The sequence below is a fragment of the Streptomyces sp. NPDC021093 genome, from assembly GCF_044333135.1.
Classification (GTDB): Bacteria; Actinomycetota; Actinomycetes; order Streptomycetales; family Streptomycetaceae; genus Streptomyces.
In genome coordinates this window covers 1-223715 of sequence record NZ_JBIRQJ010000006.1, presented here as the reverse complement: position 1 = coordinate 223715, position 223715 = coordinate 1, and the positions used below count along the sequence as shown (strand labels likewise).

The window sequence follows — 223715 nt, the reverse complement described above, 5'->3', positions numbered from 1 at the left end:
AGGGGGAGACACGGCATGACGACGGCAGCACACAGCACGGGCGGCGGCAGACACGTGAGTACGGGCGGCGGCAGACACGTGAGCACGGGTGGCGGCAGACACACGAGCATGAAGGAGCACCGGCTCAGCGAGCTGCGCGAGTTCCTGATGAGCCGTCGGGCCCGGATCACCCCCACTCAGGCGGGACTTCCCGACGGCGGCGCCCGGCGCCGCACCCCGGGCCTGCGCCGCGAGGAGGTCGCGGTGCTCGCGGGGGTCGGCGTCAGCTGGTACCAGTGGCTGGAGCAGGGGCGGGACATCACGGTGTCGCCGCAGGTGCTCGACTCGGTGGGGCGGGTGCTGCGGCTGAGCAGCTCCGAACGCCGTCATCTGTACGTGCTCGCCGGGCTCAACCCGCCCGCCCCCGAGGTCGATCCGGGCACCACGGACATGTGCGGCGGGCTGCGGCGGCTCATCGACGCGTGGATGCCGTACCCGGCGCACATCATGGACGCGTACTGGAACACGATCCAGTACAACGACGCCGCCGCGATGGTCCTCGGAATGCGGCCGGGGCTCGTCCAGAACTGTCTGATCGCCTTCTTCACCGACCCCGTGTACCGGGCCAGGACGAAGGGCTGGGAGGAGCTCGCGGGCCAGGTGGTGGCCCAGTTCAGGTCGGCGTGCTCGGAGCGGCCGGACGACGACGGCTTCCGGGACGTCATCGAGCGGGCGAGGCAACTCAGCCCGGAATTCGGCGGGTTCTGGGAGCGCAGGGACATCGCGCCGGGCGGGCAGCTGGTCAAGACCCTGACGCATCCGGTGGTCGGTCAGTTGCACGTGGAAACCACCCAGCTGCGCGTACCGGCCCGCCCCGACCTGGTGATCGTGCTGCACACGCCGCGTCCGGACACGGGGACGGCAAAGAAGATGGAGTGGCTGTCGACGCCGGAGGGGCGGCGCGAGGCGATGTATACGGTGGCGGGCTGAGCCGATGCCTCCGGTGGGGACACGGTGGCGGGCTGAGCCGATGCCTCCGGTGGGGGCCGGGTCGCCCCCTTCCGGGACATCCTGTCCGGATTTGGTGTTTCTTTTACCTTCCGTTTAGATTCCCGGGAGTAAATCGAACATCCTCTTCGGGAGCTCCCGTGCGTACTCGTACCCTCCGTGCCGCCGCCGTCGGTCTGGCCGCCTCGTCCGTTCTCCTGGCCACCGCGTGCGGAGGCAGCACGGAGGCGGAGGAGAAGCCCGCGGCGAAGAAGACGCCCGCCGCAGCGAAGCCCTCGACGCCGCCGGCCGTCGCACCGCTCACCCAGCGCCAGGTGGAGTCCGCCCTCCTGGAGGTGCGGGACATGCCCACCGGCTGGAGCAAGGAGAACGAGATCTCGGCGAGCGACGCGGGCAACGCCGAGTTCGGGATGGGCAAGTCCGACAAGCCCGAGTGCCAGTTCCTGCTCGACGCGGTGGTGGGCTCCGAGAAGGGCCCCAAGCCCCAGAACTCCGCCGTCGTGGGCTTCACCAAGTCGCAGGAGGGGCCGATCCTGGTCGGCGGGGTGACCGCCTACACCGAGGCCGAGGCCAAGAAGCTGATGAAGGAGCCGCCGCTGCCCCCGAGCTGCCGCAGCTTCACCGGCGACTTCGAGGGCGACAAGGTCACCGTGGCGTACGAGGACCTGTCCGTGCCGAAGGCGGGCCAGGACTCCCAGGGCCTGCGCCTCAAGCTCACCTCGGACGACCCGGAGATGCCGTCCATGCAGTACGACATCGCCAACGCGCGCGTCGGCGGAGCGATCGCCACCACGGTGGAGATGAGCTTCCTGAAGGCCGACACCCAGGCCTTCGCGGAGGCGTTCACCAAGTCCGTCGCCAAGGTCGAGAAGGTCACCAAGGCGGGCCCCGAGGGCAAGAAGGCCTGAGCGCTTCCTATGCTCGGGGCATGACCACCCAGGACAGCCAGGACAGCCAGGACAGCCCGGACAGCCAGGGCACTCAGGACGGCCGGGGCGCCACCGCCCCCCTCGGCCCCGAGGACCAGAAGCTCATCACCCTCGCGCGCTCCACCCGCGCCCGCAACGCAGTGCCCGAGGGCGCGGCCGTGCGCGACGAGACCGGGCGTACGTACGTCGCCGGGACCGTCGCCCTCGACTCGCTGAGCCTCAGCGCGCTGCAGACCGCCGTCGCCATGGCCGTCGCCAGCGGCGCGCGGTCCCTGGAGGCGGCGGCCGTCGTGACGGCCGCCGACGGGGCCGCGGACGCCGACCTGGCAGCGGTACGGGACCTGGGCGGCGCGGGCACCCCGGTACTGGTGGCCGGGCCGGACGCGGCGGTGAAGGCGCGGGTCGGGGCGTAGCCGCAGGCCGGGGCGTAGCCGCGGGTCCTGTGACACAGCACACGTGCGGTACGGGCGGTGGGTCGGGCGACCCCCGCCCGTTTCGTACGTACGGGGCCCGTCCGCCCGCGTGACGCCCGCGGCGGGACCTTCGGCCCGGGCCCTCCGGCCAGGGGGAGGGGTGCGGTGCGGCCGGGACGTCCGGCCCCCGCGAGGCTTCCGAAAGGCCGTGGATCGGGGCGGCGCGCGCTGGGAGTGTGGAGACACGCCGCAAGGGACATCGCAAGTTCCCGTGCGGCGGTCCACGTCCCCCACCGTTAGGTCACTACGTGTTCTCCTCCCTGATCCGCACCACCGCCGCCCGCCGCATCACCGGTTCCGTCGTCGCGGCAGGCGCCGCAGCGGCCGTGCTCCTGACGGGTGCGGGCTCCGCGTCCGCCGCTTCGGGTGCGAACTGGTCGGCCGTCGCGGCGTGCGAGTCGGGCGGCAACTGGGCCACCAACACCGGAAACGGTTACTACGGCGGCCTCCAGTTCACCCAGCAGACCTGGGCGGCCTTCGGCGGCACCGCGCACGCGCCGAGCGCCCACCAGGCGAGCCAGGCCCAGCAGATCGCCGTCGCCGAGAAGGTCCTGGCGAGCCAGGGCGCGGGCGCCTGGGGCTCCTGCGGCGCCAAGGGCGGTCTGGCGTAACCACGCCGCCTGCGCACCCGTACGACATCGAAGGGCCGACCACTGGTCGGCCCTTCGGCGTACATCGGGGAGAATGGGGCCCATGAGCGCTCGTACTCCCGAAAACCCCGCAGCCGACCCCGCCCCCCACCGGGCCGGCTTCGCCTGCTTCGTGGGCCGCCCCAACGCGGGCAAGTCCACCCTTACGAACGCTCTGGTCGGTCAGAAGGTGGCCATCACCTCCAGCCGCCCCCAGACCACCCGGCACACGGTGCGCGGCATCGTGCACCGGCCGGACGCGCAGCTGATCCTGGTGGACACGCCGGGCCTGCACAAGCCGCGCACGCTGCTCGGCGAGCGGCTCAACGACGTCGTACGGACGACGTGGGCCGAGGTCGACGTGATCGGCTTCTGCCTGCCCGCCGACCAGAAGCTGGGACCCGGCGACAAGTTCATCGCCAAGGAACTCGCCGGGATCAAGAAGACCCCGAAGATCGCCATCGTGACGAAGACCGACCTCGTCTCGCCGAAGCAGCTGCGCGAGCAGCTCCTCGCGATCGACGAGCTCGGGCGCGAGCTGGGCATCGCGTGGGCGGAGATCGTGCCGGTGTCGGCCGTCGGCGACCAGCAGGTGTCGCTGCTTGCGGACCTCATCGCGCCGATGCTCCCGGAGAGCCCGCCGCTGTACCCGGAGGGCGACCTCACGGACGAGCCCGAGATGGTCATGGTCGCGGAACTGATCCGCGAGGCGGCGCTGGAGGGTGTGCGCGACGAGCTGCCGCACTCGATCGCGGTGGTGGTCGAGGAAATGCTTCCCCGGGAAGACCGTCCTGCGGACCGGCCGCTGCTCGACATCCACGCGAACGTCTACATCGAGCGGCCGAGCCAGAAGGGCATCATCATCGGCCCGAAGGGCCAGCGGCTGAAGGACGTCGGGACGAAGTCCCGCAAGCAGATCGAGGCGCTGCTGGGGACGCCGGTGTACCTGGACCTTCATGTGAAGGTCGCGAAGGACTGGCAGAGGGATCCGAAGCAGTTGCGCAAGCTGGGCTTCTGAGGCGGGTTGGGCGGTCGCGAGCGCGTGCGGTCGCGGAGGGGCGTGCCGTCGCGTGGGCGCGTGGTCGGGAGGGTGGGGCTCCGCGTGGGGGCCGCCCCCTTGCCCACCCGTCCCGCCCCCGGGGGGCGGCCCCGCTGCCCAAGGAGGCTAGGGGGGACGGCGGCTTCAGCTGCCCGTAGGGCAGGCTTTCAGGGGCGCGGGGAACTGCGCGGCCAGCCACGACGCACCTGCACGTACAACCCACCCGCCCCGCAGGGCGACCTCACTTCTGCGCCCGTAGGGCGTCCCGCAGCCAGCCGTACGAAGCCTTCGGTGTGCGGGTCAGGGAGCCGTCGGCGAAGTCCACGTGGACCAGGCCGAAGCGCTGCGCGTACCCCTGGGCCCACTCCCAGTTGTCCATCAGTGACCACACGAAGTACCCGCGGACGTCGACGCCCGCCTCCATCGCGTCGTGCAGGGCGCGCAGATGGCCGTCCAGGTAGGCGATCCGGTCCTGGTCGTCGATGCCCTCGTAGCTGCACCCGTTCTCGGTGATGACGACGGGCGGCAGGCTGTCGCCGTACCGGTCCCGGAAGGCGACGAGGAGTTCGGTCAGGCCCGACGGCACCACCGGCCAGTCGAAGGCGGTGTGCGGGTACCCCTCGACGGGGTGGAGGGAGAAGGGCATCTCGGGCGGTATCCGTATCCCGGCGAAGTGCGCGGAGACCGCCGGGTCGGGGGCGCCCACCCGGGTCGGTTGGTAGTAGTTGACGCCGTACCAGTCCAGCGGCTGGGAGATCAGCCGGAGGTCCTCCTCGACCGGGCCCGGCAGCATCTCCGCGATGCCCTCCGGGTACCTCCCCAGCAGCAGCGGGTCCGCGAACAGCTGGTTCAGCAGCAGGTCGTAGAAGTCGGCGGCGCCCCGGTCCGCCTCGGAGTCCGATGCGGCCCAGGTCGGGCCGTGCGAGTTGGCGATGCCGATGGAGCCCGAGCCGCGCGAGCGCAGCACGTCCACGGCGAGGCCGTGCGCGAGGAGCTGGTGATGGGCGACGGGCACCGCGTCGAACAGCAGCCGCCTGCCCGGCGCGTGGTCGCCCAGGGCGTGGCCCAGCATGGTGAGCTCGGCGGGTTCGTTGAGGGTGATCCAGCGGCCGACGCGGTCCCCGAGCCGCTCCGCGACCACGTCCACGTACTCCGCGAACCGGTACGCGATGTCCCGTTCCAGCCACCCGCCCCGCTCCTCCAGTGCGAGCGGTGTGTCCCAGTGGAAGAGGGTCGGCACCGGGCGGACCCCCGCCTCGCAGAGTGCGTCGACGAGCCGGTCGTAGAAGTCGAGGCCCGCCTTGTTGACCGGCCCCGCCCCCTCGGGCAGCACCCGCGACCAGGAGACCGAGAAGCGGTACCCGCCCACCCCGAGGTCCTTGAGCAGGGCCACGTCCTCGGGGTAGCGGTGGTAGTGGTCGGCGGCGACGGACGCGTCCGAACCGTCCTTGATCCGGCCCGGCTCGGCGGCGAAGGCGTCCCACGAGGAGGGCCCGCGCCCGTCCTCCCGCACCGCACCCTCGATCTGGGTGGCCGAAGTGGACACTCCCCAGAGGAAGTTGGCCGGAAAGCGGGGCAGTGGTGCGGACGGGTCGGCCGGGCGGCCGGACGGCAGCGTTGTCATGGGGGAGATGGTCGGTACCCCTGGGTAACGCTGTCAACGGATGTGACCGCCCGTGTTGTCGAGCGGCTCGTCGGGCGTCCTGGTGCGCGCCTCGCTACGCGCCTTCCTTCAGCACCCGTGAGATCAAGTCCCGCTGCGCGTCGGAGAGTTGCGGCTCCGCGCAGTGCACGGTCTGCCCGTCCACGGTGATCTCGTAGCTGAACCCGTCGGGGATCGCCGCCCCCGGCAGCCGGACGCCCCGGCCCGAGGCGACGGCGGCCGCGGCCAGGGCGTGCCACTCGCGGGCGTCGGGCCGGCCCGACGTGTCGACCTCGGCCCGCCGCTCGATGCCGGCGAAACCTCCGCTGCGGACTACCGAAATAAGCATGGGGTCCGTTCTAGTACGCGGCGGGCTCCGCCGGTAGGGGGCGCCGACGGGCTCCGCCGGCAGGGGCGCCCCGCCGGTCGTGGCCGGGACGCCCCTGTCGTCTCCGTACGGTCTACGGCTTCGCCTTCGGCTGGGTGGGCACGCCGACCTGCTCCCAGGCCTTGAGTAGCGCCTGCTTCTCCTCGCCGTCCCCGAACCGCTGGTGCGCCGCCGCCACCGTCGCCTGCGCGAAGTCCGCGAAGGTCGGCGTGACGGTGAGGGTCCCCGCGGTGAGGGTGTCGTACCAGATCTGCCCGGCCCGCTCCCACGCCTTGCCGCCGAGCGCGTCGGCGAGCAGGTAGAACGCGTGGTTGGGGATGCCCGAGTTGATGTGCACACCGCCGTTGTCGCGGCCGGTGGTGACGTAGTCGTCCATCGTGGCGGGCTGCGGGTCCTTGCCCAGGACGTCGTCGTCGTACGCCGTGCCCGGGGCCTTCATCGAGCGCAGCGCGACCCCGGTGACGCGGTCGGCGAGCAGCCCGGCGCCGATCAGCCAGTCGGCCTCGGCGGCCGTCTGGTCGTTGACGTACTGCTTCACGAGCGAGCCGATGACGTCCGACATGGACTCGTTGAGCGCACCGGGCTGGCCGAAGTACGTGAAGTTCGCCGTGTACTGGGTCACGCCGTGCGCCAGCTCGTGGCCCATGACGTCGACGGGGATCGTGAAGTCGAGGAAGAGTTCCCCGTCCCCGTCGCCGAAGACCATCTGCTCGCCGTCCCAGAACGCGTTCCCGTAGTTCTTGTCGAAGTGGACGGTGGCCAGCAGCGGCATGCCGTTGCCGTCGATGGAGTTGCGGTCGAAGGCCTTGAGGAGCAGGTCGAAGGTGGCGCCGAGACCGGCGTACGCCCGGTTCACGGTGGCGTCCTTCGTGGGCTTGTCGCCCTCCTTCCGTACGATCTTGCCCGGCAGGTCGCGCCTGCCCTGCGCGTCGTGGATGGTGCGGTGGACCAGGTTGTCCGCGGCCCCCGGTGCGGGGGCGAGCGACGGTGCGCCGATGACCGTGGTCAGCCGGCGGTGGGTGCGCTGCGCGGCGTCCGCTTCGAGCGTGCGGCGGGCGGGTCCGGAGAGCGCGGGGTCCTCGGCCCGTGCGAGCTTGTCGAGGACGTGGGGCGGCACGATGGTGCAGAAGACGGGGCGGATGGCTTCCATGGCGAGCAATGTGGCACCGGGTCATGCCGCTGTCACTACCTGCGACCATGATTTACGCGATATTTCAATGCATCGAGTGAAGGATCACTGTTTGACTGACAGCCGTCGGAAGACGGACACAGTTGCCGGGTCTTGCATACTGATACAGGACCGGCGCCCCCGCCGTCCCTCGGTTAGGCTGCGGCGCATCATGAGTTTCGGGCTGCTTCTCCTTAGCTGCCGCGGCGAGGGCCTGTAAGTCGTAGGCCGACCCCCTCCCCGCGGGATCTGGTGCTGCGCAGACAAGTCGGCCGCCCCCTTGCAGGAGAGCCCGAGGAGCCCCACGCAATGACTCAGCAGTCCGTCGGCAACCCCACGCCGGTCACCAACGCCTCGCACTTCCAGCAGCCGTCCGGGATGCCGGTGCACAAGTACGGCCGGTACGACGCCGTCGAGATCCCCGACAGGACCTGGCCCGAGGCCCGCATCACCAAGGCTCCGCGCTGGCTCTCCACCGACCTGCGGGACGGCAACCAGGCCCTGATCGACCCCATGAGCCCGGCCCGCAAGCGCGAGATGTTCGACCTGCTGGTGCGGATGGGCTACAAGGAGATCGAGGTCGGCTTCCCGTCCTCGGGCGAGACCGACTTCAACTTCGTACGGTCGATCATCGAAGAGGGCGCCGTCCCGGAGGACGTGACGATCTCCGTCCTCACCCAGGCCCGCGAAGAGCTGATCGAGCGCACGGTGGAGTCCCTGCGCGGCGCCCACCGCGCGACCGTGCACCTGTACAACGCGACCGCCCCGACCTTCCGCCGCGTGGTCTTCCGCGGCTCGAAGGAGCAGGTGAAGCAGATCGCGGTGGACGGCACCCGGCTGGTCATGGAGTACGCGGAGAAGATCCTCGGCCCCGAGACGATCTTCGGCTACCAGTACAGCCCGGAGATCTTCACCGACACCGAGCTGGACTTCGCCCTGGAGGTCTGCGAGGCGGTCTGCGACGTGTGGGGGCCCGAGGAGGGACGCGAGATCATCCTCAACCTGCCCGCCACGGTGGAGCGTTCGACGCCCTCCACGCACGCGGACCGGTTCGAGTGGATGTCGCGGAACCTGACCCGCCGCGCGCACGTCTGCCTGTCGGTGCACCCGCACAACGACCGCGGGACCGCCGTCGCCGCCGCCGAGCTGGCGATCATGGCCGGTGCGGACCGCATCGAGGGCTGCCTGTTCGGCCAGGGCGAGCGCACCGGCAACGTCGACCTGGTCACCCTGGGCATGAACCTCTTCTCGCAGGGCGTCGACCCGCAGATCGACTTCTCGCAGATCGACGAGATCCGCAGGACGAGCGAGTACTGCAACCAGATGGAGGTCCACCCGCGCCACCCGTACGCGGGCGACCTGGTCTACACCGCCTTCTCCGGCTCCCACCAGGACGCCATCAAGAAGGGCTTCGACGCCATGGAGGCGGACGCGGCCAGGCAGGGCAGGACCGTCGACGACATCGAGTGGGCGGTCCCGTACTTGCCGATCGACCCGAAGGACGTCGGCCGCTCCTACGAGGCCGTGATCCGGGTCAACTCGCAGTCCGGCAAGGGCGGCATCGCGTACGTCCTGAAGAACGACCACAAGCTGGACCTGCCGCGCCGCATGCAGATCGAGTTCTCGAAGATCATCCAGCAGAAGACGGACGCCGAGGGCGGCGAGGTCACCCCGAAGGCCATCTGGGGAGCCTTCCAGGACGAGTACCTGCCGAACGCGGAGAACCCGTGGGGCCGCATCCAGGTCCGCTCGGGACAGACCACGACGGACACCGACGGCCGCGACACCCTGACCGTCGAAGCGGTCGTCGACGGCACGGACACGGTACTGACGGGTGTCGGCAACGGTCCGATCTCCGCCTTCTTCGAAGCGCTGGCCGCGGTCGGCGTCGACGCCCGCCTGCTGGACTACCAGGAGCACACGATGAGCGAGGGCGCCTCCGCACAGGCCGCCTCGTACATCGAGTGCGCCATCGACGGGAAGGTCCTGTGGGGCATCGGCATCGACCCGAACACGACTCGGGCCTCCCTGAAGGCCGTTGTCTCCGCCGTGAACCGGGCAGCGCGCTGACCTGAGCGTTTCCCCCGTGACCCGTGAGGTCCCGGCCACCGGCACCGGTGGACGGGACCTCCGTCTTTCGCCGGGGTGCTGACGCCGCCTCCCGGATGTGGCTAACATCACGTCCAACCCCGGCAAAGATGCCGAAGCGTGACGGAGGTGCGCGGTGCTGCCAGTACGAGGCCGATCGTCCAGCCCGTGGGGCGGCGTGTGGGGCGGCGTGGTGCGCGGCCCGTGGGGCGTGCGCACCACCTGGACCACCGTGGGCGACGGCGAGTTCTTCTGTCCCGGCTGCGGCGGCGACCGCAACTACGCCCACCGCACGGGCCGTCGGCGCCTCACCGTCCTCGGGATCCCCCTCTCCACGCGCGGCACGGTCGGCCCGGTCGTCCAATGCGCGTCCTGTGAGGGGCAGTTCGGGGCGGACGCCCTCGACCACCCCACCACGGTCCGCTTCTCGGCGATGCTCCGCGACGCCGTCCACACGGTCGCCCTCGCCGTCCTCGCCGCCGGCGGTACGTCCTCCCGCACGGTGACGAGCACCGCCGTCGCGGCGGTCCGCTCCGCCGGGTTCGAGGACTGTACGGAGGATCAGCTCACCCATCTCGTCGAGGCGCTGGCCGCCGACACGGGGCGGTACCTGCCGGAGGGCGCGGCGGATGCGGCCGCGGCGGATGCGGCAGGCGCGGCGGGAGCTGCGGGGGCGGACTGCCCGTACAGCGCCACCCTCGCCATCGAGCTCCACGAGGCGCTCGAACCCCTCGCCCCGCACCTCGCCCCGGCGGGCCGCGAGTCGATCCTGCTCCAGGGCGCCCGCATCGCCCTCGCCGACGGGCCGTACAGCCCGGCCGAGCGGGAGGTGCTGGTGACGGTGGGGACGGCGCTCCAGCTCTGCGCGGACGACACGGCACGGCTGCTGGCGGCGGCGCGGACGCCTTCCTGATGCTCCCCGGGGAGTAGTGCCGGGCCCGTGCGGCCCACGGTGGTACTGCCCAACTCGGCCCTGCGCCCGACGAGTTGTGCGCAGGCCGGCGGAAGGCTTGGGGCATGGACACCACTCAGCCCCGCCGCCGTATTCCCTGGGCGGTCCTCGCCCTCTGGGTGCTCGTGCTCGCCGTCGCCGTGCCCTTCGCCGGGAAACTCGCCGACGTGCAGCGCGACAACCCCGTCGACTACCTCCCTGCCAGCGCCGACTCCACCCAGGTCGAGCGGCTGCGCGAGCTGCTGCCCGGCGGCGAAAGCACCGACCTGGTCCTCGTCTACCACCGCGGGGGCGGACTGACCGCCCCCGACAAGGCGGTGGCGGCACGGCAGCTGGCCGGCCTCGCCGCGGAGCACCGCTTCCTCGCACCTCCCCGGGGCGTCCCGTCCGAGGACGGCACCACCCTGATGTACCCGCTCTCCAGCTCCGCGCCCGGCACCGACGAAGAGGCCCGCGCCGCCTTCGTCGCCGACGTCCGCGCGGGCGTGGAGGGCGGTGGCGGGCTGAGCGCCGAGGTCGGCGGGCCCGGCGCCCTGGACAACGACCTCGGAGAGGTCTTCGATTCCATCGACGCCACCCTGATGATCGCGACCGTCCTCGTCGTGGCCGTCCTGCTGGTGCTCACCTACCGCAGCCCGTTCCTGTGGCTGGTGCCGCTGCTCGCCGTCGGCCTCGCCGCGATCGCGTCCCGGGCCGCCGTGTACGGCCTCGTCGAAGGCTTCGACGTCGTCGTCACCGGCCAGAGCGGCGGCATCATGACCGTCCTCGTCTTCGGCGCGGGCACCGACTACGCCCTGCTCGTCGTCGCCCGCTACCGCGAGGAACTCCGCCGCTTCGCCCGCCCGTACGACGCGATGCGCGCCGCACTGCGCGGCTGCGGCCCCGCCGTCCTCGCCTCGTCCGGCACCGTCGCCGCCGGGCTGCTCTGCCTGCTCGCCGCCGACCTCAACAGCAGCCGCGGGCTCGGCCCGGTCGGAGCGGTGGGAGTGGTCTGCGCACTGGCCGCGATGATGACGCTGCTGCCCGCCCTGCTCGTCCTCCTCGGCCGGCGCGTCTTCTGGCCCCTGATCCCGCACTACGGCAGCGAGGCCCCGAAGCGGCGCACCTTCTTCGCCCTGATGGGCGGTTCGGCCGCCCGCCGCCCGGTCGTCGTCCTGGTCACCGGCATGGTGGCGCTGGGCGCGCTCGCGCTCGGTGCGCTCAACCTGCCCGGCGAGCTCAAGCAGGCCGACAGCTTCACCAAGGCCCCCGAGTCGGTGTCCGCGACGGCGAAGCTGTCCGCCGCGTACCCCGAGCGGGGCACCAGGCCGATCAGCGTCTTCGCCCCGAGCGCGACCGCGCCGCGTGCGCTGGCCTCGGCCCGTACCACCGAAGGCGTCGCCGCGGCCGAACAGGGCCGCAGCGGCGGAGGCTGGACCGAGATCGAGGTCTTCGCGAAGGCGGCCCCCGAATCGGCGGGCGAGTTCGCGACCGTCGAACGGCTGCGGGACGGCGTGGGCGCCGAGTACGGCGCGCACGTGGGCGGGGCGAGCGCCCAGGCCCTCGACACCTCCGCGACCGACGACCGGGACCGGCTCGTCGTCGTCCCGCTGGTGCTGGCCGCCGTCGCCCTGATCCTGGTGGTACTGCTGCGGAGCCTCGTCGCCCCGCTGCTGCTCATCGTGGGTGTGGTCGCCGTGTGGGGCGCCACGCTCGGGATCGGCGGCCTTGTCTTCGGACCGCTGCTCGGGTTCGCGGGCTTCCACTCCGGGCTCGCCCTGCTCTCCTTCGTCTTCCTGGTCGCGCTCGGCGTCGACTACGGCATTTTCCTGATGCACCGCATGCGGGAGGAGGCGGTGCGCGGCGCGGAGCCCAGGGAGGCGGCACTGACCGCGCTCCGCACGACCGGCGGCGTCATCGCCTCCGCGGGGGTCGTCCTCGCCGCGACGTTCATGGTGCTGGCGTCGCTGCCGCTGGTCTCGATGGCCGAGATGGGGATCCTGGTGGCGGTGGGGGTGCTGCTCGACACCTTCCTCGTACGGACGTACCTGGTGACGAGCGCGAGCCTGCTGCTCGGGCGGAAGGTGTGGTGGCCGGGGAAGCTCTCCCGGAAGCCGGCGGCTGCGGCTGCGGCTGCGACGGCGCAGTCGCAGCCGCAGTCGCAGTCCCCAACTCCCTTGCCGGGCATGGCGGACGAGCAGGTGCGTGGCGGAGGATGAGCATGTGCCCCCGTTCACCGAACGGGCCCTGGCCGTGCTGAACCGGGACCCGCTCGACGCCCCGCACCGCCTGCGCACCGACACGGCGATCGCCGCCGCCGTCGGTGCGCTGGTCGCTGCGCTCGGGCTCGGCCTGGTCGTGGACAGCGGCCGCCAGCCGGACCTGCGCGGCTGGCTGCTGCTGACGGCGACGGTGCTGCCGCTGGCACTGCGGCGGGTCCTCCCGGTGCCGGTCCTGGTGGTGACGCTGGCGGCCGTCGCCCCGTACCACGCGCTCGACTACAACCACGCCGCCCCCGTGCCCGCCTCCCTGGTGGCCATCTACACGGTGGCCGCGACCGGTCGCCCGCTGTGGACCGTGCCGATCGGGTCGGGGGTGGTGGCGATCGCCGTGACCATCATGTTCACGGTCGACTCGCACCAGGGGGCGGAGGTCCTCCGCACCTCCGGGTGGATCTTCGCCGTGGTCGCCCTCGGCGTCTACATGCGGCTGCACCGGCGGTACGTGGCCGCCATCGTCGAGCGAGCGGAACGGGCGGAGCGCACCCAGGAGGAGGAGGCCGCCCGGCGGGTCGCGGAGGAGCGGCTGCGCATCGCCCGCGACCTGCACGATCTGCTCGCGCACTCGATCACGCTGATCGGCGTGCAGACGTCGGTGGCGGCCCATGTGCTGACCGTCGACCCGCAGCGGCTGGACCGGGTGGCGCTGGTCGGTGCGCTCGACGGGATCGCGGAGACGTGCAGGACCGCGCGGGGGGAGCTCCGTACGACGCTGGAAGTGCTGCGGGCGGGGGAGGCGGAGTGTGAAGGCCCGTTGCCGGACCTGGCCGCGCTGCCGGATCTGGTGGGGAGGGCGGAGGCGGTGCTGGAGCTGCGGATGGGGGACGCGAAGGCCGCTCCGGCGGTGGAGGCGGCGGCGTACCGGGTGGTGCAGGAGGCGTTGACGAATGCGGTGCGGCACGGCGGGGCCGGGGTGAAGGCCGTGGTGCGGGTGGTGGTGGACGGGGGGAATCTGCGGGTGAGTGTCAGGGACGACGGGGTGGATGGAGTGGATGGAGTGGACGGGGTGGACGGGGTGGGTGGATCTGGGGATTCCGGTGGTTACGGGCTCGTCGGGATGCGGGAGCGGGTCCGCAGCGTGGGCGGGACGCTGACCGTGGGTCCCCGTGCGGAGGGCGGCTTCGAAGTGAGCGCGGTGCTGCCGTTGGGAGTGGACGGATGACGATGATCAGGGTGCTGCTGGCCGACGACCAGACCCTCGTACGGGCGGCCTTCGCGGTTCTCGTGGAGTCGGCGCGGGACATGGAGGTGGTGGGCCAGGCGGGCACGGGTCGCGAAGCGGTCGAGCTGGCCGCGTCGGAGCGGGCGGACGTGGTGGTGATGGACATCCGGATGCCCGAGCTGGACGGGATCGAGGCGACCCGGCTGATCGCTGCGGACGAGGACCTGGCCGGGGTACGGGTCCTCGTCCTGACGACGTACGACACGGACGAGCACATCATGGCGGCGCTGCGGGCGGGGGCGTCCGGCTTCCTGGTGAAGGACACGCGTCCGGCGGACCTGCTGGACGGGATCCGTACCGTCGCGGCGGGCGAGTCGCTGCTCTCGCCGGGGCCGACGGGGCGGCTGATCGCACGGTTCCTGCGGACGCCGGAGGTGCCGGCTGCGGGCGGGCCCGAGGGGTTGTCGGAGCGGGAGCGGCAGGTGCTGGGGCTGGTGGCGCGCGGCCTGAACAACACGGAGGTGGCGGAGACGCTCGGGCTGTCGCCGCTCACGGCGAAGACCCACGTCAGTCGGATCATGGGGAAGCTGGGGGCGAGGGACCGGGCACAGCTGGTGATTGTGGGGTACGAGTCGGGGTTGGTCGTGCCGGGGAGCGGGGGCGGGAGTGGGAGTGGGGGAGGGAGCGGTATGTAGGTGGGGGTGGGGCGGGGTCGGAGGGTGGGGGTTTCGGGCTGCCGCCCTTGGCGGGATAGTGGCGCTTCCGGGGGAGGTGCGGGGAGTGGTGCGGGTTTCGTTGCCGGGTGGTGGGTGTGTGGGTGGGGGCGCCGGGAATCCCTGCGGGTGGACTTCAGATCCCGTGCGTGGGCGGGTGGGGGCTTCGGAGAGGGGTGGTCGTGGGTTCGATCTGTTGGGGTGGGTGGGGGTCGGATCTATGTCTTGGTGGCACGTGTAAGTGAGACATCTTTCTGAGGGGGGCGTGGGGGACGGGCATGGTCGGTGACTGTGTGTCAGGTTGTTCGCATGGTGCATGAGGAAAGTGAAGTGGCGGAAGTCGTGGAGGAGGGGCGGGAGCGTAAGCGGGGGTGGAGCAGTGGGTTGACGCTCACTACGGGCGCGTTTCTGTTTCTGTTGTTGCGGCTCTTTGCCGTGTCCGGCTACCAGTGGCACACGGCGTTCGCGGTGCTGCACACGATCGACCTCGACGACAGCATCGGGATCGTGCTCGGCACGGTGATGGCCGATCCGGTGGTGGCGGCCGTGCTGCTGGCGGTGTTGTTGCCCGCTTTCCTCTTCCGGGTGGTGGGCGGATTCCTCCTCGCGGTACGGATCCGGCGCGGCGGTGCGACGGGGCTGCCGGAGGGTGTGCGGGGGTCCGGCGGGCTGGACATCGCCGGTCTTGTGCTGCTGGCGATCGTGGTCGCGGGCGTGACGGCGTACATCATGAGCTTCCGCGCGTGGTGGCTGCCGCTGGTGTCGCTGCTGGTGATGGCGGCGATGTTCGGCATCGGCGCCCTGGCCAGGCGCGACCACGGGCAGGTCGGTGCGGCGTCGCGGTGGGCGGGCCGCCATGTGGTCGGCCTGGTCGTCGGGCTGGCGGTCGTCGGCCTGCTCGTCAGTGCGGCGGTCGTGCGGACGCCGTGGATGCCGTTGGAGCGGGTCGAGGTGAAGGGGGAGCGGGCGCCGTTGGTGGGGTACGTACTGGAGGCCGAACCGGGGTTCCTGAAGTTCATGACCGATGAGGGTCGGGACTTTCTGATCCTCAACGAGGGGGAGGTGGAGTCTCGCGAGGAGATCGTCGACCATTAGCCGTGCGGCGCCGTGGTGCGTCTGCGGCGCCGTTGTGGGGTTGCGCAGTTCCCCGCGCCCCTAATGGGGCGCCCCCTACTGCTTGAGCGAGTCGATGAAGGGGGACCAACTTCCGGCGGGGAGAAGGAGGATGGGCCCGTCCGGCACCTTGCTGTCGCGGACGGGGACGACGCCGGGGAGGCAGTCCGAGACCTCGACGCAGCTGCCGCCTTCGGCGTTGCTGTAGGTGCTCTTGCGCCAGAGGGCCGCGCCGGGGAAGTCGTGCGCTACCTCGACGCAGTTGTCGGCGTTGCCGCTGCTGTAGGTGCTCTTGTGCCAGAGGGCTGAACTCAGGTCGGGCTGCTGCATTTTCTGTAGTCCTCCGCCACCGCTTCGATCAGGTGTAGGGACGCCGACGGTGACAACGCGGCTGCCCTGAGTAGATCGTAGGTGCGCTGCGCCCGCTTCACCATCGCCGGATCATCGAGCAGGTTGCCGGTATACAGGCCCTCTGTATAGGCCACCGGTGGTGCGTCCTCGAACTCCATGAGGCGCAGCGACTTCCCCATGGTGGGGTAGACACCCTCGCTGAACGGGATGATCTGGATGAGGCCGCGCCCGGAGCGTGCAGTGGCCACGACTCTGTCCAGTTGCTCGGCCATGATGGCCGGACTTCCGACAGCGACCCGTAGCGCTGCTTCGTGCACGATTGCCCAGTACAACGGCTTCTCGGTGTTCGTGAGGATCTTCTGGCGCTCCAGCCGGTCGGAGACCATTCCCTGGACCTGCTCGGACGACCTATCGGGTCCTGCGCTGACCATCAGCGCCCGCGCGTACTCCGCTGTTTGCATGAGCCCGGGGATGAGCATGCTTTCGAACTCGTAGATGCTCGTTGCATGCGGCTCAAGTTCCGCAGTGGACGTGAAGTAGTGCTCGTAAGCCGAATCGCCGATCAACTTTCGCCAGGTGCGCTCGAAAAAGCCGTCGGTTTGTAGCGCAACATCAATGCGCTGCGCCACATCCAATTGCGGCTTCCGAATAGCCTGTTCGAATTGGCCGATGTATCCGCCAGAGACGAACACCATGCGTCCCAAGGCCTCTTGGGTCAGTCCGGCTGCTTCCCGGCGGTACTTCAGCTCGTCCCCGAAGTGCTCCCACGATCGCTGGCGCCCAGCATTGGCCACAGCTCAACCCCCTCGCCAAGCCACGCAGTTGTAGTGCGCAGACCTCTTCCGAGAGTAGCCATCCCGACCCACGCTCGTAATGCAAAACGTGAAATCCATTCGGGACGGGAAGTGATGGCAATGCTGGAAAGCCCGCACCACTCTGCGGAATGCATCGAAGAGGCGGAGGAAGTTGTGAAGAGATTGCGCGCGGCTCTGGAGAGGGCCGGCATCGTGCTGCCGTCGCTCGGTGTGGAGGCCACCTCGTACACGAGGGAGGTCGGCTGTCCGCTGGTGGACCTGGGCCGGTGCTCGGTCGACACGGCGCGGCGGATCGCAGGGGCGCTGCCCCGTACGGAAGGGAGCGGGGAACGGTGAAGCAGGCGTCCCTCGGCTCGTACGTGGTGGATCTCACCACCGGACGGGTCGGCCGCGTCGTCGCCAGGGTGGGCCGGCTCCTGCGGCTCGCCCCGGTGGGCGGGGGGCGGGAGTGGAACTGCGACCAGGGCGACGTCCGCCCGGCCACCGCGTCCGAGCGGCTGAGCGCGGCGACGGCGTACGTGAACGCCCGCAGCAGGGGTGAGCTGCCCTGACTGCGGGCGTTCAGGTACGGACGGGAAGGGGGGCCGGTGCTGAGCGACCGGGCCCCCTTCTCCGTACGGGACAATGGAATGCATGAGCCTGTTCCGTGACGACGGCATCGTCCTGCGCACCCAGAAGCTGGGCGAGGCGGACCGCATCATCACGCTGCTCACCCGCAATCACGGCCGCGTCCGTGCCGTCGCGCGCGGGGTGCGGCGGACGAAGTCGAAGTTCGGGGCCGGGCTTGAGCCGTTCAGCCACGTGGACGTGCAGTTCTTCGCGCGGGGCAGCGAGCTGGTCGGGCGCGGGCTGCCGCTGTGCACGCAGGGCGAGATCATCGCTCCGTACGGGAGTGGGATCGTCACCGACTATGCCCGGTACTGCGCGGGGACGGCCATGCTGGAGACGGCGGAACGGTTCGCCGACCACGAGGGCGAGCCCGCCGTACAGCAGTACCTGCTGCTGGTGGGCGGCCTTCGCACCCTCTCCCGCGCCGAGCACGCGCCGAATCTGATCCTCGACGCGTTCCTGCTGCGGTCACTGGCTGTCAACGGGTACGCGCCCAGCTTCGACGACTGTGCGAAGTGCGGGATCGGCGGGCCGAACCGGCTGTTCTCCGTCGCGGCGGGCGGGGTCATATGCGGTGACTGCCGGGTGCCCGGCAGCGTCGTACCCTCTGCGGAGGCCGTCGGGCTGCTGAGCGCGCTGCTCACGGGGGACTGGGCGACGGCGGACGCGTGCGAGCCGAGGCACGCCCGTGAGGGCAGCGGGCTGGTGTCCGCGTATCTGCACTGGCACCTGGAGCGCGGGCTGCGCTCGCTGCGGTACGTGGAGAAGGCCAAGTAAAGCCATCTGAAGAAGTCAGCACAGCGAGTCAGCACAGCAGGGAGAGCACGAGCCATGGCACGACGCGGGATTCTCGGACGCAACCGGCGCGAGTACAAGATCCCCGAGCCGCACCCGTCCGGTGCGCGGCCTCCGAAGATCCCCGGTGAGCTGGTCCCGGAGCACGTGGCGATCGTCATGGACGGGAACGGCCGGTGGGCCAAGGAGCGCGGGCTGCCGCGCACCGAGGGTCACAAGGTGGGCGAGGGTGTGGTGCTCGATGTGCTGAAGGGGTGCATCGAGATGGGAGTGAAGAACCTTTCGCTCTACGCCTTCTCGACCGAGAACTGGAAGCGGACCCCGGACGAGGTGCGCTTCCTGATGAACTTCAACCGGGACGTCATCCGGCGCCGGCGCGACGAGATGAACGAGCTGGGCATCCGGATCCGGTGGGTCGGCCGGATGCCGAAGATGTGGAAGTCGGTCGTCCAGGAGCTGCAGGTGGCTCAGGAGCAGACCGTCGACAACGACGCGATGACCCTGTACTTCTGCGTGAACTACGGGGGCCGGGCGGAGATCGCGGACGCCGCCCAGGCGATCGCGCGCGACGTGGCCGCCGGGAAGCTCGACCCGTCGAAGGTGAACGAGAAGACCTTCGCCAAGTACATGTACTACCCGGACATGCCGGACGTGGACCTGTTCCTGCGGCCCAGCGGCGAGCAGCGCACCTCCAACTACCTGCTGTGGCAGAGCGCGTACGCCGAAATGGTCTTCCAGGACGTGCTGTGGCCGGACTTCGACCGCCGCAACCTGTGGGACGCCTGTTACAGCTACGCCCAGCGCGACCGGCGGTTCGGCGGAGCTGTCCCCAACGAGCAGCAGAATGGCGGTAGTTCGCCCCTTCCGCAGGTACCCGAACAGGGCTGATACCGGGGGCCCCGGCAGTATCATTCCGCCGAGGGGAGCACGTGCACGCCCGGCGGACCGGCTCCCCGGGGCGGGGGTCTGAGCGGTGACGGAGCGACTCGTGGTGTCCGGTGCGGAAGCCGGGACGAGGGGCCTCGACGCGGTACTGCTGCTGGTCGAGGACGACTCCGCCGACGCGCTGCTGTTCACGGAGGTGCTGGCGGACAGCGACCTGCGGGCCGAGGTCCACTGGTGCACCTCCCTGGCCGAGGCGCGCAAGTTCCTCGGCGGGCACACCGGACCGGTGTGCGTACTGCTGGATCTGCACCTGCCGGACGTGCGGGGGCTGGACGCCGTACGCCAGCTGCTTGCCGCGCACCCGGACGCGGCGATCGTCGTACTGACCGGTCTCGTCGAAGGCGGGGCCGGTCAGACCGCCGTGGCGGAGGGCGCGCAGGACTATCTGGTGAAGGGGCGCCTCGACGCCGAGACCCTGAGCCGGGCCGTGCGGTACGCCGTGCAGCGCAAGCAGGTCGAGCAGGCCTCGGTGGCGCTGCACGCGGGCCGGCTGCGCGCCGAGGAGAACGCCCGGCTCGAACTGGGGCTGCTGCCCGTGCCGTTGCTGCGGTCCACGGGGTTCGAGGTGGACGCGCGGTACGACCCCGGGCGTGAACAGGGCCTGCTCAGCGGGGACTTCTACGACGTCGTGCAGACCGCCGACGGGACCGTGCACGCGGTGATCGGCGACGTGTCCGGGCACGGGGCGGCCGAGGCCGCGCTCGGGGTGTGCCTGCGGGTGGCGTGGCGGGCGGCGGTGCTCAGCGGCTGCACGGGACCCGCCCAACTCAGGCTCCTCGAAGAGATCATGGCGGCCGAGAGATCGGCCCAGCAGGTCTTCGCCACCTTGACCAGCCTGGTCTTCCCCGCCGACCGGCGCTCGGTGCGCGTGGTGCGGGCCGGGCATCCGGGGCTGCTGCTGCGCGGCCCCGCCGGCACCACCTGGTACGACCCGCCAGGCGGCATGGCGCTCGGCATCTCGCCCGGCACCGGCACCTGGCCGGAGACCGACCTCCCGCTGGAGCCCGGCACCGGCATCGTCGTCTTCACCGACGGGCTCTTCGAGGGGCTGACCGGGCCCCGCACCCGGCTCGGCGAGAACGGGCTGCTGCGGCTCGCGAAGGAGTACCAGGCGCTGCCCGCGGGGCAGTTCGTCCAGGCACTCGTCCAGGCGGCGACGGCCGCGGCGGCGCCGCACGGCGGGCTCTCCGACGACATAGCGGTGCTGCACCTGGCCTGGGGGAGCGACTGAGGTGGCCCGCACACTCGGCCGGGCGCCACTTCGGTTCGACCGGCTTTCCGTGCGGGGCTGGATCCGTCTCGTACTGCTGGTCATGGCCGTGCTGCTGGTGCTCTGCGCGGCCGTCGGAGCGGCCCTGCTGGACCGGGCCAATGTCCGCAACGCCGACCTCGTCGACCACATCCAGCCCGGCCGCTCCGCCACGCTGCTGCTCCAGCGCTCCCTCCTCGACCAGGAGACCGGCGTCCGCGGCTTCGCCCTCAGCGGCAACGAGGCCTTCCTCGCCCCGTACGTGGCGGGGGTGCGCGAGGAGCGGCGCCACCTCGCCGACACCGCCCGGCTCCTGGGCACCGGGGGGAGGCTCGGGAGCGACCTCGCGGCGGTGCGGGACAAGGCGGCGCAGTGGCGCCGGGAGCAGGCGGCGCCGCTGATCGCCGCGATCCGGGACGGGGCGAGCGTCACCTCCGTACAGCCGCGCGTCGAGGGCAGCAAACGGTCCTTCGACGAGCTGCGCGCACTCCTGCGCGTCCAGGAACGCCACCTCGACGAGGCGCGCGTCGCCGCCCGCGCCGACGTGGAGAGCCTGCGCACCCTGCGCGACTGGGCGTTCCTCGGCATGCTCGCCGTGATCGCCGTCACCGGCCTCCTGCTCGCCCTGCTGCTCAGCCGCATGGTCGTCCGCCCGCTGTCCGCCCTGCGCGCGGCGGCCGACCAGGTCGCGTGCGGCGACTTCGACCGGCGCATCGACGTGCCGGGGCCCGAGGACGTACGGGCGGTGGGCGCGTCCGTGGACTCCATGCGGCGGCGCATCGCGGGCGAACTCGCACAGGCCAGGGCGCGGGAGGCGCAGCTCGCCGCACAGGCCGCCGACCTCGACGAGCAGGCACAGGAACTGCGGCGCTCCAACGCCGAGTTGGAACAGTTCGCGTACGTCGCCTCGCACGACCTGCAGGAGCCGCTGCGCAAGGTGGCGGCGTTCTGCCAGCTCCTGGAGAAGCGGTACGCGGACGTGGTCGACGACCGGGGAAAGCAGTACATCGACTTCGCCGTCGACGGCGCGAAGCGGATGCAGATCCTGATCAACGACCTGCTGACGTTCTCCCGGGTGGGCCGGCTGGACGCCGACCCGGTCCCGGTCGCCATGGACGCCGTACTGGACCGGGCGCTCGGCAACCTCGCCACGGCGGTCGAGGAGTCCGGCGCGGTCGTCGAGCTGCCGGACCGGCCGCTGCCGGTGGTGGTGGGCGACCCCACCAGCCTCACCATGCTGTGGCAGAACCTGATCGGCAACGCGATCAAGTTCCGGCACCCGGAGCGGACGCCGGTGCGGATCGCGGTGCGCTGCGAACGGGCCGGGGAGCACTGGCGGTTCTGCGTCACCGACAACGGGATCGGGGTGGCGCCGGAGTTCGCCGAGAAGGTCTTCGTCCTCTTCCAGCGGCTGCACGCGCGGGAGGAGTACGCGGGCACGGGGATCGGCCTCGCGCTCTGCCGGAAGATCGTCGAGTACTACGGGGGGACGATCCGGCTCGCCACCGACGGGGTGTCGGAGGGGGCCAGGGTGTGCTTCAGCCTGCCGGTGCGGACCCGGCCGCCTTCCGCCACCGCAGCCGCCGCCACCGCACTGTTCGAGTCCACAGGAGCGCGTACGACATGAACACCCCCGACACCCACGAGGTCCCGGCCACCCCCATCGAGGTGCTCCTCGTCGAGGACGACCCGGGCGACGAGCTGATGACCCGGGAGGCCTTCGCCGACAACAAGATCCGCAACAGGCTGCACGTGGTGCGGGACGGGCAGGAGGCCTTCGACTTCCTCTACCGGGAGGGCGCGCACGTCGACGCGGTGCGGCCCGACCTGATCCTGCTGGACCTGAACCTGCCGAAGTACGACGGGCGGCAGGTGCTGGAGCGGATCAAGAAGGACGAGGAGCTTTCGTGCATTCCGGTGGTCGTGCTGACGACGTCGGCGGCCGAGGAGGACATTCTGCGCAGCTACAAGCTGCATGCGAATGCGTATGTCACGAAGCCGGTGGATCTGGATCAGTTCATCGCGGCGGTGCGGCAGATCGACGACTTCTTTGTGACGGTGGTGAAGTTGCCGCCGAAGGGGCGGTGAGGGGGCGCGGGGTGAGCGTGTGCGGTCGCGGAAGGGTGCGCTCCGCGTGGGGGCCGCCCCCTTGCCCACCCGTTCCGCCCCCGGGGGGCGGCCCCGCTGCCCAAGGAGGCTAGGGGCGGGGCCGCTGAAGGCCTAGCTTGCTTGGGCCTTGTCGTAGGCCGTCTTTACTTCGTTGCCGAAGTAGGGGCCGAACATTCGGCCAGGGAGGAAGGTGTAGCCGAAGCTGTTCACGGAGGCCTGGAGGCCCGTGCCCGTCGACTCGTTGAACGAGTTGAACCAGGGGCCGCCGCTCGACCCGCCCGTCATGTTGCAGGCGAGGCTGTGGTCGTTCGAGAACAGGAAGTCCTTCGTCGTGTTCCCCGAGCAGTAGATCAGCTTCTTGCCGTCGTACGGGGCCGCCGCCGGGAAGCCGAACGCGTACATCGGCTTGTTGTAGCCGCCGTTGAACTGGATGCCCTGGGCGCCGACCACATCGGCCAGCTTCTTGCCGTCCAGGGGGTTCACGACGGCGAGGCCCACGTCGTAGTTGATGTCCTCGCTGGCCGCCCACTGGTCGGTGGCGGAGGTCTTCGACGCGGTCCAGGTCCCGTACGGGGTCTGGCCGTCGTTGTACGCGGGGACGAACGCCCAGTTCGTGTGCCAGGCGCCCTGCATCTTCACGCAGTGCCCCGCGGTGACGACGGTGGACTTGTTCTGGCTGGTGACGGAGTTGCCCGAGCAGGAGGCCGTACGGCCCTGGTACGTGAAGAAGACCCGTCCCGAGGTCTTCACCACCGCCCCGCCACCGGTCCACGCCCCGCCCTTCTGCGGGAACGCCCTGGTGCCGGGGACGGACGTGGCGGGGCCGCCGGTCTTCGCCGGGGCGAGCTTCGAGGGAGAGACCTGCAGCAGGTCCAGCGGCTTCGCCGAGCGCATCCGCTCCGGCGTCCAGAAGTCGCGCACCTGCTGTGCGGCGGAGAGCGCGGCGGACGGGGCGGAGGAGGGGCCCGGGGAGTCCGACGGGGTGGCGGCGGTGGCCGGAACGGCTCCGGTGGCGAGCAGGCCGCCTACGGCAGCCGCGAGGCCGATCAGTGCACTGTGGGGACGACGTCTCACGCTAACTCCTTCTGCGAAGAGGGGGAAGCGGTGCGGAAATCGGTGTGCGTGAGGCAGGTTGCCACGGAAGCTGAATACCTGTCAGCAGTGAGGGTGCGAGTTGGCCGAAACACGGCGAACGCCCCAACTCCCGGTGGGAGTTGGGGCGTTCGGGAAATCGGGCGGGCCAGGAGAGTGCGGCCGTCAGGCGGCCGCGCACTCCGCGCACGTACCGAAGATCTCCACAGTGTGCGCCACGTTCACATATCCGTGCTGTGCGGCGATCGCGTCGGCCCACGACTCGACGGCCGGGCCCTCGACCTCGACCGCCTTGCCGCACACCCGGCACACCAGGTGATGGTGGTGGTCGCCGGTGGAACACCGCCGGTAGACCGACTCCCCCTCACTGGTGCGCAGCACATCGACCTCGCCCGCGTCCGCCAGGGACTGCAGCGTGCGGTAGACCGTGGTCAGGCCCACCGAGTCGCCCTTGTGCTTGAGCATGTCGTGAAGCTCCTGCGCGCTGCGGAACTCGTCCACCTCGTCCAGCGCCGCCGCCACGGCAGTTCGCTGCCGGGTGGAGCGCCCCCGTACCGGTGCGGAGTTCGTCGTCGCGCTCGCACCGCTCGGCGCCGTCGTCACAGGTGCCTCCTCTGGTCGCCCATTACGCGAATAGATGCGTCGGGCCATTGTGCCAGGAGCGCCGACCGTGCCTGTTCAGACCTTGATCGCGTCGGCGGTCACGGCGGGGCCCTCGGTTTCCCGCTGTGCGGAGTCTCCCGCGCGCGAGCGCCTCCGTGCCAGTGGTGCGGCGAGCAGGGTCAGGGCGATGAAGACGCCGATGGCGAGCAGCACGATCGTCGCGCCGGGCGGGACGTCGTACTGGTACGAGGTGACCGTTCCGGCCAGGGTCACCGCCGTACCGATGGCGACGGCCAGGACGAAGGTGACGGTGAAGCTGCGGGAGATCTGCTGGGCCGCGGCCACCGGCACCACCATCAGCGCGCTGACCAGGAGCAGGCCCACGACCCGCATGGCGACCGTGACGGTCACCGCAGCCGTGACCGCGACCAGCAGGTTCAGGGCGCGCACCGGCAGGCCGGTCACCCGGGCGAACTCCTCGTCCTGGCTGACGGCGAACAGCTGGCGGCGCAGCCCGATCGTCACCAGGACGACGAAGGCGGCCAGGATGAGAATCGCCGTCACGTCCTCCTGCGACACCGTGGAGAGCGAGCCGAAGAGGTACGAGGAGAGATTGGCGTTGGAGCCGGTCGGCGCGAGGTTGATCAGCAGGACGCCGCCCGCCATGCCGCCGTAGAAGAGCATCGCGAGCGCGATGTCGCCGCGGGTCTTGCCGTACCAGCGGATCAGCTCCATGACGACGGCGCCCGCGATCGCGACGGCGGTCGCCGTCCAGACCGGGCTCGCCGACAGCAGGAAGCCGAGGCCGACACCGGTCATCGCGACGTGCCCGATGCCGTCGCCCATCAGCGACTGGCGGCGCTGCACGAGGTAGATGCCGATCGCCGGGGCGGTGATGCCGACCAGGACGGCGGCGATCAGGGCCCGCTGCATGAACGGGGTGCTGAAGATGTCCATCAGTTCGCTCATGTCAGCTCAGCAGTCCCGTCGGTACCGGAGACGCGGCGGCGGGCACGGCGTCCGGGTGGCAGTCTTCCTTGGTCAGGTGGTGGTCGTCGTGGCCGGGCAGGGCGCCCGCCGTCGGCGGACCGTCGTACGTCACGAGCCCGTCGCGCAGCACCACGGTCCGGTCGATGAGCGGCTCCAGCGGGCCCAGCTCGTGCAGCACGAGGAGCACGGAGACGCCCGCCGCGACCTGCCGGCGCAGGGTCTCCGCGAGGATCTCCTGGCTGGCCAGGTCCACGCCCGCCATCGGCTCGTCCATGATCAGCAGCTCGGGCTCGGAGGCGAGCGCGCGGGCGATCAACACGCGCTGGTGCTGGCCGCCGGAGAGCGCGCTCACGGAGTCCCTGGCCCGGTCGGACAGGCCGACGAGGCCTATCGCCCGGTCGACGGCGGCCCTGTCGGCCTTCGACGACAGCAGGCCGAGCCGGGAGCGGGACAGCCGGCCCGACGACACGACCTCGCGGATCGTCGCGGGCACCCCGCCCGACGCCGTCGTCCGCTGCGGTACGTAGCCGACGCGCGCCCACTGCCGGAAGCGCTTCAGCGGCGTACCGAACAGCTCGACCGTGCCGCCGGTCAGCGGCACCTGGCCGATGACGGAGCGTACGGCCGTGGACTTGCCCGAGCCGTTCGCGCCGAGCAGGGCGACGACCTCGCCGCGGTGCACGGAGAGGTCGATGCCGCGCAGCACGGGGCGCGAGCCGAGCGTGGCGGTGGCCGCGCCCAGGGAGATGACGGCGTCGTTGTGCACTTCTCGCGCCTCCGATGCTGGGGGTGTGGAATTCACTTCGCGCCGAGCGCCTTCTGCAGGGCGGCGAGGTTCGACTTCATGACTTCGAGGTAGTCGGAGCCCTTGGACCTGTCGGTGATGCCTTCGAGCGGGTCCAGGACGTCCGTCTTGAGACCGGCGTCCTTCGCGACGGTCTTCGCCGTCTTGTCGCTGACCAGCGTCTCGAAGAAGACCGTGCTGACCTTGTCGTCCTTGGCGATCTTCTGGAGCTGCTTGATGCGGGCCGGGCTGGGCTCGGACTCCGGGTCGACGCCGCTGATGCCCTCCTGCTCCAGGCCGTACCGCTCGGCGAGGTAGCCGAAGGCGGCGTGGGTGGTGATGAAGGTCTTGGTGGTGGTGTTCTTCAGGCCGTCCTTGAACGCCGTGTTCAGGCCGTCCAGCTTGGTGACCAGGGTCCCGGTGTTCTTCTTGTACGTGGCCGCGTTGTCCGGGTCGGCCTTCTCCAGGGCCGCTCCGACGCCCTTGGCGACCTCGGCGAACTTCACCGGGTCCAGCCAGACGTGCGGGTCGGAGGCGCCCTCGGCGCCGTGGTCGTGCCCGTGGTCGTGGCCCTCGTGCCCGGCCTCCTCCTCGGCGCCGTGCTCGTGGCCACCGGCCTCGGTGCCGTGCGCTTCGAGCTTCGTGAGGGTGGAGGCGTCGACGGTGGACTTGGCACCGGACTGCTGCACGGCCTCGTCGACGGCCGGCTGGAGGCCCTTGAGGTAGACGATCAGGTCCGCGTCGGAGAGCTCCGCGGTCTGCTTGGGCTTGAGCTCCAGGTCGTGCGGCTCGACGCCCGGCTTGGTCAGCGTCGAGACGTTGACCTTGTCGCCGCCTATCTGCTCGGCCAGGTACTGCATGGGGTAGAACGACGCGATCACGTTGAGCTTCCCGTCCGCGTTCTTGCCGTCGGCGGCGGACGAGCTGCCGCCGCAGGCGGAGAGCGTGACCAGTCCGAGGGAGACGGCGGCGGCGGTGGCGGTCGCGGGTATGAGGCGTCGTACGTTCATGACAGTCATTTTCAACAAAAGTGGAAACGATTGTCAATAGTGCGCTTGTCCGCTCTGTCCCCGATACCGATTTGATCCGAGGCCCCCGCCCGCCGGTAACCTGAAGCATTCGCCCGCCCGTCTCCCGACCGCCGCCCCTCAATGAGGCGCTTCGCGCCGCCAATCCATCCCGTCGTAATGAAGAGAGCACCGTGGCCGCCGACAAGATCGAGACCATCGTCAGCCTGAGCAAGCGCCGTGGCTTCGTTTACCCCTGCAGTGAGATCTACGGCGGTTCCAGGGCTGCCTGGGACTACGGTCCGCTGGGTGTCGAACTCAAGGAGAACATCAAGCGTCAGTGGTGGCGCGCGATGGTCATCGGGCGCGAGGACGTGGTCGGCCTCGACTCGTCGGTCATCCTGGCCCCCGAGGTGTGGGAGGCGTCCGGCCACGTCGGCACCTTCTCCGACCCGCTCACCGAGTGCACCGCCTGCCACAAGCGGCACCGTGCCGACCACCTGATCGAGGCGTACGAGGCCAAGCACAACGGCCGCACCCCCGAGAACGGCCTGGCCGACATCAACTGCCCGAACTGCGGCACCAAGGGCCAGTTCACCGAGCCCAAGCAGTTCTCCGGTATGCTGCAGACGCACCTCGGCCCGACCCAGGACACCGGCTCCGCCGCGTACCTGCGCCCCGAGACCGCGCAGGGCATCTTCACCAACTTCGCCCAGGTCCAGCAGACTTCGCGCAAGAAGCCGCCGTTCGGCATCGCGCAGATGGGCAAGTCCTTCCGGAACGAGATCACCCCGGGCAACTTCATCTTCCGCACGCGCGAGTTCGAGCAGATGGAGATGGAGTTCTTCGTCAAGCCGGGCGAGGACGAGCAGTGGCAGGAATACTGGATGGAGCAGCGCTGGAACTGGTACCTGGACCTCGGCATCAACCCCGAGAACATCCGCTGGTACGAGCACCCGGCCGAGAAGCTCTCCCACTACTCGAAGCGCACCGCCGACATCGAGTACCGCTTCAACTTCGGCGGCAGTGAGTTCTCCGAGCTCGAAGGCGTCGCGAACCGCACCGACTTCGACCTGAAGGCGCACTCCAAGGCCTCCGGCCACGACCTGGTCTACTTCGACCAGGAGGCCAACGAGCGCTGGACGCCGTACGTCATCGAGCCGGCGGCCGGTGTCAACCGCGCGATGCTCGCGTTCATGCTCGACGCCTACCGCGAGGACGAGGCTCCCAACGCCAAGGGCGTCATGGAGAAGCGCGTCGTCATGGGCCTCGACCCGCGCCTGGCTCCCGTCAAGGTGGCCGTCCTGCCGCTGTCCCGCAACCCGCAGCTCTCGCCGAAGGCCAAGGGCCTCGCCGCCGACCTGCGGAAGAACTGGAACATCGAGTTCGACGACGCGGGCGCCATCGGCCGCCGCTACCGTCGTCAGGACGAGATCGGCACCCCGTTCTGCGTGACCGTCGACTTCGACACCCTCGACGACAACGCGGTGACGGTGCGCGAGCGCGACACCATGAAGCAGGAGCGCGTCTCGCTGGACATGATCCAGGAGTACCTGGCGGTCCGGCTGCTCGGCTGCTGACCCGCTCGTACTGTTCAGAGCCCCCGGTTCGCGCGCATGCGCGGCCGGGGGCTCCGGCGTGCCAGGACCGCGCAGAGGGCGGCGAGGGGGAGCTCGGCGCACACGGCCATGGCGGCCGCCGCCGCGAGCTCCGCGCCGGGGGCCGAGGTGAGCAGGTCGGCGCAGGCGTCGGCGGCGAGCAGGAGTGCGGCTCCGGCGGCCGGGAGGCGGAGGCTGCCTTCACCGCGTACGAGGCGGGTGCCGGCGGTCAGGAGGCAGAGGGCCTCCAGGGCGTCGAGGGCCGTCCACGCGGCGGCCTCGGCTGGCGGCAGCGTGGCGGCCAGGTAGCCCATCCAGGGGAGCAGGGTGAGACCGGCGAGGGTGAGCACGCGGCCCTGCCAAACGGCCGTCGGGGCGGGGAGGTTGAGGGCCATGAGTGCCATGGAGGCGGATCCTTCCGGGGTGCGTTCCACGAGGCGTTCCGCGGTGTTCTCGCGGTGCTTCTCACGGTGCTTTCGCGGTGCCGAACCCGGCTGTCGGGCTCGTGATCCACACTCCGGTTTTCGGCGGCCCGGGTCAGGAGTGGTGGTTGCCGACTTGGGGTGGCACTGGTTGCACCCCCGGGCGGAAGCAGGCTTCCTGGTGCGCTGTCAGACCCGCCGCCTACCCTCGGGATCATGAACCTCCTGCCCTGGCCGCCACCGACCCGGATGCGGCGCACGTTCGCCAGGCTCCGCCGTGACCTGGCCTTTCTTGCTGCCGGGGCGCTCCTGCACCTGCTCACCGCGTCCCTGTTCCTGTGGGCGACGACACAGGCCGTCGGACTTCTGGACGGAAGCTCGGACGCTGCTCCGTACGTACTGCCGGTGGTCCTCGCGCTGATCCTCGTCGCCGGGTTCGCGCTCACCGGGGCGCAGCGGTGGCGGTTCCGGGAGCTGTGCGGGGTGGAGATGCCCCGGCTGAGGTTCGCGGTGGCGCGGCGGCAGTTCGCGTACCACTGGCTGGTCGGGCCGTGCCTGGCGGTGCTCGAACTGGCCGTGCTCGCGCTGGCGCTGCTCGCCGTCGCAGGGACGACCGTGTACGCGTGGGAGTGGCTGCTGCCGGTCGATGTCCGGACGGCGCACCCGGGCTACACCACGTGGTCCGCGTTCGTCATGGTCGGAGGAATCGCCGCCCTCTTCGCCGTACCGCCGTCGGCCGGCGCTCTCGTACGGCTGGAACAGCGCATCACGCCCGCCCTGTTGCGGGACGACAGGGCCGAGTCCCTCAAGCAGCGGGTGTCCGACCTGACCGAGAGCAGGGCCGGAGCCGTCGACGCGGCGGACGCCGAACGGCGGCGCATCGAGCGGGACCTGCACGACGGCGCACAGCAGCACCTGGTCTCCATGGCCCTCAACCTCGGCATCGCGAAGGCCACGCTCAAGGACCTGCCGCCCGAGGCGCAGCAGGTCATCGACGAGGCGCACCGCGCCGCCAAGGAGTCCATCGAGGAGCTCAACAACCTGGTGCGGGGCCTGCACCCGTCCGTGCTCGACGAACTCGGCCTGGATCCGGCCCTGTCGGGGCTCGCCGCCCGCGCGCCCTTCCCCGTACGGCTGCGGGTGGACGTGCCCGAGCGGGCGGCGCCCGCCGTCGAGGCCGTCGCGTACTTCGTCGTGTCCGAGGCGCTCACCAACATCGCCAAGCACGCCCGCGCGACCAGGGCGGAGGTGACCGTCACCCGGCTCGGGGGGATACTTCGGGTGATCGTCACCGACGACGGAACGGGCGGGGCCGACCCCCGGGGCGGCACCGGGCTGCGCGGACTCGCACAGCGGGTGTCCTCCGTCGACGGTGTCTTCCGCCTCAGCAGCCCCACCGGGGGACCGACCGTGATGACCGTGGAGTTGCCGTGCACCGCCGCCGTGCAGTGATCGCAGAGGACTCCGTCCTCCTCAGGATCGGGGTCGTCAAGATCCTGGAGATGGCCGGGTTCGACGTCGTCGCCGAGGCGGGCGACGCGGCGGGACTCCTCGCCGCGGTCGAGGAGCACCGCCCGGCCCTCGCGGTCGTCGACGTCCGCATGCCGCCCGGCTTCACCGACGAGGGGATCCGCGCAGCCCTCCAGGTGCGGCAGCGGTGGCCGGACACCGCCGTGCTGATGCTGTCGCAGTACGTCGAGGAGCGGTACGCGGCGGAGCTGCTGTCCGCCCACACCAGCGGCATCGGCTATCTGCTCAAGCAGCGGGTCGCCGACGTCGAGGAGTTCATCGAGGCACTGCGCAGGGTCGCCGACGGGGGCACCGCGCTGGACCCGCAGGTCGTCGCCCAACTGCTCGTACGCAGGGGCAGCGACCCCCTCGACCGGCTCACCGAGCGCGAGCGCGAGGTCCTCGCCTCCATGGCGGAGGGCCGCTCCAACGCCGGGATCGCCGCCCACCTCTCGCTCAGCGAGAGCGCGGTCGCCAAGCACATCAACTCCATCCTCGCCAAGCTCGATCTGCCCCGCGCGGGCGGCGACCACCGCCGGGTGCTGGCGGTCCTGCGCTTCCTGGAGGGCAGGGGCCCGGACGGCAGCGGCTGACCGCGCGCGGCGCACACCGTGCTGGTGGGCAGGGAAATCTGGTGCGGGCGGGGAGCGGGAGAGGGTACCGTTCTGAGCATGTTCTTCCAGACGCCGATTTACGAGTGAGAGCGTGACGGGTCCCTGTCGACCCGTCCCCCACCGTCGAATCCGTAGATCACTTCACATCACGCCGGGAGAACCCGCATGAGCACGAGCAAGAACATCAACAACCCCGTGGGCCAGGGCGGCGGCCAGCGCAAGAGGCAGTCCCGCGACGAGCGGGCGAACAACGGCCCGCACCGCAACGCCGACCGTCAGAGCGCCGCCGACAAGAAGGCGGAACTGCTGGCCAAGATGCGCGCGAAGGCCGCCGGCACCGACGGGAACGCCGCCGCCGGGGGCTCCGACACGCAGGCCTGAGCCAGGCAGCGCCTGAAGCCTGAGGCATGCAGCGCCTGAGCCATGCAGCGCTTGAAGCCTGAGGCACGCAGCGCCTGAAGTACGTCACGCAGGGCCCGGACCGCAGCACGCGGTCCGGGCCCTGCTGCGTCCCGCACGTCGCACCTCAGCTGACGGTGCGCGGCAGCCGCAGATTCAGCAGACCCGTCAGCGCCACCACTCCCAGCTGCACCAGCAGCGTCACCGTGAGCGCGTCACCCATGCCCAGCACCGGGGTCAGCGCCAGGAACAGCGTGCCGAGCGTGGCCACGCCCAGGGCGAGCGAGGACTGCTGGGCGGTCACCATCACACCGCTGCCCACTCCGGCACGGTCGGCCGGGACGTCGGAGAGCACGATGCGGAGCAGGACCGGGAGCTGGAGCCCCTGGCCGAGTCCGGCGAGCAGCATGCCGGGGAACAGCCCCAGGAAGCCCAGCTCCGGCCAGTCCTGCCGTACGGCCAGGATCAGGAGCCCGAGACCGGCCGCCTGGATCAGCGCACCGGCGACCGTGATCCGCCCGCCGAAGCGGCCGATCAGCCTCGGCCCGGCGAGGGACGCCCCGAAGAAGGCGACCGCCATCGGGACCAGGGCGAGACCCGCGGCCACCGCGCCCATGCCGAGGCCCTGCTGCAACGCCACCGCGATCACGAACATGAATCCGCCGAAGCTGATCGAGAACGGCACGATCGGCGGCAGACCGCGCCGCAGCGACTGCACCGCGAACAGGCTCGGCGGCACGAGCGGGGTGCGGCCCGACCGGTCGGCCCGCCGTTCCACCAGGAAGAACGCGAGCGCCACGAACGGGAAAGCGGCCAGCGACAGCCACGTCCACAGCGGCCAGCCCGCGGCCCGCCCCTCGGTGAGCGGCGCCAGCAGTGTGATCAGGGAGAGGGCCAGGAGCAGCGTTCCGGGTACGTCGACGGGCGCGGGCTTCTCGGAGCGGGTCTCCGGCACCGAGCGTGCCGCGAGCAGCAGCCCGACGAGCACGACGGGCACGTTGACGAGGAAGATCGACCGCCAGCCCGTCCCGGCGAGGTCGGCGGCGACGAGGACGCCGCCGAGTATCTGCCCGGCGACCATGGCGAGCCCGGCGGTCGCCCCGTACAGGCCCATCGCCTTCGCCCGGCGCTGTCCGCCGGTCGACGCCTGGATGGTGGCCAGCACCTGCGGCAGCATCAGCGCGGAGGCGGCGCCCTGCGCGACCCGGGCCCCGACGAGCGTCCAGGCGTCCGGGGCGAGCCCGCAGGCGAGGGAGGTCAGGCCGAAGGCGGCCATGCCCCACAGGAAGAGCCTGCGGCGGCCGAACATGTCGCCGAGCCGTCCGCCGAGCACCAGCAGGACCGCGTACGCCAGCCCGTACCCGGCGACGACCAGCTCCAGCACGGCGGGTCCCGCGGCCAGTTCGTGGTCGATGGTCGGCAGGGCCACATTGACGATGAAGAAGTCGATGAGCGGGAGCGCCGCCCCGAGCAGCACGGTGAACAACCCGAGCGGGCCGAGGGAGGACAGGACGGCTGTGGCTGAGGAGGGGCGGACGGGGGCCGGGGGAAGCGTGGTCGTCTGGGTCACGAGAGCCACTGTGCGGGAGCCCGAAGCCTGGTACCAGAGTTTCCTTATCCTGGTACAAGCACTACCCGGCAACGGGCTGGCCGGTGCGCGGGAACGTCGGAGAAGCTGGGAGCATGACGACGATGGTGCAGACGATGCCCCAAGGGACCGCTGCGGTACGGGAGACCGGTGCGGCACGCGTGACCGGTGAGCCCGATGTCCGCCGGGCCGAGCTCGCCGCCTTCCTGCGCAGCCGCCGCGAGCGCATCACCCCCGAGCAGGTCGGGCTGGTGCGCGGCCGCCGGCGGCGCACCCCCGGCCTGCGGCGCGAGGAGGTCGCGCAGCTCGCCACCGTCGGCGTCACCTGGTACACGTGGCTGGAGCAGGGCCGGGACATCCAGGTGTCGCCGCAGGTCCTCGACGCCGTCGCCCGCGCCCTGCGGATGGACCGCGTGGAGCGCACCCACCTGTTCGCGCTCGCCGGAGCGTCCGACCCCGCCCCCAACGGGCCGTGCCCGACGGTCACCCCCGCCTACCAGGCGCTGCTGCACCAGCTGGGGCCGATCCCGGCCTGCATCCAGAACAGCAGGTACGACATCCTCGCCTACAACCGCGCGTACGCCCGGCTGCTCTGCGACCTCGACGCGCTGCCCCGCGAGGACCGCAACTGCATGCTGCTCGCCTTCACCAACGACGAGTGGCGGGCCGCGCTCGACGACCTGCCGGGGACCTGCCGGGCGATGGCCGCCAAGTTCCGCGGCTCGATGGCCGGGCATCTCGCCGAGCCCGCCTGGAAGGCGCTGCTGAAGCGGCTGGAGAGCGAGTCGGCGGAGTTCCGCGAGCTGTGGGAGCGGCACGAGGTCGTCGAGCACGCGAGCCACACCAAGTACATCCGCAATGCGGAGGTCGGGCTGCTGCACGTCGAGCACGTCAACCTCTGGCTCAGCCCCGGCAACGGTGCCTCCACCGGCCCCCGGCTGGTCAGCTATCCGCCGGTCGACGAGGAGACCCGGGGGCGGCTGGAGCGGCTTCAGGCCCTGGCGGAGGCCGATTCCGCCGCCTCTGCCTGAGCGCGCCGCTCCAGTTGCTCCGCCGTCCTGGCCGCCGTCTTCCGCGCCCACTTCCCGCTGGTCAGCGCCCCGAGCAGGAGGACGCAGAGCCCGCAGCCTGCGATGATCCACCAGGCCGGGACGGCGGCCCGCACGAAGCCCTGTGCGTACGAGGTGCCGCTGAGGCCCGCCGCGAGGACCGCGCCGATCACGGCGACGCCGAGGGTGTTGCCGATCTGGCGGCTGGTGGAGGCGACGGCGGCCGCGACTCCCGCCTGGGCGCGGGGCATTCCGGAGACCGCCGTGTTGGTGATCGGCGCGTTCACCATGCCGAAGCCGAGGCCGAAGAGCACGTACCCGGTGAACATCAGCGGATCGCTGGTCTCCGCCTCGAATCCGGCGAACAGCACCGCGCTCGCCGCCATCGACACCCCCGCCACCAGCAGCGAGGGCCGTGGACCGAACGCCCCGACCAGGCGCCCGGACAGCGGTGCGCACACGAAGGTCATCACCGCCATCGGCAGCATGTAGAGCCCGGCGTGCAGCGCGGAAAGCCCCCGCACGTTCTGGAGGTAGAGGGTGTTCAGGAAGAGGAACCCGGTGAGAGAGGCGAACGCACAGACCGCTATCACCGTGGCGCCGCTGAACGGAGCGCTCCGGAAGAACCGCAGATCAATGAGGGGCTCGGGCCGGCGCGGCTCGTACAGGACGATCCCGATCAGCGCGAGCACCGCGACCCCGGCGAGGGAGAGCACGAGCGGGGACCCCCAGCCCGCCTCCGGCGCCTCGATGATCGCGTACGTGAGGGATGCGAGCAGCGCGATGACGAGGAGCTGACCCACCGGGTCGGGCCTGCGCGACTTCGGGGCGCGGGACTCGGGCACGTACCGGAAGGTCAGGAACAGTGCGACCAGCCCCACCGGCAGGTTGATCCAGAAGATCGCCCGCCAGCCCACCGAGTCGACGAGCAGCCCGCCGAGCAGCGGCCCCGCGGCCATGGATATGCCCACGACGCCGCCCCAGACACCGATCGCGCGGGCGCGCTCGCGCGGCTCGGTGAAGGTGTTGGTGATGATCGACATCGCGACCGGGGTGAGCATCGAGCCGCCGATCGCCTGCACGGCCCGGAAGGCGACCAGCGATTCGAGGTTCGGCGCGAGGGAGCAGAGCAGCGAGCCGAGCGTGAACATCACAAGCCCGGCCATGAAGACCTTGCGGCGTCCGATCCGGTCGGCCGTCGAGCCGGACAGCATGAGGAGGGAGGCGAGGACCAGGGTGTAGGCGTCGATCGTCCACTGCATACCGGCCACGGAAGCGTCCAGCTCGCGCTGCATGGCGGGGAGGGCGACGTTGAGCACCGTGCTGTCCAGGCTGACGATCAGCAGGCTCATGCAGCAGATGCCGAGGACGAGCATGCGGCGGCGGTGGGTGAGCGGCGGGGCGGGCCGTGCGGCGGAGGCGTCGGGCATCTTTCGATAGTACGGATAACTAAAGAAGTCGCTCGAACGGGTGCGGGCGGTGCGCGACAATTGGGTAATGACCTCGCTCAACATCGGCCCCCATGTCGTGCAGCCGCCCGTGGTCCTCGCCCCCATGGCAGGCATCACGAACGCTCCCTTCCGCACCCTCTGCCGTGAGTTCTCCGGCGGGAAGGGCCTGTTCGTGAGCGAGATGATCACGACGCGGGCGCTGGTCGAGCGCAACGAGAAGACCATGCAGCTGATCCACTTCGACGCGACCGAGACGCCGCGCTCGATCCAGCTGTACGGGGTGGACCCGGTCACCGTCGGCAAGGCGGTCCGCATGATCGTGGACGAGGACCTGGCCGACCACATCGACCTCAACTTCGGCTGCCCGGTGCCCAAGGTGACGCGCAAGGGCGGCGGTTCGGCCCTCCCGTACAAGCGGCCCCTGCTGCGCGCGATCCTGCACGAGGCGGTGGGCAACGCGGGCGACCTGCCGGTCACGATGAAGATGCGCAAGGGCATCGACGACGACCACATCACCTTCCTGGACGCCGGCCGGATCGCCGTCGACGAGGGCGTGACGGCGATCGCGCTGCACGGGCGGACCGCCGCCGAGCACTACGGCGGCACCGCGGACTGGGACGCCATCGCGCGCCTCAAGGCGCACGTCCCGGAGATCCCGGTGCTCGGCAACGGCGACATCTGGTCGGCGGACGACGCGCTGCGGATGGTGCGCGAGACGGGCTGCGACGGCGTCGTGGTGGGGCGCGGCTGCCTGGGGCGGCCGTGGCTGTTCGGCGACCTGGTGGCCGCCTTCGAGGGCCGCGAGGAGCGGGCGACGCCGACCCTGCGGGAGGTCGCCGTCGTGATGCGGCGGCACGCGGAACTGCTCGGCGAGTGGATCGGCGACGAGGCACGGGGTGTCATTGACTTCCGGAAGCATGTCGCCTGGTACCTCAAGGGCTTCTCGACGGGCGGCGAGATGCGCAAGAGGCTCGCCACCGCGTCCTCCCTGGCCGAGATGGACGCTCATCTGAGCGAACTCGACCTGGACCAGCCGTGGCCGGAGGGTGCGGACGGACCTCGGGGGCGTACGTCCGGAAATGGTCGGGTTGTTCTGCCGGACGGCTGGCTGAAGGACCCGTACGACTGTGCCGGGATCAGTGACGAAGCGGAGCTGGACACGTCCGGAGGGTGAGATTCGGGCTACCGCACCGGGTGTACGGCGGCGTGATTCTCGCCACGCCTGATGCTGTAGTCGCTCAGATGAGCACTTTGCGGCAGGCTGCATTTTCCAAAGGGTGGCACCCAGTGCCACCCTTTCTCTTTTCACTGTTCCCGGTCATGCATGACGGAGAGTCGACAATCGGCGGTCTGAGCGTCTCTGTGTGTAGTGATGCGTTCGATACTTGAATAAATGCGGAGAGGTTCGGGGGAGGGCGGATCACTTTCGATCTGCTGGCGGACGGGTGGTTAAAGCCGTATGACGGTTAAGTGGACGTACCCAGACACCTTCGATCTGGGTATGTTCCTCGCCGTCAGGGCAGCCAACGCGTCTTCGAGGAGCCGAGACCGTGTCGGAAAACAAAGAACCCCAGGTAGCTGAGAAGTTCGTCTACGACTTCACCGAGGGGAACAGGGACCTCAAGGACCTCCTCGGCGGCAAGGGCGCCAACCTCGCGGAGATGACCAACCTCGGTCTGCCGGTGCCTCCGGGGTTCACCATCACCACCGAGGCCTGCAAGGTCTACCTGGACAGCGGTGACGCCCCCAAGGAGCTGCGCGACGAGGTCAGCGCCCACCTGGTCGCCCTTGAGGCGAAGATGGGCAAGAAGCTCGGCCAGGCGAACGACCCGCTGCTGGTCTCGGTCCGCTCGGGCGCGAAGTTCTCGATGCCCGGCATGATGGACACGGTCCTCAACATCGGTCTCTCCGACAAGTCCGTCACCGGGCTCGCGAAGCAGTCCGGCGGGGAGCGCTTCGCCTGGGACTCCTACCGGCGGCTGATCCAGATGTTCGGCAAGACCGTCCTCGGCGTGGACGGGGAGCTCTTCGAGGAGGCCCTCGAAGCGGCCAAGGCGGCCAAGAAGGTCAAGGTCGACACCGACCTGGAGGCCGCCGACCTCAAGAAGCTCGTCAAGAGCTTCAAGAAGATCGTCTCGGACTCGTGCGGCCGGGACTTCCCGCAGGACCCGCGCGAGCAGATGGACCTCGCGATCAACGCGGTCTTCGACTCGTGGAACACCGACCGCGCGAAGCTCTACCGCCGCCAGGAGCGCATCCCCGGCGACCTCGGCACCGCGGTCAACGTCTGCTCGATGGTCTTCGGCAACCTCGGCCCCGACTCCGGCACGGGCGTCGCGTTCACCCGCGACCCGGCCTCGGGCCACCAGGGCGTGTACGGCGACTACCTCCAGAACGCGCAGGGCGAGGACGTCGTCGCGGGCATCCGCAACACGGTCCCGCTCGCCGACCTGGAGTCGATCGACAAGAAGTCGTACGACCAGCTCATGCAGATCATGGAGACGCTCGAAACGCACTACAAGGACCTGTGCGACATCGAGTTCACCATCGAGCGCGGCCAGCTGTGGATGCTCCAGACCCGCGTCGGCAAGCGCACCGCGGGCGCCGCCTTCCGCATCGCCACCCAGCTCGTCGACCAGGGCCTCATCGACGAGGCCGAGGCCCTCCAGCGGGTCAACGGCGCACAGCTCGCGCAGCTGATGTTCCCGCGCTTCGACGACGACGCGAAGACCCAGCTGCTGGGCCGCGGCATCGCCGCCTCGCCGGGCGCCGCGGTCGGCAAGGCCGTCTTCGACTCGTACACGGCCGTCAAGTGGTCGCGCTCCGGCGAGAAGGTCATCCTGATCCGCCGCGAGACCAACCCCGACGACCTCGACGGCATGATCGCCGCCGAGGGCATCCTGACCTCGCGCGGCGGCAAGACGTCCCACGCGGCCGTCGTCGCACGCGGCATGGGCAAGACCTGTGTCTGCGGCGCGGAGGAGATCGAGGTCGACACCAAGCGCCGCCGTCTGACCGTGGGCAGCACGGTCGTCGAGGAGGGCGACGTCGTCTCCATCGACGGCTCCTCCGGCAAGGTCTACCTGGGCGAGGTCCCGGTCGTCCCGTCCCCGGTCGTCGAGTACTTCGAGGGCCGGATGCACGCCGGCGCCGACGACGCCGACGAGCTCGTCGAGGCCGTGCACCGGATCATGGCGTACGCGGACCGCCGCCGCCGGCTGCGGGTGCGCGCCAACGCGGACAACGCCGAGGACGCCCTGCGCGCCCGCCGCTTCGGCGCCCAGGGCATCGGCCTGTGCCGCACGGAGCACATGTTCCTCGGCGAGCGCCGCGAGATGGTCGAGAAGCTGATCCTCGCCGACACGGACGACGAGCGCGAGGACGCCCTGAAGGGCCTTCTGCCGCTCCAGAAGAAGGACTTCATAGAGCTCTTCGAGGCGATGGACGGCCTGCCGGTCACCGTCCGTCTGCTGGACCCGCCGCTCCACGAGTTCCTGCCCGACATCACCGAGCTGTCGGTCCGCGTCGCCCTCGCCGAGTCCCGCAAGGACGCCAACGAGAACGACCTCCGCCTGCTGCAGGCCGTCCACCGCCTGCACGAGCAGAACCCGATGCTCGGCCTGCGCGGCGTACGCCTCGGCCTGGTCATCCCCGGCCTGTTCACCATGCAGGTCCGCGCCATCGCCGAGGCCGCGGCCGCCCGCAAGAACGCCAAGGGCGACCCGCGCGCGGAGATCATGATTCCGCTCGTCGGCACGGTCCAGGAGCTGGAGATCGTCCGCGAGGAGGCCGAAGCGGTCATCGCCGAGGTCGAGGCCGCCCACGGCATAGACCTCAAGCTGGCGCTCGGCACGATGATCGAGCTGCCGCGCGCGGCCATCACGGCCGGTCAGATCGCCGAGGCCGCGGAGTTCTTCTCCTTCGGTACGAACGACCTGACGCAGACCGTCTGGGGCTTCTCCCGCGACGACGTCGAGGCGAGCTTCTTCACCGCGTACCTGGAGAAGGGCATCTTCGGCGTCTCCCCGTTCGAGACGATCGACCGGGACGGCGTCGGCGCGCTGGTCCGCTCGGCCGTCGAGGCGGGCCGCAAGACCCGCCCCGACCTCAAGCTGGGCGTCTGCGGCGAGCACGGCGGCGACCCGGAGTCCGTCCACTTCTTCCACGAGGTCGGGCTGGACTACGTCTCCTGTTCCCCGTTCCGCATCCCGGTCGCCCGCCTGGAAGCGGGCCGCGCGGCAGCCCAGGCCACGGGCAGCGACAGCCGCTGACCGGTACCCGGACCACCGGATCGGACGCCGGGAGCCTTTCTCCACCCTCATCCCCGGCGAAGGATCCGGCACCACACGAAGCGGCGGCACCCTGTGCGGGGGTGCCGCCGCTTCGGCGTGGACGGGGCCCGTGGCGACCATCCGGATCCGGGGGATCCGGCGACGCCGGCCTTCGGGAAGGAGGTCTTCGGCGAGTTTGCGCCATGGTTCCGCAGGACATGGGCGGCAACCGGCGTACGGGTACTCGCTGTGGTGGTTCGAGACCGGAGGGTGAAGGTCAACCCAGCTGCGCGAAGTGGCAGTTGAAAAGTTGACCTTCGCGCCGATGGCCTCCCGGTGACATTCGGGTGCCGGTCGGCGCTCGGTGGTGAGTGCTGTGCGGAGGTGTTCGGAGCTGTGTGGTGGTGAGCGTTGGTGCGGGGCGGGGATGGCGGATCCCCACCCGCCACCCACGCCCGCGCACCTCGGCCGGACACCGCAACCGCAACCCCGCACGCCGCCGTCAAGTGCAGCGAAGCCCCCCACGGCCTTCGCCGCACCCCTCGGACGTGCGGGGCTGCCGGTGTCCGACGTCAGTCAGCTTCGCGCCTTTCGGTCCACCCTCGCGAGGCGTTTCACGCGTGGCCGAAAGGCCATGGTGACGGGGTGTAAGGGAGTGCATACTCTCCCGGGGGAACGATTGCGGGTGCAATCGGCGGGCGATGATGGGGAGTTGGGCAGTGGTGCTGCGTATCCACTTCACGGGGGAGGATCTCGCTCGGGTGCGGCTCGCCGCCCGGCCGGACGCCCTCTGGGAGACGACTCTCAGCTTCCACCGGCTGCGGGACCGGCGGGGCGGGCGGGTGTACGGCGACTGGCGCACGGAGGCGCGCGCCCGGCTCGGCAGGGGAGGGTCCCGGCAGCTGCTCGCCTCGGTCGTGCCCGCGCGCGGCTACTTCCCCGACTTCCTCACCCCGGCGGAGGGCGTCCAGGGGTGGGACGAGGGGCTGGCCGCCCTGCGGGCCACCCCTGACAAGCGGGTGGAGGGCGAACTCTCCCTGCTGAACCGGAAGTTCGCCGAGCCGCTGCGGCTCGGCGCCCTCGTCGACGCCCTGGGCGACTACCACCGGGCCGCCGTCGCCCCGTACTGGCCCCATGTGCACGCCCGTGTCGAGGCCGACCGGGCGGCCAGGGGCCGCGCCCTCCTCGACGGCGGCACCGACGCGCTCCTCGCCTCCCTGCCGCCGGTCCTGCGCTGGCGCTCGCCCGTCCTGGAGGCGGACTATCCGGTGGACCGCGAGGTGCACCTGGCGGGGCGGGGACTGCGGCTCCAGCCGTCGTTCTTCTGCCAGGGGGCGCCGGTGGTGCTGTACGACCCGGGGCTGCCGCCGGTGCTCGTCTACCCGGTGGAGCACGCCACGCCCCGTACCCCGGTGGGCGGCGGCCCCTATCTGGGCCGGCTCGTCGGGCACACCCGGTCGGCCGTGCTGCGGGCCATCGACCACGGCTGCACGACGAGCGAGCTGGCGCGGCGGGCCGGGGTGTCCCTCGCGTCCGCCAGCCAGCACGCGTGCGTGCTGAGGGAGGCGGGGCTGGTGGTGACGCTGCGGCACGGGAGCGCGGTGCTGCACTCGTTGACACCGTTGGGCTCCGCCCTGTTGAGGGGTGGGGCGGTGCCGGTGGCGCAGGCGCAGTGAGGGGGTGGGGGGGCGGGGGCGGGGCGCGGGGTGGGGATGTGCGGGTGCGTCGTGGCTGGTCGCGCAGTTCCCCGCGCCCCTGTCGGGGCGACCTCAGGGGGCGCCCCGCCGGGAATCAGGTGCGGAAGGGGCCTGTCACCTCGTAGGTGATGCCGCCCGATGAGCTGCCGCTCGTGCCGCGCTGGCTGGAGAAGTAGAGGCGGGTGCCGTCGGGGGAGAAGGCCGGACCTGTGACCTCCGAGCCCGACTGGCCGCCGATGCGCAGGAAGGGGGTGACGACGTCGGTGGGGGTGATCATGCAGATCTCCATGTTGCCGCCGTCCTCCGCCACGTACAGGTCGCCGGACGAGGTGCCGGTGACGTTGTCGACGCCGGTGAGCGGGGCCGAGCCGCCGGTGACCAGCGAGTCGTCGTAGACCAGGTCGAGGGTCTGCGCGGCGGCGTCGTAGCGCCAGACCCGGTTGTCGCCCTTGGTGGTGAAGAAGCAGACGTTGTCCGCGTAGAAGCAGCCCTCGCCGCCGGTGAAGCGCTTGGCGCCGGACACCTGGTCGCGGGTGGCCTTGGACGCGCCGGACGGGTCGGGGACCTTCGCCCAGGTGGCGGGGCCGCTGGTGCCGGAGCCCATCTTCAGGACCTCCAGCTGGCCGGAGGCCAGATTGCCCCAACTGGTGGGCGTGAACCGGTAGAAGCAGCCGTCGGTGACGTCCTCGGTCAGGTAGATCACCTTGCGGTCCGGGTCGGCGGCCGCCGCCTCGTGCTTGAAGCGGCCCATGGCGTCGCGGCGGACGGCGGCCTTCACACCCCACGGGTCGGTCTCGTAGACGTAGCCCCGGTCGACCTCCTCGCAGCTCAGCCAGGTGTTCCAGGGGGTCTTGCCGCCCGCGCAGTTCTGCCGGGTGGAGGAGAGGATGCGGTACGCGGCGGTGATCGCCCCGGTGGCGGAGAAGCGGACCGCGCCCGCGCCGCCCGAGGGGTTGATCTCGGAGTTGGAGACGTAGATCCAGCCGGCGCCGTCGGCGTAACAGGCGCCGCCGTCGGGGGCGTTGTGCCAGGTGTACGAGGTGCCGGCGACCTTCTGTCCCGAGCGGGCGATCACCCGGCTGCGGAATCCGGCGGGGAGCTGGATGCCGTTCGCGTCCGCCGCGCCGAGCGCGCCGTACGGGCCTGGCCCCGGCTGCGCCGGGTCGGCGTGGGCGGCACCCCGCCAGAGGGTGCCGCCGAACGCGGCGGCGGAGGAGCCGATGACGGCGGTGCGCAGGAAGGTACGGCGTTCCATGAGGGCTCCAGGGGGCTTCGAGGGGACGGTTTCTCTGCCCGTGGAACGTAGAAGCCAGGAATTGATGTGTCCTCAACTCGCCGTGAACACAAGGAAAATCAGTCGTCGATACCCGACCTTTCGACCCCCGCCACGATCCACCGCTGGAAGAAGAGGAAGACGAGGACGAGGGGGAGGATCGAGACGGCCGCCGCCACGAACAGCTCGTGCAGGTTGACCGTCTGCGCGGTGTTCAGGGTGGAGAGTGCCACCTGGACCGTCCACGACCGCTGGTCCTGGCCGATCACCAGCGGCCACAGGAAGGCGTTCCACGCCCCGATGAAGACGATCGCGGCGACGGCCGCGAACACCGGCCGCGAATTCGGCACCACGATGCGCCAGTACGTACGCCAGTGGCCGAGCCCGTCGACGCGCGCCGCGTCCTCCAACTCCCTCGGGAATCCCAGGAAGTACTGCCGGAAGATGAAGCACGCGAAGGCCGAGAACAGGGTCGGGACGATCAGCCCGCGGAGCGTGGAGATCCAGCCCAGCGAGGAGACCAGGACGAAGCTCGGCACGAAGGTGACCGCCGCCGGGACCATCAGTGTGCCCAGGATCGCGTAGAAGACCTTGTTGGAGTGCTTGTACGGGATGCGGGCCAGGCCGTACCCGGCGAGGGAGGCCGTGAGCAGGGTGCCCAGGGTGGTGGCGACCGCGATCAGCGCCGAGTTGAGGAGGGAGCGGGCGAAGGGGATCGCGGTGTCGTCGAAGAGTTCGGTGACGTTGCCCCACTGGAGTTCGGCGGGGAGAAACGTCCACTCGGGCGAGGTGATGTCGGCGTCCGTGGCGAGCCCGTTCCGAACGAGCAGGTAGAAGGGGACGAGGAAGAGCAGCGCGAGCGCGACGAGCAGGGCGGTGCGCAGCGCGCGGCCCACCCGTACCAGAGCGTCGTCCATGGAGCCTCAGTCCTCCTTCCGGCCGAGGCCGAAGAAACGTGCCTGGAAGATCGTCACTACGGCGATGATCAGCGCCAGGATGATGGCGCCCGCGCTGCCGAGGCCCAGGTTCTGGCCCTGGCCGAGCGCCGTGTAGTAGAGGTAGACGAGCGGCGGGCGGGCGTAGGGCGGGTAGCCGCGCGAGTCGGAGAGCAGGTTGTAGAACTCGTCGAAGGCCTGGAAGGCGTTGATGACGAGCAGCAGGACGACCGCGACCGAGGTGGCCCGCAGGAGCGGGAAGGTGATGTTGCGGAAGACCTGCCAGCCGGGGCGGGCGCCGTCGACCGCCGCCGCCTCATAGAGGGTGGGCGAAATGCGCTGCAGCCCGGCCAGGAACAGGATCATGTAGAAACCGGCCTGGAGCCACAGCCGTACGGTCACGATGACCAGCCAGTACCAGGGCGGCGAGGTCGTCGAGAGCCAGGCCGTCTGGTCCGCGCCGAACCAGCCGAGGACGGTGTTGGCGAGCCCGAACCGCACCCCGTTGAAGATCGACATCTTCCAGATCAGGGCCGCGACGACGTAGGAGCAGGCCGCCGGGAGGAAGAAGACCGACCTGAAGAAGGCCTGCGCGAACCGGATCCGGTTCACCATCAGCGCGAGCGCGAGGGAGAGCGCGTACGTCGCGGGGACGATGAACGCGGTGAAGAGCACGAACGTACCGAGGCTGCTGGTGAACGCGTCGTCGCGCAGCATCGCCGCGTAGTTGTCGAACCCGACGAAGTCCGTCGGGGAGACGGTGTTGTGCGCGTCGAAGAAGCTGAGGTAGAGGCTCCACAGCAGCGGTACGTAGGTGAAGAGGCCGAGCCCGACGGCGAAGGGCCCGACGAAGACCCAGAACCACAGGGTGCGGTTCTGGGTCCCCAGCAGGCGTTCCTTCAGGGGGCGTTCCCTCACGAGGTGCTCCTTCGCGAGGCGTTCCTTCGCGGGGCGGTCCCTCATGAGGCGTTCTTTCACGACGACTTCTTCTTCACGCGCTGAAGCTCCTCGTTCGTCCTGCGCACGACCGTCTTCAGCTCGGTGTCCGGGTTCGCGCCGTCCTTGATGATGCGGCTGAGGGCGTCCTGGTACGCCGTCTGGGAAGCGGGGGTCCACAGCAGCGGCTGGGCGTAGGCGTTCTCGCCCGCGTACTTCACCGCGTCCGCCGCCGCGCCCTCCTTCAGCTTGTCCGCCTTCTTGGCGAGGGAGGTGCGGGCCGGGATGTGGAAGCCGTACGAGAGGGCGAAGTCGGTCTGGAAATCGGCCTGTTCGATCCACAGCCACTTGATGAAGTCCTTGGCGGCGGCCTGCTGCTTGCTGCGCGCGCTGACCGCGGCGCCGTACGCGCCGACCGGCACCGACGGCTTGCCGCTCGCACCGTCCTTCGGGAACGGCAGCACCCCGAAGTCGTCGCCGAGCGCCTTCTGCACGGCGGGCAGCGCCCACAGCCCCGACCACTGCATGGCGGTCAGGCCCTGGACGAAGGCGGAGGGGTCGGACCAGTCCGTGGGGGCGCCGAGCAGCAGCGACTTGTCGGCGTACAGCTGGCGCAGCTTGCCCAGTGCGCGGGCGGCTGCCGGATCGTCGAAGCCGACCTTGCCGTCCTCGGTGACGAGGGAGAGCCCGGCGGCGTGGAGCGGGGTGCCGCCGAGGGAGCCGGCGCCGCCGTCGTTGCCGAGGAAGAGGCCCTTGGTCTTCTTGTCGGTCAACGTCCTTGCCGCGTCGACGAGTTCGTCGAGTGTGGTGGGGGGCCGGACGTTCGCGGCCGCCAGCAGGCTCTTGCGGTAGAAGAGCAGCTGCATGTCGACGACCTGGGGGACCGACCAGATCTTCCCCTCGTACGTCTTGGGGGCGAGGACGGCCGGGTTGAAGTCGTCCTTCACTCCGGGGCCCTCGAAGAGGTCGGTGAGGTCGACGACCTGGCCGCCCCGAATCTGGTCCAGGGTGGGCCCGTTGACCTCGAAGACGTCCGGGCCGCCCGAGGTGAGGAGGGCGGCGGCGGTCTGCTGGTCGTAGTTGCCCGGCCGCCACTGCACGGTGACCCTGGCCTTCTTGTACGCGGCCGCGTACCGGCGCACCGCCTGCTCGGTGCCGGGTTCGCCGTACTGGTGGTACCACTGCGCGAGTTGTGGTCCCGTACCACCTCCGCTGCTCGAACTGCCGTCGCCGCGGCCGGTGTTGGAACCGCAGGCGGAGAGTGCGCCCGCGAGGGTGAGTCCCGCTCCCGTACCGAGAAGTGCCCTGCGGCTGATCGTCATGTCGTGTTCCCCCTGAGCTCGCACGCCAGTTGCACGTCGGACCGGGACATCGTGCTGCGGGATGCCCCGACGATCAACCATGCGGGCCGGTCGCGTACGGCGTGTTGCTGCCGTGTGTCAGCATCCGGGACGGACGGGACGGGCGTGGTGGGGGGAACAGAGCCCCCGACCGGAGCGGAGTTGGACGCTCCGGTACCGTCGGGGGCTGCCGCAGCACAGTCACAGGGGGAGCGCGCATGGGCGACTCGGGCAAGGTACTGGACATATCCACGCAAGACCTGAAGAAGGCGGCCCCCGCCTTCGCCAAGCAGGGCCAGGCGCTCGCCGAAGCGGCGGCGACGCTGAAACGGACCCTGGACGGCCTCGGTTCGCCGTGGGGCGACGACGAGCAGGGCACGAAGTTCGGCGAGGCCTACAAGCCCAAGCGCACGGAGATCGAGCGCGGGGTGGCCATTCTCGCCCTCGGCCTGAAGAGCATCAACGCCGCGATGGTGGACATGGCGGACGGGCACATCGACAACGAGAAGCTGGTCGAGGGCATGTTCACCAAGGTCAAGACCCCGGGCGGCAAGGACGGGAACGGCGACGGGGCCGAAGGCGACAAGGGCGCCCGGTGAGCGTCGAGGACATAGCCAAGGACCTTCTGATGAAGGCCGGCATGTGGTGGCCGGACGCCAACTCCGGCACCCTGCGCAAGGCCGCGGCCGCCTGGCGGACCTTCGCGGACGCGGTGGACGACGTCATTCCGCCGGTCAACACGAGCGCGAACACGGTCATCCTGCACAACACCGGCGAGTCGATCGACGCCTTCCGGACGTTCTGGGGCAGGTACCACAAGAGCGAGGGCGTGGGCTGGCTCGACGACAGCGCCAAGACCGCCCGTGCCATGGCCAAGGCCCTCGACGAGTTCGCGGACGCCGTCGACGACGCCATCGAGAAGCTGTGGATCGAGATCGGCATCGGGGCCGCGGTGATCGCGGCCGGTGTGGGCCTCGCGGTGTTCACCTTCGGCGCCTCCACCGCGGCCTCGGCAGCCGCGACCGCCACCATCATCGAGGTCGCCGCGGGCCTGGGCATCACCGTCTCGACCACGGTGGCCACCATCGCCGCGACGACGCTCACCGGCATCGCGTTCGGTGCGATCGAGGGCATCACGGTCGACCTCGCGGTGGCCCAGCCGCTGCGGATGGCGACCGGCCTCCAGGACGGTCTGAGCCTCGACTCCGTCGAGAAGTCCGCGCTGTACGGCGGTGCGTTCGGCGGTGCCTTCGGCGGCGCGGGCGGCTTCTCCCGCGCCGCGGGGGAGGTCGGCGGCTACCGGAACCTGTTCTCCGGGCAGGACGTCCCCTTCGGCGTCATCAACCCGAACCTCGCCGGGGCGGGCGGGGCCGGCGGGGTTCCGCTGTCCCTCGACGAGATGGGCCGGCGGCGCACCTGGAACCTGCTGCGCAGCGAGGACTCGAAGATCCCGGCACCGCCCCGGGTGCCCGGCGACCACGCGCTGATCTCCGGCGACCCGGTCTACTTCGGCAAGCGGACCACGACCATCGGCTACGACCCCAAGACGCTCGCCAACACGGAGCGGGTCGCCCGGGTGCCGGGGAAGCACGACGTCATCGTGCACGGCACGCCCGAGGGGGTCTTCCTGCCCGGCCGGGTGAACAGCAACGGCAAGACCCTGATGGACTTCGAGGTGAACCCCTCGCACATCTCCGACGCCATCCGCAGCAACCCGCAGTACGACGGCGGCCCCGTGCGCCTCATCTCCTGCCACTCGGGGACCGTCGAGCCGAACCTGGTCGAGCTGCCGCTGGCCCAGCGGGTCGCCAACGACCTGGGAGTCCCCGTGCAGGCCCCGACCAATAAGGTGGGCACGTCGCCGGAGCTGGGGCTGAACCAGACGCCGCAGATCGGCAACAACGGCTACTGGCGCACCTTCCTCCCGATGGCCGACCAGTGAAGGACCGGCCGGTGAAGGACCGGCCGGTGAAGGACCGGCCGGTGACGGACCGGCCGGTGACGGACCGGCCGGTGACGGACCGGCCGGTGACGGACCGGCCGGTGACGGCCACGGCACCGACGAGTCCCACCGCACCGACAAGCAACGAACGGTTCGCATCGATGATCCAACGCGTCGGATTCTTCCGCGAGTTCACCCACGACGAGGCCACCGCCACCCCCTCGATCCACGACGCGGTGGGCACGCACGCGCTGTACGACGAGGCGGGCATCGTGGCCTACCTGGAGTCCGGCGCCGAGATCTTCACCGCGATGGGCGCGGACCGCGACGTCGTGTCCGGCGACGAGTGGGTGCCCTCCGGTTCGCTGAGCACGGACGGAAAGTGGCTCTGGCCGGGGGAGCTCGCCCACTACGTACGGCGCTACCACCTGGAACTCCCCGCGGACTTCCTCACGGACGTACGGGCCGCGCAGTACGCCCCGCCCGCCCTGCCCCCCGGGCGCGGCGCGGAGATCTACGGGGAGGTCTTCGGCGGCTCCCCGCAGGGACCGCAGGAGCGCCCCGAGGGCGGCTTCTTCGCCTGGTACCTCACCGCGCTCGCCCCGGAGGGCGCCGCCCGGCTGCTCGCGCTGCTCGCAGAGGCCGGTCTGCAGCACCGTCACCGGCTGACGGACTCGGTGTACCTCACGCGCAGGGAGAAGGGTGCGGCGGCCGAGGTGCCGGTCGCCGACGGGCAGGACCCGGCCGCGGTGCTCGCGGCTCCGGGCGACGGCGAGGTCACCCTCCACCTGCGGTTCGAGGGGGACACCGCGGTCGCGCTGCGGGTGCGACGGCTCGACCCGGAGACGGTCACGGCCGTCTTCGACCTCGTGGACCTCGCAGGACCGGAGCGGGAGCAGGCGGTGGCCGGACTGGTCCGGGTGCTGGACGCGTTCCGCGACGACTGCCGGGGCTTCGTCCTCGACCGTACGGGCCGCAGCGCGCGCGGCGACTGGGACGGGCTCTACCGGGACGGAACCTGGCCGCCGGCCCCGTTCCCGGACAGCGTCGCGGTCGGCGCGGAGCGCGGCGGCCGCCCGACGGGGTCCGCCCCGGTGGCCCCGGCCTCGTACGGCCGCCTCACGGTCTTCAACCGGACCGCGCCCCAGTAGCCCGCGTCGCCGGCCGGCGCCGCGACCGGCGCCCCCGGCCGTCGGCCGCCGGTGTTCGAATCCTGTGTCATTTTTCTTCCGGTGGAGCGATGATTTTGCGCGTCGCTCCCGGTCTATATCTGTGAAAGGCGGCGGCAGAAGGGCCGCGCCGGACGAGAGAGACAGGGACACCGACCATGGCGACGTACCAGCAGATGATCTTCCTGAACCTTCCGGTCAAGGACCTGGAGGCCTCGAAGAACTTCTTCGCCAAGCTGGGCTACACCTTCAACGCCCAGTTCAGCGACGACAGGACGGCCTCGATGCCGATCAGCGAGACCATCGTCGTGATGCTGCTGACGGAGCCGCGCTTCAAGGAGTTCACCAAGAAGGAGATCGCGGACTCCGCCACCACCACCGAGGCGCTCATCGGGCTCAGCGCCGAGAGCCGCGCCAAGGTCGACGAGCTGTGCGACGCGGCCCTGGCGGCGGGCGCGTCCCCGTCCGGCGAGCCGCAGGACCACGGCTTCATGTACGGCCGCTCCTTCCAGGACCTGGACGGCCACAACTGGGAGATCATCTGGATGGACCCGGCCGCCGTCCAGGGCTGAGCGGCCCGGATCCCGTGACCGGGGTTCGCTCGACCGGGGCTCCCGTGACCGGGGTTCGGTTTGCCCCACCCCCGAGTGCCGTGCTGGCACGGTCGATCAGGGGGCGCGCGTTCGCCAGTCTTGAGGCATGAACAGCGCAGTGCGGCAGCAGTCGCCACGACACCAGGTACGCGTACGGCCGACCCTCGCCGCCGAGCAGGGGCCGACCCCCGCCGCAGGGCAGGGCCGCTCCCGCCGGTTCCCCTCCTGGCGGGTGATCCTCCGGGAGCCGTTCCGGGCCGAGACCTGGCGGCGGGTCGCGTATCTGCTGCTCGCGCTGCCGGTCGGGGTGCTGTGCGTTCCGGTGGCGCTCGTCGGGGGGCCCGCCGGGAAGATCCAACTCGCCCTGCTGCGGCGGGTGCTGGGGACCGGGATCGAGGGGCGGGAGCGGTCCCGGGCGCTGGGGGCCGTGCACGCGGTGGTCAGCGCGCCGCTCAATCTGGTCGCCCTGGTGGTCGTCCTCTACTGCTGGTTCGTCGTGGCGATCAACCTGGGGTTCCCGCTGCGGGTCGACGACCCGACGACCTCGTGGGGCGGGCCGACCATGGCCGGGGCGTGGGCGGTGCACGCGGTGGGCGGCGGCGTGACGTTCCTGTTCCTCACGCCGTGGATCGCCAAGGGGTTCGGCGCACTGCAGGTGCGGCTGGCACAGGGGTTCCTGGGGCGGGACCGGAGCGGGCTGAGGACGGCGGCCGGGCTCGCGGTGGCGGTCGTGGCGGTCTGTGGTCTGCTGTCCGTGCCGGTCATTCATCAGATGGAGCTTTAGTGGACCCCGTACGCCGTCGTCTCAAGGTCCCCCTCGGAGCTTCCCTCAGAGTCCCTCTCGGAGCTTCTCTCAAAGCCCTTCTCCATGCGGTCCTCGCCTTCCCGCTCGCCCTGGTGGCGGCGTGGCTCGTGCTCGTCGGGCTGCTCTTCGGCGGGTTGCTGTCGGTCACCGCGTTCGGGCCGTGGCTGATCGCGGCGACCGTGCGGGGCGCGGTGGGGACCGGGGCGGTGCAGGCCGCCCTGGCCCGGCGGCTGCTGGGGGTGGAGGTCGAACCTCCGGTACGGCCGGCCGCGGACGGGCTCTTCGGCTGGCGACGGGCGGTCCTCGCCGACCGGGCCGGGTGGCGGGCGGTGGGCTGGGCCTTCGCCGCCCCCGTGCTCGCGGCTCCGGCGCTGATGGCCGTGCTGGTGGGGTACGTGTACGGGCTGCTCTACCTCCTGCACCCGTTCCTCCGGCACGTCAACTACCTGACGGTCCACGACCCCGACGGGAGCGAGCGGCACGTCTCGCTGAGGTGGTTCGGCGTCCAGATGGATTCCTGGCCGCGGTGGCTGGCCGTCGTGGTGGTCGGCGCGCTGCTGCTCGCCCTCGCCGCCCCTCTCGTACGGCTGGCCCTCCTCCCGTACGAGAGGGTCCTGCGCGCGCTCCTCGGGCCGGGCGCGGCCGAGCTGCGGATCCGCACGCTTGAGGAGACCCGGGCGCAGGCCGTCGAGGACGCCGCCGCGACCCTGCGGCGCATCGAACGCGACCTGCACGACGGCACCCAGGTCCGGCTCGTCGGGCTCGGCATGCACCTCACCATGATCCGCGAGCTGGTGGCGGGAGGAGCGGAGCGCGAGCAGGTCCTCTCCGTCGTCGAGACCGCGCAGGGCAACGCCAAGCAGGCCGTCGCCGACCTGCGGAGCCTGGTCAAGGGCATCCACCCGCCCGTGCTCGACCAGGGACTCGACGCCGCGCTGGCGACCCTCGCCGCGGACAGTCCGCTGGAGGTCGCGGTACGGGTGGAGGTCGGGGAGCGGCCGTCCCCTGCGATCGAGGCGATCGCCTACTTCTGCACGGCCGAGCTGCTCGCCAACGCGGCCAAGCACAGCGGGGCGGACACGGTGGAGGTCGAAGTGGCCGGCGGGGGCGGGGCGCTGAGCCTGGTCGTACGGGACGACGGGTGCGGGGGAGCGGTCGTCGGCGCGGGGAGCGGGCTGACCGGGCTGCTCGGGCGGATCAGGGCGGTGGACGGGACGCTGGAGTGCGACAGCCCGGCGGGTGGGCCTACGGTGGTCCGCGTCGTACTGCCGTTCCGCTAGCCTGCCGTTCCGCCGGCGGTCCGGCAGCCCAGCCGTCCAGCCGTCAGAGGAAGTTCCCAGCACATGCCGTCGCCATCGCCGTCGCCCCTGCGGGTTGTCATCGCCGAGGATTCCGTACTGTTGCGGGACGGGCTCGCACAGCTCCTGGGAATGCGGGGGGTGGAGGTGGTCGCGGCCGTCGGGGACGGAGAGGCGCTGCTCGCGGCGGTGGCCGAGCACCGGCCGGACGCCGCCGTGGTCGACGTACGGATGCCGCCGACGCAGACGGACGAGGGGCTGCGGGCGGCCGTCGAGATCCGCCGGGCGCACCCCGGGACCGGAGTGCTGATCTTCTCCCAGTACGTGGAGACCAAGTACGCGGCGCAGCTGCTGGGAGGCGGCGGAGGCGGTGGCGGTGGCGCGGGCGTCGGCTATCTGCTGAAGGAACGCGTCGTCGACATCGGGGAGTTCGTCGACGCGCTGGAGCGGGTCGCGGCGGGCGGCACGGCGCTCGACCCGGAGGTGGTGGCCCAGCTGTTCGGTGCGAGCCGGCGCGGATCGGCGCTGGACGGGCTGACGCCGCGCGAGCGGGAAGTGCTCGGGCTGATGGCGCAGGGGCTGACGAACCAGGGGATCGCGGGCCGGTTCGTGGTGTCGGAGCGCGCCGTCGAGAAGCACGTGGCGAACATCTTCGCCAAGCTGGGTCTCTCGATGGAGGAGGGCGGGCACCGGCGGGTGCTGGCCGTGCTCAGGTACCTGGAGGAGGGGTAGGGGCAGGGCCGCGCGGGCGGCCCCGCCCCGGCGGGGCCGAGTCAGCCGATCTGCAGCTCGCCCATCGCGCTCCAGCCCGTCGCACCCTCGATCGTCGTGCTGACGATCTCCGGGGTGCGGCGCAGCAGCGGGCGCATGTCCTCCATGGCGGCGCGGAAGTGGTCCGAGGTGACGTGTGCCTCGGCCGCGTCGTCCTGGAAGGCCTCCACCAGCACGTACTCGTTGGCGTCCGCGACACTGCGCGACCAGTCGAACCACAGGTTGCCCGGCTCCGCGCGCGTGGCGGCGGTGAACGCCTCCACGTGCTGCGGCCAGGAATCGGCGTACTCGGGCTTTACGGGGAACTTCACGACAATAAAGATCATTGACCCATTCTAGGGTTGCTCCGGGGTTGCTCCGGGGCTGATCCGGGGCTGATCCGGGGCTGATCCGGGGCTGATCCGGGGCTGCTCCGGAGTCGACGGCTGACCGGCACAGTTTCCTCAGATCTCGCTCAACTTTCACCGGAGTAAGTGGCTCAGGGGGCTTTCGCTCCGTACTGTCGTGTCCATGCCCGACATATCGATCACTACGGTCCTGCTCCTCTGCCTCGCCGCGGCGGTGGCCGGGTGGGTCGACGCGGTGGTGGGCGGCGGCGGACTGCTGCTCCTGCCCGCCCTGATCATGGGGCTGCCGGGCAACATGGCGAGCACCTTCGCGCTCGGCACCAACAAGGCGGTCGCGATCGTCGGCACCACGGGCGCCGCGGTGACGTACGTGCGCAAGGCCCCCATCGACGTGAAGATCGCGGTACGGATCGGGCTCGCGGCCCTGGCCGGGTCCACGACGGGCGCCTTCTTCGCCGCCGGGATCAGCAACGAGGTGATGCGGCCCATGATCATGGTGGTGCTCGTCGGCGTCGGCGCCTTCGTCATCTTCCGCCCCGACTTCGGCACGGCCCCGGGCCTGGGCCCCGCCACCCGGCAGCGGGTCGTCGCCGCGATCGCCCTCGCGGGCGTCGGCATCGGCCTTTACGACGGCCTGTTCGGGCCCGGCACCGGCACCTTCCTGGTGCTCGCGCTCTCCGCGATCCTGCACTTCGACATGGTGACCGCCTCCGCCACCGCGAAGATCGTCAACGTGTGCACGAACGCGGGCGCGCTCGCGATGTTCGCCTACCAGGGGTACGTGCTGTGGCAGCTCGGCGTGCTGATGGCGGCGTTCAACCTGGCGGGCGCCATGGTCGGGGCGCGCACCGCGCTCAAGAAGGGCAGCGGATTCGTACGGGTGGTGCTGCTGGTGGTGGTGTTCGCCATGGTGGCGAAGCTGGCGTACGACCAGTGGGTCAAGTAGCCCTCACGAGCAGTTCTCGCGGCGGCAGTCAGGCCCCTCGCCCCACGCTCACTTCACCTGGGTCAGGTGTGCGTACGCGACCACGTTCCCCCGGTAGCCCTTGCCCTCGACGAAGCCGCCGCCGCAGGTGATCACCCTCAGCTCGGGCCGCGCCGCCCTGCCGTAGACCTTCTGTTCCGGGAAGTGCTCCTTGTCGTACACCTCGATCGCGTCGATCGAGAAGACGGCGGTGCGGCCGTCCCTGCGCACCACCTCGACGGTGTGGCCCTTGCGCAGGGCGCCCAGGCGGTAGAAGACCGCCGGGCCGTCCGCGGTGTCGACGTGACCTGCGACGACGGCGGTTCCGGGGGCGCCGGGAAGGGTGCCGCCCCGGTACCAGCCGGCGATGTTCGGATTGTCCTGCGGCGGTACTTCGAGACCGCCCGAGGCGTCAAGGCCGAGCCCCGTCATGGGCGTGTCCACCCGGATCTGCGGGATGCGCAGCCGCACCGGCTCGGACGGGGGGAGGGGCGCCGGAGCGGCCCGACCGTCCGTCGGCCCGTCCGCCCGCTCGCCCGTCCGGGCCGCGCGCCCGGGTGCGAACGCCTCGGCGGACGTCGGCTGCGGCGGCTCCCCGACCTCCGCCGAGCCGCCCCGGATCAGCCACACCCCGGCGAGGGCGAGAAGCACGACCAGTGCGATGTGCGTACGGAATCGCGCGGAGTCGACGGGCACGGACGGCATCCGGGGAATCCTGGGCACAGCGCTACTCCGAACTCCGGCTCGTGGGTACGGCCCGAGTCCCCGCCCGGGACTCATGGTGAAGGGCGGGGACACGGGACGGTGGCCGCATGGGCTGCTAGCGCTCGCCGCTCGCCCGGCGGCGCAGCAGCCAGGTGCCGCCCACGGCGGACGCGGCCAGCACGGCCGCTCCCGCCGCGATCTGGGGGGTGTCGGGGGCGGAGACACTGCCGCCGACTCCCGTACGTACGTGCCCGGTGGGACTGGTGGGGGTGGTGGTGGGGCTCGGGTCCGTAGGGGAGCCCGCGGTCACCCACAGGTCGCCCGCCGCGGATTTCCGGCCGTCCGCGCAGGACACGCTGATCGCGTACTCGCCCTTGGCGGTGTGCGCCGGAACCGTGAACTGCCCGACCAGCACCTCCTTGTGGGTGCTCGTCTCCATGGTGAAGTCGGCGATGCCGAGCGAGGACGCGTGGCCGGTGCCCTGCCCGCCGGGGCCGCACGCGGTGGTGTTCACGGTGACGACGCTGCCCGGCGCCACGGTCGCCGGATTGAACTCAAGCTGCCCGGCAGGCGGCGAGTCCTCCCCGGCGAGCAGCGGCTCCTCCCCGGCGAGCAGTGGCTCTTCCCCGGCGAGCAGCGGATCCTCCCCGGCGAGCAGCGGATCCTCGGCGGCGAGCGGGGCGTCCTCGGCGGCGAGCGGCAGATTCTCGCCCGCGCTCTCCGCCGCGTTCTCTCCCGCCTTCTCGCTCGCGCTCTCTCCCGCGTTCTCCGCCGCCTTCTCGCCCGCGCTCTCGCCCACGAGCGGCGGCTCCTCTGCTGCGTAAGCGGTCCCGCCCAGGCTCAGCGTGAGCGCGGCGGCGGCGAACGCGGCACCGGTCAGCCTGCTCCGGCGGGGCCGGGCGGTACTGCTGCGCATGGGGGCCTCCGGGCGTCGTCTCTCCCGTACTCGTACGGGCTCTGCCTCCGAGATAAGCGGCGTGGCGCCCCAGCCGCCTCCCGAGAAGCGGCCCGACGGGCCGATCCGGGCCGCCCCTTCACCCGTACGCCACCACGTTCGAGCAGGTCAACGGGGGTGACGGGGCCTCATCCCGGCCGCCGGACCGAACGGGTGACGCACCGCCCGGCACACTGCTCGGCACGCCGCCCGGCACACTGCTCGGCACGCCGCCCGGCGCACCGCTCGGAACACCTTCCGCCGCACCGCCGCCCGCCCGGCGCGCAAGGAGATTTACAGCCGCGCTTGACCTCAAGTGGGCTTGACGTATGAACCTTCTCGGCATGGACACCAACAGCACCGCATTCGAAGCCTCCGCCCGCTCCAACTCCCTTGCCGACAAGCCGATCCGACTGGCCGTCATCATCGGCAGCAACCGCGAGGGCCGCTACGCCCCCGTCATCGCCGACTGGTTCCTCTCCCGCGCCGAGAGCTTCGGCGGCCTGGACATCGACGTCGTCGACGTGGCCGAGATCGATCTGCCGACCACGTTCTCCTCGCAGCCGTCCGACACCGTGCAGGCCGAGCAGGCCAAGGTGGCGGAGCGCCTGGCGGCCGCCGACGCGTTCGTCGTCATAACCCCCGAGTACAACCACTCCTACCCCGCGGGCCTCAAGAACCTCATCGACTGGCACAACGCCGAATGGCACGCCAAGCCCGTCGGCTTCGTCTCGTACGGCGGTCTCTCCGGCGGTCTGCGCGCCGTCGAGCACCTGCGGCAGATCTTCGCCGAGCTGCACGCCGTCACCGTCCGCGACACCGTCTCCTTCCACGGGCCGTGGGGCCAGTTCGACGAGGACGGTCAGCACACCAGCCCCGAGGAGTGCGACACCGCAGCCAAGTCCCTGCTGGACAGGCTCACCTGGTGGGCCCACGCACTGCGCGACGCCAGGTCCGTCCGCCCCTTCTCCGCATAGCAGCACGAGGACATGAGGACCGGTACCCACCATGAAAGAGATCCTCGGGCTGCTCCGCACCCGGATGCGCCCTTACCGCCGCACTCTCGCCCTCGTCGTCGCGCTCCAGCTCGCCCAGATCGCCGCGACCCTCTACCTGCCCACCCTCAACGCCGACATCATCAACCGGGGCGTGCTCACCGGTGACACCGGCTACGTCCTGTCCTCCGGCGGCGTCATGCTCGCCGTCACCCTCCTCCAGGTCCTCGCCTCCGGTGCCGCCGTCTACTTCGGCGCCCGGGTCGCGATGGGCATCGGGCGGGACCTGCGGGCCGCCGTCTTCTCCCGGGTGCAGGACTTCTCGGTGCGGGAAGTGGGCCAGTTCGGGGCGTCGTCCCTGATCACCCGCACCACCAACGACGTCCAGCAGGTGCAGATGCTGACCGTCATGGGGCTCACCATGCTGGTCGCCGCACCGCTGATGTGCGTCGGCGGCATCGTGATGGCGCTCAGCCAGGACGTGCCGCTCGCCCTGCTCATGCTGGTCTTCGTACCGCTGCTCGGCGGGGCCGTCGGCCTCATCGTCCGGCGGATGCCGCCCCTCTTCCGCTCCATGCAGGAGCGCATCGACCGGGTCAACCGCATGATGCGCGAACAGATCACCGGCATCCGCGTCATCCGCGCCTTCGTCCGCGACAAGCACGAGCAGGAACGGTACGCCGGGGCCAACGCCGACCTGATGAAGGTCTCGCTGCGCACCGGCCGGCTGATGGCACTGATGATGCCGACCATCCTGCTGGTGTGGGAGCTGGCCACCATCGCGATCATCTGGGTCGGCGGACAGCGCATCGACTCGGGCGCACTGCAGGTCGGCTCGCTGATCGCGTTCCTCGGCTATCTGATGCAGATCCTGATGGCCGTGATGATGACCGCCTTCCTGATGATGCAGCTGCCGCGCGCCGAGGTCAGCGCCGAGCGCATCCGGGAGGTCCTGGACACCGAACCGAGCGTCGTGCCGCCCACCGCCCCGGTCGTCGAGCTCTTCGGCCGTGGCCAACTCACCGTCAGGGACGCCGACTTCAGCTACCCGGGCGCCGAGGAACCGGTGCTGCGCGGTGTCTCGTTCACCGCCCGCCCCGGCCGTACGACCGCCGTCATCGGCTCCACCGGCAGCGGCAAGACCACCCTCCTCCACCTGATCCCGCGCCTCTTCGACGCCACCGGGGGACAGGTCCTGATCGGCGGCACCGACGTGCGCGACATCGAGGAGTCGCTGCTGTCCCGCACGGTCGGCCTCGTCCCGCAGAAGCCGTACCTCTTCTCCGGGACGGTCGCCTCCAACCTGCGGTACGGAAACCCGGACGCCACCGACGCCGACCTGTGGCACGCGCTGGAGGTCGCCCAGGCCCGCGACTTCGTCGAAGCGCTGGACGAGGGACTCGCCGCACCCGTGGCCCAGGGCGGTACGAACCTCTCCGGCGGGCAGCGCCAACGCCTCGCCATCGCGAGGGCGTTGGTGACCCGGCCCGGCATCTACCTCTTCGACGACTCCTTCTCCGCCCTCGACTACGCCACCGACGCGGCCCTGCGCGCCGCCCTCGCCGAGGAGACCGCGGACGCCACCGTCGTCATCGTCGCCCAGCGCGTCTCCACCATCCGGGGCGCGGACACCATCGTCGTCCTCGACGAGGGCCGGGTCGTCGGCACCGGCACCCACGAGGCACTCATGCGGGACAACCAGACCTACCGGGAGATCGTCCTCTCCCAGCTGACCGAGGAGGAAGCCGCATGAGCACCGCCCAGGAGGTCCGGGAGGAGTCCCCCGAAGCCAAGGCCGTGCCGGAGCGCAAGGGCCCGCCCCCGCAGCGCGGCCCCGGCGCCGTCGGCACCCCGCCCCTGGAGCGCTCCCTCGACTTCCGCCGCTCCGGTCTGCGCCTGCTGCGGATGCTCGCCCCCGAGAAGCACCTCATGGCCGCCGTCCTCGTCTCCGGAGTGCTGGCCGTCGCGCTCGCCGTCCTCACCCCGAAGATCCTCGGCGCGGCCACCGACCTGGTGGTGACGGGCGCCAAGTCCCCCGCGGGCATCGACTTCGAGGCCGTCGCCCGCGTCCTCCTGCTGGCCCTCGCCCTGACCGCGGGCGGCGCCGCGTTCACCTGGGTGCAGGTGCGGATCGCCATGGTCGTCGTACAGCGCCTCGGCTTCCGGCTCCGCGAACGCGCCGAGACCAAGCTCGCCCGCCTCCCCCTCGCCTACTTCGACCGCCAGCCGCGCGGCGAGGTCCTCTCCCGCACCACCAACGACATCGACAACATCACCCAGACCCTCCAGCAGGCCTCCAGCCAGATGGTGCGCGCCCTGCTCACCCTGGTCGGCGTCCTCGCGATGATGTTCTGGATCTCACCGCTGATGGCCCTGGTCACCCTCGCCACCGTCCCGCTCTCCGTCTACGGGGCGTACCTCATCGGCAAGCGCGCCCAGCCGCAGTTCGTCAAGCAGTGGGCGGTCACGGGTCGCCTCAACGGGCACATCGAGGAGATGTACACCGGGCACGCCCTGGTGAAGGTCTTCGGCCGCAAGCAGGAGGCGATCGCCACCTTCGACAAGCACAACGACGAGCTGTACGCGGCGAGCTTCAGGGCCCAGTTCATCTCCGGCGTCATCCAGCCCGCGATGGCCTTCGTCGGCAACCTCAACTACGTCCTGATCGCCGTCGTCGGCGGACTGCGGGTCGCCTCGGGCACCCTCTCCATCGGCGAGATCCAGGCCTTCGTCCAGTACTCGTACGAGTTCAACGGCCCCATCACCCAGATCGCCGCCATGGCCAACCTCCTCCAGTCGGGCGTCGCGTCCGCCGAGCGCGTCTTCGACCTCCTCGACGCCGAGGAGGAGTCCCCGGAACCCGCCCACAGCGGCCGCAGCGAGCGGGTCACCGGCCGTGTCACCTTCGAGAACGTCGCCTTCCGCTACGACCCCGACAAGCCCCTCATCGAGGACCTCACCCTGGCCGTCGACCCCGGCCAGACCGTCGCCATCGTCGGCCCGACAGGCGCGGGCAAGACCACCCTGGTCAACCTCCTGATGCGGTTCTACGAGGTCACCGGCGGCCGCATCACCCTCGACGGCACCGACATCGCCACCCTGCCCCGCGAGGAACTGCGCGCATCGACCGGCATGGTCCTCCAGGACACCTGGCTCTTCGGCGGCACCATCGCCGACAACATCGCGTACGGGGTGGAGGGCGAGGTCTCCAGGGAACGCGTCGTCGAGGCCGCCATGGCGACGTACGCGGACCGCTTCGTCCGCACCCTCCCCGACGGTTACGACACGGTCATCGACGAGGAGGCGGGCAACCTCAGCGCGGGCGAGAAGCAGCTCATCACCATCGCCCGCGCCTTCCTCACCGAACCCTCGATCCTGGTGCTCGACGAGGCCACCAGCTCCGTCGACACCCGCACCGAGGTCCTCATCCAGCGGGCCATGAACTCGCTGCGGCACGGCCGGACCTCGTTCGTCATCGCGCACCGGCTGTCCACGATCCGCGACGCGGACGTGATCCTGGTGATGGAGGCGGGCCGCATCGTCGAGCAGGGCTCGCACGACGAACTCCTCGCCGCGGGCGGGGCGTACGCCAGGCTGTACGCGTCGCAGTTCGCGGCGGCGGCCTGACGGTTCTTCCGTACGGTACGAGGAGGGGTGGGCCGGTCGCAGCCGGTCTACCCCTCCGCCGTCCGTTCCGCGGGCGGCAGCGTCACGACCACCACCGCGCCCCCGTCGTCCGGGTCGTTGGACAGCTCCACCTCCGCGCCGATCGCCCGCGCCTGACCGAACGCGATCGTCAGCCCGAGCCCGGTGCCCTGCCCGCGCTCGGCCGTTCCGGTGCGGAACCGCTGCGGCCCGTCCACCAGCAGCGCCTGCGGGAATCCCGGCCCGTGGTCGCGGACCACCACGCGCGGGCCCTCGACCCGTACCTCCACCGGATCGGCGCCGTGCCGGCGGGCGTTGGCGACCAGGTTGGTGACGACGCGCTCCAGCCGGCCCACATCGGTCCGCACATACGTGTCCTCGCCCGGAGCCGGCGCGGTGAACTCGCAGCCCAGCCGCTCCATCGTGCCCGCCACCAGCTTCCCCAGCGGATGGGCGGCGAGGTCAGGCTCCTCCGTGCGGGAGTCCAGCCGGACCACTTCCAGGAGGTCCTCGGTGAGCGCGCGCAGCACGGCAACCCGGTCCCGTACGAGCTCGGTGGGCCGGGACGGCGGCAGCAGTTCGGCGGCGGTCTGCAGCCCGGTCAGCGGGGTGCGCAGCTCGTGCGCCACGTCGGCGGTGAACCGCTGCTCGGCCTCGATGCGGCGCTGGAGGGAGGCGGCCATCGTGTTCACGGCGGCGGCCAGCTGGGCCACCTCGTCCTTGGTGGCCCCGGGGTCGCGGTCGCCGCCGGCGATCCGGGCGTCCAGGTCGCCGTTGCTGATCCGGCGGGCCGTCGAAGCGGCGGTGCGCAGCGAACGGCTCAGCCGGGAAGCCAGCACGGCCCCGCCGACGGCGGTCAGCGCGACGACGACCGCACCCCACACCACCAGGCTCTGGTCCAGCTCGCGGATCTCGGCGCTCTGCGCGCCCAGCGGCAGCCTGACCGACAGCACCTGGTCGCCGATCGGGCGGGCCGCCCACACGGCGGGGGCGGGCCCGGACAGATCGAGGTAGGTGTTGCGGTTCCCGGCACGGGCGTCGGCGGCCAGCGCGGCGGGCAGCTCGGGGGAGTCGAGCGCGGAGCCGGTGTCCCCGGCATCGACGTGCCCGGTCAGCTCGTACAGCTGCCGTACGCGGTACAGCTCGGCGATCGCGGAGCCGCGGGCGGTCTCGGCGACCTGTGCGCCGCGCGCGTGGTGGATCAGCATTCCGATGGTCAGTGCCACGAGGGCGGCACCGGCTGCGGGCAGCGCGGCGATCTTCCAGCGCAGGCTGAGCCCGGCGGCGAAGGAGCGCACGAGGCGGGCGGCGCGGCGGATCACGGGGCCCCTGACGGAGTGGACGTCGGTGTGGAGGAGGGTGCGGAAGGCGGTGCGGACGGGGGTGTCCGCGCGGGGGGCCGCGGCTGCTTCGGGGCCGGCGGGGGCACGGACCGCGGGACGCTCCTCCTGGGGCCGTCGGGTTCCTGGTCCGGGCCCTGGCCCTGGTCCGCGCCCGGCTCCTTCGCCGTGCCCTCCGTGTTCTCCGTACGGTAGCTCCGCACCTCGCTGACGGTGATCATCCGGTTGCCGTCCCAGCGGTAGCGGACCGCCTGCTCGCCGCCGTCGGTCGCGGAGCCGCGCACGACGAGATCGACCCCGATCGCCTCGACGACCGGGCGTACGCCACTGGTGTAGAGAATCGGCACGATCTTCCCCTCGCGCACCGTGTATACCGCCAGCACCACCCGCCCGCTCTCCAGATCCACCGCGCTGATCAGCTCGGGCTTCCGGTCGCCGGTCAGGTCGTGCAGCACGGCCGGCCGGACCCCGGGCGTGCCGGGCTTGTCGACGGGCCCGCGCCTGGTCAGCCGACCCATGCGGGGATCGGCGCGCAGAACGTCCAGCTGGTCCATGGCGGCGAGTCCGCCCGCGGGGACGGCCGGCGAGTCGGGCAGCGGGTCGGGGGCGGGCTGGAGCTCCGGGTCGGTGACCGCGTCCGACAGCGAGGGCGAGGCGGGGGACCAGGCGGGCCACAGGGTTTCGGGCTGCGGCTGGGAACTGGCGGACGGGGCGGGTTCACCCTTGCCGAGACCGGACGGCGCACCGCATCCGGTCAGCAGAAGGCCGCAGGCGAGTGCGGTGAGGGCCACCGTGCCGGCCGGGGTCCGGGCCGGGGCCGGGGCCGACACCGGGGCCGATGCCGATGCCGGGGCCGGTACGGCGGGGAGCGGTCCGCTCGTTCTGCGCATGCTGCTCGTTCTGCTGGTACGGACACAGGGGGCTCCCCGACCCTACGTACCGAGCATCACGGCAACCCGGACATTCTGTAACAACCATGCGTACGGTCCCGCTCGGTCCGGATACTTTCGCCCCGGACCCGTGCGCGGGCGGCGGCAGGACCCGCCGGAGCGGGGCGGACACGCGATACACCCGAACGAGTGGTGCGGGTTTGGAAGTTGGGCGTGGCCAGGAGCAATGTGCCGTGCATGCACAGCTCCCACCTCAAGACCCTGTTCACGGCGGCGGCCCTGGCGGCGACGTTCTTCGCTCCCACCGGTGAGTCCCACGCGGCCGATGCCCAGCCGGCGGTGGCCGTCGCACCCGACTACGAGCAGTGGATCGGAAAGACCCTCGTACGGACCGGCGAGGCCGACCCCGCCGACGTACCCGCCGACCGCCTCGTCCACGAGCGGGACATCCCCAAGCCGTACCGGATCGTCAAGCCCGGGTCGATCCTGACGCAGGAGTACCTGCCGGACCGGCTCAACGTCCACGTGGACGACCGGAACCGGGTCACGCGCGTCAACTTCGGCTGAGCCGACGGGCCCTGGGGCCCGTCCGGCGGATCTTGCCGCGGCCGCGTGCCCTGGCACGCACGCCCCCAAGGTCTTGAGGACCAGGGGGACCCCTCGGCGTTGTCGTCAATCTTCCCCAAGCTCTCCACTCCGTTCGAGCAGGGGAGGCCCCATTGCCCCGCTCAGCCGCACCGAACGGGCAAGGTCACCCCATGCAGCCTGATCCGCCGGACGGGCCCTGGTTCTCGGGCCTGCCCGGCACGAGGCCCGCCGTCCATCCGCCGTCCACCGCCAGCTCCGCCCCCGTCACGTACGCCGCCGCGTCCGAGAGCAGGAAGGCCACGGCGGCGGCGATCTCCTCGGGCACCCCGACCCGCCCCAGGGGTGCGCCGGGGTACTTCCCTTCGCCGACCTCGATGCCCACGTGCGCGGTCATGTCGGTGTAGGTCATCCCCGGGTGAACGGAGTTGACCCGGATCCGGGACCCGCCCAGCTCGGTGGCCCCGATCTTCGACAGCCCGCGCACGCCCCACTTGGACGCCCCGTAACCGGCGGTCCGCGCCATGCCGGTGAGCCCGGCGGCCGACGAGATGTTGACGATCGACCCGCCGCCGCCCTCCCGCGCCACCGGCACCAGGGTCTTCATCCCGATGAACACCCCCACGAGGTTCACCTCGACGATCCTCCGGAACCGCTGCACATCGGCGTCCTCCAGCAGCTCGCCGCTCGATGTCCCGGCGTTGTTGACCAGCCCGTCCACCCGCCCGAACTCCCGGAGCGCGAAGGCGACGGCGGCCTCCCAGTCGCTCTCGCTCGTCACGTCGTGGGACACGAAACGGGCCGCGTCCGCGCCCAACTCAGCCGCCAGCGCCGCCCCTTCCGCCACCCGTACATCGGTGACGACGACGCGACCGCCCCCGTCCACGACGGCACGCGCCGCGGCGGCGCCCAGCCCCCGGGCGCCCCCGGTGACGAGCACGACCTTCCCGTCCAGCGCCAACGCCCCGTCCGTACCGGCCACTTGAGCCCACCCGCCTCTCCGTCGTATGCCGAACAGGCATACCTCATCCGGTCGGCGGCCAGTGTGTCAGCGGGCGGGTCCCCCTGCCAACGCCTCGGTCACCCCGGTTTCCCGCTCACCGAGAAAGTGCGGATCGGGCCGGAACGCGGCGTCCAGCGCGGCCTTCCCCGCGGCGAACACCTCGCGGGCCCCGCCGTAGTACCAGGTCGCGTCGTGCTCGTCGTCGACCCCGACGCCGAAGCCCTCGACCCCCGCCGCGTCGCACAGCGCGACGGCCCGCCGTATGTGGAAGGCCTGGCTGATCAGCACCGCCCGGTCGACGCCGAAGATCTTCTTGGCCCGTACGCACGAGTCCCAGGTGTCGAACCCGGCGTAGTCGCTCACGACGTGCCGGTCCGGCACCCCGTGCCGGACCAGATAGCTTCGCATGGCATCCGGTTCGTCGTACTCCTCGCGTCCGTTGTCCCCGGTGACGAGCACGACCCGGACCTTCCCCGCCCGGTACAGCTCGGCCGCCGCGTCCAGCCGGCGCGCCAGGTACGGAGTCGGCTCGCCCTTCCACAGCCCGGCCCCGAAGACGATCGCCACGTCCCGGTCCGGCGCCTGCGCGGTGTCCCCGACCTGCCCGCCGGTGGCCGCGTACGTCCAGGTCGAGGGCAGCAGCGCGAGCACGCACCCGGCCATGACGGCCTGCACCAGCCGCCGCTTCGTCCGCCGACTCCTCGGCAGTCGAATCTCCGGCAGCCGGGGCCACTTCGCCTTCAGTCGCCCGAACCGCATGACATTCCCCCTGGTGGTACCCGATGGCTCTTCGTCCGTTGGACGCTCGGGCGCCGCGGAAAGTTCCCCCGCCGTGCGGCGGGCGGCCGCCGGGTCGATCGGCGGAATTCTTTTGAATGCGGTGCGCATGGCGGGGAATTGCCGGGGCACCCGTCTGCCTGGAGGTTGATAATTATGGTTCCCCTGCTACTCGTACTCCTGCTGGTCCTGATCCTTTTCGGTGCGGGATTCGCAGTCAAGATTCTGTGGTGGATCGCCATCGCGGTGCTGGTCCTCTGGCTTCTCGGATTCGTCGCCCGCTCCGGAGGTACGGGTGGCCGACGGGGTCGCTGGTACCGCTGGTAGCTGAGATGTGACGGCGGAGCCGCAGGGCGGTGGCGAATTCGGGTGGCCCGGAAGATTCCCTTCCGGGCCACCCGTACGCCATGTGCGGCGAATTCCGGCCGAAGACACGACCGGCCGGGAAAACCCGTGTGGGGAAGAGAAGTCCGGGCACTCGTCCGGCAGCGGGAAAGCCGCACGCTAAGGAGCGGCCGCTTTTCCGGTACGGAATGCGTGCACCACAAGTCAACTGCCTACGATGAAGGAGCCATTCATGAGCGAGAACATCTGGGGCTACCGGCCGACCGCCGGTTACCGGGCGGGCACCAGCCTGATCGGGTTCAAGGTCGAGGCGACCGACGGCAGTATCGGCAAGGTCGACAAGCACTCCGACGAGGTGGGCTCGGCCCACCTCGTCGTCGACACCGGCGTCTGGATCTTCGGCAAGCACGTGCTGCTGCCGGCCGGCATGGTCAGGACGGTCGACGCGGTCGAGAGGAAGATCTACGTGGACCTGACCAAGGACCAGATCAAGGACGCGCCCGAGTTCGACAAGGACAAGCACATCGGCGACCCGGGCTACCACGAGCAGATCGGCGGCTACTACGGCAGGCACCGCCGCATCTGAAGGGTGAGCCGACGGCCGTGAGCGCCGCGCGCGGGGCCGGCCGGGAGCGCATCCCGGCCGGCCCTCGCGCACGGGCCGCGTCGGCACGGAGAGCGGCGGTATTTCGCTGGAGCCGGACGTACGGACGCCGAATACTCGCCCCATGACGACGGACGACACGAACGACAAGAACAACGAGAACAACGAGCACAACGAGAACGGCAAGAACACCGTGCGGGTCGGCGAGGGCGACAAGGAGCTCGCCGGCCGGCTCGACGAGGAACTCACCGCCTTCAACAGCCGGGCCACCGGGGCGTACGACGAGCAGGAGCTGTCCGTGCGCGTCACCGACGAGACCGGCGCACTCGTTGGCGGCCTCACCGGCTCCACCTGGGGCGGCCTCGGCAGCACCCACATGCTCTGGGTGCGCGAGGACGCCCGCCGCGACGGCTGGGGCAGCAAGCTGATGCGGGCCGCCGAGGAGGAGATGCGCCGCCGCGGCTGCGACCGGGCGATGGTGTCGTCGTTCACCTTCCAGGCGCCGGACTTCTACAAGGGGCTGGGGTACGAGGAGACCGCGCGGCTGCCGGGGATCCCCGGCGGGCACGAGGACGTCTTCCTCTTCAAGAAGCTCCCTCGCTGACTCCTCCCCAGGTCCTCAAGAGGCTCCCCGCAGGCCGGGCAGGCCGGGCCGCGTACGGAATCAGCCGTCACTCCCGCGCAACGCCGACGCAATCCGCGAGGAGGAGCATCGGGACATGACGACAGAGTCGGCAGCACCGCGAGAAACCCCCGGGGACCCCGCGCGCACGCACGGCGAGCCCCACTCCCTGCCCCTCGACAGCACCGCCGAACTCCTCACCCGTATCACCGCCCAGCTCTCCGCCCAGCTCGGCCGGGTGTCCCGCAACGGGACCCGGACACCTCCGGGGTCGCCCACACCCGCCTGACCTGCACGCGGCGGGTGGGGGCGACTGTCGGTGGCTGCGGTTACGGTCATCGGTATGGAAAGCACCGCATACGACTCGGCCGCGACGCAGCGCTGGGACGCCGAGCCCGACAAACGGCCCGGCAGGACCGCGTTCCAGCGCGACCGCGCCCGCGTGCTGCACTCCGCCGCGCTGCGCCGCCTGGCGGGCAAGACCCAGGTGGTCACACCCGGTTCGAGGAGCCAGGTGTGGGACTCCAGCCCCCGCACCCGGCTCACCCACTCCCTGGAGTGCGCCCAGGTCGGCCGCGAGCTGGGCGCCGCCCTCGGCTGCGACCCCGACCTGGTCGAAGCGGCCTGCCTCTCCCACGACATGGGCCACCCGCCCTTCGGGCACAACGGCGAGCAGGCCCTCAACGACTTCGCCAAGGACTGCGGCGGCTTCGAGGGGAACGCCCAGTCGCTGCGCCTCCTCACCCGCCTCGAACCCAAGCGCTTCGTGTCCGGCGCGGAGACCGGCGAGCCTGTCAGCGTCGGCCTCAACCTCACCCGGGCCGCCCTGGACGCCGCCACCAAGTACCCCTGGCCGCGCGGCAGTCACCCCACCGACCCCGCCTCGGTGAAGTTCGGGGTGTACGAGGACGACCTCCCCGTCTTCCGCTGGGTGCGCGAAGGCGCCCCCGAGTTCCGCAAGTGCTTCGAGGCCCAGGTCATGGACTGGTCCGACGACGTCGCCTACTCGGTGCACGACTTCGAGGACGGACTGCACGCCGGCCACCTCGACCCGGGCCTCCTCCTCGCCGAGCCGGAGCGGCGCGAGATCTACGAGGTGGCACGCGGCCGTTACGTCTCCGAGGACACCGACCCCGCCGAGCTGGCCGCCGCCCTCGACCGGCTCACGGACCAGGAGTGGTGGCCGCACGGCTACGACGGCTCGGCGATCTCCCAGGCCCGCCTCAAGGACGCGACGAGCCAGCTCATCGGCCGCTTCTGCACGGCGGCGGAGACCGCGACGAGGGCCGCCTTCGGCGGCGGCCGGCTCACCCGGTACGCGGCGGAACTGGTGGTCCCGCGCGAGACGCGCAACGAGTGCGCGGTGCTGAAGGCGGTCGCCGACCGGTACGTGATGCAGCGCGAGGAGCAGGAGCGGCTCCGCGCCGACCAGCGCATCGTCATCGCGGAACTGGCCGAGGCACTGACGCTGCGGGCGCCGGGGGAGGGGCTGGACCCCCAGTTCCGCGCCCTCTTCGACACGGCCCCCGACGACAGGGCCCGCAAGCGCGTCCTGGTCGACCAGATCGCGGCACTGACGGACTCGTCGGCGAGGTCGCTGCACGAGCGGCTGACGACGCGGCGCTGAGCGCCCCGGCCCGCCCCTGCCCACCCCCTCTTCCCCCGTAACCGTCCGTGCGGGACGCTCGAAACCCCACGCGCACACAGGAGGCATCAAGTGGTCGACGCAGATCAGACCTACCTCATCGTCGGCGGCGGACTCGCCGGCGCGAAAGCGGCCGAAACCCTCCGCACGGAGGGCTTCACCGGCCGGGTGATCCTGATCGGTGACGAACGCGACCACCCCTACGAACGCCCGCCCCTCTCCAAGAGCTTCCTCGCGGGCAAGTCCGACCGCGACTCCGTCTTCGTCCACGAGACCGGCTGGTACGCCGCCAACGACGTCGAACTCCACCTCGGCCAGCCCGTCGTGCACCTCGACCGCGAGGGGAAGACCGTCCGCCTCGGCGACAGCACCCTCATCCACTACGACAAGCTCCTCCTCGCCACCGGCTCCGAGCCCCGCCGCCTCGACATCCCCGGCACCGGACTCGCCGGCGTGCACCACCTGCGCCGCCTCTCCCACGCGGAGCGGCTGCGCGGCGTCCTCGCCGCCCTCGGCCGTGACAACGGGCACCTCGTCGTCGCCGGAGCCGGCTGGATCGGCCTGGAGATCGCCGCCGCCGCACGCGGCTACGGGGCCGAGGTGACGATCGTCGAGCCCGAGCCGACCCCCCTGCACTCCGTACTCGGCCCCGAGCTCGGCCAGCTCTTCACCGACCTGCACGCCGAGCACGGCGTCCGCTTCCACTTCGGGGCCCGCCTCACCGAGATCGTCGGCCAGGACGGCCTCGTCCTCGCCGCCCTCACCGACGACGGCGAGGAGCACCCCGCCCACGACGTGCTCGCCGCCATCGGCGCCGCCCCCCGCACCGCCCTCGCCGAGAGTTCCGGCCTGGCCCTCGTCGACCGCGCGCACGGCGGCGGCATCGCCGTCGACGGCCACCTGCGCACCAGCGACCCCGACATCTACGCCACCGGCGACGTCGCCGCCGTACCCCTGCACCTCCCCGGCAGCCCGCTGCACGGGCAGCGGCTGCGCGTCGAGCACTGGGCGAACGCCCTCAACGGCGGTCCCGCCGCCGCCCGCGCCATGCTCGGGCGCGGGGCGTCGTACGACCGCATCCCGTACTTCTTCTCCGACCAGTACGACCTCGGCCTGGAGTACTCGGGCTGGGCGCCCCCGGGGACGTACGACCAGGTCGTGGTGCGCGGCGACGCGGGCAAGCGCCAGTTCATCGCCTTCTGGCTGAAGGACCACCGGGTCCTCGCGGGCATGAACGTCAATGTGTGGGACGTCACCGACCAGATCCAGCGCCTCATCCGCAGCGGCACCGAGGTCGACCAGCACGCCCTCGCCGACCCCTCCGTGCCCCTGGAGTCGCTGATCGCGGCCTGATCGCACCCGCCCGCACCCCGGTCCGCCGACCACGCACGTCGGAGTGTCCGACCCGCCCCGTACACTTCACGCGTGGCAGGCAGGATCAACGACGACGACGTGAAGGCGGTCCGGGAGGCGCTCCCGATCGACGCCGTCGTGTCCGAGTACCTTCAGCTCCGCAATGCGGGCGGCGGCAACCTCAAGGGCCTCTGCCCCTTCCACGACGAGAAGTCCCCGTCCTTCCAGGTCAGTCCGAGCAAGGGTCTCTTCCACTGCTTCGGCTGCCAGGAGGGCGGCGACACGATCGCCTTCGTGATGAAGATCGACCACCTCACCTTCGCGGAGACGGTCGAGCGCCTCGCCGCCCAGGCGGGCATCACCCTGCGGTACGAGGAGGGCGGCTACAACCCCTCCACCCAGCGCGGCGAACGCACCCGCCTGGTCGAGGCGCACAAGGCCGCAGCCGACTTCTACATCCAGCAGCTGGAGAGCCCGGAAGCGGAAATCGGCCGCAAGTTCCTCGCCGAGCGCGGCTTCGACCAGGGCGCCGCCGCCCACTTCGGCGTCGGCTACAGCCCGGCGGGCTGGGACCACCTCACCCGCTTCCTGCGCGGCAAGGGCTTCAGCGACAAGGAGCTCATCACCTCCGGCCTCTCCCAGGACGGCCGCCGCGGCCCCATCGACCGCTTCCGCGGCCGCCTGATGTGGCCGATCCGCGACATCGGCGGCGAGGTCGTCGGCTTCGGCGCCCGCAAGCTCCGCGACGACGACAACGGGCCGAAGTACCTCAACACCCCCGAGACCCCGATCTACAAGAAGTCCCAGGTCCTGTACGGAATCGACCTGGCCAAGAAGGACATCGCGAAGGTCAGCAGGGCCGTCGTCGTCGAGGGCTACACCGACGTCATGGCCTGCCACCTGGCCGGCGTCACCACCGCGATCGCGACCTGCGGCACCGCCTTCGGCGGCGACCACATCAAGATCCTCCGCCGCCTCCTGATGGACAACGGATCGGCCCGCGTCATCTTCACCTTCGACGGCGACGCCGCGGGCCAGAAGGCCGCCCTGCGCGCCTTCGAGGACGACCAGAAGTTCGCCGCCGAGACGTACATCGCGATCGCCCCCGACAACATGGACCCCTGCGACCTGCGCCTCATCAAGGGCGACGAAGCGGTCGTGGACCTCACCCAGCCCCGCACCCCGCTCTTCGAGTTCGCCCTGCGCCAGATCATCGCGCGCTACGACCTGGAGACCCCGGCCGGCCGCGCCGCCGCCCTCGACGAGGCGGGCCCGGTCGTCGCCCGCATCAAGAACAGCGCCTCGCAGCACGAGGTCGCGGTCCAGCTCGCGGGCATGCTCGGCATCCTCGACACCCAGTTCGTCGTCAAGCGCATCGCGCAGCTCGCCCGCTGGGCGAAGGACCGGGGCGGCCGCGGCGCGCCGTCCCCGCAGACCCCCCGGCAGTACGACACCGGGGCGCCCGCCCCCGTCGTTGCGGGCCCCGCCCTCAACCTGCGCAGCCCCGTCCACCGCACCGAGCGCGAACTCCTCAAGCTCGCCCTCCAGCGCCCCGACCTGGTCTCGCCCGCCTTCGACGCGTACGGCGCCGACGAGTTCACCGCACCCCCGTACGCCGCCGTCCGCCAGACCATCGAGGAGGCCGGTGGCGCCGAACTGGGCGCCGGGGCCGCCGCCGACTACCTGGCCAGAGTCCGCGAAGCGGCCATCAACGACCAGGTCAGAGCCATGGTCACGGAACTGGCCGTCGAAGCGATCCACGCGAAGACGGTCGACGAGGTGTACGCGGGCGTCCAGCTCGTCCAGGTCCGCCTGCGCGCCGTCGACCGCCGCATCCTCGAAGTCCAGGGCTCCCTGGCCCGAGTCGGCAGCAACGGCGACCCCGCCCACCTGGCCGCCGTGCAGAACGAACTCTGGGTCCTCCAGCAGTACGCCCGCTCCCTGCGCAACCACGGCGCGGCAGCCCTCTAGAACCTGTCCGCCGGACAGGCCTAGCGCTTCCGGGTAACCGCTCGGTCACGGACCGGACTCAAAAAGTCACCGCACGCCCCTCGCGGCGGTCGTGTGTCGCACCCCACACTGGAGTGCGGTGCCTGAGGCTCCGACCCGGCAGCGTTCACCCTGGAGGTCGCCCCCGTGCAGACCCAGACCCTGACCGATCTGGTCGCGGCCGTACCCACGCAGAGCCGCGCCGAGCGCCATCCGGAATCGACGGTGGAGGCGACGGAGTCCACCGACGACGCAGTGGAGGAACGCGAGCCGGAGAGCGAGCGGGAGCAGGAGCAGGAACGCCCCGACCCTCCCGAGCGCCCGCACCGGGCCGGCGAGTCCGCCACCCCGTCCTCCGACCTCTTCCGCCAGTACCTGCGGGAGATCGGCCGCATACCGCTGCTCACCGCCGCCGACGAGGTCGAACTCGCCCGCAGTGTGGAGGCGGGCCTCTTCGCCGAGGAGAAACTCGCAGGAGCGTCCGACCTCGATTCCCAACTCGCCCTGGATCTCGACAAGTTGGTGGTACGGGGCCGGATGGCGAAGCGCCGCCTCATAGAGGCCAACCTCCGCCTGGTCGTCTCCGTGGCGAAACGGTACGTCGGCCGGGGGCTGACCATGCTGGACCTGGTCCAGGAGGGAAACCTGGGCCTGATCCGGGCCGTCGAGAAGTTCGACTACGCCCGCGGCTTCAAGTTCTCCACGTACGCGACGTGGTGGATCCGCCAGGCCATGTCGCGGGCCCTCGCCGACCAGGCCCGCACGATCCGGGTCCCCGTCCACGTGGTGGAACTCATCAACCGCGTCGTACGGGTGCAGCGCCGCATGCTCCAGGAGCGGGGGTGCGAACCCACCCCGGAAGAGGTCGCCGCCCAGCTCGACCTCACGCCGGAGCGGGTCGGCGAGGTGCTGCGCCTCGCCCAGGAACCGGTGTCCCTGCACGCCCCGGTGGGCGAGGAGGACGACGTGGCACTCGGCGACCTCATCGAGGACGGCGACGCCACGTCCCCCGTCGAGTCCGCGGCCTTCCTGCTGCTGCGCGAACACCTGGAAGCGGTCCTCTCGACCCTCGGCGAACGCGAACGCAAGGTCGTCCAGCTCCGCTACGGGCTGGCGGACGGCCGCCCCCGCACCCTCGAAGAGATCGGCCGCATCTTCGGCGTCACGCGGGAACGCATCCGCCAGATCGAGTCCAAGACCCTCAACAAACTGAGGGACCACGCTTTCGCGGACCAGCTACGGGGTTACCTGGACTGAAGCTTTTAGGGGCGCGGGGCGCGGGGCGCGGGGCGCGGGGCGCGGGGTGCGGGCGGGGACGCGGGGCGGTGGCGAGCGCGTGCGGTCGGGGTGGGGCGTGCCGCAGTGGGGGGCCGCCCCCTTGCCCACCCGTCCCGCCCCCGGGGGCGGCCCCGCTGCCCAAGGGGGCTAGGGCGGGTTCACTGCCCAAGGGGGCTAGGGGGCAGGCAGTTAGGGGCGCGGGGAACTGCGCGACCAGCCACGACGCACCCGCACGAAGACCACTCACCCCCGGTGCCGGCACAGCAGCCCCCCACCCCCCCCGGCCGGAGGCCGGTTACTCGACCTCCACCACCGCCTGGGCGAACTGTGCCGCGTACAGCCCCGCATAAGCCCCCTCCGCCGCCAACAGCTCCCCGTGCGTCCCCTGCTCCACGATCGCGCCGTTCTCCATCACCAGGATCACGTCCGCGTCCCGGATCGTGGAGAGCCGGTGCGCGATCACGAACGAAGTCCGCCCGTGCGCCAGCCTGGCCATCGCCTTCTGGATCAGCACCTCGGTCCGCGTGTCGACCGAACTCGTCGCCTCGTCCAGCACCAGGATCACCGGATCCGACAGGAACGCCCGAGCGATCGTGATCAGCTGCTTCTCGCCCGCGCTGACCCCCGCCCCCTCGTCGTCGATGACGGTGTCGTACCCGTCCGGCAGCGTCCGCACGAAGCGGTCCGCGTGCGCGGCCCTGGCCGCCTCCTCGATCTGTTCCGGTGTGACAGGCCCCGCCGCCCCGTACGCGATGTTGTCCGCGATCGTCCCGCCGAACAGCCACGTGTCCTGCAGCACCATCCCGACCCCGGACCTGAGCTCCTCCCGCGACATCTTCGCGATGTCGACGCCGTCCAGGGTGATCCGGCCCCCGGTCACCTCGTAGAACCGCATCAGCAGATTGACCAGGGTCGTCTTCCCGGCCCCCGTCGGCCCGACGATCGCCACCGTCTGCCCGGGGGAGACCCGCAGCGACAGGTCCTCGATCAGCGGCTTGTCCGGCTCGTAGCGGAAGGAGACGTTCTCCAGCTCCACCGCCCCGCGCGGCTCGTCGGCGTCCGTCACCGGCAGCCCCGGCGCGTCCACCGCGTCCGGCGCCTGCTCCTCGGCGTCGAGCAGTTCGAAGACCCGCTCCGCCGAGGCCACCGCGGACTGGACCAGGTTGGCCATCGAGGCGACCTGCGTCAACGGCATCGAGAACTGCCGCGAGTACTGGATGAACGCCTGCACGTCCCCGATGGAAAGCGTCCCCGAAGCGACCCGCAGCCCGCCCACCACGGCCACCAGCACATAGTTCAGGTTCGACACGAACATCATCAGCGGCTGCATGATCCCGCTGTTGAACTGCGCCTTGAAGCCCGCCTCGTAGAGCTTGTCGTTCTGCTCGCGGAAGGCCTCCGCCGACTCGTGCTGCCGCCCGAAGACCTTGACCAGCGAGTGCCCGGTGTACATCTCCTCGATGTGCGCGTTCAGCGCACCGGTCGTCTTCCACTGCGCCACGAACTGCGGCTGCGAGCGCTTGCCGACCTTCGCCGCCACGACCACCGACAGCGGCACCGTCACCAGCGCCACCACCGCGAGCAGCGGCGAGATCCAGAACATGATGATCAGCACGCCCACCACGGTCAGCACGGAGTTGATGAGCTGGCCCATCGTCTGCTGCATCGTCTGACCGATGTTGTCGATGTCGTTCGTCGTACGCGACAGCACCTCGCCGCGCTTCGCCTTGTCGAAGTACGACAGCGGCAGCCGCGACAGCTTCGCCTGTACGTCCTGGCGCATCCGGTACACGGTCCGGTTGACCGCCAGGTTCACCATCCGCGTCGACACGAGCATCAGCAGGCCCGCGCCGACGTACACCCCGAGCACCACCAGCAGCACGGCACCCACCGCACCGAAGTCGATGCCCTGCCCGGGGGTGAAGTCCACCCCGGACAGCATGTCCGCGAACCCGCCGTCGCCGTTCCTGCGCAGCTGCTCCAGCGCCTGCGCCTTCGTGGTGCCGCTCTCCATGGTGCGGCCCACGATCCCCGCGAAGAGCAGGTCGGTCGCCGCACCGAGGATCTTCGGCCCGACCACCGACAGCGCGACGCTGAAGACCAGCGCCACGAACAGCACCCACAGCGCGGCCTTCTCCGGGGCGAGCTGCCGCACCAGCCGCTTCCCCGACTCCTTGAAGTTCATGGACTTCTCGGTCGGGGGTCCCGCCATCATGCGTCCACCGGGCCCGCTCATGCCGCCTCAGCCTCCGTCAGCTGGGAGAGCACGATCTCCCGGTAGGTCTCATTGGTCTCCATCAGCTCGTGGTGGCGTCCCGTACCCACCACCCGGCCCTCGTCCAGCACCACGATCCGGTCCGCGTCCCGGATCGTCGACACCCGCTGGGCGACGATGACGACGGTCGCCTCCGCGGTCTCCCGCCCGAGCGCCGCCCGCAGGGCCGCGTCCGTCGCGTAGTCCAGCGCGGAGAACGAGTCGTCGAAGAGATAGATCTCGGGCCGCTGCACCAGCGTCCGCGCGATCGACAGCCGCTGCCGCTGTCCGCCGGACACGTTCGTACCGCCCTGTGAGATCGGCGCGTCGAGCCCGCCGTCCAGCTGCTCCACGAAGTCCCGCGCCTGCGCCGTCTCCAGCGCCCGCCACAGCTCCTCGTCCGTCGCCTCCGGGTTTCCGTATCGCAAATTGCTCGCGACCGTCCCCGAGAACAGATAGGGCTTCTGCGGAACCAGCGACACCGTCTTCGCGAGCAGCACCGGATCCAGCGTCCGTACGTCCACCCCGTCGACCAGGACCTCCCCGCCGGTCGCGTCGAACAGCCGCGGTACGAGCCCGAGCAGCGTCGACTTGCCCGCCCCGGTCGACCCGATGATCGCGGTCGTCTCGCCGGGACGCGCGTCGATCCGGATGTCCTTCAGCACCGACTCCTCGGCGCCCGGATAGCTGAACTCGACGCCCCGCAGCTCCAGTCGGCCGTGCCGGTGCAGTTCGACGACCGGTGCCTCCGGCGGCACCACACTGCTGTCGGTGCCCAGGACCTCCTCGATCCGCTCGGCACACACCTCCGCGCGCGGCACCATCATGAACATGAAGGTGGCCATCATCACGGACATCACGATCTGCATCAGATACGCCAGGAACGCGGTCAGCGCACCGATCTGCATGCCCCCGCTGTCGATCCGGTGCGCACCGAACCAGACCACGGCGACGCTCGACACGTTCACCACGGTCATCACGATCGGGAACATCAGGGCCATCAGCCGACCGGTCGCCAGCGACACCTCCGTCAGGTCCTCGTTGGCCTTCCGGAACCGGTCCTTCTCGTATTCGTCCTTCACGAACGCCCGGATGACCCGGTTGCCGGTGATCTGCTCGCGCAGCACCCGGTTCACGGTGTCCAGCCGTTCCTGCATGGACCGGAAGAGCGGCCGCATCTTCCGCACGATCAGCGAGACGCAGATGCCGAGCACCGGCACCACCGCGAGCAGCACGCCCGACAGCGGAACGTCCTGGCCGAGCGCCATGATGATGCCGCCCACGCACATGATCGGCGCGGACACCACCAGCGTGAAGCTCATCAGGACCAGCATCTGCACCTGCTGGACGTCATTGGTCGTCCGTGTGATCAGCGACGGCGCCCCGAACTGTCCGACCTCCCGCGCCGAGAAGCTCTGCACCCGCGCGAAGACCGCAGCCCGGACGTCCCGCCCGAGCGCCGAAGCGGTCCGCGCCCCGTAAAAGACGGCTCCGACGTTGCAGACGACCTGGAAGACGCTCACCGCGATCATGAGCGCGCCGAACTCCAGGATGTAGCCCGTGTCCCCCTTCACGACACCGTTGTCGATGATGTCCGCGTTGAGGGTGGGCAGATAGAGGGAGGCGCTGGTCTGCAGCAGCTGCAGCACGACCAGCAGACCTATGGGTTTCTTGTACGGGCCGAGATGGGCCCGCAGCAGCTTGAGAAGCACGCGCAGTCTTTCGTCGGACGGCGGGGGACAGGGATGCGGCCTCCCATCCTCCGCCAACCGCCCCCACCGCGCCCAAGGGATTTCCCCAAACCCGGGTCAAGACCTGACCCCGCGCGCCCGGCCGGGAACCCGGGCGTGCCCGGCGGTCACACCCCTCGCTCCCGCCCGACCGCTACTCGGCAGCCCCGAACGCCCCGGGGTGGAGCTGCTCGCGCGCCGCCCCGTACTGCTGCCGCACCGCCCCGCCCGCCGCGAGTTCCTCGCCCGGCTCCAGCACCTGCGCCACCGCACCCTGCCAGGCCGGCGGAGCCTGCGGCGACAGCGTCCCCTGCGCCACCCCGAGCGCCCACGCCGCCTGCCGCGCCGCCCCCAGCGCCGCGTACTGCGCGGGCTGCGGCACGACCACCTGAGTGCCGAGGATCATCGGCGCCATCGCCTGCACGGCCGGCAGCTCGGCGGCCGCCCCCAGCAGGAACACCCGCCGCACCTGCACCCCGCGCGAGCGCAGTACGTCCATCGCGTCCGCCAGCGAGCACAGCATGCCCTCGAAGGACGCCCGCGCCAGGTGCTCGGGCTTCATCGACTCCCGCCGCAGCCCGAACAGCGTGCCCGCCGCGTGCGGCAGCCACGGCGTCCGCTCACCCTCCAGATACGGCAGCAGTACGAGCCCGGACGCACCGGGCGTCGACTTCAGCGCCAACGCGGACAGCTCCTCCAACCCGCCCTCCACGCCCAGCAGTTCGGCCGTCCCCCGCAGTGCCCGCACCGCGTTCGACGTGTGCACCACCGGCAGGTGCATGCCCGTCGCGTCGGCGAACGACGTGATCATCCCGCTCGAATCGGCCAGTGCCTCGTGGTGCACCGCCATTACCGAGCCCGAAGCCCCCAGCGACACCACGGCGTCCCCGACCCCGACCCCGAGCCCGAACGCGGCGGCCATCGTCTCGCCCGTACCCGCCGAGATCAGCAGCCCCTCCGGCGTCGTCCCCGCCGCGTCCGAGGGGCCGAGCACCTCGGGCAGCGAGGCCTGGTGCCCGAGCGCCAGCTCCACCAGGTCCGGCCGGTACGCACCCGTGGCCGCCGACCAGTAACCCGTACCCGAAGCAGCGCCCCGGTCGGTCGTCCGTCGCGCGGGCCGGCCGAGCAGCTGCCAGACCAGCCAGTCGTGCGGCTGCATGACCGCCGCGACCCGTGCCGCGTTCTGCGGTTCGTGCCGCGCCATCCAGGCCAGCTTGGCCAGCGGCTGCGGCGACGTCGGAACCGCCCCGACGGCCTCCGCCCACGCCTGCTTGCTGCCCAGTGCCTCCACCAGATCGGCCGCGGCGACCTGCGCCCGCTTGTCATTGCCCAGCAGCGCGGCCCGCACCGGCGTCCCGTGCGCGTCAAGAGGTACGAGTCCGTGCTGCTGCGCGGAGACCCCGATCGCCTGGACGTCGTCGAGCAGCCCGTCCGCGGCGGCGTCGCCCAGCGACAGCAACCACGCCTGCGGATCCGCCTCGGTGGCCTTCTCCTCGACCGGATGGGGGGCGTACCCCTCACGCAGTACGGCACCGGTGTCGGTGTCGCAGACGACGACGTGTGTGAATCCGGCCGAACTGTCCAACCCCGCGACTATGCCCATGCACACGATTCTGCCGCACCCCACCGAGGCGGGATGCGGCAGCTGTGGAATCAGTGACAGGGGGGAACAGACCTCGCCGGTGCCCCCGCACCCCCGGATCGGGCGCTGGCGGATCAGGTGTTGCTCGTGCCCCAGTCGTCCTCGCCGCTCTGCCTGCGCTCCTTCAGCGACCGCACCCGCTGGGCGACCGACTCGGGAACCCGGTTGCCCACCTTGTCGCCGACCTTCTCGGTGACGGTGTGCACCGCCTTGCCCGCGAACTCCCGGCCGCTCTGGGCCGCCGACTCCGCGGTGTTCCGCACGGCCGGGTTCTGGGCGATCCGCTGGGCGGACTTCCTGATCTGCTCGTACCGCTCGCGCCCGGCCCGGGTGCCGAGCACGTATCCGAGAGCCAGTCCGGCGACGAACGTGAGCCGGTAGCGCATGGCTGCCACCCTTCTCCTGCAACGGTGTCGGTGTGCCGACCGCCTACCCGGCCTGCCCGCTGATCATCCCGGGGCATACCGATTGGCGGAGCACCCCCCTGCTTGCGCTAATGTATGTCTCGCAGCGGGCGCACGCCCCCGGGAAGACCGGGCGGAGGTGCATTCGGTGCAACCGCAGCAATCCCCTGTAGCTCAATTGGCAGAGCAGCCGGCTGTTAACCGGCAGGTTACTGGTTCGAGTCCAGTCGGGGGAGCGCGGTCCCCTGTAGCTCAATTGGCAGAGCATTCGGCTGTTAACCGGAGGGTTACTGGTTCGAGTCCAGTCGGGGGAGCAGTAAGAAAAGAGGGCCTCCACGGAGGCCCTCTTTTCGTGTGTGCGTGCGCCCCTTGGTGTGGTGTGCGGCACGTTCGGGAACCGTGCGGGCAGCCCCGAAGTCCTCATGGTCATGCGTTGCCGACCATCCGAGGCAGGAGATCGTATGACCGGCTATGCTGCGGCAGACGGCGCGTACATGTGTACGCGCCACGCCGTGTGGGGGCAGTAGCTCAGCCGGTTAGAGCAGCGGACTCATAATCCGTCGGCCGTGGGTTCGAGTCCCACCTGCCCCACCACAGCAGTACTGAAGAAACGTTCCGAGCGTGAGGTCTTCCGCTCGCACCCGCACGACTCTGTTCCCCCGCCCCCGGCAGGTCTAGTCTGGGGCGCGAAGCCCCGGCCCCCGGCATGTGAGATCTGTCGAGGCGGCGTGTGATGCATTCGGTTCCAGCTCTTGAGAGTGGTTCTTCTTCCGAGGCGGTTCCTCTTCCCGTGCCCGTACCGGTGGCGCTCCGGGTCGTTCCCGGGCTGCTGCCGGTCGTGGTCGTGGCCGGGCGCAGACTCGGGCGGGCGAAGCCCGCGGAGTTCGGGGGCCGGGTCGGTGCGCCGTGGGTGCTCGATCTGTCGGGTGTACGGGCGTGCGACCTGCTGGGGGTCGGCATGCTGGTCGCGGTGTGGCGGCGGGCCCGTGCGTACGGCGGCGAATTGCGGCTGGTCGCGCCCTCGCAGGCGGTCGAGGATGCGCTGGCGGCCAGTGGGCTGAGACGGCTGCTGGCCGTGTTCCCGGATGTGGCGAGTGCGGTCGAGGGCTAGGGAGCCTGTCGTGGTCGTTCTGCTGGTGGTGGGTGTGGCGGTGCTGTTCGCACTGGGCTTCTCGTCGCCCGTGTGGTGGCTGGTCGGGGCAGTGGTGCTCTACGGGGCCTTGAAGTACGGGAACGGCGTCGGCGGCGGCGGTGGCGCCGCGAAGGGCGGGTACGGGGAGTACCGCGAGCGGCGCGAGCAGCGGGACAAGTGGGACCGGCGGTACCGGCGGCAGCACCGGGGGAAGCGGATCACGCCCGACCGGCCGACGGACCGGTAGTTCCCGAGGGCGGGAAGAGAACTGCGGCCGGTGGACCGCGCCGGGTGCCGTGACCGGCGTTCAGGTTGCCGCAGTATGACGCGGTTTCGGATCTGCGTTCCCTCTGTGAGACAACTGAACGAGCCATTCCGGTCTGGCGGCCGGGCGGTGGCGGTTGTCTTCGGCGAAAGGTGAACTCCATGGTCCTCTCCCTCCTCCGGCGCGCGCGGGCGAAGGCAGGTTCGGCGGGCGGCAGGGGCGGCGGCGGGCTCGTGCTGCCGGTGCCGCGCGGGGCCGGGACGGTCGGCTGCGAGGTGGTGGACCCGGTCGGGCAGAGGCTCGGCGGGGCCGAGATCGTGATCACGGCGAAGACGGACGGCCGGGTGGTGGCGCGGGGGACGACCGACCTCTTCGGGCTGTTCACCGCCGCACTGCCGGCCGGGGAGTACGGGCTGCTGATGACCGCCGAGGGGATGCGGCCTGCCAGCTGGTCCTTCTACATCGAACCCGGCGAGACGCTCACCATGGGCCGGGTCGAGCTGGAGGTGGCGCAGCAGCTGGAGCCGCCGTCGCCGGGCATGTGGACCATCGACCCGCCGCACACCGCGATCCGCTTCATCGCCAAGCACGTGGGCATGGCGAACGTGCACGGCCGCTTCCAGAAGTTCGAGGGCGGCGTACGGGTGGCCGCGAATCCGGAGGAGTCGGAGGTACGGGTGCGGATCGAGGCCGCGAGCCTGACGACCGGCAACAAGACCCGCGACAACCACCTGCGCTCCGGCGACTTCCTGGACGTCGAGAACTACCCGTACATCGACTTCGTCAGCGAGCGGTTCGTCCACCGGGGCGGCAACAACTGGTCCGTGCAGGGCGCGCTGACCCTGCACGGGGTGAGCCGGTCGGTGGCCCTCGACACCTCCTACCTGGGCGCCGTCAACGGCGGGTACGGGGAGGAACTGCGCTGCGCCGCCCGCGCGACCGCAGAGCTGCACCGCGAGGACTACACGCTGAACTGGCGGAACATGCTCGCGCGCGGCATCGCGATCGTAGGGCCGACGGTGCGCCTTGAGATGGACGTCCAGACGATGTTCCAGGGGCCCGACACCCCGACGCCGCCGGAGTAGGCACAGGTCAAGGGGCCTGTGCGCAGGGGTAGTTCGGACGAGTGGGCAGGGCGTCCGAACCGGGTCCGAACAGGATCCGATGCGGCGCGGCCCAGAGTCGTCCTCGTCGCAACGGATGCCTCGAACCCGCCTGGAGACGCCATGTCCCTCCGTACTGTCCCTGTCCCCACCCCCGTACCCGCGCGGGCCGGGGTCCGCCAGTGGCTCGGCCTCGCCGCCCTGCTGCTCCCGGTCGCCCTGATGACCGCCGACCTCGGGGTGCTGTGGCTGGCCACCCCGTACCTGACCGCCGATCTGCGGCCCACCGGGGCCGAGTTGCTGTGGATCACCGACATGTACAGCTTCATGACGGCCGGATTCCTGGTCGTGATGGGGACGCTCGGGGACCGGATCGGGCGGCGCAGGCTGCTGATCTACGGGTCGGGCGGGGTGATCGCGGCCTCTCTGCTCGCCGCGTACGCGTGGAGTCCCGAAGTCCTCGTCGGGGCGAGGGCGTTGCTGGGGGTGGCGGGAGCGGCGGTGCTGCCCTCCACGCTCTCCCTGATCAGCCACATGTTCGCCGACGCGCGGCAGCGGGCCACCGCCATCGCGATGTGGGTGACCGCGCTGTCGGTCGGCATCGCGGTGGGCCCGGTGATCGGCGGGGTGCTGCTCGACAGCTTCTGGTGGGGCTCGGTGTTCCTGGTGGGCGTACCGGTGATGCTGCTCGCGATCGTGGCGGCGCTGGTGCTGCTGCCGGAGTACCGGGGTTCGGGGGCAGGGCGGATCGACGCGCTGAGCGTGCTCCTGTTCCTGGGTGCGGTGCTGCCGGTCGTCTACGGGATCAAGAAGTTCGCGGAGTACGGGGTGCAGGGGGCGGTGGGGGTGGCCCTCGCGGTCGGCCTGGCGGCCGGAATCGCTTTCGTACGGCGGCAGTTGACGCTCGCCTCGCCGCTGCTCGACGTACGGCTCTTCGCCCGCCGGGAGTTCGCCGGAGCCCTGGTGATGCTGCTGCTCGGCATGGCCGCGCTCAACGGCGTCGAGTACCTGGCCCCGCAGTACTTCCTTGCCGTGGCGGGACTGTCGCCGCTGGCGGCGGGGATGTGGCTGCTGCCGGGAGCGGCCGGACTGGTCCTCGGCTCGCAGCTGACGCCGGTCCTCGCACGACGGGTACGGCCGGCCTGGGTGGTGGTCGGTGGACTGGTGGCCGTTCTGGCCGGGCTGGCGGTCGTGCACGGGGGCGGGGTCGCCGGGGTGTCGCTGGGACTGGCCGTGGTGATGTTCGGGATCGCCCCGATCAGCGTGCTCGGCACCGCGCTCGCGGTGGAGTCGGCACCGGCGGAGAAGGCGGGCTCGGCGGCGGCGGTCGGCCAGACCGCGTACGACCTGGGCCTGGCGCTGGGCATCGCGGTGACGGGCAGCGTGGCGACGGCCGTCTACCGGAGCGGTGTCGCGGAGAACGCTCCGGCCGGACTGCCCGCCGAGTCGGTCGACGCGGCCCGCGACACGGTCGGCGGGGCGGTGGCCGCGGCCGGGGAACTGCCGGGCGGGGCGACGGCGCTGGGCGAACGGCTGGTGGAGGCGGCCCGTACGGCCTTCGTCGGAGGATTCGAGACGGCGGCGCTGGTGAGCGGGGCGGTCGCGGTCGTGACGGCGGTACTGGTGGCGGTGCTGCTGCGGAAGGTTCCGGCGATCGGGGGCGGGGAGGAGGAGTCCCGCTGAGGGGGGAAGGGCTGAAGAAGCAGGGGGTCGTGCCGCTGAGCGGTACGGCCCCCTTGCGCGTGGGCGGTCGGATGCGCGGGCCGCGTCGGCCGTCCCGCAGGGACAGGCAGCGCGGGCGGGGCTCCTCGGCGCTGAGGAGGAGCGACTCCAGGCGTCGGGCCAGGTCGGCGGGGGCGGCACGGCCTTCTCGTACTCGGCGTGCTCGGTCGCCGGTTGGACGAGGTGGGGAGGTGAGAGAGGTGGTGGGCCGGTGGGGCGGGCGTGCCGTGCCCGGATCGTAGCGGTGCTCATCGGCGCACCTCGCCTTCCCGCACGTCGCCGCACCGTGCGGCGATCCGGAGTTCGGCCCGGCCGGAGCCGGGCGAGGTCTCCGGCCGGTCGGTGAACACCGCGAGGTCGGACACGGAGCCCTCGATCCACGTGTGCACCGCGACGCAGTCGCCGTCCTCGCCGGCGTGCGGCATCAGCACCGCCGGCCCCGGGGATCCGCGCAAAGGACCCCCGGGCGGCGGCTGCCGTCCGGGGGTCGGGTGAGGTGCGGGGGCGGGTGGGCTCCGGGCCCTGGTGGGTCAGGGGGTACGGGTGTGGAGTGCGGGTACGGACAGGAAGTCCGTGAGGGCGGTGTCGGCGTCGGCCAGGACGCGTTCCGCGCCCGGCCCGTCCTTGACGATCGACCCGTGGACCAGCCCGACCGTCGCGTGCTTCATGCCGGAGTACTCGGCTATGCCGGTACGGAGCTGGCGGTCGATCGCCTCGTCGAAGCCGGGCTTCGCCAGGTCCTCGGCGCCCGCGCCCGCCAGGGCCAGCCACAGCATGCGCTTGCCGGAGAACGGGGCGCGGTCGGCCGGATCGCCGTACGCGAAGCCGTGGTTCCAGGTCCGGTCGATCCAGCCCTTGAGGATCGCGGGCAGCCCGTACCACCAGAGCGGGAAGACGGCCACGATCGTGTCGGCGGCCTCGATCCGCCGCATGTGGGCGCGGACTTCGGGGCTGTACGTCTTGTGCGGGTCCGACCAGTCGGGCTCGTCGGCCACCGTCATGCGCGGGTCGAAGTCCTCCGCGTGCAGGTCGAGGAAGTCGACGGTGTGGCCCGCGGCCTCCAGCCGCTTGCGGGCGCGGGCCGCGGCCTGCCCGGTGAGGGAGTCGGTACGGGGGTGGGCGACGACGAGGAGGGTGTGCGACATGGTGGGCTCTCCTGAGCAAGTGGGTGTACGGGTGGGGGGAGTCGGTGGCGGGCCGGTCAGACGCCGAGGCCCGAGCCGCCGCTGACGTCGATGTTCTGGCCGGTGATCCAGCGGGCGTCGTCCGAGGCGAGGAAGCCCACCACGTCCGCCACGTCGGCGGGCTGGCCCACCCGGTCGAAGACCGAGAAGGACGCCGCGTGCGCCTTCGTCTCGGGGTCGGCCATCCACGGGTGGATGTCCGTCTCGATCGTGCCCGGGGAGACGGCGTTGACGGTGATGCCGCGGGCGCCGAGGGTGGCGGCCAGGGTGAGGGTCAGGACCTCCACCGCTCCCTTGCTCGCCGCGTACGACGTCATGCCGGGGAAGGCCACCTTCGTGACGCCCGACGAGACGTTGATGATGCGGCCGCCGTCGCGGAGCCGGTCCAGGCCCTTCTGGACGATGAAGAAGGGGGCCTTGGCGTTCACCGCGAAGACGCGGTCGTAGTCCTCCTCCGTGACGTCCTGGATCTGGCCGGGGCCCGCGATCCCCGCGTTGTTGACCAGGATGTCCACGCCGTCGGCGTGCAGGTCGAAGGCGGCCCAGAGCGCGTCGGCGTCACCGGGGACGCCCAGTTCGGTACGGAGGGCGAAGGCGTGGCCGCCCGCGTCCTCGACGGCGGTCACCGTCTCCTTGGCCGCCTGCTCGTTGCCGGCGTAGTGCACGCCGACGAGGGCTCCCTCGCGGGCCAGCCGGAGCGCGATCGCCCGGCCGATGCCCCGGCTGCCGCCGGTGACGAGGGCGGTCTTCCCGGTGAGGGGGCGAGCGGCGGGGGCCGAGACGGTGCGGGCGGTCTGCGCGGTGGGGTTCTGGGTGCTCATGGTGTCCGGGCTCCTTCGGCTCTGTGTTCCGGGCGGGGCCCGTGCGCCCCGCTCGTACCGGGTGGGACTCGTGCGCCCCGCCCGCTCCGGGTGGGGCCCGTGCGCCCCGCTCTCGGTGAACCTCACTCTGGGTCCGCCCTGTTCGGGCCCTGCTCGGACACTGTTGCGGCCCTGTTCGGGGGCCGGGTTACCGTGGCGCCATGCGATACGGAGTGCTGGGTCCTGTGCAGGTCACGACCGACGCCGGGACGCCCGTCCGGGTGCCCGAGCTCAAGGTCAGGGCACTCCTCGCCGCCCTCCTCGTCGACCCCGGCCGCCCCGTCCCCTCCCACCGGCTCATCGACGCCCTCTGGGGCGACGACCCCGACCGCCACCCCGCTCAGCCGCTGCGCGCGCTCCAGGCGAAGGCCTCCCAGCTGCGCCGCGTCCTGGACGAGGCCGAGCCCGGGGCCCGGGACGCCGTCGTGTCCCGGTCGCCCGGGTACCTCGTCGACCCCGCCGCCGGAGCCCTCGACACCCACCGGTTCGCGGACCTCGCCGCCCGTGCCCGTACCACCGACGACCTCCGCGCCCGTACCGGACTCCTCACCTCCGCACTGGAGTTGTGGCGCGGTCCGGCCTTCGCCGACTTCGCCGACGAACCCTTCGCGCTGGCCGCCGCCCACCGGCTGGAGGAGGACAGGGCCGCCGTCGTGGAGGAGCTGGCCGAGGCGCGGCTCGCCCTCGGGGAGCACGCCGCGCTCATCGGGGAACTGGCCGACCTCGTGGCCCGCCACCCCCTCCGCGAACGCCTCCGCGCCGTCCAGCTCAAGGCCCTCTACCGGGCGGGCCGACAGAGCGAGGCCCTCGCCGCGTACGAGGAACTGCGCACCCGCCTCGCGGACGACCTGGGTCTGGACCCCGGTCCCGAGCTCGTCGCGCTCCACCGGGCCGTCCTCACCCAGGACCCCGGTCTGACCGCCGCCCCCGTACCTCCCGCGCCCGCCGCCCCGCGCAGCAACCTGCCCGCCCCGCTCACCGGCCTCGTCGGCCGGGACCAAGCGGTGGCCGAGGTCGCTGAACTCCTCTCCTCCGCCCGCCTGGTGAGCCTCACCGGGCCCGGCGGCGTCGGCAAGACCCGGCTCGCCGTGGCCGTCGGCGAGCGGCTGACCCCCGACTTCCCGGACGGGGTCTGGCTCACCGAACTGGCCGCGCTCCCCGACGGTGCCGGGACCGAGGAGGTGGCCGCCGCCGTCACCGCGGCCCTCGGCATCCGCGACGACGGCAGCTGGGGTTCCGACGCCGACACCGCTTCCGTGTCCGGGCGGCTCGCCGCCGCCCTCCGCCCCCGGGACATGCTCCTCGTCCTCGACAACTGCGAGCACCTGGTCGAGTCCGTCGCCGTGCTCGCCGGACACCTGCTGCGGGCCGCCCCCGGCCTGCGCATCCTCGCCACCAGCCAGGAGACCCTCGCCGTCCCCGGCGAGAGCGTGTGGAACGTACCCACGCTGAGCCTCCCCCGACGCCGTCGCGCTCTTCGCCGCCCGCGCGGGCGCCCTCACCCTCGACGACACCAACACCCCGGCCGTGGAGGCCGTCTGCCGTCGCCTCGACGGCATCCCGCTCGCCCTCGAACTCGCCGCCACCCGGGTCCGCGCCCTCGGCGTGCACCGCCTCCTCGACCGGCTCGACGACCGCTTCCGCGCCCTCGGCGGCTCCGCGCAGCGCGGTGCGCCCGCCCGCCAGCAGACCCTGCGCGCGATGATCGACTGGAGCTGGGAACTCCTCACCGACCCCGAACGCGCCGTACTGCGCCGCCTCGCCGCCCACGCCGACGGCTGCACGGCGGAGGCCGCCGAGGAGGTGTGCGCGGGCGGTGACGTCGCCGCCGAGGACGTACTCGACCTGCTGACCCGGCTGGTGGACCGCTCCCTGGTCGTCCCCGTGCTCGTTCCCCTCCGGGACGCGGCGGCCGAACCCCGCTACCGCCTCCTCGAATCCGTCGCGGCGTACTGTGCGGAGCGGCTGCGCGACGCGGGCGAGGAGGACGGCGTACGGGCCCGTCATCTCGCCCACTACACCGCTCTCGCCGAGCGGGCCGAGCCCCTGCTTTACGGGCCGGGCGCGCAGGAGTGGCTGGAGCGGCTCACCGCCGAGGCCGCCAACCTCCGCACCGCCCTGGACACTTCGATACGTCGGGGCGCCGCGCACTCCGCGCTGCGCCTGGTCAACGCGCTCGCCTGGTCATGGGTGCTGCGCGGCCGGCTGGCCGAGGGGCGCCGCGCACTCGCCGACGCGCTCGCGGTGGGCGGCGGCGAGGACACGGACGGCCCCGACGGCTGTGCGGGACTGCGCGCCTGCGTCGGCGCCTGGCGGGTCGGCATGGACATCCTCGCCGGGGACGGCGCCGACCGCGCGGCCCGGATCATGGCCGCGCTCAAGGTGTACGACGACCTGTGCGAGCCGCACGAGCAGGCGCGGGCCCGCTGGTTCCTGGCCCACTCGCTCTGCGGCACCGGGGACATGTCGCTCGGCGAGGGCCTCATCACCAGTGCGCTGCACTCCTTCCGCGAACTGGGCGACGACTGGGGCACCGCGGCCGCGCTCGCCGACCGCTCCGTCCAGCGCCTGCTCAAGGGCGACCTGGACCGTGCGGGCCAGGACGCCACCGCCAGCGACCGGCTCTTTCGCGAACTGGGTGATCGGAGCGCGCGGTTGTGGACCGTCCACACCCTCGCCGTGATCGCCGAGATCCACGGCGACTACGCCCGTGCGGCCCGCCTCCAGCACACCGCGCTGCGCACCGCCCGCAGGCTCGGCCTCGCCACCCAGGCCGCCGACCTCCTCTCGGGGCTCGGCCGCGTCGCCCTCCTCACCGGGCACCTCGACCAGTCCGCCGAGTACCACGAGGAGTCCCGCCGCCTGGCCGCCGCGCACGGCTTCAAGGCGGGCGAGATCAACGCCGAACTCGGGCTCGGCCTGGGCGCCCGCAGGGCGGGCGACCTCGACGCCGCCGAGCGCCACATGCACCGCATCCTCGACTGGCACCGCGAGGTCGGCCTCGACGGCGCGAACGGCCTGATCCTCGCCGAGTTGGGCTTCGTCGCCGAGCTGCGGGGCGAGAGCGCCGCGGCCCTCGCCCTCCACGAGGAGGGCTACACCACCGTCCGTACGACCGGCGACCCCCGTGCGCTCGCCCTCGCCCTGGAGGGCCTGGCAGGAGCGCACTCGCTGGCGGACCGGTTCGAGGCCGCCGCCCTGCTCCTCGGCGCGGCCTGCGCCGCCCGTGCGTCGGCGGGTGCGCCGCTGCCGGTGGCCGAGCGGGCGGACGTCGTACGGATCGAGGCCAAGTGCCGTACCGGGCTGGGGGAGTCGGCGGCGTACGAGGCGGCCTTCGCCGAGGGTGCGGCCCTCGCCCCGGACGAGGCGAGGGAAGCGGCTGCCCCCGCTCAGTCGTCCAACTGGCCGCGCAGCCACTCCTCCACCGCGCCCACGTGCGCCGCGGCCGCGACGCGTGCCGCCTCCGGGTCCCGGCCGACCAGGGCCCGGTAGATCCGTCCGTGCTCCTCGCGGGTGACCGCGAACGCGCCCACCTCCTGGTGGCCCCGGCGGACCCGCGCGCGGAAGGTGCGCGACGACAGGCCCTCGACGATCGCGGCGAGGGCCTCGTTGCCCGCGGCCTGCGTGATCGTACGGTGGAAGGCCATGTCGGCGGCGAGGAAGGTCTCCGGGTCGTCCGCCTCGTTCATGACGGCCAACTGGGCGTCCAGTGCGGCGAGTTGGACCCCGTCGATCCGGGCGGCCGCCAGGGCCGTCGCCGCCGACTCCAGGATGCGGCGGACTTCGAGGAGTTCCGCGAGCCTCGGCTTCGGCGAGATCTCGGCGACGATCCCGAACGTGTCGAGGAGGTCGACCGCCTCCAGCTGCGTGACGTAGATACCGGAGCCGTGGCGGGACTCCAGCACCCCGAGGACGGTGAGCGCGCGGACCGCCTCGCGCATGGAACTGCGGGAGATGCCGAGGTCGGCAGCCAAGTCCCGCTCGGTGGGTAGGCGTTGGCCCGGGGTGAGTCGGCCTTCTGTGATCATTGCCTTGATGGACTCGATCGCGCGCTGGGTGACCGAACTGCCCTTCTCGGGCGGTGCGGACGCCGGTACGGCCGGCGGCGAGTCCTGCGATGGGTCCGGAGCAGTCTCTGGAGCGGTCGTGGCCATGGGGTCTCCTCCGGCTTCGGCGGTCGAGCAGGCGGCAGTCTATCCGGCACCCACCGTGCACGAACAAGCAGAGTCATCGGACCAATTCATCAAATTTTTCGGGGAATTCGCCCAAGAGGGGTGTTGGAGCCCCCGAAAGGTCTGATAAATATTCGGCGCGGCCGGATGAAGACCTGTTGGTGATGTTGATCCGTCGACGGGCCCCCGACCGGGGAACCCGTGCAGTCCATTCGTTTCGATCAGGAACCGAGGAGCCGTTCAGATGGCCGGCAGCATGATCAAGGCAGCGAGCAGAGCAACCAGCAGGGCAACGAGCCACAAGGCACGGGCGGTTCAGTTCGCCGCTCTCGCGGCGTGCGCCTCTCTCGCGCTCAGCGCGTGCGGCAGCACCAAGGACGCCGGGGCCGCCGGGGCGGGCGGCGAGGGCAAGGTCGGCGTGATCCTGCCCCTGCTGACCTCGCCGTTCTGGCAGTCGTACAACGACTACATCCCGAAGATGGCGACGGAGGAAGAGGTCGAGGCGCTCAAGACCGTCAACTCCAACTCCGACCCGGCGCAGCAGATCACCGACATCCAGAACCAGTTGAACCAGGGCGTGAAGGGCCTCGTCGTGGCCCCGCTGGACAGCGCCGCGATAGCCGCGGGTCTCGACCAGGCCGAGCGCAAGAACGTTCCGGTCGTCGCCGTCGACGTGGCCCCCGAGAAGGGCAAGGTCGCCATGGTCGTGCGCGCGAACAACGTCGCGTACGGGCAGAAGGCCTGCGAGTTCCTGGGGTCGAAGGTCAAGAGCGGCAAGGTCGTCCAGATCATGGGCGACCTCGCGTCCGTCAACGGGCGCGAGCGCTCCGAGGCCTTCCGGACCTGTGTGAAGGACAAGTTCCCCGACCTGAAGGTCCTGGAGATCCCGGCGAAGTGGGAGTCGGACGCCGCCGCGTCCAAGCTGGACACCCTCCTCAACTCCAACCCCGACCTCAAGGGCATCTACATGCAGGCGGGCGGCGTCTACCTCGCGCCCACCCTCCAGACCCTCAAGAGCAAGAACATGCTCAAGAAGGTCGGCGACCCGAAGCACATCGCGATCGTCTCCAACGACGGCATCCCGCAGGAGTTCGCGGCGATCCGCAGCGGCGAGATCGACGCGACGGTCTCCCAGCCGGCCGACACGTACGCCAAGTACGGCATGTACTACGTGAAGAGGGCCATGAACGGCGAGACCTTCAAGGAGGGTCCGACCGATCACGGCTCCACGATCATCAAGCACCCGAACGGCATGCTGGAGGACCAGCTGCCCGCCCCGCTGGTCACCAAGGCCAACGTGGACGACAAGAAGCTGTGGGGCAACAACATCAAGTGAGCACACTGACCCGCGCCGATGCCTCCCACCGACCGCTGGTCGAGGCGTCCGGGATCACCAAGCGGTACGGTCCCACGACCGCCCTCCAGGACGGCCGTCTGACCGTGATGCCCGGCGAGTCGCATGCCCTGGTGGGGCGCAACGGCGCGGGGAAGTCCACCCTCGTGACCGTGCTGACGGGGCTCCAGGCCCCGGACGCCGGTACGGTCCGCTTCGACGGAGAGCCGGCACCCGCGCTCTCCGACCGGGACGCATGGCGGCGGAAGGTCGCCTGCGTCTACCAGAAGCCGACCGTCGTGCCCGAACTCACCGTCGCCGAGAACCTGTTCATCCACCGCCAGCCCACCGGCCCCGGCGGAATGATCCAGTGGAAGAAGCTGCGGAAGCAGGCCGCCGAACTGCTCGACACCTGGGACGTGCGGGTCGACCCCGACGCCCGCACCGCCGACCTCAAGGTCGAGGACCGGCAGATGGTCGAGATCGCGCGGGCCCTGTCCTTCGGGGCACGGTTCATCGTCCTGGACGAACCGACCGCGCAGCTCGACAACAAGGAGATCGAGCGGCTCTTCGCCAGGATGCGCACGCTCCAGGAGTCGGGCGTCACCTTCCTCTTCATCTCGCACCACCTCCAGGAGGTGTACGAGGTGTGCCAGGCGGTCACCGTGCTGCGCGACGCCCGCTGGATCACCACGGCGCCCGTCGCCGAACTCCCGCGCGCCGCCCTCGTGGAGGCCATGGCGGGGGAGTCCGTCACCGCGGCCGCGAGCGCGGCCCGGTCGGGCGTACCGGACCGGGCGCCGATCCGGCTGCAGGTGGACGGGCTCGGCTCGGCCGCGTACCAGGACATCAGTCTGACCGTCCGCGAGGGCGAGGTCGTCGGCCTCGCCGGGACCAGCGGCAGCGGCAAGATCGAGCTGGCGGAGACCTTCGCCGGGCTGTACGCGCCGGACCGGGGAAGTGCCCGCCTCGACGGCAGCCGGCTGCCGCTCGGGGACGTGCCCGCCGCACTCAAGGCGGGCGTCGCCTGTGTGCCGCGCGACCGGCACGACCAGGGGCTGGTCTCCGGGATGAGCATCGGCGACAACGCCACGATGAGCGTCCTGGGGCGGCTCGGCAAGTACGGACTCGTCGGCACGGAGAAGAAGCGTGCCACCGGCGAGGAGCTGATCCGACGCCTCGACATCCATGCCGAAGGCCCCCACCAGCCCGTCTCCGACCTGTCCGGCGGCAACGCCCAGAAGGTGGTGATGGCACGGGCGCTCGCCTCCGACCCGAGGCTGCTCGTGCTCATCAACCCGACCGCGGGCGTCGACGTGAAGTCCAAGGAATCCCTGCTCGCGCGGATGGACAGTGCGCGCGAGGACGGCACGGCGGTCCTCGTCGTGTCCGACGAGATCGACGATCTGCGGCGTTGCGACCGCGTCCTGGTGCTCTTCCACGGGCGCGTCGTCGCCGACCATGCGGCCGGCTGGAACGACCACGAGCTGATCGCATCCATTGAAGGAGTAGACCGTGGCTGAGACGACAGCCTCGAAGGCGGCCACCGCCCCGGTGGACCGGCGGAAGAGTTCCCCGGCCGACCGGAAGAAGTCCCTGCTGCTCAGCCGGGCACGCGAACTCGCCCTCGTACCGGCCCTGTTGGCGCTGGTGGTGCTCGGTGCGTTCACCAATGACAGCTTCTTCACCGGGCCCAACATCATCTCCATCCTGGGCGCGTCCGCCGCGCTCGCGATGGTGGTGCTCGCGGAGTCGCTGGTACTGATAACCGGCAAGTTCGACCTGTCCCTGGAATCGGTCGTCGGCATCGCCCCCGCGATGGGTGCGCTGCTGGTGCTGCCCGCCCTCAGTTCCGGGTTCGGCACCGAGATGCCCACGTTCGTCGGCATCCTGGTGATCCTGGTGGTCGGCGGACTCATCGGCGCGTTCAACGGCGCGCTGGTCGTGAAGCTGAAGCTGAACGCGTTCATCGTGACGCTGGCGATGCTGATCGTGCTGCGCGGACTGCTGGTCGGGGCGACCGAGGGCAAGACGCTGTTCGGCATGCCGGACGCGTTCTTCGCCCTTGCCACCTCGACGTTCATCGGGGTGCCGCTGTCCGTGTGGATCGCGGCCGTCGCCTTCGGCATCGCGGGCTTCGTACTGAAGTACCACCGGGTGGGGCGTGCGCTGTACGCGATCGGCGGCAACCCGGCGGCGGCCAAGGCCGCGGGCATCCGGGTCGACCGGGTCATGCTCGGCGTGTTCATCACCGCCGGTGTACTGGCCTCGATCGGCGGGCTGATGCAGACCGGCTACGTCGGCGCGATCAACGCCAACCAGGGTCAGAACATGATCTTCACGGTGATGGCGGCCGCGGTCATCGGCGGCATCAGCCTGGACGGCGGCAAGGGCACGATGTTCGGTGCGCTGACCGGCGTGCTGCTGCTGGGTGTGGTGCAGAACCTGCTGACGCTGGCGCAGGTGCCGTCGTTCTGGATCCAGGCGATCTATGGGGCGATCATTCTGATCGCGCTGATGATTGCGCGTGTGACGACGGGTCGGGCGCAGGACTAGGTCCGGATGTTCATCTGCGGGTCCGTTGTGGCTGGTCGCGCAGTTCCCCGCGCCCCTGAAGGGGCGCCCCGGCTCCCGGCGCCCTTAGAGGTGCGGGCCCCGTACTAGGAGTTCAACTCTCGTGAAATTGCAGCGACTTGGTGAGATCGGGAGCGAGACTCCTGCCCTTCTTGCCGACGACGGTCAGGTGTACGACCTTTCCGGGCTCACGTCCGACATCGACGGGGCCTTTCTCGCGGGCGGTGGAGTGGAGCGGGTCCGTGCCGCTCATGCGGCCGGGGAGCTGCCCGTCCTCGAAGGTGCGGACGGACTCCGTGTCGGTGCGGCCGTCGCGCGGCCCGGCAAGGTCGTCTGCATCGGCCTCAACTACCGTGACCACGCCGAGGAGACGGGTGCCGCGATACCGCCCAGGCCCGTCGTCTTCATGAAGGACTCCTCCACCGTCGTCGGTCCGTACGACGAGGTCCTGATCCCGCGCGGCTCGACCCGTACCGACTGGGAGGTGGAGCTCGGCGTCGTCATCGGCAGCCGGGCCCGCTACCTGGCAGGCCCCGAGGAGGCCCTCGCCTGCGTCGCCGGGTACGCGGTCAGCCACGACGTGTCGGAGCGCGAGTTCCAGCTGGACTTCTCCCCGCAGTGGGACCTCGGCAAGTCCTGCGAGACCTTCAACCCGCTCGGTCCCTGGCTCGTCACCGCCGACGAGATCGCCGACCCGCAGGACCTGCGGCTGCGCCTGGACGTCAACGGCGTCCGGCGGCAGGACGGCAACAGCAAGGACATGATCTTCCAAGTCGCCGACGTCATCACCTACTTGAGCCAGTACATGGTGCTCGAACCCGGCGACGTCATCAACACGGGCACCCCGGCCGGAGTCGCCCTGGGCCTGCCCGGAAACCCCTATCTGCGCGCCGGAGACACCGTGGAGCTGTCCATCGACGGCCTCGGCGGCCAGCGCCAGACCTTCGCACAGGCGTGAGAGGCCCGTTACGTGACCAGAACCACGGCTCGTATCACGGCAGTTGATACGTACGACATCCGCTTCCCCACCTCGCGCGAGCTCGACGGCTCCGATGCGATGAACCCCGACCCGGACTACTCGGCCGCGTACCTGATCCTGCGCACCGACTCCGGCGACGGCGTCGAGGGGCACGGCTTCACCTTCACCATCGGGCGTGGCAACGATGTCCAGGTCGCCGCGATCGAGGCCCTGAAGCCCCATCTGATCGGCCGCTCGGTCGACGAACTGTGCGCCGATCCGGGCACGTTGGGGCGCACCCTGACCGGGGACAGCCAGCTGCGCTGGCTCGGCCCCGAGAAGGGCGTGATGCACATGGCGATCGGGGCGGCCGTCAACGCCGCCTGGGACCTGGCCGCCAAGCGGGCCGGGCAGCCGCTGTGGAAGCTCCTCGCCGACGCCGAACCCGAGTGGCTCGTCCAGCAGATCGACTTCCGGTACATCGCCGACGTCCTCAGCCCCGCCGACGCCCTGCAGCTGCTCCGTACGGGCAAGCACGGCGCCGCGGGACGGGAGGCGAAGCTGCGCGAGCGCGGCTACCCCGGCTACACCACCTCGCCCGGCTGGCTCGGCTACTCCGACGAGAAGCTCACCCGCCTCGCCCAGCAGGCGGTCGCCGACGGCTTCACCCAGATCAAGCTGAAGGTGGGTGCCGATCTGGCCGACGACGTACGCCGGATGCGGGCCGCCCGCGCCGCCGTCGGCCCCGACATCCGGATCGCCATCGACGCCAACCAGCGGTGGAACGTCGGCGAGGCCATCGAGTGGACCAGGGCGCTGAGCGCCTTCGACCCCTACTGGATCGAGGAGCCCACCAGCCCCGACGACATCCTCGGCCACGCGGCGATCCGCAAGGCGGTCGGCCCGGACGTGAAGGTCGCCACCGGCGAACACGTCCAGAACCGCATCATCTTCAAGCAGCTCCTCCAGGCCGGGGCGATCGACGTCCTGCAGATCGACGCGGCGCGGGTCGGCGGCGTCAACGAGAACCTGGCGATCCTGCTCCTCGCGGCGAAGTTCGGGGTGCCGGTCTGCCCGCACGCGGGCGGGGTCGGGCTGTGCGAACTCGTCCAGCACCTGTCGATGTTCGACTACGTGGCGCTGAGCGGCACCACCGAGAACCGGGTCATCGAGTACGTCGACCATCTGCACGGCCACTTCACCGAGCCGGTCGTCATGCGCGACGGCCACTACACGGCCCCGTCCGCACCCGGCTTCTCGGCGACCATGCACGCCGATTCCATCGCCGAATTCACCTACCCGGGCGGCCGGTTCTGGACCGCCGACCTTGCCGAAGGACTCTCCGAGGAGGCTGTCGTATGAGTGAGCACACGGGCGAGCGTACGAGTGGGCACACGGGCGAGCACACGGGCGAGCGCGCGGGTGAGCTCGCAGGGCTGAAGGCGCTGGTCACGGGCGGTGCTTCCGGCATCGGCCTGGCCGCCGCCCGACTCCTCGCCGCACGGGGCGCGCAGGTCGCCGTGCTGGACCTGGACCCGTCGGGGGCCGAGGCCCCCCTGCTCGGCTTCAAGGCCGACGTCTCGGACGACACGTCGGTACGGGCCGGGGTCGCGGCAGCCGTCGAGGCCCTCGGCGGCGGCCTGGACATCCTCGTCAACAACGCGGGCATCGGCGCGGCCGGCACCGTCGAGGACAACGACGACGCCCAGTGGCACCGGGTCCTCGACGTGAACGTCCTGGGCATGGTGCGGGTCTCGCGCGCCGCCCTGCCCGCGCTGCGCGAGTCGTCGCACGCGGCGATCGTCAACACGTGCTCGATCGCGGCGACGGCCGGGCTGCCGCAGCGGGCCCTGTACAGCGCGAGCAAGGGCGCGGTGCTGTCGCTGACCCTCGCCATGGCCGCCGACCACGTCCGCGAGGGCGTACGGGTCAACTGCGTGAACCCGGGGACGGCCGACACCCCGTGGGTGGGCCGCCTCCTCGACGCGGCCGACGACCCGGCGGCCGAGCGTGCCGCGCTCAACGCCCGCCAGCCGATGGGCCGACTGGTCTCCGCCGACGAGGTCGCCGCGGCCATCGCCTACTTGGCGAGCCCGGCCGCGGGCTCCGTCACCGGGGCCTCGCTCGCCGTCGACGGCGGGATGCAGGGGCTGCGGCTGCGCCCGGAGGGGCAGTGAGCACGGGGGCAGCAGGTGCGCAGGCGGGGAGCGCGCGGCCGCTCGGGGGGAGCGCGGTGTCCGTCTCCCCGCTCGGCTTCGGGGCCGCCACCCTCGGGAACCTCTTCCGGGAGGTGACGGACGAGGACGCCCGCGCCGCCGTCGACGCCGCCTGGGACGCGGGGATCCGGTACTTCGACACCGCGCCGCACTACGGCCTCGGGCTCTCGGAGCGGCGGCTCGGCGCGGCGTTGCGCGGCCGGCCCCGGGACTCGTACACCCTCTCCACCAAGGTGGGGCGCCTCCTTGAGCCCGCAGAGGGTACGGGCAGGGGTGCGGGCACCGGAGGCACCGACGAGGGCTTCGCCGTCCCCGCCACGCACCGCAGGGTGTGGGACTTCAGCGCCGACGGCGTACGGCGCTCCCTCGAAGCCAGCCTGGAACGCCTCGGCCTCGACCGCATCGACGTCGCCTACCTGCACGACCCCGACGAGTACGGCGACGGCGGCGAGCAGGCGCTGCGCGAGGCCTACCCGGCGCTGGAGGCACTGCGCGCCGAGGGCGTCATCGGTGCGATCGGCGCAGGAATGAACCAAGTGGCGCCACTCCTTCGCTACGTGAGGGAGACCGACGCGGACGTGCTGCTGTGCGCGGGACGCTACTCGCTGCTCGACCAGCGGGCCGCCGCCGCACTCCTCCCCGAGGCGGCGGAGCGCGGCCGGAGCGTGGTCGTCGGCGGAGTCTTCAACTCCGGCCTGCTCGCCGACCCGCAGCCCGGTGCCACGTACGACTACAAGGCCGCCCCGGTGGACCTGCTCGGCCGCGCCCTGCGCATCAAGGCGGTCGCCGAGGGCCACGGGGTGCCGCTGCGGGCGGCGGCCCTCGCGTACCCCGCACTGCACCCTGCGGTGGCGAGCGTCCTCGTCGGCCTGCGGTCGGCTGCGGAGGCGGCGGACGCGGCGGCGATGGCGGCCGTGGACGTACCGGAGGAACTGTGGGACGAGCTGAGGGCCGAGGGCCTGCTGGGGGAGGAGTGACTCCGGCGCCGCCCCGTGTGGTGGACGCGCACCACCACGTCTGGGACCTGTCCGTCCGCGACCAGGACTGGATCACCGGACCCGAACTCGCCCCGCTCCGCCGGGACTTCCTCGTCCAGGACCTCGCGGCGGAGGCCGCGGCGGCGGGAGTGTCCGCGACGGTGCTCGTGCAGACGGTCACGGTCGCGGCGGAGACACCGGAGTTCCTGGCGCTCGCCGGGGCGCACGGGCTGATCGCGGGCGTGGTCGGCTGGACCGACCTCACCGCCCCGGACGTCACCGACCGCCTCGCCGGGCTGCGGGCCCTGCCCGGGGGCGAGTTCCTGGTGGGCATCCGCCACCAGGTGCAGGCGGAAGCCGACCCGGAGTGGCTGCTGCGGACGGACGTACGGCGGGGACTCGCGGCGGTCGCGGACGCCGGTCTCGTCTACGACCTGGTGGTCACCCCCGGCCAGCTGCCGGCCGCGACGAAGGCGGCGCGGGCCCTGCCCGGCCTCTCCTTCGTCCTGGACCACCTGGGCAAACCCCCCATCGCCCTCGGCACGAGAGAACCGTGGGAGTCGGCCGTACGGGAACTGGCGACGCTCCCGAACGTGGCGTGCAAGCTGTCCGGGCTGGTGGTGGAGGCGGACTGGCAGCGGTGGAAGGTGTCCGACCTGCGGCCGTACGCGGAGGTGGCGCTGGAGGCTTTCGGGCCGTCGCGGGTGATGTACGGGTCGGACTGGCCGGTGTGCAGGCTGGCGTCTTCGTACCGTGAAGTGCTGGACGTGGCACGCGAGTTGACGTCCGGGCTCTCCTCGGCGGAGCGCATGGAGGTGTTCGCCGGGACGGCGGAACGGGTGTACGGGCTGCGGGTGGAGTGAGCCCGCGGGCGGTGGGCCGCTTCGCGGATTCGTCCCCCACCCGCCCCTTCCCGAAACCGCTGCCGCGGGGCCGGGAGGTTCACGGCTCGCGCCGGTGGGGGCGGGCGTCCCGGGCTGCGCCCGGTGCACGGCTGCGCCGCGCGTCCCGGGCTGCGCCCGGTGCACGGCTGCGCCGCGCGTCCCGGGCTGCGCCGCGCGTCCTCAAACGCCGGACGGGCTGTTCCCGCCCCCTACAACGGTGCCTGCCACGTAAGCGTCGTCCCCTTCCCCTCGTCCTCCCCGACCCCGTCGTCCGACACCGTCAACCGCACCCCCTCCCGCCCGTCCGGCAGGGCCACCCCCACCTCCACCCGCACCCGCACAGCGCTGACCCCCGGCCTCCGGTGCGCCGCCGCCAGTGCCCCGCGCAACGCGGCGACCAGCTGTCTGTCCACCGGGGGGTGGACCAGCGCGTCCACCGGCCCCTCGAAGTGCACCGACGGTGCGAAGCCCAGCAGCGCCGCCGCCCCCGCCGTCTCCCGGAGCACCTTCCCCCGTACCGTCGTCGGCGCGTCCGCCGGCGGCTGCTGGAGCGCGAAGATGGCGGTCCTCACCTCCTGGATGGTGGAGTCCAGCTCGTCGACGGCCTGCCCCAGCAGCTCGTCCATCGCGCCTGCCCGCCCGCCGCCCGAGGCGCCCACGGCGGCCCTCCGCCGCGTCGACTCCAGCATCATCTCCGTCGCGAACAGCCGCTGCACCACCAGGTCGTGCAGGTCCCGGGCGATCCGGTCCCGGTCCTCGAAGACCGCCAGCCGTTCCCTGGCGTCCCGGCCGCCCGCCAGGACCATCGCCAGCGCAGCCTGCGAGGCGAACTGCGAGGCCAGCAGCCGTTCCACCCCCGTGTACGGTGCGCCGCCCCGCCCCCGGGGCAGCGCGAGCGTGCCGATGAGTTCGCCGCCGCTCTGCAGCGGCAGCAGCATGCTCGGCCCGAAGCGGGTGCGCACGGACGTGGTCATCCGGGGGTCGGTCGCGGAGTCGTCCACGAACACCGGCTCCCCGCCGAGGAGTTGTTCCAGTACCGGACTGCCCGGCTCGATCTCCGTACCGAGGAGGTCCGCCGCGTCCTCGCCGGGCCCCGTGGCCGCCGCGACGATCTCCATGCCGCCCGCCCCGGTCGGCTGCAGGACGATCCCGGCGAGCGCCTTCGCCAGCAGACGGGCCTCGGCGGCGACCACCATCAGGGCGTCCGACGTCGTCTCGCCGTCCAGTACGGCCGTGGTGACGGCGGCGGCACCCTGGATCCACTCCTCGCGCAGCCGTGCCGTCTCGTACAGCCGCGCGTTGCCGATCGCGATGCCCGCCTGCGCGGCGAGCACCCGCAGCAGCGACAGGACCTCCGGGGTGAACGGCGTGCCGTCCGCCCGGTCCGTGAGGTAGAGGTTCCCGAAGACCTTCCGGTCCACCCGGACGGGCACGCCGACGAAGGACTTCATCTCCGGGTGGCCGGGCGGGAAGCCCGCCGACCGCACGTCGGCCCCGATCTCCGGGACGAGGAGCGGGCGCCGCTCCTGAACCAGGATGCCGAGCAGCCCCGTGTGCCCGTCCGGGAGCCGGCCGATGAACTCCCTGGCCGCCTCGTCGAGGCCCGCCGTGTATAGCTCGGTGACCCGGGTGCCGTCCGCGTCGACGACGCCCAGCGCCCCGTACCGCGCCCCGGTCAGCTCGACCGCCGAGTCCACGATGTGCTGGAGGGTGCCGCGCAGCTCCAGGTCCGTACCGACGGCGAGGACCGCGTCGAGCAGCAGGGGCAGGCCGGGGGCGGTACGTGCCTCGTCGTGCATCGGGTTCCGGTTCCTTCTGCCGATTGCGTACTGCCGGTTGCGTACGTCACACGGGCCCGGCCGCGTACGTCGCACGGGCCCGGCCGCGGGCGGGGGCACGGGCCCGGCTCAGCTTGCCAGCGGGTCCAGGGCCAGTGGCTGGATCTGACCGTCCAGCATGGCCCCCAGGCCCAGCACCGCGCACACGTCGGGCCGCTCCGCGATCCGTACCGGCATGCCGGTCGCGTCCCGCAGCATCTGGTCGAGGCCCGGCAGCAGCGCGCTCCCGCCCACCATCATGATCCCGCTCTCCGCGAGGTCGGCGACCAGGTCGGGCGGGCAGGTCCGCAGGATCTTGCCGATGCCGTCGAGCACGGCGGTCAGCGGGGTGTGGATGGCGCGCTGCACGGCGGCGGTGTCCACGTGCACCGAGCGGGCCAGGCCGGTCGCCACGTCCCGGCCGTGGATCACGGTGGAGACCGGGCCGCCCGCCACGAGCCCGTTGCTGCTCAGCGCCAGCTGGAGCGGGCGCACCGACTGCGAGGGCAGCATCAGCTCGTGCGCCTGCCGCAGGTGCTGCACGACGGCGTGGTCGATGGCGTTGCCGCCGACCGGGATCCGCTCGGCCGCCACGATCGCGCCGAGGGAGAGGACCGCGACCTGCGTGGTGGCCGCCCCGCACACCATGATCATGGTGGCGCACGGCTGCTCCACCGGAAGCCCGCAGCCGACCGCGGCCGCGATGAGGGTGTCCACCAGCTCCACCCGGCGCGCGCCGATCCCCACCAGCGTCTCGACGGCCGCGCGCTGCGCGAGCGGGTCCGCGTCGTGCGGGGTGCAGGCGGCGGCCCGCAGGCCCGGCCTGCGGCGCAGCTGGCGGCGGAGCTTGTCGCCGAGCAGGTGGCGGAGCATGCGCTGCGCCATCTCGATGTCGATGACGGTGCCGCCGGAGACGGGCCGGGCGACCCGGATGTAGTCGGGCGTGCGCCCGGTCATCTGCTCGGCGAACGCGCCGACCGCGATGAGCGCCCCGGTCCTGGTGTTCACGGCGGCGCAGCTCGGCTCGTCGACCACGAGGCCGAGGCCCTTCACGAACACCCGGGTCCTGGCGGCACCCAGATCGACGGCGACATGGCAACGGCGCAACTGCTCAAGGCTGACGGTCATAGTCGCATCGTGCGGTCCGCCCGGTCCGGGCGCGCGCTGGGCTGAGCCGCCCGGGGTACGGGAGCTGACACAGTGCCAGAACGTCAGTTTCCGTTACGGGCGCGGAAGCTGGCCGTCCGCCGGAGTTACGGGCGCGGAAGCTGGCCGTCCGCCGGGGTCACGGGCGCGGAAGCTGGCCGTCCGCCGGGGCGAACCCCTGGAACAGCCCCCAGCAGAATTCCGCCACCCGCTCCTGCCGCTGTCCCTGTCCCGGTTCCTGTTCCCGCCCCCGTCCGCCCGGCAGCGTCACCGCCAGCCGGGCCCGGGTCGGTGCCGCCCCGTCCAGCATCCGTACGGGCGGGAAGGCCCGCGCCACCTCGTCCACCGTCGCCGACCACGGCACCAGGTCGTCCGCCGACCCCAGTGCGGGCCCCGGCTCGCCCGGTGCCCGCACCAGCCACTCGTTCCAGGCGGTCCCGTCGGGGCCGGTCAGCACCTCCAGCCGCAGCGTCGGCCAGAGCGGCACCGGCCACAGCAGCGCCTCGCACTCCAGATCGCCCGCCTTCCGCCGTACGACCGCCTCCGGCGGACCCAGCACCGACCGGTACCGCTGCACGGCGCCGCGGGCCCGAGGCGAGCGCACCATGGCCTGCCAGCGCCGGTTGACCTCGCGCATCTCGGTCAGGGTCACCCCCATCGAGATCCGGGCGTCCTCCACCAGTCCCGGCTGGTGATCGGCCATCCGCCGCAACAGCACGAGCTGGAAATCCGCAGGTCCGAGGCCGTTTCCCAGCATCACACACCCCACTTACTTGACAATCTCAAACATTGAGGAGCAAGGTTCATCCAGATCATAAAGTTGTTTTCTCGCCGTGGAGGCCGTTCCTCATGACCACTCTCCCCACCTCCAGCCGCGCCTGGCACCTGGTACGCCGCCCGATCGGCTGGCCGGTGCCGGAGGACTTCGCGCTGGTCGAGTCCCCGGTGACCGAGCCGGGCGCGGGCCGCATCCTGGTCCGCAACCTCCACCTGTCGGTCGACCCGTACATGCGCGGCCGCATGAACGACGTGAAGTCGTACATCCCGGCCTTCGAGCTGGACAAGCCGATGACCGGCGGCGCGGTCGGCGAGGTCATCGCCTCGAACGACGAGCGCTTCGCCGTCGGCGACCACGTCCTGCACGACCTGGGCTGGCGCGAGTACGCGGACCTGAAGGCCGACTTCGCCACCAAGGTCTCCGCCGAGCTGGCCCCGCTCTCCGCGTACCTCGGCGTCCTCGGCATGCCGGGCCTGACCGCGTACGCCGGTCTCTTCGACGTGGCCTCCTTCAAGGAGGGCGACACCGTCTTCGTGTCCGGCGCGGCCGGTGCGGTCGGCAGCCAGGTCGGCCAGATGGCGAAGCTGCGCGGCGCCAAGCGCGTGGTCGGCTCGGCCGGCTCCACCGACAAGATCAAGGTCCTCACCGAGGAGTACGGCTTCGACGCCGCGTTCAACTACAAGGACGAGGCACCCGTCGCGCAGCAGCTGCGCGAGGTGGCCCCCGAGGGCATCGACGTCTACTTCGACAACGTCGGCGGCGAGCACCTGGAGGCGGCGATCGGCGCCCTCACCGTGCACGGCCGCGCCACCCTCTGCGGCGCGATCTCCGGCTACAACGACACCGTGCCGGTCCCCGGCCCGCGCAACATGATCCAGATCATCGGCAAGCGGCTGCGCCTGACGGGCGTCCTGGTCGCCGACCACGCCGCGCTCCAGCCGCAGTTCATCGAAGAGGTCTCCGCCTGGATCCGCTCCGGCGAGCTCAAGTACGACGAGACCCTCGTCGAGGGCATCGAGCACAACGTGGACGCGTTCCTCGGCATGCTGCGCGGTCAGAACACCGGAAAGATGATCGTCAGCCTCGGCGAGTAAGCTCACCCCACGCCGTCACGGCGCGTGGGCGCGAGCCGTGGCGAACCAAGCAGGAGGATCTACTCGTATGTCCATCCAGAAGATCGACGTCAAGTACACCGCCGTCGCCACCGCCGAGAACGGCCGCGACGGCCGCGTCGCCACCGACGACGGCAAGCTGGACGTAGTGGTCAACCCGCCGAAGGAGATGGGCGGCAGCGGCGCGGGCACCAACCCGGAGCAGCTCTTCGCCGCCGGTTACAGCGCCTGCTTCCAGGGTGCGCTCGGCGTCGTCGCCCGCAAGGAGAAGGTCGACATCACCGGCTCCACGGTGACCGCGAAGGTCGGCATCGGCTCCACCGAGGCCGGCGGCTTCGGCCTGGAGGTCGCCATCTCCGCGACCATTCCGAACGTGGACGAGGCCACCGCCAAGTCCCTGGTGGAGAAGGCCCACGAGGTCTGCCCGTACTCCAGCGCCACGCGCGGCAACATCAAGGTCGAGCTCTCCGTCGCCTGATGACCTGCTAGCAGTACGTACGAAGGGGCCGCGCCCGGCACGTTCCGGGCGCGGCCCCTTCCGCGTGTGCGGTGACGCCTTGTGCCGTTACGCCGTCGCCGCCCGCACCAGCGCCCGCACCAGGTGGACGTTCTCGGGCGCGGCCCCGCCCGGGTAGGCGAACCGGCGCCGGTTGTAGCCGTACGCGATCCGCTGGCGGGGGTCGGCGAACCCGAGGGAACCGGCCGCCCCGCTGTGCCCGATCGAGCCGTGGCCGAGGACCGGGTACTTCTCGGCGGACAGCGCCCCGAAGCCCACCGCGAACACCGACCGCGCGCCGCTCACCAGGTCGGTGCCGTCGGACTGGATCTGTCCGAACTCGGCGAGCGTCTCCTCGTTCAGCAGGGCGCCCTGCTCCAGGCCGTCGCCGAGGATCGCCCGGTACATCCCGGCGAGCCCGCGCGCGGAGCCGACGCCGCCGAACGACAGCTGGCCGTTGGCCCGAAGCGCATACGAGTTCCCCGCCTCGACGATGTCGGTGGGCTTCTCGGCATTGAGGTTGAAGGCGATGCCGCCGAGGGAGTGCCCACTGCCCGGGTTGGCGGCGATCTCCGCCTGCTGGGCGGGGGTCGGCGCCATCGGCAGGGTGTCCAGCACCCGCCCGGCCTCCGAGTCCGGCAGCCCGACGAAGAAGTCCAGGCCGTACGGGGCGCGGACCCGCTCCTCGTAGATCTCCTGGATCGTCCGCCCGGTGACCCGCCGCACCACCTCACCGGCGAGCGCGCCGACGACGTACGCGTGATAGCCGACGGCCGTGCCGGGCCGCCAGTACGGGCGCTGTCCGGCCAGCCGCTCGGCTATCGCCCGGTCGTCGGCCAGCTCCTCGGCGGTGAATCCGGTGTCCGCGCCGACCACCCCGGACCGGTGCGCGAGGAGCTCGCGCACCGTCAGCCGGTCCTTGCCGTGCGCCCCGAACTCCGGCCAGTAGAAGGCCACTTCGCGGTCCAGGTCCAGGACCCCGTCCTGCACCAGCAGGGCCACCACCAGGTAGGCGGCGCCCTTCGTCGACGAATAGACCGGTGTCAGCGAGTCCGCCCCGATGTGCGGCCCGCCCCACAGGTCCACCACCAGCTCGCCGCGGACGTGCGCGACGAGCTGGGCGGCGTGGTCCGGCCCCTCGTCGGGGTTGTTGAGGACGGCCGCGAACTCCTCGCGGACGTCCTCGTAGCCCGCGGCGACGGTTCCCCCGACTTCGATCCCGCTCATGCGGATCAACTCCCCGATGGTTGTGCTGAGTGCCTGTACTTGCTTGCAGGGAGATCAAGCACCCGCCGTCGCGAGCTATTCCGGACCGGCGGACCTTATTCAGCCGGCCGTGACGAACAGAGCCCGTGCGACCTGCGCGAACTCGCCCTTCGGGTGCGCACGGAACAGCGGCTGCGTACCGAACAGCACGACCTCCGTACCCTGCGCCGAGGTCCCGCTGACGACGGAGGCCCGGCCTGCCGCGTCCTTGGGCCCGCCCGTACCGTCCTCGCCCGCACGCCAGTGCCCGGAGACGAGCGGGTTGCCGCCCGCCCTGCCGTACGACTGGTCGGCCCTGACCCCCTTGCCGAGCTCCGTGAACCACATGGGCGAGAAGACGAAGGTGTGCGCGGGCGCCCCGGCGGTGACCGGGCTGGCCGACGAGTTGTCCACCTTCACGACGCCGTTCGCGTCGCCGTTGCCCTGTACGGCCCTGGCGGCGATGAGGGCGGTGTCCGCGTTGAGCTTGGCGCCGTCGCCGCCGAGCCCGACCAGCCCGTGCTCCTTGAGGAAGCCGTCGAGCCCGGCCTTCGCGGCCGGCTTGAGCTTCCCGTACTCCAGATCCGCCGACACGTACAACGTGTCAACGCCCTTCCACGCGAACCCTTCATTGAGCACGTCCGTCGACACGGGCGTCACTTCGAAGCCCATCTCGCGCAGCGCGAACAGCTCACCGGGGGAGACGGCGGCGGCCACCCGGGTGCGTCCGATCGGCGCGACACCCTTCGCCCGCGTCGCATGGAACGCCACCCCGTACCGGTCCGCCAGCCGCACGGCCTTCCACCGCGCGGAGCCCGGCACGACGGCCGTCCCGTCGGCGGCCCGCCGTACCTTCACACCGTCCCCGAGGAGGGAGTTGAGCGCTGCGATCTCCTTCGGGTCGTCCAGCCGCAGCCGCAGGTCGCCCCACGGTGCGACGTACCCGGTCGCGGAGGCCGCGTGCACGGTCCGCCCCGGCACATCGACCTGCCCCGACATCACCTTGTCGACGCTCGCCCCCCACAGCAGCCCCAGGCTCCACCCGGAGATGTCGTACATCGCGGAGACGTCCGCGCTGATGTCCCGCCCCTCCGCCAGGATCACGTTCGCGATGCCGCGCTTGGGCTGCTTCATGTCCACGACGTACGACCCGGCCGGGTAGCTCTTCCCGCCGAGCCGGAACCCGCGCACCGCGCGCTCCACCCGTACGTCGTTGGCGACGAGATGATCCACGAGCCGCGCGGCGGCAACGGCCGACCGCTGCCCGTCCCGGCCGCCCGGAACCACACCCGCCGGAATCACGTACGCACTCGGGAAGTCGGTCGTGTAGACGTCCTCGGGCCCGATCCCCGGCACGCCCGGCACGGTCTCCTCGGAAACCGGCACCTGCTCGGCCCCTGCCGCCCCGCGCCGGAAGGTCTCGATCTGATCGGCGATCACGGAAGTGCGGTGCGAGGACGTGTAGTTGAGGGCGGCCTTGATGGCAGCGCCCGCGATGTCCGTGTTGATCGCCGACCGGCGGCGCAGCTCGGCCACCGGCTGAGTGTCGTACTCCTCGTTGTTGACCTGCAACGGGATCTCGATGGTGTGCGTGGCGACGGCGCCCTGGAAGGGCATGTACTGCGGGGTGAAGACGGGTGGCCAGTCGTCCCAGCCTTCCTGCTGGTCCCGGAAGGGGATGACCACGGGATCCACGCCGTCCTTGGCGGGCGTGTACCCGAGCCCGTTGACCGCGGCCTCCATGCCCAGCGCATTCGCGTAGCTGTTCTTGAGGAAGAGGTCGTACTCGTAGTTCTCCCCGTGCGGCGGGGTGGTGGGCTCGATCAGCGTCCCGTTCACGTACCCGTGCATGTCGAGCATGACGGCGGGCTGTTTGTCGATGGCGATCTGCCGGATCGCACGGGCCTCGGGCTGGGTCGCCGTGATGAAGTCCCGGTTGATGTCGAACCCGTTGGCGTTCGGCCGGGTCCCGGCTATTCGTCCGTCCGGATTCGCCGTGACGTTGATGTAGATCCGGTTCTGCGCCAGCAGTTTGCCGGTCCTGGCGTCATTGGCCCTGGCCAGCTCCTCGATGAGTTTGAGGGACGCGTCCGTCCCTTCCCACTCGTTCCCGTGAATGTTGTTGTTGATGAAGACGGGAGTCTTGTACGTCTCCTTGATCCGCCGGTCCTTGGCCGCCGACGCAGGCTCGTTCTCGATCCGCTCCCGCATCCGCTCCTGCTCCCGCGCCTGCTTCGCGCTCTCGGGTGCGGTCACGGTGACCAGATACAGATCGTGCCCGCCGGCCGACTTCCCCGCGATCTCCACACTCACCCGATTCCCCAGCTTCTGGAGGGAGTTGAGCTTGGGTGCTATGGAGTGGTACGGGGCAAGCCCGAGCTTGATCGACTTGTCGGCGGGGTTGGGCGCGGGCACGGTGAGAGCGGTCCGGCGGGGATATCCGCCCTGCCCGTGCCGGAGCGTGGGCGTCGCGCTGTCGAGGGCGCGTGCGGCGGAGGCGGCGGGAGCCTCGGCAGCCGCCTCCTCCTTCAACTCATGTGCGGCCGAGCCGCCTTCACGGTGGTGCGGCCCGTCGCCCTTGCCGCCGGGGCCGGGTCGGGCGGCGGCGGGAGCCGGGGCGAGAAGCGCGGCACCGGCGAGCGCGGCGATGCCGACGAGAACGGGTCTGGGTATGCGGTGTCGGGTGGGACCCATGCGCGAACGTACCTCCGGGAGTGGAGCGGAAGATCGGTACGCAGGGGTCTACCGTCTCAACCACCTGGGGAACAAGGGGGTATGGGCGGCGAGTGGGGTTGGGCGGCCACCACCGCCCGACCCCCGAAGGCCCACCACCCCACACCCCACACCCCACCCCTACGACCTGGTCGCGCTCGCGCACCCCTCGCCCGAGCCCTCGGCCACCGGCTTGCTGCGGTCGTACGGGTCGACCTCGCTCCCGCCGTCCGCCGCCGTGCTCCCGAACTCCGGTCGGAAGTAGGCGGTGTTGGGGTCGCACCCGCCGTTGGTCATGTCCACCTTGTACGAGACGAGGGAGAAGGTCCCCGGCGCGGTCCGCACCTTTGCGGGGTCGTCCCAGCTCAGCACCACCTCGCGCCGCACGATCGTACGTACGACCTCGGTGCTGCCCGCCGCAGCCCGCACCACCGGGTACACGTACGTGACGTCGGTGCTCACCCGGAGCGCCCCGCGCTCGCCCTCCCGGTAGGTGATCCGCCCCCGCGTCTTCACCACGTCCCCGACGAGCCGGGCCCGTGCCTGGTCGAACCGGCTGAAGAGCAGCAACGGATCGTTCTCCTTGCTCGGCGTGCGGAACGCGCTGCGCAGGAAGTCCTGAACATCGTGCTGCTCCGGGTTGACCAGGGCGCTCGCCCTCGTGGGGTGCTCGCCCCGCAGTACGTGCGGATCGAGGTTGGACGCGGCGAGGAAGTCCCGGGTCCGGCCGAGGGCCTGCGCCACCTGGTCCGTACTCATCCACCCGGTGGCACGCGCGGCGGGCACGGTGATTCCGGCCGTGCCGTCCGCCCAGCGCGCGGCGGGCGAACCCCTGAACGGCTCGTCCAGCGTGCCCCGCCCGTCCGGCCCCCCGGGAGGCGCCTCGGACGGCCGCGCCGACTCCGCTGCGAGCGGCTGCTGATCCGTACCCCCGCCCCCGAACCATCCGGCGGTCGTCCCCGGTATCAACGCCACGGCCAACAGCGCCAGTGCGGCCAGCAGAGCGATCACGTGCCAGGCCTTGATGCGCCGTGGTCGGGTCGGCGAGTGCGCCCGCCACTGCGTCGGGTTCGCGGGCTCCTCGCGCAGTCGCCGGGTCACCATCCGGGCCCGTGCGGACGGTTCCTTGGGCGCGTCGGGCGCCCCGTTCACCGAGTCCTGGAGAAACCGCTCCCACTCCTCGTCGGAAACCGACGAACCACCCTGCTCCCCGCCCGTACCCGCACCCACGTCGAATCTCCCCATGTCGCCCCCGAATCCACCGCATGATCGCACGACGTCTCCGGCGTCCTCCGTCCCGCTCAGCGCAGTCGTACCCGCTCGCCCGGCTCCGGTGCGAAGGGCGGGCGGTAGTCGTCGTCGGGGGTGGACTCCTGCTGGTCGGGCAGGAGGACGACACGGGCCGTGCCCGCGAGGTCGAAGACGCCGGGGGTGAGCTGTGCGCTCTGTTCCGCCGCCCGCGCGCTGCGGGCCCCGTCGTACACGCCGATGCTGCGGCACAGCAGCACCATGTCCTGGGCGTCCACCGCACATGCCGCGAGCTTCACGACGACCTCCGGCAGGGACCCCGTCATCGTCGTCCGGTAGCTGAAGTGCACGGCCGACTTCGTTTCCGGCGACCGGGGCGGCTGGGCCTCCCACTTCGTGATCCTGACCGTCAGCGGGTACGTCTCCTCCCCGCGTACGACGGTGACTTCGGCCGCCGCGGGGCCGTGCGCGTGTCTCTCACCGTCCGACGGGGAGCCGCACCCACTGCTGAGGGCGGCCACCGTGCAGACACCCACCGCCACCCGCGCCGCCGCACCTGCCTGGACTCTGTCCCACCGGCCCATCGCACCCCACCCGTTCCCGCCGCTGCCCCGCCCGGAGCGCGCAGCCTAGCGGGCGGGCCCGGCCGGGGCCGTCGGAACAGCCGTGGGTACGCCCCATAGGGTTGCGGCCATGAGCGATCTCGGGGTGGGTTTCAAGTACTTGGCCAAGGGCCAGCGGTGGATGGCGCAGCACGGCCGCAGCTACGGCCTCGGGCTGCTGCCCGGCCTCGTGACGCTGGTGCTGTACGCCGCCGCGCTGTTCGGCCTCATCGCCTGGTCGGACGACTTCGTCGCGTGGGCGACGCCGTTCGCGGACGGGTGGGGGGAGACCTGGCTGACGATCTTCCGGGGGCTGCTCCGCGTCCTCCTCTTCGGTCTTGCCCTGTTCCTCGCCGTGATCACCTTCACCGCCGTGACGCTCCTCGTCGGGCAGCCGTTCTACGAGGCGCTGTCGGAGCGCGTGGACAAGTCCCGCTCGCCCGACGGCACCGCCCCCGAGTCCGGTCTCTCGCTGATGCGCGAGCTGTGGATCTCGGCGCGCGACAGCATCCGCGTCCTGCTGCGCGTCCTGTTCTACGGGATCATCCTCTTCGCCTGCGGCTTCATCCCGGTGGTCGGGCAGACCGTGGTGCCCGTCCTCGGCTTCTGCGTGTCCGGCTACTTCCTCACCGAGGAGCTGACCGCCGTCGCCCTCCAGCGCCGTGGCATCGAACTCAAGGAGCGCCTCGCCCTGTTGCGGAGCCGCCGCTCGCTGGTGCTCGGCTTCGGGGTGCCGTTGACGCTCGCCTACCTGGTGCCGTTCGTGGCGGTGTTCCTGATGCCGGGCGCGGTCGCCGGTGCGACGCTGATGGCCCGCGACCTGCTGGGCGAGCCGTCCGTGGGCGACGACGATGACAGTGACAGTGCGGACGGCGAATCGGTCAACGCAGGTCGGTAGGGGGTACGTCGGCCACTGTGAGGCCCGGCGTCCGCGCGTCGGCCTGCGCCAGCAACGTACCGTCGGGACCCCACACCGCGCTGCGCCCGCACGCGTCGTACGGGCCGGCCCGCCCGACGTGGTTCGCCAGGGCCACGTACAGGCCGAAGTCCTTCGCGAGGGCGGGGTACACGGCGGCGATCTCGCGCTCGCCGTTGCCCCGCCCGTACAGCGAACTCGCCAGGTAGACCGTGCAGTCGTCGGCCGCCGCGCGCTCCGCGAGCTCAGGGAAGTGGTTGTCGAAGCAGGTGGCGAGGGCGAAGCGGACGCCGTCCAGCTCGAAGCGGCCGTCCCCGGTGCCCGCGCGGAAGACCTCGTCCTCGCCCGTGTGCAGGTGCTGCTTCGCGTACCGGGCCAGCAGCTCTCCGTCCGGCCCGTACACGTGGCTCGTCAGGGATCCGTCGGCCGCGCAGTTCACCACGGCCGCGGTCCCGGCCGCCCGGCAGGCGTCCCGTACCGGGTCGAGGCGCGGGTCGTCGGGGGCCGTCCAGAGCGTGGGATCGGCGGCGAGGGACTCCAACTCGTAACCGGAGAGCGCCAGTTCGGGGAAGACGGTGATCCGTGCTCCGGCCGCACCCGCTTCCCGTACGAGATCCGCCATGACGGCGGCGTTCGCCGCGACATCGGCGGGGCGGGACGTGAACTGGGCGACGGCGATACGCATGGGATCACATTGTTCCAGCATCCGGAAAGGCCTTGATCGTCGGGGTGTTGCGGCGGACGATTCACTCCATGACCGAAGTGACAGCCGTTGCAGTGATCACCCTCCTCGCCGTCATCAGCCCCGGCGCGGACTTCGCCATGGTCGTCCGCAACAGCTACCTCTACGGCCGTACGACGGGCCTGCTCGGGGCGGCCGGAGTCGCGGCCGGCGTGCTGGTCCACGTCACGTACACCATGCTCGGCGTGGGGCTGCTGATCGCCTCGTCGACCGCGCTCTTCACGGCGATCAAGCTGCTCGGCGCGGCCTACCTCGTCTACATCGGGCTGCGGACCTTCTTCGCCAGGAGCGACCTGGACGTCGACCTGGAGAGCGACAGGAAGCAGGCGCTCTCGCCGCTCGGCGCCCTGCGCACCGGGTTCCTCACCAACGTCCTCAACCCGAAGACGACCCTCTTCGTCGTGTCGACGTTCACGCAGGTCGTGGGCCCGGAGACGGCGCTCTGGCAGCAGGCGGGCTACGGCCTGTTCATGTCCGTGGCGCACTTCGGGTGGTTCGGTCTGGTCGCGCTCTTCTTCTCCGACAGCAGGCTGCGGAACGCGATGCTGCGCCGCCAGAAGGCGCTCAACAGGGGGATCGGGTCGGTACTGGTGGGACTCGGGGTGACTCTGGGGCTGGCTCGCTGAGCCCCACCAGCCGGTGAGCCCCACCAGCGGCCGAGCCCCACCGCCGGCCGAGCCCCACCGGCCGGTGGTTCCACCGGCCGGTGGTTCCACCGGCCGGTGGGCGGAGGCTACCGGGCCGCCGCCACCCGCAGGATCTCCCGGATCTGCGCGACGATGTCCGACCGGTTCCGCACGAACACCGGATCGGTGATCTCCGTGCTGTTCGCCCTGTCGAACTCCAGCACCGGCGTGTGCAGATGGCCGCCCGGGATCTTCAGGCCGAGCCGGTCGCGCAGCAGGGTCGCCCGGTAGGCGATCTCGTTGGAGAGGTAGTCGCCGCCGCCCCCGGCCCGCGCGGACGAGCCCGGCGTGGGTCCGTCCGGCCGCTCCACGGGCCCGGCACCGCCCGCCGGGATCTCCGTCACCGAGGTGTTGTCGTACACCGGGAACGGGCCGGTGCGTGCCGCGACGATACGTGCGTACGGGAGGGACGTCCGCGTCCACTGGGGCTGCGAGGCAGGATCGGGGACGGGGACGGGACCGGTCCGCCCGACGTTCAGGTTGTCGCCGAAGCCGCCCCGCCACGCCCCGTTGAACCGCTCGACGTCGAAGCGGCCCGCCCGGCCCTGGCTGATGGTGGTGAACAGGTCGACGTGCGGGAGGTGCGGGCGCAGTGCGCGCTCCACCTCGCCGGAGGCGAAGTCGTCCCAGCGGACCGGGAAGACGGCCGTCTCGATCCGGGCGAGCCGTCCGTCGGCGGTACGGATCACGGTGCCGTCCAGCGCGAGGGCGGTGGCCCCCGACGGATTGCCGATCCGGATGTCGCGGTCCAGCGTGAACGGGTCGAAGCCCGTCACCAGCACCCGCTTCAGGCCCTTGGGCCGTGCGTCGGGCCCGCGGTCGCGGCCGGCGCCGTGCCCGGGGAAGCCGATGCTGTCCTGCCCGCGCGAGGACCGCTCCAGGCGCTCGACGAGCCGGTCCCTGTTCCGCTCGGAGAGTCCGAACTCCGGTGCCCAGGAGCGGAGTTCGCGGGTCATTGCCAGGCGCGCCCAGTACAGCGGGCGGTCGTCGCCCCGGCTCAGGTCGCCGTGTGCGGGCCCCCGGCCCTGTGCCCGGTCGACCGCCCGCCGCCACAGCTTCGCCCCGTCCTCCGCGACGGCCCGCTCGGCCGCCCGGTAGGAACCGGCCCGCCGGAGCGCGCGGGCGAACTCCGGTGCCACCGCGTCGAATCCGCTGCGCCGCAGGATCTCCCGCGGCACGTCCCCGTCCAGCCGCTGTTCCTCGACGGTCGGGGTGCCCGCGGGGACCACCGTGGCGAGGGCGGATCCGGCGTGCGCCGGGGTCTGGACGGCGAGGGTGGCCAGGACGGTGGTACAGGCGAGTGCGGAGAGCGTCAGGGCGGTGAACCGCCGCCGGGCACCTCGCGGGTGTGGGGGTCGTCGCACGCCGGGTCCTTCCGTGGTTCCGGTTCCCGGGGTCGCCGGGCCGAAGGGCCCGCCCAGTATCGGAGCCGGGGCGGGGGTGACGGAAGGGGGTGCCGTGACGAGTGTTCCGGCAGAGGTGCTGTTGCCGGAGCTGCGAGTACCGCTACGGGTGCTGCTGCGGCTGTCGCAGCAGCTTCAGGAAGTTCCGGAACGCCCCCGGCATGTCCACCGACCCCGGGTCCAGCAGCCACTGGTACTGCAGCCCGTCCAGCACCGCCACCAGCAGCGGAGCCGCCTGCTCCGGGGTGAGCCCGCTCGGCAGCCGGTCCCCGAACTCGGCGCGCAGCGCCCCCGCCATGCCGCCGCGCACGGCCTCGTACCGGTGTGTGAAGAAGTCCCGGGCCGGGTGCCCGTCGGTGACGCTCTCGCCGAGGAGGGCGGAGAAGGTCTGGACGACGCCCGGACGCATCGCGTTGTACTCGACCAGGGAGTCCATCAGGTCCAGGCGCCACGACTCGGGGCTGAGCGCGCCGCCCGTGTCCCACTGGTCGCGCTCCTCCAGGACGGCGACGAGCAGCGCCTCCTTGGTCGGGTAGTAGTGCAGCAGGCCCTGCTGGGTCAGACCCACGCGCTCGGCGACCGACGCCAGCGACGCCCCGCGGTAGCCGCGCTCGGCGATCACCTCAAGAGCGGCCCGCAGGATTTCTGCCCGCCGCTCCTCGCTCCTTGCCCTGGCCATGCCGATGCCCCTTCCCCTGGGCGCTTCCGTTCCGCCGCGATCTTGCCGGTCAGGACGGTACGCCATACCCAAATATCACGAAGAGATAACGAAGCCTACCAAGTTACAGGTAATCGGAGTAAGCATGGGGCAACAGCAGATCTCAATGAGGAGGTACGGCCGTGGCAGGCGAGCCCACCACCCGGAACACCCCCGACGACCGGACGCGCGAGGACGTCGTCAGCGCCGCGCTCGGCAAGCTCGACCTCGACGCCAAGGCCCGTCTGCTGGCCGGCCGGGACATGTGGTCGCTGCCCGCGCTCCCCGGGATCGGGCTGAGGCCGCTGGTCTTCTCCGACGGCCCGATCGGTGTGCGCGGTGTCCGCTGGACCGCGGACGACCCGTCGATCGCCCTCCCGTCCCCGACCGCGCTCGCCGCGACGTGGGACCCGGAGCTGGCCCGCCGGGCCGGCCGGCTGCTCGCCCAGGAGGCCCGCCGCAAGTCCGTGCACGTGCTCCTCGCCCCGACCGTGAACCTGCACCGCTCGCCGCTCGGCGGCCGGCACTTCGAGGCGTACTCCGAGGACCCGTACCTCACCGGAGTTATCGGCTCCGGATACGTGAACGGCGTCCAGGACGGCGGTGTCGGCACCACCGTCAAGCACTTCGTCGCCAACGACGCCGAGACCGACCGCTTCACCGTCGACAACGTCATCGCCCCGCGCCCGCTGCGCGAGCTCTACCTCGCCCCCTTCGAGGCGATCGTCGAGAACGCCCACCCGTGGGGCATCATGTGCGCCTACAACTCGGTCAACGGCACCTCCATGTCCGAGCACCACTACCTCCAGAACGAAGTCCTGCGCGGCGAGTGGAAGTTCGACGGCGCGATCGTCTCCGACTGGATGGCCGCCCGCTCCACCAAGGGCGACATCGAGGGCGGCCTCGACATCGCGATGCCGGGCCCGCAGACCGTGTACGGCGAGGCGCTCGCCGGAGCCGTCCGCGCCGGTGACGTCGACGAGTCCGTGGTCGACGAGGCGGTACGCAACGTACTGCGGCTCGCCGCCCGCGTCGGCATCCTGGACGGCGCCCCCGCGGTCGTCCCCGAGTCCGCCCTCCCCGCCGCCGTCGACGGCCAGGCGGTCGCCCGCGAGATCGCCCGCCGCGCCTTCGTCCTCGTACGCAACGAGAACCGGACCCTGCCGCTCGACCCGGCCCGTACCGTCGCGCTCTCCGGCGCCGCCGCCCGCGACGCCCGGGTCCTCGGCGGCGGCTCCGCGACCGTCTTCCCCGAGCGCGTCGTCTCCCCGCTCGACGGTCTCCGCGCGGCCCTCCCCGCCGACGCGCTCACCTTCACGGTGGGCGCCGACCCGAGCGACGAACTCGCCGTCGCCGACAAGGGATTCGAGCTGCGCGCGGTCTGCCGCGACGAGGCGGGCAACGTCGTGGGCGAGGGCTCACTCCCGGGCGGCCAGGTCCAGTGGATCGGCGACGACCTCCCCGACGGCGCCACCCACGAGAACCTGCACAGCATCGAGGTCACCGGCACCTTCACGCCGCGCGAGGACGGCGGACACGCCTTCGGCACGCGCGGCCTGGGGGCGTACACGCTCAAGGTCGCGGGCGAGACCCTCTTCGACGGCGTCCAGCCGATGAGCGAGGGCGCGGACCCCTTCGAGGCGTTCTTCGGCGCACCGCAGGAGCGCGGCCGGGTCACGCTGACCGAGGGGGAGCCGGTCGAGATCTCCCTCACCCACACCCTCGCGAAGAACACCGGCGCGTCGATCCGGGCCGTGATGTTCGCGCTCACCCACCTCGGCCCGCAGCGCGACGCGGACGCGCTGATCGCCGAGGCCGTGGAAGCGGCCCGTACGGCTGCTGCCGCGGTGGTCGTGGTCGCCACCACCGACCGTGTCGAGTCCGAGGGCTTCGACCGCAGGGACCTCGAACTCCCCGGCCGCCAGAACGACTTGGTGCGCGCGGTCGCCGCCGTCAATCCCCGCACCGTCGTCGTCGTCAACTCCGGCTCGCCGGTGGAGATGCCGTGGCGCGAGGAGGTCGCGGCGGTCCTGCTCACCTGGTTCCCGGGCCAGGAGGGCGGGGCGGCACTGGCCGACGTGCTCCTGGGGGCGGAGGAGCCCGGTGGCCGCCTCCCCACCACCTGGCCGGTGTCCTTCGCGGACGTACCGGTGACGGACGTCGTCCCGGTGGACGGTGAACTCCCGTACGCGGAGGGCCTGTTCATCGGCTACCGGGCGTGGGAGAAGGCCGGCGTCACCCCTGCGTACGCCTTCGGGCACGGTCTCGGATACACGACGTGGGAGTACGAGTCGGTCATCGCGGCCGGAAGTGTGGTCACGGTCCGCGTGCGCAACACGGGTACGCGGACCGGCCGCGAGGTCGTCCAGGTCTACCTGGCCCCCGTCGCCGACACGGTCGAGCGGCCGGTGCGCTGGCTGGCCGGGTTCGCGAGCGTGACGGCGGCCGCCGGTGAGACGGTCGAGGTCGCCGTCGATCTGCCGCGTCGGGCGTTCGAGATCTGGGACGAGACGGTGGGGGTGTGGAGGCTGGTGGAGGGTGAGTACGAGGTCGAGGTGGGACGGTCGATCGCGGACCGGCGGGTGTCGGTGAGGGTGCGGAGGTAACGGGCGGGGGCGGTCGAGGGACGGGGCGTGCCGCGGTGGGGGGCCGCCCCCTTGCCCACCCGTCCCGCCCCCGGGGGCAGGCATTTAGGGGCGCGGGGAACTGCGCGATCAGCCACGACGCACCCGCACGAAGACCACCCGCCGCTCTGCGCCGCCCGCCCCGCTACCGCCCCGCCCCCACCACCCCCCGGTACGCCATCTCCGCCAGCCGGCTCTGGCCGTCCCTGCTCGGGTGGAACCAGTCCCACTGGCTCAGCTGCGTTCCGGTGAACGCGTAGTTGAACACCGCACCCCCGTCGAACCTGCACTTCGCGTCCTTCGCGCACACGTCCGCGAGGACGCGGTTGTACGCCACCACTCGCTCCCGCACCGTGTCCCGCCGCGCCGTCGCCCGCTCGTCCATCGCGTCCGCGTCGCCGAGCATCGACTGGCAGATCCCCAGCTTCCACACCTGCTTGCCGAGCGGATTGTCCCGCCCCTGCGACCACAGCCTCTTCAGGTCCGGCACGCTCGCCACGTACACCTGGGTCTTCGGCAGTTCGGCCCGCAGCGTCCGCAGCGCCGACTCGAACGAGGCGCGGAAGTCCGCGACCGGCGTCATGTGCTCCACCGAGCTGCGGCACGCGTCGTTCGCGCCGGTCATCACGGTGACCAGCTCCGGCCGGTGCTCCACGGCCCGTTCCATCTGCTGCGGCAGGTCGGAGACGCGCGAGCCGGACACCGCCAGGTTCCAGCTGTGCTCCGCCGCGCCCCGTGCGCCCAGGAGCCGCCGCGCCAGGCTGTTCACCGTCGCGTCCGTGCCGGTCGCCCAGGACACCTCGGGGCAGTCCGCCAGTACCGAACACGCGTCGAACCCGCGTGTTATCGAATCGCCGACGGCAACGAGCGAGGACGGCGAGCGGTCCCACGTGGGAGTGGGTTTCGGCGTCGGCCGCCCCGCGGCCTTCGGTGCGGGCCCCGAAGCCCCCGCACCGCCCCCGGAACAGCCGGCCGCTCCGCCGAGCATCAGCACTGCCAGCGCCGCGGCCCCCGCACGGAGACGACGGCCGCGCCCCCGCCCCTTCCGACTGCTGTCCCGCATGCTCTGCTTCCCTCCGAAAAGCCCGGAAACCCCGATATTTCCCCGCTCCCGGACCGACAGTACGTCACACCCCGGCGCACGCCGCACGGTAGCTTTTCCCCACGGTGCCGCCGCAGCAGCACGGCGGCGCCCCACCGCCGGCACCCCGTCCCACCGGTATCGGCAAATTACATGACGTCACATACTGTCCCTTTTCAGGAGATTCACTCCCGATGCTGTTTACTGTTGACAACCTCGGGAGCCGGCCAGGCGCGTCACCTCGACCGAATGGCCAGGGAGCACGAGGCCGCAGGTGTTGGCGAACCTCGACCCACACAGCAGGAGGTCCCGGTGACGACACGTGGAGTTCTCTACGTCCACTCCGCACCACGCGCGATGTGCCCCCACGTCGAATGGGCGGTGGGTTCCGTACTCGGTGTGCGCGTCGGTCTCGACTGGATCAGGCAGCCGGCCGCGCCCGGTACCTGGAGATCCGAATTCTCCTGGCAGGGCAAGGCCGGTACGGCCTCCAAGCTCGCGTCGGCGCTGCGCGGCTGGGACATGCTGCGCTTCGAGGTGACCGCCGAACCCTGCCCCACGGCGGAGGGCGAGCGCTACAGCTCCACCCCGGCGCTCGGCATCTTCCACGCCGTGACCGGAATGCACGGCGACATCCTCATCCCCGAGGACCGGCTGCGGGCGGCGCTGGGGCGTTCGACGCGCGGTGAGAGCGACTTGGAGGCCGAGGTCTCCCAGCTGCTCGGCAAGCCGTGGGACGACGAGCTGGAACCCTTCCGGTACGCGGGCGAGGGAGCCCCCGTCCGCTGGCTCCACCAGGTGGTCTAGTTCTCTGCGGGTGCGTTGTGGCTGGTCGCGCAGTTCCCCGCGCCCCTAGAGGCAGATGGCCCGCCCCTCGTGCGAGGGGCGGGCCATCTGCTTGCGTACGAAAGAAATCAGACCGTCCGGAACGCCAGCACCACATTGTGGCCACCGAAGCCGAACGAGTTGTTGATCGCCGCGATCGTCCCCTCCGCCGGAAGCTCCCTCGGCTTGTCGCGGACGATGTCCGCCTCCGCCGCCTCCGGGTCGAGGTCGTCGACGTTGATGGTCGGCGGGGCCGTCCGGTGGTACAGGGCGAGGACGGTGGCGACCGTCTCGATGCCGCCCGCGCCGCCCAGCAGGTGACCGGTCATGGACTTGGTGGCGGAGACCGCGACGTGGTCCAGGTCGTCGCCCAGCACCTTGCGCAGCGCCTTGATCTCGGCGACGTCGCCCTGCGGGGTGGACGTCGCGTGCGCGTTGAGGTGCATGATCTCGGACGGTGCGAGGCCCGTCGCGTCGAGCAGCTGCTGGAGGGCGGCGGCGATGCCGCGGCCCGTCGGCTCCGGCTGCGCGATGTGGTGGGCGTCGGAGGACAGGCCCTGGCCGACGGCCTCGCAGTAGACCCTGGCGCCGCGTGCGGCGGCGTGCTCCGCCGACTCCAGGACGACGATGCCGGCGCCCTCGCCGAGGACGAAGCCGTCCCGGGCGGTGTCGTACGGACGCGAGGCCTTCTCGGGCTCGTCGTTGCTCTTCGACATCGCCATCATGTTGGCGAAGGCGGCGATCGGCAGGGGGTGGATGGTGGCTTCGGTGCCACCGGCGATGACGACGTCCGCGCGGCCGTTGCGGATCATCTCGATCGCGTAGCCGACGGCCTCGGCGCCCGAGGCGCACGCGCTGACCACGGAGTGCACGCCCGCCTGGGCGCCCATCTCCAGGCCGACGTTGGCCGAGGGGCCGTTCGGCATGAGCATGGGGACGGTGTGCGGGGAGACGCGGCGTACGCCCTTCTCCTTCAGCACGTCGTACTGGTCGAGCAGGGTGGTGATGCCGCCGATGCCGGAGGACACGACCGCGCCGAGGCGCTCGGGGGCGATGTTCTCGTCCTCACCGGCCTTCGCGGTGAAGCCGGCGTCGGCCCACGCCTCGCGGGCCGCGATGATCGCGAACTGCGCGGAGCGGTCCAGCTTGCGGGCGAGCGGGCGGGGCAGGACCTCGGACGGGTCCACCGCCGCCTGCGCGGCGATACGCACGGGCAGCTCGGCGAAGCGCTCGCCCTCCAGGGGGCGTACGCCTGACCGGCCGGCCAGCAGACCTTCCCAGGTCGATGCGGCGTCGCCACCCAGCGGGGTTGTTGCGCCGATACCGGTGACGACCACGGTGCGATTGGTCGGGCTCACAGGAATTCTTTCTCCACGTGTAGAGGGGGAAGTTTTACGGCGCCACCGCCGGGTGGCGAGTGCAGCGCTACGGGGCAGCTCAGCCCTGGTGCTTCAGGATGTAGTCGGCGGCGTCGCCGACCGTCTTGAGGCCCTTGACGTCCTCGTCCGGGATCTTCACCTCGAAGCGCTCTTCGGCGGCGACGACGACCTCGACCATGGACAGCGAGTCAACGTCCAGGTCGTCGGTGAAGGACTTGTCCAGCTGGACGTCCTCGACCGGGATGCCGGCGATCTCGTTGACGATCTCGGCGAGGCCCTTGAGGATCTCTTCCTGAGTGGCGGCCATGATGGCGCTCCTTCGGTGTGTGTGAATCAGAGGGTTCAGAGAGTGTGGGCTGTGCCGGTTATGAAGCGACAAGTGCCCTAGGGGAGGGTAACGACCGTAGCGGCGTACACGAGACCCGCCCCGAAGCCGATGACGAGGGCGGTGTCCCCGCTCTTCGCCTGCCCGGTCGCCAGGAGCCGCTCCATCGCGAGCGGGATCGAGGCGGCCGAGGTGTTGCCGGTGGTTTCGATGTCACGGGCGACCATGACGTGCTCCGGCAGCTTGAGAGTCTTCACCATCGAGTCGATGATCCGCATGTTGGCCTGGTGCGGAATGAAGACGTCCAGGTCGTCGGCGGAGATCCCGGCCGCGTCCAGCGCCTGCTGGGCGACCTTCGCCATCTCGAAGACGGCCCAGCGGAACACCGCCTGGCCCTCCTGCGTGATGGCCGGGAACTTGATCTCGCCGGCGCTGTCCAGCGGCAGTTGGGAGGCGTCGGGGGAGCGGAACTCGTCCCAGCCGACCGTCTGCTTGATCGTCTCGGACTTGTCGCCCTCGGAACCCCACACGGTGGGGCCGATGTGCGGTTCCTGGGAGGGGCCCACGACGACCGCGCCCGCGCCGTCACCGAACAGGAAGGCCGTCGCGCGGTCCTCCAGGTCGGTGAGGTCGCTCAGCCGCTCCACGCCGATGACCAGCACGTATTCGGCAGAACCTTCGACGACCATGCCCTTGGCCAGGGTCAGGCCGTAGCCGAAGCCCGCGCAGCCCGCGGAGATGTCGAAGGCGGCCGGCCGGCCGGCGCCGATCTTGTGCGCGATCTCCGTCGCGACGGCCGGGGTCTGCTTGAAGTGCGAGACGGTGGAGACGATGACTCCGCCGATCTGCTCGGGGGAGATCCCGGCGTCGGCGATCGCCTTCCCCGAGGCCTCGATCGACATCATCGCCACGGACTCCTCGTCGGACGCCCAGTGGCGGGTGGCGATGCCGGAGCGCGAGCGGATCCACTCGTCGGACGAGTCGATCTTTTCGAGGATCACCTCGTTGGGCACGACCCGGGTCGGGCGGTAGCCGCCGACCCCGAGGATGCGTGCGTACGGGGCGCCCTTGCTGGGCCTGATCTTCGACATGCTGCTCGCTCCTTACGCGCTCGCGTGCTCGGCGAGGAGCGCGCGGGCCGCGTCGAGGTCGTCGGGGGTCTTGAGCGCGAGGGTCTTGACGCCCGGCATGGCGCGCTTGGCCAGCCCGACGAGCGTGCCGCCGGGGCAGACCTCGACCATCGCGGTCGCACCCAGCTCCTGGAAGGTCTCCATGCACAGGTCCCAGCGGACCGGGTTGGAGACCTGGCTGACCAGGCGCGAGACGACCTCGGAACCGGCGGCGACCTGCTTGCCGTCGGCGTTCGAGACGTACGTCAGGGTGGGGTCGGACACCGTCAGGTCCTGGGCGGCCTTGCCGAGTTCGGTGACCGCCGGGGCCATGTGCGAGGTGTGGAACGCACCCGCGACCTTCAGGGCCACGACACGGCGCACGCCCTCCGGCTTGTCGGCCTCCAGCGCGGCGATCTGCTCGGCGGTGCCGGCGGCGACGATCTGGCCGGCGCCGTTCACGTTCGCCGGGGTCAGGCCGAGCCGCTCCAGGTGCGGGATCGTCACCTCGGGGTCGCCGCCGAGCAGGGCGGCCATGCCCGTCTCGGTGACGGCGGCGGCCTCCGCCATGCCGAGTCCACGCGTCCGTACGAAACGGAGCGCGGCGTCCTCGGCCAGTACGCCCGCGAACACGGCGGCGGTGATCTCACCGACGCTGTGTCCGGCGACGGCGCCGACGGAGGAGATGTCACCGAGCGCGGACGCCGAGAGCAGACCGGCGGCGACCAGCAGCGGCTGGGCGACGGCGGTGTCACGGATGGCGTCGGCATCGGCCTTCGTGCCGTAGTGGGCAAGGTCGAGCCCGATGGCGTCGGACCAGGCCGCGATGCGGTCGGCAGCGCCGGGAAGGTCGAGCCAGGGGGTCAGGAAGCCGGGCGTCTGAGCGCCTTGGCCGGGAGCGACGAGTACGAGCACCCTCACACTCTCTCTTGTGGGCGGCGTCTTCTGCCCGTGGGGACTGGGACGAAGAACCGTCGGGGGAATTGTTTGTATCCGACAAAAGTCTAGGACGGCGAGTCGCCGTCGGCCAGGCGCCCCAGGATCAGGGCGATACGAAGCGTGAAGGCCGACCGGACGTCGGACGGTGACCAGCCGGTGACGTCTGTCACACGTCGCAGCCGGTAGCGCACGGTATTGGGGTGCACGAAGAGCATCCGCGCCGCCCCTTCGAGGCTGCTCGCCTGCTCCAGATACACGCTCAGTGTCTCCAGGAGCGCGGAGCCGGCCTCCTCCAGTGGTCTGTAGATCTCCTCCACCAGCTGGTCCCTGGCAGCAGGGTCGGAGGCGATTGCCCGCTCCGGCAGCAGATCGTCCGCCAGGACGGGCCGCGGGGCGTCCTGCCAGGCGGTGCACGCCTTGAGCCCGGCGGCCGCCGCCTGCGCGGACTTCGTCGCCGCGAGGAGGTCCGGCACGATGGGGCCCGCGACCACGGGCCCGGCCGCGTAGGGACCGATCAGCGCCTTCGCCACATGCAGCGGATTGTCGCTGCCGCCCGCGATGACGACGAGACGGGAACCGAGCACGCCGGTCAGCACCTGGAGCTTCGCGTGCCGCGCGGCCCGCCGGATCGCCTCCACGGTCAGTTCCGAGTCGCCGTCGGGGGCGGTGCCGAGGACCACGCAGACGTGCTCCGGCGAATTCCAGCCGAGGGCGGCGGCCCGGGAGACGGCCCCCTCGTCGGCCTCGCCTGACAGCACGGCGTTCACGACCAGGGACTCCAGACGTGCGTCCCACGCACCCCGGGCCTCGGCGGCCTGCGCGTACACCTGGGCGGTCGCGAAGGCGATCTCCCGCGCGTAGACGAGCAGCGCCTCCCGCAGCACCGACTCGTCGCCGGGAGCGGCGACCTCCTCGATCGCCGACTCCATGACCTCGATCGTCGTACGCACCATCTCGACGGTCTGCCGCAGGGTGATCGCCCGCGTCAGCTCGCGCGGCGCGGTCCCGAAGACGTCCGTCGAGATCGCCTGCGGGGTCTCCGGATGCCGGAACCACTCCGTGAACGCGGCGATGCCGGCCTGGGCGACCAGCCCGATCCACGACCGGTTCTCGGGCGGCATGGCCCGGTACCAGGGCAGCGTCGCGTCCATGCGCGCGATGGCGCTCGCGGCGAGACTGCCCGCGGACTGCTCCAGCCGCTTGAGAGTCGCGGAGTGCGGGTGCGGACGGGCGGCGGGCGCCACGGGCGCGGGCTGCTGCGCGGGCTGCTGGTCTGGATCGGGTCGGGGCACGGGGACAAGACTGCCTTATCCGGCGGTCGCCCCCGTGTGCCGGGGCTACCGTGGTCCCCGTGATATCCGTACGACGCTCCACGGACCGCTTTCGCGGCGGCGACCCGGCAGCCGGTGTCGAGTCCCTGCACGCTTTCTCCTTCGGCCACTTCTACGATCCGGACAACCTCCGCTTCGGCCCCGTCCTGGCCTGCAACGAGGAGCGCCTCGCCCCCGGCGCGGGCTTCGACGAACACCCGCACAGCCACACCGAGATCGTCACCTGGGTGGTCGAGGGCGAGTTGACGCACCTCGACTCCGCGGGGCACGCCACGGTCGTACGCCCCGGGGACGTCCAGCACCTGAGCGCGGGGGACGGGGTGCGGCACGTCGAGCGCAACGCGGGGGACGTGCCGCTCGTCTTCGTCCAGATGTGGCTGGCACCGCTCGTGCCGGGCGGCGAACCCTCGTACGGGCTGGTGCGCGAGGTCGCCGCCGGCATCCCGTACGAGGTGCCGGCGGCGGGTGCGGCACTGCATGTCCTGCGACCGGGCCCGGGGGAGCGGATGCCGCTGCCGGAGACCGCCTACCTCCATGTCGTACGAGGTCAAGTGGCGTGCGGTGGCGAGGAGTTGGGGCCGGGGGACTCGGTGCGGGTCAGCGGCGGGCCGGACCCGGGGATAACGGCCGCGACCGCCGCCGAGGTTCTCGTGTGGGAGCTTGCCGCCGGTCAGTAGCCGGACTCGGCGGGCTCCTCGGCGTTGCGCCACAGCGTGAGGTCCACGGTGACGTAGTCGCTGGGGTCGGACTCGGCCGACCTGCCGCGGAAGGTGACCAGGCCGATGTGGCCCGACTCCGTGTGCACGCAGATCTGCGAACCCGACGAGACCTGGCCGATCGTGAGGCGCTCGGTGAAGCGGGTCTCGTCGCGGCAGGTCTGGAGGGAGCCCTTCTGGGAGTTGTTCAGGAGGGAAATCTTCTTGCCCCTGCTGCCCAGGTAGCGCTCGTTGCTCCAGTAGTAGAAGTCCGCGTCGTCCTCGTAGGCGGCGTCGCCGGAGTGGATCGGCTTGGGCGGGGAGTCGGCGAACCGGACGTAGTAGTCGTTCGTCAGGTTCACGCCCTTGTACGAGACGGGCTTGGGGTCGGGGCGCTGCTTGCCGTCGCTCCCGGCGGAACCGGTGGCCCCCGAGGACGCGGAACTGCTGCTCCGGTTCTTCTTGGCGGCGTCGCCCGCCAGGTTCGCCAGGAACGCCGCGCAGCCGCCGACCGGGAGCAGGACCGCGGCGATGACGATGAGCGCGATGACCCCGCCGCTCATCTTCTTCTTCGGCGGCGGCTGCGGCGCCCAGCCGGGCTGGGGCTGCTGGGGGTAGGGGGCGGCGTGCAGGCTGTGCGGCGGGGGCGGAGTGGGGTGGTGCCCGGGGTACGTACCGGGGTAGGCGGGCCCGGAGGGCTGGGGGGCCTGGGGGGCCTGGACGGAGCCCGGGTAGCTGCCCGGGTACGGCGGCGGAGTGTGCGCGGCCGTGGACGCGGCCGTCGGGTGGGCCGCGAGGCCGGGCGGGACCGGGGGAGCGGCGGGCGCCGCCGGTGCCGCGGCCGGGGGTGTGCGGAGGTCACCCGGGGCGGTCGGCGCGCTCGCCACGGACGACGGTGATCCGTCGGAAGTCCCGGCAGGTGTCCCGGAGGGCTCGGCCTTCGCCGACATCGACGTCAGCATCTGTGCCGAGGCCCGCGTCCTCATCTCGATGTCCTCGGACATCCGCTCCGGCAGCCAGTCCCCGTGCTGGCTGAGCGGGGTCGCCGAGGCGGCCCGGCACAGCTCGATGATCTCGGCGGGCTCCGGCCGCTGCGCGGGGTCCTTCGCCAGGCAGCGCGCCAGGAAGCCCAGTTCCTCCGGCAGTCCGGTCAGATCGGGCTCCTCGTGCACGATCCGGTAGAGCACGGCGTGCGAATTGCCCTCCCCGTACGCCGTGTTGCCGAGAGCCGCGTACACGCCCACCTGCCCCAGCGCGAAGACGTCCGACGCGGGGCCGACCTCCTTGCCCGCCGCCTGCTCCGGCGACATGAAGGCCGGGGTGCCGATCGTGATCCCGGTTCCCGTCAGCGCGGTTGCGTCGGCGGCCCGCGCGATCCCGAAGTCGATGACCCGGGGCCCGTCGGAGGCCAGCAGTACGTTCGCGGGCTTCAGGTCACGGTGCACGATGCCCGCACCGTGGATGACCTTCAGTGCCTCCGCCATCCCGGCGAGCAGCCGCAGCACCGTCGGTACCGGGAACTTCCCGTGCTCGGAGACCGCCACGGCGAGCGAGGGGCCCGGCACGTACGCCGTCGCCAGCCACGGCCGGCCGCCCTCGGTGTCGAAGTCGATGACGGGCGCGGTGTAAAGCCCCTGCACCCGCTGCGCCGCCTGCACCTCCAGCCGGAAGCGCTGCCGGAACCCGGGATCCTCACCCAGTTCCGGCCGGATCACCTTGACGGCGATCGGGTGCCCACCCGGCGTGTACGACAGGTACACCTGCCCCATTCCGCCGGCCCCGAGCCGTGCCGCGATGCGGTAACTCGCCACCGTGCGGGGGTCGTTCTCCTCCAGCGGGTGGAACTGTCCGCTTGTCGCCGTACCCTCGTGCATCTTCTTTCCCACCCGTTGGACTGTGTGCCGGTTGTCGGGTGGGAGGGTATCCGAACCCATGGCGCATGCCGCCCGTCACGTGCCGGGTGAGACGGGGGAGGGACAGTGCGCTTCGAGTGCCGGACGACTGTCAAGAGGGAGGCACAGAAAGGTGCGTGGAGGGGCGGTGCAAACCGGCCGTAAAGGAGAGGGAAGTGGATGATGGCCGTAATGCGACCATTCGTTGACATGCTCGTCGAAGCGGTGCTTAGCTCCATCCCGATACGGCGGGAATGTGCATTGCCGGAGAAACGAATGAGAGGAACAGCATGAAGCGCACACTTGCTCTTCGTCTGGGCACGCTGCTCGGTGCCTCCGCCCTCGTGATCGGTTTCGCCTCTCAGGCCAACGCGGCCTTCTACCTTTACCAGCACGACAACTACGCCGGTAATTCCGCCTCGTTCGGCGGCTCGGACGTGGAGCTGAACAACAAGTACTGGTCCGGCACCACACAGGTCATGAACAACGGTGCCAGTTCCATGAAGAACTACACGAACTCCTACGTCGGCATGTGGGACAAAGGCGGTGCCTGTACGGGCACCAGTTACACGGCCAAGCCCAATTCGGTCGATACCGACTTCAGCAACAACAGCTTCGACAACAAGGCGAGCTGCGTGAAGTTCCTGTAGCTGTACCTGTAGCTCAGGGGCGGGAACCGGGCGGACCGGTTCCCGCTGTTGCGCCGTGCCATGTCGCAGGGGGAGGGCAGTGGACGTACGGGAACGGGAACGGGCACGCAAGGGGACACGGATCGGCCTGCCGTCGGCCATCGCGCTCATCGTGCTGACGGCGGGGTGCGGGTCGCCCGGGTCGGGGCCGTCCGGGGTCCGCGTGCCGAAGGTGCCGGCCCCGACCGCCGAGGTCCTCGGCCTGAGGCTGCCGACGGACACGTACCTGCTCTCGGTCGACGAGATCTACGACGGCGAGGAAGCGGCGGACCTGCTCACCCGGCAGTGCATGAAGAAGCACGGCTACGACTGGCGCCTGATCGAGCGCCCGGACTTCGGCGACTGGCGCAACCGCCGCCGCTACGGAGTCGTCGAACCGGAAGTGGCGAAGAACTTCGGCTACCACCCCGTTCCCGCACTGCTGAGCCCCACCGAGGTGTACGAGAAGAAGCAGCGGCGCGAACGGGGCCTCACCCCGGAGGAGAAGAGAACCGCGACGGACGAGAAGACCGGCTGTCAGCGCCGCTCCAACGACGCACTGTGGCGCGGCATCGACTACGACCAGACCCTCGCGACGCGATTCAACTCCAAGGCCCTGGCGGATTCGGCGAAGGACCCGAAAGTGGTGCGTGCGGTGCGGGAATGGAGTTCCTGTATGCGCCGGGCGGGCCACGAATATCCGACTCTCGACAAGGCGATCGGCGACCCGCGCTGGGACATGAGGAACCCGCCTTCCGACGAGGAGAAGACGGTTGCCGTCGCGGATGTGAAATGTCAGACGGAAGTCGGTCTGATCCGGACCTGGTTCGCCGTCGACAGTGCCTTGCAGAAGAAGTGGATCGAGCAGAAGCCGTCGGATTTCAAGCGAATTCTCGACGCGAAGAACCGATTCCTGGCGAAGGCGAAAGCAGTGCGTGCCGGGGAGAAGTGAAACCCCCGGCACGGCGGCGTGACGCGGCGTCCCGTGCGCGGCGCTTCGTCAGGCGGCGCTCCGTCAGGCGGTGGCGGTGCGGGCCTCCGCCAGCACCGCGTCGATGTACGGCGGCCAGACCTCCGCCGCCCACGGGCCGAAGGCGCGGTCCGCGAGGGCCACGATCGCGATCCCCGCGTCGGGGTCGACCATCAGGAACGTACCGGCCTGGCCGAAGTGGCCGAAGGTGCGGGGAGAGGCCGAACCGCCCGTCCAGTGCGGGGACTTGGAGTCGCGGATCTCGAAGCCGAGACCCCAGTCGTTGGGGTTCTGGTGGCCGAAGCCGGGGAGGACGCCCTTGGTGCCGGGGTAGTGGACGGTGAGGGTGGCCCCGGCGACCGTACGGGGGTCCAGCAGACGCGGGGCCTGGAGTTCGGCGGCGAAGCGGGCGAGGTCGTCGACGGTCGAGACGCCGTCCCGGGCGGGGGAACCGTCCATGGTGGTGGCGGACATGCCGAGGGGTTCGAGGACCGCCTGGCGGAGGTACTCGCCGAAGGGGATCTCGGTGGCCTTGGCGATGTGGTCGCCCAGCGCGTCGAAACCGGCGTTGGAGTAGAGGCGGCGGGTGCCGGGCTCGGAGGTGACGCGGGGCTCGTCGTAGGCGAGGCCGCTGGTGTGGGCGAGCAGGTGGCGGACCGTGGAGCCGGGGGGCCCTGCGGGTTCGTCGAGCTCGATCGCGCCCTCTTCGTACGCCACCAGGGCCGCGTAGGCGCCGAGGGGCTTGGAGACGGAAGCGAGCGGAAAGCGGTGCGTCGTCGCTCCGTGCGACCCGAGGACGGTGCCGTCGGCCCGTACGACGGCTGTGGCGGCCGTGGGCACCGGCCAGGACTCGATCATCGTCACGCTCTGCATGCCCCGAGCCTAACCGGACCAGAACGGGCCTCTCGGCCCCGGCCCTACCCGGCCCCTTCGGCCCCGGCCTCGCCCCCAGCCCTCTTGGGCAGCGGGGCCGCTACCGCCGCCTCCTTGGGCACAGCCGCTACCGCCGCCTCCTTGGGCACAGCCGCTACCGCCGCCTCCTTGGGCACAGCCGATACCGCCGTCTCCTTGGGCAGCGGGGCCGCCCCCGGGGGCGGGACGGGTGGGCAAGGGGGCGGCCCCTCGCGCGGAGCGCTCCCTTCCGCGACCGTGTGCCCTCGCTGCCGCCCCGGGTCCGGCAAGCCCCCGGAGCGCAAGCAAGCCGAACGGGGGCCGGCCCGCGGCGAGGGGGCCGCCCTGTGCCCACCCGTCCCGCCCCTTCAGGGCGGCACCAGTGCCCACAGGACGGCGGGCGGCGGCGCGGTGTCCACAGGACGGCGGCGGCGGCGCGGTGCCCGCAGGGCGGCGGGCGGCACCAGTGCCCACAGGGCAGCGGCGGCGGCACCAGTGCCCGCAGGGCGGTGGCGGGCGGTCGGCGTCGTGCGGCTGGGGCGGGCAGGGGAATTGGTGGGGGAATCCGCTTGCTTCGAGTGCACTCCAAGGTCCTAGCGTGAGGGCATGACGGTGATCGACAGCAGTCCCGTACGGATACCGGCCGACTCGGAGCAACCGCCGCTCACCTGCGGCCCCGGCGGCGGGCACCCCCTGCCCGAGGGCCGTGACCACTACACGATCAGTGAGGTGGCGCAGGTCACCGGGCTCACCGCGCACACCCTGCGCTGGTACGAGCGGATCGGTCTGATGCCGCACGTCGACCGTTCGCACACCGGCCAGCGCCGGTTCCGCAACCGGGACCTGGACTGGCTCGCCCTCGTCGGCAAGCTGCGGCTGACCGGGATGCCGGTCGCCGACATGGTGCGTTACGCGGAACTGGTGCGGGAGGGCGAGCACACCTTCGAGGCCCGGCAGGAGCTGTTGGAGGGGACCCGCCGTGCCGTACGGGCACGGATCGAGGAGCTTCGGGACACCCTCGCCGTACTCGACCACAAGATCGACGTTTATGCGGACGCCCGCCGGGCGTCGGAGAGGTTCTGAACACCACATGAGCAGTACGAGCAGCACGGGCAGCACGAGCAGCACGAACCGCATACCCACCACCCGCCTCGGCGGTCCCAGCGGTCCCGAGGTCGGTGTCCAGGGCCTCGGCTGCATGGGCATGAGCGGTGCGTACGGTCCGGCCGACGCCGACGAGGCGCGGGCCACCCTGGAGCGGGCCCTCGAACTGGGCGTCACGCTGTACGACACGGCGGACATGTACGCGGACGGCGAGAACGAGAAGTTCCTCGCCCCGTTCGTCGCCGCGCACCGGGACGAGATCACCATCGCCACGAAGTTCGCGCTGGCCATCGACCCGGAGGACCGCACGAAGCGGTACATCAACAACGACCCCGCCTACATCCGCAAGTGCATCGACGACAGCCTGCGCCGCCTCGGCACGGACGTCGTCGACCTCTACTACATGCACCGGCGCGACGTGAAGATCCCGATCGAGGAGACCGTCGGTGTCATGGCCGAGCTGGTCGCGGCCGGCAAGGTCAAGCAGCTCGGGCTGAGCGAGGTGACGGGCCCGGAGCTGCGGGCCGCCCACGCCGTGCACCCGATCGCGGCCGTGCAGTCGGAGTGGTCGCTGTTCAGCCGGGACATCGAGGCGGGCGTGGTCCCGGCGGCCGCCGAGGTGGGCGCGGCCCTGGTCGCCTACTCGCCGCTCGGCCGCGGCTTCCTCACCGGGGCCTTCGCCAACGCCGAGAAGGACCTCGGCGCGGACGACTTCCGCCGCCACCAGCCCCGCTTCACCGGCGCCAACGCCGAGACGAACAGCGCGCTGCTCGACCCGGTGCGCGAGGTCGCCCGCGCCCGTGGCGTCACGCTCGGCCAGGTCGCACTGGCCTGGGTGCAGCAGCAGGCGCGGGTGCGGGGACTGTCGGTGGTGCCGATCCCGGGAACCACGAAGCGCACCCGGGTCGAGGAGAACGTCTCCGCGGCCCGACTGGTCCTGAGCGCCGAGGAGTTGGCGCTGCTCGAACCGATCGCCGGGCAGGTGGCGGGCGGGCGGTACGCGGACATGGCGTTCACCTCCGCCGGCCGGGAGTAGGCCGGGCAGGGGGCCGGGAGCAGTTCTCGTACGTACGCACGCGGCTCACACCCGTGCGTACGTACGCATGCGGCTCACACTCGTGCGCACGTACGCACGCGGCTCACGCTCATGCGCACGTACGCACGTGGCTCACGCCAGTCCCAGCGCGAAGACCGTGAAGCCCGCCGCGAGCAGTCCCACGGCCGTCCCGCTGGCCTTCGTCGTACGCGGGGCGGTGGCGGCCGGGTGCTCGAAGACCCGCGCGTACTTCCCGATCACGACCAGCAGCACCGCGAACAGCGGCAGCCACGCGATCCGCGCCACGATCCACCCCGGTGTGTCGGGGGTGGCGGTCAGGCCCGGGATCGTACCGAGGTACGAGCCGGGGACGGCGGCGGCGAGCATCGCGGTCTGGTGCCAGCACAGGATCGTCATCGCGGAGAGGTTGATGACGACGACGGGCGCCCAGAGCGCCGGGTGCCTCAGGAGCCTGGCGATGCGGTCGCGGAGCAGCACGGCCGCACCGCTCTGTGCGGCGGCCAGGGCGAGGACGAGCAGCGACGGCGGGTGCGAGTTGGTGCGGTCCTGGCCGGGGACGCCGACCATCGACGCCGGGTAGTGGAACGCGAGCAGGAGCGCGGCGAAGAGGGCGGTGCCGCCGACGAGGAGGACGTACGCGGTCTTCCTGCTGAGCCTCTTCTCGCCCCAGGCGACGCCGAGTTGGTAGGCGAAGAGCCAGCCGGGGAGCAGATTGAGGAGGCTCAGCCAGGAGGGCATGGCGTCGGCGTACGGGCCGTACCGGAGGAAGTCGACGACGGCGACGGAGCCGATCAGCGGGGCCGCCGACCAGGCGCCCGCGCGGCGGGCGACACGGATGCACAGCGGGGTGAGCGCGGTGATCGCCGCGTACACGCCGACGAACCACAGGGGCTGCACCACCAGTTTCGCGCCGGTGCGCAGGGTGGCTTCGGGCACCCCGAGCCCGTACAGGACGGGGAGCATCATCGCCCAGACGGCGGTCACCCCGAGCACAGGCCGTCCCAGTCGCACCAGCCGGCTCTTCAGCCACTCCGCGCTCGACCCCTTGCGCCTGTGGTACGAGAGGACGGAGGCGTAGCCGCCGACCAGGAAGAAGATGCCCAGCATCTGGAGGATCCAGCTGGCGGGGGCGAGGGCGGAGAAGGAGGAGAGCGGGCTGGTGTTGTGCAGCGAACCGGCGTCGGCGTCGACGGTGAACCCGCCGAGCAGCCAGTGCCCGGTGGGCACGGCGAGCAGCGCGAGCGCCCGCAGCCCGTCGATGGCACGGTCACGGTGGGCGGGGGTACGGGCGTCGACCTTGGTGGCGAGGGCGGAGAGGCTCATCGGGTGACCTTCGTGAAGTGGGGTGTGTGGGGGGCGACTTGAGCCCGTCCTGTGGATGAGGACGCACGGACGGGGTGGAAAGGGGGAGCCTTCGGTCCGCCTCGCGTCCTGCTCGCTGGTCCGCCTGGTGTGCTGTTCACCGGTCCGCCGCACGCCTTGCTCGCCGGTCCGCCGCGCGTCCTGCTCGCCGGTCCGCCTCGTGCCTTGCTCGCCGGTCCGCCTCGTGTGCTGTTCACCGGTCCGCCGTACGCCTTGCTCGCCGGTCCGCCGCGCGTCCTGCTCGCCGGTCCGCCTCGTGTCGTACTCGCCGTTGCGCCGCGTGCCCTACTCACCGGTCCGCTCCTCCGCTATCGCCGCGAACGTCCTCAGCGAGTCCGTCCCCGGCGCGAAGTACCCGGTGTGGCCCTGGGCCGACGCCGCCGGGACCCGCCGCGCCCCGAAGGACGGTGCCGTCGGATCTGCCCCGTGCCCCAGCCCCAGCACCTGCATGTTCGGCACGTTGTCGATCCAGTCGGTGGGGTCCTTCGCCGCCCAGACCCGCGCCCCGGTCCGCAGGCCGTCCGCGCTGTCCACCCGCATTCCGGGCGAGGCGAACGCCACGATGTCGGCGGCGTTCAGCCGGGGTGCGGCGATCCCGCACACCACCGACCCGTAGCTGTGGCAGAACACGGCGGGGTCGCTCGCACCGACCGCGTCGAGCCCGTCGGCGAACCGGGTCAGCCGCTCGGCCCCCGCCTCGGCGAGACCACCGGTCGCGGCGTCGATGCCGACGCCGACGGGGGTGGTGTAGCCGACCCAGGCCACCACCGCCGTGTCGGCGGGGTCGGTCGCCCCGCGCAGGCTCCTGGCCATCCCGGCCGGAGTGCCGTACGGATCCCTCGCCCGGTCGTACGTCGCGGCGTCCATGTCCGACCCGGGCACGATCACGGCCACATGCCGCGACCCGGTCAAGTCCCCGTAGACCTCGGCCACTTGGCCGCGCCCCCGCGGATCGAAGGCGAGGATCTGCTTCCCGGGGGCGAGCAGCCTGGTGAACCGGCCGTCGGCGGCGATGTTCGCCCGGTTGGCGGCGTACCGCAGCTCGACGGGCGCACCGTCCAGGTTGCCGACCACGAGCGGGTGGCGGCGTACGAGATCGCGCCGCTCCTGCTCGCCCAACCCCCGGAAGAATGACGCCACTTGGGCAGGAGTGCCGGCGACCGGATCGATCAGCCCTTCGCTCCGCCAGGCGGCGGTGCCCGGCGGCGGCCCGGTGACGGCGGTCTGCGAGTCGGCGGATGCCCACCCGGCGGTGCCCCCGACCATGGCCGTCACGGCGGCGACGGCCGCCAGGGTCCTCCTGAACCGGTGCATGTCCCCGCCCTCTCCGTCGCGCTCCACTGCGCTCTGCTGTGTACGTCTTGATGCAGAGGAAGGTAGGAAGAGGACGCCTCCCCGGGCGTCACACCACGGGGCCAACTCCCGAGTGATACCGCAGTACTGGAGGATTTCCGCAGGTGGGAGGGTGGTGCTGGCCCCCGTGCCGGAGGTGCGGGAAACTCCCCCGCGCGGCGGAGAGCCCCTGGCCACAGGGTTGACGCGGCGGCGCCGCCCGCGGTGCGAACGTGGCGGCATGACCGACCCCACACACAAGACTGTGACCGGCGTCACATCACGTCCCGGCCCTGCCGGACCCGAATCACCGCTGCTTCGGTGGCTGCTGCTCGGCTGGGCCGCGGTGCACGCGGTGTTCGCCGCCGGATGTTACGCCGTCGGTGTGCCGCTCTTCGGACTCGGGCCGCACCGGGTCCCCGCCGTACTGAACTGGTTCGCCGTCGCGGTGGCCGTGCTCGCCGCAGGAGCGGCCCTCGCTGCCTCCCGCGCCCGGCCCGGGGGCCGGTCTGTGCTGCGGCGGGCGCTCTGGGTGCTTGCCGGGCTGTCCCTGGTGTCCGGGTTCAGTCTGCTGATGGATGTGATCGCCCTGCTGACCGGCGCCCTCCCCGACAGCCTGCCCGCCACCGCGCACCACGCCCTCGGGCTTCTCGGCGCGCTGGTGCTGGCCGCCAACGCCCGTACGGGGAGGGTGAGTTCGGCGGTCCCGTCGATATCGGCGGCAGGGGAGGGCGGGCCGTCCCGCCGGGTCCGCCTCGCCGTCCGGGCGGGGGTGATCGCCTTCCTCCCGTACGCGACGATGAAGACGATCTGGGCCACCGGCGGAACCTACGCCGGAGTCTCCGGCGCGGAAGTGCTGGCGGCCTCCCGCCGCAACGGAGCCTCCGGGCTGTGGCTGGCCCTGGAAGCCCGGGGTCTCGACCCGACCGCACTGCTCGCCGTGCTCGGCTGTCTGCTGCTGTTCGCGCTGATACGGCCCTGGGGCCAGGTCTTCCCCCGCCGGAGCCCGTTCCTCGCGGGCCGCCCGGTGCCGCGTTGGCTGCTGCTCACCCCGGCGCTGATCGGTGCCGCGACCCTTCTTCCGTACGGTCTGCTCGGCGGCGGGTACCTGGTCCTCGCCTCGTTCGGCGCGCTGGAACTCGCGGCGGGCGACTTCGGGCCGGGTGCCGACGGCCTGTTGGTCAGCTGGACCGGGCTGGTCGGCTTCTCCGGGTACGGCGTCGCCCTTGTCGTGGCCACCCGCTCGTACTGGCTCCGTACCCGAACCCGAACCCGCGCCCGCACCGGCATCCGCACCGTCGCCCGGTGACCTCATCCCGCGTCGCCCGGCGACACCAGCCCCGACTCGTACGCGAAGATCACCGCCTGGGCGCGGTCCCGCAGGTCCAGCTTGGCCAGCACCCGCCCGATGTGGGTCTTCACCGTCTGTTCGGCCAGGATCAGATGGTCCGCGATCTCCTGGTTGGAGAGCCCGCGCGCGATCAGCTCCAGGACCTCGGTCTCGCGCGGGGTCAGTCCGTTCAGCCGCAGGCTCGGGTTCCGGCGCGGGGCGGGGCGCTGCGCGGCGAAGTCCGCGATCAGGCGGCGCGTCACGGACGGGGCGAGCAGCGCCTCGCCGGCCGCCACCACCCGTACCGCCGCGATCAGATCGGCCGGCGGGGCGTCCTTCAGCAGGAACCCGGACGCACCCGCGCGCAGCGCCTCGTACACGTAGTCGTCGACGTCGAAGGTGGTCAGCATCAGCACCTTCGGCAGGTGCACCACGCCCACCGGCGGGTTCAGGATCTCCCGCGCGGCGGCCAGCCCGTCCATCTCCGGCATCCGCACGTCCATCAGTACGACGTCCGGGTGCGTGGTCCGGCTGACCTCCACCCCCTGCCGTCCGTCCGGCGCCTCGCCCACCACATCGATGTCGGCCTGCGCCGAGAGCAGCGCGGCGAATCCGGCCCGCACCATGGCCTGGTCGTCGACGATGATCACGCGAATGGTCATGGGGCGGGGGAGTCCTTCTCTGTGGAGTTCTTCTCTGTGGAGTTCTTCGGGGGGTTCCGCAGCGGCAGCCGGGCCGCGACCCGGAAGCCGCCGTCCGGCAGCGGTCCGGTGTCGAGCGTGCCGCCGGTCAACCGTACGCGCTCGCGCATGCCGACCAGCCCGTGCCCGCCGGCCCCCTTCGCCTCCACCCTCGAAGTCGGCTCGGGGGCGGGCCCGTTGACGATCAGCACCAGCAGGTCCAGGTCCTCCACCCGTACCGACACCCGGGTCGTCGCCCCCGGCGCGTGCCGCACCACATTGGCCAGGGCCTCCTGCACGATCCGGTACGCCGACAGGTCCACCGCCTGCGGTACCGCGGGCGAACCCGGGCCCGTGCCCAGGCCCCCGGCCATCGACAGCTCGGCGGGCACCCCGGCCCGTACCGTCGCCTCCACCAGCTGCTGCACCTTGTTCAGCCCGGGTTGCGGCGCCCGCTCGCCCTCGGTGCCCTCGCTGCGCAGCACCACGAGCAGCCGTCGCATCTCCGTCAGCGACTCCCGCGCGCTCGCCGCGATCGAGGCGAACTCCTCCTCCGCCTCCGCCGGGAGCCCGCTGATCCGGTACGGGGCCGAATCGGCCTGCACGGTGATCATCGACATGTGGTGCGCGACCACGTCGTGCAACTCCCGGGCGATGCGCGTCCGTTCCTCCAGGAGGGTCCGCTGCGCACGCTCCGCCTCGCTGATGGTCTCCTGCTCCACCAGCCTGCGCTGCACGTCGCCGCGCTCCCGGAGCACTCCGCCGACGACCAGCACGACCGCGCTCAGCACGACGGTCAGCAGGTTGGTGCCGTCGCTGGCCTCCGGGTGGAGCTGCCCGAGCCCTATCCCCGTCAGGGCGACGAACAGCCACACACCGACCAGCGTCCGCCGGCGCTCCCGAAGGGCCAGCGCGAACAGCAGGAAGAGCAGTCCGACGATCGTGGGCGCGGGCCAGGGCCAGATGGAGCGGACCTGGCCGCCCTGCTGGGTGAAGAGGAAGAGGCTGCCGATCACCCCCGCGGGCAGCACGATCCAGCACGTCTGGAGCGGCCGGTGCCCCATCATCAGGAGCGGCAGCACCTGCAGTGCGGCGAGCGCTCCCGCGATGCCGCCGGACACCCGGTAGTCGCCTGCCAGCACGGTGATCGTGACCGGGAAGAGCACGCACACGACGGTGAGGACCACCACGTACGGCAACAGCCGCTGCCAGCGCTTCGGGGCGTCGACGAGGAGCGGCGTCGGAGGGTGCGAGGGGTGGGTGACGGCGTGCAGCAGCTCGCGCAGATGGCGCGCGGCAGCGCTGAACAGTCCGTCGACGACAGGTCCGACAGATCCGGCGGTGGGCTCGGACGAGGGTTTCGGAGGGACGGTGGGCTGCGGGGGAGGAGACGGAGTCGGTTCTCTCATGGCTCCCTCAGCGTAGGCAGCGCACCCGTTTTCCCACGTCATACCGTGGTTCGGAGCTTGATCTCATACCGTGGTACGACGCCTGCGCCCTTCCCCCGCGCCCTTCCCCCGCGCCCTTCCCCGCGTCCTTCCTTCGCGGCCCCCTACAGCTCCGCCAGCAGCTCGGCCTTCTTCGCGCGGAACTCGTCGTCCGTGACCAGCCCCGCCTGGTGCAGCTCCCCGAGGTGGCGGATCCGCTCCGCGATGTCCGCCGGGTCGCGCCGCCCCGCCCCCACCGCCGAGGCCGACACCCGGTCCCGGTCGGTGACCGCCGCGGGCACCGCGCTCCGTACCGCCGCCAGCACCGCGGCCGCGAACGGCAGCGACTCGTGCACCGGCCCGTACCCCAGCCCGAACACCACCGCCGCCGGATCCTGGTCCGCGGGCCCCGACGCCCGCTGCGCACCGCCGTCGGGCGCACCGTCGCGCCGCAGCAGCCGCAGATGCCCGTCGAAGACGTCGGGTGAACGCCACTCGACACCGCTCAGCGAACTCACCGGAAAGCTCTGGTCGCCGACCTTCCACTTCGCCGACGAGGCGCCCGTCCAGAACCACCGGAAGGTCACGTGGGCGCCGTCGAAGCCGGCCTTCCCGTCGTACGCCTTGAACTGCAGCGGCCCCTCGGGCGCCGCCACCAGGAACCGCTCCGCGGGCTCGACCGCACCGGCGGCCCCGGACGCCTCGCGCACCCGCTGCCGCAGCTCGTCCGCGTAGTACTCCGCGAGCACCTCGCGCTCCGCGGGCAGCACCAGCCGGTACGGGTCGCAGCCCTCCTTGAGCTGCCCCGCCGCGGCGTCCATCAGCGGATCCGCACCCGGTCTCGGCACCGCGTGCAGCACCACCGTGCCCCGCTTGCCCGGGGTCAGCGTCACGTCGGCCAGCGCCTCGTGCGGAATCCGCCGCTCACCGAGCGCGGAAAGCAGCTTTGGCGTACGTATCCCCCGTTCGAAGCGGATGAGCACGGAGTCGCTCTCGAACGCCCAGGTGGCATGAATTCCGGCCAGCACATCACCCATGCGGCTCATCGTATGCGGCACCCGCTCACACGTCGCCCCTCGAAGGCCATCCCGATTTCGGTACTTCTACGCGCGTCGGACACCTCAGACACCCCCATGGGACCCGCCGGAGCGGTCACCGTCGACCCCGTCCCGGCAGGTGTTTCCGCCGCTCGCGCAGCTCAGCCCCGCGTACGAGCCGACACCGATCCGGGCGAAATTGCCGATGCTGTCGGTGCCCGGCACGAAATATCCGGTGTGCCCGACGGCGTCCGCCGCCGACAGCACCCGGGCCCCGAACTCCGGCGACACCGGGTCGGCGCCGTGGCCGAGCCCGCCGACCTCCAGGTACGGCACGCCCTGGATCCAGTCGTCTGCGTCCCGCATCGCCCACACCCGGGCCCGGCCGCCCAGGTCCGCGGCGGAGTCCGCCCGCATGCCGGGGCTGCCCGCCACCGCGATGTCGGTGACCCGCTCGGGCAGCTCACGCGCCGCGATGCCGCAGACCACCGAGCCGTAGCTGTGGCAGAACAGCGTTATCGGTACGGACGAGGCGCCGGGCAGCGCCTTGGTCAGCGCGATCAGGCGGACCGCTCCCGCCCGCGCGGGCACCCCGACCATCGCGTCCATGCCGAGGCCGACCGGAGCGGTGTAGTCCGCCCAGGCGATGACGGCGACCCGGCGGCCCGGTGCGGTCTTGCGCTCCGCCTCGTACAGCGAGGACGCCATCCCGACGGGCGAGGAGTAGCGGCGGTAGGTCCGCTCGAAGTTCACGATGTTCGTGTCGACGCCCGGTACGACGACCGAGACGCGCTCGGCCCGCTGCAGGTCGCCGAAGACCTCGGCGACCCGTCCGCCGCCGTCCGGGTCGAACGACAGGATCTGCCGGTCGTCCCGCAGCAGTGCGGCGAACCGGTGCATCCGCCGGTCGGCGTCCTGCTTTCCGGCCCTGGAGAGCCGGACGTCGTGCATCCGTTTCTCCTCGACGGCCCGCGCCTGGGCCAGTGACCGCCGGTTGGCGGCGAACCGCAGAGGGACGGGAGCACCGTTGAGGTTGCCCACGACCTGCGGGTACTTGTGGATCAGGCGGCTCTGCTGGTCGGCCGAGAGCCCGCCGAAGAAGCGGGCCACCTGCTGTGGCGAGCCCTGTGGGTCGGGCAGTTCGCGGCCGTCGAACCGGCCGTGCTGCCAGGCGGCAAAAGCCTCCTTCAGGGACACGTCGTCGTCGCGCTGCTGGTGGAGGGCGGTCCAGCCGGTGATCGCGAGCATCACGAACACGACGGCCAGGGCAAGGAGTGCCCGCCACGCGGTCAAGGTGGGGGAGGAATCGAAGGAAGTCACTAACGGGACAGCCTAGGAGAACGACGGCGGCCCGTGTCTATTCCGTGACGGGTATCACGTTTCGATAAAGGTGTGGAGGTCAGGCTGTGGATGCGGCGGTGGTGCGCCCAGGACTGCCGGGCGCCGCGACCGGCCCCAGGGGCGCCCTGGCGGGCTCGGAACCCCGCCAGTTCCCGGCCAGCGCCGGGCCCAGGTGGTCCAGGCAGCGGGCCGTCATCTCCCGGATCGCCGCCAGGCTGGCGTCCTCCCGCTGACCCCACATCCGGCCGGTCAGCCGCATCACCCCGCCGAACGCGGCCACGATGATCCGCGGCCGGAGGTCCTCGTCCACGTCGAGCCCCTCCCGCTCGGCGATGAGCGCGGCGATCGCGTCCTCCAGCTCGGTGGAGCGCCGCAGATGCACCGCGAGGAGCGCCGGCGTCGACTCGATCATCTGGTACGTGCGCATGTGCAGCTCGATCGGCACGACGGCCTCGATCGCCTCGCCCAGGGAGTCCCATGCCCAGGTCACGGCGTTGTGCAGGGCGGTGAGCGGGTTCTCGTCTGCGGGCCGCTGGCGGATCGCCTCCAGGAAGCGGGCCTCCACCATCGACACGACGGTGAAGGCGACCTCCTCCTTGGACGCGAAGTAGCGGAAGAAGGTGCGCTGCGAGACCTCGACGGCGTCCGCGATCTCGTCGACGGTTGTCCGCTCGTACCCCTGCGAGGTGAACAGTTCGAGCGCGACGCGCAGCAGTGAGTCCCGGGTGCGCCGCTTCTTGCGCTCGCGCAGACCGCACACCCGCGGCCCGGTGGGGCCTGCCGCATTCCGCTGGTCCGCCATCGCCTCGGTCCCGTTTCTCTGATTTGCCCTGCTCAGCTTACCTGTGAGCTACCTGACAGTTACCGGCTTGTGAATTGGTTCGTCAACTGTCAGTGGCTGACACTAATCTGGGAATCATGACTGCACAGACCATGCTGGACAAGGTGCCGCCGGGCCCCGACCCCGTACCGCAACAGGCCAAGGGGCTTCGCGGCCACCCGTGGCTGACGCTCTTCTCCGTGGCCATCGGCGTGATGATGGTCGCCCTCGACGGCACGATCGTCGCCATCGCCAACCCCGCCATCCAGCACGACCTCAAGGCGTCGCTCGCCGACGTCCAGTGGATCACCAACGGCTATCTGCTCGCGCTCGCCGTCGCACTGATCACCGCGGGAAAGCTCGGTGACCGCTTCGGCCACCGGCAGACCTTCCTGATAGGCATCGCGGGCTTCGCCGCAGCCTCCGCCGCCATCGGCTTCTCCACGGAGATCGGCCTGGTCATCGCGTTCCGCGTGCTCCAGGGCCTGTTCGGCGCACTGCTCATGCCGGCCGCGCTCGGCCTGCTGCGCGCCACCTTCCCGGCCGAGAAGCTGAACATGGCGATCGGCATCTGGGGCATGGTCATCGGCGCCTCCACCGCGGGCGGCCCGATCGTCGGCGGCCTGCTCGTCGAGCACGTCTCCTGGCAGTCCGTCTTCTTCATCAACGTGCCGGTCGGCATCATCGCCCTGGTCTTCGGCCTGGTCGTGCTGCGCGACCACCGCGCCGAGAACGCGCCGCGGTCCTTCGACATCCCCGGCATCCTGCTGCTCTCGGGCGCGATGGGCGCACTCGTCTACGGACTCATCAAGGCCGGTGAGTCCTGGGGCTGGGGAGGCACCAACACCTGGCTGTGCGTGGGCGGTTCGGTCCTCCTGTTCGTGCTGTTCGCCGTCTGGGAGACCAAGGCCAAGGAGCCGCTGATTCCGCTGGCCATGTTCCGCTCCGTGCCGCTGTCGGCCGGTGTGGTCCTCATGGTGCTGATGGCGTTCGCGTTCATGGGCGGCCTCTTCTTCGTGACGTTCTACCTCCAGGGCGTGCACGGCCTGAGCCCGGTCGACAGCGGTCTGCACCTGCTGCCGCTGACCGGCATGATGATCGTCTCCTCGCCGGTCGCGGGCCTGCTGATCACCAAGTTCGGGCCGCGCGTGCCGCTGGTCGGCGGCATGGTGTGCACCGCGGTCGCGATGTTCGGCATGTCCCAGCTGGCCGTCGGTACGGGCACCCTGACCATGTCGCTGTGGTTCGCCCTGCTCGGTCTCGGCCTCGCGCCGGTCATGGTCGGCGCCACCGAGGTCATCGTCGGCAACGCCCCGCTGGAGCTGTCCGGTGTGGCCGGCGGCCTCCAGCAGGCCGGCATGCAGGTCGGCGGTGCGCTCGGCACGGCCGTCCTCGGCGCAGTGATGTCCTCGCGCGTCAACGCCGAGTTCGCGGGCAACTGGAAGGAAGCGGGCATTCCGACGCCGCCGTCGCCGCAGCTGGAGCAGGCGGCGGAGTTCGGCATCGTGCCGAGGGAACTGGCTCAGGCGCCGGGCATGACGCCGGACGCCTTCAAGGTCATTTCGGGCGTCATCCATGACACGTTCGTGTCGGGCATGGGCCTCGCCTTCTCGGTCGGCGGCGGAGTCGCCGTCGTCGCCGCCATCGTCGCCCTCTTCACCAAGCGCGGTGCGAACGCGGACGCGGCGGGCGGCGGAGTCCACATCTGACGCCCCGCGCACGTGCCGACCGCACGGCAGCGGCCGTCGACCGCACACGTCGACCGCACGACAACAGCCGTCAACCGCACGCGCGGAAGCGTCAATTCCGCGCCCGTACAGCCCCGCCGGGACGGTTCCGGCGGGGCTGTCGCCTATCCGGGTGATCCGCTGCGAGGCCCCTTCCACGCCATCGTTTCTGCAGGTCACAGTGCGTGCACTTGATCCGCACGAACCGGGGGGACCTCATGAAGCTGACCCGTACGCCCGCGCTGGCCGCCGCTCTCGCCGCCACCGCCCTGACCACCACCGCCCTGCTGCCGCAGACCGCCGCACCCGCGAGCGCCGCACCCGAGGCCGCCGCACCCGCGAGCGCCGCCCGCGCGGCCGTCCGGCTCGGCAGTTGCGCCGCGGGTGAGCTCTGCCTCTGGCAGAAGCCCGACTTCAAGGGCAGGCGGTACGCCCACGAACTGGCCGGCACCGACATCGAGTCCTGCGTCCCGCTGCCGCCCGGCACCGACGCGCAGGCCCTCGCCAACCGCACCGGCCGCCCGGTCACCGCGTACCAGTCGGCCGAGTGCGCCGAGACGGGCGAGTTCGACACCTATCCGGGCAGCGGCAGCTGGGTGCCCCAATCCCCCTACCGGGTGCGGGCGTTCAAGGTGTGGGAGAGCTGACGCCGGAACCGGGAACCTGCTGCGGAACAGCGGGCCGGCCCTCGGGGCTCAGCCGGCCGACCTCCGCCCTGAGCTCCCTGACCTCCACCATCAGTGCGTCGAGGAGCGCCGTCCGGCGGCGCTCCTCGACGTCGTCCCGCTCGAAGCGGGCGATGAACCAGGCCGCGATGTTCGCCGTCACCACACCGAGCAGCGCGATCCCGGACAGCATCAGGCCCACCGCGAGGAACCGGCCGAGCCCGGTGGTGGGGGAGTGGTCCCCGTACCCCACCGTGGTCATCGTGGTGAAGGACCACCACACCGCGTCACCCAGCGACTTGATGTTCCCGCCGGGCGCGTCCCGCTCGACCTCCAGTACGGCCAGCGAACCGAACATCAGCAGACCCACCACCGCACCGGCCACATAGGCGGTCAGCGTGATCTGCGACGCCATCCGCGCCCGCCGCCCCACGAGCAGCAGCGTCGACACCAGCCGCAGCAGCCGCAGCGGCCTGGCCAGCGGCAGCAGCACCGCGAGCAGGTCCAGCGGATGGCTCCGTACGAACAGCCACTTGGCCGGAGCCAGCGCCAGCCGCACCAGGTAGTCCAGTGCGAACGCGCCCCACACCACCCACTCGGTCCACGCGCACGCCCGGTGCACCCCACGGGCGGCGTCCGGGGCCACGATCGGCACGGCGTAGGCGACGGCGAAGGCGAGCGCGAGCACCAACAGGGGATTCTGGGTGCGCCGCTCCCACCGGACCTGGGCGGTCTGTTGCTTCATGCCCGGCATCGTAAGACGCGTGAAGGCGGTGGGAGCCCGAGGGTTCCCACCGCCTTCACCGGAGACCGGACAGCGTTACGCGTCGCCGCCCGCGGCACCCGGGTCGGCCGCCGTCACGTCGAGCAGCTTGTAGCGGTCCACCGCCTGCTTCAGCGCGCTGCGGTCGATCTTCCCCGCCTTGGCCAGCTCGGAGAGCGTCGCCAGGACGATCGACTGCGCGTCGATGTGGAAGAAGCGACGGGCCGCACCGCGCGTGTCCGCGAAGCCGAAGCCGTCCGCACCGAGCGAGGTGTACGCACCCGGCACCCAGCGCGAGATCTGGTCCGGAACCGAACGCATCCAGTCGGAGACCGCCACGAACGGTCCCTCGGCGCCGTCGAGCTTCTGCGTCACGTACGGCACGCGGATCTCTTCCTCGGGGTGCAGGAGGTTGTGCTCCTCGCACTCCACGGCCTCGCGCCGCAGCTCGTTCCAGGACGTCGCGGACCAGATGTCGGCCTTGACGTTCCACTCGTCGGCGAGGATCTGCTGGGCCTCGACCGCCCACGGCACGGCCACGCCGGACGCCATGAGCTGGGCCGGGATGGAGCCCTCTTCGCCGCTCTTGTAGCGGTAGATGCCCTTGAGGATGCCCTCGGCGTCGACGTTCTCCGGCTCGGCCGGGTGCTGGATCGGCTCGTTGTAGACGGTCAGGTAGTAGAAGACGTCCTCGGCGTTCTCGCCGTACATCCTCTTCAGACCGTCCTGCACGATGTGCGCGATCTCGTACCCGAAGGCCGGGTCGTACGAGACGCAGCCCGGGTTCGTCGAGGCGAGCAGCTGCGAGTGGCCGTCCGCGTGCTGGAGGCCCTCACCGGTCAGCGTCGTACGACCGGCGGTCGCGCCCAGTACGAAGCCGCGCGAAAGCTGATCGGCCATCTGCCAGAACTGGTCACCGGTGCGCTGGAAACCGAACATCGAGTAGAAGACGTACACCGGGATCAGCGGCTCGCCGTGCGTGGCGTACGCCGAGCCCGCGGCGATCAGCGAGGCCGTGCAGCCCGCCTCGGAGATGCCGTCGTGCAGCATCTGACCGGTCGGCGACTCCTTGTACGCGAGCAGCAGTTCGCGGTCCACGGACTCGTACTGCTGGCCGAGCGGGTTGTAGATCTTTGCGCTCGGGAAGAACGCGTCCATGCCGAAGGTGCGGTACTCGTCGGGCGCGATCAGCACGAAACGCTTGCCGATCTCCTTGTCCCGCATGAGGTCCTTCAGGACACGTACGAACGCCATGGTCGTGGCGATCGACTGCTGGCCCGAGCCCTTCTTCGCAGCCGCGTACGTCTTGTCCTCGGGCAGTGCCAGCGGCTTGGCGCGTACGACGCGCGAAGGCACGTAACCGCCCAGGCTCTTGCGGCGGTCGTGCATGTACTGGATCTCTTCCGAGTCCCGGCCCGGGTGGTAGTACGGCGGCGCGCCGTCCTCCAGCTCCTTGTCGGCGATCGGGATGTGCAGCCGGTCGCGGAAGCGCTTCAGGTCGTCCGCGGTCAGCTTCTTCATCTGGTGCGTGGCGTTGCGGCCCTCGAAGTTCGGTCCGAGCGTCCAGCCCTTGACCGTCTGTGCGAGGATCACGGTCGGCTGGCCCTTGTGCGCCTTGGCCGCCGCGTACGCCGCGTACACCTTCTTGTGGTCGTGGCCGCCGCGCCCCAGGTGCAGGATCTGCTCGTCCGACATGTCCTTGACCATGTCGCGCAGCCGCTGGTCGTCACCGAAGAAGTGGTCGCGGATGTACGCGCCGGTCTCGGTGGCGTACGTCTGGAACTGGCCGTCCGGGGTCGTGTTGAGCTTGTTGACCAGGATGCCGGTGCGGTCCTGCGCGAGCAGCGGGTCCCAGGAACGGTCCCAGACCAGCTTGATGACGTTCCAGCCGGCGCCGCGGAACTGCGACTCCAGCTCCTGGATGACCTTGCCGTTGCCGCGCACCGGGCCGTCGAGGCGCTGCAGATTGCAGTTGACGACGAAGGTCAGGTTGTCGAGGCCCTCGCGGGCGGCGATGGAGAGCTGGCCGAGCGACTCGGGCTCGTCCATCTCGCCGTCGCCGAGGTAGGCCCAGACGTGCGACTTGGAGGTGTCGGCGATGCCGCGCGCCTCCATGTAGCGGTTCATGCGGGCCTGGTAGATCGCACCGAGGGGGCCGAGACCCATCGAGACGGTCGGGAACTCCCAGAAGTCCGGCATCAGCCGCGGGTGCGGGTACGAGGAGAGGCCGTTGGGGAACTTCGACTTCTCCTGGCGGAACGCGTCGAGGTTCTGCTCCGTCAGCCGGTCCAGCAGGAACGCGCGGGCGTAGATGCCGGGGGAGGCGTGCCCCTGGAAGAAGATCTGGTCGCCGCCGTCGCCCTCGTCCTTGCCGCGGAAGAAGTGGTTGAAGCCCACGTCGTACAGCGAGGCGGAGGAGGCGAAGGTGGCGATGTGGCCGCCGACGCCGATGCCGGGACGCTGGGCCCGGGAGACCATCACGGCCGCGTTCCAGCGGGTCGCGTTGAGGACCTTGCGCTCGATCTCCTCGTCGCCCGGGAAGAACGGCTCGTCCTTGGTGGCGATCGTGTTGACGTAGTCCGTGCTGCGCATCTCGGGCACGGCCACGCGCTTCTCGCGGGCGCGCTCGATCAGACGGAGCATCAGGTAGCGGGCGCGCTCGCGGCCCCGCTCGTCGACGGCCGCGTCAAGCGAGTCGAGCCATTCCTGGGTCTCCTCGGGATCGAAATCCGGGACCTGGCTCGGCAGGCCGCCAATGATGATCGGGTTGCGATCGGATCCGGAAGCCACGCTGTTCCTTCACTGGTAGGGAAGTGACCGCACACGTGCGGGTCCGTCACCGAGGTGTCGCCCACCGCGTATGCAGCTGTCTGGAGGTCTCTTTCTGGGGGGTTCGCGCCACAGCCATCGTGTACCCAGGGGACGCAAACGTCATCTCTACTGAGCGGTAACCAGGGGGGAGCCGCCGCCGCGGACCGACCGCCCGGCCGGCGCCGCAGTGCGGCCCCGGCCAAATCGCAACCTTACGCCCAACCCGTTCATGCGTTCCGTAAGGCCGTTCGTTCCCGATTGGCGCACCGAAGGTGCAGAACATGGCAAAGCGGCTCGAATGGTGTGGGATGAATCACTGCGCGGGCTCCAGGAGGCGTCAGGAGTTGCGGCGGGGGCGCCCCATCCGTCACCGTTTCGGCGGTCTCGACGGCCGGGTACTTGCGCGATCGGTCCCGTCCGTGTGGACTACGGCCAATGCCGCGCACGCGCGCGGCTCAGGCACATTGCTGAAAAAGCACTTCCCGAAAAAAGATCAGGAGGCAAACCGTGAGCGCGACCGCGGACCACGCGGAGGAGCGGACCAACCTTGCCGCGAGGCTGGGTTTCCAGCCCGAGCAGGTGGTCCAGGAGATCGGCTTCGACGACGATGTCGATCAGGAGCTCCGCGAAGCCATCGAGGAGATCATCGGCGGCGAACTCGTCGACGAGGACTACGACGACGTGGCTGATGCCGTCGTCCTGTGGTTCAGGGACGAGGACGGCGACCTGACGGACGCGTTGGTGGACGTCATCGGGCTCGTCGAGGACGGTGGCACCGTCTGGCTGATGACTCCGAAGACCGGCCGTGACGGCTATGTCGAACCGAGCGACATCAACGAAGCCGCGACCACCGCCGGTCTCTCGCAGACCAAGAGCCTCAGCGCGGCCAAGGACTGGACGGGCAGCCGTCTGGTCTCCCCCAAGGCGGCGAAGCCCGGCAAGCGCTAACGGCCGGAGACACCCCATCACGCAGTACGCGAGGACCCCCGCCGACCCAGGTCGGCGGGGGTCCTTTGCGTACGCTGGCACCACCCGAACAGCCCAACGAAGGGAAGCGCATCCCCATGGCGACCGACACGGCGATCGAGGCGGGCACCGAGGCCCCGGACTTCGTACTCAAGGACAACCACGGCCGCACCGTGCGCCTGTCCGACTTCCGGGGCGAGAAGAACGTCGTGCTCCTCTTCTACCCCTTCGCCTTCACCGGCGTCTGCACCGGCGAGCTGTGCGCCCTGCGCGACGAGCTCCCGAAGTTCCAGAACGACGACGTGCAGCTCCTCGCGGTCTCCAGCGACTCCATGCACACCCTGCGCGTCTTCGGCGAGCAGGAGGGTCTGGAGTACCCGCTGCTGTCCGACTTCTGGCCGCACGGCAACGTCTCGCGCGCGTACGGCGTCTTCGACGAGGAGAAGGGCTGCGCGGTGCGCGGCACCTTCATCATCGACAAGGAGGGCACGGTCCGCTGGACCGTCGTCAACGGCCTGCCCGACGCTCGTGACCTGAACGACTACGTCAAGGCCCTCGACACGCTCTGATCCGCACGGGAGCCTTGGGTGCCGGAATCCCGGACCCTGTCCGGAGACCTGAGGAATTCGGGACTTAAGTCCTGCCGTGCCGGGAACCGGTCACTAGGATCAAACCGTTGATCCGATGCCAGCTGTACTACGGGGGCAGGGCTTCTCCTGAGCCCCTCGACATTTTGGAGGACTCGTGGGAGTCAGCCTCAGCAAGGGCGGAAACGTCTCGCTGTCCAAGGCCGCCCCGAACCTGACGGCGGTCATCGTCGGTCTGGGCTGGGACGCGCGCACCACCACCGGTGGCGACTTCGACCTCGACGCCAGCGCCCTGCTGACGAACGACGCGGGCAAGGTCGCCAACGACTCGAACTTCGTCTTCTTCAACAACCTCAAGAGCCCCGACGGCTCCGTCGAGCACACCGGTGACAACCTCACCGGTGAGGGCGAGGGCGACGACGAGGTCATCAAGGTGAACCTGGCCGGTGTCCCGGCCGATGTCGCCAAGATCGTCTTCCCGGTCTCGATCTACGAGGCCGAGTCCCGCCAGCAGAGCTTCGGCCAGGTCCGCAACGCGTACATCCGCGTCGTGAACCAGGCGGACGGCAACGAGCTCGCCCGCTACGACCTCAGCGAGGACGCCTCGACGGAGACCGCCATGGTCTTCGGCGAGCTCTACCGCAACGGCGCGGAGTGGAAGTTCCGTGCCATCGGCCAGGGCTACGCCTCGGGCCTGCGCGGCATCGCGCAGGACTTCGGCGTCAACGTCTGAGCGCATGAGCGTCTGAGCGTCCGAGCCAGGCACACACCGCATTCCGTCCGGCGCCGCACTCTTCACGTGCGGCGCCGGACGCGCCTACGAAGAAGTTTCACCGCGGGGAGGAAGAAAAGATCATGGGCGTCACGCTCGCCAAGGGAGGCAATGTCTCCCTCTCCAAGGCCGCTCCGAACCTCACCCAGGTACTCGTCGGGCTCGGCTGGGACGCACGTTCCACCACCGGGGCCGACTTCGACCTGGACGCCAGCGCACTGCTCTGCAAGGACGGCCGGGTGCTCGGCGACGAGTACTTCATCTTCTACAACAACCTCACCAGCCCCGAGGGCTCCGTAGAGCACACGGGTGACAACCTCACGGGTGAGGGCGACGGCGACGACGAGTCGCTGCTCATCGACCTCTCCAGGGTGCCGACCACCGTGGACAAGATCATCTTTCCGGTCTCGATCCATGACGCCGACAACCGCGGCCAGACGTTCGGCCAGGTCAGCAATGCCTTCATCCGCGTCGTGAATCAGGCGGACGGCCAGGAGCTCGCCCGTTACGACCTCAGTGAGGACGCCTCCAGCGAGACCGCGATGATCTTCGGCGAGGTCTACCGGTACGGCGGAGAGTGGAAGTTCCGCGCAGTTGGGCAGGGGTACGCGTCCGGGCTGCGGGGCATCGCTCTAGACTTCGGGGTCAACGTTTCGTAAAGCCCCGCCCTCGGCGGGGGAGAGTCGTACTCAACGATGGGGTAGCCAGTGGTTCTGAAAACCTTCGGCTGGTCGTTCGCGGTTACCGCGCTCGGCCTGGTCGCGGCGGTTCTCTACGGGGGGTGGACCGGCTTCGGAATCGTGGCGATCCTGTCCATCCTGGAGATCTCGCTGTCCTTCGACAACGCGGTGGTCAACGCCGGGATCCTCAAGAAGATGAGTGCCTTCTGGCAGAAGATCTTCTTGACGGTCGGCATTCTGATCGCCGTGTTCGGCATGCGCCTCGTCTTCCCCGTCGTCATCGTTGCCGTCAGTGCCAAGATCGGTCCGATCGAGGCCGTCGACCTGGCGATGACCGACAAGGACATGTACAAGCAGCTGGTGACCGACGCCCACCCGTCGATCGCCGCCTTCGGTGGCATGTTCCTGATGATGATCTTCCTCGACTTCATCTTCGAGGACCGTGACATCAAGTGGCTCGCCTGGCTGGAGCGCCCGCTGGCCAAGCTCGGCAAGGTCGACATGCTGTCGGTCTGCATCGCCCTGATCGTCCTGCTGATCACCTCGATGACCTTCGCGGTCAACGCCCACCAGCACGGTGGCACGCACGTCAACAAGGCCGAGACCGTACTGATCTCGGGCGTCGCCGGCCTGATCACGTATCTGATCGTGGGCGGCCTCTCCGGCTTCTTCGAGAACAAGCTGGAGGAGGACGAGGAGCGCGAGCACGAGGCCGAGGAAGAGGCCAGGCGCACCGGCAAGAAGAACACCGGCATGGCCATCGCGGGCAAGGCCGCGTTCTTCCTGTTCCTCTACCTTGAGGTCCTGGACGCGTCGTTCTCCTTCGACGGCGTCATCGGCGCCTTCGCCGTCACCAACGACATCGTCCTGATGGCGCTGGGCCTGGGCATCGGCGCGATGTACGTACGTTCGCTGACGGTCTACCTGGTCCGCCAGGGCACCCTGGACGACTACGTCTACCTGGAGCACGGCGCGCACTACGCGATCGGCGCCCTGTCCGTCATCCTGCTCGTGACCATCCAGTACGAGATCCACGAGGTCATCACCGGCGGCGTCGGCGTCCTCCTGATCGCCTGGTCCTTCTGGTCCTCGGTCCGCCGCAACAAGCGGATCGCGGCGGAAGAGGGCGGAGCGGATTTTAAGAAACAGGACGAAGTCTCCTCCGGGGTGTGACCCGGACGGGATTGAGGAACGCTCTCAACGGGGCGGCCACACGGCACACTTGCCGCGGTGGCCGCCCCGTTGGGCTGTGACCGGGCGGCGGGGAAGACAGTGGTGGGGGTGGGGGCGATGGACTTCTGGGACAGGATCCGGGAGAAGCTGGACGGCTGGCGGGACAACTCCGCGCAGTTCGACTCGGGAAGTGCCGCGACCAACTCCATCGAGCTGACCAAACGCCATCCGGTGGTCTCGCTCAGCAAGCAGGGCGCCGACACCGGCAGCCTGCGGGTGAACCTCTCCTGGCGGATGCGCACCTCCGACATCGGCGGCCGGCAGAAGCACAGCGGCGGCTTCCTGAGCCGCTCCTTCAAGTTCTTCCAGCCGGAGACGGTCCAGGCGCACACCCAGGGCGTCGTCAACGTCGACCTGGACCTCGGCTGCCTGTACGAGCTGAGCGACGGCGCCAAGGGCGTCGTACAGCCCCTGGGCGGCTTCTTCGGCGACATGAACGGCCCGCCGTACGTGAAGCTCAGCGGCGACGACCGGTTCGGCGCCCCCTCCGGCGAGACGATATTCATCAACCTCGACCACCGGGAAGAGATCAAGCGGCTGCTGGTCTTCGTCTACATCTACGACCAGACCCCGGCCTTCGACCGCACCCACGCCGTCGTCACGCTCTACCCGAGCAACGGCCCGCGCATCGAGATCGCACTCGACGAGCGCGCCCCGCAGGCCCGCTCCTGCGCCGTCTTCACCATCGAGAACACCAAGGACGGCCTGGTCGTGCGCCGCGAGGTGAAGTTCGTCTACGGATTCCAGGCCGAGCTCGACCGGCTGTACGGCTGGGGACTCCAGTGGGGCCGGGGCTACAAGACCAAGGCCTGAGCAGCGGGACCCGGGGGCCGGAAACCCCCGGAGGGCGGAAGCCTCCGGGGAGCCGGAAACCTCCGGATTGCCGGAGACCCACGGAGCGCCGGAGACCCACGGAGTGCCGGCCCCCGGCGGGGGAGTTCCCTGGTTCAGCCGCGGATGAACTGGGGGCCCTGCGGGGGCAGCCGGAAGTTCGGGTCCGGGGCGTGCGCCGCCGCCGCGGCCGGCTGCGGGTATCCGTACGCGGGCTGGGTGGACGCGGACTGGGGGTATCCGTACGCCGGCTGGGCCTGCGGCTGTGGCGGGGCCGGGTGCGGGTAGCCGTACGCGGGCCGGGCCGGGGGCGCGGACGGAGGCGTGGCCGGGGGTGTGGCCGGCGGTGTGGTCGGGGACGCCGTCGGGGGCACGGCCTGGGTGGCGGGCTCCGGCGACCGCGGGGGCACCGCGGCGGGCGGTGCGGCGGGCGGTGCGCCCTCGGCCGCCTCGCTCTCGTCCACGGAGATGCCGAACTGGGTGGCCAGACCGATCAGACCGGTCGGATAGCCCTGTCCCACCGCCCGGAACTTCCAGCCCTCGCCGCGCCGGTAGACCTCGCCGCAGATGATCGCGGTCTCCTCGCCCGTGTCCGGCCGCACGTCGAACACGGCGAGCGGCTCGCCCCCGGCGACGGTCGCGTTGTACAGCAGGATCCGCAGGTCGCGCACGTCCTGGCAGGTGGCGCCCTCGGCGATGGCCTCGTCGTCGAGGGAGGCGGCGATCACGATGCGGTCGACGGAGGCGTCGAGCGAGGAGAGGTCCGCCACAACGGTGTCGGTGAGACCCTCCGGGACCCGCTTCATGGAGAGCTTGCGCACCAGGCCCGAGGGGTGCCTGACCTGGTTGTAGAAGACGAAGTCCTCGTCGGAGCGCACCAGCCCGTCCGCCCCGACCAGCAGGGCCGACGCGTCCACGTCGGGGATGCCGGGGCCGGGGGTCCACCGGAGCACGGCCCGTACGGCCGTGGCATCGAGGGGTACGTTCGCGCCCTTCAGCATCGCGTGCGTCATGCCGGTCATCCTGCCTCCCCGAGGGCGGGACGGACAACGTGGGGGTCATGTCCCGTACGGTCGAGGGGAGGGCCGGTGCAGGGCCCCGGCCTGCGGGTTACCTGGAATTCACGCAGCGGGGGAACTTCGGACACCCACCCCTACGTACTATTACCGGCCACATGTCCGACGTTCCACGCTCCAGCTCGGGGGTACTCACATGCGTCATTTCGGGCATATCTCTGCCGGGATACGAAGTGATCTGTTCCACCGCGAGCCGGTGGTCTTCGACGCGGACGCCCCGGCCGGGATGCTCTCGGCCGCGCTCGGCGCCACGCTCTACAGCCCGGCGACCCGGCCCCGGCTGGCCGACGACGTGCTCAAGCAGGTGCGGCGCGGAGTGGTCTCCATGGTGCTCTGCCTGGAGGATTCGATAGACGACGCCGAGGTCGAGGGCGCCGAGGAGAACCTGGTCCGCCAGCTCACCGACCTCGCCGGACGCGGCCGGGACGTCCCGCTCCTGTTCGTCCGGGTGCGCGAGCCGGGGCAGATACCCGACCTGGTGGACCGGCTCGGCGACGCCGCACGGCTGTTGTCCGGATTCGTACTTCCGAAGTTCACCGAAGAGCGTGGTGTCCCCTTCCTGGAGTCGCTCACGGCCGCCGAGGCGGCGAGCGGGCGGCGGCTGTTCGCGATGCCCGTCCTGGAGTCGCCGGAGCTGCTCCACCTGGAGACCCGGGCCGAAACCCTGCGGGGCATCTCCCGCACCGTCGACAAGTACCGCGACCGGGTCCTCGCCCTGCGGCTCGGCGTCACCGACTTCTGCTCGGCGTACGGGCTGCGCCGGGCGCCCGACATGACGGCCTACGACGTCCAGATCGTCGCCGGGGTCATCGGGGACGTGGTGAACGTCCTGGGCCGGTCCGACGGCACCGGCTTCACCATCACGGGCCCGGTGTGGGAGTACTTCCGCGTCCAGGAGCGCATGTTCAAGCCGCAGCTGCGCCGCAGCCCCTTCCTGGAGAGCCGGGCTGAGGAGCTGCGCACCGCGCTCATCGAGCACGACATGGACGGACTGCTGCGCGAGATCGGCCTCGACCGTGCCAACGGACTGCTCGGCAAGACCTGCATCCACCCCTCGCACGTGCTGCCCGTGCACGCTCTGTCGGTGGTGAGCCACGAGGAGTACAGCGACGCCCGGGACATCCTGCGGCCCGAGCGCGGCGGCGGAGGCGTGTTGCGCTCGGCGTACACGAACAAGATGAACGAGGTGAAGCCGCACCGCGCCTGGGCGGAGCGCACACTGCAGCGCGCCGAGGCGTTCGGAGTGGCCCGCGAGGACATCGGCTTCGTGGAACTGCTGACGGCCGGGCTCACGGGACCCGTGGACTGAACTGTGACGAGGGCAGCGAACGAGGCGAATGCGGTGAACGCGGTGAGGGTGGCGGGTGCGGCGGATGCGGCCAGGAGCGGGGCGAGGGTGACGAACGCGGCGGGTGCAGAGGGTGCGGCGGGCGCAGAGGGCGCAGAGGGCGCAGCGAGTGCAGCGAGTGCAAGGCAAGGAAGAGAAGTGACGAACGACGTGGTCCGGTCCGGCAGTGACGACGTGGTGTGGTCCGGAAGCTGGGTCGCGGAGCGGCTGGGGGTGCAGCTCGTCGGCGGTGGCGCGGGGATGCCTGTCGGTCATGAGGGTTCGGCCGGTGGTGGCGCGGGGGTGTCCGTCGGTCGTGAGGGTTCGGCCGGTGGTGGCCTGGGGGTGTCCGGCGGTGGTGAGGGTGTGGCCGGTGGTGGCCTGGGTGCAGCCGGTGGTGGCGAGGGGGCGGCTCGTGGTGAGTCGCTGAGCGATCTGCTGGGGCTTGCGCTGCGGCGCAACCCCAAGCGGGCCCACCTTCTCGTCTCGAACGTGCTCGGCAAGCACGTCCCGCAGAAGCCGTCGCTGGTGTACGGCGCCGGAGTCGCCCTGGGCCGGGAGGTCCGCGCGCTCCTGGGCGACCGGGACGCCGCGCGTGCGGTGGTGCTCGGCTACGCGGAGACCGCGACCGGGCTCGGGCACTCCGTCGCCGACGGCCTCGCCCTCGCCCCGTACCTCCACTCCACCCGGCGTCCTGTCGCCGGAGTCGCGACCGCGGGCGGCTTCGAGGAGGCCCACTCGCACGCCACCTCCCACCTGCTCCTCCCCGAGAACCCCGAACTCCTCGCGGGGGACGGCCCGCTGGTCCTCGTCGACGACGAATTCTCCACCGGGAACACGGTCCTCAACACGATCCGTGACCTGCACGCCCGCCACCCGCGCGAGCGGTACGTCGTCGTCGCCCTGGTCGACATGCGCTCGCCCGAGGACCAGGGCCGGCTGGCGGAGTTCGCCGCCGAGATCGGCGCCCGCGTCGACCTGATCGCCCGCGCCCGCGGCACCGTGCACCTGCCCGACGGGGTGCTGGAGAAGGGGCAGCTGCTCGTCGCGGAAGAGGAGTCGAAGCAGCGGACGCAGCCGGTGCCCGAGCGGCACGGTGCGGATCCGGGAACGGACCTCGCCCTGGACCAGACGCCGGACCCGGACCCGGACCCGGCGTCGGACCCGGACCCGGCGTCGGCGTCGGCGTCGGAAGTCGTACGTCTGGAACTCGGCTGGCCCCCGGAGATACCCGACGGCGGACGGCACGGTTTCGTCCCCGCGCACCGGGCCTCGCTGGAGGCCGCGCTGCCGGACATGGCCGCCCGCATCACCGACGGGCTGGCCGGCCTCGGCCCCGGTGCCCGCGTACTCGTCCTCGGCTTCGAGGAGTTGATGTACGCGCCGCTGCGGCTCGGCCAGGTCCTGGAGGAGTCCGGCGTCGACGTCCGCTACTCCACCACGACCCGCTCGCCGGTCCTCGCCGTCGACGACCCCGGTTACGCGATACGCACCCGGCTCGTCTTCCCCGCCCACGACACCCCCGCCGACGGACCGGGCGAGCGCTACGCCTACAACGTCGCGGGCGCCGGATTCGACGCCGTCGTCGCCGTGGTCGACTCGATCGCCGACACCCCCGAACTGCACGCCCCCGACGGCCTGTTGGCGTCCCTCCGCGCCCACACCGGCCGCGTCCTGCTGGCAGTGGTCCCCTCGTACACACCCCCGCCCCCCTCGCCGGCACAGGAGCAGTACATGCCCCAACCCCTCCGCGGCCCCGCCTTCTCCTCGTACGCACCCGAGGACGTCGGCTGGCTCCTCCAGGACCTCTCCGACGTGACTCTGGAAGCGCCCACGGAGGAACGCGAGGAAGCGATCCAGGCGGGCGGCGCACACTACGCGGAGTCGCTGCCGGTCGAGTACCAGCCGACGCCGGAGTACCAACAGCTGTTCCGTACGGCACTCGACGAGTCCGCGACGCGGATCGCGCAGGCCGTCGGCACCGTCACCGAGACGGTCCTCGCCGAGCGGTCCCCGCGCCCGGTCCTGGTCTCGCTCGCCCGCGCAGGCACCCCCGTCGGCGTCCTGATGCGACGCTGGGCGCAGTACCGGCACGGCCTCGACCTGCCGCACTACGCGGTGTCCATCGTCCGGGGCCGCGGCATCGACGCCAACGCGCTGCGCTGGCTCGCCGCCCACCACGACCCGGCCGACGTCGTCTTCGTCGACGGCTGGACCGGCAAGGGTGCCATCACCCGTGAACTCGCCGACGCCCTCGCCGATTTCCACGCGGCGGAAGGCATCGAGGACACCCTGCGCGGCTTCGACCCGGAGATCGCCGTCCTGGCCGACCCCGGCTCCTGTGTCCGCACCTACGGCACCCGCGAGGACTTCCTCATCCCCTCCGCCTGCCTCAACTCCACGGTTTCCGGCCTGATTTCGCGCACGGTGCTGCGCGCCGACCTGGTCGGCCCCGACGACTTCCACGGCGGGAAGTTCTACCGCGAACTCGCGGACACCGACGTCTCCACTCTCTTCCTCGACACGGTCGCCGCCCGCTTCGACGAGGTCGCCGAGAAGGTGACGGAAGAGGTCAAGGCCCTCCAGGGCCAGGACCGCACCCCCACCTGGGAAGGCTGGGCCGCTGTCGAGCGGATCAGCGAGGAGTACGGCATCCACGACGTCAACCTGGTCAAGCCCGGCGTCGGCGAGACCACCCGCGTGCTCCTGCGCCGGGTCCCCTGGAAGATCCTCGCCCGCCGGGGTGCGGGCGCCGACCTCGGCCACGTCCGCCTGCTGGCCGAGCAGCGCGGCGTACCGGTCGAGGAGGTCGACGACCTCCCGTACACCTGTGTCGGGCTGATCCATCCGCGCTTCACCCGGGGCGCGACGGGCGCCGACGGCAAGGCGGTGGACACCAAGTGAGTACGTCACCGGACACCACCCCCAGCGCCGCTCCCGGAGCTGCCACCCGCACTGCCCCCAGCACTGCCGCCAGTACTGCTCCCGACGTCGCCCCCGTGTCGGGCGCTGCCCCCGTCCTGGTCGCCAGCGACCTCGACCGGACCCTCATCTACTCGTCCGCCGCACTCGGGCTGCGGATGCCCGACGCGCAGGCGCCGCGCCTGCTGTGCGTCGAGGTGTACGAGGGCAAGCCACTCTCGTACGTCACCGAAACCGCGGCGGGGCTGCTGGAAGCGCTCGCGTCGGACGACCCCCGCACGCTCTTCGTGCCCACCACGACCCGCACCCGGGAGCAGTACCACCGCATCCATCTCCCGGGCCCAGCACCGCGGTTCGCGATCTGCGCCAACGGCGGACACCTCCTCGTCGACGGTGTGTCCGACCCCGACTGGCAGGACCGGGTCGCCCGCCGGCTCAGCGAAGAGTGCGCTCCGCTCGCCGAGGTCCGGGCCCACCTGGCCGACGCCGCCGACCCCGCCTGGCTGCTGAAGGACCGGGTCGCCGAGGACCTCTTCGCCTACCTGGTCGTCGAGCGCACCCTGCTCCCGGAGGGCTGGGTCAAGGAACTCGCCGAATGGGCCGGGCCGCTCGGCTGGACCGTCTCCCTCCAGGGCCGCAAGATCTACGTGGTCCCCGCCCCGCTGACCAAGAGCGCCGCCGTCCGCGAGGTGGCCCGCCGCACCGGCGCCGCACTCACCCTCGCCGCCGGGGACTCGCTCCTCGACGCGGACCTGCTGCAGGCCGCCGACCGGGGCTGGCGTCCCGGCCACGGCGAACTCGCCGACGCGGGGTGGCACGCCCCGCACATCACCGCTCTTCCGGAGAGCGGCATCGCGGCCGGCGAGGAGATCCTTCGCCAGTTCATCCGCGCGTCCGCCGCGGGCCCGCATGCTGGGCCTGCTTCCGGGCGCCCTTGCCCTTCTTCTTCTTGAGCACCCGCATCCCCACGAAGGCCACGACCGCGAGACCTGCCACGACCAGCACCACCTTCGAGTACACCGAGACATAACCCGTCACCTCCTCCCAGTTGTCGCCCAGCAGATATCCGGCAAGAACGAACAGGGTGTTCCACACCGCGCTGCCGAGCGTGGTGAGCCCCAGGAACACGGGTATCGACATCCGCTCGATGCCCGCCGGCACGGATATGAGGCTGCGGAAGATCGGGATCATCCGTCCGAACAGCACTGCCTTCGCCCCGTGCTTGGCGAACCACGCCTCGGTCCGCTCGATGTCCGAGACCTTCACCAGCGGCAGCTTCGCGGCTATCGCCACCGTCCGGTCGCGGCCGAGGAGCGCACCCACCCCGTACAGGGCGAGTGCGCCGACCACCGAGCCGGCCGTCGTCCACAACAGGGCGGCCCACAGGCTCATTTGTCCCGTGCCCGCCGCGAACCCGGCCAGCGGCAGGATCACTTCGCTCGGGAGCGGCGGGAAGAGGTTCTCCAGGGCGATGGCCAGGCCCGCGCCGGGCGCCCCCATGGTCTCCATGAGGCTGTTGATCCACTGAGGTGCTGCGCTGCTTTCGATCATGCGTTCCACGCTACGGACCGGGGCCTGAAGGCACACTGAAGAAAACCGTTGGACCGGCAGCGGGACACCGCAGGAAAAGACTGCGGTTTCCCGCAATGTGCGGACGGACCCGGCCGGGCTACGTTCTGATCATGAAAGCGTTGGTGCGACGTGGAGTGAGGATCGCGGCGGGGCTGGCACTGGGTGCCTGCACGGCGCTCGTCGAGCTGCTCCTCGCCCTGGTCTCCGCAGTGGCTCTGCTGCTCGTCCTGGCCTGGCCGCGAGCACGGCGTGCGGTGCTGCGTCCGGTGTTCGCCGCGGCGGTGCGGCTGGCCACTGTGGAGCGCAGGCGCCTCGCGGTCCTCCTCGACATCCATGTCTCCCCGGCGTACGACGGCGGCCGCGCCCTGCGCTACGTCGCCGTCCGCTGGCTGCCGGGACTGCTGGGCGCGGTGGTCCTGGCGTACGGGGTGGTGGGCGCCGGTTTCGGTACCTTCTTCGCGTACGGCTGGCTCATCGAGGACATCGACAACCCGCTCACGGTCGCCTTCTCCAGTGCCGCCGGGCTCCTCCTCTTCTTCCTCTCCGCCCAGGGAATCTTCGGACTCGCCCTGCTCGAAAGGAAACTGGCCCAGCACTTCCTCGGCCCCAGCCCGTCCGAAGTCCTGGAGAACCGCATCCTCGAACTGGCCGCCAGCCGCGCCGGGGTGGTGGAAGCCGTGCAGGACGAGCGCCGCCGCATCGAGCGCGACCTGCACGACGGCGTCCAGCAGCGGCTGGTCGCGCTGGGCATGCTGATCGGCCGTGCCCGCCGCAGCCAGGACCCCGCGCACGCCCGTCACCTGCTGCTGCAGGCGCACGAGGAGAGCCAGCGGGCCCTGACCGAGCTGCGGGAGGTGGCCTGGCGGGTGCACCCGACCGTGCTCGACGAGGCGGGCTTCCGCGCCGCGGTGGAGACCGTCGTCGAGCGCTGCCCGATGCCGGTCGTGGTGCACTACGGGGACTTCAACACCGAACCGGCGCGCGCCCCTTCGACCGTCGCGTACTTCGTGGTCGCCGAGTCCGTCACCAATGCCGTCAAGCACTCCGGCGCGAGCCGCCTCTACCTCGAACTCGACTGGCGCGACGGCATTCTGCGCGTCAGCATCGAGGACGACGGCGCGGGCGGCGCCGATCCGGCCGGCGGCGGGCTGACCGGGCTCAGTCGCCGGGTCGCAGCGCTCGACGGCAGTCTCCGGGTCGACAGTCCGCCCGGCGGGCCCACCACCATCACCGCGGAGATCCCATGCGCGTAATCCTGGCCGAGGACTCGACCCTGCTGCGGGAGGGGCTGGTACGGCTGCTCGTGGAGGAGGGGCACGAGGTACTGGCCGCCGTCGCCGACGCAGAGGCGCTGCTAGCCGAGGTCGAGAAGGCCCCGCCGGACGTGGTGGTCGCCGACGTCCGGATGCCGCCCACCCACACCGACGAGGGGCTGCGCGCCGTACTGGACATCCGCAGCCGGCGGCCCGAGGTCGGGGTGCTGGTCCTCTCCCAGTACGTCGAGAAGCGGTACGCCACCGAACTGCTCACGGACGACTCGGGAGGCGTCGGCTACCTCCTGAAGGACCGGGTCGTTCAAGTCGACGAATTCCTCGACGCGTTGGAGCGCGTCGGGTCCGGCCAGGCGGCCTTCGACCAGGAAGTCGTCCGACAGTTGCTGCGGCGCTCCAACGGCACCGACCCGCTGTCCCGGCTGACGGACCGGGAGCGCGAGGTGCTCGCCGAAATGGCCCAGGGGCACACCAACCCGTCGGTCGCCAAGCGGCTGCACATCTCGCTGAGCGCCGTCGAGAAACACGCCAACGCGATCTTCGACAAGCTCGGGCTGAACGGGAGCAGCGGTTACAGTCGCCGCGTTCTGGCCGTACTCAGGTATTTGGGGAGCAGCGCATGAGCAAGGGCAACAGCACGAGGCTGACCGATGAGTTGTACACCTATGTCCTCGACCACAATCCGCCGGTGGACGCGGTGCAGCGCAAGCTGATCGCGACGACGTGGGAACGCTTCCCGGACTCCGCGCGCATGCAGTCGGCCGAGGAGCAGGGGCCGTTGCTGGCCTTCCTGGTGCGGCTGACCGGGGCCCGGCACATCGTCGAGGTCGGCACCTTCACCGGGTTCTCCGCACTGTCGATGGCGCAGGCGCTGCCCGAGGGCGGCCGGTTGATCGCCTGCGACGTGTCGGAGGAGTGGACGGCGTACGGGCGTGAGGCGTGGGCCGAGGCGGGGGTCGCGGACCGGATCGACCTGCGGATCGCACCCGCGCTGGACACGCTGCGGGCGATGCCGGCCGAGGAGCACATCGACCTTGCGTACCTGGACGCGGACAAGGGGAACTACATCGCGTACTGGGAGGAGTTGGTGCCGAGGATGAGGCGGGGCGGGGTCATTGTGAGCGACAACGTGCTGTTCCACGGGGAGGTCGTGGATCCCGGGGCGACGGGGAGCGCGGCTGCGATCAAGGAATTCAACGTGCACGTGGCGGGCGACGGGCGGATGGAGAGCGTGATGCTGCCGATTTCGGACGGCATCACGCTTTCTCGTAAGCGCTGAATGGTCCTGGCTGAAGCTGAAGCTGAAGCGCTGAATGGCCGTGGCGGTGGCAGGGGTTGGGCTTGTCAGCTGCAGCAGCCGCCGCCGCAACAGCCTCCGCCTGAGCCCGCCCCTCCGGACGGTGCGGAGGATGCGGCCGTGCCGCCGACGGCTACGGCGGAGAGCAGCTTGACCGTGTCCTCGTGGCCTGCCGGGCAGAGGGCGGGGGCGGAGGAATCGGCCATGGGACGGGAGAGTTCGAAGGTGGTGGCGCAGGGGCGGCAGCGGTACTCGTAGCGGGGCATGGGGACAGGGTAGTGCGGGGGTGAGGCGGGGGTGCGCGGTCGCGGAGGGGGTGCGCTCCGCGTGGGGGCCGCCCCCTTGCCCACCCGCCCCCCCCCAAGCTCTCAACTTCGTTCGAGCAGGGGGGACCCCCGCCAAGCTCTTAAGGAGCAGGGGAGACCCCACTGCCCCAGGGGGCGGCCCCTGTGCCCAAGGAGGCTGGGCGTCGGGAGTGCCTAAGGGAGCCAGGTGTCGGGAGTGCTCACGGCGGCTAGGTGCTTGTGCTTCTTTCTTCGCGGATTTCGGTCACCACTCGGGTGACCGTGCGGCGGACCGCTTCTGTTTCCGTGAGGAAGTGCCAGTAGTCGGGGTGGCGGCCCTCCAGGGCGGCGATGGCGCGGTCCAGGCGGGCCACCGCGTCGTCCAGGGGGCGGGCGTGGCGCGGATCGGGGGTGTTGCGGCCCGCCATGGCCAGGCGCTGGGCGTCGCGGATGGCGAAGCGGGTGCGCTGGATTTCTTGTTGCGGGTCCTTGGACACCGCGTTCAGGCGCTGGAGGCGGTCGGATGCCGCAGAGACGGCTTCGTCGGTGCCGTTGAGAAGGGCTCGTACCGTACTGAGCAGGGAGGTGGCGTCCGGCCAGCGCTGTTCGTCGCGGGCCTTCGACGCCTCCTTGAGGCGCTGTTCCGCCAGGCGTACGTTCTCCGCGGCCTCGGCCGGGACCTGCTGGAGGTCCTGCCAGCACGCCGCCGTGAACCGCCGCCGCAGTTCGCTCAGTACCGGGTCGACCTTGCCGGCGCGGGTGGTGAGGGCCTGGGCCCTGGTGCGGAGCGAGACCAGGCGTTTGTCGATTTCCGCCGCCCGTTCCGGGAGGCGCGCTGCTTCCGCCCGTACGGCTTCGGAGTCGCGGGTCACCTTCTCCGCGCGCGAGAGGGTCTCGGGCACGCCGTGCTGGCCGGCGCCCTGGTTGAGCTTGGTCAGCTCGGGGGCGAGGGCGGCGAGGCGCGCCGCGAGGTCGTCCGCGCGCAGGCCCGCGGCCCGTACCGCGTCCAGCGCGTTGCTCGCGGCGAGGAGGGACTGCCGGGCCCGCTCGACCGCCGGGGCCAGCCGGGCGAGCTGGGTCTCCGCCTTGTCGAGCAGCGGCCCGAGACTCTGCGAGAACCGGTCAAGTTCGCCCTTGACCCGTACGAGCTCGTCCTTGGCCTTGCCCAGGTCGGCCCGGGCCCGTGACGCGTCGCCGCTGTCGAGGTCGTCGCGATCCAGGTCGTGGGCGTCGACGGCGGTGATGTAGGTGTGCGAGACCTCGTCGATGCGCTGCCCGAGCGTCGCGAACTGCGTCGCCGTGCGCTGGGCGCCCGGCGAGCTGTCCACGGCGGAGATCGTCTCGATCGAGATCCGCAGGTCCCGCTGCGCGGTGTCCAGGTCGTAGAACGCGGCCGCGGCCGCGTCCTTGGCCGCCTGCGCGTCCGCCCGCGCACTCTCGCTGCGCCCGCCGAACCAGCGCCGGGTGCCGCCGCCCGCGAAGGAGGCGAGGCAGAGGGGCAGGAGGGCTGCGGGCAGCAGCATCAGCGTCAGTGCGTCCCGGACGCCGTGCGGTTTCGCAGGCGTACCGGGTCCCGGAGCGGACGAGCCGGGACCCACGGGAGGCGCGACGGGTCCCGCAGCAGACGTACCAGGCCCCGCAGTAGACGTGCCAGGTCCTGGAGCAGACGTGCCAGGCACCGCCGCAGACGCACCAGGGCCTGATTCGGACGTGCCGAGCCCCGGTTCGGACGTGCCGGGTTCCGGATCAGGACGGTGCTCTGCCCGACGGCGTACTCGCTGCGTGTACGGCTGCGCGTCTGTCGCCGTCACATCCCTCTCCCGTGCTGTGTCCGTCCTGCCTGGCCCGGCCTGTTCATTGTCCCACCAGGTAATGACGAACACACGGGCCGGTTAGTTCACGCTTTGGAGAGTGATTTCTCCGTTGTCGGTGCGGGCCTTCACCACATGGGTGCTGCTGTCGGCCTTCGGCACGTCCACCGTGATCTTGCCGTTGGCGCTCGACGTGTCGACCTTGTAGGTCGCCTTCGGCAGGCCGAGGTGGATCTCCCCGTTGTTGCTGCTGCTGTCCACCAGGTCGGGTACGGCGGTGAAATTCAGTTTGACCTGCCCGTTGTCGGTCTCGGCGCGCACGGACTTCGTGGCGATCGCCTCGCCGTCGATCCTCCCGTTGTTGCTCTCCAGGTCGAGCTTGCCGCCGCTCATGTCCTTGATGCGGACCTCGCCGTTGTCCGTCTTGACCTTCAGGTCGGTGTCGAAGCCGGTTGCCTGTACGCGTCCGTTGTCGTTGTCCACCGTGAGCGCGGTGCCGCGCGGCACCTTCACCGAGTGCCGGGCCTCGCAGTTCGAGGAGAGGCCCGAGCAGCCCACCTTCAGCGTCAGGGTGTCCCCGTCGATCTTCCACACGGGGTCGGGGCCGTTTCCGAAGAACACCCACCCGTCCACCTGCCGCTCGACCTGGATCTCCTTGACGTCGGCCGGAACCACATCGACGGCCGAGTTGTCGGACTTGATGGTCAGGGCCTTGCCACTGAACGCGAAGTTCTTCTTCTCCACCGGCGCGTCCGAGACGTCCGTGCCGCATCCGGTGGCGGCCAGTGCGACGAGAACAGCCCCGCCCGCGGCGAGAAGAGTGCGGGTCCTGAGTGCGGTCCGGACTGCCATGGTGTGTGTTCCCCCTACTGCGTACGGTCGGTATGCCTCCACGATAGGAACCCGGGATCACCCCGCACGATCCGGCCGTCCACCGCATCAGGGGTGGGGGTAACCCCCGGTCCGATCCCCCCACCAGGTTCAGGACCGGTCCCGGATCCTCTCCTGACCAGCACACGCCCCGGATCTGGATTGCGGAGGTGCCCCCCTGGCCATGTACGCTGTTGCCTCATGCCCGGGCGCGTAGCTCAGGGGTAGAGCGCCGCCCTTACAAGGCGGATGCCGGCGGTTCGAAACCGTCCGCGCCCACCACGTACGAAGGCCCCCGACCGATCACGGTCGGGGGCCTTCGTACGTCGTACCGCCACCTCGTACCGCCCACGTGGCGCCGCTGTCCGCCCACGTACCCGCCACCTCGTACCGCCTACGTGGCGCCGCTGTCCGCCCACGTGGTGCCGCTGGGGGACCGGCGCCGGGCTGCCGCGGGCGGGCCGTTGTCAGTGCTGCTGGCTACCGTTGTCGTATGTGCCGCAGTATCAAGACGCTTCGACCGCCCGCGATCCCGGAAGAGGCCACGGAGGAGGAGATCGCCGCCGCCGCGTTGCAGTACGTGCGGAAGGTCTCCGGATTCCGGGCCCCGGCCGCGCACAACCAGGAGGTTTTCGATCAGGCAGTGGGGGAGGTGGCCGAGGCAACGGCCAAGTTGCTGGCCGGACTTGAGGTGCGCGGGCGGCGTACGACATAGGCCGCGAGGACGCCCGCGACGGTCAGTGCCAGCACCGAGATCCCGGTGCTGATCCACCCCGCGCCCAGCCACTGGCCGCCGAAGTAGCCCAGGCTCACGCTGTAGAGGGCCCAGGCCACGCCCGCCAGCGCCGACCACGGGACGAACTCCTTCGCCCTGCGGTGGGCCGCACCCGCGCCCAGTGACACCACCGAGCGGCCGGCCGGGGCGAAGCGCGCCACGACGACCAGGATGCCGCCGCCCTTGCTGAGTGCGTTGCCGAGACGTTCCTGCGCCGCGGACAGGCGGCGCGAGCGGGAGATCGCCTTGTCCAGGCGGGCTCCGCCGCGCCAGGCCAACCGGTACGCCACCAGATCGCCGAGCAGTGAGGCGGTCGCCGCGCACAGGGCCAGCAGGAGCAGCTCGGGGACGTCCTGGGCGAACGAGTCCGGGACGGTCGCGTTGGTCGCGCCGGCCGCGGCTGCGGTGGCCGCGGTGATCACCAGAACACCGCTCGGCAGGATCGGGACGAAGACGTCCAGCACGATCGAGACGCCCACGACCGCGTATATCCACGGACCGGCGGTCAGTGACCCCAGACTCTCCAGCACTGCGAACTCCCCGGCTACGGAAAACAACGCCGCGACGTCGCATAGGGGAGCGGCAGGGGCGGCTTAACAGCGATCCACCTTACGCCTGGTGGGAGTGCTGATTACGCCCGATACGTCTGATGTCGGGGAGATCACGTCGGCCCTATGACCGCGGTCACGTTCACCCGATTGCCGCATTCGGTGCGACGGTGCGCCCGGGGCGCGCGGAGTGTGGTGGTGGGGGCGGACACAGGGGGCCGGGGCAGGGGGACACCCAGGGGGCAAGACGAAGGAGTCGCCATGACCGGTCGGATTCGGGTGCACGAGCGTGTACGGACCATGGGCGCGGTGGCGGCCGCCGTGCTGCTCGCCGGAACGGTCGGGACGGCCGGGATCGCCGGGACGGCTTCGGCCGCGTACGCCGAGGACGGCAGCAGCAAGGGCGCGGGCGGCCGGGGCGCCGACAGCAGAGGCGGAGACGGCCAGGGCCTCACGGTCGACGGACGCTTCGCTCCGGCCTCGGCCTTCGTGCCGCCGGGGGCCGTCTCGTACGACCCGACGCTGGTGCCGGCCGGTGGCTGGATACAGGTCCGGCAGAAGACCGACCGGAAGGGGACGACGGTCACCGTCCGGGTGAAGGGGCTCGGGCCGAACCACGCGTTCGGGATGCATGTGCACGAGAAGGCGTGTGGCGTCGACCCCGCTGCGGCCGGGAAGCACTACCAGCACGTCAAGGACCCGAAGCTGGTCAACCCGGACAATGAGGTGTGGCTCGACCTCACCACCGACGGGTCCGGCAGCGCCGGGGCGACCGCGCACCACGTGTGGGGGCTCCCCAAGGGCGCGGCCAACTCCGTGGTTCTGCACCGCGAGCAGGGCGGCGCGGGTGACAGGGTCGGCTGCTTCACGGTGCCGTTCGGGGACTTCAGGACCGGCGTGAAGTGAGCCGAGCGGCAGGAAGAGCTCGGAGGGGTGCCCCGGGCCGCTGAGCGGGAACGGCCCGGGGCGCCACTGATTCCGTACTGGTGCCTGTGCGAGAGGCCCCTACAGGGCCGCTGCAGGCCCGTACGAGAGTTCCGTACGGCAGAGCGGCAGCCTCAGGCGGACGCTGCCACCCGCTGCTTCCCCTGGACCGTGCCCGGCTGCTGCCCGCGCCGTGCCGTCAGCAGACCGTCGACCGCCGCCGCGCCGGGCCCGGTGAAGACCAGCAGCAGGAACGTCCAGCAGAACATCGCCGACGCCTCGCCGCCGTTCTGCATCGGCCACAGCGCCTCCGGCTGGTGCACCACGAAGTACGCGTACGCCATCGAGCCCGAGGAGATCAGCGCCGACGTCCTGGTGAACAGGCCGAGCGCCACCAGGACTCCGCCGACCAGCTGGATCACCGCCGCGTACCAGCTCGGCCAGGCGCCCGCGGCCACGGTCGCGCCGGTGCCGCCCGCACCGCCCAGTACGCCGAAGAGCGAGGCTGCGCCGTGGCAGGCGAAGAGCAGGCCGGTGACGACGCGGAACAGGGCGAGGGCGTACGGCCTGGCATCCGTCAGCCGCGCGGAGAGGGCGGTGGCGGGCGACTGCGCGGAGGCGGTCGACGGCGCCGATGCGGCGGATGGCGCCGATGGCTGTGCGGAGGATGCGCTCATGAGTGGGGGACTCCTTCGGTGGAGGCCTGGGGAGGGCCTGTTGGGGACGCAGCCCGAAGAGACCTGCGATGCCCAGGAGGTTAGGTAAGCCTCACTGTGCTTGCAAGTTCAACATTCGAGTAGTGACCGAATTTCGTCCTCAAGTGGCCTATCTATTACGGCAGTTGCCCCTGTTGTGTCATTCGTGTGTCAGATTTGTGGTCATGGCCGTCACCAGTCGGGCTTTGCCGTCTCCCTGACGGCTGCCGCGCGGCCGCTGTGCCTGGTCCAGCCGCAGCTGCGCCGAGCGTCCGCGCAGCGTCAGCGTCATCAGCTGGTTCCCGAACCAGGGCCCGCCAGTCCGCCGCCACTTCAGCAGCGGCTCCGCCAGTCGCCCGTGCCGTGCCAGCCGGCGCCCCAGCCGCTGCCCGGTCCCGCTCCAGCCGAAGCGGAACCCGAGCTTGATCGACGAGGGGATGCCGTTGTGCACCGGCGAGCAGGTCAGCTGGTACACCCGGGCGGTGCCGGGGTGCGCCCCGTCCGGCCAGTGGGTCGGCTCCGCGACGTACGCGTGGTGCACGTCGCCCGACAGCACGCAGACCGTCGCCGGGGCGCCGGGACCGCTGCCGACCTCCGCGATCAGCCGCGCCAGCCGGTCGAAGGACGCGGGGAAGGCCGCCCAGTGCTCCAGGTCCGAGCGCCTGCGCAGGTCCTCGGCGAACCGCGCCCACCTGCTGCCCCGGGCCCCCGCCGCCAGCGCCGCGTTCCACCCCTCCGCGTCGTGGATCAGCGGGGGCAGCAGCCACGGCAGCGAGGTGCCGATCAGCAGGTGGTCGTACGGACGGGAATCGTCCAGCGCCTGGTCGGCGAGCCAGCGCGCCTCGTCCTCGTCGAGCATCGCCCGCGCGCCCTCCTTCAGGACCCGCGCCGCCCGGGTGTCCACCATCAGCAGCCGTACGGAACCGAGGTCGCGCCGGTAGCTCCAGCGCACGCAGGCCGGGTCCTGGTCCGCGCGGGCGGCGAACCGCCGCAGGACGTCCGTGCCGTCCGGGGTGGCGCGCACCGCCGCGTACAGCTCGTCGGTGGCGAGCTCGGCGGGGGAGAGGTTGCCCAGGTGCTGGTAGACCCAGTACGACATCAGACCGCTGAGGATGCGCTCCTGCCACCACGGGGTGGCACGCATGTCGGCGACCCAGGCGGCGCTGGTGTTCCAGTCGTCGATCACGTCGTGGTCGTCGAAGATCATGCAGGTGGGGACGGTGGAGAGGAGCCAGCGCACCTCGGGGTCGAGCCAGGACTCGTAGTAGAGGCGGGTGTACTCCTCGTAGTCCGCGACCTCCACGCCCGGCGGCTCGCGCAGGTCTCGGCGGGCGGCCAGCCAGCGGCGGGTGGCCTTGGATATCTCGTCCGCGTACACCTGGTCGCCGAGCAGCAGCAGTACGTCCGGGCGCTCGGTGGTCGTACCGTCCGGGCTGTTGGCGAGCCGGGCGGCGAGGGTGTCCAGCGCGTCGGGGCCCGCCGGGTCCTTCTCGCCCTCGGCGGGCGCCGCCCACCGGCACGAACCGAAGGTGATCCGGGCCGAATCGGCCTGCGGGAGCGGGGTGTTGATGGTGCTCGGGGGAAAGGCGGAGTCCGGCAGCGGCCACACCGGGGCGGAGTCGAGCCGTACCTCGTACCGCGTGGAGCTGCCCGGCCGCAGTCCGGTCACCTGGATCAGCGCGTAGTGGTGCCCGGCTATCTGGAACGTCTCCGCGGTCCCGCCGCCGCCTTCCTCGCAGACCACCTCCGCCGTGCAGGGGCGGTCCGTCTCCACCCAGACGGTCGCGGCGTCGCCGGCCTCCCAGTCGACGTACCTCAGTACTGGTCCCAGGCGCAGCCCGGTCATGTGCCCTCCTCCGTCGTCCCCCGTGCGGGGCCAGCCCGTACGGTACGGAACGACGGAGGGGAGCGGGGAAGTTCCCCAGGTCAACTTGGCGTTGACCGCGGGGTCGGCGCTGGAACCGGCGGCGGGTCCGGCGCCGGTTCCGTGGCGGGGCAGCGGTCCCGCGGCGGACTCAGCAGTTCTTGAGCACGCCCTCCAGGGCCGACTTCTCCGCCTGGTCGACGGTCAGCTTCCAGTGGTGCTTCACATGCACCCACATCTGCGCGTACGTGCAGCGGTAGGCGGTCCGCGACGGCAGCCACTCGGCCGGGTCCTTGTCGCTCTTGGCCTGGTTCACGTTGTCGGTGACCGCGATGAGCTGCGGGCGGGTGAGGTCGTTGGCGAAGGACTGCCGGTCGGCGGTCGTCCAGTTCTTGGCGCCCGAGCGCCACGCCTCGGCGAGCGGCACCATGTGGTCGATGTCCAGGTCGGAGGCGGCCGTCCAGGTGGCCCCGTCGTACTCCGAGAACCAGCTGCCCTTCACCGCCGCGCACTTGGAGTCCTGCTCGACGTCCTTGCCGTCCCGCTTCAGGACGACCTCGCGGGTGTTGCAGGCGCCGGACTGGGTGGACCAGTGCGGGAACTTCTCCCGGCTGTAGCCGTCCGAACTGCCCTCGGCCCCGACGGTCAGTGCGGCCAGGTAGGTGCGTGCGGTGGCCGCGTCGACCGGCGGGGGCGGCGAGGCGAGCGCACTCGGGGCGGTGGTGAGCAGGCCGGTGACGGCGAGCGCGGCGGCGCTCGCGGCGACGGCGGTGCGACGCGCGTAGAACTTCGCGGACGGTGCTGCGGCGTGGCGTGACATGCGAACTCCCGAGCTGGGGGGGGGGAAGTTGAGCCGCGCGTCCCGTCAACTCCCGCGCAGCCAGGCCATCGTGGCGACACCGGGTTTCCGGGAGGCGTGCGCCAGGTAACAGCGTGGCGACATGGGCACGTCATATCAAGGAGTTCTCAAGGAGTTCGAAGGCATTCACTGAACCTGACGATCCGACACCACGCGCACACGCCCGTGCATTTCATGGCCGCCCGAACCTAGGGTTGCCCGGTGACCGCCGCCCAGTCCGCCGCCACGCTGCTCCCCGTCAACGTCACCCTCGGCGCGGTCCTCGCCGTACTCCTCGTCCTCGCGGTCACCGTCGTCGCGTACGCCCGGCTGTCCGGCGACGGCTCCCGCGGGCGGGGCCGGGACATCGCGGTCGCCGGGGTGCGGGCCGCCGTCCAGCTCGCCGTCGTGGCCCTCGCCATCGGGTGGGTGGCGCGCTCGGGATGGCTGCTGTGCGGCTTCCTGCTGCTGATGTACGGGGTCGCGGTACGCACCGCGGGCCGCCGTCTCACGCGTAACGGCACCTGGTGGTGGGCGGCCGTGCCCATCGGGGCATCGGTGGCGCCCGTGGTCGTGGCCCTGCTGCTCACCGGGCTCGTCCCGCCGCGCGGCATCGCGCTGATCCCCGTCACCGGCATCCTGATCGGCGGCGCGCTGACCGCGACGGTGCTGGGCGGGCGGCGCGCGCTGGACGAACTGACGGGGCGGCGCGGCGAGGTGGAGGCGGGGCTCGCGCTGGGGCTGCTCGACCGGGAGGCGCGGCTGGAGGTGGCCAGGCCCGCCGCGTCGGACGCGCTGCTGCCGGGCCTCGACCAGACCAGGACCGTGGGTCTGGTCACACTGCCCGGGGCGTTCGTCGGGATGCTGCTCGGCGGGGCGTCACCGGTGATGGCGGGGGCGGTGCAGTTGTTCGTACTGGTGGCGCTGCTGGCCGTGCAGGCGGTGGCGGTGGCCGGGACTCTGGAGCTGGTGGCCCGCGGGCAGCTGCACAGGGACTGACCGCCCGCACCCATGCTGAGCTGGGCTTGCGGTGCCGGTGGGGTCGTCACGTACCCTGTTCGGAGCAGAAGGGGAGTAGCTCTTCGCCGGACCGTCGACATACTGCTGAGCACGCTCAGCCGGCGCCCGGAGGCAGAGGGGAACGGACCGTTCCCGTCGGCCAGCGAGACCTTCGGCCGCAGTTGTTCTCGTATGTTTTCGATGACGCTGTCGTGCCGAAGCGACCCCGGAAACAGTCAGGTCTCTCGGTTCGGGCAGCCCGACCGATTGAGGAAAACCCCTTCCATGATCAGCTTCACCATCATGGCCATCACCTTCGGGACCGTGTTCCTGGCCGAACTCCCCGACAAGACGGCTCTCGCCGGACTGATGCTCGGCACCCGCTACCGCGCGAGCTACGTCTTCGCGGGCGTCGCCGCCGCCTTCCTCGTGCACGTCTGCATCGCCATCGCGGCGGGCAGCGTGCTGACCCTGCTGCCGCAGTGGATCGTGCAGTCGGTGGTGGGCGTGCTGTTCCTGGCGGGAGCGCTGGTGCTCCTGTTCAAGAAGGACGATGACGACGAAGAGATCAAGCCGCCGCGGGACCAGTCCTTCTGGAAGGTCTCCGGCGCGGGCTTCATGCTCATCCTGGTCGCCGAGTTCGGCGACATCACGCAGATCATGACGGCGACGCTGGCCGCCCGCTACGACAACCCCGTGTCGGTGGGCATCGGCGCGGTCCTCGCGCTGTGGGCCGTCGCGGGCCTCGGCATCGTGGGTGGCCAGGCGCTGATGAAGCGGGTGCCGCTGCGGCTGATCACCAAGGTGGCGGCGTGCCTGATGCTGGCGCTGGCGGCCTTCAGCCTCTATGAGGCGATCGCGGGCTGAGGCTCGGCAGGCGTACGAAGGAGGGGCGGCCCGCAGTGATTGCGGGCCGCCCCTCCTTCTGTGTGCGTACGCGTTCTCAACCTGCGCACGCGTGTGCTTGCGGAATTCCGCGTCCGTACGGAAGCGGTGGTTCAGGCCGTGATGTGCAGGGCCGTCGTGCCGTCGGGGGCGGTCTCGATGCGCACCTGCGTCAGGTCCGCCACCAGCGCCGTCGGGTCGTGCGCGCCCGCGCGCGGGCCGATGCCCAGCACCCGCATTCCGGCGGCCCTGCCCGCCGCGATGCCCGCGCCGGAGTCCTCGAAGACGATGCAGTCGGCCGCGTCGAAGCCCAGTTCGGCGGCGCCCTTGAGGAAGCCCTCCGGGTCCGGCTTGCTCGCGCCGACCAGCTCGGCGGTCACGCGGACCTTCGGCATCGGCAGCGCGGCGGCCGTCATCCGGGCCTGCGCCAGCTTCTCGTCGGCGGAGGTGACCAGGGCGTGCGGCAGGTTCGCCAGCGCGGCCATGAAGGCGGGGGCGCCGGGGACCGGGACGACACCGTCGGTGTCGGCGGTCTCCCTGGCCAGCATCACCTTGTTGTCGGCGTGGTTGAGCTCCATGGGGCGGTCCGGGAGGAGGACCGCCATCGTGGCGTAGCCCTGCCGGCCGTGGACGACCTTGAGCGCCTCGACCGGGTCCAGGCCGTGCTCGACCGCCCACTCCCGCCAGCAGCGCTCGACCACGGCGTCGGAGTTGACGAGCGTGCCGTCCATGTCCAGGAGGAGGGCCTTGAAGGGCAGGACGGTGGTGCTGGGCATTTTCAGACTCCAGGGCGCGAGCTTGCGGATGCTTGGGTGCGCGGGCTTGTGCAAAGAAACAAGCGGTTCCGTCCACCGGTCAGGGTACGCGGACGGAACCACTTTGTTCTTGAACGATACAAAACAGGGAGGGCGCGCGCCACCCCGCCCCGTGGTGCGGAAACGAGATTCGGGTCACGGAGCGGGTCGCGAAGCCGGTCACGGAGTGGGTCGCGAAGCCGGTCGCGGAGCGGGTTGCGAAGTCGGTCGTGCAGTCGGCCGTGCGGCCCGTCACGGCTCGTCGGTGTAGTCCTCCAGGGAGGCGCGGGTGGCCGGGCCGTAGACGCCCTCCGGGTCGTCGTCGATGCCCATGCGCGACTGGTACGAGGCGACGGCGGAGGTGACGCGGGAGGTGTAGCGCCCGTCCAGTGCGCCGTTGTAGAGCCAGACCTGGGACAGCCGGTCCTGGAGCTCCGTCACGTCCGGGCCGGTGGAGCCCTGCGCGAGGGAGCCGGGCGGCAGGGTCTCGGCCGGGGGTTCGGACGTCGGCGGGGCGACCGGCGAGGACGCGGGGGCCGTCGGAGCCTTCGACGGAGGGGGCACCGGCCTGCGCGAGGGGGCCGTTGAGCGGGTCGCGCGCGTCGGCGTGGGGCGTGCGGTGCGAGAAGCGGTCGCGGTCGGCGACGGCGGTGCGGAGGCGGTGCGCGACGGGGTGCTCTCGGCGCGCGACTCGGTGACCCGCGTGGGGACCGCGGTGGGGGTGCCGCCGGCGGGGAGCGCGCGGGTGTCGCCGGGGTCGCTGTCGAAGGCGCCCACGGCGAAGGCGGCGCCGGTGAGGATCACGGCGGCGGCCGTGGCGGCCAGGAGGACGGCGCCTCGGCCTCGGCGGCGACGGGGCGGTTCGTCGGCGTACGGGGCGGACTCGTCGGTGAACGGGGCCGGTCCGTCGGTGTGGGGGGCGGGTCCACCGGTGCGCGGGGCAGGTCCGTCGGCGTACGGGGCCGGTCCGTCGGTGTACGGGGCCTGGACTGCGCGCAGCGGCATGGTGTGGTCGGAAGGCGGGCCGGGAGCAGGGGGCTGGGCTGCGGCCGGGGCCGGGGTCGGGCGTGCGGTGCCCGGTGTCCGGGGCGCTGTCCCCGGTGCTCCGCCCCCGGGGCCGTGCTCCTCGTCGAATGCCGGAAGGGTCGAGGTGTCCGGCGGGGTGTCCTCCTCCGGGCTGCCCAGGTTCACGTACGGGCGGATGCGGAGAGGGTTGAAGTCCTCCGCGTCGGCTATCGCCGCCGTACGTTCCGCGTGGTGTGCGTCCGCGGCCCGGCGGGCGCAGTCGCAGGTGGGGGCACCCGGGCCCGGTCTGTTTCCGTCCGGTGCTGCCCGTTCCGTACCGCATTCAGGACATAGGTGTCCGTTTTCCATGGGGTCCCCTCCCTCGAACTGCCAGCGATTATGCAGACCCGGGCGCCGGGGCCCAATGGCCAGGGCCGGGGCGGGGCCCGCTCGGCAGGCCGTATCCGTACAGAACGACCAGGATGGAGGTATGGCTCAGGAGGATCGGCAGGCACACCAGCCTCAGCAACCGCAGCGGGCCCAAGGCCGACAGGGCCAGGAGCCGCCGCACGGTCCCGCTCCCGCGCCCGGTGAAGGGCTGCCGCAGCGGGCCGTGCTCGTCTCCATCGGTGCGCTGCTGCTCGGCATGCTGCTGGCGGCCCTCGACCAGACCATCGTGTCGACCGCGCTGCCGACGATCGTCAGCGATCTCGGGGGCATGAACCACCTGTCGTGGGTGGTGACCGCGTACATGCTGGCCGCGACCGCCGCGACCCCGCTGTGGGGCAAGCTCGGCGACCAGTACGGGCGCAAGAAGCTCTTCCAGACGGCGATCGTGATCTTCCTCGTAGGGTCCGTGCTCTGCGGCATCGCGCAGAACATGCCGCAGCTCATCGCCTTCCGGGCGCTGCAGGGGCTCGGCGGCGGCGGGCTGATGGTGCTCGCCATGGCGATCGTCGGGGACATCGTCGCTCCCCGGGAACGCGGCAAGTACCAGGGGCTCTTCGGGGCCGTGTTCGGCACCACCAGCGTGCTCGGGCCGCTGCTCGGCGGACTGTTCACCGAGCACCTGAGCTGGCGCTGGGTCTTCTACATCAACCTGCCCGTCGGCATCGTCGCCCTCGTCGTCATCTCCGCCGCCCTGCACATGCCCGTCCGTACCACCAAGCACCGCATCGACTACCTCGGCACCTTCCTCATCGCCTCCCTCGCCACCTGCCTCGTCCTCATCGCCTCCCTCGGCGGCACCACCTGGGCATGGGCGTCGCCGCAGATCGTCGGGCTCGGAGTGCTGGGCGTGGTGGTGCTCGCCGCCTTCATCCATGTGGAGAGGCGGGCGGCGGAGCCGGTGCTTCCGCCGAGGCTGTTCACGGTGCGGACCTTCGTCCTCAGCTCGGTCATCAGCTTCGTGGTCGGCTTCGCGATGTTCGGTGCGATGACGTACCTGCCGACCTTCCTGCAGGTGGTGCAGGGGGTCAGCCCGACCATGTCCGGCGTGCACATGCTGCCGATGGTGCTCGGCATGCTGATCTCCACCACGGGGTCCGGGCAGATCGTCAGCAGGACCGGCCGCTGGAAGGTCTTCCCCGTCGTCGGCACGGCCGTCACGACCGTCGGCCTGTATCTGCTGCACCAGCTGACCGCGACCAGCAGCACCCTGCAGATGAGCCTCAGCTTCTTCGTCTTCGGCGCCGGGCTCGGCCTCGTCATGCAGGTGCTGGTGCTGATCGTGCAGAACGCGGTGCCGTACGAGGACCTGGGCGTGGCCACGGCGGGCGCGACCTTCTTCCGGTCGATCGGGGCGTCGTTCGGCGTCGCCGTCTTCGGCACGATCTTCACGGGGCGGCTCGACGGCAAACTGTCCGCCGCCCTGGCCGGGCAGCAGCTGCCGCCCGGTCTCGACGTCGCCCGGCTGGAGTCCGACCCGCGGGCCATCGCCCGGCTCCCGGCCGCGCTGCGGCCCGAGGTGCTCGACGCGTACGCCTCCGCGATCACCGATGTGTTCCTGTACGCGGCCCCGGTCGGCGTCGTCGCCTTCGTCCTCGCATGGTTCCTCAAAGAGGACAGGCTGCGCGGCTCCGTCACCGCCCCCGAGGCGTCGCAGACCCTCGCTGCCAACCCCGTCGAGCGGTCCTCGCACGACGAGGTGGCGCGGGCCCTGTCGGTGCTGGGCACCCGGGACGGACGCCGGGCCGCGTACGAGAGGATCACCGCGCGGGCCGGGTACGACCACCTCCCCGCCGCGAGCTGGCTGCTGCTGCGGATGCGGCGGGGCGGACTCGTCCAGCCGGCGCTGCTGGCCGAGCGCAGCACCGTACCCCCCGAAGTGATCTGGGAAGCGGCACGGCAGACCGAGGAGCGCGGGCTGGCCAGGCGCGAGGGGCTCGCGCTGCTGCTGACGGACCGGGGCGCGGCCGTCGCCGACCGGCTGGCGGTGGCTCGCGAGGAGTCCCTCGCGGAGCTGCTCGGCGACTGGTGGGTGCCCGAGCGGTACGACGACCTTTCCGAGCTGGTGGAGCAGTTGAGCGGCGAGATGTGCGGGTCGGACGGGGAGCGGCCGACGGGGACGGCAGAGGTGCGGAGGGAGCGGCTGGGCCGCTGAGGTCCGGTGGCCGGCGGGCGTCGGGCCTCTCTCAGGTGCGTCAGCCTCCGTCAGTTCTTCATGTCAGGTCCTTCGTGTCGGGCGAGTCCGTCAGGTCCTTCACGAACCAGTGCTCCGCGTACTGCTTCGCGTTGAGCGCCTCGACCTCCCGGTAACCGTGCTTGGTGTACAGGCCGCGCGCCTCCACCAGGTCGTTGCGGGTGTCGAGCTGGATGCGCTTGGCGCCGTACGCGCGTGCGGTCTTCTCGATCGCCTTCAGCAGCCGCCCGCCGCCGCCCGTGCCGCGCGCTTCGGGACGTACGAACACCCTCGTCAGCTCGGCCAGTTCGGCGTCGAGCAGGACCATCCCGGCGCATGCCGACGGTTTGCCCTCGTAGCGCCCGACGACGAACGTGCCGGTCGGCGGCACCAGCAGATCCGTGCCGTCGTCGGTCAGCCCCTCGTCGATCTCCCGCTCCGTGGCGGGGCGCTCCCAGTAGCGGCTCGCGACCTCGTCGTAGTAGTCGCGGCGCAGCGTGGTCGCGTCCGGAGTGCGGGGGTGTTCGGTGGTGATGATCCAGGTCATCGCATCTCTGTACCCGAGACGGCGGCCGTTTGGCCACCGGATTACGGGCTACCCGGTGTGGCGAGGGGCCGTGCACCTGCGGGCCCCGAGCCCGAGCACCGCGCACCGTGCACCCGGGTCCCGAGCACCGAGTCCGGACACCGGACACCGAGCACCGAGCACCGGAAAGGCAGAGCATGTCCACAGTCCTGATCATTGTGCTGATCGTGGTGGTAGTGGTCGCCGTCGCGGCTGCCGTCGTCTTCCTCGGTCCCGGACGGGGCCGGGTGGGCGGCGGGGGTCTGAAGCGGCGGTTCGGCCCCGAGTACGAGAGGGTGCTGGCCCGGCACGGCGGCGACGCCCAGGCGGCCGAGCACGAGCTGAACGAGCGGGTGAAGCGGTACGGCGGCTTCCGCCCGCGTGAGCTGCCGCGAGAGAGGCACGAGAGTTACGTCGCCCACTGGGCCGGAGTGCAGGAACAGTTCGTCGACTCCCCGCAGAAGGCGGTCGCCGAAGCGGACCGGCTGCTGTCGGCGGTCGCCGTCGAACGGGGCTATCCGGACGGCGAGACCGAGCAGTTCGAGGCACTGTCCGTGCACCACGCCACGCACCTCGACGGTTTCCGCCGGGTGCGGAGCGCGGCACGCGGCGACGGCGGTACGGAGGAGATGCGGGAGGCCGTGGTCGAGGCCCGTGCTCTGTTCGAGGCGCTGGTGACGGATCCGCGCCCGCTGGGCCGGCACACCAAGGGGAGTGGAGTCTGACATGACGTACGAGGCCGGAAACGAGAGGCCCGCGCACAGTGGGCAGGGGCAGGGGCAGGGCCGTGGTCAGGGTGGGGACGCCGGGGCACACCGGGTGCCGACCCCCTCGGAGCGCGGCGCGGAAGCAGAGCCGGACGCGCTGCACGACCCGGCGCAGGCCGGTCAACCGGGCCGCACCGCACGGGACTTCGGGGTGACCGGGGCGGGCGGATCGAACGAGGTCGGCCCGCTGCACCGGCCGTCGGAGGGGCAAGGAACGGTACCTGGGCCGCCGGTTCCGTCGACACAGACACAGACACAGACACAGGCACCGGCACAGGCACCGGGCCAGGGGCGCGGCGCACATCTCCTTCCGCACGGTGAGCGCGACAAGCTGGGGCTGCGCCTCCAGCAGGCCGTCAACCACTTCGTCGACGAGCCGCGGCGTGCGGTCGAGGAGGCCGACCACGTACTGGAGGAGGCCACCCGTCACGTCGCGGAGACCCTTGCCGAGCACCGCCGTTCGCTCCGCGGCGCCTGGGAGTCCGAGGACCGGGAGGCGGAGACGGAGGAACTGCGGGTCGCCCTGCGCAAGTACCGCGAGGTGACGGAGCGGCTGCTCCAGATGTAGACCGGAAGGCCGGGCGACCGGAAGAACCGGACGACCGGATACAAGCCGGTCCCAGGCGGTCCCGGGCGGTCTCAGGCAGTCTTCGGACCGGCCTGCTGGACCACCTCGAACGACCACACGGTGGAGCCGGAGGCGGCGGGCTTGGGACGCTCGCCGCCTTCTCCGCCGCCCGCTCCGCGCTGGTGCGCCTCCTTCATCGGGCCCTCCATCCACGCCTTGAAGGACTCCTCGTCGCGCCAGCGCGTGTATACGAGGTACTGGTCGGTGCCCTCGACGGGCCGCAGCAGCTCGAACCACTCGAACCCGTCGGAGCTCTCCACGGACCCGGCGCGCGACGAGAACCGCTTCTCCAGGACCTCCCGCTGCTCGGCGGGCACGGTCAGTGCGTTGATCTTCACGATGCTCATGCGTTCCATCCTGCCGTACGGGACTGACACCGGGCGGGGCGGGCAGCGGTGCGCGGTCCGCTCGGACGCCGTTGTCAGTGGCGGTCGGTAGTGTCGTTGGTCCGGGGATCTTGGGCCCGGGAGACCGGGAGACCGGGAGGCGGGGAGGCCGGGCGCCGGGAAGTCGGGGGGCCGGGACACGGGGAGTTGGAGAGGCGAGGGGGACGGTCATGTGGGACGGGGCGGAGATCAGGCGGTTTGCCGAGCGGTGGCTGGGGCTGACCGGGAGCGGGGACTTCGTGCGGTCGCCGGCCGGGCTGTGGCTGGCGTTGGGCGTGGTGGCGGCCGGGGCGAAGGGCGAGACCGCCGACGAGCTGCGGCGACTGCTCGGGTTCGCGGGGGACGACGCGGCGAAGGCCGTGGGCGAGGCGGAGCGTGTGCTTCGGGGCACCGAGGCGCTCGGGGTGGCGAGCTGTGTGTGGAGCAGGGTGCCGGTGCACCGGGAGTTCCAGGAGGCGCTGCCGGGGGTGGCCGTGGGGCGGCTCGATCCGGCGGAGATCGACGACTGGGTACGGGCCGTGACGGGCGGTCTGGTCGAGCGGCTGCCGGTGCGGTTGGGGGACGACATCCTGCTCGCGGTGGTGAATGCCCTCGCGCTGAAGGCCCGTTGGGAGGTCCCCTTCGAGCCCTGGGCGACCCGGGAGTGCGACTTCATGGATGCCGCGGGGACACGGCACCGGGTGCCGACCATGCACAAGGGGGTTCCGCTCGCGGACGCCTGGACGGTCGGCCCGACCAGGGTGGTGGAGCTCCGCTGCCGTGCGGAGCAGGGCGGTGCCCCGGCCAGGGTGCGCTTCCTGCTGGGGGCGGAGAGTGCCGGGCCGCGGGACGTACTGCCCGCCGGGTGGGCCGGGCCGGGTGACAGGGTGCCGCTCGACACCGACCTCGTGGCGCTGGCACTGCCCCGGCTCTCGCTCCGTACGACCGTCGAAGTGACCGGCCACCTGGCCGCATGGGGCATCCACCGGGCGACCACGGAGTCCGCCGACTTCTCCGGGATGTCCCCGGAGCCCCTCGCCGTCTCACGGGTGGTGCAGGAAGCCGTCCTCAAGGTCGCGGAGGAGGGGGTGGAGGCTGCCGCCGTGAGCGTGGTGCCGATGGCGGCCGGTGCCGCACCGCCCCCGCTGCGTACCGAGACGATCCGCTTCGAGCGGCCCTTCGGGGTCGTCGTGCTCGACGCGAGCGGGGAGGTCCCGCTGTTTAATGCGTGGCAGGAGGGCGTCCCCAACGGCTAGAACAGAGCCTTGTGTTCATCGTTGTCGCACTCATCGATGTCGCATTCGTTGTTGTCGCAGAGGCTGGGAGTCACCCGTGTCGGGCCAAGGTGTCGAGGCGTTCTTCTCCGGCGGGCGGCTCACGTCCGTACCGCGCAAGCCCGCCCGTCGCGCGCAGTTGCTCGCGCATCTGACCGAGACCCTCTTCGTCTCCGGCCGCGACTACACCGAGCGCGAGGTCAACGACGCGATCCGGGCCGTGCACGAGGACTGTTCGGCGCTGCGCCGCTATCTCGTCGAGGGCGGCTTCCTGTCCCGTACGAAGGACGGCAGCAGCTACCACCGCATCAGCGCGTAGGCGCACGGACAAGGGTCATGTCCTGACCCGAAGCTCCTTGATTCCGTTCAGCCAGGCCGAGCGCAGCCGTCGAGGGTCGCCCGCCAGGTGCAGGTCCGGGAGTGCGTCCGCGAGGGCGTTGAAGATCAGGTTGATCTCCAGGACCGCGAGGGACTTGCCGAGGCAGAAGTGCGGACCGCCGCCGCCGAAGCCCAGGTGCGGATTCGGGTCGCGGGTGATGTCGAACTTCTCCGGCTCCTCGAAGACCTCCGGGTCGTGGTTGGCCGAGGAGTAGAACATCCCGACCCGGTCGCCCTTCTTGATCCGCTGCCCGCCCAGCTCCAGGTCCTGCGTCGCGGTCCGCTGGAAGGACACGATCGGCGACGCCCAGCGGACGATCTCCTCGGCGGTCGTCCCCGGGCGCTCCCTCTTGTACAGCTCCCACTGCTCGGGGTGGGTGAGGAAGGCGTGCATGCCGTGGCTGATGGCATTGCGGGTGGTCTCGTTGCCGGCCACGGCCAGCAGGATCACGAAGAAGCCGAACTCGTCGGAGGCCAGGTTCCCGTCGCCCTCCGCCGCGACCAGCTGCGACACGATGTCCTTGGCCGGGCACTCCTTGCGCGCGGCCGCCAGGTTCATCGAGTACGAGACGATCTCCATGGCGGCTTCGGCGCCGATCTCCTCGGTGATCGCGTACTCGGGGTCGTCGTACGCCGCCATCTTGTTGGACCAGTCGAAGATCTTGCTGCGGTCCTCCTGCGGCACGCCGATGAGCTCGGCGATCGCCTGGAGGGGGAGTTCCACGGCGATGTTCGTGACGAAGTCGAAGCTGCCGTCGCCCTTCTGGGACTCCGCCACCGCCGCCTCGACGATCTTCCGCGCCCGGTCGCGCAGCGCGTCCTCCAGGGAGCGGACGGCGCGCGGGGTGAAGCCGCGCTGCACGATCTGGCGGACCCGGGTGTGCTCTGGCGGGTCCATGTTCAGCATGATCAGCTTCTGGACCTCTATCTGGTCGCGGCTGATCGACTCGTTGAAGCGGATCACCGCGGTGTTGGTGTTCGAGGAGAACAGCTCGGGGTGCGTGGAGACGTACTTGACGTCCTCGTGCCGCGTCACCACCCAGTAGCCGGCGTCGTCGAACCCGGAGATCCCGGGTGTCTGCGCACACCACCAGACGGGTGCGGTCTGCCGCATCGCCGCGAATTCGGGGAGGGGGATGCCGGACTGGAGTACGTCGGGATCGGTGAAGTCGAACCCTTCGGGGAGGACGGGGCAGGACATCGGCAACTTCCTCTCACTGACGCATCACTGGCGCACGTCTGACGACCCATCAGAAGTTGTCCGCAAGGTAGTAACGAGTTCTACAAGTGGCAAGACCCTTGCGCAGTCGGGCCGTTCTTCACGAGACTGGCAGCAGAACTAGAACGCGTACTAATTCTTCCTGGATTCCTGCTCTGCAATCCTGCTGAAGACTCCGGTACCTGGTGAGAAGAGGACGAGCTCATGGCCGCGGAACCCGTCATCGTCGAAGCCGTACGCACCCCCATCGGCAAACGCGGGGGCGCGCTCGCCAACCTGCATCCCGCCTATCTGCTCGGTGAGACCTATCGGGAGCTGCTCGGCCGCACCGGCATCCCCGCCGACTGCGTCGAGCAGGTCGTCGGCGGCACCGTCACGCACGCCGGTGAGCAGTCGATGAACCCGGTGCGCAACGCATGGCTGGCGATGGGGCTTCCGTACGAGACGGCGGCGACCACCGTCGACTGTCAGTGCGGCTCCTCGCAGCAGGCCAACCACATGGTCGCGAACATGATCGCGGCCGGAGTCATCGACATCGGCATCGGCTGCGGTGTCGAGGCGATGTCCCGGGTGCCGCTGGGCAGCGGCTCCAAGCACGGGCCGGGCAAGCCCTTCCCGGACGAGTGGAACGTGGATCTGCCCAACCAGTTCGAGGCGGCCGAGCGGATCGCCAGGCACCGGGGGCTGACCCGGGAACGGGTCGACTCGCTGGGCCTGTTGTCGCAGGAGCGGGCGGCGACCGCATGGGCGGAGGAGCGCTTCAAGCGGGAGACGTTCGCCGTGCAGGTGCCGACGAACGAGGAGGAGCAGGCTGCGGGCCAGGGCATGTGGCGGCTCGTCGACCGGGACGAGGGGCTGCGCGACACGTCGATGGAGGCCCTGGGCGCGCTGAAGCCGGTGATGCCGACGGCCGTGCACACCGCGGGGAACTCCTCGCAGATATCCGACGGCGCGTGCGCGCTCATGTGGGCGTCGAAGCGGATGGCGCGGGCGCTCAAGCTCAAGGCGCGGGCCCGGATCGTCGCGCAGGCGCTGGTCGGATCCGACCCGCACTACCACCTGGACGGGCCGATCGACGCGACGCGGGCGGTGCTCGGCAAGGCGGGCATGTCGCTCAAGGACATCGATCTCGTCGAGATCAACGAGGCCTTCGCCTCGGTGGTGCTGAGCTGGGGGCAGGTCTTCGAGCAGGACCTGGAGAAGGTCAATGTGAACGGCGGCGCCATCGCACTCGGTCATCCGGTGGGCGCGACCGGAGCCCGGCTGATCACCACGGCGCTGCACGAACTGGAGCGCAGGGACAAGGAGTTCGCGCTGGTCACGATGTGCGCGGGCGGGGCGCTGGCGACGGGGACGATCATTCAGCGGCTGTGAGGACGCGGGTGCGGCGCGGGTACGGCGCAGGTACGGTGCGGGTGCGGGCGAGAACGGTCCGTGGGCAGTGCTCCGTGGGCAGTGCGCGGGGTGCCCTGCGGTTTGCCGCATTCTGGGGGTGGTGTTGAGCGCACCTCAACAGTGCGGCCAGCCACATGGTGGTGGATCAGCGGCGTACCTAATGTCGAGACATGAAGCAAACACGCGCTGCAACTACCGCACTGGTCACCGCCGTTGCTCTCGCCGGTCTCGCAGCAGCTCCGGCGCTGGCGGCCACGGCACCTACCGTCACCCCGGCTGCCGCTGCCATACCGGCCGCCTCCGCGCCGGCGGCGCAGAAGCACGCCGATCGGGGCGCTCTGCTCTCCGTCACCCCGCTCGGCGAACTGGACCGGGGCGAGGTCGCCGCGTTCGTGGCCAAGGGGGGCGTCGAGGCGGACGCGCAGCTGGTGCGGTACGGCCTCGCCGCATACCGGCTGACGTACCGGACGGTGACGCCGCAGGGCGCCCCGACCACCGCCACCGGACTGTTCGTGCTGCCCAAGGGGCTGCCCAAGAGCGGCGACCGCCGCTTGCCGATCGTCTCCGACACGCACGGCACCATGGTCCACCGCGACTATGCCCCCTCCGTGGGCGACGACTTCGGCCGCCTCTCGCCCTACCTGTACGCGAGTACGGGCCGGGCGGTCGCGGCCCCCGACTACCTCGGGCTCGGCCAGGGGCCCGGCCTGCACCCGTACATGGACACCAAGTCCGCCGTCACCGCCACGGTCGACATGCTGCGGGCCTCGCGGCAGGCAGCGAAGCAGCTCGGCCGGGCGCTGAACGGCGACGTCTACGCCACCGGCTTCTCGCAGGGCGGCCAGGTCGCGATGGCGGTCGGCCGTGAGCTGGCCCGGGGCGCCGGCAGCACCGGCGGCGACCGGCACTTCCGACTGAAGGCCCTCGCCCCCGTCGCCGGACCGTACGACCTGAGTGGCACGGAGATACCGGCGCTGTACGACGGCCGGGTCAACCCGATGAGCGGCCTCTTCTACACCTCGTACTTCCTCACCGCCCAGAACCGGATCCACCCCCTCTACAAGGACCCCGCCGAGGTCTTCCGGCAGCCCTACGCCAAGGTCGTCGAGCAGCTCTTCGACACCAGGCACACCGAGGAGGACGTCGTCAAGAACCTGCCCGGCTCGGTGAAGGAACTTCTCACCCCCGCCTTCTACGAGGAGATGCGCCACCCCAGCGGCGCACTGCTCAAGGCGATCGAGGCCAACGACGGCACCTGCGACTGGAAGCCCAGGGTGCCGGTGCGGCTCCACACCTCGTCCGGCGACACCGACGTACCCATCGGCAATGCGCGCACCTGCGCCGCCGACCTGGCGGACAACGGGCTGAAGGCCCCGGTGGTCGACCAGGGGGAGGTCGACCACTTCGGGGCCTTCAAGAAGTCCATACCGCAGATAGCGCGGTGGTTCGTCGCACTGGGCCGGTAGGGACCAGTGAACGGCAGGGCTCAGTACCAGTGGTTCTGCTGCCAGAAGTCCCACGCGCCACACGGGCTGCCGTAGCGGGATTCCATGTAGTTCAGACCCCACTTGATCTGGGTCTTCGGGTTTTCCTTCCAGTCCGCGCCGGCCGAGGACATCTTCGACGCGGGGAGCGCCTGGACCAGGCCGTACGCACCGGAGGAGGCGTTGGTGGCGTGGTGGTTCCAGCCGGACTCCTGCGACACGATGTTGCTGAAGCACTGGTACTGGGCCGCGGGCATCATCTGCCGGGCCACGTCCTGGGCGGACGCGGGGGCCGCCGCTGCCGGGGAGGACGATCCGAGGACGGCACCCGCAGCACCCAGCAGGGCGGTGGCGCCGACGACGGCGGTCTTCTGGCGGGCGGTGAAACGGCTGATGAAAGCGAACGACACGAAGGGGGCCTAACGTCGGGGACAGAACCGCCGCACGCGATGCCCTGAGGCTTCGGGGGGAGGGGCACCACGGCGGAAAGCGGAGCCGTCCGGCGCCCTGCGGCTGAACCAATGAAGCAGCCGTGGTCCGGCCCCGCAAGCACCGCTCCTACTAGTGGAAGCGGCGGCGCGGGTACAAAGGGCCGACTTCGTACCGGGAGGAATTCTCCAGCTCACAGGGGGTGTGGCAGGGGTGAGTGAGGGGCCGGACGATCTACTACCCCGGATAGTGAAGGACCAAGGTCCTATGGCTCGGTTCACACCACCGGGACCCGGTTCCGTACGGAGCGGAACCGGGCGGCTACGACTTGGGCGAGATCTCGGGAGCGGACGGCGCCCCGGGAGCGGGCGTCGATCCTGGGCCGGGCAGCGACCCGGGGCCGGGCGGGGCCTCCCGGCCGGGCGGCGGGACCTCGAAGGCGACCGGTGCTTCGAAGGCCGCCCGTCGGGTCGCCCGGCGCAGCGCCTTCAGCAGGGCCGGGCCGACCGTCAGTGTCAGGACGACCGTGAGGACCGCCCGGCCCAGGTCCCAGCCCACCGAGGTGGCCAGGCAGTACGCGAGGAAGCGGACCAGGTTCTCGTGCAGCGGGTCGCCCGGTACGAAGGAGACACCGGTGGACAGGCCGCCGATGTACGTCCAGCCCTGGAGGTTCATGACCGTGCCGTAGAAGAAGGCGGCCGCCGACCCGTACACGGCGAGCAGCACCAGCTCGCCCCGCCCGCGCAGCCGCTCCCAGCCGGGCAGCAGGCCGGCGCCCATCGTGAACCAGCCCATGGCGAGCATCTGGAAAGGCATCCACGGCCCCACCCCACCGGTGAGCAGAGCGGAGGCGAAGATCGTGACCGACCCGAGGACGAAACCGAAGCCGGGCCCCAGTACCCGGCCGCTCAGCACCATCAGGAAGAACATCGGCTCCAGGCCGGCCGTCCCCGCCCCGAGCGGGCGCAGCGCCGCACCCACGGCGGCCAGCACCCCCAGCATCGCGACGGCTTTCGCGTCGAGACCCGAGTCCGAGATCGTCGCCACCACCACCGCGACCAGCAGCGGCAGCAGCGCGGCGAACAGCCACGGCGCGTCCTTGGAGTGCGCGAGCCCGGCGGCCGAGTCGGCGAGCAGCGGCCACCCGAAGGCGATCACCCCGACCAGGCTGACCAGTACGAGCGCGGCGACGGAGCGGGGCCCGAGCCGCACCGGCCGGACAGCGCTCACCGTGCGTCCTCCTGAGTGTCCGGTTCCTGCACACCCCGGCCGTGCGCACCCCGACCCAGTCCGTCTCGATCAGGTGCATCCCGCCCCGGTACTGCCCGACCCAGTGCTTTCGCCACCTGGGGCACGGTCAGCCACTGCTGCGGTGCGAGGACCTTCGCCACCTGCGGCGCGAAGGAAGGAGAGGACACGACCACTTCCGGAGTCGGCCCGTCCGCGACGATCTCCCCGTCGGCGAGGATCACCACCCGGTGCGCCAGTTCGGCGGCCAGCTCCACGTCATGGGTGGCCAGCACCAGGGCGTGACCGTCGGCCGTCAGTCCGCGCAGGATCCCGACCAGCCGGGCCTTCGCCGCGTAGTCCAGACCGCGCGTCGGCTCGTCGAGCAGCAGGAGAGGAGGCTTCCCGGTGAGTACGAGGGCGAGGGCCAGAGCGAGGCGCTGCCCCTCCGACAGGTCACGGGGGTGGGTGGAGTCGGGTACGTCCGGCAGCAGCGCGCTCACCAGTGCCCGGCAGGTGCCGGGGTCCGCGCCCGCGTCGTGGTCGGCCGCGGCGCACTCGGCGGCGACCGTGTCCGCGTACAGCAGGTCGCGCGGCTCCTGCGGTACGAGGCCCACTCGGCGCACCATCTCGCGCGGCGAGGTCTTCGCCGGAACGCGGCCGCCGACCAGGACCCGGCCCGACGACGGCTCGTGCATGCCGACCAGGGCGTTCAACAGGGTTGACTTCCCTGCCCCGTTGCGCCCCATCAGGGCCACCGTCTCCCTGGGGCGTACGGACAGGGTCACGTTCCGCAGGGCCTCGACGCGGCCCCGGCGCAGCGAGAGCCCGGCCGTTTCGGCGACGGGCGGTGCGTCGGGTACGGGGGCGTCCGCGGCAGGCGTACGGTCCGCCAGCTCGGCCCGCAGCGCGGCGGCCCTGCGCCGGGCGTCCCGTACGGACAGCGGCAGCGGTGTCCACCCGGCCAGCCGGCCGAGACCCACCACGGGCGGGAACACGGGGGAGACGGCCATCACCGCGGCGCTCTTGCCCATCACAGGGGCGAGACCGGGGCCGGGCAGCAGGACGACCTGGTCGGCGTACTGCACGACCCGCTCCAGCCGGTGTTCGGCCATCAGCACGGTCGTGCCCAGGTCGTGGACGAGACGCTGGAGCACCGCCAGGACCTCTTCGGCGGCGGCCGGGTCCAGGGCGGACGTCGGCTCGTCGAGGACGAGGACCTTGGGATGGGTGGTGAGGACGGACCCGATGGCGACGCGCTGCTGCTGGCCCCCCGACAGGGTGGCGATCGGGCGGTCGCGCAGGTCGGCGAGGCCGAGCAGGTCGAGGGTCTCCTCGACGCGCCGCCGCATCACGTCGGGGGCGACGCCCAGCGACTCCATGCCGTACGCCAGCTCGTCCTCGACGGTGTCGGTGACGAAGTGGGAGAGGGGGTCCTGGCCGACGGTGCCGACCACGTCCGCGAGTTCGCGCGGCTTGTGGGTGCGGGTGTCACGGCCGTCGACGGTGACCCGGCCGGTCAGTACGCCCCCGGTGAAGTGCGGTACCAGACCGGACACCGCGCCGAGCAGTGTCGACTTGCCGACTCCGGACGGGCCGACGAGCAGCACCAGCTCGCCCTCGGGGACGGTGAGGTCGATGCCCTGGAGAGCGGGGGTGTCGGCGCCGTCGTACCGGACGGAGACGTTCTCGAACCGGATCACTTCACGTTCTCTCTCGAAGCAGCGGCTTCTTTCGAAGCGGTCGGCGGTGCGGGTACGGGGGCCACGAACGCGGGCAGCAGCCCGACCAGCACCGACAGCGCGGGCCACACCGGGAGTTCGGGCGCCACCAGGGGCAGCACCCCTGGGTGCAGGGCCGCCGGATCGTACGAACCGGCCCAGATCATCAGCCCCGCCACGGCCGCCCCGGACCCGGCGACCAGCCAGGCCCGCGCTCCCCACCGGTCCGGCCGGTACCGGGTGCGCACGCTGCGCCGCCCGCCGAGCCGCAGTCCGGCCATGGCGGCGACGAGCCCGATCAGCAGCACCGGCAGTCCGTACCCGGCGCCCTCGGCCGCGAGCAGTCCGTACGTCCCGGCGCACACACCGAGCAGTCCACCCAGGGTGAGGGCGGTCGTCAAGTGCCGTACCGCGGGCGGGACTTGGGCGGTCCGCCCGTACCCCCGCGCGTCCATCGAAGCGGCCAGTGCCACGGACCGCTCCAGCGCGCCCTCAAGGACCGGCAGACCGATCTGGACCAGCGCCTTCACACCGCCGGTGGGCCGGCCGCGCAGCCGTCGGGCGGTCCGCAGCCGGACGACGTCGGAGACCATGTTCGGCGCGAAGGTCATCGCGACGACGACCGCCACACCCGCCTCGTAGAGCGCACCGGGCAGCGACTTCAGCAGCCGGGCCGGATTGGCGAGCGCGTTCGCGGCGCCCACGCAGATCAGCAGGGTGGCCAGCTTCAGCCCGTCGTACAGAGCGAAGACCAGCTGTTCGGCGGTCACCTTCCCGCCGAGCCGCACGCCCTTCGCCCAGTCGGGCAGCGGCACCTCGGGCAGCGCGAACAGTACGTGCTGCCCCGGAATGGGCGACCCGAGGAACACCGAGAACACCAGCCGGATCACCAGCACCATCAGCCCGAGCTTGACGAACGCCCCGTACGACCGCGCCCACGGCGCATCGGTGCGGCGCGCGGCGACCACGTAACCGGCGACCCCGACCAGCAGCCCGAGCAGCAGCGGATTGGTGGTCCGGGACGCGGCGGTGGCAAGACCGAGCGCCCACAGCCACCAGGCCCCGGCGTGCAGGGCGTTGCTGCGGCTGGCGGCGGGGGCGCGCAGACCCGGGACGACTGTGCTCATCCCCGGCGGCGGCGTGCCTGCCACACGGCGGCCCCGCCGAGCACCAGGACGGCTGCGAACCCGACGATCAGCCCGGCGGACGGACCGCCGCCGCTCCCGTCCTGGCCCGAAGCGGAAGCGGAATCAGAAGCAGCGGGTGCGGGGGAGGACGCGGCCGAGGACTTCCCCGCCACCTGCTCCGCGCATCCGGCCTTCGGGTAGCCGGCGATCGCGCACAGCAGCGCCGCGTTGTTGTAGCGCAGCGGCTTCGCCACGTCCGCGAGCGCCTCGGCGGTCGTCGCATCCGCTTCGACCTGCGCACATACGGTGCGGGGCGCGGGCGGCGTCTCACCGGCGGGCGCGTCCTGGGCGGTGCCGAAGTCCAGGACGAGAGCGATCCGCTTGGTGCCCTCCTTGGCCGGGGTCTTCGCGCAGACGGCGCCGAAGTCGTCGTCCCCGCGCGGCTTCGCCGCGTCCTGCGAGTCCTGGCTCACAGCGAACCGGAATCCCTGCACGGCGCCGTCGGCCGGGTGCGTGGTGGACGCGCCCTGGGTCGCGTACGACCACTTGGAGCCGTTGCGCTCCCAGAACGACCAGTAGCGGTACCCGGAGGAGGCGGTGTCGGAGACGGAATAGGCGTCGGAGACGGAATAGGCGTCGGCGGCCTGCGTGCTGTGCGTGGCCTGTGCGGTCGGCGCCAGCGCGAACAGTGCGGCCGCCGCCGTCACCAGCAGTGCGCCGGGCCTCGCCCGACGGTTCCGACCGGCCTTCGTCCGGAGTTTCACAGCTGCCGGTTCTTCTTGTTGCGCCCGCTGATCAGGAAGCCCGCGCCCATGCTCGCCACGAACGCGACGCCGACGATCCACCAGGTCGCGGAAGAGCCGCCCTCGTCCTTCTTCGTGTCCTCGGCGTCGGTCCCGTCCTTCTCCACCTCGGGCGCGGGGCCGGTCGCGTTCAGCTGCTCGACGAGGTCGGCGCCGCCGAAGGAGCGCGGGTCCATGCCGGTGGCGTGCGCGGCGAGGACCAGCTGGGCGTACCCGGCGGGTCCTGTCGTCTTCGCCCAGGCGGCGGAGTTCTTCGCCAGCCAGTCGGCGGACTTGGCGGCGGCGTCCTTGTGCCCGTCGGCGGCGAGGGCCACGACGGCGTCGGCGGTGTTGCCGAAGTCGGGCTGGGACTCGGCGCCGGGCATGGCCGACATCAGGTGCCCGTCGTTCTTGGCGAGCAGCCGGGAGAGGTAGTCGGAGCCCGCCGACGCGGCGGTCTCCGGGTCGGAGATGCCCTCCTTGCAGCCCGGGGCGGCCTCGATCGCCTTGTTCGCCTTCGGGGCGTCGACGACCAGGCCCTTGCCGAGGGAGGCGGTCACCACGGCGGCGGTCGCGTCGGCGTTCGGGAAGAGCTTGCCGGACTTGTCGGGCTGGAAGGCGAAGGAACCCTGGTTCTCGGGCTTCCCGTCACAGTTGATCTGGAAGGAGAGCAGCGCCACGAGCGGCGACTTGCCGTCCTTGCCCTTCCAGTCCGCGGGCTTCTCGCCCGCGGCGGCCAGCGCGCCCACGACGATCGACGTGGAGTTCGAGTCGGACGGCGTCCCCGGTGCGTAGGACCAACCGCCGTCCTTGTTCTGTACGGTCTTCAGCCAGCCGACGGCCTTCTTCACGGCCGCGTCCTGCCCGCCCAGCGCGCTCAGCGCCTGCACGGCGGCGGACGTCGCGTTGCTGTCGACCATGGTCTTCGCGTCGCAGGCTTTGCCCGCGTCGGCCCGGAAGGCCGCGAAGCCACCGTTGTCGCACTGCTGCCCCACCAGCCAGTCCACGGCCTTGGCGGAAGGCTTCACCCCGGCCGTCTTCTGCGCGAGCAGTGCCAGCGACTGCCGGAAGACGCCGTCGTACGTCGGGTCCCCCTTCCCGTACAGCCCGGACGGAACGGCGACGGGCGACGGGGTCGGCGCGGCGGAGGCGACGGGGGCGGCCACCGCGCCGACGACGGCGGTGACGGCGAGCGCTGCGGCGCTGCGGCGAAGGGTGATCATGCCGGGCATTCTACCGACCGGTACCGGGCCCGGCCCGGGGGCGGGCGAGCGGCCCGGCGCCGCACGCCGGCTCCCCTGAGGCTTTCGGACCGCCGCGACCGCCGAGCGCGTCATTCACGCGGCCGCGGCCGCCGTGCACGTCATACGGACCGCCGTGACCGCCGTGTACGTCATGCGGACCGCCGCGGCCGCCGTGCTCTCCTACAGGCCGCCGCGACCGCCGTGTACGTCACCGGGTCGCTGCCCGGCACCGGCTCCGCGTGTCCCAGTTTCACCAGGCGGCGCAGGTGGGCCTCGGCCTCCGAGACGGCGATGTTCCGGGACCCGTACGGGATCTGCTCCCACGGCCTGTTCCACTCCATGCGCTCCGCGAGCTGCCAGGGGGTGAGGGGAGTGGCGAGGAGGGTGCGCAGGCCGGTGAGGCGTTCCTCGTGGTGGGCGAGGAGTTCGTCGACGCGTGCGCGCGGGGTGGCGAAGGCGTACTGGTGGGCGGGGAGGACCTCGGCGGCGCCGAGGCGGGCGATGCGTTCCAAGGAGGCGAGGTAGTCGCCAAGGGGGTCGGCGGGGGTATCGGTGTCCGGGTCCTCGTACAGGCCGATGTGCGGGGTGATCCCGGGCAGCAGGTGGTCGCCGGAGAAGAGGCGGCCGTGGCCGGGGAGGTTGCCGGGGTGCCGCTCCTCCAGGTGCAGGCACACATGGCCGGGGGTGTGGCCCGGAGTCCATACGGCGCGCAGCTTCCGGCCCGCCAGGGGCAGCAGTTCGCCGGGGGCGATCTCCCGGTCGGGCAGCGCCGCCCGCAGCCCGGGGAGCGTACGCATGCGGCCCGAGTCACGGGCCGCGACGAGCGGGGCGAGGTGGTCGTCGGGGGCTCCGGCGGCGGCCAGCTTGGCGGTCAGGTGGGTGAGCCAGACGCCCGGCTCGGTGGCGCGGGTGCGGCGGACCACCTCCGCGTCGGCGGCGTGCATCGCGATCCACGCCCCGGAGGCGTCCCGCACCTGGCCGGAGAGGCCGTGGTGGTCGGGGTGGTGGTGGGTGATCAGCACCCCGTGGACGTCCTCGACGCGTACGTCCAGGGCGGCCAGCCCGGCGGTGAGGGTGTCCCACGAGGCGGGGTCGTCCCAGCCGGTGTCGATGAGGACCGGCCCCCGGTCGGTGTCCAGCAGGTGTACGAGGGTGTGGCCGAGCGGGTTGTCCGGGATCGGGACCTTGATGCTCCAGACGCCGCCGCCGTGGTCGAGCACTCCGGGTGCCGCCTCGGCCGCCCCGGTCCCACCGCCCGCTCCGTCCGCCCCGCCCGCTCCGTCCGCCCCGCCCGCTCCGTCCGTGCCGGACTCGCTCTGCGTCATGGCTCCCCCAACTGTCCGAAGTGGTGCGGGACTTGCCTCGCGGTCACTATAACTAGAACGAGTTCCATCGGGCGTGAGGGATCGTGGGCATCTCAACCCCTAGTCGCCTCAGGGGTGTTGTCGGGGTCGCCCCGTGGTTGTCCCCGATGGTCCGGGTGTCTGCACACGGACAGGATCGGGGCATGACGAACACGACGTACGCAGCCCCCGTCCCCGCCCGTTCCGCCCCGGACCGCCTCACCCGCACCACCCTCGTCGCGGGTCCCGTGGCCTTCGCCGCGTACGGCGTCATCCGCCTCCTCAGCGAGCGCGGCGTGCCGAGCGCGGGCTGGACCGCCGGTCATCTCGCCATGCTGGCAGGGGTGTTGCTCTTCGTCCCCGTGCTGCTGCACCTGCGCCGGGCCGTCCCCGCGAAGAGACGTCCGGCGGCCGCGGCGGCCCTCGCGGCGGGAATGCTGGGGCTCGTCGCCACCGCCGCGCAGGCGGTGATCGACCTGACGGCCGGCTTCATGGCGGCCGACCGTCCCGCGATGGTCGAGATCTTCCAGCAGGTCAAGGCCGTGCCGGGGGTCGAGCCGGTGGTCTACGGCGTCGTTCCGCCGCTCTTCTTCCTCGGCTTGATCGTCCTCGCCGCACTGGCGGCCCTTCCGCTGCGCACCAAGCTGCTCATGGTGTCCGCGCTGGTGCTCGGCACGGTCCTGATGGCCGTGAACCTCAACTTCCTCGCCCTGGGCGGCCTCTGCTTCCTCCTGGCGTTCGCCCCGTTCCTCCTCGGTGGCCGCGTCGCGCCCCTTCCCCGTACGAACTAGAACTGGTATCAGTTCGAGGGAGGTGGCTGACGATACGTCAGCACAACTGTGCGCGACCGGACTTGCGGGAGGCAGCAGCCATGACCGAGCTTGTGGAGCACCAGCAGCTTTATGTGGGCGGGACGTTGACCGACGCCCTCGGCACGAACTCCATCGAGGTCGTCTCCCCGCACACCGAGCAGGTCATCGGCCGCGTCCCGCACGCGAGCGAGGCGGACGTGGACCGGGCCGTGGCAGCGGCCAGGAAGGCCTTCGACTCCGGGGTCTGGCCCCGCACGTCCCTGGACGAGCGGATCGCCGTCGTCACCCGCATCAAGGACGCGATCACCGTGCGCCACGAGGAGCTGGCCCGCGTCATCACCTCCGAGAACGGCACCCCGTACACCGCGAGCATCATGATGCAGGCGCTCGCCGCGATGATGGTCTGGGACACGGCGATCAAGGTGGCGCAGGAGGTTCCGTTCGAGACGAGCCGCACCGGGGTCCTGGGCAATCTCCTGATCCGCCGCGAACCGGTCGGTGTCGTCGCGGCCGTCGTCCCGTGGAACGTCCCGCAGTTCACGGCCGCCGCGAAGCTCGCCCCCGCCCTGCTCGCCGGCTGCACCGTCGTGCTGAAGGTGTCGCCGGAGACCCCCCTCGACTCGTACATCCTCGGCGAGATCTGCGCGGAGGCGGGACTCCCGGAGGGCGTGCTCTCGATCATTCCGGCCGACCGCGAGGTCAGCGAGTACCTGGTCGGCCACCCGGACGTCGACAAGGTGTCCTTCACCGGCTCCGTCGCCGCAGGAAAGCGCGTCATGGAGGTCGCCTCCCGCAACCTCACCCGGGTCACCCTGGAACTGGGCGGCAAGTCGGCCGCCGTGATCCTCCCCGACGCCGACCTGGGGACCACGGTCGCGGGCCTCGTCCCCTTCTCCTGGATGCTCAACGGCCAGGCCTGCGTGGCCCAGACCCGCATCCTGGCCCCCCGCGCCCGCTACGACGAGTTCGCCGAGGCCTTCGCCGCGGCGGCGGGCGCCCTCAAGGTCGGCGACCCCATGGACCCGGCCACCGAGGTCGGCCCCCTCGTCGCCCGCCGCCAGCAGCAGCGCTCCCTCGACTACATCCGGATCGGCCAGGAGGAGGGCGCCAAGATCCTCGCGGGCGGCGGCCGCCCCGAGTCCCAGGAGACCGGCTGGTACGTCGAGCCCACCCTCTTCGGCGGCGTCGACAACTCCATGCGCATCGCCCGCGAGGAGATCTTCGGCCCGGTGATCTGCCTCCTCCCGTACGAGGACGAGGCCGACGCGCTGCGCATCGCCAACGACTCCGAGTACGGCCTGAGCGGCAGCGTCTGGACGGCGGACGTCGAGCACGGCATCGACGTCGCCCGCCAGGTCCGCACCGGCACCTACTCCGTCAACACCTTCAGCATGGACATGATGGGCCCGTTCGGCGGCTACAAGAACTCGGGCCTCGGCCGCGAATTCGGCCCCGAGGGCTACGGCGAGTACCTGGAGCACAAGATGATCCACCTCCCCGCGGGTTACGAGCCCGGGGCGGGCGGCGCCTGATGGGCGACCGCTGGCACGTGGAGGTCGACCGCGGCGTCTGCATCGGCTCCGGCATGTGCGTCAACACGGCTCCCGGCGGCTTCCGGCTGGACACCGCCCGCCAGTCCCACCCGGTCTCCGCCGAGTCCGACGCCAACGAGGACGTCCTCGCGGCGGCGGAGGGCTGTCCGGTCGAAGCGATCACGATCACCCTGCGGGACTCGGGCGAGGTGGTGTTCCCACCGGAGGACTGACGGAGTCCGGGGAGGGGAGGGTCAGCGGCTCAGTTCTCCTCCGGGTGACGGCTCAGTCGTCCTCCTCCGCCGTCAGGTCGATCAGCCTGCACACCGTCTCGATGTCGATCTTGACCTGGGCGATCGACGCCCGCCCCGACAGCCAGGTGATCAGCGCCGAGTGCCAGGTGTGCTCGATGACGCGGACCGCCGAGAGCTGCTCCGGGGTGGGGCGCCGGGCGTCCGTGTCCAGGCCCATCGCGTCCAGGATGATCGCGGTGGTCTGCCGGGAGACGGTGTCGACCTCCGGGCTGACCGAGCGGTCGGCGAAGGTCAGGGCGCGGACCATGGCGTCGGCGAGGTTCGGTTCGCGCTGGAGGGCGCGGAAGGCGCGCATCAGGGTTTCCGCGACGCGCTCCGACGAGGAGGTGGCGGCCGGGGGGCGCTTGCGGAGGGTGGTGTGCATGTGGCTCAGCTGGTCCTGCATCGTGGCGACCAGCAGGTGCACCTTGGACGGGAAGTAGCGGTAGAGGGTGCCCAGGGCGACTTCGGCTGCTTCCGCCACCTCGCGCATCTGTACGGCGTCGAAGCCGCCGCGGCTCGCGAGCTGGGCGCTGGCGTGCAGAATGCGGCGCCGACGCGCCTCTTGACGCTCCGTCAGGGGCGGGGTGGTCGGGGTGACGGCGTGGCTGCTGCCGCCGCCGGCCGATCTGGCTTGCGCTTTCATCTGACCCCGTGCCCCCGTGTCCGTGCCGTGTGCGTGCCGAGTCCGTGCCTGGTCCGTGCAGTGTCCGTGCCGAGTCCGTATCCGGGCGGTCCGTGCCGCCGTGGCGCGAATCACCTGATCCGGACCTTACGCCGCCGCATCCTGCCGGTAGATTCAAAGCTCCGTGTTCGATCAACACTGGAACTTGTTCTAGATTAGCGCCAGCGGCTACGCTCCGGCGGAAGTGCGTCAAGAAGGGGGCCGAGAGTGACCGCTGAGGCCATACAGGCGGGCCCCCGTCCCGGGGATGCCGCCGCTGCCGACAAGGCCGTCGCCGCCGCGAGCGCCGGTGACCGTCCGCTGCGCATCGCGCTCCTCTCGTACAAGGGGAACCCGTTCTGCGGCGGCCAGGGCGTGTACGTCCGACACCTGTCGCGGGAGCTGGCCCGGCTCGGGCACAGCGTCGAGGTGCTGGGCGCCCAGCCCTACCCCGTGCTCGACGAGGGCGTCGTGCTCACCGAGCTGCCGAGCCTCGACCTGTACCGCAGCCCCGACCCCTTCCGTACGCCCAAGCGGGACGAGTACCGGGACTGGGTCGACGCCGTCGAGTTCGCGACGATGCGCACCGGTGGATTCCCCGAGCCGCTGACCTTCTCGCTGCGGGCCAAGCGCCATCTCGCCGCCAGGCGCGGCGAGTTCGACGTCGTGCACGACAACCAGACGCTCGGGTACGGGCTGCTCGGCGACCTCGGCGCGCCGCTCGTGACCACGATCCACCACCCCATCACCGTGGACCGGCAGCTCGACCTGGACGCCGCCGAAGGCAGGCTGAAGCGACTCTCCGTACGGCGCTGGTACGGGTTCACCCGCATGCAGAAGCGGGTCGCCCGCCGGCTGCCGTCCGTGCTCACCGTGTCCGGGTCCTCGCAGGCGGAGATCGTCGAGCACCTCGGCGTGCGCCGCGACCGCGTCCACGTCGTGCACATCGGGGCCGACACCCAGCTGTGGTCGCCGGACGCGTCCGTGCCCGAGGTGCCGGGCCGCATCGTCACCACGTCGAGCGCCGACGTCCCCCTCAAGGGACTCGTGCACCTCGTCGAGGCACTCGCCAAGCTGCGCTCGGAGCGGCCCGACGCCCACCTCGTCGTCGTCGGGAAGCGGGCCGAGGACGGGCCCGTCGCGCAGGCCATCGAGAGGTTCGGGCTCCGGGGGGCCATCGAGTTCGTCAAGGGGATCAGCGACGCCGAGCTGGTCGACCTCGTGCGCGGCGCGCAGGTCGCCTGTGTGCCGTCCCTGTACGAGGGCTTCTCGCTGCCGGCCGCCGAGGCCATGGCCACCGGTACGCCGCTCGTCGCCACCACCGGCGGCGCCATCCCCGAGGTCGCGGGACCCGACGGCGAAACCTGCCTCGCCGTGCCGCCGGGCGACGCCGACGCGCTCGCCGGACAGCTGTCGCGGCTCCTCGGCGACCCCGGGCTGCGGACCCGGCTCGGCGCGGCCGGACGGGCCCGCGTACTGGAGAAGTTCACCTGGACACAGGCCGCCATCGGCACCGCCGAGCGCTACCGGCAAGCCCTCGCGACGCAGGCCGCCGCCCGCAAGTCCTAGGCCCCGCGAGCTGCTTGACACCCAGACGCACACCTCGCCGAACGACACCACCGAACGACCCCACCACCGAACGACCCCACCACCGAACCGCCCCACCACCGAACAACCCCACCGCCGGATGAAAGCTGAGCCCCCGTGCTGACCGTGGACTTCTCCCGCTTCCCGCTCGCCCCGGGCGACCGCGTCCTCGACCTGGGCTGCGGCGCAGGGCGGCACGCCTTCGAGTGCTACCGGCGCGGCGCCCAGGTGGTGGCCCTCGACCAGAACGCCGAGGAGATCCGCGAGGTCGCCAAGTGGTTCGCCGCCATGAAGGAGGCCGGGGAGGCGCCCGAGGGGGCCAGCGCGACCGCCATGGAGGGCGACGCGCTCAACCTGCCCTTCCCGGACGCCTCGTTCGACGTCGTGATCATCTCCGAGGTCATGGAGCACATCCCCGACGACAAGGGCGTGCTCGCCGAGATGGTGCGCGTGCTGAAGCCCGGCGGGCGCATCGCGGTGACCGTGCCGCGCTACGGGCCCGAGAAGGTCTGCTGGACGCTCTCCGACGCGTACCACGAGGTCGAGGGCGGTCACATCCGCATCTACAAGGCGGACGAGCTGCTCGGCAAGATGCGCGAGGCGGGCCTCAAGCCGTACGGCACGCACCACGCGCACGCGCTGCACTCGCCGTACTGGTGGCTCAAGTGCGCGTTCGGCGTCGACAACGACAAGGCGCTGCCGGTGAAGGCGTACCACAAGCTCCTCGTCTGGGACATCATGAAGAAGCCGCTGGTCACCCGGCTCGCCGAGCAGGCGCTCAACCCGGTCGTCGGCAAGAGCTTCGTCGCGTACGCCACCAAGCCGCACCTGCCCGCAGACGTGTCCGCGGACCTGTCCGCCGCGTCCGTCACGGGCACCAAGTGACGAGCCCCGGCTACACCGAACACCTCGTCCTGCCCGGTGTTCTGACGGCTGATCAGGCGACCGAGACGGTCGCCGGGATCCTCGCCCAGCAGCGCCCGGACGGCGCCATCCCGTGGTTCAGGGGCCACCACCTCGACCCGTGGGACCACACCGAGGCCGCCATGGCGCTCGACGCCGCGGGCGAGCACGAGGCGGCGGCCCGGGCGTACGACTGGCTGGTGAAGCACCAGAACCCGGACGGCTCCTGGTACGCGGCGTACGACGACGGCGACCACGCCCGTCCCACCGACCGCTCCCGTGAGACCAACTTCTGCGCGTACATAGCCGTGGGCGTCTGGCACCACTACGTCGCCACCGGCGACGACGCGTTCATCGACCGGATGTGGCCGGCCGTGTACGCGGCCGTCGAGTTCGTCCTCGCGCTCCAGCAGAGCGGCGGGCAGATCGGCTGGAAGCGCGAGGAGGACGGCGCGGCGGTCAACGACGCGCTGCTGACCGGGAGTTCGTCCATCCACCAGGCGCTGCGCTGCGCGCTCGCCATCGCCGAACAGCGCGAAGAGCCGCAGCCCGACTGGGAGTTGGCGGTCGGCTCGCTGCGGCACGCGATCCAGCACCACCCGGAGCGGTTCCTCGACAAGAACCGCTACTCGATGGACTGGTACTACCCGATCCTCGCCGGAGCCCTCACAGGCCCCGCAGCCAAGGAGCGCGTCGAGGCCCACTGGGACGCCTTCGTCGTACCGGACCTCGGGGTGCGCTGCGTGCTGCCCAACCCGTGGGTGACGGGCGGCGAGAGCTGTGAACTCGCCCTGGCGCTCTGGGTGATGGGAGAGTCCGACCGGGCGCTGGAGATCCTCCAGTCGATCCAGCACCTGCGCGCGGACGACGGCAGCGGGCTGTACTGGACGGGGTACGTCTTCGAGGACCGGGCGATCTGGCCGCGGGAACTCACCACCTGGACGGCGGGCTCGCTGCTGCTCGCGGTGGCCGCGCTCGGCGGCGAGGAGGCGACCTGCGCGGTGTTCGGCGGCGAGCGGCTGCCGCTGGGGCTCGACCCGGGCTGCTGCTGAGCGACCTCCCTCGTACGGGGGTGTGCACGTGGGTGTACGGGGGTGCGTGCGTCAGTGGCGGCGGACGGCCCCCGCGACCGCGTGCCCCACGAACAGGTAGACCACGGCCGGCAGTCCGTAGCCCGCGACCACGCGCGCCCACTCCTCGTCGAAGGTGAACAGGTCGTAGGACCAGCCCGCGAGGAAGTGCGCGGCGTCCTTGATCCAGCCGACCAGTGCGTTTCCCTGGTTGGCGTCCAGGAGGTGGAAGAGGATCCACAGGCCGAGGATCAGGGCTGCGATGTCCGCGACGACGGCGATCAGGGTCGCGGCTGGATTTCCGGTGCGCGTGCGTGTGGACATGCCGAACGTGTTGCCGATATGACGGTCGTCAAACCCGGATGGCCCTGCCCTGGTGGTGGGCGTCCGGGGCCCGGGTGACGCTGCGGGGGAGTGCTGTCGTCCCTGCCGGCGCTTCTGCTGTCACTGCCGTTGCTCAGGCCCCGGGAGGCCCGCTGTGCCCCGTCGTACCGCTGTGCCCCGTCGTACCTCCGTGTCCGGCTCGCTCACCGCCACTCCCGCTCGCCGTGCGCTCGTCGCGGTGCCGCTGACGTGTGCGCTGCTGATGCCGCTGGCGGCCTGCAACGACGACGACAAGGCCGCCGCGGACGCGAACGTGACGAGCACCGCCACCGCCTCGGCGTCCACCGGCGAGGTCGAGAAGCAGCGGCTCGCCAAGACGCGGTTCGTCGCCAACGCGTCGCTGGCGGCCGGGGCCGCGTACCAGTGGGTGGTCAAGCCGTATCGGGCGGGCAAGTTCAAGAGCGGCGCGAACGGCCGGAAGTTCGCCCTCGTCAAGGCCGGGCTCGCGGGCGCGTTCACGTACAACAGGCTGAAGGCGGCGGTCAACAACGCCAAGGGCGACCCGCTGCTCTCCAAGGCGGTCGCCCCGCTGTCCGACGGCATCGAGTCGCTGAAGGGCCTCGGCAGCAAGCTCGCCGCCGGCACTGTCGGCGCCGGTGAGGTCGGCCTCTTCGAGAAGGTCATCGGCGGAGTGAAGGACGCGGGCAAGGAAGCGGGCGCTGCGGTCACGGACAAGGTGCCGTCGGCGGGCGAGCTGGCCAGGGGCGGATCTCCCGCACAGTTTCCGGCACAGCCTTCCGGGCAGCTTCCGGGACAGCATCCCGCACGGCTTCCGGGGCAGCTTTCCGAGCAGCCCGAGACCGGCCGGGCGACCGGCTGAACGGCACCGCACCGCAGTCGAATTGAGCTGTTCACGGCGCCTGCCGTCTGTCTAGAGTGCGGTCATGACCTTGCTTTCCTTTGACCGCTACTGCGACCAGATCGTCGAGGAGGCCACCCGGCTGCGGACTGCGATATCCGGCGCGGACCTCCGCGCGATGGTGCCGTCCTGCCCCGAGTGGACCCTGCGCGAACTCGTCCAGCACACCGGCTGGGCGCACCGCTGGGTGTGCGAGACCGTCAGGACCCGGGCCACCGAGGTCGTCCCGCCGGAGACGGTGCCGCACGGGGACGGGCCCGGTACGGACGACCCGGCGGCCCTCGACGCATGGTTCGCCGAGGGTGCCGAGATGTGCGCGGATGCCCTGCGCGAGGCGGGCCCCGACACGCCGGTGTGGGCGTGGGCGCCCGGCCAGCCCACCGAGTTCTGGGCGCGCCGCATGACCCACGAGACCGTCGTGCACCGCGCGGACGCCGCCCTGGCGGCCAAGGCCGACTACGAGGTGGACCCCGAGGTCGCCGCCGACGCCCTCGACGAGTGGATGTGGATCGGCTCGCTGCCGCAGACCTTCGAGGCGCGCCCCGGACTGGCCGAGCTCTTCGGTGCGGGCCGCACCATCCACCTGCACGCCACCGACACCCCCGCCGAGCTGAACGCCGAGTGGATCGTCGACCTCACCGGTGACGCGATCCAGTGGCGGCGCGGCCACGAGAAGGCGGCCGTCGCCCTGCGCGGCCCGCTGACCGACCTCCTCCAGGTGTCCTACCGCCGCCAGTCGCCGGACGCCGGACGGATCGAGGTGCTGGGCGACCGCGAGCTGCTCGACCTGTGGCTGGGACACATCGCCTGGGAGTAGGCCCCGGTCCCTACTGGGGGTTGAGCTCGGCGAGCACGCGCAGGGTGTCCGGGTCCGGTGCGGTGACCAGCAGGTCGGTCACCGGGCCCCTGCGCCACAGCTCCAGCCGTTCCGCGATCCGCCCGCGCGGCCCGACCAGGGAGATCTCGTCGGCGAACGCGTCCGGCACGGCCAGCACCGCCTCCTCCTTGCGCCCGGCGAGGAACAGCTCCTGGATGCGGCGGGCCTCCTGTGCGTACCCCATCCGCGCCATCAGGTCCGCGTGGAAGTTCTTCGTGGCGTGACCCATGCCGCCGATGTAGAACCCGAGCATCGCCTTGACCGGCAGCAGTCCTTCCGCGACGTCGTCGCAGACGTGCGCGCGGACCATCGGCGCCACCATGAAGTCCTTTGGCAGCTCGGTGAGTTGGTAGACGTCGGGCCGCGTCGGTGACCAGTACAGCGGCAGCCAGCCGTCCGCGATGCGGGTGGTCTGCGCGATGTTCTTCGGGCCCTCCGCGCCCAGCAGGATCGGCAGGTCGGCGCGGAGCGGATGCGTGATCGGCTTCAGCGGTCTGCCGATGTTGGTGGAGTCCTCGCCCCGGTACGGGTGCGCGTGGAACCGGCCGTCCAGCTCGACGGGTGCCTCGCGCGCGAGCACTTGGCGCACCACGTCCACGTACTCGCGCGTCGCGGTCAGCGGACTGCGCGGGAAGGGTCGCCCGTACCAGCCCTCCACCACCTGCGGCCCCGAGAGCCCCAGGCCGAGCAGCATCCGGCCGCCGGAGAGATGGTCCAGGGTGAGTGCGTGCATCGCGGTCGCGGTCGGGGTGCGGGCCGCCATCTGTGCGATCGCGGTGCCCAGGCGGATCCGGGTGGTGTGGGCGGCGTACCAGGTCAGCGGTGTGAAGGCATCGGAACCCCAGGCCTCGGACGTCCACACCGAGTCGTAGCCGAGCCGCTCCGCCTCCTGCACGAGGGCGAGGCTGCCCGGGTCCGGGCCGCGCCCCCAGTAGCCGAGCGCGAGTCCAAGTCGCATGGCGGCGCCTCCCGTTGACGTGGTTCACCCATCTGATGTTGCGTCAGATCACGTGACTGTACGGGCGCGGGGCGGGCCCGGACAAGGCTGCGGCCGGGTGGGCCGTACAAGGCCGCGGTTGGGCGGGCCCGGACAAGGCCGCGGCCCCCGTCTCGGAGGTGAGACGGGGGCCGCGGTCGTGCCTGTGGTGCGGGGGAGGGTCAGCCGCGCTGGATCCCCGTGGTGTCCTGGAGCAGGCCGCGACGGCCGTCCTGGGTCTGGGCGACCAGGCCGGAACCGTGCTGGTCCACCGCCAAGTACCAGGTGCCGGGCGCCAGTTCGGCGATCGGCGTCGGCGAACCGTCCTCCGGGTACAGCGGGCGCGCGACCGGAACCGCGAACCAGAACGGTGCGAAGCCGGACGCGTCGGCGGCCGGAGCGGCCTGCGCGCCCTGATCGGCGGCCGGCGTCTGCGGGGCGGCCGCCTGCGGGTCCTGGGTGGCACCGCCGGGGTAGCCGTAGCCGCCGGGAGCGGGCTGACCGCCGTACGACTGCTGCTGGCCGCCCGGGTAGCCGTAGCCGGCACCCGGCTGGGCGCCGTAGGGGTTCGCGACGGCCGGCTTCGGGGCGCCCACCAGCGGGGCCTTGAGGGCCGGGACCAGCGGGGAGGCCACGGCACCGGCGGCGAGCGCCAGGGCCGCGATCAGGCCGAGGATCATGCCCGCGCCCGCGCTGCCGGTGTCGATGATGGTCCAGAACGCGGTCCACGCGGCGAAGACCGCCAGTGCGACGCCGAACTGGCCGAGTTCGAGACCGGCGACCTTGCGCGGCGTCGGCAGCCCGCGCGCCACGACGATCAGAGCGGCGGCGATGATGCCGGCCAGGAACATGCTCATCAGGAGCCCGAGGCTGTCCCAGGCGTTGAAGGTCGAGGAGGATTCCCTGGGGCAGAACTCGCCGCTGCACGCAGGAGCGGAGACCAGGCTGAGGAACGAGGCGATGAACAGCACCACCGCTGCTCCGATCACCACGCCATCACCTCGTGTGAGGGAGCGGATGTTCACGTAAAGTCCTTTATTCAGTCGTCTTCTTCAGGGCTTCTTCGGGGCGGTTGTCGCGGTGCCGGTGTGCGCGGTTCACGCGAGAACTCGGTGCGAAGCTCGGGGGCGGCTCCCCATCGTACGGATGAATGTATCGTCCGATCGCTTGGCCGCCCCCATCGTTGCCGGTCGGTGACAAGCGCGGCACCGGGCTGCCGGGTGCCGGGCAGTTCTACCCCTTCAGGAAGCCGCTGATGCCGTCGGCCATGCCCTGGGCCGCCTTCTGTCGCCAGGACGGGTCCGTCAGCAGGGCGATGTCCTGCGCGTCCCGCATGTTCCCGCACTCGATGAACACTTTCGGCACGGTCGACAGGTTGAGCCCGCCGAGGTCGCTGCGCACCACCAAGCCGGTCTTCCCACCCACGTAGTTGGCGGGTGCATCACCCGTCACCCGTACGAAATTCCCCACGATCCGGGCCCCCAGGTCGCGTGAGGGGCCGACGATCGAAGAAGTGTCCGCGGCCCCGGATTTCACCCGTGCGGGCAGAATCACATGAAAGCCGCGGTGACCGGCGGACGAGCCGTCCGCATGGACGGAGATCACCGCGTCGGCCTTCGCGTCGTTTCCGATACGGGCCCGCTCGTCGATGCACGGACCGTACGGACGGTCGGCGTTCTGGGTGAATTGGACGGTTGCGCCCTGCTTTTCGAGAATTGCTTTCAGTCGGCGCGACACGTCGAGTGTGAATTCCGCCTCGGTGTAACCGGCATTGCTCGCCGTACCCGTGGTGTCGCATTCTTTGCTGTTCGTGCCGATGTTCACCTGGCGATTGATTTCGCGGGTGTGCCGGAAATTACCGGGATTGTGGCCGGGGTCGACGACGACGGTACGGCCGGCGAGGGGGCCGGTGGCCGGGGGAGCGGACGTGGCGGGCGCGCCGGGGGCCGGGGTCCGGCTCGGGCCCGGGGTCCGGCTCGGCCCGGCGTCGTCGGTGGGGGTCCCGGCCGGGCCCTTCGTGGCATTCGCGGCACTGGTGGCACCCGTGGCACTCGTGGCCGAGGTGCTCGGCAGCGGGAGCACCTTCGGCGGCTCGTCGCCGTCGGGGCCGCTCATCGCCTGCCAGACGAGCCAGCCCGCCAGGCAGGTGGGGACCAGGGCGGCGGCCACGATCAGGGCGTTGCCGCGGCCGTGGCGCGGGGTCCGCCCGAACTCGGGTCCGGGCGGATCTTCGTGGGGGTACTGACCGTCGTACGACACAGGGCGATGCTATGCGCGGCGCTCAGATCCCCGAGCCGGTACGCCGCAGGACGCGCAGTGAGTCGGTCACCGAGACCTCGGTGAACGCGCCGGACGCGAGGGCCCGGAGGTACACGCGGTACGGGGCCTGGCCGCCGTCGGCCGGGTCGGGGAACACGTCGTGGACGACGAGCAGCCCGCCGGGCGCGACATGCGGGGCCCACCCCTCGTAGTCCCCGGTCGCGTGCTCGTCGGTGTGGCCGCCGTCGATGAAGACGAGGGCGAGGGGGGTGCCCCAGAGGCGGGCGGCCTGCGGCGAGCGGCCGACGAGGGCCAGGACGTGCTCTTCGAGACCGGCCCCGTGGAGGGTGCGGCGGAAGGTGGGCAGCGTGTCCATGACCCCGAGCTCCGGGTCCACCACGGTCGGGTCGTGGTACTCCCACCCGGGCTGCTGCTCCTCGCTGCCGCGGTGGTGGTCGACGGTCACGGCCGTGACACCGGCCTCGCGGGCGGCGTCGGCGAGGAGGAGGGTGGAGCGGCCGCAGTACGTCCCCACTTCGAGGAGGGGGAGCCGGAGGGTGCTCGCCACCTCGGCGGCGGCCGCGTACAGAGCGAGGCCCTCGGTCAGCGGCATGAAGCCCTTGGCGGCCTCGAAGGCGGTGAGGGTGTCGGGCCTGGGGGTGGCGGGCCTGGGGGTGGCGGGCACGGGTGCGGCGGGTGCGGCGGGCATGGCGGGTTCTCCTCCGGAGGGGTGCGGGGCGGGGCGTCTGGGCTGGTCATGCTGCCGTACGGGGGTGCGGGGGAGTCGTGCGGGGCCCGGGAGCGGTGCCGGCCGGTGGGTGGAGCGGCCGTCGCCGGTACCGCCGTACCGCCCACGGCCTTCACCCGCTCGCTCCCGGAGACAGCACGCTCCCTGCCCGTCGCCCGCTGAATCCCGACGCTCATCTGACCTTCCGTCAGAATGGAACGTGTTCTACTCTGCCCGACCATGGGCATCGGAATCACGCGTGAGCACCGCGAGTTGGCCGAGGCGGTGCGCGGCTGGGTCGGGCGGGTGGCGTCGCCGCAGGACATACGGAAACTTCTCGACGGAGAGGGCGGAGAGGGCGGAGAGGGCGGAGAGGGCGGAGAGGGCGGGCAGGGTGGTGGGGCCGGGCGGCCCGGGTACTGGGACGGGGCGGCCGCGATGGGGCTGCTGGACGTACATCTGCCCGACGGGGGCGGCGGGAGTCTGCTCGATCTCGCCGTGGTGCTGGAGGAGACGGGGCGGGGTGCGCTCCCGGGGCCCTTCCTGCCGAGCGTCCTCGCCGCCGACCTCCTGCGCAGGGGCGGGCTCCCGGAGCTGGCCGCCGGGCACCCCGTCGCCGCCGTCGCCACCGCCCCCGGCACCCTCACCGCCGTCGCGGTCGAGGACGGCCACCTCCTCGACGGCCTCGCTCCACCCGTGCTCGCCGCGGGGCCCGCCACCGACCTCGTCCTGCTCGCAGCCGAGGCCGCGCACGGCACGGTGTGGCTGGCGGTCGACGCCGCCGACCTGACGGTGCGGGTGCACACCTCCGCCGACCCGACGCGGCCCACCGGCGAAGTGACGGCCGCCCACACCTTCGTGCCCGGCGGGCGTGTGCTCGACCTGAGCAGCGCGCTGGTGGGCGACCTCGCCGCCGTCCTGTACGCGGCGGAGGCCTGCGGCACCGCCGCCTGGGCGCTCGACACCGCCACCGCGTACGCCAAGGTGCGGGAGCAGTTCGGCCGGCCGATCGGGCAGTTCCAGGCGGTCAAGCACAGTTGCGCCGACATGCTGGTGCGGGTGGAGCAGGCGCGGGCGCTGGTGTGGGACGCGGCGCGTGCGGTCGACGAGGCGCCCGAGGTGCGGGGGCTCACCGCCGCTCTTGCGGCAGGGGCCGCCCTCGACGCCGCCTTCTCCTGCGCCAAGGACTGCATCCAGATCCTCGGGGGGATCGGGTTCACCTGGGAGCACGACGCCCATCTGTACCTTCGGCGGGCGCTCGTCGCCCGGCAGCTGCTGGGGACCGGTGACGGCCACCGGCTGCGTGCGGTGCGGCTGGCTGCCGCCGGGGCCAGGCGCGAGCTGCGGATGGAGCTTCCGGCGGAGGCGGACGCGCACCGCACCCGGGCCCGTGCGGTGATCGACGGCGCGCGCGGACTCGATCCGGGCGCGGCCCGCCGGCTCCTCGCACCGACCGGTTACGCCGCCCCGCACCTCCCCGAGCCGTACGGACTCGGTGCGGGACCCGTGCAACAGCTCGCCGTGCAGCGGGAGTTGAAGGAGGCGGGGGTGGTGCTCAGCGGGCTCGGGATATCGACCTGGGTCGTGCCGTCGCTCATCGCGTACGGGTCGAAGGAGCAGCAGGAGAGGTTCGTACTGCCCACTCTGCGCGGGGAGTTGATGTGGTGTCAGCTCTTCTCGGAGCCGGAGGCCGGGTCGGACCTCGCCTCGCTCCGTACGCGTGCCGAGCGTACCGCCGACGGCGGCTGGCGGATCAACGGGCAGAAGGTGTGGACCTCGGCCGCCCAGTGGGCCGACTACGGAATCCTGCTCGCCCGCACCGACCCCGACGCCCCGTCCAAGCACCAGGGGCTCGGGTACTTCGTCGTCGACATGAAGGACACGCCGGGGATCGACGTCCGCCCGCTGAAGGAGATCACCGGGGACTCGCTCTTCAACGAGGTGTACTTCGACGATGTGCTGCTCCCCGCCGACGCCCTGGTGGGCGAGGAGACGGGCGGCTGGCAGGTCGCCCGCAACACCCTCGGCAACGAGCGCGTCCACATGGCCGACCAGGTCGCCTTCGACACCGGTCTTGAGGCGCTGATCTCGCGGTGCGCCGACCTCGACGGGGCCACCAGGGCCCGCGTCGGCGCACTGGCCGCCGAGGCGCACGCCCTCGCCTGCATCGGGCTGCGCACCACGCTCCAGCAGGTCGACGGAGTGGAGGCGGGTGCGGGAGCCAGCGTCAGGAAGCTCGTACAGACTCCGCACCAGCAGAAGGTCGCCGAGCTGGGGCTCGAACTCCTCGGTGCGGACGGGGCGTTGAGGGAGGGGCCGGGGGAGAGGGCCGTGCACGGGTTCCTGATGTCACGGTGTCTGACCATCGCCGGTGGCACCACCCAGGTTCAGCTCAATGTCGTCGCCGAGCGCATCCTCGGCCTGCCGCGGGACTAGCGAGACCAGGAGGAGGACGGACATGAAGGCGTACATCGTCGGTGTCGGGATGACGAAGTTCGAGAAACCCGAATCGCGTGACTGGCAGTACTGGGACATGGTGAAGGAGGCGGGCGAGGCGGCCCTGACCGACGCGGGCGTCGCGTACGGGCAGGTGCAGCAGGTGCCCGTCGGCTACTGCTTCCAGGCGTCCACGGCGGGTCAACGAGCCGTCTACGAGCTGGGACTGAGCGGCATACCGGTCTACAACGTGAACAACAACTGCGCGACCGGGTCCACCGCCCTGATGATGGCCCGGCAGTTCGTCGAGGGCGGCATCGCGGACTGCGTGCTCGCGCTCGGCTTCGAGAAGATGAAGCGCGGGGCACTGGGGGGCGGGAGCGACGGGGGTGCCCGCGGCGAAGCCGCTCATGACTGGGGCAAGACCTCGCCCGTCGCCCGCCACTACGGCGTCATGGCCGCCGGGCACGGCTTCGAGACGACCCCGCCCACCGCCCAGATCTTCGGCAACGCCGCCCGTGAGCACATGGAGCGGTACGGGACCACGGAGGCACAGCTCGCCGCCGTCGGCGCGAAGAACCACAGGCACTCGGTCAACAACCCGTACGCCCAGTTCCAGGACCCGTACACCGTCGACGAGATCCTCGCCGCCAGGACCATCCACCGGCCGCTCACCAAGCTCCAGTGCTCCCCGACCTCCGACGGGGCCGCGGCGGCCGTCGTCGTGTCGGAGCGGTTCGTCGCCGAGCACGGCCTGCGGGACCGGGCGGTGGAGATCGCCGGACAGGCCATGACCACCGACACCGAGGAGTCCTTCGCCTCCGGGTCCTGCATCGACGTCGTCGGCCGACCGATGTCGCGGGAGGCCGCCCGGCAGGCGTACGAGACGTCCGGGCTCGGCATCGAGGACGTGGACGTGGTCGAGCTGCACGACTGCTTCTCGGTGAACGAGCTGTTGACGTACGAGGCGCTGGGCATGTGCCCCGACGGAGCGTCCGGCAAGCTCGTCGAGAGCGGCGGTACGACGTACGGGGGGCGCTGGGTGGTCAATCCGTCCGGCGGGCTGATCTCCAAGGGACACCCGCTCGGCGCGACGGGCCTTGCCCAGGCCGCCGAGCTGACCTGGCAGCTTCGCGGCCTGGCGGGGGCCCGGCAGGTGGACGGCGCACGGGTGGGGCTCGCCCACAACATCGGCCTCGGCGGAGCGGCGGTGGTGACCCTCCTGCGGAAGTCCTAGGGCGTAGGGACAGGGCCCGTGCGCCGAAACGCGGATGTACGGGCCACTCAGTACCTGCGACCATGACAGGCATGGCCCACCGCGTACCCGCCGAGCCCGTCGGCGCCCGAATACCCCCGTCCAGCCCCCCTCCGTCCGAATCCCACCCCCGTCCCCCCGCGTTCCGTCCCACCCGCACCTGGCTGGTGATCCTCGCCGCCTGCGCCGGACAGTTCCTCGTCGTCCTCGACGTGTCCGTCGTGAACGTGGCGCTGCCGTCGATGCGCGCCGACCTCGGCATGACGGCTGGCGGGCTCCAGTGGGTGGTGAACCTCTACGCGATCGCCTTCGCCGGGTTCCTGCTGCTGGGCGGCCGGGCCTCCGACATCTTCGGGCGGAAGCTGACCTTCCTGGTGGGCCTCGGTCTTTTCACCGCGGCCTCGCTGGCCGGCGGGCTCGCGCAGGAGGGGTGGCAGCTGCTCGCCGCCCGTGCCGCGCAGGGGCTCGGCGCCGCGGTACTCGCTCCGGCGACGCTCACCATCCTCACCTCCGCCGTGCCCGAGGGCGCGGCACGGGCGCGGGCGATAGGCACCTGGTCCGCCGTCGGCGCGGGCGGCGGTGCGGCGGGCGGCTTCGTCGGCGGGCTGCTCACGGACGCGCTGTCCTGGCGCTGGGTGCTGCTGATCAACGTGCCGATCGGGGCGCTGGTCCTGGTCGGGGCGTACTTCTGGCTCACCGAGAGCCATGCGCGGGAGGGGCGCCGGCTGGACCTGCCGGGTGCCGTGCTCGTCACGGCGGGGCTCGGTACGCTCGCGTACGGCATCGTGCAGACCGAGGCCGAGGGCTGGACGGCGGCCCAGACTCTCGTCCCGCTGGCCGGCGGGCTGCTGCTGGTCGGACTCTTCCTGCTGGTCGAAGCGCGGGCGAAGGCGCCGCTGATGCCGCTGAAGCTGTTCAGGGTGCGGTCGGTTTCGGCGGCGAACGCGGCGATGTTCGTCAACGGGTCGGCCATGTTCTGCATGTGGTTCTTCATGATCCTCTACGCGCAGAACGTGCTCGGGTACTCGCCGCTGGTGGCCGGCCTGGCGCTCGTGCCCAGCTCGCTCGCCGTCGTCACCGGCTCCAAGCTGGCGCCGCGTCTGATGCCCCGTGTCGGCGCCCGCAACCTGTCCGCTCTCGGCGCCCTGATCGCGGCCACCGGATTCGGCTGGCAGTCCACGATGACCGCCGACGGTGCGTACGCCACCGCCATCCTCGGCCCGGGGATCCTGATGATGCTGGGCGCGGGGCTCGCCTCCACGCCGCTGGCCTCGCTCGCCACGTCCGGCGCCGCGCCGGGCGACGCGGGACTGGTGTCCGGGCTGATCAACACCTCGCGGACCATGGGCGGGGCGCTCGGTCTCGCCGTCCTGTCGACGGTCGCCGCGTCCCGTACGGGCGGCGGTACGAGCCCGGAGGCGCTGACCGCGGGATACGCGCTGGCGTTCCGGACGGGGGCGGGGGTGCTGCTGGTGGGTGTGCTGCTGACGCTGCTGTGGGTGCCGCGGGGGCCGAAGAGGGTCGTCGAGGAATCCGTCGCGGCCGAGGTCACGGAGATGGCCGAGACCGCGGCGACCACGGTGAAGTCGGGGTGAGTCCTGGAGCCGGGGGCTACAGCCAGCCCTGCTGGCGCGCCGAGCGGACCGCTTCCATCCGGTTGCGGGTGCCGGTCTTGCCGATCGCGGACGACAGGTAGTTCCGTACCGTCGACTCGGAGAGGTGCAGCTTCGCCGCGATGTCGGCGACCGTCGCCCCGTCCACCGCCGCGTTGAGCGCGTCGCGCTCGCGCGCCGTGAGCGGGCTCGGGCCCGAGCTGAGCGCCGCCGCGGCGAGTGCCGGATCGATGACGGTCTCCCCGGTCAGCACCCGGCGGATCGCCTGCGCCAGCTCCTCCACCGGGCCGTCCTTCACCAGGAATCCGGCCGCGCCCGCCTCCATCGCCCGCCGCAGATAGCCGGGCCTGCCGAAGGTGGTGAGGATCAGCACCCGGCAGTCCGGCACCTCCTCGCGCAGCAGGGCGGCGGCGTCGAGCCCGCTCATGCCGGGCAGTTCGATGTCCAGCAGGGCGATGTCGGGGCGGGAGTCCAGAGCCGCTCCCACGATCCTGTCGCCCGCGCCGACCTGCGCGACGACCTCGATGTCCGCCTCCAGGCCGAGCAGCAGCGCGAGAGCGCCCCGCATCATTCCCTGGTCCTCGGCGAGGAGGACGCGGATCGACTTGGCGGGGCGGTGGTGCGCGGGGATCTCGGTCACGTGGACAGAGTAGGACGGCCGGGATCCGTCTCAGGCCCCGGAACCGGCCGGTTTCCCCGAAGCGGCAAGGAACATTGCCATTTCCGGGACGGCCTTGTGCAATGGCAGGCATGGAGCACACACCCGAGATCAGCCGGGCACTCGCCGACGTCGGCCCCCGTCTCCAGCGGCTGCGCGCCGCGCGCGGGGTCACGCTGGCCGCACTGTCCGAGACCACCGGCATCTCCACCAGCACCCTCTCCCGGCTGGAGTCCGGGCAGCGCCGCCCCAGCCTGGAGCTGCTGCTGCCCATCTCGCAGGCCCACCAGGTCCCGTTGGACGACCTGGTCGGTGCCCCCGAGGTCGGCGACCCGCGGGTACGGATCAAGGCGCGCCAGGTGTACGGCTCGACGGTGCTGCCGCTGACCAACGGGGCAGGACCCATCCAGGCGTACAAGATGATCCTGCCGGTGACCCGCAGCACGCCTGAGGTCCGTACCCACGAGGGGTACGAGTGGCTGTACGTCCTCGTCGGGCGGCTGCGGCTGGTGCTGGGGGACCGGGACATGGTGCTCGAAGCGGGGGAGGCCGCCGAGTTCGACACCCGGCTGCCGCACTGGTTCGGGAGTACGGGGGACGCGTCGGTGGAGGTGCTCAGCCTGTTCGGCAAGCAGGGCGAGCGGATGCACGTACGGGCGAGGCCGCGCGCGCGGGAGAAGCAGGACTGATCAGGGGGAGTTCACCGACTCCCTCGCGGTGACCGGGAGTTGGGCCGTCACGACGAATCCGCCGCGCGGTCCGGGGCCCGACGTCAGGGAACCGCCCGCGGTCGCCAGCCGTTCGGTGAGGCCCTTGAGGCCGGTGCCGGTCCTGGCCAGGTCCAGGTCCGGGTCCAGGTCCGGGTCCGGGTCCGGGTTCAGTGCCGGGTCCAGGTCCAGGGCCGGGTCCGCCTCCGCCGCGAGAGGGCCCCGACCGTCGTCCGTGATCTCCAGCCGGACCCGTTCCCGCGTGCCCTCCACTGCGATCGTGCAGCGCGTCGCCCCGCTGCCGTGCCGTACGACATTGGTGACGGCCTCCCGGACCACCCACCCCAGCAGGGCCTCCGCCTGCGGTTCGAGGGGCGGGCCCGACTGCCGTACGACCGGTTCGATCCCGGCGGCGGAGAGCGCCGAGCGGGCGCCGTCCAGCTCGGTGGTCAGGCTGCCCTCGCGGTAGCCGGTGACCGCCTCGCGGATCTCGGTGAGCGCCTGGCGGCCGACGGACTCGATGTCGGAGACCTGGGAGAGTGCGGCCTCCAGGTCGCGGGGCGCCAGCCGCCGGGCCGCCTCGGACTTCACGACGATGACGGACAGGGTGTGGCCCAGCAGGTCGTGCAGGTCGCGGGAGAAGCGCAGCCGCTCCTTCTCCACCGCCGTGCGCGCCAGTTCCTGGCGGGTTTCCCGGAGTTCCCTCACGGTCTCGGCGAGGGTGAGGATCGCGGAGGTCACCAGGCCCGAGATCAGGGTTCCGTACGCGACGTTGATCGCGCTCCAGCCGTCCTTGAGCGCCGCGATCACCCCGGCCGCGACGGCCAGCGCGAGCATCGCCCGGCCGACGTGCCTGCCCCGCAGGACCGAGCCGGTGGCCAGCCCGAGCAGCATCCAGAAGAGCAGCCACGGGCCGCCGTACATGATCGACATGAAGCCGGTGATCAGGCCGAGCCCGACCAGCGCCACCTTGGTGCTGGCCGACTCGCGGGACTTCTTGTCGAAGGCGCGGAACACCACATAGATGTAGAGGGAGTTGAAGGCGAGGAGACTGATCCCGCCGATCCAGGGGTTGTCGGTCTTGCCCTGGATGAGGTGGGAGAAGGCGCCCATCCCCATCAGCAGCCAGGGGAGCAGCGCGAAGCCGTTGGGCGGACCCAGGCGGTCGGTGCTGATCTCGCCGTTCTTCCCGCAGGCCCGCCACTCGGCGCGCCGGGGCTTCCAACCGGCCTTCCAGGCGGCCCTGTCGGCCTTCCAGGTCTTCCAGGTCTTCACGGTCCGACGCATCGTCGCCTTCTTCTTGCTTCTTCTGGTTCTTCTGCTTCTTCGGCGCTGCCGGGGCCGTCAGGCGGTTGTCAGGCGGTCCTCAGGCGGTCCGTGCGGCCTTGCGGTACGACACGACAGCGTACGAGCCGAAGACGGCCAGCCACCCGGTCAGCACGGTGAGGGCGAGCAGTCCGGGCGCCTCGCCCTGCCCGATCGACGTACCGATCTGGGAGATCGCCCGGGTCGGGGTGTACGTGGAGATCCCCTGGAGCCAGCCGGGGAAGAACTGGGCGGGGAACCACAGGCCGCCGATGATCGAGAATCCCAGGTTGCAGCCCACGTTCACCACGCCGGTGCTCTGCGCGGACAGCCGGTAGCCGTTGCCGATGCCGAGCAGCGTGAAGGGCAGCGAGCCGAGCCAGAGGAGCACGGTGAGCAGCACCCACTGCCACACCGCCAGGCTCACCCCGTTGACCAGTCCGCCGACCGCGAGCACGGTGAGGATCGCGGGCAGGACGACGACGGACGCGGTCAGCGCCCGGCCCACGACCACCTGGGCCGGGGTCATCGGCGTGATCCGCAGCTGCCGCAGCCAGCCGAGCGCCTTGTCCTCGGCGACGCCCGTACCGGCGGAGAGCGCCGCGCCGAGCGCGCCGTACGCCGCCATGCCGACCATCGACGCGGTCTTCCACGCGGCGTCGGCGCCGCCGCCGATGTTCGTGAACAGCAGGTACATGAGCACCGGCATGCCGATGCCGAAGATGACGAACCCCGTGTCGCGCAGCGTGCGCCGGGTCTCCAGGGCGACGTAGTCGAGTACGAGGGCCATCACACGGTCTCCTTGACGAGGGCGGCGTCGGTGCCGGTGGTTCCAGTGGTGCCGATGGTGTTGTCAGTGCTGGTGGCAGCGGGGTCGGTGAGCCGGAGGAAGGCGTCTTCGAGCGTGGCCTGGGTGACTTCGAGCCCCCGGACCGCGTCCAGCCCGGCCAGGGCGACGACCGTGGCGTCCGAGTCGTCGGTACGGAGCCGGGCCCGGTCGCCGCGTATCTCGACCTCCGTCACGCCGGGGAGGCGGGACAGGCCCTCGGTGGGGCGGCCCGCCAGGTCGAAGGAGACCAGATTGCCGCCCGCGCGCCGCTTCAGCGCCTCGCTGCTGCCGTCGGCGACGATCCGGCCACGGTCGACGACCAGGATCCGGTCGGCGTTCTCGTCCGCCTCGGCGAGGTAGTGGGTGGAGAACAGCACGGTGTTGCCGCGGGCCGCGTACCTGCGCATCGAGTCCCACAGGGCGCGCCGGGCCTCGACGTCCAGGGCGGCGGTCGGCTCGTCGAGCACGATCAGCTCGGGGTTGCCGACGAGGGCGACGGCGAACCGGACCCGCTGGATCTGTCCGCCGGACAGCCGGTCCGCGCGGCGGTTCCCGAACTCCTTGATCCCGGCCAGGTCCAGGGCCTCGTCCACGGGCATGGGGGAGGGGTACGTCCTGGAGACGAAGGTGACCATCTCGCGGACCGTCACCCGGGGAATCGGCCGCCCGTCCTGCAGCATCGCGCCGACCCGGCCCGCCCGGACGGCCTCCGCGGGGGTGGTGCCGAAGAGGCGGACGCTGCCGGAGTCGGGATCGTCCAGGCCGAGGAGCAGGCCGATGGTGGTGGACTTGCCGGCGCCGTTGCGGCCGAGGAGGGCGGTGGTGGTGCCGGGGCCGAGGGTGAAGTCGACGCCGTCGACGGCGCGGACGGGGCCGTAGGACTTGGTGGCGGCGGCGAAGCGGACGGCGGGTGTCGCGGGGGCGGCTGCGGCGGTGGTCGTGGGCCGCTCTCCGGGTGTCTTCCTCATGGGGAAGACGCTACGGAGCAGGGGGGACGGGGCGTAGAGCCGGTTGTACGCGGTTGGGCAGGACAAATGTCATGGGTGGCGGCGGGCCATCGGTATCTGACGGGCCGTCATGCATCTTCCCAAGCATCACGCGGTGCGTTATACATGGGGGCCATCGGCCTAGAACGCGTTCTAGAAGTGTGCAGTGGGGTGCGGTCGGGCCGATCCGGTACGGCCCCGGCGTGTCCGACGGTGCGGACGGCCGCGCCGGGGTCTTTGGAAGTCACAAGGAGCCCTGCCCCCATGCCCATTGACGTTGCGAAGGCGCTCGCCGCCGACCCCCGGACCACCCCCCTCGCCTGGGACCACAAGGACGTCCAGCTCTACCACCTGGGTCTCGGCGCGGGCGTCCCCGCCACCGACCCGGCCGAACTGCGCTACACCCTCGAAAGCCGGCTGCACGTGCTGCCCAGCTTCGCCACCGTCGCGGGCGCGGGCATGGCCGTGGTGGGCGGGCTCTCCGCGCCGGGCATCGAGGTCGATCTCGCCTCCGTGCTGCACGGCGGGCAGAGCGTCACCGTCCACCGGCCGCTCCCCGTCCGCGGCGCTGCCACCCAGACCTCCACCGTCCAGGCCGTGTACGACAAGGGGAAGGCCGCCGTCATCGTCCTGCGCTCGGAGGCTTCCGACGAGAGCGGGCCGCTGTGGACGAGCGACTCCTCGATCTTCGTACGCGGCGAAGGGGGCTTCGGTGGCGAGCGCGGGCCCTCCGAGCGGCTCGAAGTTCCCGGGCGGGAGCCGGAGTTCACGGTGGAGCGGCCGATCCGCGAGGAGCAGGCGCTCCTCTACCGCCTCTCCGGCGACTGGAACCCGCTGCACGCCGACCCCGAGTTCGCGAAGCTGGCGGGCTTCGACCGGCCCATCCTGCACGGGCTGTGCTCGTACGGCATGGCGCTCAAGGCCGTCGTGGACACGGTGCTGGACGGGGACGTGGGGCGCGTGACCTCGTACCGCACCCGCTTCGCCGGGATCGTCTTCCCGGGCGAGACGCTCCGGATCCGGATGTGGACGGAGCCGGGCCGGACCCAGTTGAAGGTGACGGCGGTCGAGCGCGACGACGCGCCCGTCCTCGCCGACACCGTCGTCGCACACTCGTGAACACGTCACTCGTGGACCCGTCACTCATGGACCCGTCACTCATGGACCCGTCACTCGTGGACCCGTCACTCGTGAACCCGTAAGCACAGTCCGAGGGGAGTCATGCCATGCGCGCAGCTGTACTGCACGAGATAGGCCAGGACAAGCTCGAAGTCCTCGACGACGTCGAAGCGGTGGGCTTCGGCCCCGGCAAGGTGAAGATCCGGGTGCGGGCCACCGGGCTCTGCCACTCCGACGTCTCCGCGATGAACGGCGTACTGCCGCAGCCCGCCCCCTTCATCCCCGGCCACGAGGGCGCGGGCGAGATCGTCGACGTGGGGGACGGGGTCGCGGGGCTGGCGGCCGGTGACCGGGTGCTGGTGTGCTGGCTGCCCGCGTGCGGTACCTGTCCGGCGTGCAAACGGGGCCAGACACAGCTGTGCCTGGCCGGATTCATGAACGCCGGGACCCCCAACTTCAAGCGTCCCGGCGGGGACGTCTTCGGCTTCGCGGGCACGGGCACCTTCACCGAGGAGGTCGTGGTGGACGCCGGGTGCGCGGTGCCGATCCCGGACGACGTGCCGTTCGAGATCGCCGCGCTGATCGGCTGCGGGGTGACGACGGGGCTCGGTGCCGCCATCAACACCGCTCAGGTGGAGGCCGGTTCGTCGGTCGCCGTCATCGGGTGCGGAGGCGTCGGGATCTCCGCGATCCAGGGCGCGCGGGTGCAGGGCGCGGCGCAGATCGTCGCCGTCGACCCGGTCGCCTCGCGCCGGGAGGCGGCACTGCGCTTCGGTGCCACCGAAGCCGTCTCGCCCGACGGACTCGCCGACGCCAAACAGCGGATCACCGCGGGCGAGGGCTTCGACTACGTCTTCGAGGTGGTGGGAAAGTCCGCCACCGCCCGCACCGCTTACGAGACGACCCGGCGCGGCGGCACCCTGTGCATCGTCGGCGCGGGCGCGATGGACGACTTCTTCCAGGTCAACATGTTCGAGCTGTTCTTCGACGAGAAGCGGATCCTGCCCTCGATGTACGGGGGCGGGGACGTGCTCCGTTCGTACGAGCGGGCCATCGCGCTGTGGCGGGCGGGCCGCATCGACCTGGAGAGCATGATCACCCACCGGGTCCAACTGGCCGAGATCAACGAGGCGTTGGAGCAGATGCGCACGGGTGTGGCCCTGCGTACGTCCATCGCGCTCTGAAGCGCGGGCGCCTGTTCGCAACTGTTCACATCGGAAAGGGAGTTGTGGGATGTCACTGCCTCTCGAAGGCCTGTCCGCGATCGTCACCGGCGCGGGGCGCGGTCTCGGCCGGGCCGAGGCGCTCGAACTCGCCGGGCTCGGCGCGAGCGTCGTCGTCAACGACTTCGGCCAGCCGGGCCGCGACGGCTCGGGCGCCGCTTCGGCGGGACCCGCCGAGGAGGTCGCGGCGGAGATCAGGGCGGCGGGCGGTACGGCGGTGGCCCACCGGGGCGATGTCGCCGACCGTGAACAGGCCGGAGAGCTCGTCGAGTTGGCGATCTCCGAGTTCGGGAAGCTGGACGTACTGGTCAACAACGCGGGCATCCTGCGCGACCGGATGATCTTCTCGATGAGCGAGGAGGAGTGGGACACGGTCGTCCGGGTGCACCTGAAGGGCCACTTCAACACGACGCACTTCGCGGCCGTGCACTGGCGGGAGCGGTCGAAGGCGGCGGGCGGGCCGGTGTACGGGCGGATCGTCAACACCTCGTCGGAGGCGTTCCTGGCGGGCTCGGCCGGCCAGCCCAACTACGCGGCGGCGAAGGGCGGCATCGTCGGGCTGACGACGTCCACGGCCATGGCGCTCGGGAAGTACGGCGTGACGGCGAACGCGATCTGCCCGCGGGCCAGGACCCGGATGACGGAGGACGTCTTCGCCGGGTTCGCGGAGCCGTCCGGCGAGGGAGAGATGGACGCGCTGGCACCCGAGCACGTGTCGCCGCTGGTCGGCTACCTGGCGTCGCCGGCGGCGGGGCGGGTCAACGGACAGCTGCTGGTGGTGCACGGGGGGATCGTGGCGGTGATGGAACGGCCGCGGGTGGCAGCGAAGTTCGACACGTCGAAGGAGGCGTTCTCGTACGAGGAGCTGGACGACGTGCTGTCGGGGTACTTCGCGGGGCGTCCGGAGGGGGAGACGTTCGGGGCGGCGGAGGTGCTGGGGCTGAAGCGGGGGTAGGGGGCGGGGTGCTGGACGTGGCGGGCCGGTGGGTGGTGCGGGGCCGCTGGGCGCGGTGCGGGGGCGCTGGGCGCGGTGCGGGGAGGTGCGGGGCGGTGGGTGCGGGTTGCCTGCCTGAACCGCTGGCCGCGGGGCTGGGGCGGCACGGCTCGCGCCGGTGAGGGCTGATGTCCGGGGCTGCGCCCCGTGCTCGGACTTCGTCCGTGCGTCCTCAAACGCCGGACGGGCTGAAAGCGCCCGTCCGGCGAGTGAGGTGCTGGTGAGAGCGGCCAGTTCCTCAGCCCCCGTGGCTCGCGGCCGTTGCCCTCCTGTGCCGACCCTGGACCGGAACCGTCGGTTCTTCGGACGCTGCTGCTCCGCCCCTGTGCTTTCCTGCGCCGGTCGGACCCTGGGCGGAGGCCGTGGTCTGCGGCCGTTCCTGGGTCGTGTCGGTTCGCGCTTCGGACATGTGGGAAGTCACCCCGTCAACATCGCTTACATAGATACGCCCGGGGTGGCTGGGCCGCCCCGGGCCCGCGAGTCTAACTAGCCCGGTCCCGGGCCGTTCAGCGGGGATACCGGCCCGGTCAGCAGGGTCGGAGCAGGCACCTTCACCATTACCGGAACGCCGGTCCTGACCATCGCCGGGGCTGCGGCGTGGGCCGACTCGGGGGCGGCCGGAGGCATGACCGTGGGTGCGGGGGACGGCGGTACCGGCGGCACGGACGGCGCCACCGGCGGCGGTGCGACAGTGACCGACGAGGCCCGGGTTTCCGGAGCGCTCCTGGCTCCCGGCCGCGTCCCGACCCGGTGCAACCTTCCCATCAGCGGGGCCTGTTGCAGCGGTACGGGCTTCCAGGCGGTCGCAGCGCCACCCTCCGGGGCCTGCTCGGGCTCGGACGGTCCCGAGGGCTCGCCCGCCGCCCCGTCCTCCTCCAGCATCGGCGCACACACCTCCGCCACGCCGCACGGCACCGCCCCCGTCGCGAACGGCAGCCGCAGTACGCCCTCGCGGGTCCACAGGCCCGCGCCCGGCAACCAGCCCGCCGGGGCGGCCAGTTGGTGCAGCCTCCGGCCGGAAGGACGCCACATGCCGAACCAGCTGGCCGGGGACGGGGCCAGGGCCGGGGACGGGGTCGGGGACGGGGTCGAGGCCGGGGACGTGCCGCCCGGTCCGTCGATCCGTACCGCCACCGCACAGCTCTCCGGCATCAGCACCTGGCCCGGCTGTGCCGCGAACGGCGTGACGGTGCAGTCGCCGACCCGCAGGGCCTCGGGGAAGCGGACCGGGCGCGCACTGCCCAGGACCCCCCAGCCCAGCCGGTCCTCGCCGGGGGCGTCCGAGCGGATCACAATCAGACCGCTGTCCGGGTCGGCCAGGAGCAGCCGGTCGTTGCTCCGCTCGGCGATCTGGAGGAGCGGGGTCGCCTCGCCGCCCCGCTCCAGGTCGACGGCGACGGACTTGACCGCGCCGCCGCCCTCCGCCTCCCGGTCCAGGGCGAGCATCCGGCCCGTGCGGTCCAGCCACACCCCGCCCGTGCACCGGCCCCGTACCTCCGCGACGTGCTCCGGGCCGAACGCGCCGCCCGCGACCAGCCACACCGACGTCGAGTGCGGACCGACGGCGAGCGCGTACGCGGCCGAGCCGCCGGGGGTGGGCGGCAGCAGGGTGACCGGTCCCGCCTCGAACTCGACCGCGCCCAGCGGGAGTTCACCGGTCGCCGGACCGGTCGGGTAGAGCAGCGAGAACACGTGCCGGGGCGCCACCACCCGGTGGATCAGGACCCGCCCGTCGGCCAGCGGCAGCAGCTCGGTACCCGGCTCCTCTGGCTGGCCGGCGGGGAGCGGCACCGAGTACGGCTCGGGGCCGTCCAGCGTCCAGCGCTCCGGGAACCACGCCTCGCCGGCCCCGGCCAGCCGCGCGGCGTACGAACCGTCCGCGGCGATCGTGAACCCGCATCGCCGCACCGCGCCGTCCTCCGGTGCGGTCTCGATGGCACAGGCTGTCATCGTTCGTCACCTCCGTCCGCGACGCTAGTTTTCGCCTTTCCCGCCGGACAACACGAGTCACGTCTCTTCACACATAAGGGTGGCCGTCCGCTCGTTCGACCGGTACCGGAGGGACGGGTGTGCTGAGGGGGCCCGCCACGGGGGCCGTAAGGTTAGGTTCGCCTAAGTATTCCGTCCCCGAGAGTGAGCACCACATGTCGTCGTCCATACGCCGCCGCGGCACCGCCGCCGTCACCCTGGCGGTCACCGCCGCGCTCGCCCTGTCCGCCTGCGGGGGCGGGGACACCAAGGGCGAGGGCGACCAGAAGTCCGACGGCGGCAAGTCCGTCGCGCAGGGCGGCAAGGACTTCGGCGGCGCCGCGAAGAAGACCGCGGAGCTGGGCACCGACGCCAAGCCGGGCCAGTTCCCGCGCACGATCACCCACGCCATGGGGAAGACCGAGCTGAAGGCGGCGCCCAAGCGCGTCGTCGTCCTCGACGTGGGCGAGCTGGACAACGTCGTCTCGCTGGGCATGCAGCCGGTGGGCTACGCCCCGGCCGAGGGTTCGCAGGCGATTCCCGAGTATCTGAAGAAGGGCGCCGGCAGCCCGAAGAGCGTCGGCACCATCAACAGCCTCAACCTCGAAGCGATCGACGCCCTCAAGCCCGACCTCATCCTGGGCAGCAAGCTGCGCGCCGAGAAGCAGTACAAGCTGCTCTCCGAGATCGCCCCGACCGTCTTCTCGATCCGCCCCGGCTTCACCTGGAAGGAGAACTTCCGGCTGAACGCCGCCGCCCTCGACAAGACCGCCGAGGCGGACGCCCAGCTCGCCTCGTACGAGAAGAAGGCCAAGCAGCTCGGCACCGACGTCGCCGCGGCCCACGGGGGCAAGAAGCCGACGGTCACCATGCTGCGCTACATGCCGGAGAAGACCCGGCTGTACGCGAAGGCCTCCTTCATCGGCACCATCCTCGACGACGCGGGCCTGCCCCGCCCCAAGAACCAGCAGGTCAACGACCTCGCGGTGGAAGTCAGCCCGGAGCGGATCGACGAGGCGGCGGCCGACTGGATCTTCACCGGCGTGTACGGCGACGCGGACAAGACCAAGCGCGAGAAGGCCGAGAAGAACCCGCTCTGGAACAAGCTGGACGCCGTGAAGAAGGGCCAGGCCAAGGACGTACCGGACGAGACCTGGTACCTCGGCCTCGGCGTGCTGGCGGCCGACGAGGTCCTCGGCGACCTTCAGGACTTCCTCGCCAAGAAGTAGCCGGGCGCGGCAGTCGGGCAGCCGGTTAGCGGGCCGCCGGGCAGTCGGGCAGTCGGGCAGCCGGTCAGCGGTCAGCCGGGCAGCCGAGCGGACCGCCGGGCAGCAGCCGACCGGCGGTCCGGCAGCCGCTCACCGGCAGTCGGGCCGAAGGCCACCGGCAGTCCGGGCGGCAGTCCGCCGCCGGTGGTCGGCCGGAAGCCGGGCACCGGTGCAGGCCGAAGGGGCACGGACGGCAGGTAGCCTTGCCTCCGTGCCCCGTCTGTCTGAAGTCATCGCCGCGCTCGACGCCCTCTGGCCCCCCGAGCGGGCCGAGAGCTGGGACGCCGTCGGTACGGTCTGTGGCGACCCGGACACCGAGGTGACCCGCGTCCTGTTCGCGGTCGACCCCGTCCAGGAGATCGCCGACGAGGCCGTACGGCTCGGCGCCGACCTGATCGTCACCCACCACCCGCTCTATCTGCGCGGTACGACGACGGTCTCGGCGGACCACTTCAAGGGCCGCGTCGTGCACACGCTCATCAAGAACGACGTCGCCCTGCACGTCGCGCACACCAACTCCGACACCGCCGACCCCGGGGTCTCCGACGCCCTCGCCGCGGCCCTCGACCTCCGTGTCGTACGCCCCCTCGTACCGGATCCGACCGATCCGCACGGGCGGCGCGGCCTCGGCCGGATCTGTGAGCTCGACCACCCCGAGACCGTGCGTGAGTTCGCCGCACGCGCCGCGAAGCGGCTGCCCGCCACCGCGCAGGGCATCCGTTTCGCGGGCGACCCGGACGCCGTCGTACGTACCGTCGCCGTCAGCGGTGGATCGGGGGACAGCCTCTTCGAGGCGGTCAGGGCGGCCGGCGTCGACGCGTTCCTGACCGCCGACCTGCGCCACCACCCGGTTTCCGAAGCCCGCGAGACGGCCCGCGGGACGGCACCGCTCGCCCTGGTCGACGCCGCGCACTGGGCCACCGAGTGGCCCTGGTGCGAGCAGGCGGCCGGACAGCTCGAAGCGGTCTCCGACCGCGAGGGGTGGCACCTCCGGGTGCACGTCTCGTCGACGGTGACCGACCCCTGGACATCCCACTTCTCTTCCGCCTTCTCTTCTCCTGGAGCCCCCAACTGAACGCCGCGCCCGCCGACCAGATCCGCCTTCTCGACGTCCAGGCCCTCGACGCCCGGCTGTCCCAGCTCGCCCACAAGCGCAGGTCGCTGCCCGAGCACGCCGAGATCGAGTCGCTCACCAAGGACCTCACCCAGCTGCGCGACCTGCTCGTCGCCGCGAAGACCGAGGAGAGCGACACCGCCCGCGAGCAGACCAAGGCCGAGCAGGACGTCGACCAGGTCCGCCAGCGCGCCGTGCGCGACCAGCAGCGCCTGGACTCCGGGGCGATCACGTCCCCGAAGGACCTGGAGAACCTCCAGAAGGAGATCGTTTCGCTGGCCAAGCGCCAGGGCGACCTGGAGGACGTCGTCCTGGAGGTCATGGAGCGCCGCGAGTCCGCGCAGGAGCGCGCCGCGGAGCTGACCGAGCGGGTCGGCGCCGTGCAGGGCAAGGTCGACGACGCCACCGCGCGCCGCGACGCCGCCACCGCCGAGTTCGACGGGGAGAGCGCGAAGGTCACCAAGGAGCGCGAGGTCGTCGTGGCCTCCGTGCCCGCCGACCTGATCAAGCTGTACGAGAAGCTGCGCACGCAGTCGGGCGGGGTGGGCGCCGCGCGCCTGTACCAGCGCCGCTGCGAGGGCTGCCAGCTGGAGCTGAACATCACCGAGGTCATGGAGGTCCGCGCCGCGGCCCCCGACGCGGTGCTGCGCTGCGAGAACTGCCGCCGCATCCTGGTCCGTACGTCCGAGTCGGGGCTGTAGAACTGATGTCTCGCTCTGTCGTCGTGGAGGCGGACGGCGGCTCCCGGGGCAACCCGGGGCCCGCCGGTTACGGTGCGGTCGTCCTCGACCCGGAGACGGGCGAGACCCTCGCCGAGGCCGCCGAGTACATCGGCGTCGCCACGAACAACGTCGCCGAGTACAAGGGCCTGATCGCCGGTCTGAAGGCGGTCCGCGATCTCTTCCCCGACGCGCGGGTCCATGTCCGCATGGACTCCAAGCTGGTCGTCGAGCAGATGTCGGGGCGCTGGAAGATCAAGCACCCGGACATGAAGCCGCTCGCCGCGGAGGCCGCGACGATCCTGCCGCGCGCGCAGGTGCGGTACGAGTGGATCCCGCGCGAGAAGAACAAGCACGCGGACCGGCTCGCCAACGAGGCCATGGACGCGGGCAAGAAGGGCAAGCAGTGGGAGCCCTCGGGCTCGACCGCCGCGCTGAAGGCTTCCGTCGCGGCCGTTGCCGAACCGCCCAGGGTGGTCGGTGACGCGACGGCCGGAGCGGCGAAGGCGCGGGCGGCGCTGGCAGGGGCGCGCAGGCCCGCGGCGGACGAGGGGCTGTTCGCGCTGGACGAGGAGCCTGCGGAGGCTGTGGTTCCGTCGGCCGGTTCCGCGGAGGCTGTGGTTCCGGCGGTCGGCTGGGGGCCTGCCGCCGACATGGGCGCCCCCGCCACCCTCGTCCTGCTCCGGCACGGCGAGACCCTCCTCACCCCGGAGAAGCGGTTCTCCGGAAGCGGTGGCAGTGACCCCGAACTGTCGGCGGTCGGCCGCAAGCAGGCCGAGGCGGTCGCCGCCTCGCTCGCCGTGCGCGGCACGATCCAGGCGGTCGTCAGCTCCCCGCTCACCCGCTGCCGCGAGACGGCGGACGCGGTCGCGTCCCGGCTCGGGCTGCCCGTACAGATCGAGGAAGACCTGCGCGAGACGGACTTCGGTGCCTGGGAGGGCATGACGTTCGCCGAGGTCAGGCAGCGGTACACGGAGGACCTGGACGCCTGGCTGGGGTCCGTGGAGGCGGAGCCCACCGGTGGCGGCGAGAGCTTCGCGGCGGTGGCGCGGCGGGTCTCGGCGGCGCGGGACCGGCTCGCCGAGAAGTACGCGGGCAGGACGGTCCTGGTCGTCACCCATGTGACGCCGATCAAGACGCTCGTACGGCTCGCGCTGGGTGCTCCGCCGGAGTCCCTGTTCAAGATGGAACTGTCGGCGGCCTCGCTGTCGGCCGTCGCGTACTACGCGGACGGCAACGCGTCCGTACGACTGCTGAACGACACGTCGCACCTGCGCTGAGCGGGTCGGATCCCGTCCGTACGGTACGAAGCCCCCGGTGCGGGGCGAATTCCAGGGGTCGTAGCAACACAGTGGTCAACTGGCTGTCGCCAGGAGCTTAGCGAGACGCTCGGCTGGGGTTTCCCAGCCGAGCGTTTT

The 223715-nt window shown here is 71.4% G+C and carries 204 protein-coding genes, 4 tRNA genes and 3 pseudogenes; 119 read left to right on the top strand and 92 right to left on the bottom strand.

Features of this window, described 5'->3' with window-relative positions; all coding sequences use genetic code 11:
• The first annotated feature begins 108 nt into the window (after positions 1 to 108).
• The 5 genes and pseudogenes from ACH4SP_RS20110 (at position 109) to era (ending at position 4036) form a co-directional block, all read left to right on the top strand.
• Positions 109 to 969 carry a helix-turn-helix transcriptional regulator gene (locus tag ACH4SP_RS20110; protein WP_398417201.1) on the top strand — a complete coding sequence of 287 codons (861 nt, stop codon included), beginning with the start codon at positions 109 to 111 and terminating at the stop codon, positions 967 to 969.
• 158 nt (positions 970 to 1127) lie between these two features.
• Positions 1128 to 1895, top strand: coding sequence for a hypothetical protein (locus ACH4SP_RS20105; protein ID WP_398416730.1), 768 nt, complete (start codon positions 1128 to 1130; stop codon positions 1893 to 1895).
• Between the two features lie 20 nt (positions 1896 to 1915).
• Positions 1916 to 2329 (top strand): cytidine deaminase, encoded by a 414-nt coding sequence (locus ACH4SP_RS20100; RefSeq protein ID WP_398416728.1) that lies wholly within the window; start codon positions 1916 to 1918, stop codon positions 2327 to 2329.
• Between the two features lie 308 nt (positions 2330 to 2637).
• Positions 2638 to 2979 (top strand): annotated as a pseudogene (locus tag ACH4SP_RS20095) (transglycosylase family protein); the annotation flags it as partial.
• 94 nt (positions 2980 to 3073) lie between these two features.
• On the top strand, positions 3074 to 4036 hold the full coding sequence (gene era, locus ACH4SP_RS20090; RefSeq protein WP_398416726.1) for a GTPase Era: 963 nt from the start codon (positions 3074 to 3076) through the stop codon (positions 4034 to 4036).
• Between the two features lie 262 nt (positions 4037 to 4298).
• Here the strand turns inward: era and ACH4SP_RS20085 are convergent, their stop codons facing one another.
• From ACH4SP_RS20085 to ACH4SP_RS20075, 3 genes are all read right to left on the bottom strand, one after another.
• Positions 4299 to 5681 carry a GH1 family beta-glucosidase gene (locus ACH4SP_RS20085; protein ID WP_398416725.1) on the bottom strand — a complete coding sequence of 461 codons (1383 nt, stop codon included), beginning with the start codon at positions 5679 to 5681 and terminating at the stop codon, positions 4299 to 4301.
• 94 nt (positions 5682 to 5775) lie between these two features.
• Positions 5776 to 6048, bottom strand: coding sequence for a protealysin inhibitor emfourin (locus ACH4SP_RS20080; RefSeq protein WP_398416723.1), 273 nt, complete (start codon positions 6046 to 6048; stop codon positions 5776 to 5778).
• A 112-nt stretch (positions 6049 to 6160) separates the two neighbouring features.
• Positions 6161 to 7237, bottom strand: a complete 1077-nt coding sequence (locus ACH4SP_RS20075; protein ID WP_398416721.1) for a M4 family metallopeptidase — start codon at positions 7235 to 7237, stop codon at positions 6161 to 6163.
• 327 nt (positions 7238 to 7564) lie between these two features.
• Here ACH4SP_RS20075 and leuA point away from each other — a divergent pair, with 327 nt between their 5' ends.
• From leuA to ACH4SP_RS20045, 6 genes are all read left to right on the top strand, one after another.
• A complete protein-coding gene (leuA, locus tag ACH4SP_RS20070) occupies positions 7565 to 9325 on the top strand; it encodes a 2-isopropylmalate synthase (protein ID WP_398416719.1) in 1761 nt (586 codons plus the stop codon).
• Between the two features lie 154 nt (positions 9326 to 9479).
• Positions 9480 to 10256 carry a TerB family tellurite resistance protein gene (locus ACH4SP_RS20065; RefSeq protein ID WP_398416717.1) on the top strand — a complete coding sequence of 259 codons (777 nt, stop codon included), beginning with the start codon at positions 9480 to 9482 and terminating at the stop codon, positions 10254 to 10256.
• 104 nt (positions 10257 to 10360) lie between these two features.
• Positions 10361 to 12493, top strand: a complete 2133-nt coding sequence (locus ACH4SP_RS20060) for an MMPL family transporter (RefSeq protein WP_398416714.1) — start codon at positions 10361 to 10363, stop codon at positions 12491 to 12493.
• A gap of 4 nt (positions 12494 to 12497) precedes the next feature.
• Positions 12498 to 13715, top strand: coding sequence for a sensor histidine kinase (locus ACH4SP_RS20055; protein WP_398416712.1), 1218 nt, complete (start codon positions 12498 to 12500; stop codon positions 13713 to 13715).
• The gene (locus ACH4SP_RS20050) at positions 13712 to 14410 is read left to right on the top strand and encodes a response regulator (RefSeq protein ID WP_398416710.1); all 699 of its coding nucleotides are present in this window, start codon (positions 13712 to 13714) and stop codon (positions 14408 to 14410) included. The genes ACH4SP_RS20055 and ACH4SP_RS20050 overlap by 4 nt, the downstream gene beginning before the upstream one ends.
• A 402-nt stretch (positions 14411 to 14812) precedes the next feature.
• A complete protein-coding gene (locus ACH4SP_RS20045; protein WP_398416708.1) occupies positions 14813 to 15523 on the top strand; it encodes a hypothetical protein in 711 nt (236 codons plus the stop codon).
• A gap of 75 nt (positions 15524 to 15598) precedes the next feature.
• Here ACH4SP_RS20045 and ACH4SP_RS20040 read toward each other — a convergent pair whose 3' ends face one another.
• Entirely contained in the window at positions 15599 to 15871 is a 273-nt protein-coding gene (locus tag ACH4SP_RS20040; protein ID WP_398416707.1) for a DUF397 domain-containing protein, read from the bottom strand.
• Positions 15853 to 16686, bottom strand: coding sequence for a Scr1 family TA system antitoxin-like transcriptional regulator (locus ACH4SP_RS20035; protein WP_398416705.1), 834 nt, complete (start codon positions 16684 to 16686; stop codon positions 15853 to 15855). Before ACH4SP_RS20035 ends, ACH4SP_RS20040 begins: the two co-directional genes overlap by 19 nt.
• Before the next feature lie 174 nt (positions 16687 to 16860).
• Between ACH4SP_RS20035 and ACH4SP_RS20030 the strand changes: the two genes are divergently transcribed.
• From ACH4SP_RS20030 to ACH4SP_RS20000, 7 genes are all read left to right on the top strand, one after another.
• Positions 16861 to 17043, top strand: a complete 183-nt coding sequence (locus ACH4SP_RS20030; protein ID WP_398416703.1) for a hypothetical protein — start codon at positions 16861 to 16863, stop codon at positions 17041 to 17043.
• A complete protein-coding gene (locus ACH4SP_RS20025) occupies positions 17040 to 17258 on the top strand; it encodes a hypothetical protein (RefSeq protein ID WP_398416701.1) in 219 nt (72 codons plus the stop codon). Before ACH4SP_RS20030 ends, ACH4SP_RS20025 begins: the two co-directional genes overlap by 4 nt.
• Before the next feature lie 82 nt (positions 17259 to 17340).
• Positions 17341 to 18093 (top strand): DNA repair protein RecO, encoded by a 753-nt coding sequence (gene recO, locus ACH4SP_RS20020; RefSeq protein ID WP_398416699.1) that lies wholly within the window; start codon positions 17341 to 17343, stop codon positions 18091 to 18093.
• A gap of 54 nt (positions 18094 to 18147) precedes the next feature.
• Positions 18148 to 18999: an isoprenyl transferase gene (locus ACH4SP_RS20015; protein ID WP_398416697.1), complete on the top strand. Its 852-nt coding sequence runs from the start codon at positions 18148 to 18150 to the stop codon at positions 18997 to 18999.
• Positions 19000 to 19084: 85 nt separating this feature from the next.
• Positions 19085 to 20287, top strand: coding sequence for a PP2C family protein-serine/threonine phosphatase (locus ACH4SP_RS20010; RefSeq protein ID WP_398416695.1), 1203 nt, complete (start codon positions 19085 to 19087; stop codon positions 20285 to 20287).
• Positions 20288 to 20369: 82 nt separating this feature from the next.
• On the top strand, positions 20370 to 21932 hold the full coding sequence (locus ACH4SP_RS20005; RefSeq protein WP_398417200.1) for a CHASE3 domain-containing protein: 1563 nt from the start codon (positions 20370 to 20372) through the stop codon (positions 21930 to 21932).
• Positions 21929 to 22393 (top strand): response regulator, encoded by a 465-nt coding sequence (locus ACH4SP_RS20000; protein ID WP_398416693.1) that lies wholly within the window; start codon positions 21929 to 21931, stop codon positions 22391 to 22393. The genes ACH4SP_RS20005 and ACH4SP_RS20000 overlap by 4 nt, the downstream gene beginning before the upstream one ends.
• 132 nt (positions 22394 to 22525) lie before the next feature.
• On the opposite strand, the gene ACH4SP_RS19995 is transcribed toward ACH4SP_RS20000, so the two are convergent.
• The 5 genes from ACH4SP_RS19995 to ACH4SP_RS19975 form a co-directional block, all read right to left on the bottom strand.
• Positions 22526 to 23488 (bottom strand): trypsin-like serine peptidase, encoded by a 963-nt coding sequence (locus ACH4SP_RS19995; protein ID WP_398416691.1) that lies wholly within the window; start codon positions 23486 to 23488, stop codon positions 22526 to 22528.
• A gap of 183 nt (positions 23489 to 23671) precedes the next feature.
• Complete coding sequence (locus ACH4SP_RS19990; RefSeq protein ID WP_398416689.1) at positions 23672 to 24109, bottom strand: Fur family transcriptional regulator; 438 nt, start codon at positions 24107 to 24109, stop codon at positions 23672 to 23674.
• A gap of 75 nt (positions 24110 to 24184) precedes the next feature.
• Positions 24185 to 25066, bottom strand: coding sequence for a metal ABC transporter permease (locus ACH4SP_RS19985; protein WP_398417199.1), 882 nt, complete (start codon positions 25064 to 25066; stop codon positions 24185 to 24187).
• A gap of 13 nt (positions 25067 to 25079) precedes the next feature.
• On the bottom strand, positions 25080 to 25865 hold the full coding sequence (locus tag ACH4SP_RS19980; protein ID WP_398416687.1) for a metal ABC transporter ATP-binding protein: 786 nt from the start codon (positions 25863 to 25865) through the stop codon (positions 25080 to 25082).
• Between the two features lie 32 nt (positions 25866 to 25897).
• Positions 25898 to 26893 (bottom strand): metal ABC transporter substrate-binding protein, encoded by a 996-nt coding sequence (locus ACH4SP_RS19975; protein WP_398416685.1) that lies wholly within the window; start codon positions 26891 to 26893, stop codon positions 25898 to 25900.
• Positions 26894 to 27084: 191 nt separating this feature from the next.
• On the opposite strand from ACH4SP_RS19975, the gene ACH4SP_RS19970 reads away from it, so the two are divergent.
• Positions 27085 to 28470, top strand: coding sequence for a glycine--tRNA ligase (locus tag ACH4SP_RS19970; protein ID WP_398416683.1), 1386 nt, complete (start codon positions 27085 to 27087; stop codon positions 28468 to 28470).
• A 14-nt stretch (positions 28471 to 28484) separates the two neighbouring features.
• Here the strand turns inward: ACH4SP_RS19970 and ACH4SP_RS19965 are convergent, their stop codons facing one another.
• Positions 28485 to 28892: a hypothetical protein gene (locus ACH4SP_RS19965; protein ID WP_398416682.1), complete on the bottom strand. Its 408-nt coding sequence runs from the start codon at positions 28890 to 28892 to the stop codon at positions 28485 to 28487.
• Between the two features lie 234 nt (positions 28893 to 29126).
• Here ACH4SP_RS19965 and ACH4SP_RS19960 point away from each other — a divergent pair, with 234 nt between their 5' ends.
• From ACH4SP_RS19960 to ACH4SP_RS19950, 3 genes are all read left to right on the top strand, one after another.
• Complete coding sequence (locus ACH4SP_RS19960) at positions 29127 to 30362, top strand: sensor histidine kinase (protein WP_398416681.1); 1236 nt, start codon at positions 29127 to 29129, stop codon at positions 30360 to 30362.
• Positions 30359 to 31012 (top strand): response regulator, encoded by a 654-nt coding sequence (locus ACH4SP_RS19955; RefSeq protein WP_398417198.1) that lies wholly within the window; start codon positions 30359 to 30361, stop codon positions 31010 to 31012. Before ACH4SP_RS19960 ends, ACH4SP_RS19955 begins: the two co-directional genes overlap by 4 nt.
• A gap of 186 nt (positions 31013 to 31198) precedes the next feature.
• Positions 31199 to 31414 (top strand): DUF6243 family protein, encoded by a 216-nt coding sequence (locus tag ACH4SP_RS19950; RefSeq protein WP_398416678.1) that lies wholly within the window; start codon positions 31199 to 31201, stop codon positions 31412 to 31414.
• Between the two features lie 145 nt (positions 31415 to 31559).
• On the opposite strand, the gene ACH4SP_RS19945 is transcribed toward ACH4SP_RS19950, so the two are convergent.
• On the bottom strand, positions 31560 to 32942 hold the full coding sequence (locus ACH4SP_RS19945) for an MFS transporter (protein ID WP_398417197.1): 1383 nt from the start codon (positions 32940 to 32942) through the stop codon (positions 31560 to 31562).
• Positions 32943 to 33136: 194 nt separating this feature from the next.
• On the opposite strand from ACH4SP_RS19945, the gene ACH4SP_RS19940 reads away from it, so the two are divergent.
• Positions 33137 to 34051 (top strand): helix-turn-helix transcriptional regulator, encoded by a 915-nt coding sequence (locus ACH4SP_RS19940; protein WP_398417196.1) that lies wholly within the window; start codon positions 33137 to 33139, stop codon positions 34049 to 34051.
• On the opposite strand, the gene ACH4SP_RS19935 is transcribed toward ACH4SP_RS19940, so the two are convergent.
• Positions 34012 to 35499: an MFS transporter gene (locus ACH4SP_RS19935; RefSeq protein ID WP_398416677.1), complete on the bottom strand. Its 1488-nt coding sequence runs from the start codon at positions 35497 to 35499 to the stop codon at positions 34012 to 34014. The genes ACH4SP_RS19940 and ACH4SP_RS19935 overlap by 40 nt on opposite strands.
• 67 nt (positions 35500 to 35566) lie before the next feature.
• Between ACH4SP_RS19935 and dusB the strand changes: the two genes are divergently transcribed.
• From dusB to ACH4SP_RS19920, 3 genes are all read left to right on the top strand, one after another.
• Positions 35567 to 36694 carry a tRNA dihydrouridine synthase DusB gene (dusB, locus tag ACH4SP_RS19930; RefSeq protein WP_398416675.1) on the top strand — a complete coding sequence of 376 codons (1128 nt, stop codon included), beginning with the start codon at positions 35567 to 35569 and terminating at the stop codon, positions 36692 to 36694.
• Between the two features lie 376 nt (positions 36695 to 37070).
• Positions 37071 to 39791 (top strand): pyruvate, phosphate dikinase, encoded by a 2721-nt coding sequence (gene ppdK / locus ACH4SP_RS19925; protein WP_398416673.1) that lies wholly within the window; start codon positions 37071 to 37073, stop codon positions 39789 to 39791.
• A gap of 722 nt (positions 39792 to 40513) precedes the next feature.
• On the top strand, positions 40514 to 41467 hold the full coding sequence (locus ACH4SP_RS19920; RefSeq protein WP_398417195.1) for a helix-turn-helix domain-containing protein: 954 nt from the start codon (positions 40514 to 40516) through the stop codon (positions 41465 to 41467).
• Between the two features lie 115 nt (positions 41468 to 41582).
• On the opposite strand, the gene ACH4SP_RS19915 is transcribed toward ACH4SP_RS19920, so the two are convergent.
• The 4 genes from ACH4SP_RS19915 to ACH4SP_RS19900 all read right to left on the bottom strand — a co-directional run bounded on the left by ACH4SP_RS19915 (position 41583) and on the right by ACH4SP_RS19900 (position 45954).
• On the bottom strand, positions 41583 to 42743 hold the full coding sequence (locus tag ACH4SP_RS19915; protein WP_398416671.1) for an alkaline phosphatase PhoX: 1161 nt from the start codon (positions 42741 to 42743) through the stop codon (positions 41583 to 41585).
• A 98-nt stretch (positions 42744 to 42841) separates the two neighbouring features.
• Positions 42842 to 43678, bottom strand: a complete 837-nt coding sequence (locus tag ACH4SP_RS19910; RefSeq protein WP_398416669.1) for a carbohydrate ABC transporter permease — start codon at positions 43676 to 43678, stop codon at positions 42842 to 42844.
• A 6-nt stretch (positions 43679 to 43684) separates the two neighbouring features.
• On the bottom strand, positions 43685 to 44659 hold the full coding sequence (locus ACH4SP_RS19905; RefSeq protein ID WP_398416668.1) for a carbohydrate ABC transporter permease: 975 nt from the start codon (positions 44657 to 44659) through the stop codon (positions 43685 to 43687).
• Positions 44660 to 44670: 11 nt separating this feature from the next.
• Positions 44671 to 45954 (bottom strand): ABC transporter substrate-binding protein, encoded by a 1284-nt coding sequence (locus tag ACH4SP_RS19900; protein ID WP_398416667.1) that lies wholly within the window; start codon positions 45952 to 45954, stop codon positions 44671 to 44673.
• 236 nt (positions 45955 to 46190) lie between these two features.
• Here ACH4SP_RS19900 and ACH4SP_RS19895 point away from each other — a divergent pair, with 236 nt between their 5' ends.
• The 7 genes from ACH4SP_RS19895 (at position 46191) to ACH4SP_RS19865 (ending at position 52511) form a co-directional block, all read left to right on the top strand.
• Complete coding sequence (locus tag ACH4SP_RS19895; RefSeq protein WP_398416666.1) at positions 46191 to 46571, top strand: hypothetical protein; 381 nt, start codon at positions 46191 to 46193, stop codon at positions 46569 to 46571.
• Positions 46568 to 47914 (top strand): hypothetical protein, encoded by a 1347-nt coding sequence (locus ACH4SP_RS19890; protein WP_398416665.1) that lies wholly within the window; start codon positions 46568 to 46570, stop codon positions 47912 to 47914. The genes ACH4SP_RS19895 and ACH4SP_RS19890 overlap by 4 nt, the downstream gene beginning before the upstream one ends.
• Before the next feature lie 11 nt (positions 47915 to 47925).
• Positions 47926 to 49065: a hypothetical protein gene (locus tag ACH4SP_RS19885; RefSeq protein WP_398416663.1), complete on the top strand. Its 1140-nt coding sequence runs from the start codon at positions 47926 to 47928 to the stop codon at positions 49063 to 49065.
• 176 nt (positions 49066 to 49241) lie between these two features.
• Complete coding sequence (locus ACH4SP_RS19880; protein WP_398416661.1) at positions 49242 to 49655, top strand: VOC family protein; 414 nt, start codon at positions 49242 to 49244, stop codon at positions 49653 to 49655.
• Positions 49656 to 49782: 127 nt separating this feature from the next.
• Positions 49783 to 50460: a hypothetical protein gene (locus ACH4SP_RS19875; RefSeq protein WP_398416659.1), complete on the top strand. Its 678-nt coding sequence runs from the start codon at positions 49783 to 49785 to the stop codon at positions 50458 to 50460.
• Positions 50460 to 51761 (top strand): sensor domain-containing protein, encoded by a 1302-nt coding sequence (locus ACH4SP_RS19870; RefSeq protein ID WP_398416657.1) that lies wholly within the window; start codon positions 50460 to 50462, stop codon positions 51759 to 51761. The genes ACH4SP_RS19875 and ACH4SP_RS19870 overlap by 1 nt, the downstream gene beginning before the upstream one ends.
• Before the next feature lie 63 nt (positions 51762 to 51824).
• On the top strand, positions 51825 to 52511 hold the full coding sequence (locus ACH4SP_RS19865) for a response regulator transcription factor (RefSeq protein ID WP_398416655.1): 687 nt from the start codon (positions 51825 to 51827) through the stop codon (positions 52509 to 52511).
• 41 nt (positions 52512 to 52552) lie between these two features.
• On the opposite strand, the gene ACH4SP_RS19860 is transcribed toward ACH4SP_RS19865, so the two are convergent.
• Positions 52553 to 52876 carry a putative quinol monooxygenase gene (locus ACH4SP_RS19860; protein ID WP_398416653.1) on the bottom strand — a complete coding sequence of 108 codons (324 nt, stop codon included), beginning with the start codon at positions 52874 to 52876 and terminating at the stop codon, positions 52553 to 52555.
• A gap of 184 nt (positions 52877 to 53060) precedes the next feature.
• Here ACH4SP_RS19860 and ACH4SP_RS19855 point away from each other — a divergent pair, with 184 nt between their 5' ends.
• Positions 53061 to 53843, top strand: a complete 783-nt coding sequence (locus tag ACH4SP_RS19855; protein WP_398416651.1) for a sulfite exporter TauE/SafE family protein — start codon at positions 53061 to 53063, stop codon at positions 53841 to 53843.
• 48 nt (positions 53844 to 53891) lie between these two features.
• On the opposite strand, the gene ACH4SP_RS19850 is transcribed toward ACH4SP_RS19855, so the two are convergent.
• Together ACH4SP_RS19850 and ACH4SP_RS19845 are read right to left on the bottom strand one after the other, a co-directional pair.
• Complete coding sequence (locus ACH4SP_RS19850) at positions 53892 to 54566, bottom strand: class F sortase (protein ID WP_398416649.1); 675 nt, start codon at positions 54564 to 54566, stop codon at positions 53892 to 53894.
• Between the two features lie 115 nt (positions 54567 to 54681).
• Positions 54682 to 55482 carry a hypothetical protein gene (locus tag ACH4SP_RS19845; protein ID WP_398416647.1) on the bottom strand — a complete coding sequence of 267 codons (801 nt, stop codon included), beginning with the start codon at positions 55480 to 55482 and terminating at the stop codon, positions 54682 to 54684.
• A gap of 362 nt (positions 55483 to 55844) precedes the next feature.
• Here ACH4SP_RS19845 and ACH4SP_RS19840 point away from each other — a divergent pair, with 362 nt between their 5' ends.
• Genes ACH4SP_RS19840 through ACH4SP_RS19830 form a run of 3 tightly spaced genes read left to right on the top strand, consistent with a single transcriptional unit; the run spans position 55845 to position 60122 of the window.
• On the top strand, positions 55845 to 56477 hold the full coding sequence (locus ACH4SP_RS19840) for an NADPH-dependent FMN reductase (protein ID WP_398416645.1): 633 nt from the start codon (positions 55845 to 55847) through the stop codon (positions 56475 to 56477).
• A 31-nt stretch (positions 56478 to 56508) separates the two neighbouring features.
• Entirely contained in the window at positions 56509 to 58248 is a 1740-nt protein-coding gene (locus ACH4SP_RS19835) for an ABC transporter ATP-binding protein (protein ID WP_398416643.1), read from the top strand.
• Positions 58245 to 60122, top strand: coding sequence for an ABC transporter ATP-binding protein (locus ACH4SP_RS19830; protein ID WP_398416641.1), 1878 nt, complete (start codon positions 58245 to 58247; stop codon positions 60120 to 60122). Before ACH4SP_RS19835 ends, ACH4SP_RS19830 begins: the two co-directional genes overlap by 4 nt.
• Positions 60123 to 60169: 47 nt before the next feature.
• On the opposite strand, the gene ACH4SP_RS19825 is transcribed toward ACH4SP_RS19830, so the two are convergent.
• Positions 60170 to 61462, bottom strand: coding sequence for an ATP-binding protein (locus ACH4SP_RS19825; protein ID WP_398416639.1), 1293 nt, complete (start codon positions 61460 to 61462; stop codon positions 60170 to 60172).
• On the bottom strand, positions 61459 to 62370 hold the full coding sequence (locus tag ACH4SP_RS19820; protein WP_398416637.1) for a hypothetical protein: 912 nt from the start codon (positions 62368 to 62370) through the stop codon (positions 61459 to 61461). Before ACH4SP_RS19820 ends, ACH4SP_RS19825 begins: the two co-directional genes overlap by 4 nt.
• A 237-nt stretch (positions 62371 to 62607) precedes the next feature.
• On the opposite strand from ACH4SP_RS19820, the gene ACH4SP_RS19815 reads away from it, so the two are divergent.
• Complete coding sequence (locus ACH4SP_RS19815) at positions 62608 to 62937, top strand: I78 family peptidase inhibitor (RefSeq protein WP_398416635.1); 330 nt, start codon at positions 62608 to 62610, stop codon at positions 62935 to 62937.
• A gap of 184 nt (positions 62938 to 63121) precedes the next feature.
• Here ACH4SP_RS19815 and ACH4SP_RS19810 read toward each other — a convergent pair whose 3' ends face one another.
• Together ACH4SP_RS19810 and ACH4SP_RS19805 are read right to left on the bottom strand one after the other, a co-directional pair.
• The gene (locus tag ACH4SP_RS19810; RefSeq protein ID WP_398416633.1) at positions 63122 to 63937 is read right to left on the bottom strand and encodes a glucose 1-dehydrogenase; all 816 of its coding nucleotides are present in this window, start codon (positions 63935 to 63937) and stop codon (positions 63122 to 63124) included.
• Positions 63938 to 64003: 66 nt separating this feature from the next.
• The gene (locus ACH4SP_RS19805; RefSeq protein WP_398416631.1) at positions 64004 to 64717 is read right to left on the bottom strand and encodes a vancomycin high temperature exclusion protein; all 714 of its coding nucleotides are present in this window, start codon (positions 64715 to 64717) and stop codon (positions 64004 to 64006) included.
• A 174-nt stretch (positions 64718 to 64891) separates the two neighbouring features.
• Between ACH4SP_RS19805 and ACH4SP_RS19800 the strand changes: the two genes are divergently transcribed.
• From ACH4SP_RS19800 to ACH4SP_RS19765, 8 genes are all read left to right on the top strand, one after another.
• Complete coding sequence (locus ACH4SP_RS19800; RefSeq protein WP_398416629.1) at positions 64892 to 65062, top strand: hydrophobic protein; 171 nt, start codon at positions 64892 to 64894, stop codon at positions 65060 to 65062.
• Positions 65063 to 65312: 250 nt separating this feature from the next.
• Complete coding sequence (locus tag ACH4SP_RS19795) at positions 65313 to 65666, top strand: PRC-barrel domain-containing protein (protein ID WP_398416627.1); 354 nt, start codon at positions 65313 to 65315, stop codon at positions 65664 to 65666.
• A gap of 142 nt (positions 65667 to 65808) precedes the next feature.
• On the top strand, positions 65809 to 66288 hold the full coding sequence (locus ACH4SP_RS19790) for a GNAT family N-acetyltransferase (protein ID WP_398416625.1): 480 nt from the start codon (positions 65809 to 65811) through the stop codon (positions 66286 to 66288).
• Between the two features lie 115 nt (positions 66289 to 66403).
• Positions 66404 to 66595, top strand: a complete 192-nt coding sequence (locus ACH4SP_RS19785) for a hypothetical protein (protein WP_398416624.1) — start codon at positions 66404 to 66406, stop codon at positions 66593 to 66595.
• Positions 66596 to 66649: 54 nt separating this feature from the next.
• The gene (locus tag ACH4SP_RS19780) at positions 66650 to 67933 is read left to right on the top strand and encodes a deoxyguanosinetriphosphate triphosphohydrolase (RefSeq protein WP_398416622.1); all 1284 of its coding nucleotides are present in this window, start codon (positions 66650 to 66652) and stop codon (positions 67931 to 67933) included.
• Between the two features lie 90 nt (positions 67934 to 68023).
• Positions 68024 to 69304: an NAD(P)/FAD-dependent oxidoreductase gene (locus ACH4SP_RS19775; RefSeq protein WP_398416620.1), complete on the top strand. Its 1281-nt coding sequence runs from the start codon at positions 68024 to 68026 to the stop codon at positions 69302 to 69304.
• Between the two features lie 72 nt (positions 69305 to 69376).
• Positions 69377 to 71275 carry a DNA primase gene (gene dnaG / locus ACH4SP_RS19770; RefSeq protein ID WP_398416617.1) on the top strand — a complete coding sequence of 633 codons (1899 nt, stop codon included), beginning with the start codon at positions 69377 to 69379 and terminating at the stop codon, positions 71273 to 71275.
• A 150-nt stretch (positions 71276 to 71425) separates the two neighbouring features.
• Entirely contained in the window at positions 71426 to 72550 is a 1125-nt protein-coding gene (locus ACH4SP_RS19765) for an RNA polymerase sigma factor (protein WP_398417194.1), read from the top strand.
• A 316-nt stretch (positions 72551 to 72866) separates the two neighbouring features.
• On the opposite strand, the gene ACH4SP_RS19760 is transcribed toward ACH4SP_RS19765, so the two are convergent.
• The 4 genes from ACH4SP_RS19760 to ACH4SP_RS19745 all read right to left on the bottom strand — a co-directional run bounded on the left by ACH4SP_RS19760 (position 72867) and on the right by ACH4SP_RS19745 (position 78583).
• Positions 72867 to 74807: an ABC transporter ATP-binding protein gene (locus ACH4SP_RS19760; RefSeq protein WP_398416615.1), complete on the bottom strand. Its 1941-nt coding sequence runs from the start codon at positions 74805 to 74807 to the stop codon at positions 72867 to 72869.
• Complete coding sequence (locus ACH4SP_RS19755; protein ID WP_398416613.1) at positions 74804 to 76537, bottom strand: ABC transporter ATP-binding protein; 1734 nt, start codon at positions 76535 to 76537, stop codon at positions 74804 to 74806. Before ACH4SP_RS19755 ends, ACH4SP_RS19760 begins: the two co-directional genes overlap by 4 nt.
• Positions 76538 to 76709: 172 nt before the next feature.
• Positions 76710 to 78158, bottom strand: a complete 1449-nt coding sequence (locus ACH4SP_RS19750) for an FGGY family carbohydrate kinase (protein ID WP_398416611.1) — start codon at positions 78156 to 78158, stop codon at positions 76710 to 76712.
• A 113-nt stretch (positions 78159 to 78271) separates the two neighbouring features.
• Complete coding sequence (locus tag ACH4SP_RS19745) at positions 78272 to 78583, bottom strand: YtxH domain-containing protein (protein WP_398417193.1); 312 nt, start codon at positions 78581 to 78583, stop codon at positions 78272 to 78274.
• A 181-nt stretch (positions 78584 to 78764) separates the two neighbouring features.
• Between ACH4SP_RS19745 and ACH4SP_RS19740 the strand changes: the two genes are divergently transcribed.
• The 7 genes from ACH4SP_RS19740 to ACH4SP_RS19710 all read left to right on the top strand — a co-directional run bounded on the left by ACH4SP_RS19740 (position 78765) and on the right by ACH4SP_RS19710 (position 82784).
• Positions 78765 to 78837, top strand: a tRNA-Asn gene (locus ACH4SP_RS19740).
• A gap of 5 nt (positions 78838 to 78842) precedes the next feature.
• A tRNA-Asn gene (locus ACH4SP_RS19735) sits at positions 78843 to 78915 on the top strand.
• Between the two features lie 203 nt (positions 78916 to 79118).
• Positions 79119 to 79195 (top strand) — tRNA-Ile (locus ACH4SP_RS19730).
• Positions 79196 to 79391: 196 nt separating this feature from the next.
• Positions 79392 to 79712 (top strand): STAS domain-containing protein, encoded by a 321-nt coding sequence (locus ACH4SP_RS19725; RefSeq protein WP_398416609.1) that lies wholly within the window; start codon positions 79392 to 79394, stop codon positions 79710 to 79712.
• A gap of 10 nt (positions 79713 to 79722) precedes the next feature.
• A complete protein-coding gene (locus ACH4SP_RS19720; RefSeq protein WP_398416607.1) occupies positions 79723 to 79980 on the top strand; it encodes a hypothetical protein in 258 nt (85 codons plus the stop codon).
• A gap of 179 nt (positions 79981 to 80159) precedes the next feature.
• Positions 80160 to 81083 carry a YceI family protein gene (locus ACH4SP_RS19715; RefSeq protein WP_398416605.1) on the top strand — a complete coding sequence of 308 codons (924 nt, stop codon included), beginning with the start codon at positions 80160 to 80162 and terminating at the stop codon, positions 81081 to 81083.
• Between the two features lie 141 nt (positions 81084 to 81224).
• The gene (locus ACH4SP_RS19710) at positions 81225 to 82784 is read left to right on the top strand and encodes an MFS transporter (RefSeq protein WP_398416603.1); all 1560 of its coding nucleotides are present in this window, start codon (positions 81225 to 81227) and stop codon (positions 82782 to 82784) included.
• Between the two features lie 287 nt (positions 82785 to 83071).
• Here the strand turns inward: ACH4SP_RS19710 and ACH4SP_RS19705 are convergent, their stop codons facing one another.
• The 3 genes from ACH4SP_RS19705 to ACH4SP_RS19695 form a co-directional block, all read right to left on the bottom strand.
• Entirely contained in the window at positions 83072 to 83254 is a 183-nt protein-coding gene (locus ACH4SP_RS19705) for a hypothetical protein (RefSeq protein WP_398416601.1), read from the bottom strand.
• Between the two features lie 99 nt (positions 83255 to 83353).
• A complete protein-coding gene (locus tag ACH4SP_RS19700; RefSeq protein ID WP_398416600.1) occupies positions 83354 to 83968 on the bottom strand; it encodes an NAD(P)H oxidoreductase in 615 nt (204 codons plus the stop codon).
• A 56-nt stretch (positions 83969 to 84024) separates the two neighbouring features.
• Complete coding sequence (locus ACH4SP_RS19695) at positions 84025 to 84828, bottom strand: SDR family oxidoreductase (protein ID WP_398416598.1); 804 nt, start codon at positions 84826 to 84828, stop codon at positions 84025 to 84027.
• Between the two features lie 200 nt (positions 84829 to 85028).
• Between ACH4SP_RS19695 and ACH4SP_RS19690 the strand changes: the two are divergent.
• Positions 85029 to 88359: pseudogene (locus ACH4SP_RS19690) on the top strand (BTAD domain-containing putative transcriptional regulator).
• Here the strand turns inward: ACH4SP_RS19690 and ACH4SP_RS19685 are convergent.
• Complete coding sequence (locus tag ACH4SP_RS19685) at positions 88257 to 89021, bottom strand: FadR/GntR family transcriptional regulator (RefSeq protein ID WP_398416596.1); 765 nt, start codon at positions 89019 to 89021, stop codon at positions 88257 to 88259. The pseudogene ACH4SP_RS19690 and the gene ACH4SP_RS19685 sit on opposite strands and share 103 nt — an antisense overlap.
• 262 nt (positions 89022 to 89283) lie before the next feature.
• On the opposite strand from ACH4SP_RS19685, the gene ACH4SP_RS19680 reads away from it, so the two are divergent.
• From ACH4SP_RS19680 to ACH4SP_RS19645, 8 genes are all read left to right on the top strand, one after another.
• On the top strand, positions 89284 to 90375 hold the full coding sequence (locus ACH4SP_RS19680) for a sugar ABC transporter substrate-binding protein (protein WP_398416595.1): 1092 nt from the start codon (positions 89284 to 89286) through the stop codon (positions 90373 to 90375).
• Complete coding sequence (locus ACH4SP_RS19675) at positions 90372 to 91895, top strand: sugar ABC transporter ATP-binding protein (protein ID WP_398416593.1); 1524 nt, start codon at positions 90372 to 90374, stop codon at positions 91893 to 91895. The genes ACH4SP_RS19680 and ACH4SP_RS19675 overlap by 4 nt, the downstream gene beginning before the upstream one ends.
• A 31-nt stretch (positions 91896 to 91926) precedes the next feature.
• Positions 91927 to 92928, top strand: coding sequence for an ABC transporter permease (locus ACH4SP_RS19670; protein ID WP_398417192.1), 1002 nt, complete (start codon positions 91927 to 91929; stop codon positions 92926 to 92928).
• 121 nt (positions 92929 to 93049) lie between these two features.
• The gene (locus ACH4SP_RS19665; RefSeq protein ID WP_398416591.1) at positions 93050 to 93904 is read left to right on the top strand and encodes a fumarylacetoacetate hydrolase family protein; all 855 of its coding nucleotides are present in this window, start codon (positions 93050 to 93052) and stop codon (positions 93902 to 93904) included.
• 12 nt (positions 93905 to 93916) lie between these two features.
• Positions 93917 to 95266 (top strand): enolase C-terminal domain-like protein, encoded by a 1350-nt coding sequence (locus ACH4SP_RS19660; protein ID WP_398416589.1) that lies wholly within the window; start codon positions 93917 to 93919, stop codon positions 95264 to 95266.
• Positions 95263 to 96081 carry an SDR family NAD(P)-dependent oxidoreductase gene (locus ACH4SP_RS19655; RefSeq protein WP_398416587.1) on the top strand — a complete coding sequence of 273 codons (819 nt, stop codon included), beginning with the start codon at positions 95263 to 95265 and terminating at the stop codon, positions 96079 to 96081. Before ACH4SP_RS19660 ends, ACH4SP_RS19655 begins: the two co-directional genes overlap by 4 nt.
• A 56-nt stretch (positions 96082 to 96137) precedes the next feature.
• On the top strand, positions 96138 to 97097 hold the full coding sequence (locus ACH4SP_RS19650) for an aldo/keto reductase (RefSeq protein WP_398416585.1): 960 nt from the start codon (positions 96138 to 96140) through the stop codon (positions 97095 to 97097).
• Positions 97094 to 97960, top strand: coding sequence for an amidohydrolase family protein (locus ACH4SP_RS19645; RefSeq protein ID WP_398416583.1), 867 nt, complete (start codon positions 97094 to 97096; stop codon positions 97958 to 97960). The genes ACH4SP_RS19650 and ACH4SP_RS19645 overlap by 4 nt, the downstream gene beginning before the upstream one ends.
• A 230-nt stretch (positions 97961 to 98190) precedes the next feature.
• Here ACH4SP_RS19645 and ACH4SP_RS19640 read toward each other — a convergent pair whose 3' ends face one another.
• From ACH4SP_RS19640 to ACH4SP_RS19630, 3 genes are all read right to left on the bottom strand, one after another.
• The gene (locus ACH4SP_RS19640) at positions 98191 to 99780 is read right to left on the bottom strand and encodes a GAF domain-containing protein (RefSeq protein ID WP_398416581.1); all 1590 of its coding nucleotides are present in this window, start codon (positions 99778 to 99780) and stop codon (positions 98191 to 98193) included.
• 108 nt (positions 99781 to 99888) lie between these two features.
• Positions 99889 to 100926: a rod shape-determining protein gene (locus ACH4SP_RS19635; protein ID WP_398416578.1), complete on the bottom strand. Its 1038-nt coding sequence runs from the start codon at positions 100924 to 100926 to the stop codon at positions 99889 to 99891.
• 157 nt (positions 100927 to 101083) lie between these two features.
• On the bottom strand, positions 101084 to 101701 hold the full coding sequence (locus tag ACH4SP_RS19630) for a hypothetical protein (RefSeq protein WP_398416576.1): 618 nt from the start codon (positions 101699 to 101701) through the stop codon (positions 101084 to 101086).
• 92 nt (positions 101702 to 101793) lie between these two features.
• Between ACH4SP_RS19630 and ACH4SP_RS19625 the strand changes: the two genes are divergently transcribed.
• Together ACH4SP_RS19625 and ACH4SP_RS19620 are read left to right on the top strand one after the other, a co-directional pair.
• Entirely contained in the window at positions 101794 to 102816 is a 1023-nt protein-coding gene (locus ACH4SP_RS19625) for an NADP-dependent oxidoreductase (protein WP_398416574.1), read from the top strand.
• Positions 102817 to 102883: 67 nt separating this feature from the next.
• The gene (locus ACH4SP_RS19620; RefSeq protein ID WP_398416572.1) at positions 102884 to 103312 is read left to right on the top strand and encodes an organic hydroperoxide resistance protein; all 429 of its coding nucleotides are present in this window, start codon (positions 102884 to 102886) and stop codon (positions 103310 to 103312) included.
• An 87-nt stretch (positions 103313 to 103399) separates the two neighbouring features.
• On the opposite strand, the gene ACH4SP_RS19615 is transcribed toward ACH4SP_RS19620, so the two are convergent.
• The 4 genes from ACH4SP_RS19615 to ACH4SP_RS19600 form a co-directional block, all read right to left on the bottom strand.
• Positions 103400 to 104557 (bottom strand): serine hydrolase domain-containing protein, encoded by a 1158-nt coding sequence (locus ACH4SP_RS19615; RefSeq protein WP_398416569.1) that lies wholly within the window; start codon positions 104555 to 104557, stop codon positions 103400 to 103402.
• A gap of 99 nt (positions 104558 to 104656) precedes the next feature.
• Complete coding sequence (locus ACH4SP_RS19610; RefSeq protein WP_398416567.1) at positions 104657 to 107269, bottom strand: M14 family zinc carboxypeptidase; 2613 nt, start codon at positions 107267 to 107269, stop codon at positions 104657 to 104659.
• A gap of 159 nt (positions 107270 to 107428) precedes the next feature.
• The gene (locus ACH4SP_RS19605; RefSeq protein WP_398416565.1) at positions 107429 to 108532 is read right to left on the bottom strand and encodes a hypothetical protein; all 1104 of its coding nucleotides are present in this window, start codon (positions 108530 to 108532) and stop codon (positions 107429 to 107431) included.
• Positions 108533 to 108588: 56 nt separating this feature from the next.
• A complete protein-coding gene (locus tag ACH4SP_RS19600) occupies positions 108589 to 109119 on the bottom strand; it encodes a hypothetical protein (RefSeq protein WP_398416563.1) in 531 nt (176 codons plus the stop codon).
• A gap of 109 nt (positions 109120 to 109228) precedes the next feature.
• On the opposite strand from ACH4SP_RS19600, the gene ACH4SP_RS19595 reads away from it, so the two are divergent.
• Positions 109229 to 110035 carry an EI24 domain-containing protein gene (locus tag ACH4SP_RS19595; protein WP_398416561.1) on the top strand — a complete coding sequence of 269 codons (807 nt, stop codon included), beginning with the start codon at positions 109229 to 109231 and terminating at the stop codon, positions 110033 to 110035.
• On the opposite strand, the gene ACH4SP_RS19590 is transcribed toward ACH4SP_RS19595, so the two are convergent.
• Positions 110019 to 110738: a carbon-nitrogen hydrolase family protein gene (locus ACH4SP_RS19590; RefSeq protein ID WP_398416558.1), complete on the bottom strand. Its 720-nt coding sequence runs from the start codon at positions 110736 to 110738 to the stop codon at positions 110019 to 110021. The two genes, ACH4SP_RS19595 and ACH4SP_RS19590, sit on opposite strands and share 17 nt — an antisense overlap.
• A gap of 68 nt (positions 110739 to 110806) precedes the next feature.
• Here ACH4SP_RS19590 and ACH4SP_RS19585 point away from each other — a divergent pair, with 68 nt between their 5' ends.
• Positions 110807 to 111421 carry a LysE family transporter gene (locus tag ACH4SP_RS19585; RefSeq protein WP_398416556.1) on the top strand — a complete coding sequence of 205 codons (615 nt, stop codon included), beginning with the start codon at positions 110807 to 110809 and terminating at the stop codon, positions 111419 to 111421.
• A gap of 107 nt (positions 111422 to 111528) precedes the next feature.
• Here ACH4SP_RS19585 and ACH4SP_RS19580 read toward each other — a convergent pair whose 3' ends face one another.
• On the bottom strand, positions 111529 to 112764 hold the full coding sequence (locus ACH4SP_RS19580) for a pyroglutamyl peptidase (RefSeq protein ID WP_398417191.1): 1236 nt from the start codon (positions 112762 to 112764) through the stop codon (positions 111529 to 111531).
• A gap of 223 nt (positions 112765 to 112987) precedes the next feature.
• Complete coding sequence (locus tag ACH4SP_RS19575) at positions 112988 to 113563, bottom strand: TetR/AcrR family transcriptional regulator (RefSeq protein WP_398416554.1); 576 nt, start codon at positions 113561 to 113563, stop codon at positions 112988 to 112990.
• A 161-nt stretch (positions 113564 to 113724) separates the two neighbouring features.
• On the opposite strand from ACH4SP_RS19575, the gene ACH4SP_RS19570 reads away from it, so the two are divergent.
• Positions 113725 to 116187, top strand: a complete 2463-nt coding sequence (locus ACH4SP_RS19570; protein ID WP_398416552.1) for a beta-glucosidase — start codon at positions 113725 to 113727, stop codon at positions 116185 to 116187.
• 163 nt (positions 116188 to 116350) lie between these two features.
• Here the strand turns inward: ACH4SP_RS19570 and ACH4SP_RS19565 are convergent, their stop codons facing one another.
• Complete coding sequence (locus tag ACH4SP_RS19565) at positions 116351 to 117268, bottom strand: SGNH/GDSL hydrolase family protein (protein WP_398416549.1); 918 nt, start codon at positions 117266 to 117268, stop codon at positions 116351 to 116353.
• Positions 117269 to 117598: 330 nt separating this feature from the next.
• Here ACH4SP_RS19565 and ACH4SP_RS19560 point away from each other — a divergent pair, with 330 nt between their 5' ends.
• Positions 117599 to 118093 carry a DUF3145 domain-containing protein gene (locus tag ACH4SP_RS19560; RefSeq protein ID WP_398416547.1) on the top strand — a complete coding sequence of 165 codons (495 nt, stop codon included), beginning with the start codon at positions 117599 to 117601 and terminating at the stop codon, positions 118091 to 118093.
• A 107-nt stretch (positions 118094 to 118200) separates the two neighbouring features.
• Here the strand turns inward: ACH4SP_RS19560 and fabF are convergent, their stop codons facing one another.
• The 5 genes from fabF to ACH4SP_RS19535 all read right to left on the bottom strand — a co-directional run bounded on the left by fabF (position 118201) and on the right by ACH4SP_RS19535 (position 123155).
• Positions 118201 to 119469, bottom strand: a complete 1269-nt coding sequence (gene fabF, locus ACH4SP_RS19555) for a beta-ketoacyl-ACP synthase II (RefSeq protein WP_398416545.1) — start codon at positions 119467 to 119469, stop codon at positions 118201 to 118203.
• A gap of 79 nt (positions 119470 to 119548) precedes the next feature.
• Positions 119549 to 119797, bottom strand: coding sequence for an acyl carrier protein (locus ACH4SP_RS19550; protein WP_398416542.1), 249 nt, complete (start codon positions 119795 to 119797; stop codon positions 119549 to 119551).
• A 77-nt stretch (positions 119798 to 119874) separates the two neighbouring features.
• A complete protein-coding gene (locus ACH4SP_RS19545) occupies positions 119875 to 120906 on the bottom strand; it encodes a ketoacyl-ACP synthase III (RefSeq protein WP_398416540.1) in 1032 nt (343 codons plus the stop codon).
• Between the two features lie 12 nt (positions 120907 to 120918).
• Complete coding sequence (locus ACH4SP_RS19540) at positions 120919 to 121839, bottom strand: ACP S-malonyltransferase (protein WP_398416538.1); 921 nt, start codon at positions 121837 to 121839, stop codon at positions 120919 to 120921.
• A gap of 89 nt (positions 121840 to 121928) precedes the next feature.
• Entirely contained in the window at positions 121929 to 123155 is a 1227-nt protein-coding gene (locus ACH4SP_RS19535) for a PucR family transcriptional regulator (RefSeq protein ID WP_398416535.1), read from the bottom strand.
• 59 nt (positions 123156 to 123214) lie between these two features.
• On the opposite strand from ACH4SP_RS19535, the gene ACH4SP_RS19530 reads away from it, so the two are divergent.
• Positions 123215 to 123871 (top strand): pirin family protein, encoded by a 657-nt coding sequence (locus tag ACH4SP_RS19530; protein WP_398416533.1) that lies wholly within the window; start codon positions 123215 to 123217, stop codon positions 123869 to 123871.
• Here ACH4SP_RS19530 and ACH4SP_RS19525 read toward each other — a convergent pair.
• Complete coding sequence (locus ACH4SP_RS19525; RefSeq protein WP_398417190.1) at positions 123865 to 125763, bottom strand: serine/threonine protein kinase; 1899 nt, start codon at positions 125761 to 125763, stop codon at positions 123865 to 123867. The genes ACH4SP_RS19530 and ACH4SP_RS19525 overlap by 7 nt on opposite strands.
• A 308-nt stretch (positions 125764 to 126071) precedes the next feature.
• Here ACH4SP_RS19525 and ACH4SP_RS19520 point away from each other — a divergent pair, with 308 nt between their 5' ends.
• Entirely contained in the window at positions 126072 to 126431 is a 360-nt protein-coding gene (locus tag ACH4SP_RS19520; RefSeq protein ID WP_398416531.1) for a peptidase inhibitor family I36 protein, read from the top strand.
• A gap of 79 nt (positions 126432 to 126510) precedes the next feature.
• Positions 126511 to 127401: a hypothetical protein gene (locus ACH4SP_RS19515; protein WP_398416529.1), complete on the top strand. Its 891-nt coding sequence runs from the start codon at positions 126511 to 126513 to the stop codon at positions 127399 to 127401.
• 63 nt (positions 127402 to 127464) lie between these two features.
• On the opposite strand, the gene ACH4SP_RS19510 is transcribed toward ACH4SP_RS19515, so the two are convergent.
• Together ACH4SP_RS19510 and ACH4SP_RS19505 are read right to left on the bottom strand one after the other, a co-directional pair.
• A complete protein-coding gene (locus ACH4SP_RS19510) occupies positions 127465 to 128292 on the bottom strand; it encodes a serine hydrolase domain-containing protein (protein WP_398416527.1) in 828 nt (275 codons plus the stop codon).
• A 386-nt stretch (positions 128293 to 128678) separates the two neighbouring features.
• Positions 128679 to 128894 (bottom strand): hypothetical protein, encoded by a 216-nt coding sequence (locus ACH4SP_RS19505; protein WP_398416525.1) that lies wholly within the window; start codon positions 128892 to 128894, stop codon positions 128679 to 128681.
• 22 nt (positions 128895 to 128916) lie between these two features.
• Here ACH4SP_RS19505 and ACH4SP_RS19500 point away from each other — a divergent pair, with 22 nt between their 5' ends.
• Together ACH4SP_RS19500 and ACH4SP_RS19495 are read left to right on the top strand one after the other, a co-directional pair.
• Positions 128917 to 129393: a MerR family transcriptional regulator gene (locus ACH4SP_RS19500; RefSeq protein WP_398416523.1), complete on the top strand. Its 477-nt coding sequence runs from the start codon at positions 128917 to 128919 to the stop codon at positions 129391 to 129393.
• 7 nt (positions 129394 to 129400) lie between these two features.
• Positions 129401 to 130450: an aldo/keto reductase gene (locus ACH4SP_RS19495; protein WP_398416521.1), complete on the top strand. Its 1050-nt coding sequence runs from the start codon at positions 129401 to 129403 to the stop codon at positions 130448 to 130450.
• A 132-nt stretch (positions 130451 to 130582) separates the two neighbouring features.
• Here ACH4SP_RS19495 and ACH4SP_RS19490 read toward each other — a convergent pair whose 3' ends face one another.
• Both ACH4SP_RS19490 and ACH4SP_RS19485 read right to left on the bottom strand, forming a co-directional pair.
• Positions 130583 to 131794, bottom strand: coding sequence for an acyltransferase (locus tag ACH4SP_RS19490; RefSeq protein ID WP_398416519.1), 1212 nt, complete (start codon positions 131792 to 131794; stop codon positions 130583 to 130585).
• A 324-nt stretch (positions 131795 to 132118) separates the two neighbouring features.
• Positions 132119 to 133147, bottom strand: a complete 1029-nt coding sequence (locus ACH4SP_RS19485; protein ID WP_398416517.1) for an alpha/beta hydrolase — start codon at positions 133145 to 133147, stop codon at positions 132119 to 132121.
• A gap of 259 nt (positions 133148 to 133406) precedes the next feature.
• Here ACH4SP_RS19485 and ACH4SP_RS19480 point away from each other — a divergent pair, with 259 nt between their 5' ends.
• Positions 133407 to 134474 carry a hypothetical protein gene (locus ACH4SP_RS19480; protein WP_398416515.1) on the top strand — a complete coding sequence of 356 codons (1068 nt, stop codon included), beginning with the start codon at positions 133407 to 133409 and terminating at the stop codon, positions 134472 to 134474.
• A 2-nt stretch (positions 134475 to 134476) separates the two neighbouring features.
• Here ACH4SP_RS19480 and ACH4SP_RS19475 read toward each other — a convergent pair whose 3' ends face one another.
• The 5 genes from ACH4SP_RS19475 to ACH4SP_RS19455 all read right to left on the bottom strand — a co-directional run bounded on the left by ACH4SP_RS19475 (position 134477) and on the right by ACH4SP_RS19455 (position 139782).
• Positions 134477 to 135157 (bottom strand): response regulator, encoded by a 681-nt coding sequence (locus tag ACH4SP_RS19475; RefSeq protein WP_398416513.1) that lies wholly within the window; start codon positions 135155 to 135157, stop codon positions 134477 to 134479.
• Positions 135154 to 136584, bottom strand: coding sequence for a sensor histidine kinase (locus tag ACH4SP_RS19470; RefSeq protein ID WP_398416510.1), 1431 nt, complete (start codon positions 136582 to 136584; stop codon positions 135154 to 135156). The genes ACH4SP_RS19475 and ACH4SP_RS19470 overlap by 4 nt, the downstream gene beginning before the upstream one ends.
• A gap of 143 nt (positions 136585 to 136727) precedes the next feature.
• Positions 136728 to 137639: a DUF4429 domain-containing protein gene (locus ACH4SP_RS19465; protein ID WP_398416508.1), complete on the bottom strand. Its 912-nt coding sequence runs from the start codon at positions 137637 to 137639 to the stop codon at positions 136728 to 136730.
• Positions 137640 to 137723: 84 nt separating this feature from the next.
• Positions 137724 to 138959, bottom strand: coding sequence for an alpha/beta hydrolase (locus ACH4SP_RS19460; protein ID WP_398416506.1), 1236 nt, complete (start codon positions 138957 to 138959; stop codon positions 137724 to 137726).
• A gap of 79 nt (positions 138960 to 139038) precedes the next feature.
• A complete protein-coding gene (locus ACH4SP_RS19455) occupies positions 139039 to 139782 on the bottom strand; it encodes a TetR family transcriptional regulator (RefSeq protein WP_398416504.1) in 744 nt (247 codons plus the stop codon).
• Between the two features lie 131 nt (positions 139783 to 139913).
• On the opposite strand from ACH4SP_RS19455, the gene ACH4SP_RS19450 reads away from it, so the two are divergent.
• Positions 139914 to 141509, top strand: coding sequence for an MFS transporter (locus tag ACH4SP_RS19450; RefSeq protein ID WP_398417189.1), 1596 nt, complete (start codon positions 139914 to 139916; stop codon positions 141507 to 141509).
• A 236-nt stretch (positions 141510 to 141745) separates the two neighbouring features.
• On the top strand, positions 141746 to 142174 hold the full coding sequence (locus ACH4SP_RS19445) for a peptidase inhibitor family I36 protein (protein WP_398417188.1): 429 nt from the start codon (positions 141746 to 141748) through the stop codon (positions 142172 to 142174).
• Here ACH4SP_RS19445 and ACH4SP_RS19440 read toward each other — a convergent pair.
• Together ACH4SP_RS19440 and aceE are read right to left on the bottom strand one after the other, a co-directional pair.
• On the bottom strand, positions 142155 to 142937 hold the full coding sequence (locus ACH4SP_RS19440; protein WP_398416501.1) for a potassium channel family protein: 783 nt from the start codon (positions 142935 to 142937) through the stop codon (positions 142155 to 142157). The genes ACH4SP_RS19445 and ACH4SP_RS19440 overlap by 20 nt on opposite strands.
• A gap of 75 nt (positions 142938 to 143012) precedes the next feature.
• Complete coding sequence (gene aceE, locus ACH4SP_RS19435; RefSeq protein ID WP_398416500.1) at positions 143013 to 145745, bottom strand: pyruvate dehydrogenase (acetyl-transferring), homodimeric type; 2733 nt, start codon at positions 145743 to 145745, stop codon at positions 143013 to 143015.
• A 528-nt stretch (positions 145746 to 146273) separates the two neighbouring features.
• Between aceE and ACH4SP_RS19430 the strand changes: the two genes are divergently transcribed.
• The 6 genes from ACH4SP_RS19430 (at position 146274) to ACH4SP_RS19405 (ending at position 150817) form a co-directional block, all read left to right on the top strand.
• Entirely contained in the window at positions 146274 to 146714 is a 441-nt protein-coding gene (locus ACH4SP_RS19430) for a DUF3052 domain-containing protein (RefSeq protein WP_398416498.1), read from the top strand.
• Between the two features lie 116 nt (positions 146715 to 146830).
• Positions 146831 to 147301 (top strand): peroxiredoxin, encoded by a 471-nt coding sequence (locus ACH4SP_RS19425; RefSeq protein ID WP_398416496.1) that lies wholly within the window; start codon positions 146831 to 146833, stop codon positions 147299 to 147301.
• A gap of 175 nt (positions 147302 to 147476) precedes the next feature.
• A complete protein-coding gene (locus ACH4SP_RS19420; protein WP_185026139.1) occupies positions 147477 to 148052 on the top strand; it encodes a TerD family protein in 576 nt (191 codons plus the stop codon).
• A gap of 122 nt (positions 148053 to 148174) precedes the next feature.
• Entirely contained in the window at positions 148175 to 148750 is a 576-nt protein-coding gene (locus ACH4SP_RS19415; protein WP_398416493.1) for a TerD family protein, read from the top strand.
• 48 nt (positions 148751 to 148798) lie between these two features.
• Positions 148799 to 149944 carry a DUF475 domain-containing protein gene (locus tag ACH4SP_RS19410; RefSeq protein WP_398416491.1) on the top strand — a complete coding sequence of 382 codons (1146 nt, stop codon included), beginning with the start codon at positions 148799 to 148801 and terminating at the stop codon, positions 149942 to 149944.
• A gap of 117 nt (positions 149945 to 150061) precedes the next feature.
• Complete coding sequence (locus ACH4SP_RS19405; protein ID WP_398417187.1) at positions 150062 to 150817, top strand: Tellurium resistance; 756 nt, start codon at positions 150062 to 150064, stop codon at positions 150815 to 150817.
• A 134-nt stretch (positions 150818 to 150951) separates the two neighbouring features.
• Here ACH4SP_RS19405 and ACH4SP_RS19400 read toward each other — a convergent pair whose 3' ends face one another.
• Positions 150952 to 151848 carry a TerD family protein gene (locus ACH4SP_RS19400; protein ID WP_398417186.1) on the bottom strand — a complete coding sequence of 299 codons (897 nt, stop codon included), beginning with the start codon at positions 151846 to 151848 and terminating at the stop codon, positions 150952 to 150954.
• 199 nt (positions 151849 to 152047) lie between these two features.
• Between ACH4SP_RS19400 and ACH4SP_RS19395 the strand changes: the two genes are divergently transcribed.
• The 3 genes from ACH4SP_RS19395 (at position 152048) to ACH4SP_RS19385 (ending at position 157113) form a co-directional block, all read left to right on the top strand.
• A complete protein-coding gene (locus ACH4SP_RS19395; RefSeq protein WP_398416489.1) occupies positions 152048 to 153220 on the top strand; it encodes an HpcH/HpaI aldolase/citrate lyase family protein in 1173 nt (390 codons plus the stop codon).
• 177 nt (positions 153221 to 153397) lie between these two features.
• The gene (locus ACH4SP_RS19390) at positions 153398 to 156142 is read left to right on the top strand and encodes a phosphoribosyltransferase (protein ID WP_398416487.1); all 2745 of its coding nucleotides are present in this window, start codon (positions 153398 to 153400) and stop codon (positions 156140 to 156142) included.
• Positions 156143 to 156318: 176 nt separating this feature from the next.
• Positions 156319 to 157113, top strand: a complete 795-nt coding sequence (locus tag ACH4SP_RS19385; RefSeq protein ID WP_398417185.1) for an HAD family hydrolase — start codon at positions 156319 to 156321, stop codon at positions 157111 to 157113.
• Here the strand turns inward: ACH4SP_RS19385 and ACH4SP_RS19380 are convergent.
• Positions 157043 to 157711, bottom strand: coding sequence for a DedA family protein (locus tag ACH4SP_RS19380; RefSeq protein ID WP_398416485.1), 669 nt, complete (start codon positions 157709 to 157711; stop codon positions 157043 to 157045). The two genes, ACH4SP_RS19385 and ACH4SP_RS19380, sit on opposite strands and share 71 nt — an antisense overlap.
• 131 nt (positions 157712 to 157842) lie before the next feature.
• On the opposite strand from ACH4SP_RS19380, the gene ACH4SP_RS19375 reads away from it, so the two are divergent.
• Genes ACH4SP_RS19375 through ACH4SP_RS19365 form a run of 3 tightly spaced genes read left to right on the top strand, consistent with a single transcriptional unit; the run spans position 157843 to position 160282 of the window.
• On the top strand, positions 157843 to 158985 hold the full coding sequence (locus tag ACH4SP_RS19375; protein ID WP_398416483.1) for a histidine kinase: 1143 nt from the start codon (positions 157843 to 157845) through the stop codon (positions 158983 to 158985).
• Positions 158976 to 159626, top strand: a complete 651-nt coding sequence (locus tag ACH4SP_RS19370) for a response regulator (RefSeq protein WP_398416481.1) — start codon at positions 158976 to 158978, stop codon at positions 159624 to 159626. Before ACH4SP_RS19375 ends, ACH4SP_RS19370 begins: the two co-directional genes overlap by 10 nt.
• The gene (locus tag ACH4SP_RS19365) at positions 159623 to 160282 is read left to right on the top strand and encodes an O-methyltransferase (protein ID WP_398416478.1); all 660 of its coding nucleotides are present in this window, start codon (positions 159623 to 159625) and stop codon (positions 160280 to 160282) included. Before ACH4SP_RS19370 ends, ACH4SP_RS19365 begins: the two co-directional genes overlap by 4 nt.
• 65 nt (positions 160283 to 160347) lie before the next feature.
• Here the strand turns inward: ACH4SP_RS19365 and ACH4SP_RS19360 are convergent, their stop codons facing one another.
• From ACH4SP_RS19360 to ACH4SP_RS19350, 3 genes are all read right to left on the bottom strand, one after another.
• Positions 160348 to 160566, bottom strand: a complete 219-nt coding sequence (locus ACH4SP_RS19360; protein ID WP_398416476.1) for a zinc ribbon domain-containing protein — start codon at positions 160564 to 160566, stop codon at positions 160348 to 160350.
• Positions 160567 to 160814: 248 nt separating this feature from the next.
• The gene (locus tag ACH4SP_RS19355) at positions 160815 to 162182 is read right to left on the bottom strand and encodes a hypothetical protein (RefSeq protein ID WP_398416474.1); all 1368 of its coding nucleotides are present in this window, start codon (positions 162180 to 162182) and stop codon (positions 160815 to 160817) included.
• Positions 162183 to 162476: 294 nt separating this feature from the next.
• Positions 162477 to 163247, bottom strand: a complete 771-nt coding sequence (locus ACH4SP_RS19350; RefSeq protein WP_398416472.1) for a DUF4097 family beta strand repeat-containing protein — start codon at positions 163245 to 163247, stop codon at positions 162477 to 162479.
• Positions 163248 to 163472: 225 nt separating this feature from the next.
• Here ACH4SP_RS19350 and ACH4SP_RS19345 point away from each other — a divergent pair.
• Together ACH4SP_RS19345 and ACH4SP_RS19340 are read left to right on the top strand one after the other, a co-directional pair.
• Positions 163473 to 163547: transfer RNA gene (locus ACH4SP_RS19345), tRNA-Val, on the top strand.
• A 211-nt stretch (positions 163548 to 163758) separates the two neighbouring features.
• On the top strand, positions 163759 to 163980 hold the full coding sequence (locus tag ACH4SP_RS19340) for a DUF2277 domain-containing protein (RefSeq protein WP_398416469.1): 222 nt from the start codon (positions 163759 to 163761) through the stop codon (positions 163978 to 163980).
• Here ACH4SP_RS19340 and ACH4SP_RS19335 read toward each other — a convergent pair.
• Positions 163902 to 164570, bottom strand: a complete 669-nt coding sequence (locus ACH4SP_RS19335) for a DedA family protein (RefSeq protein ID WP_398416467.1) — start codon at positions 164568 to 164570, stop codon at positions 163902 to 163904. The two genes, ACH4SP_RS19340 and ACH4SP_RS19335, sit on opposite strands and share 79 nt — an antisense overlap.
• 279 nt (positions 164571 to 164849) lie before the next feature.
• Here ACH4SP_RS19335 and ACH4SP_RS19330 point away from each other — a divergent pair, with 279 nt between their 5' ends.
• Positions 164850 to 165494, top strand: coding sequence for a superoxide dismutase family protein (locus ACH4SP_RS19330; protein ID WP_398416465.1), 645 nt, complete (start codon positions 164850 to 164852; stop codon positions 165492 to 165494).
• A 152-nt stretch (positions 165495 to 165646) separates the two neighbouring features.
• Here the strand turns inward: ACH4SP_RS19330 and ACH4SP_RS19325 are convergent, their stop codons facing one another.
• The 3 genes from ACH4SP_RS19325 to ACH4SP_RS19315 form a co-directional block, all read right to left on the bottom strand.
• The gene (locus tag ACH4SP_RS19325) at positions 165647 to 166189 is read right to left on the bottom strand and encodes a DoxX family protein (protein WP_398416463.1); all 543 of its coding nucleotides are present in this window, start codon (positions 166187 to 166189) and stop codon (positions 165647 to 165649) included.
• Between the two features lie 178 nt (positions 166190 to 166367).
• Positions 166368 to 168053 carry an alkaline phosphatase D family protein gene (locus tag ACH4SP_RS19320; RefSeq protein WP_398416461.1) on the bottom strand — a complete coding sequence of 562 codons (1686 nt, stop codon included), beginning with the start codon at positions 168051 to 168053 and terminating at the stop codon, positions 166368 to 166370.
• Between the two features lie 169 nt (positions 168054 to 168222).
• Entirely contained in the window at positions 168223 to 168891 is a 669-nt protein-coding gene (locus ACH4SP_RS19315; RefSeq protein ID WP_398416459.1) for an HNH endonuclease family protein, read from the bottom strand.
• Between the two features lie 240 nt (positions 168892 to 169131).
• Here ACH4SP_RS19315 and ACH4SP_RS19310 point away from each other — a divergent pair, with 240 nt between their 5' ends.
• Positions 169132 to 169908: an ABC transporter permease gene (locus tag ACH4SP_RS19310; protein ID WP_398416457.1), complete on the top strand. Its 777-nt coding sequence runs from the start codon at positions 169132 to 169134 to the stop codon at positions 169906 to 169908.
• Positions 169909 to 170193: 285 nt separating this feature from the next.
• Positions 170194 to 170775 carry a TMEM165/GDT1 family protein gene (locus tag ACH4SP_RS19305; protein WP_398416454.1) on the top strand — a complete coding sequence of 194 codons (582 nt, stop codon included), beginning with the start codon at positions 170194 to 170196 and terminating at the stop codon, positions 170773 to 170775.
• Between the two features lie 131 nt (positions 170776 to 170906).
• Here ACH4SP_RS19305 and ACH4SP_RS19300 read toward each other — a convergent pair whose 3' ends face one another.
• Positions 170907 to 171569, bottom strand: coding sequence for an HAD-IA family hydrolase (locus ACH4SP_RS19300; RefSeq protein WP_398416452.1), 663 nt, complete (start codon positions 171567 to 171569; stop codon positions 170907 to 170909).
• Positions 171570 to 171839: 270 nt separating this feature from the next.
• Positions 171840 to 172778 carry a peptidoglycan-binding protein gene (locus ACH4SP_RS19295; protein WP_398416450.1) on the bottom strand — a complete coding sequence of 313 codons (939 nt, stop codon included), beginning with the start codon at positions 172776 to 172778 and terminating at the stop codon, positions 171840 to 171842.
• A gap of 304 nt (positions 172779 to 173082) precedes the next feature.
• On the opposite strand from ACH4SP_RS19295, the gene ACH4SP_RS19290 reads away from it, so the two are divergent.
• Positions 173083 to 175194 (top strand): MDR family MFS transporter, encoded by a 2112-nt coding sequence (locus ACH4SP_RS19290; protein ID WP_398416446.1) that lies wholly within the window; start codon positions 173083 to 173085, stop codon positions 175192 to 175194.
• A gap of 58 nt (positions 175195 to 175252) precedes the next feature.
• Here the strand turns inward: ACH4SP_RS19290 and ACH4SP_RS19285 are convergent, their stop codons facing one another.
• Positions 175253 to 175759: a GNAT family N-acetyltransferase gene (locus ACH4SP_RS19285; protein WP_398416444.1), complete on the bottom strand. Its 507-nt coding sequence runs from the start codon at positions 175757 to 175759 to the stop codon at positions 175253 to 175255.
• 176 nt (positions 175760 to 175935) lie between these two features.
• Between ACH4SP_RS19285 and ACH4SP_RS19280 the strand changes: the two genes are divergently transcribed.
• Together ACH4SP_RS19280 and ACH4SP_RS19275 are read left to right on the top strand one after the other, a co-directional pair.
• Positions 175936 to 176502: a hypothetical protein gene (locus ACH4SP_RS19280; protein ID WP_398416442.1), complete on the top strand. Its 567-nt coding sequence runs from the start codon at positions 175936 to 175938 to the stop codon at positions 176500 to 176502.
• Position 176503: 1 nt separating this feature from the next.
• Positions 176504 to 177112, top strand: a complete 609-nt coding sequence (locus tag ACH4SP_RS19275; protein WP_398416440.1) for a hypothetical protein — start codon at positions 176504 to 176506, stop codon at positions 177110 to 177112.
• 71 nt (positions 177113 to 177183) lie between these two features.
• Here ACH4SP_RS19275 and ACH4SP_RS19270 read toward each other — a convergent pair whose 3' ends face one another.
• Positions 177184 to 177519, bottom strand: a complete 336-nt coding sequence (locus tag ACH4SP_RS19270) for an antibiotic biosynthesis monooxygenase family protein (protein WP_398416438.1) — start codon at positions 177517 to 177519, stop codon at positions 177184 to 177186.
• 209 nt (positions 177520 to 177728) lie between these two features.
• Between ACH4SP_RS19270 and ACH4SP_RS19265 the strand changes: the two genes are divergently transcribed.
• Together ACH4SP_RS19265 and ACH4SP_RS19260 are read left to right on the top strand one after the other, a co-directional pair.
• The gene (locus ACH4SP_RS19265; RefSeq protein ID WP_398416436.1) at positions 177729 to 178793 is read left to right on the top strand and encodes a serpin family protein; all 1065 of its coding nucleotides are present in this window, start codon (positions 177729 to 177731) and stop codon (positions 178791 to 178793) included.
• A 76-nt stretch (positions 178794 to 178869) separates the two neighbouring features.
• Positions 178870 to 179130: a DUF2087 domain-containing protein gene (locus tag ACH4SP_RS19260; RefSeq protein ID WP_398416434.1), complete on the top strand. Its 261-nt coding sequence runs from the start codon at positions 178870 to 178872 to the stop codon at positions 179128 to 179130.
• Positions 179131 to 179145: 15 nt separating this feature from the next.
• On the opposite strand, the gene ACH4SP_RS19255 is transcribed toward ACH4SP_RS19260, so the two are convergent.
• A complete protein-coding gene (locus ACH4SP_RS19255) occupies positions 179146 to 180390 on the bottom strand; it encodes a cytochrome P450 (RefSeq protein WP_398416432.1) in 1245 nt (414 codons plus the stop codon).
• A 222-nt stretch (positions 180391 to 180612) separates the two neighbouring features.
• Between ACH4SP_RS19255 and ACH4SP_RS19250 the strand changes: the two genes are divergently transcribed.
• A complete protein-coding gene (locus ACH4SP_RS19250) occupies positions 180613 to 181782 on the top strand; it encodes a steroid 3-ketoacyl-CoA thiolase (protein WP_398416430.1) in 1170 nt (389 codons plus the stop codon).
• Positions 181783 to 181973: 191 nt separating this feature from the next.
• The gene (locus ACH4SP_RS19245) at positions 181974 to 183269 is read left to right on the top strand and encodes an alpha/beta hydrolase family protein (protein WP_398416428.1); all 1296 of its coding nucleotides are present in this window, start codon (positions 181974 to 181976) and stop codon (positions 183267 to 183269) included.
• A 20-nt stretch (positions 183270 to 183289) separates the two neighbouring features.
• Here the strand turns inward: ACH4SP_RS19245 and ACH4SP_RS19240 are convergent, their stop codons facing one another.
• The 7 genes from ACH4SP_RS19240 to ACH4SP_RS19210 form a co-directional block, all read right to left on the bottom strand.
• Positions 183290 to 183697 (bottom strand): transglycosylase SLT domain-containing protein, encoded by a 408-nt coding sequence (locus ACH4SP_RS19240; RefSeq protein ID WP_398416425.1) that lies wholly within the window; start codon positions 183695 to 183697, stop codon positions 183290 to 183292.
• A gap of 340 nt (positions 183698 to 184037) precedes the next feature.
• The gene (locus ACH4SP_RS19235; RefSeq protein WP_398416423.1) at positions 184038 to 184946 is read right to left on the bottom strand and encodes an ECF transporter S component; all 909 of its coding nucleotides are present in this window, start codon (positions 184944 to 184946) and stop codon (positions 184038 to 184040) included.
• Positions 184943 to 186646 (bottom strand): ABC transporter ATP-binding protein, encoded by a 1704-nt coding sequence (locus ACH4SP_RS19230; protein ID WP_398416421.1) that lies wholly within the window; start codon positions 186644 to 186646, stop codon positions 184943 to 184945. The genes ACH4SP_RS19235 and ACH4SP_RS19230 overlap by 4 nt, the downstream gene beginning before the upstream one ends.
• Positions 186643 to 187791 (bottom strand): energy-coupling factor transporter transmembrane component T, encoded by a 1149-nt coding sequence (locus tag ACH4SP_RS19225; protein ID WP_398416418.1) that lies wholly within the window; start codon positions 187789 to 187791, stop codon positions 186643 to 186645. Before ACH4SP_RS19225 ends, ACH4SP_RS19230 begins: the two co-directional genes overlap by 4 nt.
• Complete coding sequence (locus tag ACH4SP_RS19220) at positions 187788 to 188555, bottom strand: SCO2322 family protein (protein WP_398416417.1); 768 nt, start codon at positions 188553 to 188555, stop codon at positions 187788 to 187790. The genes ACH4SP_RS19225 and ACH4SP_RS19220 overlap by 4 nt, the downstream gene beginning before the upstream one ends.
• Complete coding sequence (locus ACH4SP_RS19215; RefSeq protein ID WP_398417184.1) at positions 188552 to 189793, bottom strand: prenyltransferase/squalene oxidase repeat-containing protein; 1242 nt, start codon at positions 189791 to 189793, stop codon at positions 188552 to 188554. Before ACH4SP_RS19215 ends, ACH4SP_RS19220 begins: the two co-directional genes overlap by 4 nt.
• A 173-nt stretch (positions 189794 to 189966) precedes the next feature.
• Positions 189967 to 191142: an MBL fold metallo-hydrolase gene (locus ACH4SP_RS19210; RefSeq protein ID WP_398416416.1), complete on the bottom strand. Its 1176-nt coding sequence runs from the start codon at positions 191140 to 191142 to the stop codon at positions 189967 to 189969.
• Between the two features lie 182 nt (positions 191143 to 191324).
• Between ACH4SP_RS19210 and ACH4SP_RS19205 the strand changes: the two genes are divergently transcribed.
• The 3 genes from ACH4SP_RS19205 (at position 191325) to ACH4SP_RS19195 (ending at position 193737) form a co-directional block, all read left to right on the top strand.
• Positions 191325 to 191951, top strand: a complete 627-nt coding sequence (locus tag ACH4SP_RS19205) for a hypothetical protein (RefSeq protein WP_398416414.1) — start codon at positions 191325 to 191327, stop codon at positions 191949 to 191951.
• Positions 191952 to 192031: 80 nt separating this feature from the next.
• Positions 192032 to 193504 (top strand): aldehyde dehydrogenase, encoded by a 1473-nt coding sequence (locus ACH4SP_RS19200; protein WP_398416413.1) that lies wholly within the window; start codon positions 192032 to 192034, stop codon positions 193502 to 193504.
• Positions 193504 to 193737: a ferredoxin gene (locus ACH4SP_RS19195; RefSeq protein WP_398416410.1), complete on the top strand. Its 234-nt coding sequence runs from the start codon at positions 193504 to 193506 to the stop codon at positions 193735 to 193737. The genes ACH4SP_RS19200 and ACH4SP_RS19195 overlap by 1 nt, the downstream gene beginning before the upstream one ends.
• 52 nt (positions 193738 to 193789) lie before the next feature.
• Here the strand turns inward: ACH4SP_RS19195 and ACH4SP_RS19190 are convergent, their stop codons facing one another.
• Positions 193790 to 194443, bottom strand: a complete 654-nt coding sequence (locus ACH4SP_RS19190; protein ID WP_398416409.1) for a TetR family transcriptional regulator — start codon at positions 194441 to 194443, stop codon at positions 193790 to 193792.
• A gap of 246 nt (positions 194444 to 194689) precedes the next feature.
• On the opposite strand from ACH4SP_RS19190, the gene ACH4SP_RS19185 reads away from it, so the two are divergent.
• The 3 genes from ACH4SP_RS19185 (at position 194690) to ACH4SP_RS19175 (ending at position 198003) form a co-directional block, all read left to right on the top strand.
• Positions 194690 to 196030, top strand: coding sequence for a glycosyltransferase family 4 protein (locus tag ACH4SP_RS19185; protein ID WP_398416408.1), 1341 nt, complete (start codon positions 194690 to 194692; stop codon positions 196028 to 196030).
• A 135-nt stretch (positions 196031 to 196165) separates the two neighbouring features.
• Positions 196166 to 196933, top strand: a complete 768-nt coding sequence (locus tag ACH4SP_RS19180) for a class I SAM-dependent methyltransferase (RefSeq protein ID WP_398416407.1) — start codon at positions 196166 to 196168, stop codon at positions 196931 to 196933.
• The gene (locus ACH4SP_RS19175) at positions 196930 to 198003 is read left to right on the top strand and encodes a prenyltransferase/squalene oxidase repeat-containing protein (RefSeq protein WP_398416405.1); all 1074 of its coding nucleotides are present in this window, start codon (positions 196930 to 196932) and stop codon (positions 198001 to 198003) included. The genes ACH4SP_RS19180 and ACH4SP_RS19175 overlap by 4 nt, the downstream gene beginning before the upstream one ends.
• A gap of 51 nt (positions 198004 to 198054) precedes the next feature.
• On the opposite strand, the gene ACH4SP_RS19170 is transcribed toward ACH4SP_RS19175, so the two are convergent.
• Positions 198055 to 198345: a hypothetical protein gene (locus ACH4SP_RS19170; RefSeq protein ID WP_398416403.1), complete on the bottom strand. Its 291-nt coding sequence runs from the start codon at positions 198343 to 198345 to the stop codon at positions 198055 to 198057.
• A gap of 262 nt (positions 198346 to 198607) precedes the next feature.
• On the opposite strand from ACH4SP_RS19170, the pseudogene ACH4SP_RS19165 reads away from it, so the two are divergent.
• Together ACH4SP_RS19165 and ACH4SP_RS19160 are read left to right on the top strand one after the other, a co-directional pair.
• Positions 198608 to 199102 (top strand): annotated as a pseudogene (locus tag ACH4SP_RS19165) (hypothetical protein); the annotation flags it as partial.
• Positions 199103 to 199289: 187 nt separating this feature from the next.
• The gene (locus ACH4SP_RS19160; protein ID WP_398416401.1) at positions 199290 to 200081 is read left to right on the top strand and encodes a maleylpyruvate isomerase N-terminal domain-containing protein; all 792 of its coding nucleotides are present in this window, start codon (positions 199290 to 199292) and stop codon (positions 200079 to 200081) included.
• Between the two features lie 10 nt (positions 200082 to 200091).
• Here the strand turns inward: ACH4SP_RS19160 and ACH4SP_RS19155 are convergent, their stop codons facing one another.
• The 4 genes from ACH4SP_RS19155 to ACH4SP_RS19140 form a co-directional block, all read right to left on the bottom strand.
• Positions 200092 to 201099, bottom strand: coding sequence for an LLM class F420-dependent oxidoreductase (locus ACH4SP_RS19155; protein WP_398416399.1), 1008 nt, complete (start codon positions 201097 to 201099; stop codon positions 200092 to 200094).
• 200 nt (positions 201100 to 201299) lie between these two features.
• Entirely contained in the window at positions 201300 to 202109 is an 810-nt protein-coding gene (locus ACH4SP_RS19150) for a hypothetical protein (protein WP_398416397.1), read from the bottom strand.
• A 241-nt stretch (positions 202110 to 202350) separates the two neighbouring features.
• Entirely contained in the window at positions 202351 to 203376 is a 1026-nt protein-coding gene (locus tag ACH4SP_RS19145) for an N-acetylmuramoyl-L-alanine amidase (RefSeq protein ID WP_398416395.1), read from the bottom strand.
• A gap of 22 nt (positions 203377 to 203398) precedes the next feature.
• Positions 203399 to 204085, bottom strand: coding sequence for a class I SAM-dependent methyltransferase (locus ACH4SP_RS19140; RefSeq protein WP_398416392.1), 687 nt, complete (start codon positions 204083 to 204085; stop codon positions 203399 to 203401).
• A 258-nt stretch (positions 204086 to 204343) separates the two neighbouring features.
• Here ACH4SP_RS19140 and ACH4SP_RS19135 point away from each other — a divergent pair, with 258 nt between their 5' ends.
• From ACH4SP_RS19135 to ACH4SP_RS19125, 3 genes are all read left to right on the top strand, one after another.
• Positions 204344 to 206539, top strand: a complete 2196-nt coding sequence (locus ACH4SP_RS19135; RefSeq protein WP_398416390.1) for an acyl-CoA dehydrogenase — start codon at positions 204344 to 204346, stop codon at positions 206537 to 206539.
• 22 nt (positions 206540 to 206561) lie between these two features.
• Positions 206562 to 207776: a lipid-transfer protein gene (locus ACH4SP_RS19130; RefSeq protein ID WP_398416388.1), complete on the top strand. Its 1215-nt coding sequence runs from the start codon at positions 206562 to 206564 to the stop codon at positions 207774 to 207776.
• Positions 207777 to 207838: 62 nt separating this feature from the next.
• The gene (locus ACH4SP_RS19125) at positions 207839 to 209389 is read left to right on the top strand and encodes an MFS transporter (protein WP_398416386.1); all 1551 of its coding nucleotides are present in this window, start codon (positions 207839 to 207841) and stop codon (positions 209387 to 209389) included.
• A 16-nt stretch (positions 209390 to 209405) separates the two neighbouring features.
• On the opposite strand, the gene ACH4SP_RS19120 is transcribed toward ACH4SP_RS19125, so the two are convergent.
• Positions 209406 to 210038, bottom strand: a complete 633-nt coding sequence (locus ACH4SP_RS19120) for a response regulator (protein WP_398417183.1) — start codon at positions 210036 to 210038, stop codon at positions 209406 to 209408.
• A gap of 119 nt (positions 210039 to 210157) precedes the next feature.
• Between ACH4SP_RS19120 and ACH4SP_RS19115 the strand changes: the two genes are divergently transcribed.
• Positions 210158 to 210754 (top strand): helix-turn-helix domain-containing protein, encoded by a 597-nt coding sequence (locus ACH4SP_RS19115; protein ID WP_398416384.1) that lies wholly within the window; start codon positions 210158 to 210160, stop codon positions 210752 to 210754.
• Here ACH4SP_RS19115 and ACH4SP_RS19110 read toward each other — a convergent pair whose 3' ends face one another.
• The 3 genes from ACH4SP_RS19110 to ACH4SP_RS19100 form a co-directional block, all read right to left on the bottom strand.
• Positions 210755 to 212059 (bottom strand): sensor histidine kinase, encoded by a 1305-nt coding sequence (locus ACH4SP_RS19110; RefSeq protein WP_398416382.1) that lies wholly within the window; start codon positions 212057 to 212059, stop codon positions 210755 to 210757.
• A 79-nt stretch (positions 212060 to 212138) separates the two neighbouring features.
• A complete protein-coding gene (locus ACH4SP_RS19105; RefSeq protein WP_398416380.1) occupies positions 212139 to 212867 on the bottom strand; it encodes an ABC transporter permease in 729 nt (242 codons plus the stop codon).
• Complete coding sequence (locus ACH4SP_RS19100) at positions 212867 to 213874, bottom strand: ATP-binding cassette domain-containing protein (protein WP_398416379.1); 1008 nt, start codon at positions 213872 to 213874, stop codon at positions 212867 to 212869. Before ACH4SP_RS19100 ends, ACH4SP_RS19105 begins: the two co-directional genes overlap by 1 nt.
• A 282-nt stretch (positions 213875 to 214156) precedes the next feature.
• Here ACH4SP_RS19100 and ACH4SP_RS19095 point away from each other — a divergent pair, with 282 nt between their 5' ends.
• The 3 genes from ACH4SP_RS19095 (at position 214157) to ACH4SP_RS19085 (ending at position 217189) form a co-directional block, all read left to right on the top strand.
• A complete protein-coding gene (locus ACH4SP_RS19095) occupies positions 214157 to 215011 on the top strand; it encodes a MaoC/PaaZ C-terminal domain-containing protein (RefSeq protein WP_398416378.1) in 855 nt (284 codons plus the stop codon).
• A gap of 107 nt (positions 215012 to 215118) precedes the next feature.
• The gene (locus ACH4SP_RS19090; protein WP_398416376.1) at positions 215119 to 216195 is read left to right on the top strand and encodes a Zn-dependent alcohol dehydrogenase; all 1077 of its coding nucleotides are present in this window, start codon (positions 215119 to 215121) and stop codon (positions 216193 to 216195) included.
• 49 nt (positions 216196 to 216244) lie between these two features.
• Positions 216245 to 217189 carry a 3-oxoacyl-ACP reductase gene (locus ACH4SP_RS19085; protein ID WP_398416374.1) on the top strand — a complete coding sequence of 315 codons (945 nt, stop codon included), beginning with the start codon at positions 216245 to 216247 and terminating at the stop codon, positions 217187 to 217189.
• A 525-nt stretch (positions 217190 to 217714) separates the two neighbouring features.
• Here ACH4SP_RS19085 and ACH4SP_RS19080 read toward each other — a convergent pair.
• Positions 217715 to 219178 carry a hypothetical protein gene (locus tag ACH4SP_RS19080; RefSeq protein ID WP_398416372.1) on the bottom strand — a complete coding sequence of 488 codons (1464 nt, stop codon included), beginning with the start codon at positions 219176 to 219178 and terminating at the stop codon, positions 217715 to 217717.
• Between the two features lie 194 nt (positions 219179 to 219372).
• On the opposite strand from ACH4SP_RS19080, the gene ACH4SP_RS19075 reads away from it, so the two are divergent.
• The 4 genes from ACH4SP_RS19075 to ACH4SP_RS19060 all read left to right on the top strand — a co-directional run bounded on the left by ACH4SP_RS19075 (position 219373) and on the right by ACH4SP_RS19060 (position 223577).
• Complete coding sequence (locus ACH4SP_RS19075) at positions 219373 to 220425, top strand: ABC transporter substrate-binding protein (protein WP_398416370.1); 1053 nt, start codon at positions 219373 to 219375, stop codon at positions 220423 to 220425.
• A gap of 250 nt (positions 220426 to 220675) precedes the next feature.
• Positions 220676 to 221539: a Nif3-like dinuclear metal center hexameric protein gene (locus ACH4SP_RS19070; protein WP_398416367.1), complete on the top strand. Its 864-nt coding sequence runs from the start codon at positions 220676 to 220678 to the stop codon at positions 221537 to 221539.
• Positions 221536 to 222279: a zinc ribbon domain-containing protein gene (locus ACH4SP_RS19065; protein WP_398417182.1), complete on the top strand. Its 744-nt coding sequence runs from the start codon at positions 221536 to 221538 to the stop codon at positions 222277 to 222279. Before ACH4SP_RS19070 ends, ACH4SP_RS19065 begins: the two co-directional genes overlap by 4 nt.
• Before the next feature lie 5 nt (positions 222280 to 222284).
• Positions 222285 to 223577: a bifunctional RNase H/acid phosphatase gene (locus ACH4SP_RS19060; RefSeq protein WP_398416365.1), complete on the top strand. Its 1293-nt coding sequence runs from the start codon at positions 222285 to 222287 to the stop codon at positions 223575 to 223577.
• The last annotated feature ends 138 nt before the right edge of the window (positions 223578 to 223715 follow it).

What these genes read in the sequence shown, in the direction of transcription:
- ACH4SP_RS19510 (WP_398416527.1), bottom strand. Translation starts at nt 128,292, where the DNA reads ATGCAGAGCGTGACGATGATCGAGTCCTGGCCGGTGCCCACGGCCGCC.
- ACH4SP_RS19155 (WP_398416399.1), bottom strand. Translation starts at nt 201,099, where the DNA reads ATGCGACTTGGACTCGCGCTCGGCTACTGGGGGCGCGGCCCGGACCCG.
- ACH4SP_RS19470 (WP_398416510.1), bottom strand. Translation starts at nt 136,584, where the DNA reads ATGAGAGAACCGACTCCGTCTCCTCCCCCGCAGCCCACCGTCCCTCCG.
- ACH4SP_RS19830 (WP_398416641.1), top strand. Translation starts at nt 58,245, where the DNA reads ATGAGCACCGCCCAGGAGGTCCGGGAGGAGTCCCCCGAAGCCAAGGCC.
- ACH4SP_RS20050 (WP_398416710.1), top strand. Translation starts at nt 13,712, where the DNA reads ATGACGATGATCAGGGTGCTGCTGGCCGACGACCAGACCCTCGTACGG.
- ACH4SP_RS20110 (WP_398417201.1), top strand. Translation starts at nt 109, where the DNA reads ATGAAGGAGCACCGGCTCAGCGAGCTGCGCGAGTTCCTGATGAGCCGT.
- ACH4SP_RS19095 (WP_398416378.1), top strand. Translation starts at nt 214,157, where the DNA reads ATGCCCATTGACGTTGCGAAGGCGCTCGCCGCCGACCCCCGGACCACC.
- ACH4SP_RS19680 (WP_398416595.1), top strand. Translation starts at nt 89,284, where the DNA reads ATGGCCGGCAGCATGATCAAGGCAGCGAGCAGAGCAACCAGCAGGGCA.
- ACH4SP_RS19130 (WP_398416388.1), top strand. Translation starts at nt 206,562, where the DNA reads ATGAAGGCGTACATCGTCGGTGTCGGGATGACGAAGTTCGAGAAACCC.
- ACH4SP_RS19640 (WP_398416581.1), bottom strand. Translation starts at nt 99,780, where the DNA reads ATGCACGACGAGGCACGTACCGCCCCCGGCCTGCCCCTGCTGCTCGAC.
- ACH4SP_RS19350 (WP_398416472.1), bottom strand. Translation starts at nt 163,247, where the DNA reads ATGGCAGTCCGGACCGCACTCAGGACCCGCACTCTTCTCGCCGCGGGC.
- ACH4SP_RS19845 (WP_398416647.1), bottom strand. Translation starts at nt 55,482, where the DNA reads ATGCGCAGCAGTACCGCCCGGCCCCGCCGGAGCAGGCTGACCGGTGCC.
- ACH4SP_RS19425 (WP_398416496.1), top strand. Translation starts at nt 146,831, where the DNA reads ATGGCGACCGACACGGCGATCGAGGCGGGCACCGAGGCCCCGGACTTC.
- era (WP_398416726.1), top strand. Translation starts at nt 3,074, where the DNA reads ATGGGGCCCATGAGCGCTCGTACTCCCGAAAACCCCGCAGCCGACCCC.
- ACH4SP_RS19875 (WP_398416659.1), top strand. Translation starts at nt 49,783, where the DNA reads ATGAACAGCGCAGTGCGGCAGCAGTCGCCACGACACCAGGTACGCGTA.
- ACH4SP_RS19520 (WP_398416531.1), top strand. Translation starts at nt 126,072, where the DNA reads ATGAAGCGCACACTTGCTCTTCGTCTGGGCACGCTGCTCGGTGCCTCC.
- ACH4SP_RS19080 (WP_398416372.1), bottom strand. Translation starts at nt 219,178, where the DNA reads ATGACAGCCTGTGCCATCGAGACCGCACCGGAGGACGGCGCGGTGCGG.
- ACH4SP_RS19975 (WP_398416685.1), bottom strand. Translation starts at nt 26,893, where the DNA reads ATGAACGTACGACGCCTCATACCCGCGACCGCCACCGCCGCCGCCGTC.
- dusB (WP_398416675.1), top strand. Translation starts at nt 35,567, where the DNA reads ATGACCTCGCTCAACATCGGCCCCCATGTCGTGCAGCCGCCCGTGGTC.
- ACH4SP_RS19850 (WP_398416649.1), bottom strand. Translation starts at nt 54,566, where the DNA reads ATGCCGTCCGTGCCCGTCGACTCCGCGCGATTCCGTACGCACATCGCA.
- ACH4SP_RS19365 (WP_398416478.1), top strand. Translation starts at nt 159,623, where the DNA reads ATGAGCAAGGGCAACAGCACGAGGCTGACCGATGAGTTGTACACCTAT.
- ACH4SP_RS19595 (WP_398416561.1), top strand. Translation starts at nt 109,229, where the DNA reads ATGAGCGATCTCGGGGTGGGTTTCAAGTACTTGGCCAAGGGCCAGCGG.
- ACH4SP_RS19750 (WP_398416611.1), bottom strand. Translation starts at nt 78,158, where the DNA reads ATGGGCATAGTCGCGGGGTTGGACAGTTCGGCCGGATTCACACACGTC.
- ACH4SP_RS19865 (WP_398416655.1), top strand. Translation starts at nt 51,825, where the DNA reads ATGCCGTCGCCATCGCCGTCGCCCCTGCGGGTTGTCATCGCCGAGGAT.
- ACH4SP_RS19565 (WP_398416549.1), bottom strand. Translation starts at nt 117,268, where the DNA reads ATGCGGGACAGCAGTCGGAAGGGGCGGGGGCGCGGCCGTCGTCTCCGT.
- ACH4SP_RS19790 (WP_398416625.1), top strand. Translation starts at nt 65,809, where the DNA reads ATGACGACGGACGACACGAACGACAAGAACAACGAGAACAACGAGCAC.
- ACH4SP_RS19275 (WP_398416440.1), top strand. Translation starts at nt 176,504, where the DNA reads ATGACGTACGAGGCCGGAAACGAGAGGCCCGCGCACAGTGGGCAGGGG.
- ACH4SP_RS20060 (WP_398416714.1), top strand. Translation starts at nt 10,361, where the DNA reads ATGGACACCACTCAGCCCCGCCGCCGTATTCCCTGGGCGGTCCTCGCC.
- ACH4SP_RS19840 (WP_398416645.1), top strand. Translation starts at nt 55,845, where the DNA reads ATGGACACCAACAGCACCGCATTCGAAGCCTCCGCCCGCTCCAACTCC.
- ACH4SP_RS19140 (WP_398416392.1), bottom strand. Translation starts at nt 204,085, where the DNA reads ATGCCCGCCGCACCCGCCGCACCCGTGCCCGCCACCCCCAGGCCCGCC.
- ACH4SP_RS19090 (WP_398416376.1), top strand. Translation starts at nt 215,119, where the DNA reads ATGCGCGCAGCTGTACTGCACGAGATAGGCCAGGACAAGCTCGAAGTC.
- ACH4SP_RS19060 (WP_398416365.1), top strand. Translation starts at nt 222,285, where the DNA reads ATGTCTCGCTCTGTCGTCGTGGAGGCGGACGGCGGCTCCCGGGGCAAC.
- ACH4SP_RS19480 (WP_398416515.1), top strand. Translation starts at nt 133,407, where the DNA reads ATGACCGACCCCACACACAAGACTGTGACCGGCGTCACATCACGTCCC.
- ACH4SP_RS19545 (WP_398416540.1), bottom strand. Translation starts at nt 120,906, where the DNA reads ATGTCGAAGATCAGGCCCAGCAAGGGCGCCCCGTACGCACGCATCCTC.
- ACH4SP_RS19450 (WP_398417189.1), top strand. Translation starts at nt 139,914, where the DNA reads ATGCTGGACAAGGTGCCGCCGGGCCCCGACCCCGTACCGCAACAGGCC.
- ACH4SP_RS19105 (WP_398416380.1), bottom strand. Translation starts at nt 212,867, where the DNA reads ATGGCCCTCGTACTCGACTACGTCGCCCTGGAGACCCGGCGCACGCTG.
- ACH4SP_RS19115 (WP_398416384.1), top strand. Translation starts at nt 210,158, where the DNA reads ATGGAGCACACACCCGAGATCAGCCGGGCACTCGCCGACGTCGGCCCC.
- ACH4SP_RS19780 (WP_398416622.1), top strand. Translation starts at nt 66,650, where the DNA reads ATGGAAAGCACCGCATACGACTCGGCCGCGACGCAGCGCTGGGACGCC.
- ACH4SP_RS19340 (WP_398416469.1), top strand. Translation starts at nt 163,759, where the DNA reads ATGTGCCGCAGTATCAAGACGCTTCGACCGCCCGCGATCCCGGAAGAG.
- ACH4SP_RS19805 (WP_398416631.1), bottom strand. Translation starts at nt 64,717, where the DNA reads ATGCGGTTCGGGCGACTGAAGGCGAAGTGGCCCCGGCTGCCGGAGATT.
- ACH4SP_RS19270 (WP_398416438.1), bottom strand. Translation starts at nt 177,519, where the DNA reads ATGAGCATCGTGAAGATCAACGCACTGACCGTGCCCGCCGAGCAGCGG.
- ACH4SP_RS19590 (WP_398416558.1), bottom strand. Translation starts at nt 110,738, where the DNA reads ATGCGTATCGCCGTCGCCCAGTTCACGTCCCGCCCCGCCGATGTCGCG.
- ACH4SP_RS19085 (WP_398416374.1), top strand. Translation starts at nt 216,245, where the DNA reads ATGTCACTGCCTCTCGAAGGCCTGTCCGCGATCGTCACCGGCGCGGGG.
- ACH4SP_RS19380 (WP_398416485.1), bottom strand. Translation starts at nt 157,711, where the DNA reads ATGATCGAAAGCAGCGCAGCACCTCAGTGGATCAACAGCCTCATGGAG.
- ACH4SP_RS19110 (WP_398416382.1), bottom strand. Translation starts at nt 212,059, where the DNA reads ATGCGTCGGACCGTGAAGACCTGGAAGACCTGGAAGGCCGACAGGGCC.
- ACH4SP_RS19445 (WP_398417188.1), top strand. Translation starts at nt 141,746, where the DNA reads ATGAAGCTGACCCGTACGCCCGCGCTGGCCGCCGCTCTCGCCGCCACC.
- ACH4SP_RS19330 (WP_398416465.1), top strand. Translation starts at nt 164,850, where the DNA reads ATGACCGGTCGGATTCGGGTGCACGAGCGTGTACGGACCATGGGCGCG.
- ACH4SP_RS19655 (WP_398416587.1), top strand. Translation starts at nt 95,263, where the DNA reads ATGAGTGAGCACACGGGCGAGCGTACGAGTGGGCACACGGGCGAGCAC.
- ACH4SP_RS19300 (WP_398416452.1), bottom strand. Translation starts at nt 171,569, where the DNA reads ATGCCCAGCACCACCGTCCTGCCCTTCAAGGCCCTCCTCCTGGACATG.
- ACH4SP_RS19245 (WP_398416428.1), top strand. Translation starts at nt 181,974, where the DNA reads ATGAAGCAAACACGCGCTGCAACTACCGCACTGGTCACCGCCGTTGCT.
- ACH4SP_RS19635 (WP_398416578.1), bottom strand. Translation starts at nt 100,926, where the DNA reads ATGACCGTCAGCCTTGAGCAGTTGCGCCGTTGCCATGTCGCCGTCGAT.
- ACH4SP_RS19195 (WP_398416410.1), top strand. Translation starts at nt 193,504, where the DNA reads ATGGGCGACCGCTGGCACGTGGAGGTCGACCGCGGCGTCTGCATCGGC.
- ACH4SP_RS19500 (WP_398416523.1), top strand. Translation starts at nt 128,917, where the DNA reads ATGACGGTGATCGACAGCAGTCCCGTACGGATACCGGCCGACTCGGAG.
- ACH4SP_RS19630 (WP_398416576.1), bottom strand. Translation starts at nt 101,701, where the DNA reads ATGCTGGGAAACGGCCTCGGACCTGCGGATTTCCAGCTCGTGCTGTTG.
- ACH4SP_RS19550 (WP_398416542.1), bottom strand. Translation starts at nt 119,797, where the DNA reads ATGGCCGCCACTCAGGAAGAGATCCTCAAGGGCCTCGCCGAGATCGTC.
- ACH4SP_RS19210 (WP_398416416.1), bottom strand. Translation starts at nt 191,142, where the DNA reads ATGACGCAGAGCGAGTCCGGCACGGACGGAGCGGGCGGGGCGGACGGA.
- ACH4SP_RS19625 (WP_398416574.1), top strand. Translation starts at nt 101,794, where the DNA reads ATGACCACTCTCCCCACCTCCAGCCGCGCCTGGCACCTGGTACGCCGC.
- ACH4SP_RS19795 (WP_398416627.1), top strand. Translation starts at nt 65,313, where the DNA reads ATGAGCGAGAACATCTGGGGCTACCGGCCGACCGCCGGTTACCGGGCG.
- ACH4SP_RS20000 (WP_398416693.1), top strand. Translation starts at nt 21,929, where the DNA reads ATGAACACCCCCGACACCCACGAGGTCCCGGCCACCCCCATCGAGGTG.
- ACH4SP_RS19265 (WP_398416436.1), top strand. Translation starts at nt 177,729, where the DNA reads ATGTGGGACGGGGCGGAGATCAGGCGGTTTGCCGAGCGGTGGCTGGGG.
- ACH4SP_RS19255 (WP_398416432.1), bottom strand. Translation starts at nt 180,390, where the DNA reads ATGTCCTGCCCCGTCCTCCCCGAAGGGTTCGACTTCACCGATCCCGAC.
- ACH4SP_RS19820 (WP_398416637.1), bottom strand. Translation starts at nt 62,370, where the DNA reads ATGCGCAGAACGAGCGGACCGCTCCCCGCCGTACCGGCCCCGGCATCG.
- leuA (WP_398416719.1), top strand. Translation starts at nt 7,565, where the DNA reads ATGACTCAGCAGTCCGTCGGCAACCCCACGCCGGTCACCAACGCCTCG.
- ACH4SP_RS19495 (WP_398416521.1), top strand. Translation starts at nt 129,401, where the DNA reads ATGAGCAGTACGAGCAGCACGGGCAGCACGAGCAGCACGAACCGCATA.
- ACH4SP_RS19685 (WP_398416596.1), bottom strand. Translation starts at nt 89,021, where the DNA reads ATGGCCACGACCGCTCCAGAGACTGCTCCGGACCCATCGCAGGACTCG.
- ACH4SP_RS19160 (WP_398416401.1), top strand. Translation starts at nt 199,290, where the DNA reads ATGACCTTGCTTTCCTTTGACCGCTACTGCGACCAGATCGTCGAGGAG.
- ACH4SP_RS19615 (WP_398416569.1), bottom strand. Translation starts at nt 104,557, where the DNA reads ATGAGCGGGATCGAAGTCGGGGGAACCGTCGCCGCGGGCTACGAGGAC.
- ACH4SP_RS20100 (WP_398416728.1), top strand. Translation starts at nt 1,916, where the DNA reads ATGACCACCCAGGACAGCCAGGACAGCCAGGACAGCCCGGACAGCCAG.
- ACH4SP_RS20085 (WP_398416725.1), bottom strand. Translation starts at nt 5,681, where the DNA reads ATGACAACGCTGCCGTCCGGCCGCCCGGCCGACCCGTCCGCACCACTG.
- ACH4SP_RS19075 (WP_398416370.1), top strand. Translation starts at nt 219,373, where the DNA reads ATGTCGTCGTCCATACGCCGCCGCGGCACCGCCGCCGTCACCCTGGCG.
- ACH4SP_RS19125 (WP_398416386.1), top strand. Translation starts at nt 207,839, where the DNA reads ATGACAGGCATGGCCCACCGCGTACCCGCCGAGCCCGTCGGCGCCCGA.
- ACH4SP_RS19985 (WP_398417199.1), bottom strand. Translation starts at nt 25,066, where the DNA reads ATGGACATCTTCAGCACCCCGTTCATGCAGCGGGCCCTGATCGCCGCC.
- ACH4SP_RS19100 (WP_398416379.1), bottom strand. Translation starts at nt 213,874, where the DNA reads ATGAGGAAGACACCCGGAGAGCGGCCCACGACCACCGCCGCAGCCGCC.
- ACH4SP_RS19585 (WP_398416556.1), top strand. Translation starts at nt 110,807, where the DNA reads ATGACCGAAGTGACAGCCGTTGCAGTGATCACCCTCCTCGCCGTCATC.
- ACH4SP_RS19400 (WP_398417186.1), bottom strand. Translation starts at nt 151,848, where the DNA reads ATGACGCACGCGATGCTGAAGGGCGCGAACGTACCCCTCGATGCCACG.
- ACH4SP_RS20005 (WP_398417200.1), top strand. Translation starts at nt 20,370, where the DNA reads ATGGCCGTGCTGCTGGTGCTCTGCGCGGCCGTCGGAGCGGCCCTGCTG.
- ACH4SP_RS19760 (WP_398416615.1), bottom strand. Translation starts at nt 74,807, where the DNA reads ATGAGCGGGCCCGGTGGACGCATGATGGCGGGACCCCCGACCGAGAAG.
- ACH4SP_RS19715 (WP_398416605.1), top strand. Translation starts at nt 80,160, where the DNA reads ATGGTCCTCTCCCTCCTCCGGCGCGCGCGGGCGAAGGCAGGTTCGGCG.
- ACH4SP_RS19455 (WP_398416504.1), bottom strand. Translation starts at nt 139,782, where the DNA reads ATGGCGGACCAGCGGAATGCGGCAGGCCCCACCGGGCCGCGGGTGTGC.
- ACH4SP_RS19305 (WP_398416454.1), top strand. Translation starts at nt 170,194, where the DNA reads ATGATCAGCTTCACCATCATGGCCATCACCTTCGGGACCGTGTTCCTG.
- ACH4SP_RS19170 (WP_398416403.1), bottom strand. Translation starts at nt 198,345, where the DNA reads ATGTCCACACGCACGCGCACCGGAAATCCAGCCGCGACCCTGATCGCC.
- ACH4SP_RS19475 (WP_398416513.1), bottom strand. Translation starts at nt 135,157, where the DNA reads ATGACCATTCGCGTGATCATCGTCGACGACCAGGCCATGGTGCGGGCC.
- ACH4SP_RS19415 (WP_398416493.1), top strand. Translation starts at nt 148,175, where the DNA reads ATGGGCGTCACGCTCGCCAAGGGAGGCAATGTCTCCCTCTCCAAGGCC.
- ACH4SP_RS19525 (WP_398417190.1), bottom strand. Translation starts at nt 125,763, where the DNA reads ATGCACGAGGGTACGGCGACAAGCGGACAGTTCCACCCGCTGGAGGAG.
- ACH4SP_RS19600 (WP_398416563.1), bottom strand. Translation starts at nt 109,119, where the DNA reads ATGGGCCGGTGGGACAGAGTCCAGGCAGGTGCGGCGGCGCGGGTGGCG.
- ACH4SP_RS19190 (WP_398416409.1), bottom strand. Translation starts at nt 194,443, where the DNA reads ATGAAAGCGCAAGCCAGATCGGCCGGCGGCGGCAGCAGCCACGCCGTC.
- ACH4SP_RS19610 (WP_398416567.1), bottom strand. Translation starts at nt 107,269, where the DNA reads ATGGGTCCCACCCGACACCGCATACCCAGACCCGTTCTCGTCGGCATC.
- ACH4SP_RS19695 (WP_398416598.1), bottom strand. Translation starts at nt 84,828, where the DNA reads ATGAGCACCCAGAACCCCACCGCGCAGACCGCCCGCACCGTCTCGGCC.
- ACH4SP_RS19135 (WP_398416390.1), top strand. Translation starts at nt 204,344, where the DNA reads ATGGGCATCGGAATCACGCGTGAGCACCGCGAGTTGGCCGAGGCGGTG.
- ACH4SP_RS19200 (WP_398416413.1), top strand. Translation starts at nt 192,032, where the DNA reads ATGACCGAGCTTGTGGAGCACCAGCAGCTTTATGTGGGCGGGACGTTG.
- ACH4SP_RS19465 (WP_398416508.1), bottom strand. Translation starts at nt 137,639, where the DNA reads ATGGGTGATGTGCTGGCCGGAATTCATGCCACCTGGGCGTTCGAGAGC.
- ACH4SP_RS19280 (WP_398416442.1), top strand. Translation starts at nt 175,936, where the DNA reads ATGTCCACAGTCCTGATCATTGTGCTGATCGTGGTGGTAGTGGTCGCC.
- ACH4SP_RS19935 (WP_398416677.1), bottom strand. Translation starts at nt 35,499, where the DNA reads ATGCCCGACGCCTCCGCCGCACGGCCCGCCCCGCCGCTCACCCACCGC.
- ACH4SP_RS19950 (WP_398416678.1), top strand. Translation starts at nt 31,199, where the DNA reads ATGAGCACGAGCAAGAACATCAACAACCCCGTGGGCCAGGGCGGCGGC.
- ACH4SP_RS19605 (WP_398416565.1), bottom strand. Translation starts at nt 108,532, where the DNA reads ATGGGGAGATTCGACGTGGGTGCGGGTACGGGCGGGGAGCAGGGTGGT.
- ACH4SP_RS19815 (WP_398416635.1), top strand. Translation starts at nt 62,608, where the DNA reads ATGCACAGCTCCCACCTCAAGACCCTGTTCACGGCGGCGGCCCTGGCG.
- ACH4SP_RS19290 (WP_398416446.1), top strand. Translation starts at nt 173,083, where the DNA reads ATGGCTCAGGAGGATCGGCAGGCACACCAGCCTCAGCAACCGCAGCGG.
- ACH4SP_RS19360 (WP_398416476.1), bottom strand. Translation starts at nt 160,566, where the DNA reads ATGCCCCGCTACGAGTACCGCTGCCGCCCCTGCGCCACCACCTTCGAA.
- ACH4SP_RS19800 (WP_398416629.1), top strand. Translation starts at nt 64,892, where the DNA reads ATGGTTCCCCTGCTACTCGTACTCCTGCTGGTCCTGATCCTTTTCGGT.
- ACH4SP_RS19395 (WP_398416489.1), top strand. Translation starts at nt 152,048, where the DNA reads ATGCGTCATTTCGGGCATATCTCTGCCGGGATACGAAGTGATCTGTTC.
- ACH4SP_RS19835 (WP_398416643.1), top strand. Translation starts at nt 56,509, where the DNA reads ATGAAAGAGATCCTCGGGCTGCTCCGCACCCGGATGCGCCCTTACCGC.
- recO (WP_398416699.1), top strand. Translation starts at nt 17,341, where the DNA reads ATGAGCCTGTTCCGTGACGACGGCATCGTCCTGCGCACCCAGAAGCTG.
- ACH4SP_RS20015 (WP_398416697.1), top strand. Translation starts at nt 18,148, where the DNA reads ATGGCACGACGCGGGATTCTCGGACGCAACCGGCGCGAGTACAAGATC.
- ACH4SP_RS19575 (WP_398416554.1), bottom strand. Translation starts at nt 113,563, where the DNA reads ATGGCCAGGGCAAGGAGCGAGGAGCGGCGGGCAGAAATCCTGCGGGCC.
- ACH4SP_RS19745 (WP_398417193.1), bottom strand. Translation starts at nt 78,583, where the DNA reads ATGCGCTACCGGCTCACGTTCGTCGCCGGACTGGCTCTCGGATACGTG.
- ACH4SP_RS20075 (WP_398416721.1), bottom strand. Translation starts at nt 7,237, where the DNA reads ATGGAAGCCATCCGCCCCGTCTTCTGCACCATCGTGCCGCCCCACGTC.
- ACH4SP_RS20040 (WP_398416707.1), bottom strand. Translation starts at nt 15,871, where the DNA reads ATGCAGCAGCCCGACCTGAGTTCAGCCCTCTGGCACAAGAGCACCTAC.
- ACH4SP_RS19960 (WP_398416681.1), top strand. Translation starts at nt 29,127, where the DNA reads ATGAACCTCCTGCCCTGGCCGCCACCGACCCGGATGCGGCGCACGTTC.
- ACH4SP_RS19315 (WP_398416459.1), bottom strand. Translation starts at nt 168,891, where the DNA reads ATGTCACGCCACGCCGCAGCACCGTCCGCGAAGTTCTACGCGCGTCGC.
- ACH4SP_RS19385 (WP_398417185.1), top strand. Translation starts at nt 156,319, where the DNA reads ATGCCCGACGCGCAGGCGCCGCGCCTGCTGTGCGTCGAGGTGTACGAG.
- ACH4SP_RS19490 (WP_398416519.1), bottom strand. Translation starts at nt 131,794, where the DNA reads ATGAGCCTCTCCGCCCTCGCCACCAAGGTCGACGCCCGTACCCCCGCC.
- ACH4SP_RS20080 (WP_398416723.1), bottom strand. Translation starts at nt 6,048, where the DNA reads ATGCTTATTTCGGTAGTCCGCAGCGGAGGTTTCGCCGGCATCGAGCGG.
- ACH4SP_RS19320 (WP_398416461.1), bottom strand. Translation starts at nt 168,053, where the DNA reads ATGACCGGGCTGCGCCTGGGACCAGTACTGAGGTACGTCGACTGGGAG.
- ACH4SP_RS19325 (WP_398416463.1), bottom strand. Translation starts at nt 166,189, where the DNA reads ATGAGCGCATCCTCCGCACAGCCATCGGCGCCATCCGCCGCATCGGCG.
- ACH4SP_RS19620 (WP_398416572.1), top strand. Translation starts at nt 102,884, where the DNA reads ATGTCCATCCAGAAGATCGACGTCAAGTACACCGCCGTCGCCACCGCC.
- ACH4SP_RS19370 (WP_398416481.1), top strand. Translation starts at nt 158,976, where the DNA reads ATGCGCGTAATCCTGGCCGAGGACTCGACCCTGCTGCGGGAGGGGCTG.
- ACH4SP_RS19900 (WP_398416667.1), bottom strand. Translation starts at nt 45,954, where the DNA reads ATGACGATCAGCCGCAGGGCACTTCTCGGTACGGGAGCGGGACTCACC.
- ACH4SP_RS19710 (WP_398416603.1), top strand. Translation starts at nt 81,225, where the DNA reads ATGTCCCTCCGTACTGTCCCTGTCCCCACCCCCGTACCCGCGCGGGCC.
- ACH4SP_RS19285 (WP_398416444.1), bottom strand. Translation starts at nt 175,759, where the DNA reads ATGACCTGGATCATCACCACCGAACACCCCCGCACTCCGGACGCGACC.
- ACH4SP_RS19860 (WP_398416653.1), bottom strand. Translation starts at nt 52,876, where the DNA reads ATGATCTTTATTGTCGTGAAGTTCCCCGTAAAGCCCGAGTACGCCGAT.
- ACH4SP_RS19880 (WP_398416661.1), top strand. Translation starts at nt 49,242, where the DNA reads ATGGCGACGTACCAGCAGATGATCTTCCTGAACCTTCCGGTCAAGGAC.
- ACH4SP_RS19915 (WP_398416671.1), bottom strand. Translation starts at nt 42,743, where the DNA reads ATGGAACGCCGTACCTTCCTGCGCACCGCCGTCATCGGCTCCTCCGCC.
- ACH4SP_RS19855 (WP_398416651.1), top strand. Translation starts at nt 53,061, where the DNA reads ATGCCCGACATATCGATCACTACGGTCCTGCTCCTCTGCCTCGCCGCG.
- ACH4SP_RS19225 (WP_398416418.1), bottom strand. Translation starts at nt 187,791, where the DNA reads ATGAGCACAGTCGTCCCGGGTCTGCGCGCCCCCGCCGCCAGCCGCAGC.
- ACH4SP_RS19895 (WP_398416666.1), top strand. Translation starts at nt 46,191, where the DNA reads ATGGGCGACTCGGGCAAGGTACTGGACATATCCACGCAAGACCTGAAG.
- ACH4SP_RS19940 (WP_398417196.1), top strand. Translation starts at nt 33,137, where the DNA reads ATGCCCCAAGGGACCGCTGCGGTACGGGAGACCGGTGCGGCACGCGTG.
- ACH4SP_RS19910 (WP_398416669.1), bottom strand. Translation starts at nt 43,678, where the DNA reads ATGGACGACGCTCTGGTACGGGTGGGCCGCGCGCTGCGCACCGCCCTG.
- ACH4SP_RS19485 (WP_398416517.1), bottom strand. Translation starts at nt 133,147, where the DNA reads ATGCACCGGTTCAGGAGGACCCTGGCGGCCGTCGCCGCCGTGACGGCC.
- ACH4SP_RS19440 (WP_398416501.1), bottom strand. Translation starts at nt 142,937, where the DNA reads ATGAAGCAACAGACCGCCCAGGTCCGGTGGGAGCGGCGCACCCAGAAT.
- ACH4SP_RS19250 (WP_398416430.1), top strand. Translation starts at nt 180,613, where the DNA reads ATGGCCGCGGAACCCGTCATCGTCGAAGCCGTACGCACCCCCATCGGC.
- ACH4SP_RS19700 (WP_398416600.1), bottom strand. Translation starts at nt 83,968, where the DNA reads ATGTCGCACACCCTCCTCGTCGTCGCCCACCCCCGTACCGACTCCCTC.
- ACH4SP_RS19905 (WP_398416668.1), bottom strand. Translation starts at nt 44,659, where the DNA reads ATGAGGGACCGCCCCGCGAAGGAACGCCTCGCGAAGGAGCACCTCGTG.
- ACH4SP_RS19205 (WP_398416414.1), top strand. Translation starts at nt 191,325, where the DNA reads ATGACGAACACGACGTACGCAGCCCCCGTCCCCGCCCGTTCCGCCCCG.
- ACH4SP_RS19785 (WP_398416624.1), top strand. Translation starts at nt 66,404, where the DNA reads ATGACGACAGAGTCGGCAGCACCGCGAGAAACCCCCGGGGACCCCGCG.
- ACH4SP_RS19965 (WP_398416682.1), bottom strand. Translation starts at nt 28,892, where the DNA reads ATGGCACTCATGGCCCTCAACCTCCCCGCCCCGACGGCCGTTTGGCAG.
- ACH4SP_RS19405 (WP_398417187.1), top strand. Translation starts at nt 150,062, where the DNA reads ATGGACTTCTGGGACAGGATCCGGGAGAAGCTGGACGGCTGGCGGGAC.
- ACH4SP_RS19375 (WP_398416483.1), top strand. Translation starts at nt 157,843, where the DNA reads ATGAAAGCGTTGGTGCGACGTGGAGTGAGGATCGCGGCGGGGCTGGCA.